We start from the raw sequence: 230686 nt of genomic DNA, 5'->3' as shown, positions 1-230686 counted from the left end.
TCGATCACGTCGCCGCCATGTGGGAAGTGATACAGGCGTGACGCGGTGGTGGTGTGCTGGCCCAGGCCCGAGACGTCAGACACATCGTTGGTGAGGATCTCTTGCTGAAGGCCAAGCAGGTTGTTCAGCAGGCTCGATTTACCCACGCCGGACTGGCCCGCAAAGATGCTGATGCGGTCGGTCAGTGCCTCTTCAAGCGGTTTCAGGCCATCTTTGGTGTAGCTGGAGACCATCAGGACGCGGTAGCCAATCTTGCGATAGATATCCATCTGCTCATTGACGAAGGCCATCCCGTCGTCGTCCAGCAGATCGATTTTGTTCAGCACGATGATCGGTTCAACCTGCAGCGTTTCGCAGGCGACGAGGTATCGGTCGATAATATTGAGCGACAGTTCGGGCAAAATCGCCGATACGATAACAATCTGGTTAATGTTGGCGGCAATCGGTTTGACCCCGTCGTAGAAATCGGGACGGGTTAACACGGACGTACGCTCATGGACCGCTTCAACAATACCTTTTACCGTTACGCCTTCCGCCGCCTCTTTACCCGGTCGCCAGACGACGCGGTCGCCGGTCACCAGAGAACGAATGGTCCGGCGGATGTTGCAGCGGTGAATGGCACCATCGGCGGATTCCACGTCAACGTGCATACCGAAACGGCTGATGACTACGCCTTCCGTTGGGTCGCCAAACAGGTTGTCGTCGTAATCGACCTTCTCCGCAGTGGTTTTAAGACGGCGCTGGTGATTGGCATTCACGCGGCGCTGCTGCCCTTTGGAGAGTTTATTTTTACTCAATCGCGCTGGCTCCTGGTCGCCCGTAGGGGGCAAAACCTCTATGATACACTCTAATTAATACTAGTTAACCTGCTACTGCCGGTTATGCGAGAAGGGTGGAAAATAACATGAGCGCGGATGAAAACAACCTGATTTGGATCGATCTCGAAATGACCGGGCTGGATCCCGAGCGCGATCGCATTATTGAAATTGCGACCCTGGTGACGGACGCCAACCTGAATATCCTGGCGGAAGGGCCTACGATTGCGGTGCATCAGTCTGATGACCAGCTGGCGTTGATGGACGAGTGGAACGTGCGTACCCACACCGGCAGTGGCCTGGTGGAGCGCGTGAAGGCGAGCACCATGGGTGACCGTGAGGCGGAGCTGGCGACGCTTGAGTTCCTGAAACAGTGGGTTCCGGCGGGCAAATCACCTATTTGTGGGAATAGCATCGGCCAGGATCGTCGTTTCCTGTTTAAGTATATGCCGGAGCTGGAGTCTTACTTCCACTACCGCTATCTGGATGTCAGCACGCTGAAAGAGCTGGCGCGTCGCTGGAAGCCTGAAATCCTCGACGGCTTTAAAAAGCAGGGGACGCACCAGGCGATGGACGATATCCGAGAGTCCGTGGCGGAGCTTTCTTACTACCGCGAAAACTTTATTAAGCTGTGATTTTGAGATCCGGCGCCTTGCGTGGCCGGGTTTTTGTCGTTAAATTGTGCAGCTTGCCGATTAAATAAGCATTTGAACTGAATTTCGAAAAAATCGCTTTAAGGGGGGTTGCAGCTAAAAGGATTTCTCGTATAATGCGCCTCCCGTAACGACAGAGAATTACACGTTACGACAGCAACAAAAGCAGTGCAGATTTGCGGGAATAGCTCAGTTGGTAGAGCACGACCTTGCCAAGGTCGGGGTCGCGAGTTCGAGTCTCGTTTCCCGCTCCAAAATTTGAAAGTGCTTTCACAGCACAGACTGCCCAAGCGGGAATAGCTCAGTTGGTAGAGCACGACCTTGCCAAGGTCGGGGTCGCGAGTTCGAGTCTCGTTTCCCGCTCCAAAATTTGAAAGTGCTTCCACAGCACGGACCACCCAAGCGGGAATAGCTCAGTTGGTAGAGCACGACCTTGCCAAGGTCGGGGTCGCGAGTTCGAGTCTCGTTTCCCGCTCCAAATTCTTCTTCATCTCTAAAATATCCACAGCGAAAAGAATCGCTGGGGACGTTTTCTGTTTTCTCTGAAATACTCTTGTGAACAGAGTTATCCACAGAAACTGCGCTTAACCGAAACAGGGTTAAAACTTAGCAGGGTGAATAATATCTTCATAAGCTACTGTATTTACTTCATGAAATTTGATTTCAAAATGTTATTGAGATCACTTGATCTCTTCTCCAGCCCAGATGGCGCTTGAGTTTGTAATTTTATTCACAGGCTGTGAATAGTTCAGGCATCCCGCGGAAGCCCTTTTTCAATCACCCTCACCAGACGCTGTTTCTTCGGTAGCTGCACCTCGACCACACAGGCATTACGTTTCTCAACTTGCTGCGCAATCGCCCATTCTATGTGTTCATCAAGAAGTGGGTGCTCACCTCTACGGCTTTCAAGCGCCCGAATATTCGCTTCATCCCACGGGGCATTCCCCAGCGCGACGGCCACATTTCGCAGCCAGCGCAGATGGCCGATACGGCGAATGGCCGAACCCTCCGTCACTTTCAGGAACCAGGCTTCGGTCCAGGCGAAGAGTTCAGCGAGCGGCGGGGCATGGAGCGCCTTGCGCGGGCTGAAATCCTCTTCGTCGGTGAGCTGTGAATAGCGGTTCCACGGGCAGATGAGCTGGCAATCGTCGCAGCCGTAGATGCGGTTGCCGATAAGCGGTCGGAACTCCTCTGGAATGGCGCCTTCCAGTTCGATCGTGAGGTAGGAGATACAGCGGCGCGCATCAACGGTGTAAGGCTCAACGATGGCGCCGGTGGGGCAGATGGTCATACAGGCCACGCAGCGGCCACAGCCTTCCTCTACCGGGCCGTCTACCGGCAGCGGTAAATCAATCAGCAGTTCACCGAGGAAGAAGAACGATCCGGCGTCGCGGCTAAGAATAAGTGAGTGCTTACCTGTCCAGCCAAGTCCGGCTTTTTCGGCGATCGGACGCTCAAGAATAGGCGCGGAATCGACAAAGGGTCTAAAATTCAGCGAAACACAGTGCTGCTGAATAGTTTCCCCGAGTTTTTTTAAACGGTTACGCAGAAGCTTATGGTAATCACGACCGAGGGCGTACCGGCTAACGTAACCCAGCGAGGGGTCTTTGAGCGTGCGCGCAAAGGCCGCGTTGGCGGGCAGGTAGTTCATGCGCACGCTGATGACGCGTAATGTGCCCGGCAAAAGCTCGTGTGGACGGGCGCGCATCATGCCATGACGTGCCATCCACTCCATTTCGCCGTGGTATTGTTTGTCCAGCCAGGCCTGCAGTTTGGGCTCGCTGGCGGAGAGGTCGGTATCGGTAATGCCTACCTTCTGGAAGCCAAGCTCAGCACCCCACTGTTTGATTTTTTGCGCTAATTCATTGAGATCGAGGGGCTGTGACATGACGGACCATACGGTGAAGAAAAACCCCGCAAGTATACCACATTCCATCTGGCATGCGGATGACCTCCGGCGCGCCGAAAAAGAGGCTGCAGACAGCCTCGGGATTACCCTGTATGAACTGATGCTCCGTGCGGGTGAGGCAGCGTTTGACGTTGCCCGTAGCGCCTGGCCGCAGGTCGCCCACTGGCTGATTCTGTGCGGGCACGGCAACAACGGCGGTGACGGCTACGTCGTCGCCCGTCTCGCGGTGGCTGCGGGTATCCGCGTGACCTTGCTGGCTCTCGAAAGTGATAAACCGCTGCCGGAAGAGGCCAGCGCGGCGCGGGAGACATGGCTGAACGCCGGCGGTGTGATTCATGCGCCTGATATCGTCTGGCCAGAGGATGTTGATCTGATTGTTGACGGGCTGCTGGGCACCGGGCTGCGCAGCGCGCCGCGCGAAAACGTTGCCGCACTCATTGAACACGCTAACAGACATTCCGCGCCGGTAGTCGCCCTGGATATTCCCTCTGGCCTGATTGCACAAACCGGCGCGACGCCGGGGGCGGTGATTCAGGCGGCACATACGGTAACCTTTATCGCCCTGAAGCCAGGATTACTGACCGGCAAAGCGCGGGATGTCGTTGGCGTGTTGCACCACAGTGCGCTGGGGCTGGAGAGCTGGCTGGCCGGGCAGGAAACGCACCTCGCGCGTTATGATGCGTCGCAGCTTGCAGCGTGGCTCCCGCCGCGACGACCAACGTCACATAAGGGCGATCACGGCAGGCTGGTGATTGTGGGCGGTGACCACGGTACGGCGGGTGCGATTCGCATGACTGGTGAAGCGGCTCTGCGCAGCGGCGCCGGATTAGTGCGAGTGCTCACTCGCATTGAGAATATTGCGCCGATCGTCACGGCCCGACCAGAGCTGATGGTCCATGAGCTTACGCTCCAGACGCTGGAGGAAAGCCTCGAATGGGCGGACGTGGTGGTGATCGGTCCCGGGCTTGGGCAGCAAGTGTGGGGTAAACAGGCCCTGCAAAAGGTCGAGAATTTTCGCAAACCGATGCTGTGGGATGCCGACGCGCTTAACCTTCTGGCAATAAACCCGGATAAGCGTCACAATCGCATTCTGACGCCACACCCCGGCGAAGCCGCGCGGCTGCTTAACTGCAGCGTGGCAGAAATTGAAAGCGATCGCTTACTTTCTGCTCAGCGTCTGGTAAAACGTTACGGAGGTGTTGCCGTTTTAAAAGGGGCGGGAACCGTTGTTGCCAGTGACGAGACGCAGGGCATTATTGATGCCGGAAATGCGGGCATGGCGAGCGGCGGCATGGGCGATGTGCTTTCCGGCATCATCGGCGCATTGCTTGGACAGAAACTTCCCCTTTATGATGCAGCCTGTGCGGGCTGCGTGGCCCACGGCGTTGCGGCAGATAAACTGGCTGCGCGTTACGGTACGCGCGGTATGCTGGCCACCGATCTCTTTTGCACGCTGCGGCGTGTAGTTAACCCGGATGTGATTGACGTAGAAAATGACTAATCGAGCGATTCCTTTACCTGATGAACAAGCCACTTTAGATCTCGGCAAGCGCGTGGCGCAGGCCTGTCAGGGGGCAACCGTCATTTATCTGTATGGTGATTTAGGGGCGGGTAAAACCACCTTCAGCCGGGGTTTTTTGCAGGCGTTAGGGCATAACGGGAATGTGAAAAGCCCAACCTACACGCTGGTAGAACCGTACACCCTTGAAAATCTCATGGTGTACCACTTCGATTTATACCGCCTTGCGGATCCTGAGGAGCTGGAATTTATGGGGATCCGTGATTATTTTGCCAACGACGCCATTTGCCTGGTGGAGTGGCCGCAACAAGGTGCGGGTGTGCTGCCTGACCCGGATGTCGAAATTCACTTAGATTACCAGGCTCAAGGGCGTGAGGCACGCATCAGTGCTGTTTCCTCATCAGGCAGTTCCTTACTGGCGCGTCTGGCCGGTTAAGCGTAGGGATGACGGGATGATAAATCGCGTTAAAGGTTGGTTGTTGGCTGCCACCGTGCTGCTGTGCGCGCAGGCCGGGGCGGCAAATCTTTCAGATATTCAGGTCTCGAACGGCGAAAGCCAGGCTCGAATCACGTTCAGCTTTATGGGCGATCCTGAGTATGCGTTTTCACAGCCAGACAGCCACAGCGTGGCGCTGGATATCAAACAGACAGGCGTGATCCAGGGATTACCGCTGCAGTTCAGCGGCAACAACCTGGTGAAAAGTATCCGTTCGGGTACGCCGCAGGATAGCCAGTCGTTACGCCTGGTGGTCGATCTGACCGAAAAGGGCAAAACGAAGGCGGTGAAGCAGCAAAACGGGGCGAACTATACGGTGGTCTTTACCATCAATGCCGATGTCCCGCCGCCGCCTCCACCGCCGCCTGTCGTTGCCAAACGCGTGGAAGAACCGGTGTATACGCCGCGTCCTGCTGAACCCGCGCGTAATCCGTTTAAATCGCAGAACGATCGCATCACTGCGGCAACCAGCAGCAATACGGTGACCCGTCCGGCGGTGAGTACGCGCCGTGCTGCGACCAGCGGTGACAAAGTGATTATCGCCATTGATGCAGGTCACGGTGGACAGGACCCGGGTGCGATTGGCCCGAGTGGGACGCAAGAGAAAAATGTCACCATCGCCATTGCCCGTAAGCTGCGTGCACTGCTCAACGACGATCCTACGTTCAAAGGCGTGTTGACCCGCGACGGGGATTACTTCATTTCGGTAATGGGGCGTTCGGACGTCGCGCGCAAGCAGAATGCGAATTTCCTGGTTTCCATCCACGCGGATGCTGCGCCTAACCGTAACGCGACCGGTGCCTCGGTATGGGTACTCTCGAACCGTCGCGCCAACAGCGAAATGGCCAACTGGCTGGAAGAGCATGAGAAGCAGTCTGAACTGCTAGGCGGCGCGGGCGATGTGCTGGCAAACAGCCAGTCAGACCCGTACCTGAGCCAGGCGGTGCTGGATTTACAATTCGGTCATTCTCAGCGCGTCGGGTATGATGTGGCCACTAACGTATTGAACCAGTTGCAAAGCATTGGTGTGCTGCATAAGCGTCGTCCTGAACATGCCAGCCTCGGCGTTCTGCGCTCGCCAGATATCCCGTCCATCCTTGTAGAGACGGGCTTTATCAGTAACAACGGTGAAGAGCGTCTGCTGGGAAGCGACAGCTATCAGCAGCAAATTGCCGAAGCGATTTATAACGGTCTGCGTAAATACTTTGATGCCCATCCGCTGCAGTCTGCGCCACAGAGCGGCGCTGCCCAGACGGCCAGCGCAGCGCTACCGGGTGAGATGACCGCGACCAACTAAGGAGAATTCATGCCGATTCAGGTTCTGCCGCCGCAGCTTGCGAACCAAATCGCCGCCGGTGAGGTGGTGGAACGCCCTGCATCGGTCGTGAAGGAGCTGGTGGAAAACAGCCTCGATGCGGGCGCGACCCGCATCGATATTGATATCGAGCGCGGTGGCGCGAAGCTTATCCGCATTCGCGACAACGGCTGCGGCATTAAAAAAGAGGAGCTGGCGCTGGCGCTGGCCCGTCACGCCACCAGTAAAATAGCTTCTCTGGATGACCTGGAAGCGATTATTAGCCTCGGCTTTCGCGGTGAAGCGCTGGCCAGTATCAGCTCGGTTTCGCGCTTAACGCTGACCTCCCGTACCGCCGAACAGCAGGAAGCCTGGCAGGCTTACGCCGAAGGGCGCGATATGGATGTGACGGTCAAACCCGCGGCGCACCCTGTCGGCACGACGCTTGAAGTATTAGATCTCTTCTACAACACCCCCGCCCGACGCAAGTTCATGCGTACCGAGAAGACCGAATTCGGACACATCGACGAGATCATCCGCCGCATCGCGCTGGCGCGTTTCGATGTCACCATCAACCTCAGCCACAACGGCAAGGTGATGCGTCAGTATCGCGCGGTGGCAGAAGGTGGACAGAAAGAGCGTCGGCTGGGCGCCATTTGCGGGACCCCGTTTCTGGAACAGGCGCTGGCCATTGAGTGGCAGCACGGCGATCTGGCGCTGCGCGGCTGGGTAGCCGATCCGAACGCGAGCAGCGCTGCGTTTGCGGAGATCCAGTATTGCTACGTCAACGGCCGCATGATGCGCGACCGTCTCATCAATCACGCCATTCGCCAGGCCTGCGAAGACAAGCTCGGGGCCGATCAGCAGCCTGCTTTCGTGCTTTATCTGGACATCGACCCGCATCAGGTGGATGTGAACGTCCATCCTGCCAAGCATGAAGTGCGGTTCCACCAGTCGCGACTGGTGCATGATTTTATCTATCAGGGCGTGCTGAGCGTGCTGCAGCAGCAGGGTGAAACGCCGTTGCCGCTGGAACACGCAGAACCTGCGCCACGCCCAATTCCTGAAAACCGTGTCGCTGCGGGCCGCAACCATTTTGCGGAGCCCGCCGTTGCGCGTGAACCGGAAGCGCCGCGCTTTTCCTCCGCAGGGGCCGCGCCGCGTCCAACGGGCGCCAACTACCCGAATGCCCAGCCTGGCTATCAAAAGCAGCAGGGCGCGTTGTACCGCAAACTGCTGGAGACGCCAGCCGTAGAGCGTAAAGAACCCATTCCGGCACCTCAGCCTTCTCTGGACGGCCATAGCCAGAGTTTTGGCCGAGTGCTGACGATTATCGCGCCGGATATGGCACTGCTGGAACGTGACGGCAAATTGATGCTTCTGGCACTGCCGGTTGCCGAACGCTGGCTTAAACAGGTGCAGCTCACGCCGGGCGAAAATGCCGCCTGTGCGCAGCCGCTGTTAATTCCGGTTCGCCTGAAAATATCCCCTGATGAAACAAGGATATTGCAGCGTGCCGAAGCACAGCTGGCGCAAATGGGTATTGAAATTGTGCTCGAACCACAACATGTGACAATTCGTGCAGTGCCTTTACCCTTACGCCAACAAAATTTACAAAACTTGATTCCTGAACTGATAGGCTACCTGGCGCAGCAAACATCGTTTGATGCCGCTAACACCGCGCAGTGGATCGCCCGCCATCTGGCCAGCGAACACGCGCCGTGGAGCATGGCACAGGCCATCAGCGTGCTGGCGGAGGTGGAACGCCTCTGTCCGCATCTGGTGAAAGCGCCGCCGGGTGGGTTATTACAACCTGTTGATTTAAAAACGGCGATGAACGCCCTGAAACATGATTGACGTAAGTAAGGCGAGCCTGCCTAAGGCAATTTTTTTAATGGGCCCAACGGCCTCCGGCAAAACGGCGCTCGCCATTGAGTTGCGTAAAGTTTTGCCGGTAGAGTTGATTAGCGTCGACTCCGCCCTCATCTACCGAGGGATGGACATCGGCACGGCGAAGCCTGACGCAGAAGAACTGCGCGCGGCACCGCACCGTTTGCTGGATATCCTCGACCCGGCTCAGGCTTACTCCGCAGCGGATTTTCGCCGGGATGCCTTAGCCGAGATGGCCGAGATAACGGCGGCGGGGCGTATACCGCTGTTGGTTGGCGGAACCATGCTCTACTTCAAGGCGCTGCTGGAGGGGTTATCACCTCTGCCATCCGCGGACCCGGAAGTAAGAGCGAAAATTGAGCAGCAGGCGGCAGAGCAGGGGTGGGACGTTTTGCATCAGCAACTGGCGGAGATTGACCCGGTTGCCGCAGCGCGGATCCATCCAAATGATCCGCAAAGGCTTTCCCGGGCACTGGAAGTTTTTTTCATTTCGGGTAAAACTTTAACGGAACTGACGCAAACGTCAGGAGACGCTCTGCCGTATCAGGTGCATCAGTTCGCCATCGCCCCGGCGAGCCGTGAACTGCTCCATCAGCGAATTGAGCAGCGTTTTCATCAGATGTTAGCTTCAGATTTTGAAGCAGAAGTGCGGGCGCTATTTGCCCGTGGAGATTTGCATACGGACATGCCTTCCATTCGTTGTGTGGGATACCGCCAGATGTGGTCGTACCTTGAAGGTGAGATTTCATACGATGAAATGGTTTATCGAGGTGTTTGCGCCACGAGACAGTTAGCGAAGCGCCAGATCACCTGGTTGCGCGGTTGGGAAGGGGTTCACTGGTTAGACAGTGAAAAACCACAACAGGCGTTAAGCGACGTGATTGAGGTTGTTGGTGATATCGCTCACTGAATGTGTACAATTGAGGCGTATCGTGCGCAATTTTTCAGAATCGCAAGGTTCTAAGTACAAAACAAGCATATAAGGAAAAGATAGAATGGCTAAGGGGCAATCTTTACAAGATCCGTTCCTGAACGCATTGCGTCGGGAACGTGTTCCAGTTTCTATTTATTTGGTGAATGGTATTAAGCTGCAAGGTCAGATTGAGTCTTTCGATCAGTTCGTGATTCTGTTGAAAAACACGGTCAGTCAGATGGTCTATAAGCACGCTATTTCTACTGTTGTTCCGTCCCGTCCGGTATCTCATCACAGCAATAACGCTGGCGGCGGCACAGGTAGTAACTACCATCATGGCAGCAACGCGCAGGGTTCTTCAACGCCAGCGCAGGACAGCGACGAGACCGAATAAGGTTTCGCACTGTTATCCACACGGGGAGCCAGGGATCCTGCGTTCCCCGCTGATCTTTTTAGAGAGGTTTACGCTTGTTTGACCGTTATGATGCCGGTGAGCAGGCGGTGCTGGTACACATCTATTTTTCGCAAGACAAAGATATGGAAGACCTCCAGGAGTTTGAATCTCTGGTCTCTTCCGCCGGTGTCGAAGCAATGCAGGTGATTACCGGTAGCCGTAAAGCGCCGCACCCAAAGTATTTTGTTGGTGAAGGTAAAGCAGTCGAAATTGCGGATGCCGTAAAAGCAACCGGCGCGTCAGTCGTGTTGTTTGATCATGCGCTGTCTCCAGCCCAGGAGCGCAACCTGGAAGCTCTCTGCGAATGCCGTGTTATCGATCGCACGGGATTGATTTTAGACATTTTTGCTCAGCGTGCACGTACCCACGAAGGGAAACTGCAGGTTGAGCTGGCGCAGCTGCGTCATCTGGCAACGCGTCTGGTGCGTGGCTGGACCCACCTTGAAAGACAAAAAGGCGGGATTGGTTTGCGCGGCCCGGGTGAAACCCAGCTCGAAACCGACCGTCGTTTGCTGCGTGGCCGAATTACCCAGATCCTCTCGCGTCTGGAAAGGGTCGAGAAACAGCGTGAGCAGGGGCGTCGGGCACGCACCAAAGCCGACATCCCGACGGTGTCGCTGGTGGGGTATACCAACGCCGGTAAATCCACCCTGTTTAACCAGATAACCGAGGCCCAGGTTTATGCCGCAGACCAGCTGTTTGCGACCCTGGACCCGACGCTGCGCCGTATTGACGTTGCAGACGTCGGTGAAACGGTGCTGGCGGATACCGTAGGGTTTATCCGTCACCTGCCGCATGACCTGGTGGCGGCGTTCAAGGCCACCTTGCAGGAGACGCGACAGGCGACCCTGCTGCTGCACGTGATTGATGCGGCAGACGTGCGCGTGCAGGAGAACATCGACGCGGTGAACGTGGTGCTCGAAGAGATCGACGCCCACGAAATCCCAACGCTGTTGGTGATGAACAAGATCGATATGCTGGACGATTTCGAACCGCGTATCGACAGAGATGAAGAGAACAAACCGATTCGGGTCTGGCTTTCTGCCCAGACCGGTCTTGGTGTGCCACTGCTTTTCCAGGCTTTGACAGAACGTCTTTCCGGTGAGGTAGCTCAGCACACGCTGCGACTGCCGCCACAGGAAGGCAGGCTGCGCAGCCGGTTTTATCAGCTTCAGGCGATAGAAAAAGAGTGGATGGAGGATGACGGCAGCGTGGGGATGCAGGTGCGTATGCCGATCGTTGACTGGCGTCGCCTCTGTAAACAAGAACCTGCGCTGGTCGACTATATCGTCTGATCAGAAAGGGGATGCCTGAATAATTCGCCCTTGCATAACAAATATGGAGCATATACATGGCGTGGAATCAGCCCGGTAATAACGGACAGGACCGCGACCCGTGGGGAAGCAGCAATAATCAAGGCGGCAACTCTGGGGGAAATGGCAACAAAGGTGGTCGCGAGCAGGGGCCGCCGGATCTGGATGATATCTTCCGCAAGCTGAGCAAGAAGCTTGGTGGTCTTGGCGGAGGTAAAGGTTCTGGCTCAGGTGGAAATTCCACCCAGGGGCCGCGCCCGCAAATGGGTGGCCGCGTAGTCGGTATTGTTGCCGCTGCAGTGGTAATCATCTGGGCTGCTACCGGGTTCTACACCATTAAAGAAGCGGAACGCGGTGTCGTTACGCGTTTTGGCAAGTTCAGCCATCTGGTTGAGCCGGGCCTGAACTGGAAACCGACCTTCATTGACGACGTGACCGCGGTCAACGTGGAATCGGTTCGTGAACTGGCGGCGTCTGGTGTGATGCTGACGTCTGATGAAAACGTGGTGCGCGTTGAGATGAACGTGCAGTACCGCGTGACCGATCCTGAGCGTTATCTGTTTAGCGTGACCAGCGCCGATGACAGCCTGCGCCAGGCGACCGACAGCGCCCTGCGCGGGGTGATCGGTAAATACACCATGGACCGTATCCTGACCGAAGGTCGTACCGTTATCCGTAGCGATACCCAGCGTGAGCTGGAAGAGACCATTCGTCCATACAATATGGGGATTACCCTGCTGGACGTCAACTTCCAGGCTGCACGTCCGCCGGAAGAGGTAAAAGCAGCCTTTGACGATGCGATTGCTGCACGTGAAAACGAACAGCAGTACATCCGTGAAGCAGAAGCCTACACCAACGAAGTTCAGCCACGTGCTAACGGTCAGGCGCAGCGTATTCTGGAAGAAGCGCGTGCGTATAAGACCCAGACCATCCTGGAAGCACAGGGTGAAGTGGCTCGTTTCGCGAAGATCCTGCCGGAATATAAAGCGGCGCCGGAAATTACCCGTGAGCGTCTCTATATTGAGACCATGGAAAAAGTGCTGAGCCACACCCGCAAAGTGTTGGTTAACGACAGTAAAGGCGGAAACCTGATGGTGCTGCCGCTGGATCAGATGCTGAAAGGCGGTTCTGCACCGGCAGCAAAAGACAACAGCGGTGCGAACAACCTGCTGCGTCTGCCACCTGCGTCACCCGGTAGCACAAGCGCAACAACCACGTCTTCTTCGAGCGATGGTGACATTATGGACCAACGCCGTGCTAACGCGCAGCGTAACGACTACCAGCGTCAGGGGGAATAAGGATGCGTAAGTCAGTTATTGCGATCATCGTCATCGTACTGGTCGTGCTTTATACCTCGATCTTTGTGGTGAAAGAGGGCGAGCGTGGGATCAAGTTCCAGTTCAGCAGCGTCGTGCGTGATGGCGACAAACGCCCGGTGATCTACGAGCCGGGTCTGCACTTCAAGGTGCCGTTCATTCAGTCAGTGAAAACGCTTGATGCGCGTATCCAGACCATGGATAACCAGGCCGACCGTTTCGTGACTAAAGAGAAGAAAGACCTGATCGTTGATTCCTATATCAAATGGCGCATCAGCGATTTCAGCCGTTACTTCCTGGCAACGGGCGGCGGTGACGTTTCTCAGGCAGAAGTGCTGCTGAAACGTAAGTTCTCTGACCGTCTGCGTTCTGAGATTGGTCGTCTGGATGTGAAAGACATCGTGACCGATTCCCGTGGCCGTCTGACCCTGGAAGTTCGCGATGCGCTGAACTCCGGCACAGCGGGCACGGAAGATGAAGTTTCAACGCCAGCAGCAGATGATGCGATTGCCAAAGCGGCTGAGCGCGTTCAGGCTGAAACCAACGGTAAAGTGCCGGTGATCAACCCGAACAGTATGGCTGCGCTGGGTATTGAAGTGGTAGACGTGCGTATCAAGCAGATCAACCTGCCGGTGGAAGTGTCCGAGGCGATTTACAACCGTATGCGCGCCGAGCGTGAAGCGGTCGCCCGTCGTCACCGTTCACAGGGCCAGGAAGAGGCGGAGAAGCTGCGTGCTGCTGCGGACTACGAAGTGGCCAAAACGCTGGCGGAATCTGAGCGTCAGGGCCGTATCCTGCGTGGTGAAGGTGATGCCGAGGCGGCGAAGCTGTTTGCCGATGCCTTCAGTCAGGATCCTGACTTCTATGCCTTTATCCGTAGCCTGCGTGCTTACGAGAATAGCTTCCAGAGCAACCAGGATGTGATGGTGCTCAGCCCGGACAGCGATTTCTTCCGTTATATGAAGACGCCGACTAACGCAACGCGATAAACTCAGGCTCGTTTGAGTATTCAAACCACCGCTCCCAACGGAGCGGTGGTTTTCTTTTATAAGGAACAAAAATGAATTCAACGATCTGGCTCGCGCTGGCCCTGGTCCTGGTGCTGGAAGGTCTGGGACCGATGCTCTATCCACGCGCCTGGCGTCGAATGATCGCCACCATGAGCCAACTGCCGGATAATATTTTACGTCGTTTTGGCGGCGGTCTTGTGGTTGCGGGCATCGTGATCTACTACATGTTGAGGAAAACGATTGGCTGATCAAAAAGTGGTCGGATTTGGGATATTCTGAGGTCAAAAAGTGCTGTATATCTGAAAAAGCGATGGTAGAATCCATTTTTAAGCAAACGGTGATTTTGAAAAAAATGGGTAACAACGTCGTCGTACTGGGCACCCAATGGGGTGACGAAGGTAAAGGGAAGATTGTTGATCTTCTGACTGAACGGGCTAAATATGTTGTGCGCTACCAGGGCGGTCACAACGCAGGCCATACTCTCGTAATCAACGGTGAAAAAACCGTCCTCCATCTTATTCCATCAGGCATTCTTCGCGAAAACGTCACCAGCATCATCGGTAACGGCGTTGTGCTGTCTCCAGCGGCGCTGATGAAAGAGATGAAAGGTCTGGAAGACCGTGGTATCCCTGTTCGTGAGCGTCTGCTGCTCTCCGAAGCCTGCCCGCTGATCCTGGATTATCACGTGGCGCTGGACGTTGCGCGTGAAAAAGCGCGTGGCGCGAAAGCGATCGGCACCACCGGTCGTGGTATCGGTCCGGCTTACGAAGATAAAGTGGCTCGTCGCGGTCTGCGCGTGGGTGACCTCTTCGACAAAGCAACCTTCGCTGAAAAACTGAAAGAAGTGATGGAATATCACAACTTCCAGCTGGTGAACTTCTACAAAGCTGACGCTGTTGACTACCAGAAAGTGCTGGATGACGTCATGGCGATTGCAGACATTCTGACCGGTATGGTTGTTGATGTGTCCGATCTGCTGGACCAGGCGCGCAAGCGTGGCGATTTCGTCATGTTCGAAGGTGCGCAGGGTACGCTGCTGGACATCGACCACGGTACCTATCCGTACGTAACCTCTTCCAACACCACCGCGGGTGGCGTGGCGACCGGCTCTGGCCTGGGTCCACGTTATGTGGATTACGTTCTGGGCATCATCAAAGCGTACTCCACTCGCGTGGGTGCAGGTCCATTCCCGACCGAACTGTTTGATGAAACCGGCGAGTTCCTGTGCAAGCAGGGTAACGAGTTTGGCGCGACCACCGGTCGTCGTCGTCGTACCGGCTGGTTGGATGCGGTTGCCGTGCGTCGTGCAGTGCAGATCAACTCCCTGTCTGGCTTCTGCCTGACCAAGCTGGACGTACTGGACGGCCTGAAAGAAGTGAAAATCTGCGTAGGCTACCGTATGCCTGATGGCCGCGAAGTGACCACCACGCCGCTGGCTGCTGACGACTGGGAAGGCATTGAGCCAATCTACGAAACCATGCCGGGCTGGTCTGAGACCACTTTCGGTGTGAAAGAGCGTAGCGGCCTGCCGCAGGCGGCGCTGGATTATATCAAGCGTATTGAAGAACTGACCGAAGTGCCGATCGATATTATTTCTACCGGCCCGGATCGTACTGAAACGATGATCCTGCGCGACCCGTTCGACGCATAATCTTCGTGACTGCTGGCCTGCGGGGAGACCCGTAGGCCGGATAAGCGTAGCGCCATCCGGCGACCGCTCCTGGATCTCCGCTTTTTCGCCCCGTCTGTCAAATAAATTAGCCGCTAACTATCTGGCTGGTTTATCATCATTAATGAATATCTCTGCGGTTTGTCCGCGATTTCCCTTTTTCCTGAGGTTGATGTGCAGTTAACAAGTTTCACCGATTACGGCTTACGCGCGCTGATCTACATGGCGTCGTTACCCGATGGGAAAATGACCAGTATCTCTGAAGTCACAGAGGTCTACGGCGTATCCCGTAATCATATGGTCAAAATAATCAATCAACTTAGTCGTGCCGGATACGTTGCTGCCGTCCGCGGGAAGAATGGTGGGATCCGTCTCGGTAAACCGGCACAGAGTATTCGTGTTGGCGATGTGGTACGTGAACTGGAGCCGCTGTCTCTGGTGAACTGCAGCAGCGAGTTCTGCCACATCACGCCCGCTTGCCGCCTGAAAAAGGCGCTTTCTAAGGCCGTGCAAAGTTTTCTCAAGGAGCTGGATAACTACACGCTGGCCGATTTGGTTGAAGAGAATCAACCGCTTTATAAATTATTGCTGGTGGAATGAAGAAAATTTCCACCGGAGCTGACAACGGAGGAACCGACATGTCACACGATCCTTTCCAGGAACGCGAAGCCGAAAAATACGCGAATCCTATCCCCAGCCGCGAGTTCATCATTGAACGCTTAACAAAACGCGAAAAACCCGCCAATCGTGAAGAACTTGCTGTTGAATTAAACATTGAAGGTGAAGAGCAAATTGAAGCCCTTCGCCGCCGCCTGCGCGCGATGGAGCGTGACGGGCAGCTGGTCTTTACCCGCCGCCAGTGCTACGCGCTGCCAGAACGCCTCGATCTGCTGAAAGGGACCGTCATTGGTCACCGCGATGGCTTCGGCTTCCTGCGGGTGGAAGGCCGTAAAGACGATCTGTATCTCTCATCTGAACAGATGAAAATGTGCATCCACGGCGACCAAATTCTGGCGCAGCCGCTGGGCGCTGACCGTAAAGGTCGCCGAGAAGCGCGCGTCGTGCGCGTCCTGGTGCCAAAAACCAGCCAGATTGTTGGTCGCTACTTTACCGACGCGGGCGTGGGCTTCGTGGTGCCGGACGACAGCCGTCTGAGCTTCGACATTCTGATCCCACCTGAAGAGGTGATGGGTGCCCGCATGGGCTTTGTGGTGGTGGTGGAACTTACCCAGCGCCCAACCCGTCGCACCAAAGCGGTAGGTAAAATCGTCGAAGTGCTGGGCGATAATATGGGCACCGGCATGGCCGTTGATATGGCGCTGCGCACCCACGAAATTCCATACATCTGGCCGAAAGCGGTTGAAGAGCAGATCGAAAGCCTGCGTGAAGAAGTGCCGGAAGAATCCAAAGTGGGCCGCGTGGATCTCCGCTCCCTGCCGCTGGTTACGATCGACGGTGAAGACGCCCGTGACTTCGATGACGCCGTCTACTGCGAGAAAAAACGCGGCGGCGGCTGGCGTCTGTGGGTAGCGATTGCAGACGTAAGCTACTACGTTCGTCCGCATACCCCGCTGGATAACGAAGCGCGCAGCCGTGGTACCTCGGTCTACTTCCCGTCGCAGGTTGTACCGATGCTGCCGGAAGTGCTGTCTAACGGCCTGTGTTCCCTGAACCCGCAGGTTGACCGCCTCTGTATGGTTTGCGAGATGACCATCTCCAACAAAGGGCGCTTAACTGGCTATAAATTCTACGAAGCGGTGATGAGCTCTCACGCGCGTCTGACCTACACCAAGGTCTGGCATATGCTGCAGGGTGACCAGGATCTGCGCGAACAGTACGCGCCGCTGGTCAAACACATCGAAGAGCTGCATAACCTCTACAAAACGCTGGATCAGGCGCGCGAAGAGCGCGGCGGGATCTCCTTTGAGAGCGAAGAGGCGAAATTTATCTTCAACGCCGAGCGCCGCATTGAGCGCATCGAGCAGACCCAGCGTAACGATGCGCACAAGCTGATTGAAGAGTGTATGATCCTGGCGAACATCTCGGCGGCACGCTTCGTTGAGAAAGCCAAAGAGCCTGCGCTGTTCCGTATTCACGATAAACCGTCGACGGAAGCCATCACCGCGTTCCGCTCCGTGCTGGCTGAACTGGGCCTGGAGCTGCCGGGCGGCAATAAGCCAGAGCCGCGCGATTACGCCGAGCTGCTGGAATCCATTAGCGATCGTCCTGATGCAGAAATGCTACAGACAATGCTGCTGCGCTCGATGAAGCAGGCGATTTACGATCCGGAAAACCGCGGTCACTTCGGCCTGGCGCTGCAGTCTTACGCCCACTTTACGTCGCCGATCCGTCGTTACCCTGACCTTTCGCTGCACCGTGCGATCAAGTATCTGCTGGCGCAGGAGCAGGGCCATAAAGGGAACACCACCGAAACCGGTGGCTACCACTATTCGATGGAAGAGATGCTGCAGCTGGGTCAGCACTGCTCCATGACCGAACGCCGTGCCGATGAAGCTACCCGCGACGTGGCGGACTGGCTGAAGTGTGACTTTATGCTGGACCAGGTCGGTAACGTCTTCAAAGGCGTGATTGCCAGCGTGACCGGCTTTGGCTTCTTCGTACGTCTGGACGAGCTGTTTATCGACGGTCTGGTGCACGTCTCCAGCCTGGATAACGACTACTACCGCTTCGACCAGGTCGGCCAGCGCCTGATTGGCGAATCTGGCGGCCAGACCTATCGTCTGGGCGACCGTGTGGAAGTGAAGGTTGAGGCCGTGAATATGGACGACCGTAAAATCGACTTCAGCCTGATCTCCAGCGAGCGCGCGCCGCGTAACGTCGGTAAAACCGAGCGCGAAAGAGCGAAAAAAGGCGGAAACGGCAAAACGAGCGGCAAGCGCCGTCAGGCCGGTAAGAAGGTGAACTTCGAGCCGGACAGCGCGTTCCGCGGCGAGAAGAAGCAGAAGCCGAAGGCGGCAAAGAAAGAAGCCCGTGCCGCGAAGAAACCTTCCGCGAAGACACAGAAAATAGCGGCCGCCACCAAAGCGAAGCGCGCGGCTAAGAAAAAGCAGGCGGAGTAAATTCTCCCCTCACCCTGACCCTCTCCCCAACCGGGAGAGGGGAAATACTTATTACGAGAACCATCAATGAGTGAAATGATTTACGGCATCCACGCGGTGCAGGCCCTTCTCGAGCGCGCACCGGAGCGTTTTCAGGAAGTGTTTATTCTGAAAGGGCGTGAAGACAAACGTCTGATGCCGCTGATCCACGCCCTGGAAGCGCAGGGCGTGGTGATCCAGCTGGCTAACCGCCAGTTCCTGGATGAGAAAAGTGAAGGCGCGGTTCACCAGGGGATCATTGCCCGCGTGAAGCCGGGCCGTCAGTATCAGGAAAACGATCTGCCGGATCTGATCGCTGAGCTCGAGAATCCGTTCTTCCTGATCCTCGATGGCGTTACCGATCCGCACAACCTCGGCGCGTGTCTGCGTAGTGCGGATGCGGCGGGCGTGCATGCGGTGATCGTGCCGAAAGATCGCTCCGCGCAGCTGAACGCGACGGCGAAGAAAGTGGCCTGCGGCGCGGCGGAAAACGTTCCGCTGATCCGCGTGACCAACCTGGCGCGCACCATGCGTCTGCTGCAGGAAGAGAACATCTGGATCGTCGGTACTGCCGGTGAAGCGGATCATACCCTGTATCAGAGCAAAATGACCGGCCGTCTGGCGCTGGTGATGGGAGCGGAAGGTGAAGGCATGCGTCGTCTGACGCGCGAGCACTGCGACGAGCTGATCAGCATCCCGATGGCGGGCAGCGTGTCCTCTCTGAACGTGTCTGTTGCGACGGGCATCTGCCTGTTTGAAGCGGTGCGTCAGCGCGGGTAGCCTGTTATGCCGGGTGGCGGCTTCGCCTTACCCGGCCTACAAAGGCACGGTACCGTAGGCCCGGTAAGCGTAGCGCCACCGGGCATTAACCTCATTCCTCCAGTGACCGCAGATGGTCATCCTTCCTCAGTGTCATCAGCGCGAAAATACTCACTACTGCCGTCGCCATCACGTAGTACGCCGGAATATCCAGATTGCCCGTCTGCTTAATCAGCCCGGTTATGATTAACCCTGCGCATCCCGAGAAAATCGCGTTCGATAACGAATAGGCCAGCCCCAGCCCCGTATAGCGCACGCGGGTCGGGAACATCTCAGAGAGCATCGCCGGGCCCGGCCCCGCCAGCATGCCCACCAGACCGCCCGCAATCAATACCACTATCGCTTTCACCGCCAGCGTGCTGGACTCCGCCTGCAGAAGTTTCAGCAGCGGCAGGGCGAGGATCAGCAGCAGCGCGGTGGCGATAATCATCACCGTGCGACGCCCGATCCGATCGCTCAGGATCCCCGACGGAATGATCGTCAGCGCAAACCCAACGTTCGAAATCACTGCGATCAACAGCGCCTGATTAAACCCGGTGTGCAGCGCCGACTGCAGATAGGTCGGCATAATGACCAGGTAGGTGTACCCCGCCGCAGACCAGACCATCACGCGGCCAATCCCCATCACGATGGCCCGGAGCGTGGCGGCAATGTCCGCCTGAGCGACGGCCGGTTTGTCCTGCTGCTGCACAAAGCTGGGTGTCTCCTCCATGCTGACGCGAAGCCACAGCGCAACAGCGCCCATGGGCAGCGCCAGGAAGAAAGGAATGCGCCAGCCCCAGTCGTGCAGGGCTTCAGGCGTGAGAAGGGCGGAGAGCAGCGCCACGATGCCGGCACCCGCTAACAGCCCCAGCGCCACGGTAAAGGACTGCCAGGCACCATAGAGCCCGCGCTTGCCTCGCGGGGCGAACTCCGTCATCAGCGAGACTGCACCGCCGTACTCGCCGCCCGCGAACAGCCCCTGCAGGATCCGAAGCAGCGTAACGATCAGCGGTGCGGCAATCCCGATGCTGGCGTAGACCGGCACAATGCCGATGGCGGCGGTGGACAGCGTCATCAGCACCAGCACAATGATTAGCGTCGGCTTACGGCCAATTCGGTCGCCGATGCGTCCAAACACCACCGCACCCAGAGGACGGAAGAAGAAGGCGATGGCAAATGAGGCGTAAGTGAGGATCAGGCTGGTAAGCCCCGCTTCCCCTTCAAGCTGAAAGAAGTTCTTCGCAATGATGGTCGCCAGAAAACCGTAGACCGCAAACTCATACCACTCGATAAAGTTACCAATGGAGCCGGCAATTAATGCTCGCTTGTGCGCATCCGGTTGCATAACTTTCCTCACTGAAAGGGGGAGAGAATAAATTATTCAACAAAAGCGAAGTCATGAAATAGTTTATTCTTATGTTCTGTGAGCTATTTCACGAATGATATCAGCGGGATCGTGAACGTGTGACTCCCCTCCCATGCAGCGTGTGCGCGGTCTGTCCATACTTATCGTCATTGCCACTGAAGGAGGGAGACAGTATGCACTGGCAGACTCATACCGTTTTCAATCAACCTGCACCACTCTCTAACAGCAACCTTTTTCTCTCGGACTGCGCGCTGCGTGACGCAGTCTCGCGTGAGGGTGCCGAGTGGGATATCGAACTGCTCGCCAGCATCGGGCAGCAGTTAGGTACCGCAGAGTCGCTGGAGCTGGGCAGGCTGGCGAACGTGAATCCGCCGGAGTTGCTTCGCTATGACGCCACCGGAGAGCGACTGGATGACGTTCGCTTTCACCCGGCATGGCACCTGCTTATGCAGGGGCTGTGTGCCAATCGGGTACATAACCTGGCATGGGAAGAGGAGGCGCGTAAAGGGGCTTTTGTCGCCCGGGCCGCACGCTTTGTGCTTCATGCTCAGGTTGAGGCAGGCACGCTTTGTCCCGTCACCATGACGTTTGCCGCGACACCGCTCCTGCAGCAGGCGCTCCCTAAACTATTTCACGACTGGCTGACGCCGCTGCTCAGCGATCGCTACGATCCTCATCTGGTGCCTGGCGCGCAAAAACGCGGCCTGCTGATCGGTATGGGGATGACGGAAAAACAGGGCGGCTCGGACGTGCTGAGCAACACCACCAAAGCGGAAAAATGCAGCGACGGCAGCTACCGGCTGGTGGGCCATAAATGGTTTTTCTCCGTCCCGCAAAGCGATGCGCATCTGGTGCTGGCACAGGCGAAGGGCGGGTTGTCCTGCTTTTTTGTGCCGCGCTTTTTACCTGACGGACAGCGCAACGCCGTCCGGCTGGAGCGCCTTAAGGACAAGCTCGGGAACCGCTCCAACGCCAGCAGCGAGGTAGAGTTTCTTGATGCCTCCGGCTGGCTGCTGGGGGAAGAGGGCGAAGGGGTACGGCAGATCCTCAAAATGGGCGGCCTGACGCGCTTTGACTGCGCGCTGGGCAGCCACGGACTGATGCGTCGTGCGCTGTCCGTGGCGCTGTACCACGCGCATCAGCGTCAGACCTTCGGCAAAAATCTTATCGATCAGCCGCTCATGCGTGAGGTGTTAAGTCGGATGGCGCTGGTGCTGGAGGGGCAAACGGCGCTGCTGTTTCGCCTGGCCCGGGCGTGGGATAAACGCGCGGATCCCCAGGAAGCGGCATGGGCGCGGCTGTTTACCCCGGCCGCGAAATTTAGCGTGTGCAAAGCGGGCATCCCGTTTGTGGCGGAAGCGATGGAGGTGCTGGGCGGAGTCGGGTACTGCGAGGAGAGCGAACTTTCCCGCCTGTATCGCGAGATGCCGGTGAACAGCATCTGGGAAGGGTCCGGCAACATCATGTGCCTTGACGTGCTGCGCGTGCTGGCGAAGCAGCCGGGTATTCACGATCTGCTTGCCGATGAGTTTGCACAGGTAAAAGGGCAGGACAGACACTTCGACCGCAGCTGGCGACAGCTTCAGCAAAAACTGCGTAAACCGCAGGAGGCGCAGGGGCGGGAAATTGCGCAGCAGCTTTTCCTGCTGGGTGCCGGAAGCGAAATGCTGCGGCACGCATCGCCCCCGGTGGCGCAGGCGTGGTGCCGCATGATGCTGGATACCCGTGGCGGTACGCTGATGAGCGAGCAGGTGCAAAATGACCTGCTGCTGCGTGCGACGGGCAGAGTCGGTTAGTCTTTTAGCTGGAACAGACTCACCAGTTGAGCCAGATGTGACCCTTTCTCGCGCAGCGTTTGAGCGGTTTGTTCGCTGCGTGAGATACGATCCGCATTAATATGCGACGCTTCGCCAATGTGGGTCATGGCGAGATTCACCTGGCCAATCCCTGCGGACTGCTCGCGTGAGGCATGGTTAATCTCGGTGACCAGCTGGCTGATGTTATCGATATGAATGATGATGTCATCCATCGCCAGGCGCGTCTGTTCAGACAGCGCATGGCCTTCGCTCACTTTCCTGAGCGTATCGCCAATCAGCTGTTCAATCTCCTTCACCGCGTTAGCGCTGCGTCCGGCCAGGGCGCGAACTTCCTGCGCAACCACCGCAAACCCTTTCCCATGCTCGCCCGCGCGGGCCGCTTCCACTGCCGCATTCAGCGCCAGGATATTGGTCTGGAAAGCGATGGACTCAATCACGCGCGTGATGTCTTCGATGCGTTTTGACGCCTCGCGAATGTCGTCCATGGTCGACACGGCGTGGGTGACCGTCTCACCGCCCTGATGGACCGCGAGGGAGGTTTCACCCACCAGCTGCTGCGTTTGCTCCATGTTGGCGGCATTTTGCTGTACGGTGGCGGCCAGCTGCTCCATGCTGGCGGAGGTCTCTTCCACGCTGCTGGCCTGCTTGTTGATCTGCTCAGAAATCTCGCCGGTATCGGAAGCCAGCGCGTTAGTGCCCAAATGGATCTCGCCTGCGGCCTCGCGAACCTGAAGAACAATTTTTTGCAGGCCACCGCCGATGCCGTTAATGGCGTCGATCAGCTGGCCGACCTCGTCCTGACGCGTCACGGGCAGGCTGGAACGGAGATCCCCTGCAGCATATTGCCGGGCAAGATGGATCACATTGCTCAGCGGTCGGGTCAGCACACGGCGAATAAGGACCACGAACAGACCAGCAAACAGGATAGATAAGACCACGCCGGCCAGCAGGAAGCGATCGCGCATGGCGTTAACGCTTGAGAGCAGCACCGATTTATCCACTTCGCCCACGATAGTCCAGTTCCAGCCTGGCAGCGGGGTATACGCCATTTTAAGCGTGCGGCCGTCGTCGCTTACGCGTTCCAGGGTGCCGGGCTTGTCACCCAGAAGCTGCTGCTGCGTCGCGTCGTCCCACTTCGGCAACTGCCCCTCTTCACCGGCATGGAACAGGTATTGCCCGCGCGTTTTGCCGTTGCTGCGATCCAGCACGAAGAAGTGACCGCTCTCGCCCAGGCGGCGGGTGAGGATTTTCTCGCGCATGACGTTCCAGGAGTGCGTAATGTCCACGCCAACAAAGACGATCGCAATGACCTGTCCTTCGGCGTTTTTAACCGGCTGATACTGGGTGATATAGCGTTTGCCAAACAGCAGCGCCAGTCCGCGGTAGACTTCCCCTCTGTTGACGGCGGCAAAGGCCGGGCTGGCGGTATCCAGCACGGTGCCCATCGCCCGCTCGCCATTCTCTTTGCGCAGGGAGGTGGCTACGCGAACAAAGTCATTACCGCTGCGTACAAACAGCGTCGAAATGGCTCCCGTACGGTTCAGGAACTCGTCAGACAGGGTGTTGTTTTGATGCAGTCCGGTGTCACCGCCTTTCAGAAGCGGGACGCTGAGTCCGTTAATCGTCTGAGCCTGGGAAGTATCAATATTCAGTGGCTGCGGTAAAAAAGTGGTAAACAGCCGGGTATAACTCTCAACCTCTTCACTCAGGCTGGTGTTAAACATCTGCACCATGTCGACCATGCCGGTGGACTGATTGTGCAGGTCTTCTACCGCAAGGGCTTCAAGCTGCTGGCTGGCTTTTTGACTGAGCAGAAAAGTGAAAAGCAGAAACAGCGTGGCGACACTGACGCCCGTAAGCAGCGACAGCTTCGCCCCCAGGCCTGCACGGCGAAAAACGTTGATCATAAATTGCTCATCATTGAATAGGTATGGTTCTTCAACGGCAGAGCGGAGATTACGTTTACTGAATTAATGTAACAAAATGTTATTTTGTTGTTATTGATTGGTTTTTAATAAGATAAAAAATTTGCAAAAGCGAAAAGCCACTAAAAATAAGTGGCTTTTATCAGGAGGGAGTTTACACGTAGAGAATGGCCTGTACCCGCCAGTGGTCGATATGGTTATCTTCCTGCATCTGGATGATGCGATACCAGGAAGCACCCTGCTCATCGGCCTTTAATGCCACGACGCGTTCAACGTCTTGCGGGCTCCCGAGATATTATTCACGGAGATCTGGCCAATTTCATTCAGGCCAGTTACACAGTCAGCACTGGCGAATTCTGCTGACTGCGCGGTGGTGCTCACCAGGCCTGCGGAGAGCAACAGAGAGGTCAAAGCAAGAGTTCGTTTCATCGTCAGCTCCATTTCACATATTTCCGGTATCCGCCGGGCAATCCTTCGCGAATAAACCCCCATTCCTTGTCGCTGGCATGGAGTTTATTGTGGACAGGAAAATGTCTATGGACGCAAAGCAGTGTAAATGTCGTTCAAAGGTAAACCATTATTTTCGGTACAAAATGGCCTGTGAATACCACTGCCCCGTTATGATGGTTTCGTCGATCATGATAATGACGTAATAATCTGCTTTGGCGGCGACGGCTTGTGCCTTTATTGCCTCTTCTGCGTCATCCGGCGAACCGCGAACCAGCGCGGAGACGGTGCCCATTCGTTGTAATCCTTCCGTCTGATTACGACGAATCTCCTGCGGATGATCGGCAACCGGGGGAGCGGGTTGCGGTGTTCCCTGCAGTGCGCTACAGCCGCTAAGCAGAAACACCAGCAATAAAGCAGCAAACCTGTGCATAACCATATCTCGTTTCCTGATAGCCATAGTGTAGTTGTCTGTGAATTTAGTTTTGGGGGAATGTTCCCGAAGTGTTAGCTGGGACGTAATTTTCGAATGAAAATAGCCTGAAACCGTAATCCAGTTCTCAACATTATGAATCATCCATTCGTGCAGGGTCGACAATGATTGAAATTGAAATACGCCATCTCGGCGACCATGAAATTTTACACGCTATGCCAGCGGGTAAACGTGATAAACCGCTGCCTGTTGTGGTTTTTTATCATGGATTTACCTCATCGAAGCTGGTTTACAGTTACTTTGCGGTCGCGCTGGCGCAGGCGGGTTTTCGCGTGGTGATGCCGGATGCGCCTGACCACGGCGCACGATTTATGGGTAATGAGCTGGCGCGCCTTGGGCAGTTCTGGCACATACTGCACGGGAGTCTGACCGAGTTTGCCGGGTTGCGCGATGCGCTTTATGAGGCAGGGCTGGTGGCCGAGAATCGTCTGGCCGTGGCCGGGGCGTCGATGGGCGGTATGACAGCCCTGGGGATCATGACGCACCATCCAGAAGTGAAGTCGATCGCCTGTCTGATGGGCTCGGGTTATTTTACCTCGCTGGCGAAGACCCTTTTTCCCCCTCAGGATTTAGCGGAAATCACCGCGAGGCTGGAAGAGTGGGAAGTAACCCGGGCATTGCCGCGCCTCGCAGATCGCCCGCTTTTGCTGTGGCACGGTGACGCGGATGATGTGGTGCCACCTGACGGTACCTTCCGCCTGCAGCAGGCGTTAAAGAAGGAAGGGCTGGACGGTAATCTGACCTGTTTGTGGGAATCAGGCGTTCGCCACCGCATTACGCCAGCGGCGCTGGACGCCACGGTAGCGTTTTTCCGCCAGCACCTTTAAACGCGCAGCACTTTTACTCCCTGATCTTCCAGCTTCTGGAGGATCTCGGGGTTAGCCCCTTTGCCGGTGATCACCAGGTCGATCTGTTCTGCGCGGCTGAACAGCATGCCTGCGCGTTCACCGACTTTACTGCTGTCGACCAGCACCACGAGTTTGCCTACCACGTTGAGCATGTTTTGTTCCGCCATCGCGGTCAGCATATCGGTTTTATACAAACCTTCAGCGGTCAGGCCTTTGCCGCTGGTAAACATCCAGTGTCCGGCGTAGAGACTGTTTTCGCTGTCCTGTGGGCTAAGCGTAATCGACTGACTTTTATTGTACTGACCACCCATGATCACCACGCTCTCATGCTCCTGATCGATGAGATAGTTGGCGAGCGGTAAGTAGTTCGTGATGATTTGCACCGGCTTGCCGCACATCTCGCGGCCCAGCAAAAACGCCGTAGAGCCGCAGTTGATAACGACACTCTCACCGGGATTCACCAGCTGCGACGCGGCTCTGGCGATCCGCACTTTTTCATCGTGATTCTGCGCCTGATGAATGTTCATCGGCGTCCAGCGGGGGCGCTGCTGGCTAATGGCTTCCGCACCGTTGCGAACTTTTTTCAGCTTGCCGCTCTCATCCAGCTTGTTAATGTCTCGCCGCGCGGTGGCGGGGGAAATCCCTAAACGTTCGATCACTTTCTCGACGGTGATAAACCCTGTTTGCGCCAGGAGTTCCAATAAAATTTGATGCCGTTGCGCTTCCGTCATGAGCTATTCCGATAAGAATTGATTTGAAAAGATGATATTTGAAATAGCGTGAAATTACTAAAATAAATATGAAATCGCCAGACACAAGTCTGGCGATGTGGCCTCGGAATCAGAGGAAGGACTTAAACGGCAGGTCAGGCTCAATGGTGAAGCAATCATCGAAACCACGCGGGTAGTGGTACTCAAGATTGTCTTTGTCCAGCGGCCAGGTGAACTTGCCGCCTACCTGCCAGATAAATGGCTTGAAGCCGTACTTCAGGCGGTCTTTTTTCATCTCCCACAACACGCGAATTTCCTGCGGATCGGCCTGGAAGTTTGACCAGATATCGTGGTGGAACGGAATAACGACTTTGGTGTTCAGCGCTTCCGCCATGCGCAGCATGTCGGCGCTGGTCATTTTATCCGTAATACCGCGCGGGTTCTCGCCGTAGGAGCCCAGAGCCACGTCAATCTGATGCTCGTTACCGTGCTTAGCGTAGTAGTTGGAGTAGTGGGAGTCACCGCTGTGATACAGGGAGCCGCCCGGCGTTTTGAACAGGTAGTTCACCGCGCGCTCGTCCATGCCGTCTGGCAGTACACCTGCCGCTTTTTGATCGGCCGGCAGCGTAATCAGAGCGGTACGGTCAAAGGCATCAAGAGCATGGATTTCAATGTCTTTGATTTTCACCACGTCGCCCGGTTTCATCACGATGCAGCGCTCTTTCGGCACACCCCAGCCAATCCAGAGATCCACGCAGGTCTGCGGCCCGATAAACGGCACATCGTCCGCGCAGTTTTGCATCACCGCTGCCGCCACGTTTACATCAATATGGTCGTTGTGATCGTGGGTAGAGAGTACGGCATCGATCTGACGAATGGCAAAAGGATCAAGCACAAACGGTGTAGTACGCAGGTTCGGCTGGAGTTTTTCAACGCCGGCCATACGCTGCATCTGGTGGCCTTTTTTCATCAGCGGGTTACCGTGGCTCTGTTTGCCGGTGCCGCACCAGAAATCGACGCAGATATTGGCGCCACCTTCTGATTTCAGCCAGATCCCGGTGCAGCCCAGCCACCACATTGCAAACGTGCCAGGAGCAACCTGTTCCTGCTCGATTTCTTCGTTCAGCCAGCTACCCCACTCCGGAAAGGTGCTCAGAATCCATGATTCACGGGTGATGGTTTTCACTTTACTCATCGTTTTGACTCCTGGTTTTAATCAAAAGTAATCACATTGTGATTCGTTATGATTAATGCTGTCACCATTTTACGCGCTTTGCAATAGCGAAAATGCGGAATTTTATCTGCTCAACGTCACAGACTCTCTGCTTGTTACTTGTTAGATTATCGCGTAATAAACATTAATCTCATGAATTATAAGGACTAATTTATTTCATTTGTGCGGTAGTGAAAATCATTACTAACTGAAGGGAAATAAATTGCGTGATGCGTCACAAATAATCAAATTCAATCTTGTGGTGATTATTTGTGATTAATAGAGTGATGGCACCAACCGCACAGGGATTGCCCCTCGTGTTCTCATTTCTGGAGAGAGTTATGGAGATCCTCTACAACGTCTTTACCGTTTTCTTTAATCAGGTAATGACCAACGCCCCGCTGTTGCTGGGTATCGTGACGTGCCTGGGATATATCCTGCTGCGTAAAAGCGTCAGCGTGATTATTAAAGGCACCATCAAAACCATTATCGGTTTCATGCTGTTGCAGGCGGGGTCGGGCATACTGACCAGCACGTTTAAGCCAGTCGTTGCCAAAATGTCGGAAGTGTATGGCATTAATGGGGCTATCTCTGATACCTACGCCTCAATGATGGCGACCATCGATCGTATGGGCGATGCCTATAGCTGGGTAGGTTACGCCGTTCTGCTCGCGCTGGCGCTGAACATTATCTATGTTCTGCTGCGCCGCATTACCGGTATTCGCACCATCATGCTAACTGGGCACATTATGTTCCAGCAGGCGGGGCTGATTGCGGTTTCTCTCTATATCTTCGGTTACCCAATGTGGACCACGATTATCTGCACCGCGGTGCTGGTCTCGCTCTACTGGGGTATCACCTCCAACATGATGTACAAGCCAACCCAGATAGTGACCGACGGTTGCGGTTTTTCCATCGGTCACCAGCAACAGTTTGCTGCCTGGATTGCTTATAAAGTTGCGCCGTACCTGGGTAAAAAAGAAGAGAGTGTTGAAGACCTTAAGCTGCCTGGCTGGCTGAATATCTTCCATGACAACATCGTGTCGACCGCGATTGTGATGACCCTCTTCTTCGGCGCCATTCTGCTCTCCTTCGGTATTGATGTGGTGCAGGCGATGGCGGGGAAAACCCACTGGACGGTTTACATCCTGCAGACCGGTTTCTCTTTCGCCGTGGCTATTTTCATCATTACTCAGGGCGTGCGTATGTTCGTCGCCGAACTGTCTGAAGCTTTCAACGGTATCTCTCAGCGCCTGATTCCTGGCGCGGTACTGGCCATCGACTGTGCCGCTATCTATAGCTTCGCGCCAAACGCGGTGGTCTGGGGATTTATGTGGGGCACCATCGGCCAGCTGATTGCGGTGGGTATCCTGGTCGGCTGCGGCTCCTCAATCCTGATTATTCCGGGCTTTATCCCGATGTTCTTCTCCAACGCCACCATCGGCGTATTCGCTAACCACTTCGGCGGCTGGCGCGCGGCGCTCAAGATCTGCCTGGTAATGGGCATGGTTGAAATCTTTGGCTGCGTGTGGGCGGTCAAGCTCACCGGTATGAGCGCCTGGATGGGCATGGCGGACTGGTCAATTCTGGCACCGCCGATGATGCAGGGTTTTGCCTCCATCGGACTGATCTTTATGGCCGTCATTATCCTGATTGCTCTGGCTTATATGTTCTTCGCGGGTCGCGCGCTGCGCGCTGAAGAAGATGCGGAAAAACAAACAGCAGAAGTTTCTGCTCATTAAGGAGTTTCGATTATGACCGTACGTATCCTGGCTGTCTGTGGCAATGGGCAAGGTAGCTCCATGATCATGAAGATGAAAGTGGACCAGTTTTTAACCCAGTCCAACATTGACCACACGGTAAACAGCTGTGCAGTGGGCGAATACAAAAGCGAGCTGAACGGCGCGGATATCATCATCGCCTCTACCCATATCGCCGGTGAAATTACCGTGACGGGCAATAAATATGTGGTGGGCGTCCGCAACATGCTGTCGCCAGCGGATTTCGGCCCCAAGCTGCTGGACGTGATCAAAGAACACTTCCCACAAGACGTGAAGTAAGGACACCCAATGAAACTACGTGATTCGCTGGCGGAGAATAACTCCATCCTTTTACAGGCAGAGGCCAGCACCTGGCAGGAAGCGGTCAAGCTGAGCGTGGACTTACTGGTTAAGGCTGACGTGGTCGAGCCGCGTTATTACCAGGCCATTCTTGATGGCGTGGCGCAGCACGGCCCTTACTTTGTCATTGCGCCAGGCCTGGCCATGCCGCATGGCCGTCCGGAAGAGGGCGTGAAGAAAACCGGCTTCGCGCTGGTGACGCTGAAAACGCCGCTGGTGTTTAACCATGAAGATAACGACCCGGTCGACATTCTGATCACCATGGCGGCCGTGGATGCCAACACCCATCAGGAAGTCGGCATCATGCAGATCGTTAATCTGTTTGATGACGAAGCGAATTTTGACCGTTTACGCGCCTGCCGTACCGCGCAGGACGTTCTGGATTTAATTGATAACGCCACTGCGGCGGCCGTTTAAGAGGAATTGAATATGTCATTACCGATGTTGCAGGTCGCGCTGGATAACCAGACATTGTCCCACGCTTACGAAACCACCCGTCTGATCGCCGAAGAAGTGGACATCATCGAAGTGGGCACCATTCTGTGCGTAGGCGAGGGCGTTCGCGCCGTTCGCGACCTGAAAGCGCTCTATCCACACAAAATCGTGCTGGCGGATGCCAAAATTGCTGACGCAGGAAAAATTCTCTCCCGCATGTGCTTTGAAGCTAACGCCGACTGGGTCACCGTGATCTGCTGTGCGGATATCAACACCGCGAAAGGTGCGCTGGACGTGGCAAAAGAGTTCAACGGCGATGTGCAGATCGAGCTGACCGGTTTCTGGACCTGGGAGCAGGCACAGGCGTGGCGCGAGGCAGGTATTCAGCAGGTGGTTTATCACCGCAGCCGTGATGCCCAGGCCGCAGGCGTGGCGTGGAGCGATGCGGATATCAATGCGATTAAGCGCCTGGCGGATATGGGCTTCAAAGTGACCGTTACCGGTGGTCTGGCGCTGGAAGATCTGCCGCTGTTCAAGGGCATCCCGATTCACGTCTTTATTGCGGGGCGTAGCATTCGTGATGCGGCCTCTCCGGTAGAAGCTGCGCGTCAGTTCAAACGCTCAATCGCTCAGCTTTGGGGCTAAGGAGCGGGTATGTTGTCAAAACAGGTCCCGCTTGGCATCTATGAAAAGGCACTCCCTGCGGGGGAGTGCTGGCTGGAGCGGTTGCAGCTGGCAAAACAGCTGGATTTCGATTTTGTCGAAATGTCAGTGGATGAGACGGATGCGCGCCTCTCTCGCCTCGACTGGAGCCGCGAACAGCGTCTGGCGCTGGTAAGCGCTATCGCGGAAACGGGCGTGCGCGTGCCTTCCATGTGCCTCAGCGCCCACCGTCGTTTTCCGCTTGGCAGCGAAGATGATGCCGTGCGTGCGCAGGGGCTGGCGATCATGCGTAAAGCCATTCGTTTTGCGCAGGATGTTGGCATTCGCGTGATTCAGCTCGCCGGGTATGACGTTTACTACCAGGAAGCTAATGATGAAACGCGCCGTCGTTTTCGTGACGGCCTGAAAGAGAGCGTCGAGATGGCCAGCCGCGCGCAGGTGACGCTGGCGATGGAGATCATGGATTATCCGTTGATGAACTCCATCAGTAAGGCGCTGGGCTACGCGCACTACCTGAACAACCCGTGGTTCCAGCTCTATCCTGATATTGGCAATCTGTCGGCATGGGATAACGACGTACAAATGGAGCTGCAGGCGGGTATCGGGCATATCGTGGCGGTTCACGTCAAAGATACCCGTCCTGGCGTATTCAAAAATGTTCCGTTCGGCACCGGGGTGGTGGATTTTGAACGGTGCTTCCAGACGCTCAGGCAGACCGGCTACTGCGGGCCGTACCTGATTGAGATGTGGAGTGAAACGTCGGACGACCCGGCCGCGGAAGTGGCAAAAGCCCGGGACTGGGTGCGCGAGCGCATGGCGCAGGCGGGGTTACTGGAGGCTGAATATGCTTAAGCTCAAACAGCAGGTCTTTGAGGCCAATATGGATCTCCCGCGTTACGGACTGGTTACGTTCACCTGGGGCAACGTCAGCGCTATCGATCGCGAGCAGGGGCGGGTGGTGATCAAACCGAGTGGCGTAGCGTATGACACCATGACCGTTGACGATATGGTGGTGGTGGATCTCGACGGACAGGTTGTGGAGGGAAAATGGCGTCCCTCTTCAGATACGGCCACGCATCTGGCGCTGTACCGACGCTATCCATCACTGGGCGGCGTCGTGCATACCCACTCGACCCATGCCACGGCCTGGGCGCAGGCGGGGCTGGCCATTCCGGCGCTGGGTACGACCCATGCAGACTACTTCTTTGGCGACATTCCCTGCACCCGCGCGTTAACGCAGGCTGAAGTGGAAGGGGAGTACGAACTCAATACCGGGAAGGTGATTATCGATACGCTGGGTGAAACTGAACCGTTGCATACGCCGGGTATTGTGGTCTATCAGCACGGTCCGTTCGCCTGGGGAAAAGATGCTCACGACGCGGTACATAATGCTGTCGTGATGGAGGAGGTGGCACGCATGGCGTGGATTGCCCGCGGCATCAACCCGCAGCTTCAGGGCATTGATGATTACCTGATGAACAAGCATTTCATGCGAAAGCACGGCCCGAATGCCTATTACGGGCAGAAGTGAATAAGTGCTCTGGAATACCGAAAACAGTTGTAACCGGTGGTATTTCAGAGCCATTCACAAAAAAAAGCCCCCGGGCAGGGGCAACGTAAACTATGGCTATGTTCTCGTTGTTGGCTTTCCTGGTGCTAGCGTTAAAGCGTTATCGGTAAATATCTGCACTGGCGTGCATATTGCCGTTGCTGCCGGGCTCACGCGTCAGAACGACGTGATAGTAGGTTGCGCCCTGCGCATCGGTTTCTTCATTAAGCGCCTGATCTGCTTCACTTTCAGTGGCGAAATTATGATTAATGTAGATTACGCCCAAGCTTTGCACATCATCCATGTTCCTGGCCTGCCGGCCGTCTATTTTGATGGCTGCCATCGCGTTTGCACTGAGCAAAAGCGCCGCCATAATGGCTAATGCGATTTTTTTCATGATTTGCGCTCCACGACTGCGTGCTGTGAGAGGGAGGGGCTCCTTCTTTAATTCAGGTGGTCTCTGATTAAAGTGTAATCACTCATCCGCCGGGGATGCGTGACCATTTCTGATGCAGTTGTTCAAAAAAACACCGCTTCCAGGTGCGATTAATTTTAAATCACCCACTTAGACCAGCTTTACGCTTTGTGCGAATTATTTGTGCAATCAGCTTGAGTTTCCGGGGGCGCGCAAGTATTATGACGCGTCAATTTTTCAGCCGACCTTTAACACGTTCCTTGCCTCCCCGGGCCTCGGCTGACCCAGACAGGAGGCTGAATAATCCGTAAGGAGCAATTCGATGCGTCATTACGAAATCGTTTTTATGGTCCATCCTGACCAGAGCGAACAGGTTCCGGGTATGATCGAGCGCTACACTGGTGCAATCACTGCAGCAGCGGGCACGATCCACCGTCTGGAAGACTGGGGCCGCCGTCAGCTGGCTTACCCGATCAACAAACTGCACAAAGCTCACTACGTTCTGATGAACGTTGAAGCGCCGCAGGAAGTGATCGATGAGCTGGAAACTAACTTCCGCTTCAACGATGCCGTTATCCGCAGCATGGTTATGCGTACTAAACACGCAGTTACCGAAGCATCTCCGATGGTTAAAGCGAAAGACGAGCGCCGTGAGCGTCGCGATGATTTCGCAAACGAAACCGCAGATGATTCTGATGCTGGGGATTCTGAAGAGTAATTTCTGATGACCAACCGTCTGGCGTTGTCCGGCATCGTATGCAGGGCTCCCCTTCGAAAGGTCAGTCCATCAGGAATTCCGCATTGCCAGTTCGTGCTTGAGCATCGTTCTGTGCAAGAGGAAGCCGGGTTTCACCGGCAGGCGTGGTGCCAAATGCCCGTTATTGTTAGCGGACACGAAAACCAGGCCATTACTCACAGTTTAACGGTCGGTAGTGCAGTAATCGTTCAGGGGTTCATTTCTTGCCACAAGGCAAAGAACGGTCTGAGCAAAATGGTTCTGCATGCCGAGCAGATTGATTTGATAGATTCTGGAGACTAGCCATATGGCACGTTATTTCCGTCGTCGCAAGTTCTGCCGTTTCACCGCGGAAGGCGTTCAAGAGATCGACTATAAAGATATCGCAACGCTGAAAAACTACATCACCGAAAGCGGTAAGATTGTCCCAAGCCGTATCACCGGTACTCGTGCAAAATATCAGCGTCAGCTGGCTCGCGCTATCAAACGCGCTCGCTACCTGTCCCTGCTGCCGTACACTGATCGTCATCAGTAATCGGGCACGGTCCATTAATACGACTTTAAGAGGATAAGGTAATGCAAGTTATTCTGCTTGATAAAGTAGCAAACCTGGGCAGCCTGGGTGATCAGGTAAACGTTAAAGCGGGCTACGCTCGTAACTTCCTGGTTCCACAGGGTAAAGCTGTTCCAGCTACCAAGAAAAACGTAGAGTTTTTCGAAGCACGTCGCGCTGAACTGGAAGCCAAACTGGCTGACGTTCTGGCGGCTGCTAACGCTCGCGCTGAAGCAATCAACGCACTGGGCACTGTTACCATCGCTTCCAAAGCTGGCGACGAAGGTAAACTGTTCGGTTCCATCGGTACCCGCGATATCGCTGATGCAGTTACTGCAGCAGGCGTTAAAGTGGCTAAGAGCGAAGTTCGTCTGCCGAACGGCGTTCTGCGTACCACTGGTGAGCACGAAGTTGACTTCCAGGTTCACAGCGAAGTGTTCGCTAAACTGGTTGTTAACGTTGTAGCTGAGTAATTTTTTACTCTGCTCACGTTGAAACGCCGGCCTTGCGCCGGCGTTTTGCTTTTTAAAGAAACCGGTTTTTAACGCGCCCGGATAAAACTGCCGTCAGGCTGGCGAGTAAACAGCACCTGCTGACCATTGCCGGTATCAATCGTTAATCCTGTCACCACACCGCTGGCATTCTGGCGAATCTGTACCATCTGACCGTTCTGCAGGTTACTAAGCGGCTTACCCGCCCCTTCCACTTGCGCCATGGCATAGACGTCGGTCGGCGGCAGGTTGTGGTCGCGGAACAGCTGTGCCAGGGTTTTGCCCGGCTCTACGCGATAGGAACGCCACTGCTGTTCAATACCGGTGGGTTGTTGTGCCGGTGGCGCAGACGGGGTGGCGGCCTGCTCCTGCGGCTGTTCATCCTGAATGGGCTCAGGCTCAACCGGCGCGACCTGACCCGGATCGTTCGACGGGGTGACGAGTTGCGTCTGCATGGGTTGTGCGTCAGGCTGCGGTCGCGTTTGCGACTGAATGTCCAGCTGAGCGTTGCGGGTGACGGGCGCGGTATCGACATCATCGCCACCGGAAGGAAGCAGGAAGCCCACGATCATCATCAACGCGCCAATGATGATCCCTCTGCGATGCAGAGGCGGCAGCGGATCCATGATGCGAAAATTGTCCGGCGCCTGCCAGATTTTCGCCAGGGTAGGTTTCAGTTCAAATCGCCCGGGCATGGCACTCCTCCTGCTCCGCGTCTTTTTTATCCTGTGCTCCGAAGTATAGTTTGCTAACTGCCTGAACGACGTAGCAAACCCGACATCCGTGACATCAGTTCGGGATTAATCCTGGTTCTCTCTATTGTTTCTGTTTCGTCGCGGTTTGTCACCTTAACTTCAGACAAAGTTTTACCCATAAGGGCATGGCTGATATGCTGCCCGCTACTTTAAATGTGATGGAAGGAAAACCCATGACCACCCCGACTTTTGACACTATCGAAGCGCAGGCAAGTTACGGTATCGGCTTGCAGGTAGGACAGCAACTGAGCGAATCCGGCCTGGAAGGTCTGTTACCAGAAGCGCTGGTGGCGGGTATCGCTGACGCGCTGGAAGGCAAACAGCCTGCCGTTCCGGTCGATGTCGTACACCGTGCGCTGCGTGAAATCCACGAACGTGCTGACGCCGTGCGTCGTGCGCGCTTTGAAGAGATGGCAGCCGAAGGTGTGAAATATCTCGAAGAGAACCGTGAGCGTGAAGGCGTGAACAGCACCGAGTCCGGTCTGCAGTTCCGCGTGATCAATCAGGGCGACGGCGCAATCCCGGCGCGTACCGACCACGTTCGCGTCCACTACACCGGTAAACTGATCGACGGTACCGTCTTCGACAGCTCCATCGCGCGCGGCGAACCGGCTGAGTTCCCGGTGAACGGCGTTATCGCGGGCTGGATCGAAGCGCTGACCCTGATGCCAGTCGGTTCCAAATGGGAACTGACTATCCCGCATAACCTGGCTTACGGCGAACGTGGCGCTGGCGCGTCCATCCCGCCATTCAGCACCCTGGTATTTGAAGTCGAGCTGCTGGAAATTCTGTAATCGACTTTTCTTATTTCCTCTCCCCGGTTGGGGAGGGGAAAGCAGTGTTAAAACCTATAGTTACGACGTAATCAATATTTTATCTTGCAAACGAAACTGTTGCGTGTATTTTTGTGAACTGTTTCGCGCTGTATGAGTGATATGACACTCACTTTCAACATATTGTTAACATAATATCTAAATCATAGTGTTCATCCCGCCGATTCTTACCTAATATCGATTAGCCCTTACACGGGGAACGTCATTTTTTGACGTATTTAAAGGCCAGAAGAGCCTTAACAACACAGACAGGCATAAACAGGAAAATATCACATGGTAGATCAGGTCAAAGTCGTCGCCGGCGAAGAGGCGTCGTCTGAACAGTCGCTACGGCGCAATCTCACAAATCGTCATATTCAGCTCATTGCCATTGGGGGTGCCATCGGTACCGGGCTGTTTATGGGGTCAGGCAAAACCATCAGTCTCGCCGGACCGTCAATCATATTCGTGTATATGATTATCGGTTTTATGCTGTTCTTCGTGATGCGTGCAATGGGTGAGCTGCTGCTCTCGAACCTCGAATACAAATCCTTCAGCGACTTCGCTTCAGACCTGCTCGGGCCATGGGCGGGCTATTTCACCGGCTGGACCTACTGGTTCTGCTGGGTCGTGACCGGTATGGCGGACGTCGTGGCGATAACCGCCTATGCGCAGTTCTGGTTCCCCGGGCTGTCGGACTGGGTGGCCTCGCTGGCGGTTATTGTTCTGCTGCTGAGCCTGAACCTTGCCACCGTTAAAATGTTCGGTGAGATGGAGTTCTGGTTCGCGATGATCAAAATCGTGGCCATTGTCGGGCTCATCGTGGTGGGCCTGGTGATGGTGCTCACCCACTTCCAGTCACCAACCGGCGTTCAGGCGTCGTTTACCCATCTGTGGAATGATGGAGGCTGGTTCCCGAAAGGCATTAGCGGCTTCTTTGCTGGCTTCCAGATTGCGGTGTTCGCGTTTGTAGGGATTGAGCTTGTCGGAACGACCGCTGCGGAAACCAAAGATCCGGAGAAATCTCTCCCGCGCGCCATCAACTCCATTCCGGTGCGTATCATCATGTTCTACGTCTTCGCGCTGATCATCATTATGTCCGTGACGCCGTGGAGCTCGGTGGTGCCAAGCAAGAGCCCGTTCGTTGAGCTGTTCGTGCTGGTGGGGCTGCCTGCGGCGGCGAGCCTGATTAACTTCGTGGTGCTGACCTCAGCGGCGTCTTCCGCGAACAGCGGCGTGTTCTCAACCAGCCGTATGCTGTTTGGTCTGGCGCAGGAAGGCGTGGCGCCGAGCGCGTTCGCCAAGCTGTCTAAGCGTGCGGTACCTGCGAAAGGGCTGACCTTCTCCTGCATGTGCCTGCTGGGCGGCGTGGTGATGCTCTACGTAAACCCAAGCGTGATTGGCGCGTTCACCATGATTACCACGGTCTCAGCGATCCTGTTTATGTTCGTCTGGACCATCATCCTCTGTTCCTATCTGGTGTACCGCAAACAGCGCCCACACCTGCATGAAAAATCGATCTACAAGATGCCGCTGGGCAAGCTGATGTGCTGGGTATGCATGGCGTTCTTCGTCTTCGTGCTGGTTCTGCTGACGCTGGAAGATGATACCCGTCAGGCGCTGATCGTCACGCCGCTGTGGTTTATCGCGCTGGGGCTGGGCTGGATGTTTATCGGTAAGAAACGGATGGCTGGCATGCGTTAAGCATGTTGCCGGGTGGCGCTGACGTTTACCCGGCCTACGTTCGAGGACCTTGCAGGCCCGGTAAGCGCTAGCGCCACCGGGCTTTTTTATTCCCCCGCTAATGCCCGCGGGAACAGAACGTTGTTCTCAAGGCTGATGTGTTCCATCAGGTCGTCAATCATCTCGTTAATGCCGTTGTACATCGCTTTCCACGTTGTGCACGCTTCTGGCGGCGGCGTGACGTTGTGGGTGGTGTGTTTGATCACTTCCAGCAGTTCGCCCGCGTCATCATGCTCTCTTTCCATCACGCTGATGGGCCCCATCGCCTGGCTTCCCATTCCCTGTTTAATCATCGGGAAGAGGATCTGCTCTTCTTTCATCATGTGGCTGGAAAGCTCTTCGTGCAGCAGGGTCAGGTATTTCGCCAGACCGCGCGGAACGGAAGGTTTGTCGGCATGCACGCGCTCGACTTTGGTCGCCTGCAGGATCAACTCCGGCAGCTGTTCACGGTGACGGTCATGGTAACGCACGATGATGTGGTCGATGATTTCCGCGAGCGGAGCGGTTCGCCAGTCTTTGTCGACGGGCTGTTCGGCCAGCTTCGTCAGCTCGGCTTCAATCACCTCAACGTTCAGCTCTTTGCGTAAGGCCGCCCGTGCCAGGGTTTGCTTACCGCCGCAGCAGTAGTCTATATCGTATTTGCGAAAAAGCGCAGAAGCGCGAGGAATGGAGAGCGCCAGCTCGCCCAGGGGTTGGTCGCGAAAGGCCATAGCAGTTACCTCATCATCAATAATATAAGATGCATATTAAATGCATCTTATAAACGACGCTATAACCCTTTAGAGGGACGGGTAAAAGTGAGATGCAGATCACAAAAAAATATCCGATTTAACTCTCTGAATGGGTTCAGGAAAGTGGTTTCGAAACTTTTTAAAGGTGGAGAAACAGTAAACAACCCGCTGCACCTGCCGATATATCCACGTCAGACAAACCTGCATATAACAAAGGCAACGCATGTTTAAACGTATAAAAGTCATTACCCTTCTGATTTCGGTGCTGCTTGTGCTCGGCATCATGCAAGTGATTTCCGCCGGTATCTTTATCAACGCCCTGAATAACGATAAAGACAACTTTACCGTGTCGCAGCTCTCCAGCAAGAACGTGGCGGAGTTTACCGATGCGTGGATCAGTCTGAACCAGGCGCGCGTCACCCTGAACCGCGGGATGCTGCGCCTGCAAAGCAGCATGGCCTCGCAAATTAACGGCGGTCAGCTGAATGAGCTGGTGACCACGGCGAAAAATCTGCTGACTGAAGCCCAGGTTCATTACGATAAATACTATGCCTTGCCGAATACGCCAGGCCTGGATGAGAACCTGACCAACCAACTCGAAGAGCAGTACCGCATTTACTCTGCAACGCTGACGCAAATGAATGTTCTGCTGAGCCAGGGCAATCTGGAAGATATGTTCAAGCAGAATGCCGAACAAAAACAGAATGCGATGCAGACGGTTTATCGTGAATGGCGTGAAGCGCAGGCCGCGCTCACGGATAAAGGCATTCAGGATAACGAAAGTGATTACAAACGCATCCTGTGGATCCTCTCTGCGGTCATGCTGCTGGTGATCGTGGTGATTATCTCCAGCTGGATTGCGATGCGCCGCGTGCTGCTGCTGCCGCTGGAAGAGGTGATCAACCATATTCGCGCCATTGCGGCAGGCGATCTCACCCAGCCGATTCAGGCCGACGGAAAAAATGAAATGGCCATCCTGGCGCGCAACGTGCAGGAGATGCAAACTTCGCTGGCGAACACCGTGGGCGTAGTGCGTGAAGGCGCAGATACCATTTACACCGGTGCAGGCGAAATCTCCGCAGGCAGTAACGATCTCTCTTCCCGTACCGAGCAGCAGGCCGCGTCTCTGGAAGAGACGGCAGCCAGCATGGAGCAGCTGACGGCAACCGTGAAGCAGAACGCCGATAACGCGCGTCAGGCTTCCCGTCTGGCGCTGGATGCCTCCTCAACGGCGAAGAAGGGCGGTCACGTGGTGGAAGGCGTCGTGCGGACAATGGATGAAATCGCCACCAGTTCCAGCAAAATCGCGCAAATTACCAACGTGATCGACGGTATTGCCTTCCAGACGAATATTCTGGCGCTGAACGCGGCGGTGGAAGCGGCCCGTGCAGGCGAGCAGGGCCGTGGCTTTGCGGTGGTTGCAGGGGAAGTGCGTACCCTTGCCCAGCGCAGCGCTCAGGCGGCGAAAGAGATCAAAGCGCTGATCGATGATTCCGGCGAACGCGTGAACGCGGGCTCTCAGCTGGTTAACGAAGCCGGGGAGACGATGGCTGAGATCGTCAATGCGGTTACCCGCGTCACCGACATTATGGGCGAAATTGCTTCGGCCTCTGACGAGCAGAGCCGCGGTATCGACCAGGTGGGCCAGGCGGTAGCCGAGATGGACCGCGTGACCCAGCAGAACGCCTCGCTGGTTGAGGAGTCTGCGGCCGCAGCGGCGGCGCTGGAAGATCAGGCTGCGCGTCTGAACGAAGCGGTGGCGGTGTTCAAAATCACCCGCAACCAGGCGGTCAAAGCGGCGCCGGTGAAAACCTATGTGCCAAAAGCGCAGCCTGTCGCGGCGGCGTCTGAAGCAAACTGGGAAACGTTTTAACATCATGCCGGGTGGCGCTGGCGCTTACCCGGCCTACGAAACGGCTCCTTGTAGGCCGGGTAAGGCGGAGCCGCCACCCGGCAAATATCACACCTCCGACGCCGGAACGACCCTCGGTTTTTCCGGCTTCGCTCTCACCGCCATCACTACCCCCACAACCAGCAGCACGATCCCGCAGGCCGTGAACAGCGGCGGCACGCTCTGGCGCATCAGGAAGGTATAAAGCAGTCCGGCCAGGGTTTCGAAGACAATCAGCGGCCCTAAGATCACCGTCGGCAGCTTCTGGCTGGCAATGTTCCAGCACAGCGCGCCCACCCATGAGCACAGCACCGCGATCGCCACCATCAGGCCGATAAACACCCACGGTCTTGGCCCGAAGGGCTGGGCGAAGTCCGGCTGCTGATGGCCCAGCCAGAGGCATGCGCCGAGATACCCCACGACGGATACGGGCAGCGTGACCAGCGCCTGCGCCGTCGCCCACATCATCGGGTGCTTGTCCGGGTTCTCACGCAGCCAGCGCGCGTTGCGCAGGGCATACCATGCCCAGCACGCCACGGAAATGAACGCCAGCAGAATGCCAGAACCGTACCGCCACAGGTCAACATCGCCCTGCCCATGGCGCAGCTCGGCAATATTAACGCATATCAGCCCCAGGGCGGTGCAGACCAGCGCCGGGGCCATTTTTGACCACGCCAGTTTACCATCGCGCTGGCTGTAGAGCAGGTTAGCAAAGACGGGGATGACGACCGGCAGCGTGCCGATAATCATGGTCGATACCGGCGCACCGGTACGCTGAATGGCACTCGCGAGGCAAACGTAATAGATAAGATTGCCCATCATGGTCAGCGCCAGTGCGGTCCCCCAGTCCTGACGGCTGAGCTGGCGCAAGCGCGCGCGTCCCAGCCACGCCAGGGGCAGGGCAATCAGCCCCAGCGCCAGATAACGTCCGGTCGACTGTAATATTGCCGGATACTCGGGCACGATCAGCGGGCCGACAAAAATCAGTCCCCACATCATCCCGGCCAGCAGGGCATACAACACTCCACTAATCATTTTTCCATCCACAGGTATTTACGCTGTAGTCAGTGTAGGAGGGGCGAATGCGCGCGTATTGTATGAGATTGCGCATTAGCGCCGTGTAACCTGCTTCTGGTAGCGCACGGGCGTAATGCCGTAGCGGTGGGTAAACGCGCGTGTCAGATGTGACTGATCGGTCAGCCCGGTTGCGGCGGCAACCTCTGCGGCGGGCATGCCGTGGGTGAGAAACGCTTTGGCGCGCCAGAGTCGAATGGCCATCAGCATCTGATGCGGCGTCACGTGAAAATGGGCTTTGAACTGGCGCTGGAAATGATACGGGCTGAGCGAGACGACGCTGGCCAGCTCGTCCAGCGTCATGGCGCGCATATAGTTGTCGTGCAGGTACTCGCGTACCCGTTCGAAGCGGTGCGCGCCTTCCTGAACCCTTTGCGCGTGGTGGGCAAACGGCTGGAAGGTCTCAATCAGATCCAGCAGTAAACCTTTTTGCGCAAGCGGATCGTCCGTGTGCCACAAGCCGTAAATAAGCCTGCCGATTTGCTGTGAGCGCAACGGATCATGACGGGTCACGTCGCTGAACCACCAGTGTCGGAGGCCGGTCACCTCTTCCAGCAGATCGGGTTCGATATAGACCATCCGGTAGCGCCAGCCGCCCTCGGTGGCGGATTCGCCGGTGTGGATCTCGTCCGGGTTCATGGTAACGACGGATTTCTCCGCCGCGAGATGCTGGCTGCCGCGATAGCGAAAGCGTTCGGCACCGGTTTCAATCGTGCCGATGCCGAAGGCTTCATGGGTGTGAGGCTCAAAGGCGTAGTCAGAAATATGCGCGTGATACAGCTCCAGGCCCGGCAGCTGCGCCAGATGGCGAAAGCGCGCGCTGTCTCTTTCATCATTAAACTGTTCCGGTACGCCTTGCACGGTGAGCCTCCTTGTGGGTCATCTTTTCATTATCAAAGATGACCCGAGGGGATGCCACAAAAAATAACCATCCCGTAACAATTACAGGATGGCTTTAATGCTCTCCGCCAGCGTAGTGGTTGGGCGCCCGATCAGTTTGCTCAGCGTATGGCTGTCGTCAAAGAGCCCGCCTTTGGAGGCCCCGATATCGGAGTCCGCCAGCATATCGGCCAGACCGGCAGGCAGGCCGGCGCTCTTCAGCGCGGCAGCAAAATCCGCTTCGCTGAGATTCTGGTAGGTGACCGGCTTTCCGCTCTGTTTGCTCAGTTCAGCCGCCAGTTCGCTCAGCGTCCAGCCGTGGTCGCCCGCCAGTTCATACACCTTGCCCGCATGGCCCTCTTCAGCAATCACTTTCGCTGCCGCCGCGGCATAGTCTGCGCGGGTGGCAGAGGCAATTTTGCCTTCGCCTGCCGCACCAATAAACACGCCGTGTTCCAGCGCAGGCGGCGCGCTCGCCAGATAGTTTTCGGTATACCAGCCGTTGCGCAGCAGGGCATAAGGAATGCCTGACGCCGCCAGCGCTTTTTCAGTGGCAACGTGTTCAACGTGCAGACCGAGCGGCGAGGTATCCGCATGCAGCAGGCTGGTATAGGCGATAAATTTCACCCCTGCCGCTTTGGCGGCGTTAATCACGTTCTGGTGCTGGATCGCGCGCTGGCCGACTTCGCTGGACGAGATCAGCAGCAGCTTATCCACGCCGTTCAGCGCGGCGGTGAATGCGGCTTCATCCGTGTAGTCCGCCTGACGCACCACAATTCCCTGCTGGCTTAAGGCTTCAGCTTTTGCCGGGTTACGTACGATAGCCACAATCTGGTTAGCCGGTACGCTTTTCAACAGCTGTTCGATAACGAGATGGCCAAGCTGGCCGGTGGCGCCGGTAATCGCGATCATGATGAATCTCCTTCGTGTTTGTCTGGTGTTGTGGCACACTAGCACCATAACTAACTTTTAGTAAGTACGTACAAAAAGGTAAGTATGAAAACAACGATACCGACGCTCAGCGAACAATTGCGCGATGGCAATCTCTTCGCGGAACAGTGCCCTTCACGAGAGGTGCTCAAACACGTTACCAGCCGCTGGGGGGTACTGATTCTGCTGGCGCTGCGCCAGGGAACGCATCGCTTTAGCGATCTGCGCCGTAAAATGGGCGGGGTGAGCGAAAAGATGCTGTCCCAGTCGCTTCAGGCGCTGGAGCAGGACGGGTTTGTCGATCGCGTATCGTACCCGGTTGTGCCGCCGCACGTAGAGTATAGCCTGACCCCGATGGGGATCGAGGTCAGCGAGAAAGTCGCCGCGCTGGCGGACTGGATTGAGGTGAATACGCCGAAGGTGATGGCGAATCGGGACGATCGCGCGGCGTAAAAGCCGGGTGGCGGCTTCGCCTTACCCGGCCTACCCATAATCTTCCATCCCGTAGGCCGGGTAAGCGAAGCGCCACCCGGCACAATCGCCGCTACTTACTTAAATCCAGGTGATAAATCGCGAACCCAATATCATCCGTCGCGACCTGTTTCATCGGATACTGCGCCTTCTCCTTAATAAACGCGGCTGCCTTCTCGGACGGTGACGTTTCGAAACGGATATCCAGCGGCGTATCGCTGTGGATCGGCGCCAGACGCCAGTTGTTATCCACCGCCGGATGAATTTCGCCGGCCTTTTTCGACTCCGCGCTGATCCACGCCGCCAGCACAGAGCGGTTCTCGTCCGGCGAGGCAAAGGCGATGTGGCCATCTCCCGTACCGGCAAACTTACCGCCGTAGGCACGGTAGTTATTGGTCACCACCAGGAAAGTGGCATTCGGGTCGATCGCCTTGCCGTTGAAGGTCAGGTTTTTAATGCGCTCCGCCTGCGGGTTGATCGCCTGACACTCGCCGTCATATTTCGCCGGCTGGGTGACGTCAATCTGGTAGTTCACGCCGTCGATCACGTCGAAGTTGTAGGTGCGGAAGCCGTCCCAGTTAATCAGCGACTGCGGCTTGCTGCTGTGTGGGTCAATCTGGTTAAACTGTCCGGCAGAACACTCCAGCCACTCTTTTACCTCTTTCCCGGTGGCTTTAACCACCACCAGCGTATTCGGGTAGAGATAGAGATCGGCGGCATTACGGAAGGTGAGCTGGCCCTTTTCGACCTCCACATAGCTTGCCGGGTCATTCTTACGCCCGCCCACTTTGAATGGCGCTGCGGCTGAGAGTACCGGCAGTTTCGCCAGATCCGGATCGCCCTGCACAAAGTGTTCGGCATAGGCTTTCTGCGCCATGTTGACCACCTGGACGGTCGGATCGTCCTGCACCAGCGCCAGGAAGCTGTACATGTTGTCGGCGGATTTGCCGATCGGCTTGCTGACGAATTCGCGCGTGGCGTCGTGATCGTGCTTCAGCACGTCGACCAGTTTTTTATCTTCCGCCGCCAGCGATTTTTTCGCCGCAGCGTCGTAAATTGGGCGCGCTTCGGCTTTTGACTGCGTGACCTTCCAGCGGCCGCCGTCGTTATTCAGCACCAGATCCACCACGCCAAGATGGTCGCCCCACATGCCCGGCATCACCGACGGCACGCCGTTGAGCGTCCCTTTCTCAATATCCGCCCCTTTAATGCTGGCAAAGTCTTTGCCCGGGAAGACCGCGTGGGCGTGACCGAACAGGATCGCATCGACGCCCGGGACCTCACTCAGGTAGTAAACGGAGTTTTCTGCCATGGCCTGGTACGGATCGGCGGAGAGGCCCGAGTGGGCGACAACGACCACCAGATCGGCGCCTTTTTCGCGCATTTCCGGCACGTATTTACGTGCGGTTTCGGTGATGTCGTTAACGGTTACCTTACCGTCGAGGTTGGCCTTATCCCACGTCATGATCTGCGGCGGGACAAAACCGATATAGCCGATTTTCAGCGTCTGTTTTTTCCCGTCCTGATCGACAACCTCAGTCTCTTTAATCAGGTAAGGCGTAAAAAGCGGCTTTTGGGTCTTAACGTCGATGATATTGGCGTTAACGTACGGGAATTTTGCGCCTGCCAGGGCATCATGCAGGTATGTCAGACCGTAGTTGAATTCATGGTTGCCGAGGTTACCGACGGTATAGTCCAGGGTGTTCATCGCTTTATAAACAGGATGGATCTCGCCTTTTTTCAGCCCCCTGGTCGCCATGTAGTCCCCGAGCGGACTGCCCTGAATGAGATCGCCGTTATCGACCAGCACGCTATTTTTCACTTCGCCACGCGCCGCATTGATCAAACTCGCCGTGCGTACCAGCCCGAATTTTTCCGTCGGGGTATCTTTGTAGTAATCGAAATCCATCATGTTGCTGTGCAGATCGGTCGTTTCCAGAATACGTAAATCGACCGTCGCTGCCTGCACGCTCGCCGCAATCAGCGTCGCCAGGAGCGTTGCGCTAAACTTAATCATCAGAAGAGTCCTTTTTTCGATCCAGGCCACAAAAGAGTATGTATCTATAACGTGTTGCTTACATAAATGTGAATCCTGACAGAAAAAAGCAACCTGAAACCGGAATTGCTTCACAGATAGCGGAATTGTTCACATTACGATATAACTAAAACAAAGAGTTAACCTCACTGCGTTAACAAAGAGGTGGAAAATGCTAGATAAAATTTGTCAGCTCGCACGGGATGCGGGGGATGCCATCATGCAGGTGTATGACGGTAGTAAACCCATGGAGGTTGTCAGCAAAGCGGACGACTCTCCGGTCACGGCGGCAGATATCGCGGCGCATAAGGTGATCCTGAAAGGGTTACAGGCCTTAACGCCGGACATCCCCGTCCTGTCAGAAGAAGCGCCGCAAAGCTGGGAAGAGCGCCAGCACTGGCAGCGCTACTGGCTGGTGGACCCCCTGGACGGGACAAAAGAGTTCATCAAGCGCAACGGTGAATTCACCGTCAATATCGCCCTGATTGAGAAGGGTAAAGCGGTGCTGGGCGTGGTCTACGCGCCGGTGATGAAGGTGATGTACAGTGCTGCAGAAGGGAAGGCGTGGAAGGAAGAGTGCGGCGTGCGCAAGCAGATCCAGGTGCGCGACGCGCGTCCGCCGCTGGTGGTGATTAGCCGCTCGCACAGCGACAGCGAGCTGCAGGAGTATCTGCAGCAGCTGGGTGAACACCAGACCACCTCGATTGGCTCATCGCTGAAATTCTGCCTGGTGGCGGAAGGACAGGCGCAGCTCTATCCCCGCTTTGGGCCGACGAACGTCTGGGATACCGCCGCCGGGCACGCCGTGGCTGCGGCCGCCGGGGCGCACGTTCATGACTGGCAGGGCAAGCCGCTGGACTACACCCCGCGCGAATCCTTCCTCAACCCCGGCTTCCGCGTCTCTCTTTATTGAGCCAGCAGCTTATGCAGCAGGTCGACAACCTGCTGCACTTCTTCCTGGGTTAGCGCCCCGTCTTTCACCCACTGTACGCGGCCGTTCTTATCCAGCACGACAATCGCAGAGCTCTCTTCCTCCAGCTGCCAGGCCTTACGGGTGACGCCGTTGCTGTCGACGATAAACTGCGACCATGGGTAGAGCTTTTTATTGCTCTCAAGGCTTGAACGCACAAACATCCCGGAGCCCGGAATGGCGTCATCGGTATTCACGATCGTGGTGGTCTGGTAACGATCGTGTGGGAATTTTGCCGCCTTGATCGCCTCCACCAGGTTGGCATTTTTCTCTTTTGCAGATGTACGACCGGCAATATGTTGTACAACTCTCACTTTGCCCGCGAGCTGCGCGCTATTCCAGGCTTTATAGCTAAACTTATCATTGTCGAGAATCAATTCTCCCCGGTCAGCAATGCCGACTGGCGGTACACGTTGTCCTTTTTCAATGTTGTGAGCACTCGCCCACAGGGGCAGCAGCAGGCAGGCTGCTGCAAGGATAGTACGTAGGGTCATGGCGTTTCCTTATTGTTTGCAGGTGATCCGACCACTTGGTCATGCACTTTTAATGATAAGTGCGATCAATGTGGTTTTCCCGCAATCCCAATGCCACTTTGCGGGTGAACGCACATATCCATGAAAAAACGACGGCTTATACTGCGCTCAGTCACGCTTTGCAAAGATTATTCTGAATAATTGTAATCAAACGGTAAATAAACTTATGCACACTGGGTAACACCGTAGTTCTGGTCTATAGTCATTGGGCATTAAAATTTGCGCTCAGGACAGTCGGGCCGATTGTGGCACCGCAAGAGCGTATGATTCGCAGGAGATACAAGAATGAAAATTTTCCAACGCTACAACCCGCTTCAGGTGGCGAAGTACGTGAAGATCCTGTTCCGTGGACGGTTGTATATCAAGGATGTTGGCGCTTTTGAGTTTGATAAGGGCAAAATCCTTGTCCCAAAAGTGAAGGACAAACAGCACCTGTCTGTGATGTCCGAAGTCAACCGTCAGGTTATGCGTCTGCAAACTGAGATGGCTTAACCAACGTGCTATGCAGTAGTTAAAAAAACGGCTCCCGATGGGAGCCGTTGATGTTTGTGGGGACAGGAACCTTACGCCGACACCTTCTCTTCCGCATCCGGCAGCTTCGGCACCAGTACGGTCGGTTTGTTGTCGATGCGCGTCACCAGCAGCTGGTCGATGCGGTAGTTATCAATATCCACCACTTCAAACTTGTAGCCGGAGAACTTCACCGAGTCGGTACGTTTCGGGATCTTACGCAGCATAAACATCATAAAGCCGCCGATGGTCTCGTAGTTTCCGGACTGCGGGAACTCGTCGATATCCAGCACGCGCATCACGTCTTCAATTGGCGTGCCGCCATCAATCAGCCATGAATTATCGTCACGCTGAACAATCTGCTCTTCCAGCCCCTGGCCTACCAGGTCGCCCATCAGCGTGGTCATGACGTCGTTGAGGGTGATAATACCCACCACCAGCGCGTATTCGTTCATGATCACCGCGAAGTCTTCCCCGGCGGTTTTGAAGCTTTCCAGCGCTTCGGAGAGCGTCAGGGTGTCCGGCACAATCAGGGTATTGCGGATTTGCACGCCGCTGTTCAGCGCCAGGCTCTGGTTCGCCAGCACGCGGTTCAGCAGGTCTTTGGAGTCGACGTAACCGATGATGTGGTCAATATCTTCATTACAGACCAGGAACTTGGAGTGCGGATGCTGCGCCACTTTGTTCTTCAGGCTCTGCTCATCTTCATGTAAATCGAACCAGATAATGCTTTCACGGCCCGTCATGGAAGAGGGCACGGTACGGGATTCCAGTTCGAATACGTTCTCAATCAGCTCGTGTTCCTGCTTGCGCAGCACCCCGGCCAGCGCGCCGGCTTCCACGACCGCATAAATGTCGTCAGAGGTGATGTCGTCTTTACGCACCATCGGCAGCTTAAAGATGCGGAAAATGACGTTTGCCAGGCCGTTGAAGAACCACACCAGCGGGCGGAACACAAACAGGCAGAAGCGCATCGGGTTGATGATACGCAAAGCCACGGCTTCTGGCGCAATCATACCGATGCGTTTCGGGGTCAGGTCGGCGAAGAGGATGAACAGCCCGGTCACCAGCGAGAAGGAGAGGATAAAGCTCAGCTGTTCGGCCAGTTCTGCGGACATGTACTGCGCAAAGAGGCTATAAAACGCCGGGGAAAACGCCGCATCGCCCACGATACCGCCCAGGATAGCCACCGCGTTCAGACCAATTTGCACCACGGTAAAGAACGTACCGGGGTTTTCCTGCATTTTGAGAATGCGAGAGGCGTTGATGTTGCCCTCGTCGGCGAGCAGCTTCAGTTTGATTTTACGGGACGCGGCCAGCGAGATCTCGGATATCGAGAAAAATGCACTGACGGCAATCAGACAAAGTATTACTAAAATACTGTTTAACATAGTTTATCCGGCTTCTCGCCAGATCCTCAGAAGGGGAGTTGATACCATTTGTGTGGAAACACATTGAACATCAGCTCGTAGCGTTGAGCCGATTATTTCAGCGGCTAGTATAGCGTAAAGAGATGTAAATCTGCCAGAGGTCACATTTTTACATAAAACAGACCGGACAGCGGGTGCTGCCCGGTACGGGCGACGATCTAACGGCTGATAATCAGGCCAGCTGTGGCGGCAGGCAGACGCCGATACCTCCGATTCCGCAGTAGCCGTACGGGTTTTTATGCAGATACTGCTGGTGATCGTCCTCGGCGTAGTAGAACGGTTTCGCGGTGGTGATTTCCGTGGTCACCTCGCGCGTATCGCCCGCTTCACGCATGGCCTGCTGGAAACGCTCAAGGCTGGCGCGCGCGGCGGCATCCTGCTCAGGGGTGAGCGGATAGATAGCCGAGCGGTACTGCGTGCCGTGGTCGTTGCCCTGACGCATGCCCTGCGCCGGGTCGTGGTTTTCCCAGAAGACCTGCAGGAGCTGTTCGTAGCTGATTACCGTCGGGTCGTACACTACGCGTACCGCTTCCGCATGGCCGGTTTCGCCGGAGCAGACTTCGCGGTAGGTTGGATTCGGCGTGTAACCGCCCGTGTAGCCGGCTGCCGTGCTGTAAACGCCAGGCAGCTGCCAGAAGAGGCGCTCAACGCCCCAGAAGCAGCCCATAGCGAACAGGGCGATTTCCATGCCATCAGGAACGTTAGTCATGGAATGGCCATTGACGGCGTGTAAAGTCGCCACAGGCATAGGGGTGTTGCGTCCCGGTAATGCATCAGCTTGTGAAACCAGATGCTTTTTGTCGAATAAACTCACGGTGGGGCCTCCCGGGGTGCGATGTTTCGGTTAAGGTTGTCACGGCGCGTTTAATTGAACACAATAAATGCGCTGAATGAGTCTAGATTTAATCATAAGAAATATTTGGGTGTTACACCCATTTTCAACCCGAGATTCGGGTTTTTGGCCAACAGGCCGTATTTTGCCGCGGAGCGGCACTTCATTTGCTTCCAGGGTGGAAACAGGGATATTCAGGAGAAAACGTGACAAAAATCCGCCAGTTATGTTTAGTCAGTCTGTTGCTGACAAGCGGGATTGCCAGCGCGGCGAATGTCCGTTTGCAGGTTGAGGGGTTATCCGGGGCGCTACAAAAAAACGTGCGTGCGCAGCTATCGACCATCCAGAGTGATGAGGTGACGCCGGACCGGCGTTTCCGCGCGCGCGTCGATGATGCCATCCGTGAAGGACTAAAAGCGCTAGGGTATTACGAACCCACCATTGATTTCGATCTCCGCCCGCCCCCAAAGAAGGGGCGCCAGGTGCTTATTGCCCGCGTTTCGCCGGGCGAGCCGGTGCTGATTGGCGGCACCAACGTCATCCTGCGCGGCGGGGCGCGTACCGACCGGGATTACCTGGACCTGCTCAGCACGCGGCCGAAAATCGGCACCGTGCTCAACCACGGTGACTACGACCACTTCAAAAAAGAGCTGACCAGCGTTTCCCTGCGTAAGGGCTACTTTGACAGCCAGTTCAATAAAAGCCAGCTGGGCATTGCGCTGGCGCGACGTCAGGCCTTCTGGGATATCGACTACGACAGCGGAGAACGCTACCGCTTTGGCGACGTGACGTTCGAAGGGTCGCAAATTCGTGAAGAGTACCTGCAAAACCTCGTGCCCTTTAAAAAAGGGGATTACTACCAGTCGAGCGACCTGGGAGAGCTGAACCGACGGCTCTCAGCCACCGGCTGGTTTAACTCCGTGGTTGTCGCCCCTGAATTTGATAAGTCTCGCAAAACCAAGGTGTTGCCGCTGCACGGCGTTGTTTCGCCGCGCACCGAGAACACCATAGAAACCGGTGTGGGCTATTCGACGGACGTTGGCCCGCGCGTGAAGGCCACCTGGAAAAAGCCGTGGATGAACTCCTACGGCCATAGCCTGACCACCAGCGCCAGCATTTCCGCCCCGGAACAGCAGCTCGATTTCAGCTATAAAATGCCGCTGCTGAAAAATCCGCTTGAGCAATATTACCTGGTTCAGGGGGGCTTTAAGCGCACCGACCTGAACGATACCGAGTCCGATTCCACCACGCTTGCCGTGTCGCGTTACTGGGATCTCTCCAGCGGCTGGCAGCGCGCCATCAACCTGCGCTGGAGCCTGGATCACTTTACCCAGGCCAACGTCACCAACACCACCATGCTGCTCTATCCTGGGGTGATGATCAGCCGCACCCGCTCGCGCGGCGGCCTGATGCCGACCTGGGGCGATTCCCAGCGTTACTCTATCGATTACTCCAACACCATGTGGGGTTCCGACGTGGATTTCTCGGTGATTCAGGCGCAGAACGTCTGGATCCGCACGCTGTATGACAAACACCGCTTTGTGGTGCGCGGCAACCTCGGCTGGATTGAAACCGGCGACTTCGACAAGGTCCCGCCGGACCTGCGCTTCTTCGCCGGGGGCGATCGCAGCATCCGTGGCTATAAATACAAATCCATCGCGCCTAAGGACGATGACGGCAAGCTGATCGGTGCCTCTAAGCTGGCTACCGGCTCGCTGGAGTACCAGTACAACGTCAGCGGAAAATGGTGGGGCGCCATGTTCGTCGACGGCGGCGAAGCGGTGAGCGATATCCGCCGCAGCGATTTTAAAACCGGCGCGGGCGTCGGCGTACGCTGGCAGTCACCCGTCGGGCCCATTAAGCTCGATTTCGCCGTGCCGGTGGGCGACAAAGAAGAACACGGATTACAGTTTTACATCGGTCTGGGGCCTGAATTATGAGTTTATGGAAGAAGATAAGCCTCGGGGTGCTGATTTTTATCGTGCTGCTGCTCGGTACGGTGGCGTTTCTGGTAGGAACGACGACCGGGCTGCATCTGCTGTTTAACGCCGCGAACCGCTGGGTGCCGGGGCTGGAGATTGGCCAGGTGACGGGCGGCTGGCGCGACCTGCGCCTGAAGAACATCCGCTATGAGCAGCCGGGCGTGGCGGTGAACGCCGGGGAGTTTCACCTGGCGGTGAAGCTGGGCTGTCTGCGTGACAGCAAGCTCTGCGTCAACGACTTGTCGCTAAAAGACGTCAACGTGGCGATAGATTCGAAGAAAATGCCGAAGTCTGCGCCGGTAGAGGAAGAGGACAGCGGTCCGCTGAATCTCTCCACGCCGTACCCTATCGCGCTTTATCGGGTGGCGCTTGATAACGTCAATGTCAAAATCGACGACACCACCGTGTCCGTGATGGATTTCAGCTCCGGCCTGCGCTGGCAGGAGAAAAACCTCACCCTGACGCCAACCTCCCTGCAGGGCTTGCTGATCGCGCTGCCGAAAGTGGCCGACGTGGCGCAGGAAGAGATCGTCGAGCCGAAGATCCAGAACCCGCAGCCGGAAGAGAAGCCGCTGGGCGAAACGCTGAAAGACCTCTTCTCGAAGCCTGTCCTGCCGGAAATGACCGATGTGCATCTGCCGCTGAACCTCAATATTGAAGAGTTCAAAGGCGAGCAGCTGCGCCTGACAGGCGATACCGACCTGACGGTCTATAACATGCTGCTGAAAGTCAGCAGCATTGACGGCAACATGAAGCTCGACGCGCTGGATATCGACACCAATCAGGGCTCGGTGAACGCGTCAGGTAACGCCCTGCTGCGCGACAACTGGCCGGTGGATATCACGCTGAATAGCGCCCTGAACATTGACCCGCTCAAAGGCGAGAAGGTGAAGGTCAAAGTAGGCGGGGCGCTGCGCGAGAAGCTGGACGTCGGGGTCAATCTCTCCGGCCCGGTAGACATGGTCCTGCGTGCGCAAACCCAGCTGGCGGAAGCCGGGCTGCCGCTCAATCTTGAGGTGGTCAGCAAGCAGCTTTACTGGCCATTCACCGGCGAAAAACAGTACCAGGCCGATGACCTGAAGCTGAAGCTGAGCGGCAAGATGACCGACTATACGCTCTCGTTCCGCACCGCAGTGAAGGGGCAGGGCGTGCCGCCCGCGAACATCACCCTGGATGCGAAGGGCAACGAACAGCAGGTTAACCTCGACAAGCTGACCGTCGCGGCGCTGGAAGGCAAAACCGAGCTGACCGCGCTGCTCGACTGGCAGCAGGCGATCAGCTGGCGCGGTGAGCTGAAGCTGACGGGCATTAACACCGCCAAAGAGGTGCCGGACTGGCCGTCGAAGCTGGATGGCCTGATCAAAACCCGCGGCAGCCTGTACGGCGGCACGTGGCAGATGGACGTGCCGGAGATCAAGCTCACCGGGAACGTGAAGCAGAACAAGGTAAACGTTGAAGGCTCGGTGAAAGGCAACAGCTACCTGCAGTGGGTTATCCCGGGTCTGCACGTGGCGCTGGGCCGCAACACGGCGGATATCAAAGGCGAGCTGGGGGTGAAAGATCTCAATCTGGACGCCACCATCGACGCGCCGAATCTGGATAACGCCCTGCCGGGCCTGGGCGGTACGGCGAAGGGGCTCCTGAAGGTGCGCGGCACGGTAGACGCGCCGCAGCTACTGGCTGACATTACCGCCAATAACCTGCGCTGGCAGGCGCTGAGCGTTGCCCGCGTTCGCGTGGAAGGGGATGTGAAATCCACTGACCAGATCGGCGGAAACCTGAACCTGCGCGTGGAGCGCATTTCTCAGCCGGACGTCAACATCAGCCTGGTCACCCTGGACGCGAAAGGGAACGAGAAGCAGCACGACCTGCAGCTGCGCGTGCAGGGCGAGCCGGTCTCCGGCCAGCTTCACCTGACCGGCAGCTTCGACCGCAAAGAGGAGCGCTGGAAAGGGACGCTGGATAACACCCGTTTCAACACGCCGGTCGGGCCGCTGGCGCTGTCGCGCGCCATCGCGCTGGACTACCGCAACGCCGAGCAGAAGATCAGCATTGGGCCGCACTGCTGGACCAACCCGAATGCGGAACTGTGCGTGCCGCAGACCATCGATGCGGGCGCGGAAGGACGCGCGCAGATCAACCTCAACCGCTTCGATCTGGCGATGCTGAAACCGTTTATGCCGGATACTACCCAGGCCAGCGGCGTCTTCAGCGGAAAAGCCGATGTCGCCTGGGACACCACCAAAGAGGGGCTGCCGCAGGGTAGCGTCACGCTGTCCGGGCGTAACGTGAAGGTGACGCAGGAGGTGAATGACGCGCCGCTGCCGGTGGCCTTCGACACCCTGAACCTGAGCGCAGACCTGCATAACAACCGTGCGGAGCTGGGCTGGCTGATTCGTCTCACCAACAACGGTCAGTTTGACGGCAAGGTTCAAATTACCGACCCACAGGGACGGCGAAATCTGGGCGGCAACGTCACTATCCGTAACTTCAACCTGGCGATGGTGAACCCGATTTTCGCGCGCGGGGAAAAAGCCGAGGGCATGGTGAACGCCAACCTGCGCCTGGCGGGCAACGCGCAAAGCCCTCAGCTGTTCGGCCAGCTGCGCCTCAGCGGCGTGGATATTGACGGCAACTTTATGCCGTTTGACATGCAGCCCAGCCAGATCGCGATGAACTTCAACGGCATGAGCTCGACGCTGAGCGGATCGGTACTGACGCAGCAGGGGCAAATCAACCTGAGCGGCGACGCGGACTGGAGCCAGCTCGACAACTGGCGCGCCCGTATTGCCGCGAAGGGCAGTAAGGTGCGCATCACCGTACCGCCGATGGTGCGACTGGACGTCTCGCCTGATGTGGTCTTTGAAGCCACGCCAAGCCTCTTCACGCTTGACGGTCGCGTTGACGTGCCGTGGGCGCGCATCGTGGTTCACGACGTGCCGGAAAGTGCGGTCGGCGTCTCAAGTGATGAAGTTATGCTCAATGAAAATCTGAAACCGGTCGAACAGAAGAGCGCGGGCATACCGATTAATAGTAACCTTATCGTGCACGTGGGGAATAACGTGCGGTTGGAGGCGTTTGGGCTGAAGGCGAGGCTTACGGGCGACCTGAAGGTGGCGCAGGATAAACAAGGGCTTGGCCTGAACGGGCAGATCAATATCCCTGAAGGGCGATTCCACGCCTATGGTCAGGATCTGATTGTCCGTAAAGGCGAGCTGCTGTTCTCCGGTCCACCGGATCAACCGCTGCTGAACATCGAAGCGATTCGTAACCCGGAAGCGACGGAAAACGACGTCATTGCCGGGGTACGCGTCACCGGTTCCGCCGACGAACCGAAGGCGGAGATCTTCTCTGACCCGGCGATGTCCCAGCAGGAAGCCCTCTCTTACCTGCTGCGTGGTCAAGGTCTCGACAGCGGTCAGAGCGACAGCGCGGCGATGACTTCGATGTTAGTGGGGCTGGGGGTTGCACAAAGTGGGCAGGTTGTGGGTAAAATCGGCGAGACGTTCGGCGTAAGCAATCTGGCGCTGGACACCCAGGGCGTGGGTGACTCCTCGCAGGTGGTGGTCAGCGGCTATGTACTGCCGGGTCTGCAGGTAAAATATGGTGTGGGGATCTTTGACTCACTGGCAACACTCACGTTACGCTATCGCCTGATGCCTAAGCTATATCTGGAAGCAGTGTCCGGCGTAGACCAGGCACTTGATCTGCTCTATCAGTTTGAGTTTTAGCAATGCGAATATTTGTCTACGGCAGTTTACGAACCAGGCAAGGCAACAGTCACTGGATGACCAATGCCCAGCTACTGGGGAATTACAATATCGAGAACTACCAGTTGTACAGCCTGGGCCACTATCCAGGCGCGGTTCCGGGCGAAGGAACAGTACACGGTGAAGTTTATCGTATTGATAACGCGACGCTTGCCGAACTTGATGCCTTGCGCACCAGGGGCGGTGAATACGCACGCCAGTTGATCCAGACGCCGTACGGAAGCGCGTGGATGTATGTCTACCAGCGTCCAGTCGACGGGTTAACGCGGATCGTAAGCGGTAACTGGTTAGACAGAGACCAGTACTGAAAAACGACAACGCCACCGTAAGGTGGCGTTGTTTTTTGTGTCTGGCAGTAAGAATTACTTCTTAGCAGCGCGCTCGAAAGAGGCGATGATTTCCGCTTTCGCTGCTTCTGCGTTGTCCCAGCCGTCAACTTTAACCCACTTGCCTTTTTCGAGGTCTTTGTAGTGCTCGAAGAAGTGAGTGATCTGCGCTTTCAGCAGCTCTGGCAGGTCGTTCACATCTTTGATGTGATCGTATTCTTTGCTCAGCTTGGTGTGCGGTACCGCAACCAGCTTCGCATCTTCACCGGATTCGTCGGTCATTTTCAGCACGCCAACGGGACGGCAGCGAATCACTGCGCCTGGCTGCAGTGGGTATGGCGTTGGGACCAGCACGTCAACCGGGTCACCGTCCAGAGACAGGGTGTGGTTGATGTAACCGTAGTTGCACGGATAGAACATCGCGGTAGACATGAAGCGGTCTACGAACAGGGCGCCGCTCTCTTTGTCCACTTCGTATTTGATCGGATCTGCGTTAGCCGGGATTTCGATAACTACGTAGATGTCTTCTGGCAGTTCTTTACCCGCTGGGACGTTGAGTAAGCTCATGTCGGTGTCCTTTAAAATGGATGGTAAACAAGTGGCAGGTATTATAGCCAACTCGCGCTGAATGTCTCCGCCTGTTTTCGCCTTCTCTCCACGTTCTTCCCACTTTTCAGACCGATTCCATGACAGAAAAATCCATAAACTCAGCCGCATTTTTCATGGAGAAATGAAAGCGATTACAAACTTGTGATTAACGTTTTATTCACTTTTCTGAAGTGTGATGTAACGCAATTCGTTACATATTTCATGGGCTATAGTCATTCCGCAGAACATCTTTTAACCAACAATAACTCACCCTACGAGGACGTTCATATGTGGAAGCGCTTACTCCTTGTCACAGCAGTTTCGGCAGCCATGTCGTCTATGGCGATGGCCGCTCCCTTAACCGTAGGTTTTTCGCAGGTCGGCTCTGAATCTGGCTGGCGAGCGGCAGAAACCAACGTGGCGAAAAGCGAAGCTCAGAAACGCGGCATTACCCTGAAAATCGCCGATGGTCAGCAAAAACAAGAGAATCAGATCAAAGCCGTGCGCTCCTTTATCGCCCAGGGCGTGGATGCCATCTTTATTGCACCCGTCGTGGCGACCGGCTGGGAACCCGTCCTGAAGGAAGCGAAAGACGCTGAAATCCCGGTCTTCCTGCTCGATCGTTCCATCGACGTCAAAGACAAATCTCTCTATATGACCACCGTGACGGCCAACAACGTGCTGGAAGGGCAGCTAATTGGCGACTGGCTGATAAAACAGGTCGATGGCAAGCCGTGTAACGTTGTTGAACTGCAGGGCACCGTCGGGGCGAGCGTGGCCATCGACCGTAAAAAAGGCTTTGCAGAAGCCATCGCGAAAGCGCCAAACATCAAGATTATCCGCTCTCAGTCCGGCGACTTTACCCGCAGTAAAGGTAAAGAGGTGATGGAGAGCTTCATTAAGGCTGAAAACAACGGCAAGAACATCTGCATGGTTTACGCCCACAACGATGACATGGCGATCGGTGCGATTCAGGCAATTAAAGAAGCGGGCCTGAAGCCGGGCAAAGATATCCTCACCGGCTCTATCGACGGCGTGCCTGATATCTACAAAGCGATGATCGACGGCGAAGCCAACGCCAGCGTGGAGCTGACGCCAAACATGGCCGGCCCGGCATTCGACGCGCTGGAGAAATTCAAGAAAGACGGCACGATGCCGGAGAAAGTGACGGTCACCAAATCCACGCTCTACCTGCCTGACACGGCGAAAGAAGAGTTAGAGAAGAAGAAAAATATGGGCTACTAAGCCTGTCTGAACATGCCGGGTGACGCTGCGCTTACCCGGCCTACGATACGCTCTTTTGTAGGCCGGATAAGCGTAGCGCCTTCCGGCTTGATGCAGGGGGAAACCATGACCACTGAACAACACCAGGAAATCCTCCGCACAGAGGGCTTGAGTAAATTCTTCCCCGGCGTAAAGGCGCTGGATAACGTTGATTTCAGCCTGCGGCGCGGGGAGATCATGGCGCTGCTGGGGGAAAACGGCGCGGGAAAATCGACGCTGATTAAATCTCTGACCGGCGTTTATCACGCCGACCGTGGCACCATCTGGCTGGAAGGTAACGCCATTTCGCCCAAAAACACCGCCCATGCCCAGCAGTTGGGGATCGGGACGGTATACCAGGAAGTGAACCTGCTGCCGAATATGTCGGTGGCGGATAACCTGTTTATTGGCCGTGAGCCACGACGCTTTGGCCTGCTGCGCCGTAAAGAGATGGAGGCGCGGGCGACAAAGCTGATGGAATCCTACGGCTTCTCTCTCGACGTCCGCGAGCCGCTGAACCGCTTTTCCGTGGCGATGCAGCAGATCGTCGCCATTTGCCGCGCGATCGATCTCTCGGCAAAGGTGCTGATCCTCGACGAACCCACCGCCAGCCTCGATACCCAGGAGGTGGAAATGCTCTTTACCCTGATGCGCCAGCTGCGCGATCAGGGCGTCAGCCTGATCTTCGTTACCCACTTCCTCGATCAGGTGTATGAGGTGAGCGATCGCATTACGGTGCTGCGCAACGGCAGCTTTGTCGGCTGCCGTGAAACCCGCGAGCTGCCGCAGATCGAGCTGGTCAAAATGATGCTGGGCCGCGAGCTGGAGACCAACGCCCTTCAGCGCGCGGGCCGCACGCTGCTGAGCGAGAAGCCGGTCGCCGCGTTCAGCGATTACGGCAAAAAAGGGGTCATCTCGCCGTTTAACCTTGAGGTGCGGCCGGGCGAAATTGTCGGGCTGGCGGGCCTGCTGGGCTCGGGGCGTACCGAGACCGCCGAGGTGATCTTCGGGATCAAGCCCGCCGACAGCGGCAGCGCGCTGATCAAGGGCAAACCGCAAACCCTGCGATCGCCGCATCAGGCCTCCTGCCTGGGGGTGGGTTTCTGCCCGGAAGACAGGAAAACGGACGGCATCATTGCCGCCGCCTCGGTGCGGGAAAATATCATTCTGGCGCTTCAGGCGCAGCGCGGCTGGCTGCGGCCGATCCCACGCAAAGAGCAGAACGCCATTGCTGAGCGCTTTATCCGCCAGCTCGGCATCCGCACCCCGAGCGCGGAACAGCCCATTGAGTTCCTCTCCGGTGGTAACCAGCAGAAAGTGCTGCTCTCCCGCTGGTTGCTGACCAAACCCCAGTTCCTGATCCTCGACGAACCGACCCGCGGCATTGACGTAGGGGCGCACGCCGAAATTATCCGGCTTATCGAAACCCTGTGCGCAGACGGTCTGGCCCTGCTGGTCATTTCGTCCGAGCTGGAAGAGCTGGTGGGCTATGCCGATCGCGTCATCATCATGCGCGATCGTAAACAGGTGGCAGAGATCCCGCTGGATAAGCTGTCCGTTCCGGCGATCATGAATGCCATCGCGGCATAAGGAGTGAATCGTGATGTCCCGTTCGCTTTCGCAAACCGGTGAGTCAAAGCGCCGCTTCAGCTGGCCGACCGGCACGCCGCAAATCGCGGCGCTGCTGGTGGTTTTACTGGTGGATAGCCTGGTCGCGCCGCATTTCTTCCAGATTATCGTGCAGGATGGCCGCCTGTTTGGCAGCCCGATAGACATTTTAAACCGCGCCGCGCCCGTGGCGCTGCTGGCCATCGGGATGACGCTGGTCATCGCCACCGGCGGGATTGATCTCTCCGTCGGCGCGGTGATGGCTATCGCCGGGGCTACGGCAGCCTCCATGACCGTGGCCGGGCATAGCCTGCCGGTGGTCCTGCTGGCGGCCTTAGGCACTGGCGTGCTGGCCGGATTATGGAACGGCATTCTGGTGGCGGTGCTGAAAATCCAGCCCTTTGTCGCCACGCTCATTTTAATGGTGGCCGGGCGCGGCGTCGCGCAGCTAATTACCTCCGGACAGATTGTCACCTTTAACTCGCCGAGCCTGGCGTGGCTCGGCAGCGGCAACCTTCTGTTCTTCCCGACGCCGGTGATGATTGCCCTGGTGACGCTCGTGGTGTTCTGGCTTTTCACCCGCAAAACGGCGCTGGGCATGTTCATTGAGGCCGTCGGGATCAACATCCGCGCCGCGCGCAACGCCGGGGTCAACACGCGGCTGATGGTGATGCTGACCTACGTGCTGAGCGGTATTTGCGCCGCCATCGCCGGCGTGATCGTCGCGGCGGATATTCGCGGAGCCGATGCCAACAACGCCGGGCTCTGGCTGGAGCTGGATGCGATCCTGGCGGTGGTCATCGGCGGCGGGTCGCTGATGGGCGGGCGCTTTAACCTGCTGCTCTCGGCGATCGGCGCGCTGATCATTCAGGGCATGAACACCGGGATCCTGCTTTCGGGATTCCAGCCGGAACTCAACCAGGTGGTGAAAGCGGTGGTCGTGCTCTGCGTGCTGATCGTCCAGTCGCCGCGCTTTGTCAGCATCATTAAGGGGATCCGTGGCCATGATAAAACGTAATTTGCCGTTAATGATCACGCTGGGCGTGTTTGTGCTGGGCTATCTCTACTGCCTGACCCAGTTCCCGGGGTTTGCCTCGACGCGCGTGATCTGCAATATCCTGACCGATAACGCCTTTTTAGGCATCATCGCCGTCGGCATGACCTTTGTGATCCTCTCCGGCGGGATCGACCTCTCCGTCGGCTCGGTGATCGCGTTTACGGGCGTGTTCCTCGCGAAAGCGATCGGCTTCTGGGGCATCTCACCGCTGCTGGCGTTCCCGCTGGTGCTGGCGATGGGCTGCGCGTTTGGCGCCTTTATGGGGCTGCTGATCGACGCGTTAAAAATTCCGGCATTTATCATTACCCTCGCGGGGATGTTCTTCCTGCGCGGGGTGAGCTACCTGGTGTCGGAAGAGTCGATTCCCATTAACCATCCGGTGTACGACACGCTCTCCAGCCTGGCGTGGAAAATCCCCGGCGGCGGCCGCCTGAGCGCGATGGGGCTGCTGATGCTGGGCGTGGTAGTGATTGGCATCTTCCTTGCCCACCGCACCCGGTTTGGCAATCAGGTATACGCCATCGGCGGCAACGCCACGTCGGCCAACCTGATGGGGATCTCGACCCGCAGCACCACCATCCGCATCTATATGCTCTCGACCGGCCTGGCGACGCTGGCGGGGATCGTCTTCTCGGTGTATACCCAGGCGGGCTATGCCCTTGCAGGCGTTGGCGTGGAGCTGGATGCGATTGCTTCTGTGGTCATCGGCGGCACGCTGCTCAGCGGCGGCGTGGGTACGGTGCTGGGGACGCTGTTCGGCGTGGCGATTCAGGGGCTGATCCAGACCTATATCAACTTTGACGGCACGCTCAGCTCCTGGTGGACGAAGATCGCCATCGGCATTCTGCTGTTTATTTTTATTGCCCTGCAGCGCGGCCTGACGGTGCTCTGGGAGAACCGTCAAAGCTCGCCTGTTACCCGCGTGAACACATCGGTAACAGAGCGATAACATGCTGAAAGTCTAAACATTTTCCGGTAGCGGCCGATACTCTTTTTTTATGCCCAGAAATATCTCGCTACCGGAAATAATATCATGCTGAAAACGCTATCGATTCGTACCGGCTTGCTCTCTTTACTGGCCGTTATGACCCTTCTGCTGCTGATTGTCAGCGGCATTGGCATTTATGCCCTCACACAGAGTTCTTCTTCGCTGCAGCGCATTAATCACCTTCAGGGTGAGCAGATGGTGCAGCTTAATTCAGGCTATACGCTGATCCTGCGCGCGCGCAATGAAGCGGGTCAGGCCGTCCGCATGATGGAAATCGGCATGCTGGACGATGCGGCCAACGCGGTAAAAAACATTAATCAGGAAGTCGCCCTGGCCCAGAAAACGCTGAAGGGCGTGATCGACGGCGGCGTGGCTGACGAGCAGGGGCAGCAGCTGCTCGATAAAGTGGCAGCCAGCCTGGCGGCGTATAACCAGCAGGGGATCAACCCGATGCTGAAAACCCTCAACGACCAGAGCGCGGACGGGTATTACGACCTGCTGGAGAAGACGCTGATCCCGCTGGCGTCAGCGTTTGATAACGACATGCAGGCGTTTCAGAAATGGAGCGAAGCGCGAGGTCAGGCGGAAGTGAGTGCCGTGCAGGCGAGCAAAACCCGCGTCCTGATCCTGATTATCGTCGCCGCGCTGCTGACGGCGGGCATTATCGTGCTGGCCTGGCTGGCGCTGCGCCATATGCTGCTCAAGCCGCTCTCGGCCTCCATTGCTCAGCTGGAGAACGTGGCGGCGGGCGATTTAACCCATACGCTGGCCGCGCCCGCGAGCCAGGAGTTTAACCGCCTTAACGCGGTCATTGAGGAGATGCGTCAGTCGCTGATGAACTCGGTTCTGCGGGTACGCGATGCCAGCGCGCAGATTGACACCGGCAGCCGCGAGCTGACGCTGGGGAACCGGGATCTCGCCGAGCGAACGGAATCCACCGCCACGTCGCTGGAGCAGACGGCGGCCAGCATGGAACAGATCACCGCCACGGTGAAGCTCAACGCCGATAACGCCGAGCAGGCGCACCAGCTGGCGAAGTCGGTGTCCGACACGGCCGATCACGGCAGCGAAATGGTCTGCTACGTGATTGAAAAAATGCGCGATATCTCCGGCAGCTCGGCGCGCATCGCCGACATCCTGAGCGTGATCGACGGCATTGCCTTCCAGACCAATATTCTGGCGCTTAACGCCTCCGTAGAGGCCGCGCGCGCGGGCGAGCAGGGGCGCGGGTTTGCCGTCGTCGCGGGCGAGGTGCGAAACCTGGCCAGCCGCAGCGCCGACGCGGCGAAGGAGATTCGTTCTCTTATCAGTGATTCGCAAACCCACGTTAACGAGGGCAGCGAGCTGGCCCAGCAGGCGGGCGAAACGATGGATGAGATCGCAACAGAAGTGCTGCGCATGACCAAACTGATGCGTGAGATTGCGACCGCGTCTCAGGAGCAGAGCCGCGGCATTGAGCAGGTGAATATTGCGGTAAACCAGATGGACGAAACCGCGCAGCAGAATGCGGCGCTGGTGCAGCAATCCTCCGCCGCGACCCGCTCCCTTGAGGAGCAGTCGCGTCAGCTGATGGAAGCCATGTCATCATTCAAAGTGACGACTCAGAACGCGGCATAATATTACCCAGCCCCGGTACGTTCTGTGCCGGGGTTTTATTCGTTGCGGAATTAAGCGCCCCAATATTATCGTGAATTTCGCCCATTAATATTTCCAGCGAGCTGGTTAAGGCTAGTGCTTTTTCAGTCGGCTCAAGATATAAGCCTTTGCGGAGAAATAACGGCTCATCAAAGAGTTGATTAAAACGCTTTAATGCCAGACTCACCGCAGGGCGTGACATCTCCAGACGCAAAGAGGCCTTTGCCATGCTGCCGCAGCGGACGATTTCAATAAATACAGGGATAAGATTTAAATCAATGCCGGTATTAGCACGGGAATAATTTTTCATTGCGTTTCTGCTCCACGAAATATCTGTCAAACTGTTATGGAAATAATGCAGGAGCAGTGGCGAATATTAAAGCGTGTTTTTTATAAACACTTATACGGTAAAATATATAAATGAACAGGGGAGCCGGATCGGCTCCCCTGAAGAGAGGGATTACGCGTCCGGGTACTCGCGGATAAAGCGTTCAACGTCTTCAACCATGTGGTTGTTGCCGACGAAGAACGAACGGCGCTGGTGAAGGCTTTCCGGCACGATCTCAAGAATACGCTCTTTACCGTCGCTCGCCTTACCGCCCGCCTGTTCGGCCAGGAACGCCATCGGGTTGCATTCGTACAGCAGACGCAGCTTCCCGTCCGGGTGGCTGGCGGTGCTTGGGTAGAGGTAGATGCCGCCTTTCAGCAGGTTGCGGTGGAAGTCAGCGACCAGAGAACCGATATAGCGGGACGTGTACGGGCGCTGCGTCGCTTTATCTTCTTCCTGGCAGAATTTGATGTACTTCTTCACGCCGTTCGGGAAGCGGATGTAGTTACCTTCGTTAATGGAGTAGGTATTGCCCTTCTCCGGGAAGCGCATGCGTTCCTGGCTCAGACAGAAAACGCCCAGGGAAGGATCGTACGTAAAGGCGTGTACGCCACAACCGGTGGTGTAGACCAGCATGGTGGAGGAGCCATAGACGACGTAACCGGCGGCAACCTGATTAATGCCCGGCTGCAGGAAATCTTCTTCGGTCACCGGCGTGCCAACAGGCGTGACGCGGCGGTAGATGGAGAAAATGGTACCGACAGAAACGTTAACATCGATGTTGGAGGAGCCGTCGAGCGGATCCATCAGAACAACGTATTTCGCGTGTTCACACCCTTCGAAAACAACAATTTCATCTTCTTCTTCGGAGGCGATACCCGCAACGATGTCGCGCGCGCGCAGTGCAGCTTTCAGTTTTTCATTTGCGAACAGATCGAGTTTCTGTTGAACCTCGCCCTGAACGTTCTCGGCACCGCTGGCACCCAGGATATCGACCAGACCGGCCTTGTTGATATCACGGTGGATGATCTTAGCGCCCAGCTTTATTGCCGACAGCAAAGCAGTGAGTTCACCGGTAGCATGAGAGAACTCGTGCTGCTTTTCGACAATAAATTCACCTAACGTTTTCATAACACTTTCCCTGCATCTTTGTGAGTAGAGCGATTGTATGTTCACTAAAACGACTAAAGCCCAACAATCTTAACAAATATTCAAATAGTAGCGCAGAGGTGAATCGCGCCAGCAACATACGGATTTACCTGAAATGCGTTTCACAGCCGCTAACATGTGAGTAAAATGTGCGCCACATTGAAGAAGGATAGTGACGTATGCGCATTCATATATTGGGGATTTGTGGCACTTTCATGGGCGGACTGGCAATGCTGGCGCGCTCGCTGGGCCATGAGGTGACAGGTTCGGACGCCAATGTGTATCCGCCAATGAGCACACTTCTGGAGAAACAGGGCATCGCTTTAATTCAGGGCTACGATGCCAGCCAGCTGGATCCCGAGCCGGACCTGGTGATTATTGGCAACGCCATGACCCGCGGCAATCCGTGCGTTGAGGCGGTACTGGAACGCAATATTCCGTTCATGTCCGGCCCGCAGTGGCTGCATGACTTCGTCCTGCGCGACCGCTGGGTGGTTGCCGTTGCCGGTACCCACGGCAAAACGACCACCGCGGGCATGGCGACCTGGATCCTCGAAGCCTGCGGCTACAAGCCGGGCTTCGTCATCGGCGGCGTACCGGGTAATTTCGACGTCTCTGCGCGCCTGGGGGACAGCCCGTTCTTTGTGATCGAAGCCGACGAGTATGACTGCGCGTTCTTCGACAAGCGCTCCAAGTTCGTGCACTACTGCCCGCGCACGCTGATCCTCAACAACCTTGAGTTTGACCACGCGGATATTTTTGACGACCTGAAGGCCATTCAGAAACAGTTCCACCACCTGGTGCGCATCGTGCCGGGCCAGGGCCGCATCATCCTGCCGGAAAACGACATCAACCTGAAGCAGACCCTGGCAATGGGCTGCTGGAGCGAGCAGGAGCTGGTGGGCGAGCAGGGCCACTGGCAGGCGAAGAAACTCAACGCCGATGCCTCCGAGTGGGAAGTGCTGCTCGACGGCGAAAAAGTGGGCGAAGTGAAGTGGGGCCTGGTGGGCGAACACAACATGCACAACGGCCTGATGGCGATTGCGGCAGCGCGTCACGTGGGCGTTCTGCCTGCGGATGCAGCCAATGCGCTGGGCTCGTTTATCAATGCCCGCCGCCGTCTGGAGCTGCGCGGTGAAGCCCACGGCGTCACGGTGTATGATGATTTCGCGCACCACCCAACGGCCATTCTGGCGACGCTTGCCGCCCTGCGTGGCAAAGTCGGCGGTACCGCGCGCATTCTGGCGGTGCTGGAACCGCGCTCGAACACCATGAAGATGGGCATCTGCAAAGACGATCTCGCGCCGTCGTTAGGACGTGCCGATGAGGTCTTCCTGCTGCAGCCGCAGCATATTCCGTGGCAGGTGGCGGAAGTGGCCGATGCCTGCATCCAGCCTGCGCACTGGAGCGCGGATGTGGATGCGCTCGCGGATATGGTGGTGAAAGCCGCTCAGCCCGGCGACCATATTCTGGTGATGAGCAACGGCGGTTTTGGTGGGATCCATCAGAAGCTGCTGGACGGGCTGGCGAAGAAAGCGGAAGCGGCCGCCGAAGCGTAAAAAAAAGCCCGGTGGCGCTAGCGCTTACCGGGCCTACGTTCTTTTCCCCCTCGCCCCTCCGGGGTGAGGGGAACGGATTACTCTTCGTTCTCAGACAGCTCGCGCAGATACTGGAAAATCAGGCGCGCAGACTTCGGCGGCTTATTCCCTTCTTTCTCTTTCTTCGCGTTGCGGATCAAGGAACGTAGCTGCTGGCGGTCGGCATCCGGCCACAGGTTCAGCACTTCCGGTACGGCGTCATCACCCTGTTCAATCAGACGATCGCGGATCTGCTCCAGCTTGTGGAACAGCGCAACCTGCTGGTTGTGGCGGTTTTTCAGCTTGTCCAGCGCCTGGCGGATCGGATCGACGTCGCGCTGACGCAGCATTTTCCCGATAAGCTGAAGCTGGCGACGACGGCCTTCTTTTTTGATTTTCTGTGCCAGTTCAATGGCATCTCGCAGATCCTGGTCGAGCGGGATCTTATCCAGCGCGTTTTTACCCAGTTCTACCATTTCCGCGCCAAGCTGTTTTAACTCTTCGGCGTCACGTTTAATTTCACTTTTACTGACCCAGATGATCTCATCATCTTCGTCTTCGATGTCATCACCGGGAACGTCGTCGAGCCAGTCTTCGGGCTGCTTAGTCATGTCAGGCTCCTTAAAAAAAGAGGCTAATGTTACCAGTTAAGACGCGCACTGAAAAACGGTTCTCTGTTAGACTTCAGTTAACTCTCTCTTACAGTATGGCATTTGCGATGAAAGTAACCTCACAAGTTGAAGCGCAGCGTAAGATTCTGGAAGAAGCCGTCTCCACCGCGCTGATGCTTGCTTCAGAAAAATCAGATGGCGCCGAAGTGGCGGTCAGCAAAACCACCGGCATTAGCGTGAGCACCCGCTATGGCGAAGTGGAGAATGTTGAATTCAACAGCGACGGCGCGCTGGGTATCACGGTATATCACCAGAATCGCAAAGGCAGTGCGTCATCCACCGATCTCAGTCCGGATGCCATCGCCCGTACGGTGCAGGCCGCGCTGGATATCGCCCGTTATACCTCACCGGATCCTTACGCCGGCGTGGCGGATAAAGATCTGCTGGCGTTTGACGCGCCGGATCTCGACCTGTTCCATCCGGCGGAAGTGACGCCGGACGAAGCGATTGAGCTGGCCGCGCGCGCCGAGCAGGCATCCCTGCAGGCCGACAAGCGCATCACCAATACCGAAGGCGGCAGCTTTAACAGCCACTACGGCATCAAAGTCTTCGGCAACAGCCACGGCATGCTGCAGGGCTACTGCTCTACCCGCCACTCGCTCTCCAGCTGCGTCATCGCCGAAGAGAACGGTGACATGGAGCGCGACTACGCCTACACCATTGGCCGCGCGCTGGGGGATTTGCAGTCTCCGGAGTGGGTAGGCAAAGAGTGCGCCGAACGCACGCTGTCTCGCCTGTCGCCGCGCAAGCTCTCCACCATGAAAGCGCCGGTGATTTTTGCCAACGAAGTGGCGACCGGCCTGTTTGGCCATCTGGTGGGCGCTATCGCGGGCGGCTCCGTTTACCGTAAATCGACCTTCCTGCTCGACTCGCTGGGCAAGCAGATCCTGCCGGAATGGCTCACCATCGAAGAGCATCCGCACCTGCTGAAAGGCCTGGCCTCCACGCCGTTCGACAGCGAAGGCGTGCGCACGGAGCGTCGTGACATCGTGAAAGACGGCATTCTGACCCAGTGGCTTCTGACCAACTACTCCGCGCGCAAGCTGGGGCTGAAAAGCACCGGGCACGCGGGCGGCATTCACAACTGGCGCATTGCCGGGCAGGGCCTCAACTTTGAGCAGATGCTGAAAGAGATGGGCACCGGTCTGGTGGTGACCGAGCTGATGGGTCAGGGCGTCAGCGGCATCACCGGCGATTACTCTCGCGGCGCGGCGGGCTTCTGGGTTGAAAACGGCGAAATCCAGTATCCGGTGAGCGAAATTACCATCGCTGGCAATCTGAAGGATATGTGGCGCAATATCGTTACGGTCGGTAACGATATTGAAACACGCAGCAATATACAGTGTGGCTCTGTATTACTCTCGGAAATGAAAATCGCCGGACAATAGAGATAGCGTTTTGTTAATAATAAAAAAGGAAGTGAGCAATGCGTAAACATCTGTTAGCGATCGTCGCGGCTTCAACGCTGGTTCTTGGCTCTTCTGCGTTTGCTGCCGATCTTGAAGACGACATGGGCATCCTCGGGCAAAACCTGAAGGTGGTGCAGAAAACCGACAATGCGGCGGAAATGAAAGACGCGCTGACCAAAATGCGTGAAGCGGCGCTGGACGCACAAAAAGCGACGCCTCCTAAACTGGAAAGCAAAGCGGCAGACAGTGCAGAGATGAAAGACTACCGCCACGGCTTTGACGTGCTGGTCGGCCAGATCGACGGCGCGCTGAAGCTCGCTAACGAAGGCAAAGTGAAGGAAGCCCAGGCGGCGGCCGAGCAGTTTGTGACGACCCGTAATACGTATCACAAGAAATACCGTTAACCGATCGCGCATCTGACAAATAATCAGCGGGGGCCAATGTCCCCCGTTTTTTTGCGCGGTAATAAGTAAACCCTATCGCCATCACATTTTTGCGTCACCACGCCTGAACGTTTTCGTTTCCCCGGCGCGCGTTTTGCCGCTGGAATACGTGATATTAATCACGCAAATGCCGTGATTAATCCAGATTCACCGTATTTATGTGGCACAGATCACTGCTGCGGCTCCCCTTTCCACTTCGAAGTGGAAAACAACTCGCTACAAACAATTCCCCCCCAACGTTAGTTTTATTCCAGAGCCATTAACGGGGTAAGACCAGTGATTAACGGAGCGGTAATGAACGACGTTGGGGAACAGGCGGAGCAAACAGAACAGCTCGCGAACACCATGCTGCAGCAGGTTTATGCCCTGCTGGCCCGGAACAACATCATCCCCAATGCGGTACAGGAGCAGATGCTTACTTCCCACGTGCGCGCCATGGCGCACCGGTCCGTGACCGGCGAGCCGCTGCCGGAGGTTGAAGCAGAGCTGTTTGACGAAATTTCACCGGATTCAATGCGGCTTGCCCGTGAAGTGGTGGCGCAGTTTGGCAACCTTCCTGATGAAGAAGCCTGGCTGCTCTCCGTTCACTTTGAAGTCGCGAAAGACAACCTTTAAGGAGCAACACATGGAACAGATTACAGTCGTGATTGGCGATCGCCTGGGTAAAGGTCAGAAGGTGGCGGCCGGTGTGGAAAAAGCAGGTGGACGCGCGGTTGTCGTACCGGGCATGGCGGCAGACATGAAGCTCGGCGACGTGATGAAAGCAGAAAACGCCACCTTCGGCATCTCCTTCTGCGGCAGCGGCGGCGCGGGTGCCATCACCGCCCAGACCAAATATGGCTACAAAGCCAAATACGGTATGCGTTCCGTGGATGAAGGCGTCACCGCCATCAACGAAGGCTGCAACGTGCTGGGCTTTGGCTTTATGGATAAAGAAGAGCTGGGCGAGCGTCTGGTACAGGCGTGGCAGAAAAAATACGGCGCATAAGCATGAAAGAACAGTTCACAACCACGGTGAGAGTGAAGGGGAAGGGCGACGCCAAAGCGCGCGCCTTTGCCGACGCGCTCAACCACGTTCAGGCCGCGGTGATGAAAGCCTCACCGCATATCTTACTGCGTATTGAGCCACAGGATGTGCAGGTTGTTCAGGCGCAAGAAGCGGTGCGAAAAGAAGCGTTTCTGTTCTTCTTTCTGCGCCGGGAAAGACGCACCTACAGCGTGGAGCTGGATGTGACCGTCAACGTGACAGCCATCAATCTCGACCAGGTGGATTTCGTCACGCAACGCTGATTATTCATAAAAGGGCAGACTGATGTTCTTAATTATATTAATAAAATCGCTCATCATCGGCGGCCTGGTAGGCGTCGGTGTCGGGGCCGGGGCTGCACGCATGTTTCATGCGCCTACCACTCAGGGTATGGGCGCGTTTCGTACGTTGGGGGAACTGAACTCCTGCGAAGGGGATCCGGCGTCCCACTTCTCCTTTGGGTTAGGTTTCTTCTTTAACGCCTGGGCCTCTTCCGTGGCCGCAGGTGCCTTCACACAGGACGTTGACCACCGCATCATCCCAAACTGGGGTGCTGCCGCGCTGATGATCAAAAACCGTAACGTCGGTGAAACGCTGCATGACCCGCGCAAAATGGCGATTGCCTGCGGCATCATCGGCATGATTGTCGTGACCTTCCTTAACCTGACCGCCTCCTCCGTGCCCGCAGCGCTTCAGGTCACCGCCGTGAAGGTGCTGGTGCCTGCCGCGAACCTGCTGGTCAACACCGTGATGCCGGTGATCTTCTGGCTGGCGGCCATCGACGCGGGTAAAAAATCGGGCTTCTGGGCCACCATCTTTGGCGGCGCGGCACAGCTGATCATGGGTAACGCCGTACCGGGTCTGGTACTGGGTATTCTGATCGGTAAAGGCGTGGAGGAGAGCGGCTGGAACCACGTCACCAAAGTGATGATGGCGGCGATCGTTCTGCTCTTCGTGCTGAGCGGCTTCTTCCGCGGCTTCGACATGAAGATGATCGAATCCTTCCATCTGACCGTGCCGAACTGGCTCGACATGATCCACAACTCGCTCAGCGGTAAATAACAGGAGCCTCTAAATGGAACAGAATAAAGGTTTTTGGTATGCCGACTGGTCGTTCCCGATCTTCGTTGGCCTGCTCTCCTCCGGCGTGTTTGCCGGGACGCACATGTACTACCTCTACGGCATCGGCGCGTTTAACGAAGTGGCCTTCGTGGCGATGCTGAAAGCGGGCATTGATACCGGCGTTTACGGCGCGGTGGCGGCATTTGGCGCGAGCTTCCTGTTCGCCCGAATTATCGAAGGGTCGCTGGTAGGTATTCTTGATATCGGCGGGGCGATCCAGACCGGCGTGGGCCTCGGCGTACCGGCGCTGCTGCTGGGCGCGGGGATCATGTTCCCGGTGACCAACTTCATTGCCTCGCTGATTACCGGCCTGGTGATTGGTCTGGCGATTGGCTACGTCATCATCCTGGCGCGTAAGTTCACCATCAACCAGAGCAACTCCACCTACGGCGCAGACGTGATGATGGGCGCGGGTAACGCCTCCGGCCGCTTCCTCGGGCCGTTGATTATCCTCAGCGCCATGACCGCCTCCATTCCAATCGGCGTCGGTTCCCTGGTAGGCGCGTTGCTGTTCTACATCTGGCAGAAGCCGATAACCGGTGGCGCCATCCTCGGCGCAATGATTTTGGGCTGGCTGTTCCCGGTCGCCCTTTAATACCCGCGGGCGCTTCGGTGCCCGCCTTATCAGGAGAACCCCATGTTTGATCTACTCCTGCGCCGTGCGCGCCTCGCCGACGATACCCTGACCGATATCGCCATTCAGGACGGGAAGATCGCCGCGACAGGCGACATTAACGCTCCCGCCCGCAAAACGGTTGAGCTTAACGGTGATGTGTTCGTCAGCGCGGGCTGGATTGACTCCCACGTCCACTGCTACCCGAACTCCCCGATTTACCACGACGAGCCGGACAGCGTGGGCATTGCCACCGGCGTCACCACCGTGGTGGACGCGGGCAGCACCGGGGCCGACGACGTGGACGATTTCTACGCCATCACCCGCAAAGCCTCCACCGAGGTGTTTGCCCTGCTGAACATCTCCCGCGTGGGGCTGATTGCCCAGAACGAGCTGGCCAATATGGCCAATATTGACGCCGACGCGGTGAAAGAGGCGGTGAAACGCCATCCTGATTTTATCGTCGGCCTGAAGGCGCGCATGAGCAGCAGCGTGGTCGGTGACAACGGCATCACGCCGCTGGCGCGCGCCAAAGCCATTCAGAAAGAGAACGGCGATCTGCCGCTGATGGTGCACATTGGCAACAACCCGCCGAACCTCGACGAAATTGCCGAGCTGCTGAGCTCCGGCGACATCATCACCCACTGCTACAACGGCAAGCCTAACCGCATTCTGACGCCCTCCGGCGAGCTGCGCGCCTCCATTACGTCTGCGCTGAAGCGCGGCGTGCGTCTGGATGTCGGCCACGGCACGGCGAGCTTCAGCTTTGAGGTGGCGAAACGCGCCATCGCGATGGGCATTCTGCCGCACACCATCAGCTCGGATATCTACTGCCGCAACCGCATCAACGGCCCGGTCGGCTCGCTGGCGAGCGTGATGTCGAAGTTTCTCGCCATCGGCATGTCATTGCCGCAGGTGATTGACTGCGTCACGGCGAACGCCGCCGACGGCCTGCGCCTGACGCGTAAAGGCCGCATTCAGCCGGGTCTTGATGCCGACCTGACGCTGTTCACCCTTAAACGTCAGCCGACGGTGCTGACGGATGTCGAAAACGACAGCCTGCAGGCTGAACACATATTGGTGCCGCTTGCCGCGATCCGCGCGGGCAAGGGCTACATGACTGAACAAGGGAGCACGGAACATGCCTTCGATTTATGAGAAGTACCGCTTAAAGCAGGTTATCAACACCTCTGGCCGCATGACGGCGCTGGGCGTCTCCACGCCGCGCCCGGAGGTGGTGCAGGCGGCGATGGACGGCATGAATCACTATTTCGAGATGAAGGATCTGGTCAATAAAACCGGGGAGTACATCGCGAAGCTGCTGGACGTGGAAGGGGCGACGGTGGTCTCCTGCGCGTCGGCGGGCATTGCCCAGTCCGTGGCCGCGGTGCTGGTGAAAGACAGCGACTGGCTGCTGGAAAACCTGCACGTGACCCCGATTGAGAACAACGAGATCGTCCTGCCGAAAGGCCACAACGTGAATTTTGGCGCGCCGGTGGGCACCATGGTGGCGCTGGGCGGCGGCAGGCTGGTGGAAGCGGGCTACGCCAACGAATGTTCCGCCGATCAGCTGGCGGCGGCGATTACCCCGCGCACGGCGGCGATCATGTACATCAAATCTCACCACTGCGTGCAGAAAAGCATGCTCAGCGTCGAGCAGGCGGCGGTTGTCGCACGTAAACACGACTTGCCGCTCATCGTCGATGCCGCGGCGGAAGAAGATCTGCACGCGTACTACCGCGCCGGCGCGGACCTGGTGATCTACAGCGGCGCGAAGGCGATCGAAGGCCCCACCAGCGGGCTGGTGATCGGCAAGACCCAGTACGTTGAGTGGGTGAAGCGCCAGACGGCGGGGATTGGCCGCGCCATGAAGGTGGGTAAAGAGGGCATTCTTGGCCTGACCTGCGCCATCGAACACTATCTGACGGCCACCAAAGAGAGCGGTGCCGAGATGGTGGCGAAAATGACGCCGTTTATCGAGGCGCTCAACACCCTGAACGGTGTGACCGCGCGCGTGGTCTGGGACAGCGCCGGACGCGACATCGCCCGCACCGAGATTAAGTTTGACGAAGCCACCACCGGCCTCGGCACGGGGGACCTGGTGGCGAAGCTCAAGCAGGGCGAGTACGCCATTTACTTCCGTGGCTACAAGGCCAACGAAGGGATTATCGAAGCGGACGTGCGCAGCGTAAACGCTGACCAGCTGAACATTGTGTACCGCCGCATTAGTGAAATATTAGGACAGGAGAAAAACGCATGAAACTGACTCCCAACTTTTACCGTGACCGCGTCTGTCTGAACGTGCTGGCTGGCTCAAAGGCCAACGCCAGCGCCATCTACGAGGCGGCGGAAGGCCACGTGCTGGTGGGCGTGCTCTCCAAAAATTACCCGGACGTGGCGAGCGCCGTTGCCGATATGCGCGAATACGCGAAGCTGATTGATAACGCGCTCTCCGTTGGCCTGGGCGCGGGCGATCCGAACCAGTCGGCGATGGTGAGCGAGATCTCCCGCCAGGTGCAGCCGCAGCACGTTAACCAGGTCTTTACCGGCGTGGCCACCAGCCGCGCGCTGCTGGGGCAAAATGACTCCGTGGTCAACGGTCTGGTCTCTCCGACCGGTACCGTCGGGATGGTGAAAATCTCCACCGGCCCGCTGAGCAGCGCGGCACCGGACGGCATTGTGCCGGTGGAAACGGCGATTGCTCTGCTGAAAGATTTCGGCGGCAGCTCTATCAAATACTTCCCGATGGGCGGCCTGAAGTGCCGTGACGAGTACAAAGCGGTGGCGGAAGCCTGCGCCCGTCACGACTTCTGGCTGGAGCCGACCGGAGGTATCGATCTGGAAAACTATGAGGAGATCCTGCAGATCGCCCTCGACGCGGGCGTGAGCAAAATCATCCCGCATATCTACAGCTCGATTATCGACAAAGCCAGCGGCGATACGCGTCCGGAAGATGTGCGTACCCTGCTGGCGATGACGAAGAAGCTGGTGAAGTAGAACTCACACCTATACAGGAGCCACCATGCACACCCGTACCTTGCTTGTCGCTTCACTCTCAATGTTCGCCACCGCCGCTGTCGCCCAGACGCAATACGCCTGGGTGGGTACCTATAATCCAAACGGTGAAGGGCTGTACCGTTTTACTGTTAACCCGCAAACCGGCGCGCTGAACGATAAAACGCGGGTAAGCAAACTGCCGAATGCGGCGCAGTTGACCCTATCACAGGACGGCAAAACGCTGTATCTGGCAAGCGAAGTGGAGCAGGGCGTGGTGCAGGCGCTGCGCGTCGGCGATAACGGTGAGCTGAGCGAGCTCAGTCAGGTGGCTTCCGGCGGTGCCGGGCCGGTGTATCTCTCCCTGACGCCGAACGGCCAGCATCTGCTGGTGGCGAACTATGTCAGCGGAACCGTCGCGGTGCTGCCCGTTAAAGCAGACGGCAGCCTGGGTGACGCCACGGACACACATCAGGATCAAGGCGAACCGGGCGCGGCGAAGCCGGAAGCCGCTGCGGAGGGCAGCTTCGCGATCAGCGATCATAACGGCCCCCATGCGCATATGATTGCCGCCGATCCGAGCGGGAAATACGTGTTTTCCACCGATCTTGGGCTGGATCGCATCTACCAATACCGCTTTGACGATCGGACAGGAAAGCTGACGCCGAACGATCCGCCGTTTATCAGCGCCTCCTCGAAAGGCGCCGGGCCGCGCCACTTTGTCTTTACGCCGAAGGGCGATGCCCTGTGGCTGATTAACGAAGAGGCGTCTACGCTCACCCGGTATACCGTGAATACCAACGGCACCCTGAAAGAGGGTAAAACGGTTTCTGCCCTGCCGGAAGGTTACAAAGGCACCAGCTTTGCTGCCGGGCTCGCATTAAGCGCCGACGGTAAGCAGCTGTATGTGGCTAACCGTTTGCATAACAGCATCGGGCACTTTACCGTAACGGCGGAGGGCACGCTGACGCATCAGGACGATGTGTGGACGCGCGGTGACTACCCGCGCACCCTGACGCTCGATAAGCAGGGGCGCTGGCTGTACGTCATGAACCAGCGCAGCGACAACATTACCCGCTTCCGCGTGGCGCAGGACGGGAAATTGAGCTTTGAGCCAGACTATACCCCGGTCGGCAGCCCATCCCAGATGGTCATTTCACCTTAAGCCGTAAGAGGACAACGACGTGCGATTTCCGAACCAACGTTTGGCGCAACTTTTCGACCTGTTGCAAAACGAGACGCTGCCGCAGGACGAGCTGGCGCAGCGGCTGTCGGTCTCCACGCGAACCGTCCGTGCGGACATCACTGCCCTGAACGCGCTGCTGGCCAGCCACGGCGCGCAGTTCATCCTGAGCCGGGGCAACGGCTACCAGCTCAAAATTGAGGATGCCGAGCGCTATCAGCAGCTTCAGGCATCCCACCCGCGCGCGCTGCGTATCCCGCGGACCGGGCCGGAGCGCGTGCATTATCTGGTGGTGCGTTTTCTGACCTCGGCGTTTTCTCTTAAGCTGGAGGATCTGGCGGACGAATGGTTCGTCAGCCGCGCCACGCTGCAAAGCGATATGGCGGAGGTGCGCGAGTGGTTTCATCGCTACAACCTGACGCTGGAAACCCGTCCACGCCACGGCATGAAGCTGTTTGGCAGCGAGATGTCGACCCGCGCCTGCCTGACCGATCTGCTCTGGGAGCTGGCGCAGCAGGACAGCCTGAACCCGCTGGTGACCGACGTGGCGCTGAATGCGGGCGTGGCGGAGCAGATGGTGCCGGTGCTGCACGACGCCTTGACCCGTCACCACATTCGCCTGACCGATGAAGGCGAGCTGTTCCTGCGCCTGTACTGCGCGGTGTCGGTACGTCGCATCAGCGAAGGTTACCCGCTGCCGGAATTCCATGCCGAAGACGTGGAAGAGAACGTGCGCGAGGCGGCGAAGGATATCGCGGTCACCCTCCAGCAGCTGGCGGGCAAGGCGCTTTCGCCGTCGGAGGAGAGCTGGCTGTGCGTGCACATTGCGGCGCGGCAGATTCAGGAGATCGCGCCCAGCGCCATTAACGCTGACGACGACGAGGCGCTGGTCAACTACATCCTGCGCTATATCAACACTCACTATAACTACAACCTGCTCAGCGACGCGCAGCTGCACGCGGACCTGCTCACGCACATCAAAACCATGATCACCCGCGTGCGGTATCAAATCATGATCCCCAATCCGCTGCTGGATAACATCAAGCAGCACTACCCGATGGCGTGGGACATGACGCTGGCGGCGGTGTCGAGCTGGGGCAAATACACGCCGTATGTGATCAGCGAAAACGAGATTGGCTTCCTGGTGCTGCATATTGGCGTCGGGCTTGAGCGCCACTACAACATCGGCTACCAGCGTCAGCCGCGCGTGCTGCTGGTATGCGACGCCGGTAATGCCATGGTCCGCATGATTGAGGCGGTACTGCAGCGTAAATACCCGCAGATTGAGGTGACGCGCACGCTCACCCTGCGCGAGTACGAGCTGGCAGAAACCATTAGCGAAGATTTTGTGATCGCGACCGCCCGCGTCAGCGAAAAGTCGAAACCGGTGGTGATGATCGCCCCGTTCCCGACCGACTACCAGTTAGAGCAGATTGGCAAACTGGTGCTGGTGGACCGCACCCGCCCGTGGATGCTGGATAAATACTTCGACGCGGCCCATTTCCGCATTATCGACAAGCCTATCGATCAGCAGACGCTCTTCCGCGAGCTGTGTGAACAGCTTGAAGCAGAGGGCTTTGTCGGTGCGGAGTTTCTGGATTCGGTTGTTGAACGTGAAGCTATTGTCAGCACCATGCTCGGCGACGGCATCGCGCTGCCGCACTCCCTCGGCCTGCTGGCGCAGAAAACGGTGGTCTACACCGTGCTCGCCCCGCACGGCGTGCAGTGGGGCGACGAAACTGCGCACGTTATCTTCCTGCTCGCCATCAGCAAAAGTGAGTACGAAGAGGCGATGGCGATTTACGATATTTTCGTCACTTTCCTGCGCGAGCGGGCGATGTCACGGCTCTGTAGCTGCGGGGATTTCGCCGGGTTTAAGGCGGTGGCAATGGAGAGTTTGAGTCGTTTTTGAGGTAAGGGCGGATGGATAATATCCGCCTTTGATCAACGCAAATGATGCACAACCTGGTTGCTGCTGCCGCGCCAGATGAGCGCCGGGTCTTTTAAATCCTGCACGAACTTGCCGTCGACCAGCACGTTAATCAGATCCACGACTTCCATTTGCTGCGCATTCAGTTCATCCAGCTTGTAGCCCGTCCAGACCCAGATATCTTTTCCCGGACACTCTGCGCGAATGCGCTTCACCAGCCTCAACATATCCGGCACGTTTTGCGGGTGCAGCGGATCGCCGCCGGAGAGCGAGATCCCCTGGCGTTTGATGCGCGTATCGTTCAGGTCGTTGATGATTTTATCTTCCATCTCCGCGGTGAACGGCATGCCGGAATTGAGTCGCCAGGTGCTTTTGTTGTAGCAGCCGGGGCATTCGTGGACGCAGCCTGAAACAAACAGGGTGCAGCGGGTGCCGGGGCCGTTGACGATGTCGACAGGGTAGTACTGGTGATAGTTCATTGCGAATAACCACGCCGGGTGGCGCTGCGCTTACCCGGCCTACAAAAGAGAGCGGTCCGTAGGCCCGGTAAGCGCAGCGCCACCGGGCATTAACGTGGCAGCGGATTAACCGATCTGCCCATTTCCCAGATGCTTCACGCGGCGCTTCACTTCTTCCTGTTTGCCGGCGTTAAACGGACGGGCGTCCGGGCTGCCGAGATAGCCGCATACGCGACGGGTCACGGAGACGCGAGCCGCATCGTGGTTGCCGCATTTCGGGCAGGTGAAGCCTTTACTGGTACATTCAAACTCACCGGTGAAGCCGCACTCGTAACACTCATCAATTGGCGTGTTGGTCCCGTAATACGGCACGTGCTGGTAGCTATAGTCCCACACGTCCTCCAGCGCCTTCAGGTTGTGCTGAATGTTCGGGTACTCGCCGTAGCAGATGAAGCCGCCGCTGGCGATCGGTGGATACGCTGCTTCGAAGTCGATCTTGTCGTACGGGTTCACCTTTTTCTCGACGTCGAGGTGGAAGCTGTTGGTGTAGTACCCTTTATCGGTCACGCCTTCCACAATCCCGAATTCGGCGGTGTCCAGACGGCAGAAGCGGTCGCACAGATTCTCGCTTGGGGTGCTGTACAGGCTGAAACCGTAGCCGGTTTCCTCTTTCCACTGGTCTACCGCGTCGCGCAGGCGCTGAACGATGGCGATGCCTTTCTCACGCAGGGCTTCGCTGTCGTACATGTGCGTGTCGCCAAACAGGGCGTTGATGGTCTCGTGGATGCCGATGTAGCCCAGCGAAATCGACGCGCGGCCGTTTTTGAAGATCTCGGATACGTCATCGTCCGCCTTCAGGCGCACGCCGCAGGCCCCTTCCATATAGAGGATCGGCGCCACGCGGGCTTTGACCCCTTCGAGGCGCGCAATGCGGGTCATCAGCGCCTTACGCGCCAGCTGCAGGCGCTCATCCAGCAGTTTCCAGAATTCAGCTTCATTACCTTTTGCCTCCAGCGCGATGCGCGGCAGGTTGAGGCTGATGACGCCCAGGTTATTGCGCCCGTCGTGGATCTGCTCGCCGTTTTCATCCTCGTACACGCCGAGGAAGCTGCGGCAGCCCATTGGCGTTTTAAACGAACCGGTGACTTTGACGACCTGATCGTAGTTCAGGATGTCCGGGTACATGCGCTTGCTCGCGCACTCCAGCGCCAGCTGTTTGATGTCGTAGTTCGGGTCGCCAAACTTGTGGTTCAGGCCGTCGCGAATCGCGAACACCAGTTTCGGGAACACGGCGGTTTTACGGTTTTTGCCGAGGCCGGAAATACGGTTGCGCAGGATCGACTGCTGGATCAGGCGTGATTCCCAGCTGGTGCCCAGCCCAAAGCCGAAGGTTACAAACGGCGTCTGGCCGTTGGCGGTGTGCAGCGTGTTCACCTCATATTCCAGCGACTGGAAGGCGTCGTAGCACTCTTTCTCGGTACGGGAATGCGCATAGCCGTCCGCGTCCGGAATCTGCCACTCTTCGGCGGTTTTACGGTGCTTGTTGAAGCTCGCCGTCACGAACGGGGCCAGCACTTCGTCAATGCGGTTAATGGTGGTGCCGCCGTAAATATGGCTGGCGACCTGAGCGATGATCTGCGCCGTGACCGCGGTAGCCGTGGAGATCGACTTAGGCGGTTCAATCTCCGCGTTACCCATTTTAAAGCCGTGGGTCAGCATGCCTTTCAGATCGATCAGCATGCAGTTGAACATCGGGAAGAACGGCGAATAGTCGAGATCGTGGTAGTGGATCTCGCCGCGCTCGTGCGCCGAGACCACGTCGCGCGGCAGCAGATGCTGACGGGCATAGTGTTTGGCGACGATACCGGCCAGCAGGTCGCGCTGGGTGGGGATCACTTTACTGTCTTTGTTGGCGTTTTCATTGAGCAGCGCAGAGTTGGTCTGCTCCACCAGGCCACGGATCTCCTGGTTCAGGCGGCCGCGCTTCTCGCGCTGCACGTCTCGATCGTGGCGGTACTCAATGTAGGCGCGCGCCAGCTGCTTGTAAGGTCCTGCCATGAGCTGGTTCTCAACCGCGGTCTGGATCTCGTTGATATCAACCTGGCTGCGTTCATTCATCTGGCTGCTAACGACTTCTGCGACGGTGGCGCAGTAATCTGCGTCATCGACTCCCGCTGCTTTAGCTGCACGCAGAATGGCTTCCTGGATGCGCTCTGATTTAAACGGCACTTTACAGCCATCACGTTTCATCACATGCGGTGTCATGATCACTCCATTTTAAAAACAGGTTATCCACAGAGGTGGAGAAGTATTCACCGGACGCATTTCCCGCCAGGCCAAAGACTTCCCGCGTTCCCAGCTCGTGTTATCCACAATTCCGGCCAGCGTAAGCGCCGTCTTGTTGTTGGAATAGTAGACGATAAATACAAGATGTTGGGTCGGCGTGCATTTTAAGTGCTACATATAGTGATTTGCATCAAACATGTTTGCGATTTATTTGATGCAGAACAAAGTAAAAAGACGAGAGTACAAACGACGGGCGCTTCAGCGATTGTAAAGGCGGGCGAGAAAAATCTGATTAATTATTCAACAAAAACAAGCGCTCAGCACGGTGTGTGCTAAGCGCTGTTCATTTAACTCCCCCCGCAGATCCAGCTCAGTCCCGCCTGCAAAAAGGCTGCGGTTGCGATACTGCCCAGCACCGCCGGGATGAGAAAGGAGCGTTCAGGAGCATCGTCCTGTTTTTGTGGTTCTTCAGCACTCAGCGCGGACATCGCCTCTTCCCGGGTGCGCGCCGCCAGCAGTCGCTCACGCACCCGATCTTCCGTCAATAAACAGGTCAGCGTCGTCAGCAGCTGCATATGGGTACTCCCTGCTTCCGCGGGCGGAATGGCGAGCAGGAAAACCATTCTCACCTCTTCATCACCGTCCAGCCCGGCCAGCGTATCGGGTCATCGAAGAGGGCCAGACAAAACGCCGCCTGCTGCACCGCCTCGGTTTTACCGTGCGGGACGGCGAGCGCTTCACCCAGCGCGGTAGGACCTTCACTTTCGCGTTGTAACACGCTCTGGATGAACGTTTCTTCATCACTGATGATTTTTTGCCTGGCGAGCGGTTCGGCGAGCCAGCGTATTAGCGCTTCAGGCGAACGGTGCGGCGGGTTGATAAAAACCAGATCGGGATGCGTCAATGCAAGCAGGTTCATATTAAGCCTCCATTAAAAAATCGCAGGTCGCGAAAGGGGGAATAGCCGTTACCGGCTGCACCGGCTCTTCCAGATAGTTGATCTGACGAAACCCCTCCAGGCTTGCCGGGACGGGAACGGGCTCCGTGCCGGCGTTAAACACGCGAACGACCGTACCCTGCGACTGCTGCGCATGGGGCAAGGCAGAGAGGATGAGCGGCTCCGGCAGGTACAATAATGAGAATTCTGCCGGAAGCCTGCGGTCGGGCAGACGCAACGAAAAGCGCTCAAGACGGTGATCGAGCGTGTGCAGCGTTTGCCGTTGATAGGTGAAGGGCTGTCCCGCTGTCTGATTTTCCAGCTGGCGAAGCGTGAGGTGATCGGCGCTATCGGCCAGCGCGACGGTGAAGGAGAAGCGCAACGGTTTCAGCAACTGGGCATCGGGGGTCTCGACCACCGTATTATTGATGCCGGATGCCCGGCCCGGTCGCCAGTCGAGATCGCTGCGTCCCAGCACGCCCGTTGATTTAAACAGCGTCAGGGCAACCGTAGCCGGTGCGTCGCCGATTATCTGAAACTCCTTCATGCCGCGGCTATTCACCACCAGCGCTTTGCCCGCTTCCGCAACTGCAATGATTCCCTCGCTGGTTTCGATATCCACGGGCATTTCGCGATAGTGTTCCTGCCACTCTTCAGCGTGAGACCCCGTTTCGCGCTCGATTATCGCGAAGGGCTGCGAGGCGATTGCGTGGCGGGTGTGAATATCGCTGTTAATCAGCAAACGTAGCCGGTGATCGCAGTGGCTGTTTTCCAGCGAGCTGTCCACATACAGGTTCGGATCGTGATCGCGTAATTCACACGCCAGACGAAGGGATAACGGCGTTCGGGCATTTTCTTGACGGTCTGCGAGATCCGGCGGAAGAAGCAGGGTGGCTTCCACAATCAGCTTTTCGACAAGCGGCGTTTTCAGGCAGTCGACGAGCGTGAACTGGTCGCACCGCGTCGGCGTGTCGCCCGCAAGCGGTGAGAAATCGTAGCTGTCGCCCGCATCCGCGCAGTCTTCGAGAGTAAAGAAAGAGGGAATGCATCTGCCGCTGCGTTTGTCGTGCAGGGTGAGCGTTCCGGCGTCCAGCGTTAATCGATAATGCGCATTCTCTATCTCGCTGCCCTTTGTCTGTTCCTGCTGCTGGAAAGGCGCCGGGTCATCCTTAACGTTAACGCTGAGATAGCCGACCGGCGGCAGAACCGGTGTCTTCACAGCAACGTGCCAGCGATAATAGGGAGGAAGGGGCGTTTCACATTCGCCTTCAGCGCTAAGGGAGATCGCCGTTCCGCCGGGCAGAATGTCTCTTTTCAGGACGTCGAAAGGGATGGGATGCCCCTGATACGTCAGGGCGATATTATCAGCACGGCTATACAGGGTGGTTATCACTACGCGCTGCGTTGGGGTGCCCAGCGGGTTGAAAATCAGCAGGCCATTTTCCTGAGCGCAGGCGGCGGCCAGGGTTTTTACCACCAGGTTCCACAGGCTGTGGCACAGCTGTTCGGTTTGCTCCAGCCGATGCAGTATGTCGCGGTTGGTGGTATCGCTATTACAGCCGCCGATAGAGTCGTGGGCATGGCTTCGCAACAGCTTCTTCCAGAGCGTATCGACCACCGAGAGGTTGACCGGAATCCCCTGATGGCGCGCCATGGCGATTGTCGGCTCCAGCCGCCGCAGGATGAACTGCTCGATTTCATCATTTTTCTTTTTGATGTCGTAGCGCACGGATCCGATCGTTTTATGGATGCGGGTGTAGCGCGGCGATTTCAGCTCCCCGTCCCACCGTTCAAACTGTTCATGCTGCGCGCGAAGAATGTCGACGTAGCGCTCCAGCGAACTAATAACGTATCGATCTCCATCGGGAGAGTGTGCGCTGGCGACCTGCAGAATTTTCGGCAGCGCCGGGTCGATGCAGACCTGATCGCCGCCGCAGGGCAGGAGCAGGTCGTTTATACCGGCCCGTGAACGCAGGAGATTGACCATCGGGAAGATTTTACCCTGCAGATGGCTCGCGTCTGAACGCATGTTTTTAGCTGCGCCATAACCGAATGCCATCGCGCAGGCGATAACGGTCGCCCCAGACGGCGCGCGCCAGAGGAACTGGCTGCTTTTCGCTTGTCTGTCGTGATCGATACCGCGCCAGAAGACGATATTGTCGATATTGCAGCCCTGCAAAATGGTGGGCATCTGAGCATTGTGGCCAAAGGTGTCCGGAAGGTACCCGACCTGCATAGCATGCCCCAGCGCGCGGGCGGCGAAAATGCCGTACTTGAGATTGCGAATAATGGATTCGCCATGCACGTTGTAGGTGTCCGTCTGGGTATACCATGGCCCCACAAAGATTCTTTTCTCTTTGACGAGGGTTTCCAGCCTGGCGCGATAATCGGGATTGATGGCGAGAAAGTCCTCCACTACCGCCATCTGTCCGTCAAGGTGATAGCAGCTGTAAGCGGGGTCCCGCTCCAGCGTGTCGATGACATCCGCAAAGTTATAGGATGCCAGCACCATGCTGTCCTGACGGGTGAAATACCACTCCTGATCCCAGTGCGTATGGGCAATGACGTGGATCTGATTCATGACGTTCCCCTTACCTGGCGTTCTTTGGGCTGACATAGAGCACGCCCAGGGCGCAAATCAGTGCGCCAATAAAGACGCTCGCCAGGTAGCCCACCACATTGGTTGCCAGCGGCCAGCCCCAGATGGCAGGCAGAGGCAGCGTCTGCTTCACGCCAAGTGCAATGGCGATTAGCGCGCCGGCAACGGCACCGGTCATGAACACTGGGATCAGACGTGGGTTTTTCAGGATGAACGGGATCGCGCCTTCGGAGATCCCAATCACGCCCAGCAGCAACGAGGTACTCCCGACGGTTTTCTCTTCCCGGCTGAAGACATCCGGTAGTCCAAAGCGGCCGTTGAGAAACGCCGCAAAGCCGACGCCAATAGAGGGGATCACGATGGAGAGTTCGCGGGCGGTGAGATCAAACGTTTCGCTCATGCCATTCAGGCCGAGCGCGACCGAGCCTGCCGCCTTGTTGACCGGACCGCCCAGGTCGAACGCGGTGCCCGCGGCGATCATCGCGGAATAGAATCCGCGCCCGGTGTCACCTGCCGAGGTAAAAAAGACCACCATCAGCTGGTTAAGCGAGCCAAAAATCGGGTTGATCAGGTATTCCATGACCATCACCAGCGTAATGCCGGTGATCAGCGGGACGATCAGCATGGTCTTAATGGTGGTGAGCTGCTGGCGGACGTGAATGGAATCATTCAGCCAGCGCACCAGATAGCCTACAAAGAAGCCGATGCCAATCGCGCCAAAGAAGCCGGACGGCATAAAGCCTTCGATATCGAAGAAGCGCTTGTAGACCTCGTCTGACATGATGCCGCCGATAAGCCCGGGGATCAGCGCCGGTTTACCCGCAACGGAAAATGCCAGATACATGGCGAAAACAGGATACATGAACTTAATGGTCATAAAGCCCACTTTATCCAGCACGCTGAACGGCGAGTGGTCGATGTTAATAAACTGGCCGGTGATTTTGGCCGTTGCCATCATCAGCCCGCCCATGACCACCACTGGCAGCATATAGCTGATGGCCGCCATGATATGGCCGATAAAAGTCTGGTAAGCCGAACGCGGAAGATCGTCTTCGTCTTCGACGGTAGTGGAGGTGACGTTTTTTTCCATGGCCAGCGCCTGACGTAGATAGCGATCGGTATGCTTAATCAGCTCTTGCGTGCGGGTCTGAAGGTGGGGAACGTTTTCAAAGCGCTCGGCATCCTGAATGGGAACGTCGGTTGCCAGTATAATGGCTGTGGCGGAGGCGATATCCTGTTTCGTTAAGCGGTTTTTAACGCCATCGCTGCCCTGCGTTTCGACCTTTACCTCGATATTGTGCTCTTTAGCCCATGTAGTAATTTTATTCGCCGCCATAAAGGTGTGCGCAATGCCTGTCGGGCAGGCCGTCACCGCGACAACTTTTTGTTTCGTCATTGTCATAATTCCCTGGATGTGAAAACAGGGAAAGTATAAAGAGAACCTAAACCGGTTTTTAATGTTTGCTAATACTAATTACGTATCGTGATACGCGTAAATGCAATGTGTGAAGCGTCTTCCAGAGACTATTTCCCCGTTGTGTTAGTATCATGCCGGGATTAAACAGGGCGTAATTTATGAATTCATTCCAGGGAAGTGAACGTTTGATATTTGAATACATTCAGCATCACGCATGTAATATTTCTAATATATCGGCAAAAGAGATTGCCCGTGATACCTTTACGACGACAACTTCCGTTAATCGTGTGTGTAAAAAAATGGGCTATAAAAGTTATACCGAGCTTCGGTATCGTTTTTTGCGCGATCATTTTACACCCGCACCCGTAGAGCCTGACGTAGGGCCGCAGGCGGACGATATTGTGGCGGAGGTGTCCAGGTTGCTTACCCATTCCAGCCATATCTATCTGTACGCACGGGGAGCCTCGCTCACCAGCCTCAATTACCTGTCGCGATTTTTATCGCTGGCGAGCCTGCCGCATCTTATTTTGAATGACATGCACCAGCTGACACGGGTATCGAAGGGGACGCTGGTGCTGATCAGTAAATCCGGGGAGACGCAGTCGCTGATTGAAATGGCGCGTAACGCGTTGCGCAAAGGGTTAAAGATTATTGCGATTACCCGCGAGGGATCGACACTGGCGGCGATCTCATCGCTATGCTGGCCGTTACCGATCGACATTAACGCGGTATCGCTGTATCAGCGGGAAGGGCAGCTTGAACTATTAAGCGCCGTGGACCGTATCGGCTGCAGGCTGCTGCAGCACGATACGGTGTAGTCAGACCGTCAGAGTTGCTTCACTATCCCCAGACGTACGGCATAATCATTTTCATGACTGCCATCGGCAGTGATGTAGGTTTTATCCAGTGAAACCAGCTCGACGTAAGGCGTCCAGCCATCGTCGAGCTTGTAGTTGAACGCAACGGTATGCTCCCAGTAGGTGTCATCCCCGGTTCCCTGATCGACATCATCCTGCCAGCGGAAGCGCGGGTTGTAGGACATACCGAATTTGCCAATGTTATACGCGAACCAAATGTCGAACTGGTGTGACTGGCGGCGGGTGTAGCCGCTGCCGTCTACTTCTTTGTCGCTGTGTGCGTCATTGACGGTGTTATAACGGTAACGGGCGGAGAGGTTCAGACCGTTATCGAACGCTTTCCAGCCCTGAATAAAAGGGCGGTAATGGGTATTGCTGGCGGTGAAAACCGTCACCATGCCAGGCGCAACGGCGAAGCCATTACCCAGATCGAAGCGCCAGCGCGTTTCAATCTCCTGTGCTGCTTCCGTTAACCCTTTGTCATCGGGATTATATCGGTCGGTATCACCAAAAAAGGTATCGTTGTGGTTTTGTGCGGCTTCAACGGAGAAGTAAAAACCGTTATTTGCCTGATGCATGACCTTAATACGTGAATCATTTACGTCTGAGCGCGTATTATGACCAAATCGAAGGTCGACGGATGTATTTCCGCACCATCCCTGCGTGCTTAATAATAATGCGCTAATACACGTTGCTTTAATAATTGTCTTTTTCATCATATCCTGCCGAGGTTATTTAATTGGCAGGGCTATTTTTATTTTTGGCACAGCGTGATGTAAAAGTTATCGTCGTACATTTAGCGTATCGCTAAACATAAAAAAGGAGATACAGCATGCTGTATCTCCTGGTATTTATTCCTGCACCCACCAGATGGCTTCAAACGGGCGCAATAGCCGCGCATTGGGGCGGGAGGGAACGTCATCATAGTTGCCGAGAGCGACCCGCCAGGCGCCCTGTACCGGGTCCGGCTGCCACTGCTGGCGTTCCCGGCTCAGGTTCGCCACCACCATCAGCGTCTGCCCCTGCCACTGGCGGCGATAGCACCACAGGGAAGGGTGTTCCGGCAGGAGATCCTCATAATCCCCCCACGTCAGCACCGGCAGGGTTTTGCGCAGGCGAATCAGCGACTGGTAGGTGTAGAACACCGAATCCGCATCGTCCAGCGCCGCGCGGGCGTTCACGGTTTCGTAGTTATCGCAGACGCCAATCCACGGCTCGCCCTCGGTAAAGCCCGCGTTGTGCGACGCGTCCCACTGCATTGGGGTTCGCCCGTTGTCGCGGGACTTGCTCGCCAGAATCGCCAGTAATTCATCCGGCTCGCGGCCGCTGGCGCGCAGTTCGGCGAACATGTTCAGACTTTCCACGTCGCGGTAATCGGTGATGCGGCTCAAGTGCGGGTTGGTCATGCCAAGCTCTTCACCCTGATAGATATACGGCGTGCCCTGCATCCCGTGCAGCACCATGCCGAGCATTTTCGCGGCGTGAATCCGGTATTCTCCTTCGTCACCGAAGCGCGACACGATGCGCGGCTGGTCGTGGTTACACCAGAACAGCGCATTCCAGGCTTTGTTGTGCATCCCCTGCTGCCAGTGGCGGAAGAGGGTTTTCAGCGCCACGAAGTCCGGCTTCGCCTTCGTCCACTTTTCGCCGCCGGGGTAATCCACCTTCAGATGATGGAAGTTAAAGGTCATCGACAGCTCGCGCCCGTCGAGAGACGCATACTGCTGGCAGTTCTCCAGCGAGGTCGAGGACATCTCGCCTACCGTCATCAGGTTGCGCGGGGTAAAGACGTCGCGGCTCATCTCCTGGAGATATTCATGAATGCGCGGCCCGTCGGTATAGAAGCGGCGACCGTCGCCGATGTTGTCGTCAGGGAAATCCTGATCTTTTGAAATCAGGTTAATGACGTCCAGACGCAGGCCGTCGACGCCGCGATCGGCCCAGAACTCGCACACCTTTTTCAGTTCGGCGCGCACGGCCGGATTCTCCCAGTTGAGGTCCGCCTGCTCCGGGGCGAAGAGGTGCAGATAATACTGCTCGCTCTCGGCGTGCCAGCGCCAGGCGTTACCGCCAAACTTGGAGCGCCAGTTGTTGGGAAGCTGCTCCGGCGTGCCGTCTCGCCAGATGTAGAACTGGCGGTACGGGCTCGCTTTGTTCAGCGACTCGCGGAACCAGGCGTGCTGGGTTGAGGTGTGGTTAAACACCATGTCCAGCACGATGCGAATGCCGCGCGCGTGCGCCTCAGCGACCAGCTCGTCGAAATCATCCAGCGTGCCGTAGGCCGGATCGATGGCGGTGTAGTTCGCCACGTCGTAGCCGTTGTCCACCTGCGGAGAGATATAAAACGGCGTCAGCCAGATGGCGTCAATGCCGAGGGTTTTCAGATAGTCCAGACGCTGCGTCACGCCGCGTAAATCGCCGGTGCCGCTGCCGGTGGTGTCCTGGAAGCTCTTTGGGTAAATCTGGTAGATGACGCCGTTCTGCCACCAGTGAGGAAGGGTATTCATAATGCGTTCCTGCAAATGCGAAGGGGCGCAACTGCGCCCCGAAAGATGAAGTTAAACAATCTGCAGCGAGCCCTGACGGAACTTACGCTGGTAAACCACGGTGGTCAGCGCCATTGGGACGATGATGGCGATGGCCATTGCCAGGGCAAACACCTGCCAGTAAGCGGGCTGGATGGAGAGGATGCCCGGCAGGCCGCCGACGCCAATCCCGTTCGCCATCACGCCGTTCAGTCCACACACCAGGCCTGCCAGACCGGAACCGATCATCGCGCAGAGCATCGGGAAGCGGTATTTCAGGTTGATACCGTACATTGCCGGTTCGGTGACGCCGAGGTAGGCGGAGATGGCCGCCGGAACGGAGATCTCGCGTTCGTTGTGCTTGCGGCTGACGAGAATGATGCCGGTCACCGCGGACGCCTGAGCAATGTTCGACAGGGCGATAATCGGCCAGACCGGCGTGCCGCCGAGGCTCTGGATCATCTGCATATCAATCGCCAGCGTGGTCTGGTGCACGCCGGTGATCACCAGCGGGGCGTACAGGAAGCCAAACAGCGCGGCGCCAATCGGGGCGAAGCTGCCGGTCATCAGGTGACGCACCGCGAAGGCCACGCCGTCGCCAATCATGCGGCCAAACGGACCGATAAAGGCATGCGCCAGGAAGACCGCCAGAATCAGCGAGCACACCGGCACCACCACCAGATAAAGGTAATCCGGCACGATGCGTTTCAGTCGGGTTTCAATAAAGCCCAGCGCCAGGCCCGCCAGCAGGGCCGGAATGACCTGCGCCTGATAGCCCACTTTGGCGATGCTAAACAGGCCGAAGTTCCACACCTCTGGCACCTGTTGACCAAGTAAGTAAGCGTTCATTAACTGCGGAGAGACCAGCGTGACGCCGAGTACAATACCGAGGATCGGCGTACCGCCCATCTTGCGCACCGCGGACCAGCAAATCCCGACCGGCAGATAGAAGAAGATCGCTTCGCCAATCAGCCACAGGAAGTCGTACACGGTTTTCAGCGCCGGGTACATCTGCGCCAGGGTCTTGCCGTCGCTCATCGGCACGTCGCCGATGACGTTACGGAAGCCTAAAATCAGGCCTCCGCTGATCAGCGCCGGCAGCAGCGGGAAGAAGATCTCCGCGAAGTGGGAAATCAGCTGCTCGTGCCACTTCATATTCTGGCGCGCAGCCTTCTTGGCCTGCTCTTTATCCGCCGCGCTGTGCCCGGTGGTCGCCAGCAGAGCCTGATAGTAATCGCCCACTTCGGTACCAATCACCACCTGGAACTGACCGGCGTTGGTGAAGCAGCCTTTTACCATGGAAAGCTCTTCAATCGCCTTCGGGTTCGCTTTGGCCGGATCGTTCAGCACGAAGCGCAGGCGGGTAATGCAATGGCTAACGGTTGCGATGTTTTCGCGGCCGCCGACCAGGACGATCAGCTGATCGATATCTGCTTGTTTGACTTTACTCATCATGAAACCTCATGACAGATGGTGAGGGGGTGTAATGACCTGAGCGCAAGCCTACTCCTTCAGCGTGACGGCGAAAATGGGAACGTTCCCGAAGTCGGGCGAAGATCACAATAAACCGATTGGTGGGGGTTATGAAAGGTGGGCAGGAATAACGATCTGACGCGGCTCTGCGCGCCCGTTGATCTGCTCGATCAGCTGCGCGGCGGCCTGTCTGCCGGACTCAGCGTAGCCCGGATCGACGGTGATGATCTCCGGGTGCAAAAACTTCATCAGCGGCGTGCTGCCGACGCTCGCCACCTGCAGACCGTCGATACGCTGCTCCTGCAGATATTTACTCGCGCCCAGCGCCAGCGTATCCGTGGCGCACACCAGCGCGGTGGTCTGCGGCGTCAGGACGCTGGCGACCTGCTCGTAGCCCTGCTTCATGCCCAGCCCCGGCAGGGAGGCCACGGCGGAGAGGTTGTGCTTTTTGCAAAACGCCAGATAGGCCTCATGGCGTCGCTTGCCGGTGGTAACGTCCGCGTGCGGTACGCCGAGGAAGCTGATGTGGCGATGGCCTTCGTCAAACAGGCGCTGCATCAGGGTGATAATCGCCCCCTCGTCGTCATAGCAGACGGAGGCAAAACCGTGGGCATCGCGCGCCAGCAGCACCAGCGACGGCTGCCAGGGTTTCAGCATCTCGTCTTTAATGCCGGTAAAGCCGAACAGCACCACGCCGTCAATGTTGCGCCGCTGGAGCATCCCCAGATGCTCTTCTACCAGCTGGGGCGAGAACTGGCTCTCCATCATGATCGGGTCATATCCCTGTTCGTAGAAGGCGGGCAGCATGGTCTGCACGGCGAGGTTTTCAGACAGAGAATCCAGACGCGAGACAATGATGGCGACCACTTTGTCACTTTGCCCGCGCATGGCGCGCGCGGAGCGGGAAGGGGAAAAGCCGTGCTGATTCATGACCGCCTCAACGCGCTCGCGGGTGCGTTCGCTGACGCCGCTTTCGTTGTTGAGCACGCGTGAGACGGTCGATTTCCCCACGCCGCTTAAACGCGCGATGTCTTTAATCGTAAGGCGGTTCTGCATGCTGTATTCCCTGTAACAACGACAATGTAATGAATTGAGCCTAATGCTATAGCGCGATTTCGCTATGGGCTAAATCTGGTTTACGTTCGGTTTATTTGCAGGGGGGTATAATACCGCCCGAATCATCAAAAAGGGTACGCTTAAATCCTTATACTGCGCGGCGACACCCTACTTTTTACTTACCGGAGGCTTCATGGATCCCGATCCCACACCTCTCCTGAACGGGAGAATGCGTTCTTTCCGGTAAGCCAGCCTGTTGCTGACTCACCGGTGATGTGAGGCAGCAGCGTCCCAAACGTTCCTGCTTGAAAAATTGAGTGCCTCTCAGGTACGGCTTTGCCACGCCTGAAGGAAATGCTGCGTCCGCCTTTGCGGATGCGGAGGAATGACGATGTTTAAAAATATCACCCGGCAGCTGCAGGCCCTGCTGAGCCGCCACCTGCCACACCGTCTTGTTCAGCGCGACCCGCTGCCAAACGCCAAAAACATGGCGGGGGCGGCGATCCCCGCGTCCCTGACCGAACGCTGCCTGAACGTGGCGGCGATGGATGAAAACGAAGTCTGGCGCGCCTTTGGCGGACACCCGGAAGGGCTGAACGCGGCAGAAGTGGAAAAAATCCGCGCCGTGCATGGCGATAACCTCATTCCGGCGCAAAAGCCCTCTCCGTGGTGGGTGCATCTGTGGCTCTGCTACCGCAACCCGTTCAACCTGCTGCTGACCGTGCTCGGCCTCATCTCCTACGCGACGGAAGATCTGTTTGCCGCAGGGGTGATTGCCCTGATGGTGGGCATCTCCACGCTGCTGAACTTTATTCAGGAGGCCCGCTCCACCAAAGCGGCGGACGCCCTGAAGGCGATGGTCAGCAACACCGCGACCGTCTCGCGCGTGATCAACGATCTCGGCGAAAACGCCTGGGTGGAATTGCCTATCGACCAGCTGGTGCCGGGCGATCTGGTGAAGCTGGCCGCGGGGGACATGATCCCGGCGGATTTACGCATCATCCAGGCGCGCGATCTGTTTGTGGCGCAGGCTTCCCTGACCGGCGAATCCCTCCCCGTTGAGAAGGTGGCGCGCAGCCGCGACCCGCAGCAGATGAACCCGCTCGAGTGCGACACCCTGTGCTTTATGGGGACCACGGTCGTCAGCGGCACCGCGCAGGCGATTGTCACCGCCACCGGGGGCAACACCTGGTTTGGTCAGCTTGCCGGGCGCGTCAGCGAGCAGGAGAGCGAGCCGAATGCCTTCCAGAAAGGGATTGGCCGCGTCAGCATGCTGCTGATCCGCTTTATGATGGTGATGACGCCAATCGTGCTGCTGATCAACGGCTACACCAAAGGCGACTGGTGGGAAGCGGCGCTGTTCGCGCTCTCCGTGGCGGTCGGCTTAACGCCGGAAATGCTGCCGATGATTGTGACCTCTACGCTGGCGCGCGGGGCGGTGAAGCTCTCTAAACAGAAGGTGATTGTCAAACACCTCGACGCCATCCAGAACTTTGGCGCGATGGACATTCTCTGCACCGATAAAACCGGCACCCTGACGCAGGATAAAATCGTGCTGGAGAACCACACCGACATTTCCGGCAAAACCAGCGAGCGCGTGCTGCACAGCGCGTGGCTGAACAGCCACTACCAGACCGGGCTGAAAAACCTGCTCGACGTCGCCGTGCTGGAAGGCGTGGACGAGGAGGCCGCCCGCACGCTCTCCGGCCGCTGGCAGAAGGTGGATGAGATCCCGTTCGACTTCGAGCGCCGCCGTATGTCGGTGGTGGTGAGCGAGCAGCCGAACGTGCATCAGCTGATCTGCAAAGGGGCGCTGCAGGAGATCCTCAACGTGTCGACGCAGGTGCGCTATAACGGCGACATCGTGCCGCTGGACGACACCATGCTGCGCCGCATCAAGCGCGTCACCGACAACCTCAACCGTCAGGGGCTGCGCGTGGTGGCGGTGGCGAGCAAGTTCCTGCCCGCGCGGGAGGGGGATTACCAGCGTATTGACGAATCCGATCTGATCCTCGAGGGCTACATCGCCTTCCTCGATCCGCCGAAAGAGACCACCGCCCCGGCGCTGAAGGCGCTGAAGGCGAGCGGTATTACCGTGAAAATCCTCACCGGCGACAGCGAGCTGGTGGCGGCCAAAGTGTGCCACGAGGTTGGGCTGGACGCGGGCGACGTGGTGGTGGGGAGCGATATTGAACGTCTCTCTGATGACGAACTGGCGAAGCTGGCCCAGCGCACGACGCTGTTTGCTCGCCTGACGCCGATGCACAAAGAGCGTATCGTCACCCTGCTTAAGCGAGAAGGGCACGTGGTGGGCTTCATGGGCGACGGCATCAACGATGCGCCCGCCCTGCGTGCGGCGGATATCGGTATCTCCGTAGACGGGGCGGTGGATATTGCCCGCGAAGCGGCGGATATCATTCTGCTGGAAAAGAGCCTGATGGTGCTGGAGGAGGGCGTGATCGAAGGGCGCCGTACCTTTGCCAATATGCTCAAGTACATCAAGATGACCGCCAGCTCCAACTTCGGTAACGTCTTCAGCGTGCTGGTGGCGAGCGCGTTTCTGCCGTTCCTGCCGATGCTGCCGCTGCACCTGCTGATCCAGAACCTGATGTATGACGTGTCTCAGGTGGCGATCCCGTTTGATAACGTGGACGACGAGCAGATCCAGAAGCCGCAGCACTGGAACCCGGCAGATCTTGGGCGCTTTATGCTGTTCTTTGGCCCGATCAGCTCCATCTTCGACATCCTGACCTTCTGCCTGATGTGGTTTGTGTTCCACGCCAACACCCCGGAACACCAGACGCTGTTCCAGTCCGGCTGGTTCGTGGTGGGGCTGCTGTCGCAGACGCTGATTGTGCATATGATCCGCACCCGCCGCATTCCGTTCATCCAGAGCCGCGCCGCATGGCCGCTGATTATGATGACGGGCATTGTGATGGCGCTCGGCATCGCGCTGCCGTTCTCACCGCTGGCAAGCTACCTGCAGCTGCAGGCGCTGCCGCTGAGCTACTTCCCGTGGCTGGTGGCGATCCTCGCCGGTTATATGGTGCTGACCCAGATGGTGAAAGGGTTCTATGCGCGTCGGTATGGGTGGCAGTAACGGCAAGCCCGGTGGCGCTGCGCTTACCGGGCCTACGATCCGAACGTAGGCCGGGTAAGGCGAAGCCGCCACCCGGCAATAGCTTTCCTCCCAAATTCAACAACCTGTGATCTCCGTCGGCGCATTCGCTTGACGACAAATTGAGCGCATGTTAACAGAATGTTTTGCCTTTATTTGGCCCGTCAGATAAGGAACATTCATGTTACGGTACAGCCTCTTAACCGCCGGGCTGATGCTCGGCGCCTCTGCCTTTGCCGCCCCGGCAGGGGATCTCCCCTTAATGCCCTGGCCTGCGAAGGTCGAACGCCCGACCACCCAGGGCGCACTGGTGCTTAGCAACAACGTTTCTGTAAGCGTCAGCGGGGACGATCTCGGTGATGCGGTGAACCGACTGCGCCAGCGCATCGCCCTGCAAACCGGCTGGACGCTGCAGCCTCAGGCTGAAAAGCCAGACAAACCAACTATCCGCATCGCCATCGCTAAAAAGGTGAAGCCGCAGCCGCTGCCGGACAGCGATGAAAGCTATAAGCTCACGGTGGACGCCAACGGCGTGAACATCTCTGCCAACACCCGCTTCGGTGCCTTGCGCGCCATGGAAACCCTGCTCCAGCTGGTGCAGAACGGGGCGGAAAACACCTCGATCCCGTGGGTGACCATTGAAGATTCACCGCGCTTCCCGTGGCGCGGGCTGCTGCTCGATTCGGCACGCCACTTTCTCCCGCTGCCGGATATTAAACGTCAGATCGACGGCATGGCCGCGGCGAAGCTCAACGTGCTGCACTGGCATTTGACCGACGACCAGGGCTGGCGCTTCAGCTCGAAGCGTTATCCAAAATTAACCCAGCTTGCCAGCTACGGGCTGTTCTACACGCCTGAGCAGATGCGCGAGGTGGTGCGTTACGCCGCCGAGCGCGGCATTCGCGTGGTGCCGGAGATCGACATGCCGGGCCACGCCTCGGCGATTGCCGTGGCCTACCCGGAGCTGATGAGCGCCCCGGGGCCGTACGCCATGGAACGCCACTGGGGCGTGCTGAAGCCGGTGCTGGATCCCACAAAAGACGCAACTTACGCTTTTACCGACGCGATGGTCAGCGAACTGGCGGCGATCTTCCCCGATCCGTATCTGCATATCGGCGGCGACGAGGTGGACGACAGCCAGTGGAAAGCGAATCCGGCCATCCAGCAGTTTATGCGCGACAACAGGCTGGCGGACAGCCACGCGCTGCAGGCGTACTTCAACCGCAGGCTGGAAACGATCCTCGAGAAGCATCACCGCCAGATGGTCGGCTGGGATGAGATCTACCATCCCGATCTGCCGAAAAGCATTCTGATCCAGTCCTGGCAGGGCCAGGACGCGCTGGGGCAGGTGGCGCAGAACGGCTACAAGGGCATTCTGTCGACCGGCTTTTATCTCGACCAGCCCCAGTCCACCGCCTATCACTACCGCAACGAGATCGTCCCGCAGGGGTTAAACGGCGTGGATGTGATAGCGGACACCGACAGCGCCCAGAGCTGGGCCTTCTCCATGCCGCGCCTGAAGGGCAAGCCGGTGGAGGGGAGCTTCACGCTGGTGAAAGGGGAGGCCGGCTGGCGCGGGTTTATTGATTTTGCCGGGAAATCCCGCCGCGCGGTGCAGGATATTGAATGGCGGGATGACAATCAGGTGACCTTCACCGTCGATACCTGGATGGGCGAAACGCGCCCGGTTGTCACCGTTGATAACGACAAACTCTCCGGTTATTTCCTCGTCGGGAATACGCGCTACCCGATTAGCGGCACGCGTCTGGACGACGTGCCGAAAGGCGTTCCGCCCGTCGTGCCGGACGTGGCGAACCAGTCCAACCTGCTCGGCGGCGAAGCGGCGCTGTGGGCGGAAAACGTGGTGGCGCCGGTGCTGGATATTCGCCTGTGGCCGCGTACGTTTGCGGTGGCGGAGCGGCTCTGGTCCGCGCAGGACGTCAACGACGTCGACAACATGTACACCCGCCTGCAGGCGATGGACAGCTGGTCGACGGTGTCGGTCGGGCTGCAGCAGCATACCCAGCAGCAGGTGCAGTTCACGCGCCTCACCGGTAATGCCGACACCCTGCCGCTGCAGGTCCTCGCGCAGGCGATTGAACCGGCTCAGTATTACACCCGCCAGCACCTGAAGTTCCAGGCCGGAAACTACCATCAGTTCGAGCCGCTCAACCGCTTTGCGGATGCGCTGAACGCCGAAAGCACCACTGTGCGCCAGATGCACAAGTGGGCGGACCGTCTGGTGAGCGATGCGGAAGACACGGAAAGCGCCGACGCCCTGCGCCACGTCTTTAACCGCTGGCAGAGCAACACCAGCGACGCGCTGGCCTTAAGCGAAAACAGCTATCAGCTGAAGGCGATGAAGCCGGTGATCCAGGAGGTGGATAAGCTGGCGTCGATTGGCCTGCGGCTCACCGACCTGGTGGCGCGTCAGGGCACGCTAGATGACAAAGAGATCGCCTCGATTCAGAGCGAGCTGGATAACGCGGCGAAGGTGCAGGACGAAGTGGTGATTGCGGCGGTGTACCCGCTGGAGACGCTGCTGCGCGCCACGCGGAATCAGTAGCAAGCAACAAAAAAGGCAGCCTGGGCTGCCTTTTTTCATCGCCAAAGCGAATTAGCGACGAACGGCAATCGCTTCGATTTCAATTTTCACGTCTTTTGGCAGACGCGCCACTTCCACGCAGGAGCGCGCCGGGAAGGTGGCGTTATGCTCGGTGAAGAACGCTTCGTAAGTGGCGTTAACGGTCGCGAAATCGTTCAGATCCTTCACGAACACGGTGGTTTTCACGATATCACCCACTTTCAGGCCGGCAGATTCCACGATAGCCTGCACGTTTTCCAGCGACTGACGCGCCTGCGCCGCGACATCTTCCGGCACCGCGCCGGTTTTTGGGTTTACGGGGATCTGACCTGAAGTGATGATCATGCTGCCCAGATCAACGCCCTGAACGTAAGGGCCGATAGCGGCTGGTGCATTTTCCGTCGCGAGTACTTTGCTCATGTTTTCTCCAGAATTACAGCGTTAAGAATGTTCCCGGCCATTATAACAGCCGGGATTTCATTACCAACCTCAATTAGTTGGCCAGCACCACATAATGAGAAAACTCTTTTTCGCAGTATTTACATTTGAGTGCGATGTCATTCGCGCGCTTTTTCACTGCGAAACTGGAGGAAACCGGCTCAGCATGACTGATGCAGTTGCTGTTCGGGCAGACCAGCACGCTTTCGATACGTTCTGGCAGACTCGGGCGGGATTTGCCGACCACTTCGTACTCGTCGATGCGGTTGACGGTGGCGTCCGGCGCGTACAGCGACAGCTGGTTAACCTGCTCGTCGGTCAGGAAGGTGTTCTCGATTTTGATCAGGTCTTTGCGGCCCATCTCGCCCGACGGCAGGTTCAGGCCGATGGTGATGCGCTGGTCAGTTTCGGTCAGTTTGAACAGCGTCAGCAGCTTAAAGCCCACCTGCGCAGGGATGTGGTCAATCACGGTGCCACGCTTGATGGCTTCAACCTGGAGTTTGTTATCGTGTGTCATGGTCGTCTCCCCTTACAGAGCTAATTCGCGATTCAGAACCAGTGCCAGTAACGCCTGGCGAGCGAAGATGCCGTTCCCGGCCTGCTGGAAGTACCAGGCGTGCGGCGTTTTATCCACGTCTGTGGTGATCTCATCGATGCGCGGCAGCGGATGCAGGACCTTCATATTGTCGCGCGCGCCTTCCAGGTCGCTGGCGCGCAGCACGAACTGCGCCTTCACGTTGGCGTATTCGGACGGATCCAGACGCTCTTTCTGCACGCGGGTCATGTACAGAATATCCACGTGGCTCATCACCTCTTCGATGCTGGCATGCAGGCTCCACGCAATGCCTTTCTCGTCCAGCATGTCGAGAATGTACTGCGGCATCGCCAGCGCCTCCGGGGCAATGAAGTAGAAGCGGTTGCCGTTAAATTTCGCCAGCGCCTGGGTCAGGGAGTGGACGGTGCGGCCATACTTCAGGTCGCCAACCATGGCGATATTCAGGTTCTCAAGCGTGCCCTGCGTCTCCTGAATGGTGAACAGATCCAGCAGCGTCTGTGTTGGGTGCTGGTTGGCACCGTCACCGGCGTTCAGCACCGGAATGCCGCCGGAGAACTCGGTCGCCAGGCGCGCCGCGCCCTCCTGCGGGTGACGCATCACAATCGCGTCGACGTAGGTGCTAATCACTGAAATGGTATCCGCCAGGGTCTCGCCTTTTTTACCCAGCGACGTGTTGCTGCTGTCAGAGAAGCCCACCACGCTCGCGCCCAGGCGGTGCATGGAGGTCTCAAAGGAGAGGCGGGTGCGGGTCGAGGCTTCAAAGAAGCAGCTCGCAATCACCTTGTGCTTCAGCAGCTCCGGTTGCGGATTGGCCTTCAGTTTTGCCGCGGTTTCCAGAACCAGTTCCAGCTCTTCGCGGCTGAGGTCGTTTATGGAAATGATGTGTTTTTGATAAAGCGGATTCATGTTTATCTCCTGACGCCGGGCAAAAAAAAGCCCCTCAAATGAGGGGCTCTGGGAATAGGTTTAGCAACGGGAAGAAAAACGGCAGGCCAGCGTCTGATTTCAGACGCGGTAAGACGTTATGTCGTACACGCTTGACCATGCTTCCTCCCGGCAAATTGTCGGGCATTATACGCAGCTCGCTTTTCGGATCAAGCGATTTAATGCATGCTTTACTCAATGCAAACGGTTCTTTGTGAATATTAATGCGTTCTGAGTAAATAATTAATTTGCTTATGCACCAGCGCGGTGCGCTTCACCACCCGGGGGGCGACCCAGACAATACTGCTGCCGGCCACCACGCCTAAAATTTCCGGAAGCTGGTGATAATCCAGAATACGCGCCACCGCGCGGCCATATCCGGCGACGGTATGGACAAGGATAAACTCGCTATTATGCTCAACGCTGACCACCATTTCCGAAACGGTACGCGCGGCGTCGGGGGCAGGGCGCAGCTGAGGATTCAACGAATAAATCTTTAGCCCTTTGGCATTTCGAATTTTTATGACTCCGAGCAACTTCAGCAATCGCGAAACGGTCGACTGGCTGATGCTGTCAAACCCTCTCTCCTGCAGGTCGCGGCGAATCTCTTCCTGCGAAAGGTAACTCTTTTCGGCGATCAAACGCTGGCACACCGTGAGCTGCAGCTGTTCTTTGGGAGAGTACTCTTCGTAATCCATCATGTTTCCCATATCAGTTCCCGAAATAACCGGTGACACCGCACCGATCCGTAGGCCGGATAAGCGCAGCGCCATCCGGCAAATTACAACAACGCCCCCAGACTTAACGCCACCATAATCACCACCGTCAGGATCGCCAGCAGCGGCGCCACCCATTTCAGGTAGCGCACGTAAGGTACCCGGGCGATAGCCAGCCCGCCCATGACCACCGCAGAGGTCGGCGTGACGAGGTTAACGATGCCGGAGGCCGACTGGTAAGCCGTAACCACCAGGTCGCGGTTGACGTTAGCGAAATCAGCAAGCGGCGCCATGATCGGCATCGTCAGAACGGCCAGGCCGGATGAAGAAGGCACAAGAAACGACAGCACGACTTCCAGCCAGTACATCACGTTGATAAACGCTACCGTGGACAACCCGCTGACCAGCCCTTCCGCGCTGTGCAAAATGGTGTGGGTAATCATGCCCTTATCCATGATGACTACGATACCGCGCGCGATGCCGATAATCAGCGCGACGCCCAGCAAATCTCGCGCGCCGTTGATAAACGTCGACGTCAGCTCCTCTTCGCTCATGCGGGCAATCAGGCCGACGATGATCGCGCTGGCGAGAAACACCGCTGAAATCTCCGCCATCCACCAGCCCAGCACCGCCACGCCGTAAATCATCACCGCGAAGGCCAGAGCGAAAATCACCAGGATGATTTTGCGCACCGGGGTGAATTCCAGGGACTGTTCGCCCTTGTTGCCGAGGAAATGGGCGAGGTTCTCCTCCTGCTTGTCTGCAACGATGGACTGCGAGGGATCCTTACGCACCTTGCGGGCGTAGCGCATCACCCACGCCACGCAGATGATCCAGCCGATGACCAGCAGCGCCACGCGCAGGGTGATGCCGTTGGTGAAGGGGATCCCGGCGGCGTTGGCGGCGATCACCGTGGCAAACGGGTTAATGGTGGAGCCGAGGGTGCCGATCCCCGCCCCGAGCAGCACGGTAGAGGCGGCGACAACCGGATCGAACCGCGCGGCCAGCATCACCGGCACCAGTAAGGTATAGAAGGGCAGTGACTCTTCGGCCATACCGTAAATCGTGCCGCCTGCGGCAAACAGCGCCATCAGGATCGGAATCATCCACTCCTCGCGTCCGCGCAGTCGGGTGGTCACACGCTCGATCCCGGCGTCAATCGCCCCGGTTTTGGTGACGATCCCGAGGAATCCCCCGATGATCAGAATAAACAGCGCCACGTCGATCGCCCCGGCCTGGCCGGATTCCGGATCGTACAGCCCGGCAATCGGCGCCATCAGCACCGAAACCAGCCCCTGCGGATGCGCCGCGACGTGCGCGTAGGTGCCTGCAACGGGGACGTCTTTGCCGAGCGCCTCGTTCATTGCCATATGGTACTGCCCGGCCGGGACAATCCACGTCAGCACGGCCACGACGGCAATCAGAAAAAAGAGAATGGTGTAAGCGGAGGGAAACTTGAACTTGCCCATGATGTTCTCCTGAAACCCGGCGCACCCCGCGGCGCGCCGGGCGGTGATTAGTCGCCGAGTGTCGCCACCATGACCGCTTTAATGGTGTGCATGCGGTTCTCTGCTTCGTCGAAGACGATGGAGTTCGGTGATTCGAAGACCTCTTCCGTCACCTCCAGCCCCTTCAGCCCGTACGCCATCTCGATCTCGCGGCCCACCTTCGTGTGCTCGTTGTGGAACGCGGGCAGGCAGTGCATGAACTTGACGTTCGGGTTGCCGGTGGCCTTCATGACCTGGGCGTTAATCTGATACGGCTTCATCAGGCTGACGCGCTCGGCCCAGGCTTCCTTCGGCTCGCCCATGGAGACCCACACGTCGGTGTAGAGGAAATCGGTCCCCTGCACGCCTTCTTCCACGTCGTCGGTGAGGGTGATGCGCGCGCCCGTCTCTTTCGCAATGGCGCGGCACTGCTCAACCAGGCCTGCCTCCGGCCAGAAGGATTTCGGCGCAACGAGGCGGATATCCATCCCCATCTTGGCCGCACCGACCATCAGGGAGTTGCCCATGTTGTTGCGCGCGTCGCCGAGATAGGCAAAGCTCAGCTCTGGCAGGGTTTTGCCCGGGGAGTGCTCCAGCATGGTCATCAGATCGGCGAGAATTTGGGTCGGGTGGAACTCGTCGGTCAGCCCGTTCCATACCGGCACGCCCGCGTACTCGCCCAGCTCTTCAACGATGGCCTGGCCGTAGCCGCGATATTCGATGCCGTCGTACATGCGGCCCAGCACGCGGGCGGTGTCTTTCATCGACTCTTTATGGCCAATCTGCGAGCCGCTTGGGCCGAGATAGGTGACCTGCGCGCCCTGGTCGAACGCGCCCACTTCGAAGGCGCAGCGGGTGCGGGTGGAGGTTTTTTCAAAGATCAGGGCGATGTTTTTCCCGACCAGGGTTTGCTTCTCGCGCCCGGCTTTTTTGGCGGCCTTGAGCTCGATGGCGAGGTCGATCAGGTACTGGATCTCCGCCGGGGTGTAGTCTAGCAGTTTGAGGAAGTTGCGGTTTTTCAGGTTGATGGTCATGGGTAAATCCTTTTTAAAATGAGTGTTCAGTTACGAATCAACGTGCCTTTCTCGCCCGCGAGGATCTCCGCGCCGTCGGCCAGCGCGCCGATCCCGGCTATCCCATTGCAGGCTTCAACGAACTCGCGGCAGGCGGCCACCTTCGGCCCCATCGATCCGGCGTCGAACTGCATGCCCCTGAGCAGCTCCGGCGTCACCTGCGCCAGCGGACGCTGGGTTGGTTTGCCCCAGTCGAGGTACACCGCGTCGGCATCGGTGAGGATCAGCAGGGCATCGGCTTCGATCTGGCGCGCCAGCAGGGCGGCGGAGAGGTCTTTATCGATTACCGCCTCGATCCCGCGATAGCCGTTGGCCTGTTCCACCACCGGCACCCCGCCGCCGCCGTTGCAGATCACCAGGTGGTCGCGCTGGATCAGCGCCGTGATGGCGTCGCTCTCAACGATGCGCTTCGGCTGCGGAGAGGGCACCACGCGGCGGACGTAGCTGCCGTCGGCTTTAAACACCCAGCCTTTCTCCGCGGCCAGCGTTTTTGCCTGGGCTTCGCTGTACACCGGGCCGATGTATTTGGTCGGGTTGCTGAAGGCCGGGTCGGCGGCGTCCACTTCTACCTGGGTGAGCAGAACGCTCACCTCCCGCTGCGGCAGGCTGTTTTTCAGCGCCTGCTGGAGCATGTAGCCGATCATTCCCTGGCTTTCGGCGCCAAGAACGTCCAGCGGGTAGGGCGTGACTTTGTCGTAGGCGCTGTTCTGCAGCGCCAGCAGCCCGACCTGCGGGCCGTTGCCGTGCACCAGCACCACGCGCCACTGCGCCGTTAAGCCGGCGATGGTGCGGGCAGCCTGCTCGATGTTCTGGCGCTGGATCTCCGCTTCCAGCGGCTCGCCGCGCTTGAGCAGCGCGTTGCCGCCCAGGGCCACAACCAGAGTGGGTTTTCGTTCCATGATGGCTCCTTTAAATTCCGTCGCGTTCCAGCGGGCAGCTCATGCAGCGCGCGCCGCCGCGGCCGCGTCCGAGTTCGTCGCCCGGGATGGGCAGTACGGTGATACCCGCTTTGTCGTATTTCTCGTTGGTCCAGACGTTGCGCTCGTAGCCGATCACCACGCCGGGGCGGATGGTCAGGACGTTGTTGGCGTCGTTCCACTGCTCGCGTTCGGCCTCAAAGGCGTCGCCGCCGGTGGTGATCAGACGTACCTGGTTAATGCCGAGCGCTTTCTCGATGGCGTGCAGCAGGTCGGTTTCCTGGGTGCGCAGCAGGCCGCCGCGTCCGTCCGGGGTGAGCGTCCAGCACTGGGCGTCTTTGCGCACCACTTCCGGGTAGACGGAGAAGGTATCCACATCGATGTGGGTCATGACGGTGTCGAGGTGCATGCAGGAGCGGTGTTTTGGCAGCTCAACGGCGATCACGCGCTCGGCCTGACGGTGTTTGAACAGGCTGTTGGCGAGAAACTCCACGCCCTGCGGCGTCGTGCGTTCGGACATGCCGATCAATACCGCGCCGCGGCCAATCACTAATACGTCACCGCCTTCTAAGGTGGCGTGGTCGTAATTAATATTCTCGTCGCCGAAATACTTAATAAAATCGCCGTCGGCGAACGCCGGGTGCCAGCGATATATTGCCCGCAGGTTATTGGTTTCACGCTGACGCGCCGGTTTGGCCATTGGGTTAATAGAGACGCCGTTATAGATCCAGCAGGAGGTATCGCGGGTAAATAAATGGTTCGGCAGCGGCTTCATAATAAAATCATTCGCCGTGTGGGTATCCACCACCATATTTTTAATGGCTGCCGGAATTTCACCGTAGGTTAATCCGCCGCTTAATCTGCGCGCCAGTTCCCGGTGCGGCATATCCGCCAGCCAGCCGCGCACGTCGCCAGCAAAGGTTGGGCCGAGGCGGTAGTCAGAGATTTGCGTCTCCAGCAGCCAGGCTTTCGCCTCAGCGATATCAAGGGTTTGTGTCAGCAGGTCGGTCAGCAGCAGGACTTCCACCCCCTGCTCACGCAGCGTGTTGGCGAAGATGTCATGCTCCTCACCCGCCCGCTCAACCGAGAGCACGTCATCGAAAAGCAGCTCCTGACAGTTTGATGGCGTTAAGCGTTTCAGACTTAAATTTGGGCGGTGCAGCATAACGCTACGCAATTGACCAATTTCAGAACCGACGTAATGCTTTTCCATAATTATTCCTTTAACTGTTTTTCAGAATAAAAAGGGCATGCGCCATGTGATGTATTTAATTGCATGGCGGCTAAGCTCAATTGATTTCGTGGTTCATACTAGGCAGTTAAATAATCCGTATTGTGATATTGCTCACGCGAAAATGGATATTAAGCGGTTTATTTTCATTAGCATGATTCGCATCAGATAATGATTAATTGGCTATTCTGGCGAGGTGAATAGCTAAGCACTATCCGTTGTCATTATTTGCAGTTGTTAGTGTTTTGTAGAATTTAATGCTTTGAAATATTTTGTTAAGCTGTTGATTTTAAATGTTTTTATTGGTTGTGTGGAATGACTATGCAATATTGCTAATTAACTATTTTTGGCTTAAGGAAAATCAATAAATATTTATTGAATTTAATAGCAAATTATCAAAGTGATAAAATGTGAAGCTGTAGCGAGTTTTGTTGTTAAGGCATGACGATCAGTAAGTTAGCGCAAGGCCGTGATAACGAAGAACTGAAGATATGCATAATGACTGCATAAATGCCTGCGAGGGCTTAACAGCAAATTAACACCATTCCCGATAAACATGCGTTCGCGCAAAACCCGTCTAAAAAGCGCTGGTATGGCAGTCGGGATTCTCGTATAAAAGATAAAAATGAAACGTTGTTTTATATTGAGGGTATTCTGATGATTATCGGCAACATCCACCATCTGCAGTCCTGGCTGCCTGAGGATCTGCGTCAGGCCATTGAGCACGTTAAATCTCACGTCACCGACGCGACGCCGCTCGGCAAGCACGACGTCAACGGCAACAGTCTGTTTTATCTGGTCTCTGAAGATACAACCCAGCCGTTCGCCGAGCGTCGCGCCGAGTACCACGCGCGCTATCTGGATATTCAGATCGTGATGAAGGGACAGGAAGGGATGACATTCAGCACCCTGCCGCCCGGCACGCCGGACACCGACTGGCTGGCGGACAAAGACATCGCGTTCCTGCCGGAAGGCGAGCAGGAGAAAACCGTCGTGTTGAGCGAAGGGGATTTTGTGGTGTTCTGGCCGGGTGAGGTGCACAAGCCGCTGTGCGCGGTGGGGGCACCTGCTAAGGTCAGGAAAGTGGTGGTGAAGATGCTTGTAGAGTAACCCCTCTCCCAAGGGGAGAGGGTGTAAAAGTTCCCTCTCCCTGTGGGAGAGGGTTAGGGTGAGGGCATCAGGCCGCCCCTTCCAATTTGTGATCCAGCTTAAATTTCCCGCACTCCTTCTTCCCTTCCCATTTACCTCTCCTTTTTCTGCGTCATAGTATGATCGTTAAATTAATGAACGCTGTTCTATAATGTAGAACAAAATGATTCAGCAAGGAGATCTCATGCCGCAGTCCGCGTTGTTTACGGGAATCATTCCCCCTGTCTCCACCATTTTTACTGCCGATGGCCAACTCGATAAGCAGGGCACCGCCGCGCTGATCGACGATCTCATCAAAGCAGGCGTTGACGGCCTGTTCTTCCTGGGCAGCGGCGGCGAGTTCTCCCAGCTCGGCGCCGAAGAGCGTAAAACCATTGCCCAATTTGCGATCGATCATGTCGATCGTCGCGTGCCGGTCCTGATCGGCACCGGCGGCACCAACGCGCGGGAAACCATTGCGCTCAGCCAGCACGCGCAGCAGGCGGGGGCGGACGGCATCGTGGTGATCAACCCTTACTACTGGAAAGTGTCGGAAGCGAACCTGATCCGCTATTTCGAGCAGGTGGCGGACAGCGTCACGCTGCCGGTGATGCTCTATAACTTCCCGGCGCTGACCGGGCAGGATCTGACCCCGGCGCTGGTGAAAACCCTGGCCGATTCGCGCAGCAACATCGTCGGCATTAAAGACACCATCGACTCCGTCGCCCATCTGCGCAGCATGAACCATACCGTCAAAGCCGCCCATCCGCACTTCACCGTGCTGTGCGGCTACGACGATCATCTGTTTAATACCCTGCTGCTCGGCGGCGACGGGGCGATCTCGGCCAGCGGCAACTTTGCCCCGCAGGTGTCGGTGAATCTTCTGAAAGCCTGGCGGGATAAAGACGTGGCGAAAGCGGCTGAGTATCATCAGACCTTACTGCAAATTCCTCAGATGTATCAGCTGGATACGCCGTTTGTGAACGTCATTAAAGAGGCGATCGTGCTCTGTGGCCGCCCGATTTCCACGCACGTGCTGCCGCCCGCCTCTGCGCTGGACGAGCCGCGTAAGGCGCAGCTGAAAACCCTGCTGCAACAGCTCAAGCTCTGCTGAGCCGGACGATAACCATGACCATCGAGAAGATTTTCACCCCGCAGGACGAGGCGTTTTATGCCGTCATCACCCACGCGGCGGGGCCGCAGGGCGCGCTGCCGCTGACCCCGCAGATGCTGATGGAATCCCCCAGCGGCAACCTGTTCGGCATGACGCAGAACGCCGGGATGGGCTGGGACGCCAACAAGCTGACCGGCAAAGAGGTGCTGATCATCGGCACCCAGGGCGGCATCCGCGCCGGGGACGGACGCCCGGTTGCGCTGGGCTACCACACCGGCCACTGGGAGATCGGCATGCAGATGCAGGCGGCGGCGAAAGAGATCACCCGCAACGGCGGGATCCCGTTTGCGGCCTTCGTCAGCGATCCGTGCGACGGGCGCTCTCAGGGCACGCACGGCATGTTCGACTCCCTGCCGTACCGTAACGACGCGGCGATCGTGTTTCGCCGCCTGATCCGTTCCCTCCCGACGCGCCGGGCGGTGATCGGCGTGGCAACCTGCGATAAAGGACTGCCCGCCACCATGATTGCCCTGGCCGCGATGCACGACCTGCCGACCATTCTGGTGCCGGGCGGGGCGACGCTGCCGCCAACCGTGGGGGAAGACGCGGGCAAAGTGCAGACCATCGGCGCGCGCTTTGCCAACCACGAACTCTCCCTGCAGGAGGCCGCCGAGCTGGGCTGTCGCGCCTGCGCCTCGCCGGGCGGCGGGTGTCAGTTCCTCGGCACGGCGGGCACCTCGCAGGTGGTCGCGGAAGCGCTGGGGCTGGCGCTGCCGCACTCCGCGCTGGCGCCGTCCGGGCAGGCGGTGTGGCTGGAGATCGCCCGCCAGTCGGCGCGGGCGGTGAGCGAGCTGGATAACCTTGGCATCACCACGCGCGATATCCTCACCGACAAAGCCATCGAAAACGCCATGGTGATCCACGCGGCGTTCGGCGGCTCGACGAATTTACTGCTGCACATTCCGGCCATCGCCCACGCGGCGGGCTGCACGATCCCGGACGTAGAGCACTGGACGCGCGTCAACCGCAGGGTGCCGCGCCTGGTCAGCGTGCTGCCCAACGGCCCGGACTATCACCCGACCGTGCGCGCGTTCCTCGCGGGCGGCGTGCCGGAGGTGATGCTTCACCTGCGCGATCTTGGCCTTCTGCATCTGGACGCCATGACCGTCACCGGCCAGACGGTGGGCGAAAACCTCGACTGGTGGCAGGCGTCCGAGCGCCGTGAGCGCTTCCGCCAGTGCCTGCGCGAGCAGGACGGCGTGGATCCGGATGACGTGATCCTGCCGCCTGAGAAGGCAAAAGCGAAAGGGCTGACCTCAACGGTTTGCTTCCCGACGGGCAACATCGCGCCGGAAGGCTCGGTGATCAAGGCCACGGCGATCGACCCGTCGGTCGTCGGTGAAGATGGCGTTTACCGCCACACCGGCCGGGCGCGGGTGTTTGTCTCGGAAGCGCAGGCTATCAAGGCCATCAAGCGGGAAGAGATTAAGCAGGGCGATATCATGGTGGTGATCGGCGGCGGGCCGTCCGGCACCGGCATGGAAGAGACCTACCAGCTCACCTCCGCGTTGAAGCATATCTCGTGGGGCAAGACGGTGTCGTTAATCACCGATGCGCGCTTCTCGGGCGTGTCGACGGGCGCCTGCTTCGGCCACGTGTCGCCGGAGGCGCTGGCGGGCGGGCCGATTGGTAAGCTGCGCGATAATGACATCATCGAGATAGCCGTCGACCGGCTGACGTTAACGGGCAGCGTGAACTTTATCGGCACCGCGGATAACCCGCTGACGCCGGAGGAGGGGGCACGCGAGCTGGCAATGCGGCAGACGCACCCGGACCTGCACGCCCACGACTTTTTGCCGGACGACACCCGCCTGTGGGCAGCATTACAGTCGGTCAGCGGCGGCACCTGGAAAGGCTGTATTTATGACACCGATAAAATTATCGAGGTAATTAACGCCGGTAAAAAAGCGCTCGGTATTTAATTATTTCATTAGATAAAACCGTCTGCGGGAAATATTCCGCGGGCGGTTTTTGCGTGTCTTTATTTTATCAATTTAAACAATAAGTTGTGATATATCGTTGGCGTCACAAAAGCAAAATAACGTAATTCAGAAATAAGATATGACCATTGCTGGTTAATTGAACAGCTCATTACACTCCATTAACACGATGTTGTAATTCAGCACACTACATAAGGGTGTAATTCTGATGACGCAATTAACCATGAAAGACAAAATTGGCTACGGGCTGGGTGACACCGCCTGCGGCTTCGTCTGGCAGGCCACGATGTTCCTGCTGGCCTATTTCTACACCGACGTCTTCGGCCTGTCGGCGGGCATTATGGGCACGCTGTTTTTGGTCTCCCGCGTGCTCGACGCCGTGACTGACCCGCTGATGGGGCTACTGGTCGACCGCACCCGCACGCGGCACGGCCAGTTCCGCCCGTTCCTGCTGTGGGGCGCCATCCCGTTTGGCATCGTCTGCGTGCTGACCTTCTACACGCCGGACTTCTCCGCGCAGGGCAAAATCATCTATGCCTGCGTGACCTACATTCTCCTGACCCTGGTCTATACCTTCGTTAACGTGCCCTACTGCGCCATGCCCGGCGTCATCACCGCCGACCCGAAAGAGCGTCACGCCCTGCAGTCGTGGCGTTTCTTCCTGGCGGCGGCGGGATCGCTCGCCATCAGCGGCATTGCCCTGCCGCTGGTGAGCATCATCGGTAAAGGGGACGAGCAGGTGGGCTATTTCGGCGCCATGTGCGTGCTGGGCCTGACCGGCGTGGTGCTGCTCTACGTCTGCTTCTTTACCACCAAAGAGCGCTACACCTTTGAGGTGCAGCCGGGCTCGTCGGTGGCGAAAGATCTCAAGCTGCTGCTCGGCAACGGCCAGTGGCGGATCATGTGCGCGTTCAAGATGATGGCGACCTGTTCCAACGTGGTGCGCGGCGGGGCGACGCTCTACTTCGTCAAATACGTGATGGATCACCCGGAGATGGCGACCCAGTTTTTACTCTACGGCAGCCTCGCCACCATGTTTGGCTCGCTCTGCTCCTCCCGACTGCTGGGCCGCTTCGATCGCGTCACCGCCTTCAAGTGGATCATCGTCGCCTACTCGCTGATCAGCCTGCTGATTTTCGTCACCCCGGCGGAGCACATCGCGCTGATTTTCGCCCTCAACATCCTGTTCCTGTTCGTCTTTAACACCACCACGCCGCTGCAGTGGCTGATGGCCTCTGACGTGGTGGATTACGAAGAAAGCCGCAGCGGGCGACGCCTCGACGGGCTGGTGTTCTCCACCTACCTGTTCAGCCTGAAGATTGGCCTGGCGATTGGCGGGGCGGTGGTGGGCTGGATCCTGGCGTACGTCAACTATTCCGCCAGCAGCAGCGTGCAGCCGGTCGAGGTGCTGACCACCATCAAAATCCTGTTCTGCGTGGTGCCGGTGGTGCTCTACGCGGGCATGTTCATCATGCTGTCGTTCTACAAGCTCACCGACGCTCGCGTGGAGGCCATCAGCCAGCAGCTGATCAAGCACCGCGCGGCGCAGGGCGAGGCCGTTCCCGACGCCGCGACAGCCGCATCCCATTAACCGGAGGCAATATGGAAATCACCAACCCAATACTCACCGGCTTCAACCCGGACCCGTCCCTGTGCCGCCAGGGCGAGGACTACTACATCGCCACCTCGACCTTCGAGTGGTTCCCGGGCGTGCGCATCTACCACTCCCGCGACCTAAAAAACTGGTCGCTGGTCAGCACGCCGCTGGACCGCGTGTCGATGCTGGACATGAAGGGCAACCCGGACTCCGGCGGCATCTGGGCGCCGTGCCTGAGCTACGCCGACGGCAAATTCTGGCTGCTCTACACCGACGTGAAGATTGTCGACTCGCCGTGGAAAAACGGCCGCAACTTCCTCGTCACCGCGCCGTCCATTGAGGGGCCATGGAGCGAGCCGATCCCGATGGGCAACGGCGGGTTTGATCCGTCCCTGTTCCACGACGACGATGGCCGCAAGTACTACCTCTACCGCCCGTGGGGGCCGCGCCACCACAGCAACCCGCACAACACCATCGTGATGCAGGCGTTTGATCCGCAGACCGGCACGCTCTCGCCCGAGCGCAAAACCCTGTTTACCGGCACGCCGCTCTGCTACACCGAAGGCGCGCACCTGTATCGCCACGCGGGATGGTACTACCTGATGGTGGCCGAAGGCGGCACCAGCTACGAGCACGCGGTTGTGGTGCTGCGTTCAAAAACTATCGACGGGCCGTACGAACTGCACCCGGACGTGACGATGATGACCAGCTGGCACCTGCCGGAGAACCCGCTGCAGAAGAGCGGGCACGGCTCGCTGCTGCAGACCCACACGGGGGAGTGGTACATGGCCTACCTCACCAGCCGCCCGCTGCGTCTGCCCGGCGTGCCGCTGCTGGCCTCCGGCGGGCGCGGCTACTGCCCGCTGGGACGCGAGACCGGCATCGCCCGCATTGAGTGGCGCGACGGCTGGCCGTACGTGGAAGGCGGCAAGCACGCGCAGCTGACCGTGCCCGGCCCGCAGGTGGCCGAGCAGCCTGGCGCCGCTCAGGGTAGCTGGCGAGAGGACTTCGACGGCAGCACGCTTGACCCGGAACTGCAGACCCTGCGCGTTCCGTTCGATGATACCCTCGGCTCGCTCACCGCGCGCCCGGGCTATTTACGGCTCTACGGCAACGACTCGCTCAACTCGACCTTTACCCAGTCGACCGTGGCGCGCCGCTGGCAGCACTTCGCCTTCCGCTCAGAAACGCGGATGCAGTTCTCGCCGGTCCACTTCCAGCAGAGCGCGGGGCTGACCTGCTACTACAACAGCAAAAACTGGAGCTACTGCTTTGTGGACTTCGAGGAGGGGCAGGGGAGAACCATCAAGGTTATTCAGCTCGACCACAACGTGCCGTCATGGCCGCTGCACGAGCAGCCGATTCTGGTGCCGGAGAGTGCGGAGAGCGTCTGGCTGCGCGTGGACGTGGATAAGCTGGTCTACCGCTACAGCTACTCGTTCGACGGCGAGACGTGGCACACCGTGCCGGTAACGTATGAGGCGTGGAAACTGTCGGATGACTACATCGGCGGGCGCGGCTTCTTCACCGGCGCGTTTGTGGGGCTGCACTGCGAGGACATCAGCGGCGACGGTTGCCACGCGGACTTCGACTACTTCACCTACGAGCCGGCCTAACGGCTCAGGCCGGGTAGCCCAGCGCGCGTGACAGCTGGAGCCCGGCCTGCTGAAGCTGCTCGCGGAAATCAGCCAGCCCGGCATCGTCCACGCGCGAGGTCAGTGTCGACAGGCTCAGGGCGGCAATCACGCGTGACTCGTGGTTCCACACCGGCACCGCCACGCAGCGCACGCCCTGCTCGTTCTCTTCGCTATCCAGGGCATAGCCCTGCTCGCGGGTCTGCGCCAGGGCGCTCATTAAGGCTTCGCGAGAGGAGAGAGTAGCGGGCGTAAAGGTGGTGTACTGATAACCCTCCAGCAGCGCGTTCAGCTCGGCCTCGCCCAGCCAGGCAATCAACACCTTGCCGATGGCGGTGGCGTGAACCGGCAGGCGGCGGCCAATGCGCGAATAGGCGATGGCGGCCAGCTTGCCTTCAATCTTCTCGATATAAACCCCTTCACGCCCGTCCAGGATCCCCAGATGGGTGGTCTGCCCGGTCCGCTGTGACAGTTCGGTCAGCCAGCCCTTCGCCTTCTGGCGAATATCGATGGAGCCCACGACAAAATGGCCGCGCTCGACCAGCTTCATGCCGAGGCGATACTTACCGTTCTCCGGGTTCTGATCGATATAGCCGTGAAGCTGCAGGGTTTTCAGCAGCGAGTGGAGGGTACTCTTGCTCAGCCCCATCAGTTTGCTGATGTCGGTGATCTTAAGCTCGGTGGCCTGTTCGTTGAACAGGTCGAGGATCTGCAACGCACGTTCAACAGACTGAATAATCGGCATAATGTTGGTATGTCCACGCTGGAATTAAGGCGAAAACGTACCTTTTTCGGGGTGAAAAATCAATGAAATGGAGCTGGCCTGATCCGCCCGGCGGCGCTACGCTTGCACGGGCCTACGGGTTGTGTAGGCCGGGTAAGCGCAGCGCCACCCGGCAAGAAGAGCGCGCAGTATCAATATCATTGCCGGTACGTCGTTTGGCTCAGTTCGGTATAGTCAGGTTTCTTGAAAATTCAACAGCAGAAACTGACTGTACCTTCCATAAGTTGTCTTCTTTAACCATGCAGTCTATGACTATGTGGTCCTGCTTTTTACCGAATGCAATGTATACGTTGACACAGACTGGATCGGTATCCCCGGCTATGGCTGTTACATTCTGCGGCCAGTCATCGCCGATGTATTGCGCTTTTAAAAATATATCGGCCTCGTAAAACTCTTCGTCTGCATAGCGAGGATCCTGCGCGTGACGGAGTTTTTTCATTGTTGATGCTGTGACATATTTATCTATTTCGTTTCCATCAGTAATGGGAAATACGTCTTTGTTGATTTGATTTACGTACCAGCTGTTAAATTTTACAGCACGCTCAATCGGGTCAGAATGGCCGGCCATAGCAGAGAAAGAAAACAGGCAGCAAAGAAGTAAGGTGCTTTTCATATCAGTAGTGCCTGTAAAAGGTGATTTTTGGCTGTATCTTCCGATATCTCTGGCCGGGATAAAGACTATTCTGTTTAAAATCTGAATACCAGGTACCCGAACCGTCATAGATGCATGCATGCCCGTTCTGATGCGCACCAGGCAATGCGTCAATGACTGCAACATCACTCTCAATGAGGGTGCCGTACACCTTGCTGAATCCTGCTTTCTCAAGAGAGCGCCAGAAGTTTTTTGCATCAGCGCCATTAATTTCTAATCCTCCGGCGCGGATAGCCGCGGCTACGGCGCGAGCGCAGTAACCCGTGCTGTAATGGTGCGCGTGGCTGCGAGCATAAGACACAGCCTCGTGCTTATTCCATGACATAAAATCATCCTTATTAATGAAATGAAGTAATAAGGAAATATTACGCCGATAATATACGGTGTTTTGTAATTGATAATGACCTGATATTAACCATTATCTACTCAGTAAATAATGGTTAATAAAAATATAAATATCTATTATGGATAATGCGTATCTGAGAAAGCATCACTAAAATGAATTTTTCTGCCCGACGATAACGCTGTTGTCGTTTTTAGGGTTTTCTCCCTCTCCCCGTGGGAGAGGGCACCAGACCGCAGAGGGGTCAATCACTCTCCAAGCGTCGCCACCATCACCGCCTTAATCGTATGCATCCGGTTTTCCGCCTGGTCAAACACAATGCTCGCCGCCGACTCAAACACCTCGTCCGTCACTTCCATCCCGCCGTGCAGGTCGAACTCTTTCGCCATCTGCTTGCCGAGCGTGGTCTGGTCGTCATGGAACGCCGGCAGACAGTGCAGGAACTTCACGTCCGGGTTGCCGGTCAGCGCCATCATCTGCGCGTTCACCTGATACCCGCGCAGCAGCGCAATCCGCTCCGCCCACTTCTCTTTGGCTTCGCCCATCGACACCCACACGTCGGTATAGATAAAGTCCGCGCCCTTCACGCCCGCCGCCACGTCTTCCGTCAGGGTGATTTTCCCGCCGTGCTTTTCCGCTAGCGCGCTGCACTCCGCCACCAGGCTCTCTTCCGGCCAGCAGGCCTTCGGGGCCACCAGACGCAGATCCAGCCCGGTCAGCGCCGCCGCTTCCAGCATCGAGTTGCCCATGTTGTTGCGCGCGTCGCCCGCGTAAACCAGCGTCATCTCGTTAAACGCCTTGCCCGGCAGGTGCTCCTGCATGGTCAGCAGGTCCGCCAGCAGCTGCGTTGGGTGGAACTCATTGGTCAGCCCGTTCCACACCGGTACGCCCGCATACTGCGCCAGCGTTTCGACGACTTCCTGGCCGTGGCCGCGATACTGAATGCCATCGTACATCCGCCCGAGCACGCGCGCGGTGTCCTTAATTGACTCTTTATGCCCAATCTGGCTGCCGCTCGGCCCTAAATACGTGACGCGCGCGCCCTGGTCAAATGCGGCAACTTCGAAAGAGCAACGGGTACGGGTCGAGTCTTTTTCGAAGATGAGCGCGATGTTTTTACCAGTAAGCTTCTGTACTTCCTTGCCATTTTTTTTATCGGCTTTGAGCTGTGCGGCAAGGGTCAGCAGAGAAGTGAACTGTGCAGGGGTAAAGTCGAGTAATTTCAGAAAGTGTTTCTTGTACAGATCAGACATTTTATCCTCACATGGCGAACGCCACTTATTGAATTAAAATTCACTTTATATGTGTAATTATTCATTTGCAACCCCGTTTCACAAATCTTTCCAACAAAGGTGGAGGCAAACCCGCCCGTGTGTGAAAATAGAAGTATCTGCCGCACTTTAAAGAGGATTGAGCCATGGCAAACCCGGAACACCTGGAAGAGCAACGCGAAGAGACGCGTCTGATTATTGAAGAGCTGCTGGAAGACGGTAGCGATCCGGACGCGCTGTACACCATCGAGCACCATTTCTCTGCGGATGATTTCGACGCGCTGGAAAAAATGGCGGTAGAAGCCTTCAAGCTGGGTTACGAAGTGACCGAGCCGGAAGAGCTGGAAGTGGAAGAGGGCGACACCGTCATCTGCTGCGACATCCTGAGCGAAGGCGCGCTGAAGGCGGAGCTAATTGATGCGCAGGTCGAACAGCTGATGAACCTGGCCGAGAAGTTTGACGTGGAATACGACGGCTGGGGAACCTACTTCGAAGATCCGAACGGTGAAGACGGCGAAGAAGGCGACGACGAAGATTATATCGACGAAGACGACGACGGCGTGCGTCACTAAGCGTTTCAGGCGGTGGCCCGCGTCACCGCTTTTTCAAGGCAGAACCATGGATTACCCGCAGATACTCGCCCCCGTACTCAACTTCCTCCAGTGCCCGACCCCGCAAGCATGGATTGATAAAGCCCGCGACCCGGCGAACCTGCCGCTGCTGCTCACCGACCACATGGTGTGCGAGCTCAAGGCCGCCCAGACCGCGCTGCTGCTGGTGCGTAAATACGTCGCCGATGAAAGCGGTGCCGACGCGCTGCTCGACTGGCTCAAACCTTACGAACAGTTCACCTTCCGCGACGGCCCGGAGCCGGACTTCATCGCCCTGCACAGGCAGATTGGCAAAAGCGTGATGCCCAAAACCGACGACCCGTGGGGCCAGGCGCTTATCGACAGCATGGTGCTGCTGATTAAAGAGGAGCTGCACCACTTCTGGCAGGTGCGCGAGGCGATGCTGGCCCGCGACATTCCGTACGTCAAAATCACCGCCAGCCGCTACGCCAAAGGGATGCTGAAGGACGTGCGCACCCACGAACCGCTGACGCTGATCGACAAGCTCATCTGCGGCGCCTACATCGAAGCCCGCTCCTGCGAACGCTTCGCCGCGCTGGCCCCGTTCCTCGACGACGACCTGCAGAAGTTCTATCTCTCGCTGCTGCGCTCGGAAGCGCGCCACTATCAGGACTACCTGACGCTGGCCCAGCAGGTGAGCGACGACGATATCTCACCGCGCATAAAGCTTTTTGGCGAAATTGAAGCCACACTTATCTCGACACCGGACAACGAGTTTCGCTTCCATAGCGGCGTGCCGGTGTAAACCGGCATAACTCAAGGATAAGGATGCGAGATGAATAAAACGTGGACCCGTATTGTGATTGTCGTCATTGCGGCTGCCGCCGTGGCGTTCTGGGTGTTTTTCGACAGGCAACGCGCCCCGGAACGGCAGATGGATAACGCCCTTAACGCGATGCCCGCCTGGCAGGTGATTAAGGAGCAGGAGCCTGTTCTGCATCAGCGCATCCTCGACCAGATGGCCGCCCTGCAAAAAGCGGGCGAGCCGGAGCAGCAGATTATCGACACCATCCAGCCGCAGATCCTGCATCTGCAGATGTCGCGCCTGCAAAACGCCCCGGACGCCAACGTGGTGAACTACATGACCATCAACATGGAGCAGACCGCCGCCATCCAGAAGGTGAGCGACGACGCCTGCTTCCGCTTCCTCTACCCGATGGTGAAGGGCGGCATCAACCCGATGCGCATGCTGGATAAAGACCTGATGACGCGGCGCATGCAGGCCGACGCCGACATGATGCGCGCGGCCTACGGCAAAAACCGCCACACCGTGACCCCGGCCGAACGCGAGGCGGCCGTCGAGGATGTGCGGCCGATTATGAAAGAACTTGCCGATAAGTACGGCGAGGACATCCAGCTGCTGCAGATGCCTGAGAAGGCGGCGGGCAAAGAGAAGCTCTCCTGCGATATGGTGCAGGAGATGTGGGCCAAGGTGCTGGCGCTGCCGGAGCAGAAGGCGGCGAGGGTAATTCGGCTGGCGGTATCTGAGCTGGAGTGAAGGGACGCTGGTTTTTTGGGCACTTAGCGCGGGTTTCGCGCGTCGTCGCTTGCATGGCGGCGCGCGACAGGTATAATCCACAACGTTTCCGCATCCCCTTCAGTGCCGAAGTGGCGAAATCGGTAGACGCAGTTGATTCAAAATCAACCGTAGAAATACGTGCCGGTTCGAGTCCGGCCTTCGGCACCATAAGTATGTTTGAGAACGTCCGTAACAGTAAGTATCTTATTACAATTAAAGCCTAAAGGCTTTTTTGGGTCTTTGTTCGTCCTAGGGCATCCGTTGCCATCCAATAATAATAGGGTGCAGAATGGAGGTCAGCTCGGTTCGATAAGGATTTGAGCCCCAATTTATGTCTATCACAGACGTAGCAGCTCGCACAGCAAAGCCCCGTGAAAAAGAATACAAATTCACAGACTCCCATGGTTGATTTCTCTTAGTTAAACCAACTGGTTCTAAACGTTGGTATTTGAAGTACCGCTTTGCAGGTAAATAAAGCCTGACCCGCCCCCAGGATTGGGTACAACCTTCAGTTAGTAATGTCGGTTGGTTTTTCTTCATATTTCCCGTTTCGCCAGCCCGCTGCAAATTCAGCCGGCGTCTGGTAATTTAGCGATGAATGTGATCGACACTCGTTATAATCCTGCCGCCAGTCATTAATGATTTTCTGGGTAGGAAAAATATCGCTGAGCCAGAGCTCATCTAGGCATTCATTCTTAAAGCGGCCGTCGAAACTCTCAATAAATCCGTTCTGAGTTGGCTGGCCTGGCTGGATTAAGCGCAACTCAACACCATGTTCAAAGGCCTATTGATCGAGCGCACGGCAGGTAAATTCCGAGTCCTGATCGGTTCTTATCATCGCAGGATAGTCACGAAAAAGCGCAATGCTGTCCAGAATGCGTGCCACCTGAAGCGCCTCCTTATCCAGCATGTTTCAGCGAGCAGCTTCTTGAGGCGGGCGCCCTCCTCTTCAAGTGATTTGAGCCGCTTCACTTCGGGGACTTCCATACCGCCGAACTTCTTGCGCTAGGTGTAAAAGGTGCCGTCTTAAATAGCATGCTTGCTGCAGATTTCCAAGGCCGTAACCCCAGCTTCTGCCTCGCTGAGAATACTGATGATCTGTTCGTCGGAATATTGCTTCTTCATGGGGACGTCCTCATGTGACTTATGAAGACATTGCTAACATTATGGTGTAAATCACTTTCGTTTTAAACTTGTAAGCATTGCCTGCTACTGTAACATAAGGAGCAAGCAGCGCTTAAAATGGAGTGATATTAACCTGCTTTTGAAGCAGAGAGTTTATTTGGTCTTGCATCTATAAGCACAAGGTTTTTACCTTCTTTCAATTTAAGCTCTTTAAGTATTTTATATACGGCGTTTAATTCAGTGTCGGTGAAGTAAAGAATTACCTTAATTGAATTGTGAGTCTCATTAGCTTTTTCGTAAATTTCAACTTGATTAGCTAAATTTCTCTTTAGTTGAGAGTTACTAGCTAATTTGAACTCAACGAGGGTTTTATCTTTATTTCCACGAGATATCTTATAGTCTACAGGACCTCTGCCGTTATTGACCTCACTGTTAACATCAGAAGGCGTCGCAAACCATGTTAATCTAAATAGCAGCTGTAAGTCTGCTTCTCGTTTTATTGGTGATCCTTTGAGGTAAAATATCTTATACCCGTCATTGTTTTCGATGACTTGTTTCAAATAATTGACCCGCTTGAAACTTTCATCGAGAGTATTGAATTTAGAATGGTAAAAATCAGATTCTGCATTGATTTTTTCCGCTAAACCTTGGACGAGTTCAATGAATATATCTTCGATTTCTGAAACTTTTAAGTCACTTTGTTTATGTGCTTCGTAACTATGGTCTTCTTTATACTTAATAAAATAATCAATAAACTCTGGATGTTTTTTTATTGCTAATCTTGCTGCATCTTCATAGTCTTTCTTTTTCGGTGTATCAGGAATCATCCTGGCAAAGTAATCGCCGAGTTGCTCCCTTAACTGATCATTCGGAATGGATGAGCAAATGAAGCTGAAATCTTCAATCATTTCGTTTTGGTTAATCCAAGCCTCATCTTTTGTAAGTATATCTCTAGGTGTTAGTAGAACATATTCACCATAGTAGGCTGGAAGCGTAAACTCTCTTGCTGCCCAGGTCTGTGTAATATAATTAAATTCAACTTTTTCGACCATAAACTTTGACAGAAAAGACTTATCAATGTTTTTTATTGAAAATTCCTGTGTGTATTCGAGAAGGTATTTCTTTATTAAGTTGGTTGTGAAATCACTGATGCTGTCTTTTCCAACTTTATCTTTTATGAGGCATAACTTCTCAAGATGGCTTCCTCGAGTTAGGGTTTCATTCCCAAAGTTTTTGAAAGTAGTGCTAAAGTTTTCAATAAGTGCCTTAGCAAACTCAGGGCCTAATCCTCTACCGCCGTTACCAACGAGACTAAAACCAAACCAGTTTTGTTTCACTTCTGGGAATAAAAACCAACTTTTTATAAGCCCAGGAGTTAATCTTCCCTCATCTGACATTCTTTTTAGAAACGATACATAATTGATTATTTCAGCATGAAGAGTTTTGTATTTATCATTTTGACTATTAAACAAAAGAAAAGGATCAATGAACAATGGTAGATCATTGATTAATGAAATATTAAAAGCACCATAATCGGTGATGCTGTTAGGACTGACGTTATAAAAATCGGAGAAATAAATCCTTAGCTTGGGTTTTGACATGCTCTAATCCTTTGTAAAGAATGACGTGTAGCTTTTCATCAGTTTAAGCACGGAATGCCTAGTAAGTCTATGATGAACATCATGAAACAAGAGGTTGATTTGTACATGCCATTATTTGCTCATTTCTATGAATAATTGATGGTTTATGGGGCTATGATAGTTTTAAAGTAAATGATATTAAGTATTATAATTTCATTTGTGTTAATTTTATGGGAAAAATGGTATTGCCGTGATGAATTTTATGTTTGGGGGCAATTTGGTGGTCTTTAATGATGATTAAAGATTTTATTCATTTTATTTCATTTTGATAATTTTTTTCATGTCAGGCCTCCACCGAAATAAGTGATTCTGGAAAGGATAAGCTGCCTGAGGCAGCTTTTTTTATAGTAGTTTGAACAAAAATACACTAAAAAAAAGATTATCTCAGTTCGCAAGTAATTCTTCAGATAAATGAGTTAATTTCTTACCAGTAACATAGTGATCAATCAGAAACATTGGTTCAATGTATATACATTTTATCGGTGGATATTTCTCATCTTGAATAAGCCCAGTTTTAGGATCTTGTAAATGAACGGACTCAACATTGTTTGAATCGCCAGGGAATAAAAAATAATTATTAATTTGAGCAGATGGAAATATATCCTTCAGAGCAAGAGCGTAGAAAAATTGTTTAATTATATCCGGCCAGCCAGGTAGCTGGGCTAACTCACGTGCCCCATAATATTTTGCATCAATAATTGCGAATATATCGTGTTCTTGAGCTTTTAATACCGTATCAGTACGACCTCCTTTTTGGCTTGCTATTTGATATTGGCTATTTATTTTATAGCAAGGTTTGGCTAATAAATTGTTAATATCAAATTTTGATATTAAGCAATTATCAATCATATTTTCCCACATAGAGTGAAATTTATTAATGCCTATAACTATATTGTTATTTGAAATGTTATTTTTAAGTGTTAAAAATTTTACTAGATCTTTGAGGAGATTCATGTCTCGATCGCTGTAAACATTATTTAGCTCTCGCTCAATACAATCAATTTGAGCTTCATCACTATTTTCTGGCAGATTAATATCTGCCAATTCATGCTGAATTCTAGAGTCATCACTAAAATATATCCATCCAATAACATCATCTAGTTCACGTATAATCCGTGCATGAATACGAGTTATTTCGCTATCAAGTGATATATTCTTCTTTTTCCCTATAGTGTCTAAGTATATCGGTGAATTACCGGAGGGAAAACTTTGAATTTTATTAATGGTTCGTTTCCAGCATATTTTACCTTGATTTCTTTTAATTTCATACTTGTGGCGAATATAAAGACCATTCTCAACAAAATCTTTAAGCAATGTAAATGCCAAACTAAGATACGAATCTCCGATAAGTCGATCTGAATATCCATCTCTCAATGAAAATCTCTCTCTATTTTGCGCATATTTGTATATGGCTTTAATAAGAGATGAGCCTAATTCTTTGAAATTTTGAACGTTAAAGTTATTACTATTTCTAGGAAGAAAGATGCTGGTCGTTTCTTTGTCAATGATCAGTCCACAAAAGTCCAATTTAGAATTTTCTTCAAGTATGAGACTACAGGAATTTAAATCGTGTTTTATATGTTCCGGTAACGAGGAAATCAAACACCTGTCTTGATAAAATTTAATTTCCATAGCTTCTAGTCATCCGCATTTGCAAGTGTTCCAACTGCCCGTAAGGATTCTTCTACTTCTGATTTGAATATTGGATATCCATTTGTGTACGCTGAGACCAGCTGACCAAAAGTGACCAAGGGCTCGCCCTCTACCTCGGATGCAAAAATATTCTGACGTCGACCATGTCTGAGCACATCATCCCAAAGATAAACGAATAGTTTGTAGCGTAATGCATCACAAGCGCTTTCATTATCTTTTATTTCATTTACAGACAAAAAGCGATGCCCAAGCAATCGGTCTTCAGGAACACCAATTTCCATTAACTTTTGATTGATAATTCTAGCAAAGTCGCGCCATTCAATTAAGCAACTAGCACCAGGGATTGGTATTGAGAGAACGCCGGGAGTAGCACTCGCATAATCAATAGGCATGTATTTCATAGCCCATCTGCGTTTGAACGCAGTATCAAGAGTATTTACACCCTGGTCACTGCTATTCATTGTTGCCAATATGGTTAGGTTCCTTGGAATTGCTAGTTTCTCGATCCTTTCAGGGACTATGTGATCATTAATATAATCAAGCATGTCTGGATCTATATTTATCTCATAATTGCTATCATGATCTAGCAATTGAAAGAGATCTCCGAATACTGAAGCTGCAGGAGCTCTATTTATTTCTTCAATAATCAGATATACTTGTTGTAAGGGATTTTTCCTTGCTTCAATATAAGCATTTGTAAATGGCCCTGGTCTGAATGTATAGCCTACAGTGCGAGGAGCCCCGTTAGCTTCCATCTTAGGTCGTAAACTGCCTACAAAATCACTATATTGAGTGTCGGCATGAAATACCGTACGAATTTTAGTAGCTCTTGCGGTCTCTTGTTCAATTGCCCAGCTTTTACCAGTGCCTGGTGCACCAACATAAATCGTATTAAGTTTTCCTTCCAAAACATTATCATTATTATCTGATTCTTCAGCAGGTAATATTGTGCAATCACTAATTACTTGCTCTAAAAATTGTATTGACTTATTTATATATTCATCAATAAAAGGTATTGTGCTGTCTAAATCTTGTGGAGTTAGCCCATTTGCGATGTGTACGATTCTTGATATCGCATTAAAAAATAACTTTGATTGTTCTTGTGCTACTACTTTTGCTCTGGGATAAGTAAACACTCTCTCGCCAAGAACCCGCACTAACTTTTCAAAATATTTCCACTCGGTACATTCAATTGGACTTATTATCTCAATTTGGTCGTAGAGTTCTTGAGCATCAGTAATATTATTGTTGAACAAAGGAGGGGTGATTAACGAACGATTGATGAAATTCAAGGCATGGTCGCTATTAATGATGTCTTGAAGGGAGTGCAGGATGCTTTGAAATGAAAGGTCATGCACCTTTTTTGAGGAGTTTTCGACTTCAAAAAAAGACCCAGTATTCAAGAAGTTAACTTTGAAATTGGATTGCTCATTCCAAGTGTTATTAAAATGTTGCAACTGTTGTATTCTAGTTAATGGAAAGATTGAGTTCACTGTGTCAGTTCCTGTTCCGTTTAGAGATTTCGGTTGACTGTTTAAACATACAGCGCTAGGATTGCCGGGATATAAACCGGATAAGGTAACACTGTATGAACATCGCTAGTAAAGCTCAATATATCAAAGAAATTAGAAAAAGATTAGGCTTGGGCCGTACAGAATTGGCTAATCTATTGGGTCTTGGTTCTACTGGCGAGCGGACGGTCAGGGGCTGGGAGGAGGAACAGCATGTTCCATCGCCAGCTAAGTGGCAGTCCATTTTGAAAGTCGAAAAGGAAATGCTCCTGTATCTGGAGAATGCACCTTTTCGTCAAAAGCCATTGCACGAGTCCGAGTTTACTTTTATTGATCTCTTCGCTGGAATTGGCGGTATACGACTTCCTTTTCAGGAAATCGGAGGACATTGTGTATTCACCTCTGAGTGGGATAAGTTTTCGCAAAAAACTTATTTGACCAATTTTGGGGAAATGCCTAATGGCGATATTACTAAAATTAGCGCAACAGATATTCCGGATCATGATATTTTACTTGGCGGTTTCCCTTGCCAGGCATTTTCGCAAGCTGGATTGAAAAAGGGTTTTAGTGATACCCGTGGTACAATGTTTTTTGAAATTCAAAGAATTTTAGCTGCTAAACGTCCGAAAGCATTCATGCTTGAAAATGTTAAACAGCTTCAAGGGCATGATAAAGGAAGAACCTTACAAACAATTCTTGATATTTTGAGAGGGAACAGCAGTCATTCTGTTCCAGAAGATGTTCCCATCAGTGTAGATGCACGCAAAGCCCTTTCTGAGAAGCTTAATTACTGGGTTGATTATAAAGTGTTGAGAGCGGGAGATTTCGGTGCGCCTCAGAATCGAGAACGTATTTTTATAGTCGGTTTCGATAGGGATTATTTTGAGGGTGTCGATTTCGATTATGCATTTAGCTGGCCTACTCCACCAATGACTCCAACAAAAGTTGGCGATATTCTCGAGGATCTTAGTCAACTCTCTAATAGCATCGATAAATATACGATCTCAGATAAATTATGGTCAGGCCATCAAAAAAGAAAGGCCGAGCATGAGAAAAAGGGCAATGGCTTTGGTTATTCTCTTTTTAATGAAGATAGCATCTATACAAACACTATAAGTGCAAGATACTATAAAGATGGCTCTGAGATCCTTATTGATCAATCACATATTGGTAAAAACCCTAGGAAATTAACCCCTCGAGAGTGTGCTCGACTACAAGGTTTTCCTGATAATTATATTGTTGATGCTGTCTCACAGGGTCAAATTTATAAACAATTTGGTAATTCTGTTTGCATGCATGTTATTCGTGCTCTTTCTAAGGAAATGATTAAGACCCTTTCTACAGCAGAAAAATTGCGTGAAAAAACGTTAAAAAAAATAGTATGAAGGTAATTGGGAATTAGAGAGCTGACATCAACTGGAGAGTCAAGTATTATCTTGATTCTCCATTCTTCCACTCTTATTCTTCATGTCTAGAACCTGTAATTTTAAATATAATCATATACTTTGATGAAGATTTTAATTTTTTCATTTCCTCAAAAAATCCATTTTGCTTCCTGTGTCAGATTATAAAATTATTTATGAGGCTGCTCGCTGTTAGATTCTGCTAGGTAGGCTGCTGAAATCTCGTAGGTTTCATTCAGGGTTCAGAATAGATTAAAGTTCTACATATCTGTTCGGCTCGTTCGGCTTAAGTGTTCTACAAAGAAATGCTGCTTCGGTTTATTGGATATATTCAAATCCAGCATCACGCCATCCTCCTCAGCAATTGAACTACAGTCAGTGAGACTAAGTACGGCTTTTATCCATCCACATCTTCATCGGGCTGCTGCTATCCTGTTCGATACTTAGAGTGGTCTACCTACCTATGATTGACATATCGTGATTGAAACAATTATGCTTTGTTGCTGAAAATAACAGTTGGTCTCACCATCTCACTTTTGAGAGTAATAATTGAAAAGGGCCAATTAACAGGCCTTGTCCAGAAACTATGCAAGTTATTACTGTGGTCTATCGTTAAGTTGGGGAAATTACAAGTTATGATGGTAACAAGGGAAAGCATGAAACAATGGATTATTTTATGTCTTCAGGAACGGGGTGGTAAAGCTTGGCCGCGAGAAGTATCAAAATACGTTTGGGATAACTATGAGGTGGAGCTGAGAAATTCAGGTGATATGTTATATACGTGGCAATATGAGATACGTTGGGCCGCTCAGCAATTGAGAAATGAGGGTGCTCTGAAACCAGTAAATAAGCGCAGAGATTTACCATGGGAATTAGTGTGAAACATATTAATTCAATTATAACGTACTGGCGAGACATAAATGAATTTTAGAGTTTCTTAAAGAAAACTGTAAAAAAAATTTATGGCATCTTAATTCTCGCTTTAGATCTAAATCTGTATTGTTTTAATATGGCTTTAATACTACCTATGACCTTATTTTATAAGGTGTTTAATTTGTAGGTTTAAGTGCAGGAAAAATACATATGCTTATTTTAAATTAAATTGACATTAATTTTTTGTATGGAATTTGAGCCCAACCTTAGCACTCACCCCCTGAACACCTCCCTACGATGCCACTCCACAAACCCCTCCCTTGGATAATTCCCTTTCACCATTGGCAGCGCAATTTGCTTCCCAGCAAAATCCCAAAACAGCCGCCCAACAATCCCGCCCCCATTCACCGCTTCAGACACCAGTACCCGCATACTCTCATCCAGCCCAATCGATCCCTTATCAAACGCCTTATGATGAATCGCACACAGAGCCAGCCCGTTCGGGATCTCACACGGTCCGCCAAACTGCTTCCACATTATGTGCGCGGCTTCGAGTCCAACTGTGGCGTTATCATGCCGCATATTGAATCCACAGATGGCACATTCATATTTATACGCACGCAGAACCTGCTGGCGGAACAGCGGGTCGCGAACCTTACGAATCTGCTGGATATCAAAACCCATCTCATCCGCAATATCTTCCTGTATGCTTTCTGGAAAATGCGCTTCAAGGATTTGCTGCGCCAGCGAGCCGATCAGGTTTTTGTTCTTACTCAGCAGCGCAAAGTGTTCTTCATCAAATCCGCCTGCGACGCTATGTTCTACAAGTTCTTTAACAGGCGGTTGTTTACTGCCAGTGGTCGAACAAAACTCAGTATTCTTCAGATCCCAAAAACCGTCTCCTTTGAGCCGCCAGAAGGGCATATTTGGATAATGTGCCTTCCTCTGCGGGCCAAAGCGTTCTAACAGGCTAAGCAACTGCTCGTGAACCTCGGTTCCATAATCAAACAGTCGTGCATGACCCTGCTGATAGTTTGCCAGCACGTACAGAAGCAATAGAGGCTTATGCGGCGCACGCTGTTCGCCTTTGCACCAGATGGTGATGTCGGCTATTGCCTGTTCGAGAGTTTTGCTGGAAGCCATCGCGTTACGGAAGAAGGTAAATAATTGCGATGATGCTCGCAAAACCCAGACCAATCAACCCGCAATCTACAAAAACATGACCTTACCGTACATAACATTATTTCCTGAATCCCCCTCGCAAATTTCAAATTTACCCCACACCATATATTCAGTCTAAAGCAGGTGAACGCGTTTAGGGTTCCAGGTATTGAGCAGTTGAAACGACTTCAAAAACCGTAGCGCGGATAGCGCTCTACCAGCTCAGTCAGTGCCTGAATCACCGGTCCATCACCCGGGTGCTGGTAAAAATAAATCCTCCTGCTCAGCGATAACGTCCTGCAGGTCTAGCGTAAACTCATGGCAAATTGTGCCGTCAGATAGCTGGCTTCAAAGATACAGGCTTCGCGGCAGACATCCTTAACGGCACGTCCGGCTTCGACGGACTTCAGAACGGCAATGTTCTGGTGGTCAGTGAATCGGGCTTTAAGCAAGGCGAGCTCCTCAGAGGGACATAATCAGTATCTCGGAAGATCTCTAAAAGTGAATGGTTCATTTTTGCCGGGATACTTACACTGCCAGCGGTTCGGTCTCGCCCCTGAGGGTACATGGTCATCTTGATAAACCTAGCTTCCTGACACACCTCTGATGTTACCGCTTAACGGCCTTACACGTTGTCTTACCACCAACGGGCTATTGTCTGAAAATCAGAGGTCTCTCGGAATAAAACCTTCTTATGTCCGATTGCGTAGGAGTACGATAAGCCAACAAATCATTATAGATAAAAGGGTTATCTATGGCTCTACATGGAAAGTTCGTAATTAATGATGCGTACTACTCCCCGTTATCGTTTCCTGGTATAGGCACGTTTTTAGCTTTCTCTGGTAATGGTGCTTACCGTAATCGTGGGGCATGTGGAATGATCCCCAAAGAGGGGCCAGTACCAGCGGGTAAATACTGGATTGTTGACCGCCCTCAGGGTGGACTCAAGTCACAGCTAAACACAGTGGGAAGAGACATTTATAATCACTTCGCCAATGGTGCAACGTTCAAACATTCTGAATGGTTCGCATTATGGCGTGATGATTGGGGGATCGACGATTACATATGGATTGAGAGCGTTCAGCGTGGCTATTTCCGTTTGCATCCAGGCGTACTATCAGAAGGTTGTATCACTCTCCCACATGATTCTGATTTTGCCATGTTGCGTAATGCTCTGTTGAGAAGCCAAAAAATAGATGTTCCTTGCATGAGGAAGCTACAGGCATACGGCACGATTGAGGTGATCTCCAATGGCAAAACATGCCCTTAGTTTATTCATCAAGATAGTGCTGTTCGCTGTTGTTATGCTGATCGTTGCTGAAATGGTTCCGTATGATGGATTAGTTAATTCTATTACGGAGCTTTTCGATTTCCAAAGCGCCGACAAGTTTACCCGCTTCATTTTAGGTGAACCTGATTCAGAAGTTTGGGAATCGTTAGACGGCTATTTTAGCATCTTAATCAATTCATTAATCAGCGTACCTGTCATGAGCGCTATTACCACGGCGTACCGTGGCGCGACTCACAAAGTTAGTCCAGCTGGTATCCCCAGAGAGTGGTTCAGTTCCACATTGCGACGGTTAGCTAAAATCTTCGGGTTTACCTTCCTGTTTTGGGCGTTGTTTCGCTTGCTGCCTTATAAGTCTTTATTCCCGGATCAAACGTTTTCAAATTTCACAATGGCGGCGATTGTGGGCTTTCAGTTGCTCTTAACGATTGTTTGCTACTGGTTCATCACGAAGAAAATCACAACTAAAAGGAGTTTGTAAAATGCCTATTCCGGCTTACATGTGGCTTAAGGACGATGGCGGCGCAGACATTAAAGGAGCCGTAGACGTTCAGGATCGTGAGGGGAGTATAGAGATTGTTGGCTTTAGTCATGGTCTGAACATTCCAGTAGACAGTGCCAACGGCAAGATTACTGGCAAGCGTTCACATTCTCCGATGATGATTGAAAAGGAGTTTGATAGCTCCAGCCCGTACCTATACAAAGCCGTTGCCACCGGTCAAACGTTGAAAAGTGCGGAGATTCGCTGGTATCGCATTAACCATGCAGGACAAGAAGAGTGCTACTTCGTCATGACCATTGAGGGTGTGAAAGTGACGGGCATTAACCCAGGGATGCCAAACGCTAAGATGGCAGGAAACTCGCAGATCAACCGCATGGAATCTGTTTCCCTGATGTATGACAAAATCACCTGGCGTTATGTTGATGGTAATGTCCAGTATACGGACGATTGGAACGTAAGAGCGTAATAAATCGCAAGGAGGCATTGAGTGCCTCCTCTTTATTAACGCTTATCCTCTCAAAGGAGCCTGTCCGTAATGCTGTGTAACTGCCATCGTATTAAAGGTGATCGCTCAGTCGGTCACCGAACTTGATAATAAAACGACGCATTGCCAGCCCGCAGATCGGCGAATGGTTGCTCTGAGGTCCATGCGGGCGCTCACCTTATATTCTGATAGTCATCACTGCGTAATTTCCCTGACCCAACCCTTTTCCTGAATCCCCCTCGCAAATTCTAAATTTACCCCACACCAAACCGCTGTATTTATATTCAGCCCTGTATAATGAGCACCAGGAATTACGCCGAACGGCAAAGGAAGTATCAAAGAATATTTAAAGAAGAATTCGCGATATGAAGGTGCTGCAACACCCTCATACCGCTAACCACCACCAACTTATAGGGAGTTGAAAATGGCTGCAACGAATTTTAAGCCAGAGTTTACTGTTTGCAAAACAGAATCAGACGCTTTCACCGGCATGATTGAAAACCGCGAGCTGGTACGCAAAAACAGCGCCCGCCGTTTACACGGCAACCAGCCCAACGCGGCGCCCGTCCATCCTCGTGCGGAAACGCCGCAAGACAGTGCCGCCTGCTGTGAACTCTATGCCCGCATAGATATGAAATACCTTCTTCTGGGCGGTGAATGGTTAGCCCGTGCGGGCTTTATCAACGGCATGCCCGTGAAAATCCGCGCCATGAAAGACTGCATTGTGATTACGCCACAGCATACAAGAGAATTATGGGGATGCCTGGAAGGTATGAGCGTGGTGAATATAAATAAGCAGAAAGTCGCACAATGGTTAAAAACGTTTCCGGGCGCGTTAAATGACACCGGTGATATTCCGGTGATTAAGCGCAACGCCTGATAAATATCCCGGCCTTGCGCCGGGATTATTATTTAAGCTGTGTTTTAAAACACCGGCACCCCCAGCCCCACCTTCACCTCCCTCAACGTCCCCTGCGTCACCCCCTGCGCCCGCTCCGTCCCGCGCTTCAGCATCGCCATCAACTCCCCCTTATCCCGCATATACATCGCCCTCCGCTCCCGCATCGGCGCAATCAGCTCCTGCAGGCACGCCTCCAGCTCGTTCTTGCACGCCCGGTCACCCAGCCCGCCCGCCTGATAGTGCGCCTTCATCGCCGCCACTTTGTCCTTGTCCGGGTGAAACGCGTCGAGGTAGGTAAACACCACGTTCCCCTCAATCTGCCCCGGGTCGCTCACCTTCAGGTGATTCGAGTCGGTGTACATGGCGCTTACCGCGCGATGGATGGTCTCTTCGCTGGCCGAAAGGTGCAGCGTGTTGCCCAGCGATTTCGACATCTTGGCGCTGCCGTCGATGCCGGGCAGGCGGCTGGTGTCGCTCAGCATCGCTTTACAGTGGCGCAGCACCGGGGCGGGCAGCAGGCTGTTCATCTTGTGCACAATCTCGTTGGTCTGCTCAATCATCGGCAGCTGGTCGTCGCCGACGGGCACGCACTCGGCCTTAAACGCGGTGATGTCCGCCGCCTGGCTGATGGGGTAGGCCATAAACCCGACCGGCAGCGAGCGGGCGAAGCCCTTCTGCGCAATCTCGTTCTTCACTGTCGGGTTACGCTCCACGCGGGCGACGGTGACGATGTTCATATACAGCATCGTCAGCTCGGCGAGGGCGGGCAGGGCGGACTGCAGGCAGATCGTGGTCAGGTTCGGGTCGATGCCGGCGGCGAGATAGTCGGCCAGCACTTCGGGAATGTTGTCGCGGATCTTCTGCGGGTTGCTGCCGTTGTCGGTCAGCCCCTGCAGGTCGGCAATCAGCACAAACTGGTTGTGCGTCTGCTGCAGCGCCACGCGCTGGCGCAGCGATCCGATGAAGTGGCCGAGGTGCAGCGGGCCGGTTGGGCGATCGCCGGTGAGGATGGTGGGTGCGTTCATAAAGACTCCTTAATGTGCAGTTGCCGAAAGGGGTCTTAGAAATGTGAAAGCCGCCTTTCGGCGGCTATCTGAAAATGGGGAAAACTACTCCGTGCCGCCTTTAAAAAGGCAGCCACCAGCGGTTTACGGTGAGCACGGCGTGGTTTATGTTCATCTCTTTACCGTACCACGTCCGGCGCGAAAAACAAAAGGGCACGTCATGCTGCAATCACTCAACCACCTGACCCTCGCGGTCAGCGACCTGCAAAAAAGCGTCACCTTCTGGCACGAGCTGCTGGGGCTTGCGCTGCACGCCCGCTGGAATACCGGGGCCTATCTCACCTGCGGCGATCTGTGGGTCTGCCTGTCGTACGACGAAGCGCGCCGGTACGTGCCGCCGCAGGAGAACGACTACACCCACTACGCGTTTACCGTGGCGGAAGAGGATTTTGAACCGTTCTCGCACAGGCTGGAGCAGGCGGGCGTCACCGTCTGGAAGCAGAACAAAAGCGCGGGGGCGTCGTTCTATTTTCTCGACCCGGACGGGCACAAGCTGGAGCTGCACGTGGGCAGCCTCGCCGCGCGGCTGGCGGCGTGTCGCGAGAAGCCCTATGCGGGCATGGTGTTTACCTCAGACGAGGCTTGAGGCGCGCACTTTCAGCCTGCCCGCCAGCGTCACGTGCGTGGCGGCATCTTCCTGATTGCACAGGTACTCCACCGCCAGCCGTCCCAGCTCGCTGTAGGGCAGCTGAATACTGGTCAGCGGCGGGGTGAGCTGCTCGGAGATCTTCTGGTCGTCGTAGCCCGCCAGCAGCATGTCCTGCGGGATGCGCACGCCGTTCACCGCCAGCGCCTGATAGCAGCCAATCGCCAGCCAGTCGCTGGCGCAGAAGATGGCGTCCGGGCGCTCGGGCAGTTCCAGCAGGGAGGTGGTGGCGGTAAAGGACTCGCTGAACTGCCAGTTGGTCTGGCGCACCAGACCGTCGTCGCACGCGAGTCCGGCCTGCTGTAGTGCCGCCCGGTAGCCCGCCAGACGCTGGCGCGAGGCCTCCATCCAGCTCTCGCCGGTGATGTGAGCGATGCGCGTCCCCCCGCAGGCGATGAGGTGTTTAGTCACCTGGAAAGCGTTGGCGTAGTCGTCCGGGATAAACGACGGCAGCAGCGGCGAGCCGGGGTCGCGCTGGTTAAGCAGCACCAGCGGGATGCGGGTGCAGTCCTGGAAGGCCGTCATGTCCACCAGCGTGGTGACCGGAGACGCGAGAATAATCCCGATGCAGTTGCGCTTCTCCAGCTGGCGGATGATGTTCAGCGCCAGCTCGATGTCGTCGCCGTAGTCGTAGACGGTGAGCAGGGTCTCGTTGCGCCACGCCGCTTCCCGCGCCTGGCTGATGGCGTCGATAAACGGGTCAAAGCTCTGCATGGAGCTCACCAGCAGGGCGATCTCTTCCTGGTTGCGCGGGGCGTGTACGGCGGGGAGGCGGTCGTAGCCGAGCTCGGTAGCGACGTTGATCACCCGCTGGCGGGTGTCGTCGCTGAGCTTGATGTTGCGGGACTGGTTAAGCACCAGCGATACCGTCGCCTGCGACACCCCTGCCGCCCGCGCAATATCGTTCATCGTCACTTTCGTTTTTCGCTTCATCCGTCCTCTCCCTTTCGCGAATTCGCATCATACCCTAACCGCACGCTTTAGCGCCGTCGATCACGTTTCTCAATCATCGAAGCGTGAACTTTGTGAGGGGCATCGCTTTTCTCAACGCCGTGATTTGCGCATTTATCCTGCAACTAATATTTATTAGCTAAACATTATCAGTGAGAGGACGCGTAATGAAAGAGCAGTGGAGCAGGGAGCAGGCACAGGCGTGGTATCAGCAAAAAGGCTGGCTGTGCGGGTTTAACTATCTGCCGTCGACGGCGGTGAACTGGACCGATATCTGGCAGGCAGAGACCTTCGATGCCGAAACCATCGAGCGCGAGCTGGGCTGGGCGGCGGAGGCGGGCTATAACACCCTGCGCATCAACCTGCCGTTTATCGTCTGGGAGCATGACCGCGACGGGCTGATGGCGCGCATCGACCGCTTTTTGACGATTGCCGACGGTCACGGCTTCAGCACCATGCTGACCCTGATGGACGACTGCGGCTTCTCCGGCGACGAACCGTACCTCGGCCCGCAAAAGCCGCCAGTGCCGGGCAAACACAACAGCCAGGCGGCGGCGAGCCCGGGGCGCGACAAGGTGTGCGATAGAGACTGCTGGCCACAGATAGAGCGCTATATCCGCGACGTTGTGCGCCAGTTCCGCGAGGATAAGCGCGTGCTGCTCTGGGATCTGTATAACGAGCCGGGCAACCGCGGCATTTTCGCGACCGGCACGCAGGAGGTGCAGTACGACGCGAAGCTGGAGACCTGCGCCCACGCGCTGATGAAGCTCGCATTCCAGTGGGTGCGTGAAGAAGACCCAACCCAGCCGCTCACCGTCTGCGCCTGGCGCCTGCCGCCGGAAGAGGAGGGCGAGACGTTCTTCCAGCATCCGCTGGACCAGACCGCGCTGGCGCTCTCGGACGTGGTGAGCTATCACGCCTACACCAATACCGGGCGCATGACGGCGATTATCCAGCAACTTCAGGCGCTGGGCCGCCCAATCTTCTGCACCGAATGGCTGGCGCGTCACGTGGGCGGCACCATCGAAGAGCAGCTCCCGCTGATGTACATGGCAAAGGTCGCGCCGTATCAGTGGGGGCTGGTGCGCGGTAAAACCCAGACCTGGCTGCCGTGGCCGGTGGTGATGAAGGAGTCCACGGACTACTGCCGCCTCTGGTTCCACGACGTGTTCGAGGAGAACGGTATCCCGTTTTCACGCGCTGAAATCGCGCTGATGAAGAAGCTGCGCAAAATCGCCCCGGATCCGCAGGGCTAATAATAACGACCCGGCGCGCTGTCGCCGGGCAACCAGGTACGCACTATGGCAACGACAATGAAAATACCGTCTCGCGAGTTGTGGTCTTATTTTGGCTATGGTTTAGGTCAGTGTTTTAGCTTTGGTTTAGTGGGTTCGTTTATTAACTATTTTTACACCGACGTGCTGGGGATCTCGGCGCTGGCGGCGAGCACCATCTTCCTGATTGCCCGTGCATGGGACGCAGTTCACGATCCGCTGTTTGCCAGCATAATGGACACCATTAACAGCCGGTTCGGCAAGTTTCGCCACTTTTTGCTGATTGCGCCGCTGCTGATCACCGGCGTCACGCTGCTGTCGTTCTATAAAATCGAAGCGGACATGACCACCAAAATCCTCTACGCCGGGGTGACGTACATCCTGTGGGGAACGCTGTACGCCATCTCCGATATCCCGTTCTGGTCGATGTCGTCGGTGATGACCAACGACTCCGGGCAGCGTACCCGCGCGGTGACGGCGGCGATGCTCGGGGTGAACGCCGGGATTGCCTGCGCCAACATCTTCTTCCCGAAGCTGGCGGCGTTCTTCGCCCAGTACAGCAACGATAAAGGCTACTTTATGGCGGCGCTGGTGATGATGCTGGTGGGCCTGCCGCTGATGCTTAACGGCTTTATGCAGATCAAAGAGCGCGTGCCGCCGAGCCCGGAAAAGGTGACCATCCGCGACACCTTCCACAACCTGCGCCAGAACAAGCCGCTGTTTATCGTCCTGCTGTCGTTCTTCTTCTGTGTGTTCCACAACGTGGCGGGCGGGCTGTATATCTACTTCTTTATCAACAACCTGGGCGACGGCAGCCTGCAGATGGCGATTGGCGTGATGGGGATCGTGGCGGCGGTGCTGTGCCTGGTCGCGCCGATGCTGACGCGCCGAATGCAGAAGCGGAAGCTGTTTATGATCCTCTGCGGGCTGGACGTGGCGGTGCGCGTGGTGATGTGGTTTGTCGGGTATCAGCAGGTGACGATGCTGTTCATTCTGCTTGGCCTGAGCACGCTGTTCGTGATGATGACCAACATCCTCACCTCGTCGATGATTGCCGACACCATTGAGTACGCGGAGTACCACACTCACAAGCGCTGCGCGGCGATCACCTTCTCCGGGCAGACCTTTACCGGCAAGATGTCGGTGGCAGTGGGCGGTGGGTTAATCGGCGTGTTTCTGACGATGATCGGCTACGTGCCGCAGGCGCAAATTCAGAGCCAAGGCGTGCTGTCGGGGCTGTTCTTCGGGATTTGTCTGCTGCCGGCGATTGGGTCGCTGATCCGCATGGGCTTTATGTCGCGCTTTACCTTTACCGAAGAGAAGCACGCGGAGATTTGTCGGCTGCTGGCGGAGCGGAACGCGTCTGCGAAAGCGCCGGGTGGCGGCTGCGCCTTACCCGGCCTACAGGACCAGCCCTTGTAGGCCTGATAAGCGAAGCGCCATCAGGCTTCGCATTTAAAGAGTTAAAGCGACTTCACAAACGCCAGCAGATCTTCGTTGAGCTGATCCTGGTGGGTCAGCGCGAAACCGTGCGGCGCGTTGTCGTACACCTTCAGCGTGGCGTTTTTGATCATCTCTGCCGCCAGCTTGCCGGTGCTTTCAAACGGCACGATCTGGTCGTTACTGCCGTGAATAACCAGCGTCGGCACGTCGATTTTCGCCATATCCGGGCGGAAGTCGGTTTCGCCGAACGCGGTCACGCAGTCGATGGTGCCCTTCAGGGACGCCAGCAGGGCGATGTTCAGCGTCTGGGTCAGGGCACCGGCGGAAACGGTCTGCCCGGCGTTGGTGCCGTAGAACGGGGTGGCGAAGTCGCTGATGAACTGGGCGCGATCTTTACGCAGTCCGTCGCGAATGCCGTCGAACACGCTCTGATCCACACCCTGTGGGAAGGTGTCTGATTTGCCGAAGATCGGCGTAACCGCGCCCAGCAGCGCCAGACCGGCCACGCGCGCGCTGCCGTAGTTGTTGATGTAGCGGGTCACGTCGCCGCCGCCCATGGAGAAGCCCACCAGCGTCACGTCCTGGAGATCCAGGGTGGTGATCAGGTCGTTGATGTCGGACGCAAAGGTGTCGTAGTCGTAGCCGTTCCACGGCTGATCCGAGCGGCCAAAGCCGCGGCGGTCAAAGGCGATGGCGCGGAAGCCGCGCTCGGCCAGGTAGTTCAGCTGGCTGTCCCACATGTCGCCGTCCAGCGGCCAGCCGTGGCTGAAGAGAACCGGTTTGCCCGCGCCGCCTTCTTTGTAGTAAATCTGCGTGCCGTCTTTTGCCTTAAACGTTGCCATAGTGTGTTCCTGTGCAGGTGATGGTTATGGTTATACCGGCGCGACCAGATAGCGAATAGCCGGTGATGTTGTGCCCTGATGAAAAGCCAGAACGCGGCTCTGCAGCAGGAGGTCATTCATGGTGTGGCGCTCCTGCTGGCGCAGATGCTCAATCCAGGAGCCCATCAGGAAGGTCTCGATAAACAGGCCGGGACGCTCGATATCCTCGTACACCGCCCAGCTCATCGCCCCGGCGCGGCGGCGTACCCGGCGCAGCTCGTGAACCGCCTGCAAAAACGCTTTCGCGTTGTGCGGGTCAATGATGTACTCGTGCGAGACCAGCACCGGGCCGCGCTCGTTCGGCAGGTCGATCTCCACGCCGTCCAGCGGCTGGCCGCTCAGGTCGAGGTTCAGGTCCGGATCTTTCTCCAGCTTCCAGCGGAACACCGTCGCGCTCGCCAGCACCATCCCCAGCGTGGCGACCACCAGCGAGGTCGGGGTGCCAAACTGCGACGCGATCTGTCCCCAGAGGGCGCTGCCGGCGGTCATCGAGCCGAAGAACACCGTCAGATAAACCGCCAGCGCGCGGGCTTTCACCCAGCGGGCGGCGCTGCGCTGGGCGCCGAGATTGAGGGTAGAGAGCACCGCAATCCACGCGAAGCCGGTGAAGAACTCAAACAGGTTGAGCAGCCAGACGTGGCGCACAAACGCCAGCGCCAGCATGGTGAGGGCAAAGACCAGGCTGGCGGCCACCATCAGCCGGTCGGCGTTCAGCCGCTGGCGCAGGCGCGGCAGCAGGATGGCCCCGGCAATGGCGCCCAGGCCAATGCACGCCAGCATCACGCCGTAGCCCGCCGGGCCTAAGCCCAGCTCGCGGCGCGCCACCAGCGGCAGCAGCGCCCAGCCCGCGCTGCCGAAAACGAAGAAGGCCACGGTGCGTACCAGTACGTTGCGCAGCACCGGGGCGGCGTGCACGTAGCGAATACCGGAGCGCACCGCGGAGAAGAAGTGCTCCGGCGGCAGACGCTGCACGGACGGCGCCGGACGCCAGCGCCACAGCACCCACGCCACGCCGACCACGGACAGCGCGTTCAGGGCAAACACCATCCACGGCCCGGCGAGCGAAAGCAGAAAACCGCCCAGCGCGGGGCCAATCGCCCGGCTGATGTTCACCCCGAGCGAGTTCAGTGCCACGGCGGCGCCCAGCTCCGTCTTGCTCACCAGATCGGGCACCACGGCCTGGAACGGCGGCGAGCTCATCGCCGCGCCCACGCTCAGCAGAAACGTCGCCACCAGCAGCACGGCGGGGGTGACGTGTCCGGTGAAGGAGAGCACCGTCAGCACGGCGGCGGTGATGAACACCCATAATTGAGAGAAGAGCAGGTATTTACGTCGGTCGACGATGTCCGCCATCACCCCGGACGGCAGGGCGAAGAGGAACATCGGCAGGCTGCTGGCCGCCTGTACCAGCGCGATATCCAGCGGATCGGCGCTCAGGGTCAGCATGCTCCAGTTGATGCCGACGTCGCTCATCCATGAGCCGACGTTAGAGACCACCGTGGCGATCCACAGCATGCGGAACACCGGCTGTCTCAGCGGCTGCCACGGCGAAACCGTCGGTGCGGGCGTCGTCTCGACGTGTGCGTCGCGAACGTCGTTAACCTGGGTCATGCGAACCTCTCCGCTGCCTTACGCTGCAGCCGCCACTGGCCCGGCCCGGTGAGGGCAAGGGTGGTGAAGATAATCAGCAGCAGCCAGCCAAACTGCCCTTCGGCAATCGACCAGTTCGGGTGGACCGCCAGCATCGCCACCAGCAGCACGGCGATAATCGGCAGGCACGCCAGGCGGGTGTAGACGCCCGCAATGATCAACAGTGGGCAAACCACCTCGGCAACAATCGCCGGGATCAGGCTGGCGTAAGGCCCGAAGCCGAACGGATCTTCAATGCGCGTCAGCTCTTCGCTGAAGTGCAGCACCTTCGGCAGGCCGTGCACGTAGAGCAGCAGCAGGCTGCCGGTCAGGCGCAGGAAGAACAGCCCCAGGTCGACCCGGGGCGGCATAGTGGTGTTTTTCATCAGAATGCAAAGCAGCTGCAGCCCAGCGCCCCCCAGAAAGCGTTATCGTCGGACACCGGCATCGCTGACGTGCGGGCGAAATCGTGCTGATGGCTGTGAACCCCGCACGGGCCGCTGCAGTGGTGAGCCACACTCATGCCCACGCGGGCGGCCTGCGGCGGCGCGCTGCGGTAGTGGCCCGGCACCTTCACCACCGGGGACCACTCGGGCAGGACCGGGATGGCCGGCGGCGCGAGCGGGCCAAAGCTGCCCGCGGCGTAGACGATATCGCCGTTGACCACCGTCAGGACGGACTCGATGCCCTTGATCTCCTCTTCCGGCACGCGGAAGTAGTCTTTGCTCAGCACGGCCAGATCGGCAAGTTGGCCGACCTTGATCTGCCCCTTCTGGTTCTGCTCGCTGGAGAACCACGCGCTGCCCTGGGTCCAGAGCATCAGGGCGGTATCGCGGTCCAGACGGGCGCTGTGATCGTACATCTGCATCCCGCCGACGGTACGACCGGAGACCAGCCAGTAGAGCGCGGTCCACGGGTTGTAGCTCGCCACGCGGGTGGCATCGGTGCCTAAGCCCACCGGTACGCCGGTCTCCAGCATTTTCGCCACTGGCGGCGTGTGGCGGGTGGCTTCGATGCCGTAGCGCTCGGCAAAATACTCGCCCTGGAAGGCCATGCGGTGCTGGACGGCAATGCCGCCGCCGAGCGCTTTGATGCGGTCGATGTTGGCCTGGGTGACGGTTTCCGCATGGTCGAAGAACCAGTGAAGGCCGTTGAACGGAATGTCGCGGTTCACCTTCTCGAAGACGTCCAGCATGCGGCTGATGGACTCGTTGTAGGTGGCGTGCAGGCGGAACGGCCAGCGGTGCTCCACCAGATGGCGCACCACGCGCTCCAGCTCGTCCTCCATGCCCGGCGCAAGGTCCGGGCGCGGCTCGAGGAAATCTTCAAAATCGGCGGCGGAGAAGACCAGCATCTCGCCCGCGCCGTTGTGGCGGAAGAAGTCGCTGCCCTGGCCCGGCGTGAGCATGTCGGTCCATTTTTCAAAATCTTCCAGCTCGTGGCCCGGGCGCTGGGTAAACAGGTTGTAGGCGATGCGGATGGTCATCTGCTTTTTCGCGTGCAGCTCGGCGATCACCTCGTAGTCTTCCGGGTAGTTCTGGAAGCCGCCGCCCGCGTCGATGGCGCTGGTCAGCCCCAGACGGTTAAGCTCGCGCATGAACTGACGCGTGGAGTTGACCTGCTGCTCCAGCGGCAGCTTCGGCCCTTTGGCCAGCGTGGCGTAGAGGATCATGGCGTTCGGACGGGCAATCAGCATCCCGGTCGGGTTGCCGTTGGCGTCGCGCTGGATCTCCCCGCCCGGCGGGTTTGGCGTGTCTTTGGTGTAGCCGACCACCTTCAGCGCGGCGCGGTTGAGCAGGGCGCGGTCGTACAGGTGCAGGATGAAGACCGGGGTATCCGGCGCGGCGTCGTTAATTTCGTCCAGGGTCGGCATGCGGCGCTCGGCAAACTGGAACTCGGTCCAGCCGCCGACTACGCGCACCCACTGCGGCGACGGGGTGCGCAGCGCCTGCTCTTTCAGCATTCGCAGGGCGTCGGCCAGGGAGGGCACGCCTTCCCAGCGCAGCTCGAGGTTGTAGTTCAGCCCGCCGCGAATCAGGTGCAGGTGCGAGTCGTTCAGGCCGGGGATGGCGGTGTGGCCTTTCAGATCGACCACTTTGGTGCCGTCGCCGTGGTGCTGCATCACCTCGGCGACGGTACCCACTTCCAGAAATTTTCCGTCGCGCACGGCAACGGCTTCCGCGACGGGATTCTCGCGATCGACGGTGTGAAACTGGCCGTTAACCAGAATGAGATCGGCTTTACCGAGGGTAACCATAACTGCTCCTGACTGAGAGGGGAATGGTCAGGATTATGGGAACCGGTTTCGGCAAAGATCCAGTTATACAATAGGATAGGTATACCAAAGTATAACTATACCTAAGGTTAACTATACGAAGAGATAATTACGCGCGGAGAGAGAAAACCGCAGGATGAAGGTGACTTTATCGTCGCGGCGCTCGCGGCGATTTCTACCCTTAACCACTGGAAAATGCTATGACCTCTTCAAAGCTCGAAGTGTTAACCCCTGCGAACTGTCAGATCATCTTTATCGATCACCAGCCACAGATGGCGTTTGGCGTGCAGTCGATTGACCGTCAGGTGCTGAAAAACAACACCGTGGCGCTGGCGAAAGCGGCTAAGGTGTTTAACATCCCGACCATCATCACCACCGTTGAGACCGAAAGCTTCTCCGGCAACACCTATCCGGAGCTGCTGGACGTGTTCCCGGGCCAGGACATTCTGGAGCGTACCTCCATGAACTCCTGGGACGACCAGAAGGTGCGCGACGCGCTGAAGGCCAACGGCAAGAAGAAGGTGGTGGTGGCCGGTCTGTGGACCGAAGTGTGCAACAACAGCTTTGCCCTGTGCGCGATGCTGGAAGGTGACTACGAAATTTATATGGTGGCGGACGCGTCCGGCGGCACCTCCAAAGAAGCCCACGACTACGCGATGCAGCGCATGATCCAGGCGGGCGTGATCCCGGTGACCTGGCAGCAGGTAATGCTGGAGTGGCAGCGCGACTGGGCGCGTAAAGAGACCTACACCGCGGTGATGGACATCGTGCGCGAGCACTCCGGCGCGTACGGCATGGGCGTGGATTACGCCTACACCATGGTGCACAAAGCGCCGTCTCGCCAGAAGAGCGAGCACCGCACCTTAGCGCCGGTTCCGGCTCGCTAAGTCCCGTCGGCGGGCTGGTACCTCATCCGGCTCGCCGCTGCCTCTTTCTCTGGAGTTCACGATGAGTACTGGGCTGATATCCCTTGCGGCAGGCGTGTTGATTGGCCTGATGTATGCCGTGCTGAAGGTGCGCTCCCCCGCGCCGCCCGCGCTGGCGCTGATTGGCCTGCTGGGGATGCTGGCGGGTGAACAGGCGACGCGCCATCTGTTATCCCGCGACGGCGCGCCTCCTCCTCAGGTGACCGTTCCGCAGGCGGCATCGCAGACGGGAGCGTCATCATGAAAGCATGGATAATTTCGCTGGTGTGCGGCGTGGGTGCTGGGGTAATTTACGCTCTGCTCGACGTCCATTCCCCGGCGCCGCCGGTTGTCGCCCTGCTTGGCCTGTTCGGCATGCTGGTGGGTGAACAGCTCATCCCGGTGGGACGGCGTTTACTGAGTCGCGAACCGCTTACCCTCGCCTGGTTTCGTCACGAATGCGTACCGAAAATCAGCGGCACGGCGCCCCCAGCGCCCGCGAAGGATACCCGCGACGTTAAATGACTGGTTAGAGGAATAACAGCATGACGCTGCCGTGGCGCATTGCCATCATTGATGACGAACGTTCCGTCCGCAGCGGGTTGAGTAATCTCCTGGAGTCGGAAGGCTATTCGACCGATACGTTTGATTCGGCAGAGGTATTTCTGAGCCATCCGCTCGCCCTGTCCGGCGCGGCGCTGGTGATCACCGATATCAAGCTGCGGGGCATGAGCGGCCTTGAGCTGTTTGACAAGCTGCGGCTGCTGGCCGTACCGCCGCCGCCCGTGCTCTTTATCTCCGGTCATGCTGATGAAAATATGCAGCGGTACGCTCTCGGTCTGGGCGCCGCTGCTTTTTTGCGTAAGCCCATTAACATCGATATTCTGCTGGATCATATCCAGCGGGAGCTGGCCCGCCGACAATAAGGATCGCGGATGAACGAAAACGAGCAGCCTGCATTCTGGCCCGCCCAGGGGAATCTTCACCAGGGGCGGGTTTTTGTCCTTAAAGAGGATGTGATTTTTACCGTGCTGGCGCAGGAGGGCGGAATCGCCTGGATGCACGCGCGACATCCTCATTCCGGCGGCTCGTTCATTATCGCCACCGCGGTGAGCGACGAAGAGGAAGAGCGGGCTACCCGGCTGCTCAAAAACGAGTTTGCGCTGCGCGATATGCTGCAGGACAGCTGGGCCATTCGCGCCGTCGCCTCCACCCAGTACCGGGGACGCTTCGCGCTGGTGTACGCCCCGTTTTCCTTTGAGCTGCTGGCGCGGCGCGCGGGCAGGGCGATCTCGGGGATCGCGCGCTTTATCGAACTGGCGATCCAGATCTGCGTCCCTCTGCGCCAGATGCATCTGCAAAACCTGATCCACGGCGATATCAAGCCCGGCAGCATTTTTGTTCAGCACGATGCCACCTGCCGTCTGGGCAGCTTTGGCCTCTCCTGCACGCTCTCCGATGCTTTCTCCCAGACCCGGCTTGCCGTTTCGGGCGGTACGCCTGCGTGGATGTCGCCGGAACACACCTCCCGCACCCAGCGTCCCGTGGATAACCGCAGCGATCTCTACAGCCTCGGCATGGTGCTGTATGAACTCCTGACCGGCCGCCTGCCGTTTGAGCTGGGAGAGGACGACCAGACCAACTGGGCGCATTACCACATCGCCTCGGCGCCGCTGGCCCCGGACGCGATACGCCCGGACGTGCCGGGGATGCTGTCGACCATCATCCTGAAGCTGCTGGAAAAGCACCCCGATAACCGCTACCAGACGGTCGACGGGCTGATTGCCGACCTCCGCCGCTGCCAGGCGACGCTGACCTGCGAGGGCGACATCGTCGCCTTTACCCCCGGCCAGCAGGACCGTACCCCGGCGATCCATCTGGCGGACTCCCTGTTCGCGACCCATCCGCAGGCGAACGACGTCATTGCCGCGTTTGAGCGGGTGGGGCAGAACCGCGTGCCGGAGCTGGTGACCATCGGCGGGCCGTCGGGGATCGGCAAATCCTCGATCATTGCGACGGCGCTTAAAACGCTGCAGCAGCGCACGGTGCTGCTGGCGGTGGGCAAAGTCGATCAGTTTTCACCGTCGCTGCCCTACGGCGTATTAAGCTCCGCGTTCCGCACCCTGACGCTGCACCTGCTGGGGCTGCCGGCAGACGAGGTGGCGAAGTGGAAAATCCGCCTCTCGCGCGCCCTGGAAGGCTATGAAGAACTGGCCGTCAGCCTGGTGCCCGAGCTGGGCCTGCTGCTTGAGAGCAAGCCGCGCTTCTCGGCGGATACGTTTTCCATTGATGCCCGGGCGCGCTTCAGCCATATGGTGCTGGCGCTGGTGAAAACCTTTGCCTCGCAGGGCTGCCCGCTGGTGCTGGTGCTCGACGATCTCCAGTGGAGCGATGCCGCCAGCCTGCAAACGCTCAACGCGCTGCTGTTGAACTGCGGCGCCATCCCGCTGCTGGTGGTTGTCGCTCACCGCGATATCGGCTCGTTGTCCGACCCCACGCTGCAACAGCAGCTGGCGAGCCTGCCGGAGGTGGCACAGCACGCGAGCGAGATTGTCCCGCAGGCACTCTCGGTTAAAGCCGTGGCGCGCTGGCTGGCAACGGTGTTTCGCACCCGCAGCGCGGCGACGACCGACCTTGCCACCCTGATCCACGAGAAAACGGGCGGCAACCCGCTTTTTGTGCATGAATTTTTCCGCCGCATCGTCGACGACGGGCTGGTGGTGCATAACAAATACCAGGACAAATGGCATTACGATTTGCAGGCGATCCGCGCCCGGCATTACACCGAAAACGTGGTCACCCTGGTGCTGGAGCAGCTCGAAGAACTGCCCGACGAGACGCGCCGCCTGCTGGGCAGCATCGCCTGTCTCGGCGGCACGGGCGAGATGGAGATGATGTGCCGCGTGGTCGGCATGTCGATGGCGGAAATGCGCTATGCGCTGCACCCGGCGGTGATGGCGCAGCTTATCGTGCTGACGGAGAAAGCGTACTCCTTCACCCACGACCGGGTGCAGGAGGCCGCCTTTGCGCTGCTGGATCGGCATGAGAAAAGCCATCTTCACCTGACCACCGCCAGCCTGCTGGCCGACGCCGCGCGCCAGGCGGCGGGGAATGAGCTGCTGTTCCGCGCCGTACATCACGTCACGGCCGCACTGGACAGCATCCAGCCCGCCCCGCAGCGCCAGCGGTTCCGCGAGCTGAGCCTGCTGGCCGCGCGACGCGCGAAGCGTTCGGGAGATTATCTTTCGGCGCTGAGCTATATCCAGACCGCCAGAGCGCTGGGCAACGCCGGGACGGTGTCGGACTTTATGCTCGATATCGAAGAGGCGGGCTGCGAGTTTGCGCTGGGGCACCTGGAGCGGACCCGCGAGCTGTGTGACGCCATCCTCGGCTGCCCCGGCGGGCTGACCGAAAAAGCGCTGGCGGCCAACCTGCTGGTGGAAGTCTACATTCGCCAGTCGGACAGCCGTCTGGCGCTGGAGGCGGCGCTCTGCTGGCTGGGGGTGTTTGGCATCCAGATTGGCCGCTATCCGGAAGATGCCGACTGCGACGAGGCCTGGGAACGCTTTTGCAACCGCGCAAATGACGCGCCGCAACATCTCTTTGCCCCGCTCTCGCGGATGGAGAACCCGGAAACGGAAGCGGTGATGAACCTGCTCTACAGCGCCAGCATTTGCGCCAGCTTCATCTGCCCGCGCCTGCACTTTTTACTGCTCTGCCGCATGATGCACCTGACCCTCGATCACGGCATCACCGGCGCCTCCACCACGGCGATGGCCTGGTTTGGCGTGCTGATGGGTCACCGCTACGCCGAGTATCGCCTCGGGTTTCAGTACGGCACGCTGGCCCGCGAGCTGGTGACCCGCCACGGCTACGATGCCTTTGAAGCCAAGACCCTGCTGCCGCTCGACCAGCTCAGCGTCTGGACCCAGCCTTTGTCGTTCACCATCGAGTGCGCGAAAGCCTGCTTCAGCGCGGCGGTCACCCACGGGGATATGACGATGGCCTGCTTTGCGGCCTGCCACCAGGTGATCAACTTCCTCTCGCGGGGCGATCACCTGGACGGGGTGCTGACCAGCATCGATCGCGGCCTGGCGTTCGTGCGTAAAACCCACTTCCAGGACGTGGAAAGCATTTTGATGGTGCAGCGCGGCTACGTTGAGTTCCTGCGCACGCCGGTCATCGGCACCTGGACCGCGTCGCAGGTCTTGCCCGAGGCGCTGCTTCCCGCGTCGCCGGAGCAGGCCCCGGAGCAGACCTCCACCATGCTGTTCTGGTACTGGCTCTATCGCGGCATGGCGCACTTTACCTGCGGCGAGTACGCCGACGCGCAGGCGGATCTGGAGATGGCGGGGTGGTACGCGTGGTCCGCGCCGGGGCACATCCATCTGCTGGATTACCATCTCTACAGCGCGCTGGCGCTTTCGCGTCAGCTGACGCCGGAGACCTTCTCGGCGAACCACCGCCGCAGCATTCACGCCCACTACGACAAAATCGCCCTCTGGGCGCGCATTAATCCCGGCACGTTCGCGGATAAAGAGGCGCTGATCTACGCCGAAATCGTGCGTCTGGACGGGATGAACAGCATCGCGCTTGAGCAGTACGAGAAGGCGGTCCGGCTCTCCCGCGAGGGCGGGTTTAATCCGATTAACGCCCTGGCCCACGAGCTGGCGGGCCGCTTTGCGCTGGCCTGCGGCTATCCAACCGCCTCGGACGCACACTTCCGCGGGGCCATCTCCGCCTGGGGCCGCGCGGGCGCGCAGGCCAAGGTGCGCCAGCTGGAGCAGGATTTCCCGCACCTGCTGGCCTCCGGGCAGGCGAGCGCCTATGACACGGTAGCGTTCGCCCAGAACGAGACCATCCGCGATCTGCAGAGCGTGATCAAAGCCTCCCGCGCGCTGTCGGAAGAGATCAACCTTGAGCGCTTAATCGAAAACCTGATGACGATCCTCCTCGAACGCGCCGGGGCGCAGCGCGGCCTGCTGCTTCGCGTGAGCGATAGCCTGATTCCGGAGATCGAGGCCAGCGCCTGGACCAGCACCGACGGCGTGCGGGTGCGGATCCTGAAAGACGTGCCGACGGCGACCGACCTGCCGCTGTCGGTGCTCGCGGCGGTGATCCGCACCGGGCAGGAGATCCGCACCGGCAGGCCGGAGGAGTTTCACCCCTTCAGCCAGGACCCCTATCTGGTGACCTCGGGGGCGGCGGTGATGTGCGTCCCGATGTTCAAACAGGCGCGGCTGGTGGGCGTGCTGTACCTGGAAAACCGCCTGATGCCGGAAGTGTTTACCGCCGAACACTCGCGCGTGGTCAGCCTGCTGGGCGCGCAGGCGGCGGTCTCCCTGGAGACCGCGCGGCTGTACGCCGAGCTGCTGGCGGAGAACATCCAGCGCCGCCGGGTGGAGAAAGAGCTGCGCGCCAGCCAGACCTCGCTGATGCTGGGTGAGCAGATCAGCCACACCGGCAGCTGGCGCTGGGAGTTGGAGCAGGATCTGATGTTTGTCTCGGACGAGTACGCCCGCATTCTCGGCCTGCCCGAGCAGCAAAAGACGATCTCCATGGCGGAGTTTTTGACCTTCGTCCATGAGGACGATTACGCCCGCATCAGCGCCATCGTTACCCAAAGCGTGCGCGACGGGCTCTCGATGCGCGCGGAGTTTCGCGTTAAGCGTCCCGACGGCTCAACGCGCTACATCCTCGGCATTGGCGATCCGGTGGGCGTGGGCAGCGAGGTGAACGAGTATTACGGCATCATCACCGATATCACCAGCCAGCGCGCCGCGGAGGATGCCATGCGGGTGGCGCAGGCGGATCTGGCGCGGGTGTCCCGGGCCACCACCGTCGGACAGCTGACCTCCTCCATCGCCCATGAGATCAACCAGCCGCTGATGTCGATCGTCTCGAACGCCGGAGCGAGCCTGCGCTGGCTCAACCGCGAGCCCGCCCGGCTGGATAAAGTGCGGGAAGGGCTGGAGGAGATCGCCGCCGAAGGCGCGCGGGCGGGGGAGATCATTCGCAGCATTCAGTCCCTGACGCGCAAGCAGGATCCCACCTTCTCGCGCATCGACATGCACTCCCTGATCCACCATATCATCACGCTTTCGCGCAGCGAGCTGGAGCAGCGACACATAAGCGTTGATTATCTGTTGAACGCCAGCGACAGCTTTATCACCGGCGATAGCGTGCAGATCCAGCAGGTGCTGTTGAATCTGGTGATGAATGCGGTTGAGGCGATGGCCGAGGTGAAGGAGCGCGCCAGCACCATCACCCTCAGCACCAGCAACGCGGACGGGAAGGTGATCGTTGAGATCGCCGACACCGGCAGCGGCATTGAGCCCGAGCGGCTGGAGCAGATTTTTGACTCGTTCTATTCCACCAAGCCGCAGGGAATGGGGATGGGGCTGACCATCAGCGCCAGCATTATCGAGCGCCACTGCGGAAAGCTAAGCGCGCGCCGCCGGGAGCCGCACGGCACGGTATTTGCGTTTGCGCTGCCGCAGGCCGCGCAGGAAGCGTAAACATTACTCCGCGGGCTGGCTTTTGGTCAGGCGCTCAACGGCCCTGACCAGCTCGGCCACGGAGCGCACCTGCATTTTCTCCATCACGCGGCGGCGGTGCACCTTCACCGTGATCTCGCTGACGCCCAGCTCGGCGGCAATTTGCTTGTTCAGCATGCCGCTTATCGCCAGCGTCAGCACCTCGTGCTCGCGCGGCGTGAGGGACATGTGGCGCTGCTTCAGGGCGTAGTGCTCTTTATTGCGCACGGCGTTGTTTTCCGCCAGGTGCAGTGCGGATTCGATGGCGTCGATCAGCGCGTTAGATTCGACGGGCTTGGTGAGGAATTCGTACGCGCCGCCTTTGATGGCGCGCACCGACATCGGGATGGTGCCGTGGCCGGTGAGGAAAATAATCGGGATTTCGCGCCCGCTTTCCTTGAGGGCGTCTGCTACCTCAAAACCCGAAATGGCGGGCATTTGCATATCGAGGATCACGCACGACGGCAGATCCTCAAAGCGGTATTGCAGAAACGCTTCTGCCGATGAAAAGCCGATGGCGTTCAGGCCTGCCGAGTCCAGCAGCCCGATCACGGACTGTCTGACGGCGTCATCGTCATCTACCACATACACAATGTGTTCCATTCACCGCCCCGGTGCTGATTGACATGTCGAGGATGCAAGCAGTCACTACGGCGACGTAAGAGACTGTTTATGCTGCCTTTCATCTTAACACATTAACTATCATTATCATTTAACAATATGATAACCGTATGAAGTATAGCGAGCCGAGGCGGGGGCGGTGAAGGAACGAAACGCTGTTTTTATGCACCGACAAGCTCAATGCGGTTGCCGTCCGGGTCCGCGATCACCGCCTCATAAAAGCCGTCTCCGGTCAGGCGCGGAGCGCTGAGCAGCGTGCCGTTGGCCTGGGCTCGCTCGGCCATGCTATCCACTTTTGCCTTGCTGCCGACGTTGATGGCGATATGCGCCCAGCCGATAAACTCCGGGTGCAGCGGGGCGTCGGGCAGCTCCGGCAGCGTCATGAGCTCGATGGTCGGACCGTCATCCAGCGTAATAAAGTGTGATTCAAACCCCGGACGATTTTTACTGACGTAGCGTTCGTTACTGCGGCCATTAAAAACCGTTTCCCAGAACTGAACCTGGGCATTCAGGCTGCGGGTCCAGAGTGCAACATGGGCAATATGCATAAGTTCCCTCGTGATGTGTCGGTGAGGACTTTCACCGGTAAAACAGGCTACACTCTGGTTTTGAGCGCGACAAGCTGAGGAAAAGACAATGCACTACACACTGAAAGAAAGCGACAAGGATAAAGCGGAAGGGTCAAACGGCGCGGGCGCTCTGCAGCAAAAACTGCTGGAGTCCCGTTCGATTGTGATCTCCGGTGAGATCAACCAGGAGCTGGCGCAGAAAGTGATCACCCAGATGATCCTGCTGCAAAGCGTCAGCAACGATCCGATCAAGCTGTACATCAACAGCCAGGGCGGCCATGTGGAAGCGGGCGACACCATCCACGACTTCATCAAATTCATTCGCCCGGAAGTGCACGTGATCGGCACCGGCTGGGTGGCGAGCGCCGGGATCACCATCTTCCTGGCCGCGAAAAAAGAGCACCGCTACTCGCTGCCAAATACCCGCTTTATGATCCACCAGCCGCTGGGCGGCGTGCGCGGTCAGGCGACGGATATTGAGATCGAAGCGCGCGAGATCATTCGCATGCTGGATCGCGTGAACAAGCTGATCGCTGACGCCACCGGCCAGCCGCTGGAAAAAGTGAAAAAAGACACCGACCGCAACTTCTGGATGTCCCCGGCGGAAGCGCTGGACTACGGCATCGTGGGCAAGCTGATCACCCATTATGACGAGCTGAAGCTGGACTAAGTTTTTACCGCCGTGTACGTGTCGGGTGGCGGCTACGCCTTACCCGACCTACACGCCCTCGTTTGACCCATGACAAGTTCCCCCTCTGCTTTCTTACCTATAATCGCGCCTGTTTCCCCTCTCACTGGTGCTACCCATGGCGTATCAACTGAACCTGAACTGGCCGGAATTTCTTGAGAAATACTGGCAAAAACAACCCGTTGTGCTGAAAAATGCCTTCCCGAATTTTGTCGATCCGATTACCCCGGACGAGCTGGCAGGGCTGGCGATGGAGCCGGAGGTCGATAGCCGTCTGGTGAGTCATTTCAACGGTAAATGGCAGGCCAGCAATGGCCCGTTTGAGCACTTCGACGATCTGGGCGAAACCGGCTGGTCGCTACTGGCGCAGGCGGTGAACCACTGGCATATGCCCGCCGCGGAGCTGGTGCGTCCGTTCCGCGTTCTGCCGGACTGGCGTCTGGACGATCTGATGATCTCCTTCTCCGTGCCCGGCGGCGGCGTGGGTCCGCATATCGATCAGTACGACGTGTTTATCATTCAGGGGATGGGCAGCCGCCGCTGGCGCGTGGGCGACAAGCTGCCGATGCGTCAGTTCTGCCCGCATCCGGCGCTGCTGCATGTGGATCCGTTCGAGCCGATTATTGACGAAGATCTGGCTCCGGGCGATATCCTCTACATCCCGCCTGGATTCCCGCACGACGGATTTACCCATGAAACGGCGCTCAACTACTCCGTCGGCTTCCGCGGGCCGAACGGTCGCGATCTGATCAGCAGCTTCGCCGACTACGCGCTGGAAAACGATCTGGGCGGCGAGCACTACAGCGATCCGGATCTGACCTGCCGCGAACACCCGGGCCGCGTGGAGCAGTACGAGCTGGATCGCATTCGTCAGATGATGATCGACATGATTAGCAAGCCGGATGATTTCACAAAATGGTTCGGCAGCTTTGTCTCCACGCCGCGCCACGAGCTTGATATCGCCGCCGCCGAGCCGCCGTACGCGCCGGATGAGGTGCTGGATGCGCTGCAGGGCGGCGAAACGCTGTCTCGCCTGAGCGGGCTGCGCGTGCTGAACGTTAACGGCAGCTTCTTCATCAACAGCGAACAGCTGGAGACGGTAGACGCGAAGGCGGCGGATGCGCTGTGCCGCTACACCGAACTCGGCCAGGCCGAGCTGGGCGATGCGCTGAATAACCCGGCGTTTGTAGAAGAGCTCACCGGGCTGATTAACCAGGGATACTGGTACTTCGACGAGTAATGACGTTTACCGTCAATACGGCCTTAGCTTTCGGGTTAAGGCCGTTTTTTTCTGCTTTCCGCTGACATGTTCTGTCATTACCTGCGGTTATTCTTGTACTACCTAAAAAGAGAAGGGTATTCATTGCAGTTTTTTCTGCAAATGCCGTTAACACCTATCAGGCACCCTTAATAATTACGCAATTAAAACTGAAAATAGCCTTCGGCTGGTAAGAGATAATGGGAAAATACAGAACAGATCAAGACCTGGAGCTACTTCGCTACTCAGACAACGAGATGCTGGAAGTATTGGTTAACTATCTCACCACGGATAAAGACGGGTCGACGCGTTACACTGAGTCCTTAACGGGTGAGAAAGCATTTCAGGATGCAGGTAAAAACTATAAGCAGGTTTGGCAACTCATCGGGGCGGAGCTACAACATTTCGGTGGCGATACCTTTGTTAACCTCTTCCGTGGTAACGGCGTGCTTTATAAAGAAATCCTGACGGACGTATGCAAGAAACTCTCCGTTAAAACCGATTTCTCTGCGGATACTGTCGATATTGAGCAGGCCCTTCTCGCAAAATTATTCACTGACTCCTGGGATAAAATGAATGAGGAAGAGCGCCGCAACATCCGTCGCGAACTCAAAATTGACGGGAATCTTGCTAGTGGTGCGGCACTGACGGCAATCATCACCGCAATCCGTATGGGCGGATTTATGTCCTACCAGGTGGCGATGATCGTAGCGAATGCCGTAGCGAAAGCGGTGCTGGGCAGGGGGTTGGCGCTGGCCGCCAATGCGGGACTGGTACGCGCGATTGGGATTTTTGCCGGTCCGATCGGCATGGCCATTACGGCGTTACTGACTATCCCGGCCATCAGCGGCCCGGCGTTTCGCGTTACGCTGCCTGCCGTGGTGCAAATTGCTGCCATGCGCCAGCAAATGCTAAACAAAGGTGGAGATTTCTTTTGATGAAGGAAACGTTGCTTACTATCGACTGGGTGAATGTGTACAAAGAGGTTCAAAGCGCGCTGGAAACCGGGCACGTCATTATTCGTGATGGGGTAGCGTACTGGCACGCCATGTCCGGTAAAAGCGGGATCGCTCAACACCTTCCGCTAAAAGAGGTGGTGCTGGAAACGGCCTCGATTGGCGACATCAAACAACTTATACAAATGGCACAGACCGTTCAGCTGGCTGCAGTCGGCGTCTCCACGGGGATCATCGTGGGGGCAATGGTGGTACAAACCATGTATTTGTCGAAAAAAATTGATCAACTGCAGCAGAGCATGGATCTGATCTCCGAAGATGTGCACGCGCAGAATGTTATTTTCTACATGGATAAACTGTCTCGCTACTTTGGCGTCGTGGAGTCTGCTCGCGTTATGTTGCTGGATCGCACGCTGGTGGATGAGACGCATGACGTTGCGGCACACCTCATTGTCCGAATGGGCAATGAACGCAACGAGGTTCTCTCGTTTATTGATAACTTGCTCTCCTTTGCCGATAAACTCAGCGACAGGCATTTAGAACAGGTTCTGGATTTCATTACTCTCATGCTCGATCTGGTGCCAAAAGCGATCTACATTGAGAGCCAACTTTGCGATCGCTACGGAAAATTCAGGCTGGCAGAGCACCTGATGCGCGAAAACTCACGCCGCTATGCTGCCACGCTGGAACATTATCGCCAGTGGTGTAATAGCAAAGTTAAGGAGAGCATCAGCGGTCGCGTTGAGCCACAGTCGCTTGCCTTTACCCGTAAGCAGGAAGATTTGCGTCTGTTATTTAAATCGGAAGATAACGCGCTACTGCTCCAGGAGCTGGTTTCCATCGCCCCCCTTCCTCTTAAAGCGTAATCATGATGATGCCTGGAACTTTTTCCAGGTATTCTTCTTATTTCTTGAAGCATATTTTTTTCTGACACATTTTGTCAGTCCCATCCTCTATTTTCTCTTCACTGACCAATATTGGTAGGTCTGCTCGAAACGGTAGGAAATATCATTGGAGTTTTCGACGCTCCTGCCGTTAACCAATATTGCACCAGCAACTTAATTCAAATTTCCTACAGCCCATAATGAGGTAATACATGTCTCTGGGACGAATTCGACCGCAATTTACGCAGGGCCTGGAGAAAGCAGCCGGTGAAGAAAATAAGGCGTTTGCATCAGCGGTTATTCCCCGTTTTACGCTAGAAAACGATGTGGCGCTGACGACGCAGGTCATTGCCCAGCTTGATGAAGCCAGAGCCAAAATTGACCACTTCCATAAAATTTACGTGGAATGGGAATTCGCAGCGGTCGACCCTATGGGGAACGGGATCGTGCTGAATTTTTTTGGCCCACCAGGAACCGGCAAAACCCTGACGGCAGAGGCGCTGGCAGGTTCGCTTAAGCGCAAGATTATGGTTGTCAGTATTGCCGATCTCGAAAGCAAATTTATGGGTGAAACCGCGAAAAATATCGCTGCTCTTTTCCGTCAGGCCACGGAGGAAGAGGCCGTGTTGTTCTTTGATGAAGCAGACACCCTTTTGGGTAAACGTCTCTCATCTGTTACTCAGGGCATTGATAATGAAGTAAACGCGATGCGTTCCACCTTATTGATTGAGCTGGAAAAGCATACCGGTATCGTCATCTTTGCTACCAACTTCGTCAAAAACTACGACAGCGCATTCCTCAGCCGTATCTCTCACCATGTTGGTTTTACGTTACCCGGCAGCCAGGAGCGTTTTCGCATCTGGGAAAAATTGCTCGTGCGCGCTATTCCGCTTGCCGATGCACGGGAAACGATGCTGGAAAGCGCCGTGTCTCTCTCCGAAGGGCTCTCTGGCCGAGATATCCGCAATGCCATGCGCCTGGCGCTACCTAAAGCCGTACTGGAATCAGAACAAAAACTTACGCTTAAGCATCTTGAAAGTGCACTTGCGCAAATTCGTGATGCTTACGACGCGATATCGAACGCGGCCTCTTTCGTTCCACCACACATTAACACAGCAAAAAAAATGCTCGGTTTGAGCTAAGGGTTGAATCATGGGTTTATGGAGTCGTATTTGCTCTGCAGTCTCGTACGTACGAGATGTCGCTTCATCCGTCGTCAGCAAAGCAAAAGAAATTGCCGGAAAAGCGATCGGTTTCATGGCAGAAAAAGCGGAAGGCTTTGTTGGTAAAGTCAGCCAGATGTGGCAACGCATTAAGCCGCATATCGGCACGGGACGTAAAATTCTTCAGATGCTAGGCGGTTTTATCACATTGCCATGGGTAAAGAGCGCGCTAGCAGGGCTGGATCGCGCGCTGGCATGGCTGGAAAAGCTTGATAAACAGCCGCTGGTAAAAAAGCTGCAGAAAGCCCTGGAGTGGGTCATTAACTGGTGTAAAAACGCCCACCAGAAACAAATGGAGGAGCAGGAGCTTGAAGAGGCTCGCCATCATGCTCAGGCTATGGCTGAAGCGGGAGGTGAGTTGAGTGGTGAGGAGAAAGAGGCTGTGTCGGCTTTCGCACTGGTGAACAGCTATCTTATCGCAAAAGCAGAAGTGGATATCGCCGTGAAGCGAGATACGCTGCAGGACTTCGAGTATTTCCTGCGCCTGCGTGCAGTGCAAAAGCTGCTCGCCTTCTATGAAACCCGTATGCAGGCCGTGAAGTCCATCAGTGATGTCGATGCGGATATGCACTTTATGGTTTATGCCGCGAACGCGCTGATCCAGCAGGAGGCAGAGTTTAGCGATGCCGATACTCTGCGTCTGGATAACCTCACTCAGAGACTATTCGGCAAGCCGATTATCCCGTTTGTCTTCGAAGAGATGATTATTGCATGGGAGAAAAGCCGTCAGCTTCTGGAAGAGGAGTGGGAGAAGAAAAACAGCGCGCTTTCGAAAGATCGTTTGCTGCATAACCGTCTGGTGCGCGCGCTAAAATACGAAGAACTTGAACCGGCTGAAGTGGGCGTGCTGAACGATCTTAAAATCACCCTGCCGCGTGATACGGCCGATCTGGAACAACTAGGCGACGATCTACTGGCGCGCCATAGCTACGTCAACGCGGCGGAAGGCTTTCTGCAGATGCTCGAAAAAGAAGAACAGCAGCTGATTGCGGAAGGCAAAGCGTATCTGCTCGATCAGGGGGCGATTGTGGGTGCACTGCTGATCGACTGCTCGCAAAACGATCGCGCCTGGTCTTCTCTTTCCCAGCAGGAACAGAGCTTAATTACCGATTTCGCCAACATCTTTGCTGCCGATTGCCAGAAACGTACTGAAGCGGGTCTGCTCGTCGAGGTGGTTGCATGAATCTGCTGACTGAAATTGGCCACTTTTTGATCCCAGGCTTTGATGCGCTGCAGATGGGCTTTTTCGGCGTAATGCTGCTGGCAGTAATCTACACCTGGCTCTCCGTCAGGCGCAATGCGCAGGAAGCGCGCTGGCAGCATGCCTGGGAGCAAAGTGGATTACAGGCTGCTCAGCCGGGGGTGAGTGCAGAAATGGGATCGGCCGCTGAGCTGAGCCAATCACTGGCGACCAAAGCTGAGAAAATAGCCGCCATTATGCCGGGTATGCTGTTGATCCTTGGTCTGTTGGGAACCTTTCTTGGGCTGGGGCTGGCGCTCGATAAAGCTTCCGGCATTTTGCATAACGCGGGAAACAGCATTGGTGCAATGGACTCCTCCATGCGCGACCTGATGGAGATGATGCAGGGCCTGGGCACGAAATTCAAAACCTCAACCTGGGGGATTATTGCCTTTATCGCCCTCAAAATCTGGGAGTCGAAAAATGGCTATGAAGAGCGCCGTCTCAACTGGTGTATGGCCAAACTGCAGCACTCCCTGACCGAAGAATATGCCCTGCAGGCGGAGGAAAATGCTTCCAGGCAGCAGCAGCGTGAAGCTGGACGTAACGCGGCTACCGAGCGTCTGGTGGAGGCGATGGCGCTGCAAACTGTCGCGTTGCGCGAGGAGTTCAGTCAGCAGGCAAAACGCAGTGAAGAGCAGGAAGCGCAGCGTCATCAATACCATCTGGCGGCGTTAAAAGAGATCGCAGATATTAATAATCAGTCGCGCAATCTGCTGGAAACTTACACCCGTAAAAGTGAAGAGAACCTGGTAGCACTGCAGCAGGCGGCGACTACTATGAGTGATGCTTCGCAGCAAGTCTCTGGCTCGGCGATGAGCCTGGAAAAAGTGGTTACCGCGCTGGGTGCCGAACTTAGTGAGGTCATGACCGGCATTAAGCAAGAGCTGTCGCAGGTAGTGAATGAGATGAATGCCGACTTCACTCGCAACGTGCAGCAGATGAGCGATAAGCTGGCGGAGTCTACTCATCAGCTCAGTACGACAATGGGCCAGATAGAAACCTCCCTTAACGGTGCTATCGCCAGCATGGATGCGTCTTTCCGCGGCAACATGACGCAGATGGCCAACCAGCTGGAATCCGCCACTTCGCAGATCAGCGAGTCGGTTAACAACATGTCTTCGCAGATCGATTCAACCATGACCACGGTGAAAGAGAGAACCGAAGCCGCGGCGAAAATTCAACGTCAGGCGATGGATGAATTCTCCGAAACCAGCCTGACGCTGAATGAACAAGTCACCTCTATGACAAACTATATTCAGCGCGTCACGAAGGAGATCGCTCTCGGTCTGGCCGCCGTTTCCGAAGGCAACCGTAAGATGGAGCACTACATCACGCGCTTTAACGAGGCCTTCGATCAGCTTGGTGCATTGCCGGAAACCGTTAAGCAGATCACCACTCAGGTGTCTGCATTGTGCACCCGCATCGATAAGTTGCTCCCGGCTCAACAGCTTGTCGCCGAACGTGTTGAGGTCTGATATTGCCGATGAAAGATAAACCGAATGAGTGGATTTCTATTTCCGATCTAATGGCAGGGGTCATGGCCGTGGTGATGCTGATGCTGGTGTTATCGGTACTGCAAAACAAAGTGGCTGACGTAAAACGCGAGCAGGAGAAAAACAGCGGCCAGGCAGCCGCTCAACAGAAACTGAATGCCATGATGCACAGCATGCAGCAGGAGATGGTGGATCAGGGAGATGCTGCGCTGGTGGGGTTTGATATAGCCAGCGGAAAAATTACGCTGCGGGATAAAATCTTCGCCCGCGGTAGTGCCTGTATCACCGATCAGGCAAGAGATGCACTTGCTCGTCTGGCACCACGGATTCAGGCGTTCGTGAGCGGTTCGACGAACACTCAGGTTTTTGTTGAGGGGCATACGGATAACATCAGCGTGAATAACCCTGTGGTCGATTACACCAGGTTCTGTACCGTGTATGACGATAACTACACGCTCTCGGCTGCCAGAGCCCGTGAAGCACGTAAATTGTTAATTGCGAACCTCAACGATCAGCAATCGCATCGTGTGATTGTGGCCGGTTTTGGCGACTCTCAGCCGCTAAAAGGGATTTCACCCAGCGATGAGCGTAATCGCCGCGTTGAGGTGCAGTTCCTGACGCACGCGCCGTCACGTCAGGAGCAGGGCAACGCTCTGTAACTCAGCGGCTGGTTGAGTAATGGCATCTAAACCAGCCCGCTATAGGGACTTACTGAACCGTTGGAGAGGACTGGGGTGAGGGCATCAGGCCGCACTAGCCCTCCTCCATCGCAATCACAATCGCTTCACCCATCTTCCTCAACGCCTCGCGATGTTTCTCCGTTGGCGGCAGCGCCACGTTGATCCGCAGGCAGTTGCGGTACTTCCCGGAGGCGGAAAACAGCGACCCGGCCGCGGCCTGGATTTTCAGCCGGCACAGCTGCTTGCTGACGCACACCATATCGACCGTCTCCGGCAGCTCAACCCACAGCAGGAAGCTGCCCTGCGGGCGCGTGACGCAAATCTCTGCCGGAAAATACTGCCGCACCCAGCAGGTGTAGGTTTCCATATTCTGCTGATAAATCTGGCGCATGCGGCGCACGTGGCGATGGTAATGGCCGTCGCGGATAAACGCCGCCACCGCCATCTGCGTGCCCGGCACGTTAAACCCGCCCGCGGCGTATTTCATGTGCATCACCCGGTCGTAGTAGCGTCCCGGCACAATCCAGCCGACGCGCAGGCCCGGCGCCACGGTTTTGGTAAACGAGCTGCAGAGGATCACGCGGCCGTCGATATCCATGGAATGAATGGTGCGCGGGCGCGGGTACTCCGCCGCCAGCTCGCCGTAAATATCATCCTCGACAATCACGATATCGTGCCGCTGGGCGAGGGCCAGCACCTGCTTTTTCCGCGCCTCCGGCATGATAAACCCGAGCGGGTTATTGCAGTTGGGCACCAGGATCACCGCCTTGATCGGCCACTGCTCCATTGCCAGCTCTAGCGCTTCGATGCTGATCCCGGTTTCAGAGTCGGTGGGAATTTCAATCGCCTTGATGTCAAACCCGCGCAGCATCTGCATGGTGCCGTGAAACGACGGCGATTCCACCGCCACGATATCCCCCGGTTTGCATACCGACAGCAGGGCGATCGACAGCGCGCCGTGGCAGCCGTTGGTGATCACAATGTCGCTTGCCGAGACGGTGGAGCCGCCGTCCAGCATCAGGCGGGCGATCTGCTCGCGCAGCTCCAGCCGCCCGTCGAGCACGTCATAGCTCAGCATCTCGCCGGGGTTATGCTGCGCGATGCGGCTCATCTCGCGCCACAGGGGCTTCAGGCTCGGCTGGTTAATGTCCGGCGAACCGCCGCCAAAGGAGATCATCTCTTTGTCGGCGCGGGCGTCCAGCAGCATCATCACCTCATCCCACTGGGTAACGTCCACCGGGCGCTGCACCGGGCGCGTCATCGCCGGGACGGGCGGCTGGGCTTTGCGTTTCGAGACAAAATAGCCGGAGCGCGGCTGGGGGGTGATCAGCTGAAGGTTTTCGAGGATCTGGTAGGCCTGCTGTATGGTGCTGATGCTCACGCCGTGCTCCTGGCTCAGCGCGCGCACCGACGGCAGACGTTCGCCGCTGCGATACAGCCCTTGCTCAATGCGTTCAGCCAGAAGGTTGGCCAGATGTTGGTAGCGTGTCATGCTGTATCCTTTGTTTTCACCATACAGATTATAAAACCAGTACAGATTGCTGCGAAAATTGCCATGCAGATACTGTTTTAGCGGATCTGTATGTTAAACAAAAGTTGTTTTTGCATCTGTATTGCACGGGTGGATTTCCGGGATGATAACCCCACTGACACAGTGAGGAGAGCATCATGGAATTCTACGAGAATCGTTCAAAACGTCCGTTTATTGTGTTTGTCTGGATCGCAAAAACGCTGCGTAGCTGGTATCGCATCAACCGCACCCGCCGCATCCTGAGCCAGATGAGCGACGAGCAACTCAAGGACGTTGGGTTATCGCGATATGATGTGTGAGCCTTATCATCGCCCGGTGGCGCTACGCTTACCGGGCCTACGGGATCGAGTAGGCCGGGTAAGGCGAAGCCGCCACCCGGCATATAACAAGCGGATTATTCGGCAGATTTTACGGACGTGTTTTCAGCGATACGGCGCAAATATTCGTTGTTCTTGAACGCAACCATAATCAGTTCGAACATCACGCGGCATCCGACCAGGCTGCATACCGTACCGATAAAGCCAGTGATGAGATGGTCGCTGAACATGGTATACACACCGCCTGCAAAAATAAGCAGCATGGCGATCCAGTAAAATAAGACCAGCACGCGTGGTGTTAATAAATAATCAAATCCCAAAATTGATTTCATTTTCTTTTCCTTAGAAATGTAAAAAGCCATCAGATTATATCGATATTTTAAATTGGTGCTAATTGGGCAGATATCTGAATTCAGAGTAATATCTCCAGCGTCTGCCGCTTCGGCCTTTCCAGCAGCTCCACCGCCTCCTGATACGTCCGCACGTTGTTATAGCCCATCACCAGCCCGTAGCGTTTGCCCGACCCGCGATACCACTCCGAGAGCGCATTGACCTGCAGCTGCTGTTCCTGCCAGCAGCGCGCGATTTCCCGGTCACGGCTTCCTTTGGTCAGGAACGCCACGATATGCATCCCGCCGTCGTTTTGCTCGGTGAAAAACAGATCGCCATATACCTCCTGCAGGGCGGCAACCATCCAGTCGCGGCGGGTCTGATACAGCGCGCGCATCTTTTTCAGGTGACGGAAAAAATGCCCTTCGTTGAGAAACGCGGTGAGGATCTTTTGCGTCAGCACCGGCTGGCCGCTGGTGGTGATGTCCGCGCAGTCGGTAAAGGCCCCGACGGTGCTGGCGGGCATCACCACGTAGCCCATGCGCAGCGACGGCATAATGGTTTTACTGAAGGAGCCCATAAAAATCACCCGGTCGTGCTGGTCGAGGCTTTTCAGCGACGGCAGCACCTTGCGGGTGTAGTGAAACTCTCCGTCGTAATCGTCTTCGATAATCCACGCCTCGTTCTGGCTGGCCCAGTCGAGCAGCTGCTGTTTACGCGGCAGCGAGAGCGTGACCGCCAGCGGACTCTGGTGCGACGGGGTGACGATGGCAAAACGGGCGTCGCGATGGTGGCGGAGCAGGTAGTCCGTGTCGATGCCGCCGCGATCGACCGGCACCGTGTGCAGGCGCGGCACGATCCGCTTCAGCAGCTGCTGGCCCATAAAATAACCCGGATCCTCAAACACCACCTTGTCGCTGCGGCTGGCGAGGGTATCGAGGATCAGCCTCAGGCTGCCGCTGTAGCCGCTGGTGATCAACACCTGTTCAGCGGTGCAGGACAAGCCGCGCGAGATGTTGAGGTAGCTGGCGATGGCCTGGCGCAGCGGATACCAGCCCAGCACCGGCGGGTTGAGCATCTCCTCCTGACGCATGGCCCGCGTCGCCTGGCCCGCCAGCAGCAGCCACTTTTTATACGGGAAGCTGTCGAGGGCGGGGATGCCGGGGCGCAGAAACCCCGCCCGCTCGCGCTGGCTGATGAGCGAGGCCGGAAGCGTACCGGTGGGCTGCTCCGCCGGGGCATGCTTGTCCGGCAGCAGGAGGTCCGGGTTAACCCGCGTGCCGCGCGCCCCCTGGCTCACCAGATACCCTTCACCCGTCAGAATGGCATACGCCGTTTCGACGGTTTTACGCGCCACCTTCAGCTCTTCCGCCAGCACGCGGATGGCAGGTACCCTGTCGCCCGGCTTCAGCACGCCGCGCATAATGTTGTCGCGATAGCGGGAATAAATCTCGTGATAGCCCGGCTTCATGTCCTACCTCGTTTCACGATTTTTGTGTCTTTTTACTATGTCATGAACGGCGTAGATTTGCCTCATCGCATGACACATGCCGCACAAAAAGAGGAAAGACCATGAGCACTCGCGTTAACCACCATAAAGCTACACCTGCCCTCGCCAACGCGCTGTCTGCCCTGAGCATGGAGGTGGCAAAAACCTCCATCGACCCGGCGCTGAAGCACCTGATCGACATTCGCGTGTCGCAGTTGAACGGCTGTACGTTCTGTCTGGATATGCACTCTAAAGAGGCCAAAATCGCCGGGGAGCGCGAGCTGCGCCTGTACCATCTGGCGGCCTGGCGCGAGTCCCCGCTGTTCAGCGCCCGCGAGAAAGCGGCGCTGGCCTTCACCGAAGCGCTTACCCAGATTGGCGTTCACGGCGTGAGCGATGCGCTCTACCGCAGCGTGGCGGAGCACTTCTCCGATGTGGAGATTTCAGAGCTGAACTTCGCCATCGTGGCGATCAACGCCTGGAACCGCCTGGGGATCACCTCCCGCATGGCGCCGGGCTCGCTGGACGCGGCGTACGGGCTGAATAAGGCTAACCTGGAATAATCCCGCGCTCGCGGATCATCGCCACCAGCGCCCGCAACCCCGGCGGGACGTGGCGATGGCCTGGGTAGTACAGGCGCAGCCCGGCAAACGGCTGCGCCCAGTCGTTTAAGACGCTCACCAGCTCCCCGCTTTTCAGCTCGTCCTGAATATAGAGTTCCGGTAAAAATCCCACCCCTAACCCCGCTTTTACGGCGCGGATCGAGGCAAAAAGATCGGACGTCGCAAAGCGCGGCGGCACGGCAAGCGCGTACGTTTCACCCCGACGGGCCAGCTCCCAGCGGTAGATCCCGCCGTGGGCCATACGCATGCCGATCCCCTGATGTGAAAGCAGATCGTCCGGCGTCTCGGGTATGCCGTGACGGGCGAAATAGTCCGGCGTGGCGGTGACGAGCTGGCGGATCTCACCGGTCAGCGGCACGGCGATCATGTCCTGCGGGACGGACTCTTCGAGACGGATCCCCGCGTCATAGCCCTCGGCGACGATGTCGATCATCCTCGCTTCGCTCACCGTTTCCACGCGCATTTTCGGGTAGCGGATCATGAAGTCGATCAGCAGCTGGTCCAGAAACAGCGTGCCGATATGGTTCGGCACGTTGAGGCGCAGCGTGCCGGCGGGTTCCCCGGTGTCGCTGTGGATCTCTTCCCCGGCGAGACGGATCTCCTGCAGCGCCGGGCCGATACGCGCCACGTAGCGCTGCCCGGCGTCGGTGAGCGCCACGCTGCGGGTGGTGCGGTTGAAAAGTCGCGTCTCAAGGCGGCTCTCCAGCCCGGCGATGGCGTTGCTGACCGCCGTGGCGGACATCCCCAGCTCCTGCGCCGCACCGCGAAAGCTGCCGCGCCGCACCACCGCCATCACCACTTCCAGCTCTGTCAGACCTGAACGATGCATAGATTATCCTGAAAATCGAAACAACCCTTGCAGCATAGCGTGGATTATCGCAACGGAGAAGCCGTGACAGACTGGTCTCACACAGCCTGAGGAGGTTTATATGCACACCATCGAACAGATCTTTATTAACGGCGAATTTGTTACCCCGCACGGCACCGAGTGGTTTGATTTGTACAACCCGGCGACGGCGCAGGTCATCGGTCAGGTTCGCCTGGCGGATGAGGTTGACGCTGAACGCGCTATCGCGGCGGCAAAAGCGGCGTTTCCGGCGTGGTCCCGGACCACAAAGCAGGAACGCATCGCCGCGCTCAAGCGCATGCACGCCGCCGTGGCCGCCCGTCACGACGATCTGCTGGCAGCGGTCATTGAAGAGTACGGCGCGCCCGCCTCGCGCTCGGCATGGATGGCAAGCTATCCGGCAGAGGTGATTGCTCAGGCCATCGAGGCGCTGGAGGCGTTTGAGTTTGTCAACTCCGCAGGTGCCGCAACGGTGCAGATGACGCCGCTCGGCGTGTCCGGGCTGATTACGCCGTGGAACAGCGATGCGGGGTTTATCTGCGGCAAACTGGCGGCCGCGCTGGCGGCGGGCTGCACGGCGGTCATCAAGCCGAGTGAAATGAGCGCCCTGCAAACGCAGATTGTCACCGAAGCGCTGCGCGACGCCGCGCTGCCGCCGGGCGTGTTTAACATCGTCACCGGACGCGGCGAGACGGTGGGCGAAACCCTCAGCCGCCATCCGGACGTCGCGAAAATCTCGTTCACCGGTTCCACGAATACCGGCAAGGCGATCCTGCGCAACGCGGCGGAAAGCTTTAAGCGCGTCACGCTGGAGTTGGGCGGTAAATCGCCGACGATCCTGCTGGATGATGTGGATCTCGTGCAGGCGATCCCGCTGGTGATTCAGGCCGGGTTTATGAACAGCGGGCAGGCGTGCGTGGCCGGAACGCGCATTCTGGTGCCTCACTCGCGCAAGGCGGAGATCGAAACCGCGCTGGCGCAGGCCGTGGCGGCGGTGAAATCCGGCGACCCGCGCAACAGTGCGACAGACGTCGGCCCGATGGTCAGCGAAAAGCAGTGGCTGAGGGTGCAGGGCTATATCCGCAAAGGAATCGAAGAAGGGGCGCGCCTGCTGGCGGGCGGCGAAGGGCGACCGGACGGCACGCGGGACGGCTGGTTCGTGCGTCCGACGCTGTTTGCCGACGTGAACAACCGGATGACCATTGCCCGCGACGAGATTTTCGGCCCGGTGCTGTGCGTAATCCCTTATCAGGACGAGGCGGAGGCGGAGGCGATCGCCATTGCCAACGATACCGAGTACGGCCTGAGCGCGATGGTGCTGGGCGGCGATGTGGACCGCGCGCGACGCGTGGCACAGCAGATTGTTTCCGGTCGCGTGCTGGTGAACACCCTGGCTCATGAACCGAAAGCGCCATTTGGTGGCTTCAAACACTCCGGCGTGGGGCGCGAGATGGGCGAGTGGGGAATTCGGGCGTTTATGGAGCCGAGGTCGATGGTGGGCTAAAACCCGCCCGGTGGCGCTGCGCTTACCGGGCCTACATGAGCCGTAGGCCGGATAAGCGCAGCGCCATCCGGCACAACGCTTCGCTCCTTGCCGAAGCATTGTGCTTTTCCCTCCTGCATTCTCTCCCCAACATCACAACGGAGAGAAAACCATGATCGCAGTCCTTTTCGAAGCCAAAGCCGCGCCTGCCCATCAGGCGCGCTATCTTCAGCTTGCCGCAGAGCTTAAGCCGCTGCTGGCGGACATCGACGGCTTTATTGATATCGAACGGTTCCAGAGCCTGACGACCGACGGCAAAATCCTCTCCCTTTCCTGGTGGCGGGATGAAGAGGCCGTCCGCCGCTGGAAGCAGAACGTCTTTCATCAGGCGGCGCAGGCCGAAGGGCGGGCGTCGATTTTTTCTTTCTACCGTATTCGGGTGGCGCAGCTGGTGCGGGAATACAGTTCCGAAAGCGGAGGGCACGCGGCGTGTCTATCCTGACACAGTACAGCGACCATGCGAATCACCTTATTCTGCTGACGGATGATGATAAGCTGGCCGCAGAGATCACCGAACCCTGGGCGGCCCATGCTTAAGACGAGTTTACCCTCCGATAACAGCGCGATGCTGGAAAAGGCGATTGCCGCGGTGGCGGCTGCCATGGCCGATCCGTCGCGCGTGAAGATGCTCTGTGCGCTAATGGACGGGCGGGCGTGGACGGCCACTGAACTGAGCGCGGCGGCAGACGTTGCGCCGTCGACCGCCAGCGGGCATCTTGCCCGGCTGGTTGAAGGGCAGCTGATTACCTGCCTGTCGCAAGGGCGGCATCGTTATTATCGTCTTGCCGGGCACGACGTGGCGGCGCTGGTGGAACAGATGATGGGGCTTTCGTGGGGCCGCATTACCCCGCCGGAAACCAGCGCGCCGAAAGCCATGCGTGAAGCCCGGACCTGCTACGACCACCTCGCAGGCGCCGTGGCGGTGCAGATCTATGATTTCATGCAGGCGGAAGGCTGGCTGGAGGCTGACGGTTCCGCATTGACCCTCTATGGCCGGGAGCAGTTCCTGGCGCTCGGCATTTCGTTAAGCGCGCATCCGCGCCGGAAGGCCTGCTGCGCCTGCCTGGACTGGAGCGAGCGACGGTTTCACCTGGGCGGAGAAGCCGGTGCGTTGCTGCTCGACCATCTGGAAAGTAAAGGCTGGATCCAGCGGGTGGCGGGGTATCGGGAGGTGGTGGTGACGGCGTCGGGAAAGGCTGCTGTTAAGAGGCTTTTTTGCCGCTAAAAATGCCCGGTGGCGCTGCGCTTACCGGGCCTACATGTACATCGCCTCCAGTAACACCTTTCGCAATTCCTGCGCTTTAACTTCTCGTTTCTTGATAGTTACCCTGATAACTATTATCTTGACCGCGTGTGACGAGAGGTTCCCCATGAGTGAAGAAGAACTGTTCTGCCGCAGGCCGATGGGCATGCGGATGGCGATGATCGTGCGCCAGTGGCGTGCCGTCATCGACGACGCCATTCTCGATACCGGGTTAACCCAGTCGAGCTGGACGGTGATGATGCAGCTTCATCAGCTCGGGGATAACGTCTCAATGAGTGAGCTTGCGGAGGTGCAGGGCATTGAACTGCCGCCGCTGATGCGCACCCTCACACAGCTGGAAAATCAGGGTTACCTGCTGCGCACCACATCGCCTTATGACAAGCGCATCCGGCTTCTGACGCTGACGCCTGAGGGAAAAGCCATATTAAAAAGGCTCACTCAGGTGATTGAGACGTATCAGGCGCGGGTATCGCAAAACATCGCGCCGGAACATCTCGACATTTTCAGCGCCACGTTGAATCAAATCGCCTGCAATTTGCGGACAATCCGCGAAGAAGATAACAAGACCGAAAAATAATGACCCCTGAACAAAAGTTTGCCCGCTGGGTAAGGGTGAGTATTGCCTCTTTCCTGCTGATGTTTGTCTACTTTATCGTCGCGGATATCTGGATCCCGCTGACGCCGGACTCCACCGTGATGCGCGTGGTGACGCCGGTGTCTCCGCGCGTCTCCGGCTACGTGGCGGCGGTACATGTCCATAACAACAGCCAGGTGAAGAAAGGCGATCTGCTGTTTGAACTCGACGACACGCCGTTTCGCAATAAGGTGGAAGCGGCGCAAATCGCGCTCGAGCAGGCTCGCCTGTCTAACGAACAGCTGGATGCGCAGATCGCTGCCGCGCAGGCCAGCCTGAAAACCGCCGTGCTGACCGCGCGTAACGACAAAGTGACCTTTGATCGCTACCAGAAGCTGAGCACCCTGCAGAACGTCTCGCAGGCGGATCTGGATAAGGTTCGCACCACCTGGCAGAGCAGCGAGCAGTCCGTCAGCACGATTCAGGCCAACATCCGCAACCTGCGCATCCAGCGTGGTGAGCGCGAAGAACACCGCAACGTGACGCTGCAAAAATACCGCAACGCGCTGGATGAAGCAGAGCTGAACCTCGGCTGGACGAAGGTCTACGCCCAGGCGGACGGCACGGTCAGTAACCTGCAGCTGAGCCCGGGCTTCTACGCTTCCTCCGGTTCGGCCGCGCTGGCGCTGGTAAACAACCAGACCGATATCGTGGCCGATTTCCGTGAGAAGAGTCTGCGCCATACCCATCAGGGCACCGATGCGGCCGTGGTGTTTGACGCCTTCCCGGGACACGTTTTCCGCGCCCACGTCACCAGCAGCGACGCGGGGATCCTGGCAGGTCAGGAGGCCGTTAATGGCCAGCTCTCCGAGCCGGAAACCTCTAACCGCTGGGTACGCGATGCCCAGCGCATGCGCATTCACGTCTCGCTGGACGAGCCGCTGCCGAAGCATCTGCCGACCGGCGCCCGCGCGACCGTGCAGCTCTACAACAGCGAAGGGCCGTTTGCGCGCTTCTTCTCCGGGATGCAGATCCATCTGGTGAGCCTGCTTCACTATGTCTATTAGCACCCTGGCGCGGGTCTTTACCCCGCACGGCAACATCGTCTATACGGCAAACGACTTTCGCCAGACCCTGCGCATCGTCTTTGCCGGGATGATTGCGCTGAGCATCTCGAGCTTCTACAACACCCGCTACGGCGTGTTTTTCGTGGTCTATCCGATCATGCTGCTGTCGCTGGTGCCGGTGTTTAACCGCCACGTGGCGAAGCAGTTTATCTTCAGCGCATCGCTTAACTGCGTCGAAATGGTAATTATCATCGGCTATCTGTCGCAATGGCCGGCGATCATGACGCTGGTGGTCTTCGCCCTCTACGTGATGCGTTTTCGCTTTATGAGTAAAGGGCCGCTGTTTTTGTTCGGGTCCATGGGCGTGGTGTGCCAGAGCGTGATGCTCAACTTTATGAGCTACCCCACCACCAACTGGCATACGCTTTTGTTCTCGAACATCGAAGCCAGCGTGATGGCGGTGTGCCTGAGCGCGCTGATGAACTATCTCCTGCCGGACGTGGAGCCCCGCAAGCCGCCGCCGCTGATCGAGAAAGACGACGCCCGCGTGCGCCACGAGTCGCTGCTCTCCGGCACCGTCGCGACGCTGATATTCGTCGTGTTTCAGATTAGCGACTTAAGCGATTCGCTTTCGGCGCTGATGGCAGGGATTCTGATCCTGTTCCCGATGCACTATCGCGGCGCGGTGATGAGCTCCATCTGGCGCGTGGTCGGCGTGGTGCTGGGCTGCCTCTATATTCTGGTGGTGCAGCTGATCCTCTACGATCACAGCAGCCATATGCTGTTGATGATGCCGCTGATCGGCCTTGGGCTGGCGTTTGGCGCGCGGCTGCACGTAATGGAGAAGGTCGGGGCGGGCGTGGGGTTCTCCAGCATCACCACCATCGGCATTATGTTCGGGCAGAACATGCACCCGGACACCGACCTGGTGTTCAGCGATCTCTATCGCATCACCTCCGTCACCTTTTCGCTGGTGGCGACGCTGACGATGGTCTTTCTGGTGCACCTGATCCTCAACCGCTTCGAGGCGACGCGCTACGTCATCGCGCCGCCCAAAGTAGATTAATGTCCCAGCACGGCAGGCAGCTGCGAGAGTAAAAACAGGATTAGGCCAATCGTCCCGCCCACCAGCGTACCGTTGACGCGGATGAACTGCAGATCTTTACCAATGTTCAGTTCAATCTGGCGGGACATGTCTTTGGCGTCCCAGCTTTTCACCGTGTCGCTGATGTGGCGCGTCAGGAACGCCGCAAAATCCGGCGCCACGCGATGCGCGGCCTGCTCAAGATGCTCGTTCAGCGATGCCCGCAGGCTGGCGTCGTTTGTCAGCGTTTCGCCAAACCACAGCCCGGCGTTGGCGATGCGTTGCTTCACGCGCGAGTCCTCGCTCTGCATATCCGCCTTCAGCCACTGGCGCAGGTCGGCCCACATCTCCCCCAGATAGCGGTTAAACGCCTCGTCGTTTTTCAGGTAGTGCTTAATGTTGTCGGCTTTTGCCGCCATCTCCGGATCGTTTTTCAGGTTGTCGATAAGCTTCAGCGTGGCGCGGTCAAACGCCTGGCGGATCTGGTGCGTGCGGTCGTGGCTGATATCGTCCAGCAGCGTGTTGACCGCGTTCGATACCATCTCCGCGCTTTGATCGCCCAGCCACTCGGTGGGTAGCACCATCGCCTTGCGGGGATGCTCGGTCTTCAGCCAGTGGACAATCTGGTCGGCAATAAAGTCCCGCGTGCTTTCCCGCTGAATCAGGGTAATCAGGCGGTTGATGATGGCGTCCAGCAGCACCTGGTGTCGGTTGTTTTTGGTCATGCTCTCCAGCATCACGGCGCTGGTTTCGGTGAAGTCGACCTTGTCGATGGCCTTATGCACCGCGCGTTTGAGCAGGCGCTGAATGCGCCCGTCGTCGGTGAGTTCGAGAAAACCGCTCATCACCTGCATCAGATGCAGCCCGACGCGCTGGGCGTTGTCGGGCTTGCTGAACCATGCGCCAATCATCTGTGCGGGCTCATAGCGGCGGATCAACGCCACCAGCGACTGGGTATCCAGAAACTTCTCCTGCACGAACTGGCCGAGATTGTCGCCGATCCGGTCTTTATTGCGCGGGATGATCGCCGTATGGCGGGAGATAAAGGGAATCGGCACCCGGCGGAAAAGCGCGACCACCGCAAACCAGTCCGCCAGCGCGCCAACCATTGCCGCCTCGGCAATGGCCTTGACGCCGCGCACCCAAAAGGTCTGCGGCAGGAACAGGGTGGTGATAAAGGCCGCGGCGGCAATCAGCAGCAGCGACAGCGCCAGCAGCTTGGCGCGTTTGAGTTCAGCTATTTTTTCCATGGGTTAAGGATAGAGGGAAGCGGGGGGAAAGTGCAAAGCAGGGAGCGTTATGTCATTCCCGCTTCTGGAACCTGTCTTCCGGAATTAAACACCTTTTTACATATTTGGTTAAATCCTAGCGTAATTTGTATATGCTTTTTTGTATATACAATCAGGGAAGGGTACACTATGCCAACGGAGTATGAGTGGGATAGCAATAAGGCGAAAAGTAACCTGCAAAAACATGGCATACGCTTTGAGGATGCGGTTATGGTTTTCGACGATCCTTATCATTTGTCTGTTCAGGATCGCTATGAAAACGGGGAATTTCGCTGGCAAACCATCGGCCTTGTGCAAGGCCTTCTTGTTATTTTGGTCGCACATACGGTACGTTTTGAAAGCGGAGGAGAAATCATCCGTATCATTAGCGCACGAAAGGCGGACCGCAAAGAGAGGAGCCGTTATGAGCATCGTTAAACATAAACGCGGTAGTGCGCCTGAGGTAAGCGCTCGTCGTGTGGCTGAGCTCAAAGCATTAGCTGAAAAACCAGATGCGGAGATTGATTACAGCGATATTCCTGCCACGGACGATGAACAGTGGTCAGGGGCGGTGCGAGGGAAGTTTTATCGACCACTCAAAACTCAGGCATCTGTACGCATTGACGCCGATGTGATGGAGTGGCTTAAACGGCCTGGGAAAGGTTATCAGACGCGGCTCAATGCCATTTTGCGTGAAGCAATGCTGCGCGATCAAAACAAAAAATAAATAGCGGGCAGCGTTTGGCTGCCCGCTATCTCAGCGTATATTTTCCAGCAGCCGCCACATCACCCACCCGCCAAACCCCATCAGCACCACCCCGCCGTGCGCTCTATCAGCCACAGCGCACGGCTGAGCTTCTGCTGGACCGCGGGCAAACCCATCAGCGTCACCAGCGCCAGATCCCACGCCAGCACCACCGTCACCATCCAGACGCCGCAGGTTGCCTGCTGAAGCAGCGTCACGTCCGGCCCCAGCAATGCCGTCATCAGCGCCAGATAGAACAGCGCGTTCTTCGGATTAAGCAGCGCCGAGCCGAGCCCCAGCAGGATCTGCTTGCGCAGCGAGGGGCAGCGCTGATGGGTTTCATGCAGCCTCATCGCCTGCGGTTGGCTGCGCACCAGATGCGAGCCGATCCACAGCAGATACAGCGCCCCGCAAAGCTCTATCAGCGTAAACAGCCATGCAAACTGGCGCAGCGCACTCCAGCCGATAATCACCAGTAAGATATACAGCCCGTTACCCGCGGCGATGCCGACGCACAATCCGGCGCTGCCGCGCAGTCGGTAGCGCGCCGCGTAGCCCACCAGCAGGAAGAAGTCCGGCCCCGGGCTTAACAGGGCGACAAAATGCGCCAGCGCCAGGGCGAGAAAAGCGGAAGGGAAGAACAGTTCCATAGCAACCTCGGTTAACAATCTGAGGTCAGGCTACGGTAATGCCAACGTTATTTATTGTCAGATATTGATCGGCCCGTCGCGTACTGGCGCGGCGTGGCGGCGGTATAGCTGACGAAGGTCTTATGAAAATGGCTCTGGTCGGCAAACCCGCTCTGGTAGCCAACGTCGGCGATGTCGTCCCCGGCACGTAGCCGCGCTTTGGCGAACTCCACGCGGGAGATGTTGAGGAAGCTGCCCGGCGTCAGGCCGGTATCCTGCCGGAAGGTGCGGATCAGCGTCTCCTTGCGCAGCGAGAATCGTTGGGCAAGTTCGTCAAGCGAAGGCGGTGCGGCCAGGTCGGCAAGAAACGCCTGCCGCACGTGCTGGCTGGTTGAGCGAAGCGCGTCTGCGTTTTCCACGCGGCGGGGCAGGGCTGAAAGCAGCGTGTCCACGGATACAGGCGACATCGCCTCAACAATATCCAGGTAGCGCTTAAACAGCGCAGGGTCGCGAATCACCTGTAACGCCTGAGGAATATCGGTGTCGATATAGAGCATATGGTAGCTGCGCGGTTGCCCGGCGACGGGGTTGCAGCTGTGCGGCGCAGAGGCCGGGATCACAATGAGGTCACCGGGGTTAAGGATGTATTCTTTGTCATGACAAATGCAGCAGGTCTGGCCTTCCATAATCGCGCCGATAGAGAGCTGAGGGTGACTGTGGCGTTTGTACGGCTGCGTGCTCTGCCACGTGCTGCGCAGCTCAAGGCCTGAGGCGCGGTAAAAAGTCTGCCGGATGTGTCGGGTATCGGTCATATGAACTCCTTCTGGACGTTTTTTATACCACGTCAGCGAAACGTCTTGCAGCGCTTCATTAAGAACCTTCCGGATATACCCAACTTTACGTCCACAGCCAGTCATGTTGACTACCCTTAATACCCTAAGCGGTAAAACAAGGAGATTCGACATGGCTTATCAGACAGTAAATCCTGCCACTAACCAGCTCATCAAAGAATACCCCTCGCATACCGACGCGGATATCGACGCGGCGCTGAAAGCGGCCGATGCGCTTTACCATTCGGACTGGGCGAAAGGCGACATCAGCCAGCGCCTGCCGGTGCTACATAAGCTTGCCGATCTGATCGACGAGCGCACCGAGGAGCTGGCGAAAATTGCCAGTCAGGAGATGGGTAAGCTCATCGAACAGAGCCGTGGCGAAGTGAAGCTGTGCGCGCAGATCGCCCGCTACTACGCCGACACCGCGAAGCAGTTCCTGGCCCCGGTGAAGTATCAATCCGAACTCGGGGAAGCGTGGGTGGAACATCACCCCATCGGCGTGCTGATGGCCGTTGAGCCGTGGAACTTCCCGTATTACCAGCTGATGCGCGTTCTGGCGCCAAACCTGGCGGCAGGCAACCCGGTGATCGCCAAGCATGCCAGCATCGTGCCGCACTGCGCCGAGACCTTTGCCCACCTGGTGCGCGAGGCGGGGGCGCCGGAAGGGGCGTGGACCAACCTGTTTATCTCGTCCGAGCAGGTGGCGAACATCATTGCCGACGATCGCGTGCAGGGTGCCGCATTAACCGGCTCCGAAAAAGCGGGTAGCGTGGTGGCCGCGCAGGCGGCGAAGCACATCAAGAAATCCACCCTTGAACTGGGCGGTAACGACGTGTTCGTGGTGCTGGACGATGCGGACCTGGACAAAGCCGTCAGGATTGGCGTGAATGCGCGGCTCAACAACGCCGGGCAGGTCTGTACCGCGGCGAAGCGCTTTATCCTGCATGAAAAGATTGCCGACACCTTCCTGAGCAAATTCACCGAGGCATTTAAGCAGGTGAAGATTGGCGATCCGCTCGACGAAAGCACCACGCTGGGGCCGCTGTCGTCGAAAGATGCTCTGGAAACGCTGACCAAACAGGTCAACGAGGCGGTGAAAAACGGCGCGACGCTGCACTATGGCGGCAAGCCGGTGCAGCGTGAGGGGAGCTTCTTCGAACCGACGATCCTGACGAACATCTCGCGCGACAACCCGGCGTACTTTGAAGAGTTCTTCGGCCCGGTGGCGCAGATGTACGTAGTAAAAAACGACGACGAGGCGGTCGCGCTGGCGAACGACTCCCACTACGGCCTGGGTGGGGCGGTATTCAGCCAGAATATCGAGCGCGCGAAAAAAATGGCGTCGCGGATTGAGACCGGGATGGTGTATATCAACTGGCTCACCGATACCGCGCCAGAGCTGCCGTTCGGCGGCGTGAAGCGCTCCGGTTACGGACGCGAGCTGTCGGATCTGGGGATCAAAGAGTTTGTGAACCAGAAGCTGGTGGTGGTGCGTCAGTAAGAGGCCATAAAAAAAACCTGCCAGCCGGCAGGTTTTTTATGGGGTTATTGCACTTCGATCTTGTCCCAGCCGCTTTTGAACATGCAGCTGTCAACCAGCGTATCCCGGCGATATTCATTCGCGTCTTCAACCGTGTAGCTCGTGGAAATATCCTTTTTCTTTTTCGATTTGTCCGTTTTTTCCGAGCTCGAACCGGTCACCACGTTATCCGGGGGAAGATCGATCAGCGCCTGCGCTTCGCATTCCGTGAGCTTTTTATTCATTTCCGCATCGCTGACGCCCGGTTTCACCCATTTGTACTGGACGCAGCCGGTGAGCATCAGCGTGAGGCTCAGAACGCAAAGCGCGGTCATGCGGTGTTTCATCAGAAGGTGACTCCACCGCCTACATATGCGCCGTCAATCAGCGTGTGGCCAGGGCGGCCGTCCTTGCCATCAACGCTCACGTGGCGGTAACCCACTTTCAGGGTCACAGGCGTAATTGGCGTCCAGCTTACGCCGCCGTTGGCTTCCACGTAGTTTTTCACGCTGTTGTTCAGCCCTTCTGGCGCCACGTAGCCTTCACCGTACACGTGGATGCTGTCGGTCAGGGCAACGTTCACACCGCCGCCGATCGGGAACGCCACGCCGTTATCGCCTTTCTTCGGGCCGATGTAAATGGCTTTGGCACCCGCATTCAGCATTACCGGGCCCACTTCCAGGTTGTAGCCTGCGCCCACGCCGCCGGTCTGGGTACCGTCATCGGTGTTTTTAAGCCAGTTGCTTTCGGCATACAGGCCGGATGAGGATTTCCCCATCTCGAGGTTGAGGTTGGTAAAGTTTTTACCCTGCTCAATGCTGCCGCCCATTGCCAGAGCGGAACCCGAGAGGGCGGTCAGAGCAGAAAGAAGAAGGATATTCAGTTTTTTCATGTTTTATGCCTCGTCATTAAATTCATCTGGGGGCACCTTAACAAGCGATGTTTATGACTGCAAATGTGATGAAGGTCGCTGTTTTATGCTGATATTGTTAACTTTTTTATTTGAAATGTTGCATTGATGTTTGATTGTCGAGGTGTCAACGCGTGATGTTTGGACGTTTAGGCACCGTTTAATTTTTTGACTAAACATAAACTGAACGAGGAAGGGATAGTGATTAGAGGTGAATTAATTGGGTTTCTAATAATTTCCAGAAGTATTTCAGATGTCACATAATACAACACAACCTTACATTTCAGGGCAATGAATATACGTTCACCCGCGCACGCCGGTTGCCTTTCTATGTCATTTTTCTGACACGTTTATTCTTTACGTTGTTGGCTTCACTCACTGGACACTAACAATATGAAAAGAAAAATTATTCCTGTGCTTATCGGTTGTGCGCTCTCTTTCTCTGGCCTGGCTGCGCAGCCTACCGCTGAGCGCTATATCGTCAGCTTCCCTGACGGCTCCCATGTGAAATACAGCGGCGCGTTTGCCGATGCGTTCCCGAACGGGCTTCCGGTGGGGATTGGCTCTGGCCTGCTGTTTACGGGCAAGCAGGGCGATGCCCTGACGTTTGCGACCGTGACCGATCGCGGTCCCAACGCCGATGCGCCAAAAATGGGTAAAAACGAAGCCAAAATCTTTGTTACGCCGGATTTCGCGCCGCTCCTGATGACCATCCGCGTCCAGAACGGCAAAGCGGAGGCGGTTGATGCCCGCCCGCTGCATGACGATAAAGGCGAGATTAACGGTCTCCCGCTGCAAAGCGGCGTGATTGGCTCCACCAATGAAGTGGCGTTCAGCGACACCCTCAAGGTCCTGAAAGGTGATAACCGCGGACTGGATACGGAAGGCATCACGCCGGACGGCAAAGGCGGCTACTGGCTGTGCGACGAGTACGGCCCGTTCCTGATTAACGTCGACAGCAAAGGGAAAATCCTCGCGATCCACGGGCCGCAGGCCGCGGAAGGGGAAAAATCTATCGCGGGCGGTCTGCCAAACATCATCAAATGGCGCCAGCCCAACCGGGGCTTTGAAGGCCTGACCCGGATGCCGGACGGGCGGATTATCGCCGCGGTGCAAAGCACGCTGGACATCGACGGGAAGAGCAAAAAGCAGGCGCTGTTCACCCGTCTGGTGAGCTTCGACCCGGCGACCGGCAAAACCGCGATGTACGGTTACCCTATCGACAGCGCGGCCTACGACAAAAACAGCGATGCCAAAATCGGCGACATCGTAGCGCTCGATAATCAGCACATCCTGCTGATTGAGCAGGGAAGCGATAAAAACGACGGGATGCGCAACCTGATTTACAAGGTGGATCTCAGCAAGGCGAGCGACCTGACCGCCTTTGACAAGCCGGGCGAATATCCGGAGTTTGATGATGAGAAAACCCTGGCGCAGCGCGGCATTACCCTTGCGGCAAAAACGCAGGTGGTCGATCTTCGCGCGCTGGGCTGGCAGCAGGAGAAGGCTGAAGGACTGGCGCTGATCGACAGCAAAACGCTTGCGGTGGCGAACGATAACGATTTTGGCGTGAAGGTCGCGATGCAAAACCCGGTCGAGGGCAAGAAGCTTAAGGATTACCGGGTGAACGCGGAAGGCAAGCTGACGCTGGATGATAAACCGGTGGAAACCACGCTCAGCGTGAAGCCGCTGAAGAAGCCGGAGTCCGACAGCGAGCTGTGGATTGTGACGCTGCCGGAGGTGATGAAATAAGTTTACCGCTCACCCCTCTCCCCACAGGGGAGAGGGGGATTGTTCGGAGCGCATAGTTAAGCGGGGAGGCTATCTCTTCAGCCCGGCAAACGCTGCCCGAATCTCCTCCTCCGGCAGCTGGATACCAATAAACACCATCACGCTGTGCGGCGCTTCATCGCCCCACGGTCGGTCCCAGTCGGCGCTGTACAGGCGCTGTACGCCCTGGAACAGCAGGCGGTTCGGCTCGCCGTCAATCCACAGCATGCCTTTGTAGCGCAGCAGCCTGTCGGCAAACGACAGCAGCAGGTTCTCCATCACGCGGGAGACCTCGCTGATGTCCACCGGGTAATCCAGCTCCACCACAATCGACGCCACGTCGTTTTGCTTGTCGGACATAAAGTGGAAGCGCGGTTTTGTGGTGACGTTCTCTTCCAGCATAAAGCCGCTGGTGTTGAACAGCTGAGACAGGTCGATATCGCCGTGCGTCACCGTGTAAATCGGCGCGCGGGAGTTGATGCGCGTCAGGCGCTCGCGAAGTTTTTCGCTTTCGCCCGCCACGTCGGTTTTGGTCAGCAGGATGCGGTCGGCGTAGCCCACCTGAGACTGGGCGATGGTGAACTGGTTCATCTGATCGTCGGCGTGGACCGCATCAACCAGGGCAATCACGCCGTCCAGCAGGTAGCGCTGGCAAAGGATCTCGTGGGAGAAAAAGGTCTGAATAATCGGGCCGGGGTCGGCCATGCCGGTGCACTCAATCACCAGACGGTCAAAGTCGATGTCGCCGCGATCGCGGCTGTCGAGCAGGTCCAGCAGGGCGTCTTCTAATTCATTAGAGCGGGTGCAGCAGATACAGCCGTTGGTCAGGGTTTTGATCTGCGTGGCGCGATCGCCAATCAGCTGGTCGTCTACGGAGACTTCGCCAAATTCGTTTTCGATGACGGCGATTTTGAAGCCGTGCTGCTCGTTCAGGATGTGGCGCAGCAGGGTGGTTTTACCGGCGCCGAGGAAACCGGTCAGCAGGGTAACGGCAATCGGGGTCATGGTCTCTCCTTTAGCAGCAGCGGACGCCGCCTTCTCCACTTCCGCCGTAGCGCGCTTCCTGACGCTCGCGGAAGAATTCGGTGTAGGTCATGTACGGCTTATCCGGATGGTTGGTCTTCATGTGCTCAACGTAGTTGTCATAGTCCGGAATGCCAATCAGCATTTTCGCCGCCTGACCGAGGTATTTTTTTGCTTCGCCTAAGTTACCAAACATAACGTGTCCTGATAAGAAAAAGCCCGGTGGCGCGCAGCGATCCGGGCCTACAGTACCGTTGTAGGGCGGGTCAGCGCAGCGCCGCCCGCCATTGTTTTAGTGGTGTGAAGAGGTCTTCACGCCGCCTTCCGGTACCGGCACGTACGGGGTTTCTTTATCCGTGCGGCCATCGATGTTGCGCACTTTCATCCAGGTTTTGATGCCGTAGAAGATGATGCTGTACACCACCACCAGGAACAGAATGCTCAGACCCGCGTTGGTGTAGTTGTTCACCACGATATGGTTCATGTTGGCAATCTGCTGCGCGGTTAAATCCGCGCCGCCTGCAGCAATCTTCTCTTTGTACTGGTTAGCCATGAAGAAGAAGCCTTCCAGCTGCGGGTTGGTGCTGAACAGCTTCAGACCCAGCGCCCAGGTGGTGCAGAGCAGCAGCCACAGCGCAGGCACCACGGTAACCCAGATGTATTTGGTACGTTTCATCTTCACGAGGACCACGGTACCCAGCACCAGGGCCACGGCCGCCAGCATCTGGTTAGAGATACCGAACAGCGGCCACAGGCTCTTCACGCCGCCGAGTGGGTCAACCACGCCCTGATACAGCAGGTAACCCCACAGGCCTACGCAGCCCGCGGTCCCGAGTACGCCCGCCACCAGAGAGTCGGTTTTCTTCAGGAACGGCACGAAGTTACCCAGCAGATCCTGCAGCATGAAGCGGCCCGCACGGGTACCGGCATCCAGCGCGGTGAGGATGAACAGCGCTTCGAACAGAATACCGAAGTGGTACCAGAAGCCCATGTCCGCCCACGGCAGCACTTTGTGGAACACGTGTGCGATACCTACCGCCAGCGTCGGTGCACCACCTGCGCGGTTCAGCACGGACGGTTCGCCGATGTCTTTCGCGGTCTGCATGATCTGCTCAGGCGAGATCACAAAGCCCCAGGAGCTGACGGTCGCCGCCGCGTGTGCGCTGGCCTCTTTCAGCTGCGCCATGATCAGTGCGGTATTTTCGCCGCCCATCTCATGCAGGTTAGGCATGGTGATGCCCAGACCCGCTGGTGGCGTGTTCATCGCGAAGTACAGGCCAGGCTCGATAATCGACGCCGCAACCAGCGCCATGATCGCCACGAAGGACTCCATGAGCATTGCGCCGTAACCGATGAAGCGCGCGTCGGTTTCATTGGCCATCAGCTTCGGCGTGGTGCCGGAGGAGATCAGCGCGTGGAAGCCAGACACGGCACCGCAGGCGATAGTGATAAACAGGAACGGGAACAGGGCGCCTTTCCACAGCGGACCGGTACCGTCAATGTACTGGGTTACCGCCGGCATTTTCAGCTCAGGGTTGATGATCACAATCCCGATGGCCAGCCCGACGATCACGCCGATTTTCAGGAAGGTCGCCAGGTAGTCGCGCGGAGCCAGAATCAGCCACACCGGCAGCAGGGCAGAAACGAATGCGTAACCGATCAGCGCGAAGGTGATGGTGGTGTCTTTAAAGGTCAGCGCCGGGCCCCAGTACGGGTCGTGCGCAATCACGCCGCCGAAGTAGATGGAGGCGACCAGCAGCACGATACCGATCACCGAGACCTCGCCCACGCGGCCAGGGCGCAGGAAGCGCATGTAGATGCCCATGAACAGCGCAATCGGTACGGTAGAGCAGACGGTGAAGACGCCCCACGGACTTTCGGCCAGCGCTTTCACCACGATCAGCGCCAGCACCGCGAGGATGATGATCATGATCAGGAAGCAGCCAAAGAGGGCGATGGTGCCCGGCACGCGGCCCATCTCTTCTTTGATCATCTCACCCAGCGACGAACCGTTACGGCGCGAGGAGATAAACAGCACCATAAAGTCCTGCACTGCACCCGCCAGCACCACGCCCGCCAGCAGCCAGAGCGTACCCGGCAGGTAGCCCATCTGCGCGGCCAGTACCGGGCCGACCAGCGGGCCAGCGCCTGCGATGGCGGCAAAGTGGTGACCAAACAGCACGTAGCGGTTGGTAGGCACGTAGTTCAGGCCGTCATTGTTAATGACCGCCGGGGTGGCACGCGTCGGGTCGAGCTTCATGACCTTCTGCGCGATGTATAAGCTGTAGTAGCGATAAGCCACAAGGTAGACGGAAACCGACGCGACCACGATCCACAGGGCGCTGACGTGTTCGCCCCGGCGTAATGCGACAACCGCCAGACAGAAAGCACCGAGGATCCCGAGTAAGGCCCAGGGCACGTGCTTCAGTAGTTTTTTAGTATCCATAGTAAGACCTGGTTTTTTATGTAAAGAAAAAAGGGTCAGGGTTCGTTGTGAGGAGGTATTGATTAATGCTGGAGCGATCGTGCCAGATCCCCGCGCGCGTAAAGGACGGTAAATGAATGAGTGGTTGAAAGTGCCGGGTGAGCGGTCAAAGGCGGCGACGAGCGGTTTCGGTGCGCCGCCAGAGGGCGAAATTATGTGATTGAGATCACTTGATTATTCGGGTTGCGCTCCACGGCCAGATAGCTCTCCAGCGTCCTGATGAGTTTCTCCTTCAGCCAGCTCGGTTCCAGGATCTGAATATGGGGGAGCCAGTAGAACAGCAGCGGCAGGATCTGGTTCTCGTGGGCCGCCTGGCAGCGCAGCGTGACGCCGTCCTGCTGCTCCTCCAGCAGCTCCTGTTCCGGCAGAAGATCCCGGCGCAGGAAGTAATGTGAAATATTATCTTTGATGAATATTTTCACCGCGAAAGTATCTTCGGACACCCAGGGGTCGAGGCTTTTCTCCAGCAGCTCAAGAACATTTTCTTCGGGAGTGAAGGTCGTTTTCTGAATATCAAACCAGCTAATCTGGCTCAATGAGAAGGATTTCAGCCGGCTATTTTCGGTGGCTTGTAAATACCATATATTTTTTTTGTTAATGAGTTTATAGGGATTAATCAGGCGGGTTTTGCCCTTATAAACGATCTGGCAAACATTATGGTTTTTAATCGATTTCTCGACTTTCGTTAAATGACGGCGAATATCGCGTTCTACCGTATGTTCCGCTTCATTGCCAAGAATAAGAATATGGTTTTCGTCTACGCGCGTTTCAAGCTTTTGCCAGAATTCCATATTTCTTTCAGGGAAAAAGCTGTCGGCATTCAGAAAGTTAGCCAGAGTGTGATGTAATCCTTGCCCACCCGGCGATTGTGCGGAATGAATCAGCCGATATAGACCGTTACCGGTATGTTCAACAATGGGCGAGAGGGCATTTAAATCCCGGTAGACAGTGCGTTCGGTAATTTTAAATTTCTCCATTAGCGCACCGCGGTTTACCACACCGTTTAAATGTAGCTCAAGGAGAATATCGACCAGACGTTCAGCCGAGCGGCTCCGCGTCGTTTTAGCCATAAGGTCATCCTGTATATATAGGTATGCGCTGAATGATGCGGGTGCACTGACAGGCGGCGTCAGTATTCAGGCACAGAAAATTTCTCTTATGGGTATATAACGGCGTGATTTAGCGGAAACCTTAGGAGTTTTTGCAGAAAGCGGCGCTGGCCGGAAAAAAGGCCAGCGCGAGGGGGGATCACACGGCGACTTCCGTCTCCAGCATGACCGGGTGGAAGCGGCGCCTGAAGTAGATCAGGCCGTGGCCCGCGTCACTCAGAATGATGTTTTTAATTTCAACCAGATAAACCAGATGCGTGCCGATGGTTTGCACCTGGCTTATTTCGCCTTCAAGGCTGGCCAGCGCGCCCTTCAGCACCGGCTGCGCCAGCGGGCCTTTCTGCCAGCAGGAGAGGGCAAAACGATCCTCCATCGTCATACCGGTCATCCCGGCGAAATGGCGCGCCATGATCTCCTGCTCGTGGTTCAGCACGTTAACGCACAGCCTGCCGTTGCCCTGGAATACCGGGTTCATGGCGCTGTTGGCGTTAATGCACACCATGACCGACGGCGGGGTGTCCGTGACCGAGCAGACGGCGGTGGCGGTGATGCCGCAGCGGCCCGCCTCGCCCTCGGTGGTGACCACGTTAACCGCCGCCGACAGGCTACTCATTGCGTCGCGAAAACGCAGGCGTTGTTCATCTGAATGCATTGCAACCTCCCGCTGCGCTATTTCAGCAGCTTGTCCAGCATGTTGATATCGCTGTTGTTGTGCAGGTGTGGCACCGTCCAGCCGTGTTGGTCGTATTCGGACATGCAGCGGTCGACCATCGCCATCATCTTGTCCATATTGCCGGAGCTCTGCGCCTGGCGCAGACACTGCAGGCGAATTTCATCCTGACTGCCGGAGTAGTTAATTTCGTACAGCTCGTGACGGCCGCCAAACTCGCTGCCGATGGCGTCCCACATCAGCTTCAAAATCTTGATGCGTTCGACGTGGTCCATGCCGTTGGAGCCGCGCACGTATTTCGCCAGATACTGGTCGATCTGCGGGTTGTTCAGGTCCCGCGCGCTGGACGGCAGGTAGATCAGCCCGGAGGTGACGTTACGCTCGATGATGTTCTTGATCTTGGCGTAGGCCATCGGGGCCATCACGCGGTAGGTCTGCAGCGCGGCGTGATCCGGCAGATACGCACCGTTGACCCACGGGGTGGCTTCGGAACACATGGAGTCGCTCAGCGCCCAGAACATATTGCGCCAGGCCACCACTTCGCCGAGATCCGCCTGCACGCCGCGGAACTCCAGGGTGCCGGTGCACTCCAGGGATTTCTTCAGCAGGGCGGTGATGAAGTCGAGCTTCACCGCCAGGCGCACGCAGGCCTGCAGCGGGTACATGCGGGCGAAACCGCCTTCCATCGTCCAGCGGCGGCAGCGGTCGAAATCGCGGTAGATCAGCACGTTTTCCCACGGGATCAGCACGTGATCCATTACCAGAATGGCGTCGTTCTCGTCAAAGCGGCTGGAGAGCGGATAGTCGTACGGGGATCCGGTTGCGCCTGCCACCATCTCGTAGGAGGCGCGGGAGATCAGCTTCACGCCCTCCGCGTCCATCGGCGCGACGAACATCAGCGCGAAGTCCGGGTTTTCGCCCATCACCTGCGCGGAACCGAAGCCGATCATGTTGTAGTGGGTCAGGGCGGAGTTGGTTGCCACCACTTTCGCGCCGCTGACGATAATCCCGGCGTCGGTCTCTTTCTCCAGCTTGATGTAGACGTCTTTCACCTCGTCCGCCGGCTTGTGGCGGTCGATCGGCGGGTTGACGATGGCGTGGTTGAAGTACAGGCCGGTTTCCTGAATGCGGGTGTACCAGTTCCGGGCGTTCTGCTCGAACTGGCCGTAGAAGGCCGGGTTGGCGCCCAGCGCGCAGCCGAACGCGGCTTTGTAGTCCGGCGTGCGGCCCATCCAGCCGTAGCTCAGGCGCGACCACTCGGCGATGGCGTCGCGCTGCTGGCGCAGGTCGTCGGCGCTTTTCGCCACGCGGAAGAACTTATGGGTATAGCCGCCGCTGCCGGTGTCGGTGCCCCAGCACAGCGTGTCCTGCATGTCCGGCTTGTGCAGCGCGTCGTACATCTGCGCGATGGAGGCCGCCGCATTGCGAAACGCCGGATGGGTGGTGACGTCTTTGACGCGCTCGCCGTAGATGTAAATCTCACGCCCGTCCTGCAGGCTTTTTAAATACTCTTCACCGGTTAACGGGCGTTTGGCATCAGCGCGGAACTCTTCAGGCTTCATAGGGACCTCGTATCGGAATTGTGTTGTTAAATTTATGTTTTGTTTTTGTTGTTTAATTGAAGCCTGAGAGGGGCGTAACGTGAAGGGACGATTGGGACAACGACGGGTACTTTTCGGGTGGGTTGTGGTTTTGTGATCTGTGCGGCTTTTCGGCGGGTGGCGCTGCGCTTACCCGCCCTACGAACCGTGATGCGTTCAGGAAACCGGTACTTTCTGGGCCCGATACGCGCTCGGCGAGCACCCCACTAAGCGATTAAAAAAGCGGGCGAAATAGGCCGGATCTTTGAACCCCAGCTGCCAGGCAATCTCGCTGACCGTGCTGTCGGAGAAGAGCAGCAGGCGTCGGGCCTCGCGCAGCTGGCGGTCGAAGATCAGCCGTTTTGGCGGGCGGTTGGCGAAGCGGCGACAGATATCGGTCAGGCGGGATTCGGTCAGGTGCAGCTCGCTGGCGTATTCCGGCACCGTCCAGTGCTGGTGGTAGTGGGTGTCGATCAGCTGGGTAAACCGCTGGAACAGCTTCAGCTCGCCGCGCATGCCGCCTGACGCGTGGTCGTCGAGCTTCGCGTTGCGCAGCAGCAGGGTAAACACCGCCTGGGCCAGCAGGGCCAGCGTATGCTCGCGCCCGGGCAGCTGCTCCGTGGATTCCCGGGCAATCAGCTGCCAGTAGTGCTTCAGCGCCGCCAGCTCGTCCGGCCTGTCGGCAAGCGAAAGGCAGATCCCCGGCAGGCCAAACGCCTCCCGCGTGCCGGGGTAGAGCACCTCCAGCAGCGGCCAGATCAGATCCTCGCGCACCGTCAGCACGTGTCCGTCGCTGTCGGATTCGGTGATAAACGCGTGCGGCACCGATGGCGGCGTCAGGACGAACAGCGGGGCCTGCACCGAATAGCGGTGATCGTCGAGCTGGAGCTCAATTTGCCCGGTATCGAGAAAGTGCATCTGAAAGTACTGGTCGTGACGATGCGCCTGCATGTCGCGGCCAAAAAAGGCCGCCATGCGGGCGAACGACTGGTAGTGCACATCGTCGGTGCCCAGACTTTCGTCGTACTCCTTGCTGATATCAATGTTGGCGATAGGGTTCTGGCACACGATCGTTCCTCTGTTGATCCCGCTGCGTCATCGGAATGCGCGTCAGCACCAGCGCGCCGACCACCAGCAGCCCGGCCACAAACCACAGCCCCGAGCTGAAGCTGCCGGTCGCGTCGCGCAGGATCCCAATCAGCAGCGGGCTGACGGCGGAGCCGACGTTGCCGATGGCGTTGATCACCGCCAGCGCCACCGCGCGGGACTGCAGGCTAATCACCCGATCCGGCGTGGTCCAGAATATCGCCATGGCGGTAAACGATCCGGTTGAGGCCATGATGATGCCAAGCAGCTGGATCAGGCTGTGATCGGTCGCGGAGGCCAGCATCCATCCCGCCGCGGCGAACAGGTACGGCAGGATGGTGTGCTTTTTTCGCTCTTTCAGCCTGTCGGAGCGGCGGCTCCACCAGATCATCCCGAGGATGGTGCAAAACTGCGGGATCGCCGCCAGCAGGCCAATCACGATATTGCTGCTGCCGGTGTTGAAGCTTTGCAGGATCTGCGGCGTCCAGATGTTGATCGCGCTCAGCGTATTGGTCAGGCAGAAGTAGGCCAGCGTGTAGAGCAGCACCGCCGGGGTCAGCACCTCGCGCAGCGTCGAGCGCGGCGTGACGGATTGAGCAATGGCAACCTCGTGCTCGCGGGCGATCATCGTTTTGAGCGCCTGCTTTTCGTCCTCATCCAGCCACGTGGCCTGATCCGGCGTGTCGTTGAGGTAAAACCAGGTCACCACGCCGAGCACCACCGACGGCAGCCCCTCCAGCAGGAACAGCCACTGCCAGCCCTTGAGGTTCCACAGTCCGTCCATCGCCAGAATGTACCCGGAGAGGATCGAGCCGAGCATCATGGTCACCGGCATGGCGATCATAAACAGCGCGTTGGCGCGGGCGCGGTGATAGGCCGGGAACCACCAGGTGAGATAGACCAGAATCCCCGGCAGGAAGCCGGCTTCGGCAATGCCCACCAGCATGCGAAGGACGTAAAGGGTTTCGGGGCTGGTGGCGAACATGGTGCAGGTGGAGGCAATACCCCACACCACCATGATCCCGGCGATCCAGCGGCGCGCGCCGATCTTCGCCAGCATGATGTTGCTCGGGATCCCGCACAGCACGTAGGTGACGTAAAACAGCGTCGCGGCCAGGCCAAACATGGTTGAGGTGAGGCCCAGATCTTTGCCCATCGTCAGCCCGGCGAAGCCGATGTTAATGCGATCGAGGAACGAGAAAACAAACAGGATAAAGAGAAAGACGATCAGGCGTCGGAACAGCTTGTGAATGGCGCGATGTTCAACAGCTTTATTATCATGGGTTTGCAGGGTAGAGGTCGTCATGGTGCGCTCCAGATCTTACGTTTAGTAGACGGATTTATTGTTATTAACTGACGTAACCGGTTTTTCGATAAAGCGTGCCGCCAGCGCTTCCGCGCCGCGGGCGAGCAGGGTCGTGTCGACCCCGACGGCGACAAACCGCGCGCCGAGTTCGAGATAGCGTTTTGCCAGCTGCTCGTTGGCCATCAGGATGCCGGGCGCTTTGCCGGCGCTCAGGATCTGCGCGATCGCCTGTTCAATGGCCGCCTGCACTTCCGGGTGCTGAGGATTACCGGCAAAGCCCATGTCGGCGCTCAGATCCGCCGGGCCGATAAACACCCCGTCGACGCCGTCCACATCCAGGATCTGCGGCAGGTTTTTTAGCGCCTCGCGGGTTTCGATTTGCACCAGCACGCACATGGCGTCGTTGGCCTGGTGCAGGTAGTCCGGGATGCGGTTCCAGCGTGAGGCCCGCGCCAGGGCGCTGCCCACGCCGCGAATACCCGCAGGCGGATAGCGCGTGGAACGGACCGCCAGACGGGCTTCTTCGGCGTTTTGTACCATCGGTACCAGCAGGGTTTGCGCGCCCACATCCAGCAGCTGTTTGATCTGCACCGGATCGTTCCACGCCGGGCGGACCACTGGCTGGCTGGGATAAGGGGCGATGGCCTGCAGCTGGGTTAAGACGGTCTGCACGGTATTCGGCGCATGTTCGGCGTCGATCAGCAGCCAGTCGAAACCAGCCCCCGCCAGCAGTTCGGCGCTGTAGCTGCTGGTCAGCCCCAGCCATAGGCCAATTTGCGGGCGGCCCGCCTGCAGCGCCGCTTTGAATGCGTTTTGCATGGTTATCTCCTAGACAAAGCGGCAGCTGATGGAGCCCATGTTGCCGTAGTCGACGTGGAAGGTGTCGCCTCTGCTGGCGGGCACCGGGCGGGTAAACGAGCCGCCGAGAACGATCTGGCCAGGCTCAAGCTGCACGTCGTACGGCGCAAGCTTGTTGGCCAGCCACGCCACGCCGTTGGCCGGGTGGTTAAGGACGCCTGCGGCCACGCCGGTCTCTTCGATCACGCCGTTGCGGTAGAGCAGGGCGGAGATCCAGCGCAGGTCCAGCTCGTCGGGCTTAATCGGACGACCGCCGAGGATCACGCCCGCGTTGGCGGCGTTATCGGAGATGGTGTCGAACACCTTGCGCGGGCGCTGGGTGTCCGGGTCGACGTTGTGGCAGCGGGCGTCGATCAGCTCCAGCGCGGGGATCACGTAGTCCGTGGCGTTGTAGACGTCGAAGATCGTGCAGTTCGGGCCGCGCAGCGGTTTTGCCAGCACGAACGCCAGCTCCACTTCAATGCGCGGGACGATAAAGCGGTCGACCGGGATGTCGCTGCCGTCGTGGAAGAACATGTCGTCCAGCAGCGCGCCGTAGTCCGGCTCGCTAATCTGCGAGCTGGCCTGCATCGCTTTGGACGTCAGGCCGATCTTGTGGCCCTTGAGCACGCGGCCTTCGGCGATCTTCAGGCTGACCCATTCGCGCTGGACGGCGTAGGCGTCGTCGATGGTGATCGTCGGGTAGTCGAGGGAGATCTGGCGGATCTGCTCCCGGGACTGCTCCGCCTGATGCAGACGATGGGCGATCAGGGTATGGGTGTGTTTATCGAGCATGGCGTATCCTTTATGCGGCTGTTGCCGGGTGGCGCTGCGCTTACCCGGCCTACGTTCGAGCCGTTGTAGGTCCGGTAAGCGAAGCGCCACCGGGCGGAAAAGATGTCTACTTAAACAACGCGTGCACGTTGTTTTGTTTGTAATTAAGCGTCGGGTGCAGCTCGTCCAGCTCAAACGACAGCGCCAGATAGCGGCTCGCCATCAGCGCCGCGAAGTGCGTTTTAATCAGCGCAAACAGCATTTCACCGACCTCTTCCCGGCTCTCCAGACTGCGCCCCGCGCCAATCTTCAGCGTCATATGGACAAAGGCGTAATCGTGCTTGCCGTCGGCCATCTGCCAGGTGTCCAGCCAGTGGGCGCGGCTGCGGATACCGCCGATAGGGAAGATGCCCGTGGCGGCGAGCGCCTCGTTCACTTTGGCGAACAGTCCCGGCAGGTCGGCCTGCTCGCGGATGTTGTCGGTACATTCAGCAATAAAGTGCGGCATGGTGGCTCCTTAGGCGGGCAGCGGGAAAACGGCGTTGACCTGGCCGGTGCCGGAGCTGGCGAACAGCTCGGTGAGAAACTCCACCTTGCCGTCGTATTTGTCCCAGCCGAGCATCCCCAGCAGCATCACCGTGTCGTGCATGTTGCCCTCGCCGTAGCAGTAGTCGGCGTACTCCGGCAGCATGCTGCAGAATTCTTTGAACTGACCCTCGCGCCACAGCTTCACCACGCGCTCGTCCATCTGGCGGTCGAACTCCCGGGTGTAGCTGTTCATCCCTTCTTCCGCGCGCTGGTCGTCGATAAAGCGGTGCGACAGCGAGCCGCTGGCGAGTACCGCCACGGTGCCGTCGTATTTCTCAATGGCGCTGACGATGGCCTCGCCCAGCCTGCGGCTGTCGGCGAAATCGTGAACCGTGCAGAACGCCGAGATGGAGACCACTTTGAAGTGCTTATCCGCGTTCATGTAGCGCATTGGCACCAGCGTGCCGTACTCAAGCTTGAGGCTCGGAATGTTGTGCGCTTTGGCGCGCACGCCACGCTTCACCGCTTCGTCGGCGATCAGCTGGCCGAGTTCCGGGTTGCCGTCGTAGTCGTAGGTCATGTCGCGGATAAAGTGCGGCAGCTCGTTGCTGGTGTAGACGCCCGAAAAATGGTCCGCACAGTTAATGTGGTACGCGCTGTTCACCAGCCAGTGGGTGTCGAACACGATGATGGTGTCCACGCCCAGCTCGCGGCAGCGCTTGCTGATTTCTTTATGTCCGTCGATGGCCGACTGTCGGCAGCCGTGGTTTTTGCCCGGCAGCTCGGAGAGGTACATCGACGGCACGTGGGTGATTTTTGCCGCTAACGCCAGTTTACCCATGATCAGATCCCCCATTTTGGAATCGGGTGGTCGCCCATGGAGATGCAGACGTTCTTCATCTCCGCGAATACCTCGAAGCTGTACTCGCCCCCCTCGCGGCCGGTGCCGGAGGCCTTCACGCCGCCAAACGGCTGGCGCAGGTCGCGCACGTTCTGGGTGTTGACGAACACCATGCCCGCTTCGATATTGCGCGCCAGGCGCAGTACCTTGCTGACGTCCTGGGTCCAGATATACGACGCCAGGCCGTACTCCACGTCGTTGGCCAGGCGCAGCCCTTCTGCTTCGTCCTTGAACGGCAGCAGGCAGGCCACCGGCCCGAAGATCTCCTCCTGCGCCACGCGCATGCGGTTATCAACATCCGCCAGCACGGTCGGGCGCAGGAAGTTGCCGCCTTTCAGGTGTGCAGGCAGATCGACCGGTTTGTCCGGGCCGCCCGCCAGCAGGGTTGCGCCTTCCTCGATGCCGAGGCGGATATAGCCGGAGACTTTCTCCCAGTGCTGCTGGCTAATCAGCGCGCCAATCTGGGTATTTGGATCGGTCGGGTCGCCCACGCGCAGGCGGTTGGCGCGCTCGGCAAAGCGCTTGACGAATTCCGGGTAGATGCTCTGCTGGATGAAGATGCGCGAGCCCGCGGTGCAGCGCTCGCCGTTGATGGAGAAGATGGTGAACAGGGCGGCGTCCAGCGCGCGCTCGATATCCGCGTCTTCAAAAATCAGCACCGGGGATTTACCGCCCAGCTCCATGGAGTACTTCTTCAGCCCGGCGTTTTTCATGATGTTGCGCCCGGTGGAGGTGCCGCCGGTGAAAGAGACGGCGCGCACGTCGTGATGCCGCACCAGCGCATCGCCTGCCGTCGCGCCGTAGCCCTGAACGACGTTCAGCACGCCCGCCGGAATACCCGCTTCGAGGGCCAGTTCGCCCAGACGGTCGGCGGTCAGCGGGGAGAGCTCGGACATCTTCAGCACCGCGGTATTTCCTAAGGCCAGACAGGGCGCGACCTTCCAGGTGGCGGTCATAAACGGCACGTTCCACGGCGACACCAGCGCGCAGACGCCCACCGGCTGCACCAGGGTGTAGTTGAGCATCTTGTCGTCAACTGGGTAGGTCTTGCCGTTCATTTGCTGGCACACCTCGGCGAAAAATTCGAAGTTGTGCGAGGCGCGCGGGATCAGCACGTTTTTGGTCTGGTGGATCGGCAGCCCGGTATCGGCGGTTTCCATGGCGGCGATCTCCGGCACGTTCTGGTCGATCAGATCGCCCAGACGACGCATCAGGCGCGCGCGCTCCTTCATCGGCAGGTTGGCCCACTTCGGGAACGCCTCTTTGGCGGCGGCAACGGCCTGATGGATTTCGGCTTCACCGCCGGAGGCCACTTCAGCCAGGACCTCGCCGGAGGCCGGGTTAGTGGTGTGGAAGTAGTCGCTGCCCGCGACGTTTTTACCGTTGATCCAATGGTTTATCTTTTTCATTTTGCCGTCTCCTCACTCACAATTCGGTTCACCAGGCGTCCCACGCCTTCCACTTCCACCACCACCTCATCGCCCGGCACCACGTCGGAGAGCCCCTTCGGCGTGCCGGTGGCAATCATGTCGCCCGGCTGCAGGGTCATAAAGTCGCTCAGGTAGGCGATCAGGTACGGGATGCTGAAGATCAGATCCGCCGTGGTGCCTTCCTGACGCAGCTCGCCGTTGACGAAGGTGCGCAGGGCGAGGTTGTGCGGGTCCGGAATGGCCTCTTTTGGCACGATGTTGGGGGAAATGGGGGTCAGCCCGTCGCGGCTTTTCACCCGCAGGTTCGGGCGGTAGTAGTTTTCGAGATAGTCACGAATGGCGTAGTCGTTGCAGACCGTATAGCCCGCAACATAGTCCATCGCCTCGGCTTCGCTCACCTTGCGGGCCGTTTTGCCGATGACCACCACCAGCTCCGCTTCATAATGCATGTACTCGACGTTGTTCGGGCGCACCGAGGTCAGGTTGTCTCCGTTGAAGGTGTTCGGCGCTTTGATAAAGACCAGCGGCTCGGTGGGCGGCTTGAAGTCCAGCTCGCTGGCGTGATCGGCATAGTTCAGGCCGAGGGCAAACAGCGTGGCGTGCGGCGGCGTGCTGTGCGCAATAGCGACGTCGCGCTCGTCCATCACCGGGTTTTCCAGCGGTGGAAATCCTTCCGCCAGAATACGCACCCGATCGCCCGGGCGGATCTCAACGCGGCTGTGCGGGGTACCGAGCAGGATCGCATCACCGGGATTAAGGGTGGCGAACTCGCTCAGGGCGCTCAGCAGTTCGGCAGCGTTACGCTGCAGATCGGCGGTGTTCCAGTGGTCCGCTTCGCGGCCGTTGATCTCGGTGATGATGGTCAGGCTATCCACGTTATCAACGGCGACCGGTTCGCCAAGCGGGCAGAATCCGTCCCGGCATTTGGCCTTGATGGCCGGGCGGTAGAAGCTCTCTTCCGGCAGGCTCACCTCGTTGGCCAGCGCATATCCGGCGATGTACGCCGCGGCGTCCTCCACGCGTACCTTGCTGGCGGTTTTACCGACCACCAGCGCTACCGTGGCGCCGCTCAGCACCGTTTCCCCCTGCGGGAACGGAATGGGCTCGCCCGCGCGAATCACGGTGTTATGCGGTTTGATAAACCACACCGCCGTTTTCGGCGGCGTGTTGTAGGGGGCTTTTTCAAACGCCTCTCGCCAGGCTTCGCGCTGGCTCTGATGGTTGAGGGCGACGGCAAAGACGGTACCTTTCATTCACATACTCCTCAGGCCGGAGGTCCGGTTTGGATTTCATTAATATATTAATGATCTGGTTTTATGCTTTTGCTGATTATTTCGCAATCAGAAGTGAAAGATTTGTGATACGAATAACAATAAATTTACATGTTGGTGTTTATTGATATTAAAATCAGAGAGTTAATAAACTTAATGGGTTTCTGTTAGACTTTTTGACGGAAAACGTGTTGTTTATAAAAGCATCTTTTATGAATTGTTTACGTGTTAATGATGTGAAGGGGAGAGGCTATGCATGATTCATTAACCATCGCGCTGCTGCAGGCGCGGGAAGCGGCGATGTCCTACTTCCGACCGATTGTGAAGCGCCATAACCTGACCGAGCAGCAGTGGCGCATTGTGCGCGTGCTGGCTGAACATCCGTCGATGGATTTTCACGATCTGGCGTTTCGCACCTGTATTTTGCGCCCGAGCCTGACCGGCATTCTGACGCGAATGGAGCGCGACGGCCTGGTGCTGCGCTTAAAGCCGCTGAACGACCAGCGCAAGCTGTACGTCTCGCTGACCAAAGAGGGCAATGCGCTGTATGAGCACGCCCAGGCGCAGGTGGAGGAGGCGTATCAGCAGATTGAGGCGGAATTTACGCCGGAGAAGATGAAACAGCTGACGGCGCTGCTGGAAGAGTTTATTGAACTCGGAAACCGACATAACGCAGCGCGGGAAGAAGAGTAAAAACCACAAATTTCAGGATGAATTTCGTAAAGTTTTCCCTTTCCAGGCCGAAAATTCTGTATCTGTCTGAGGAAAGAGAAAACATGTTAAACCGTATCAAGATTGTCACCAGCTTAATGCTGGTTTTAGCGATATTTGGCCTTTTACAACTCACATCCGGTGGTCTTTTCTTTAATGCTCTGAAGAATGACAAAGAGAATTTCACCGTCCTGCAAACCATTCGCCAGCAACAGTCCACGCTGAACGGCAGCTGGGTAGCGTTGCTGCAAACCCGTAATACCCTGAACCGCGCGGGTATCCGCTACATGATGGATCAGAGCAATATCGGCAGCGGCGCGACCGTGAACGATTTGATGCAAATCGCGTCTGCGTCTCTGAAACAGGCGGAAAAAAACTGGGCTGCCTACGAAGCCCTGCCGCGCGATCCGCGTCAAAGCGATGCGGATGCCATGGAGATCAAGCGTAACTATGATATTTACCACGGCGCGCTGGCGGAGCTGATCCAGCTGCTGGGCGCGGGCAAAATCAACGCCTTCTTCGACCAGCCGACCCAGAGTTACCAGGACGGTTTTGAGAAGCAGTACGTGAGCTACCTGCAGCAGAACGACAAGCTGTACCAGATGGCGGTCGAAGACAGCAACAGCTCCTACAGCCAGGCTATCTGGGTGCTGATCAGCGTCCTGATTGCCGTGCTGGTGGTGATCGTGGCCGTCTGGCTGAACATCAAGCAGACGCTGATCTCCCCGCTGAATCGTCTGATCGACAACATTCGCCATATCGCCAGCGGCGACCTGGTGAAGCGCATTGAGGTTCAGGGCACCAACGAGATGGGTGAACTGGCCGACTCGCTGCGTCATATGCAGGGCGAACTGGTGCGTACCGTTGGCGACGTGCGTAACGGCGCGAATGCGATCTACAGCGGCGCGAGTGAAATCGCGATGGGCAACAACGACCTCTCCTCCCGTACTGAACAGCAGGCCGCTTCCCTGGAAGAGACCGCTGCCAGCATGGAGCAGCTGACGGCGACTGTTAAGCAGAACGCCGAGAACGCCCGTCAGGCGAGCCATCTTGCGCTGAGCGCCTCTGAAACCGCGCAGAAAGGCGGCAAAGTGGTGGACAACGTGGTGCAGACCATGCGCGATATCGCGGGCAGTTCGCAGAAAATCGCCGACATTATCAGCGTGATCGACGGTATTGCTTTCCAGACCAACATCCTGGCACTGAACGCGGCGGTAGAAGCGGCGCGTGCGGGCGAGCAGGGCCGTGGTTTTGCGGTGGTGGCAGGTGAAGTGCGTAACCTGGCCCAGCGCAGCGCCCAGGCGGCACGCGAGATCAAGAGCCTGATCGAAGACTCCGTGGGTCGCGTGGAAGTGGGTTCAACGCTGGTCGAAAGCGCCGGTGAAACCATGGGTGAGATCGTGAATGCGGTCACCCGCGTCACGGACATCATGGGTGAAATCGCCTCTGCGTCTGACGAGCAGAGCCGCGGTATCGACCAGGTCGGCCTGGCGGTGGCAGAGATGGATCGCGTGACCCAGCAGAACGCCTCGCTGGTGGAAGAGTCTGCCGCAGCGGCAGCCGCACTGGAAGAGCAGGCAAGCCGTCTGACCCAGGCCGTGGCGGTGTTCCGCATTCAGCAGGAGCAGATGAAAGCGCGTGAGTTCGCTTCTGCGAAAACCGTTGCAGCACCGGCGATGGCGCGTAAAACGGTTACCGCTGATGCAGGTGATAACTGGGAAACGTTCTAACGCCGTATGTTGTGCCGGGTGGCGGCTGCGCCTTACCCGGCCTACGGTTTGTGGCTTTTGCCGGGTGGCGGCTGCGCCTTACCCGGCCTACGGTTTGTGGTTTTGTAGGCCCGGTAAGCGCAGCGCCACCGGGCGATATTACAGAGGCAGGCGCATGGCGCAGCGCGTTTCATACGCGAAACCGTGCGCCGTCTCTTCTTCCCTTTTCTGACGCAGTTCAGGCGTCAGCGTCGTCATTTTTTCAAACCCCAGCCGCGCATAGAATGGCGCATTCCACGGTACGTCCCTGAACGTCGTCAGCGTCAGCGCTGTCATCCCCCTGTTACGGGCATGGTCTGCCACGCGGGCGATGAGCTGCCTGCCGATCCCTTTTCCCTGCCAGTCCAGATCAACCGAGAGTTCGACAATAAACAGTGAAGACGGATGGGCTTCGGCAAGGATAAACCCGACGGGCTGGTCGTTTGCCAGCGCCAGCCAGCTTAACCCGCGTTCGACATAGCCGAGGTGTTGCTCAGCGGAAATGACCTCGCCGTCGGCAAGCCAGGCGAGTGCCGGGAAGTCTCGGAAGCGCCCGGCCGCCGCGCGTTCAATGGCGGGCAGGGCGGCAATGTCGTTGAGGGTGGTGGGGCGAATGCGAAGAGTCATGGCGGCAAGTATAGCCTGACCCGTCGACATTATTCCGAGCAGATCAGCACTGGCGAATAGAAATTGCTGATCACCAGCGCGTCTTCCGGCGTGCGCTCGATCGTCAGAAGCCTTTTATTGCCCAGCGTCAGGCCGGCAACGTATTTTTCAAAGACCCCGGGCGGCATGGCGTCATGGCTAAAACGCTCCACTTTTTGAATAGCGATCTCATACAGTTCGCCCTCCACGTGACGCCATTTAAACATCTCCTGGCGGGAAACCTCCCAGCTGCGTGGGGCATTTACCACGCTGCCGTTAACCGTGATGTACCCGGTTTTGTCGGGATGAAAACGCATAATGATCTCACCGTCAAAGGTGAAATCGTGGTTGTCGCGCCGGTCGGAAAAGGTCAGGTTTCCGTCGCAGGCCACCGACAGCGGGGGCGTGTGAAAGTACCACGCCAGCACGGTGCCCAGCAGCAGCAGGTTGAGGATCAGGGTTAGCCAAACTTTTTTGTGTCTCATCATCACCACTCGTAATAGTAAAGCGTACGACAGGCGCTGGCTTTACCCTGCGTGAGGGAACATTGGGAGAGCACCAGCCGCCCTTCGTGGCCGTAGAAAAGCGTTCTCTGAATGTGCATGTAGAAAATTGAATTTTTCAGGCACGGAAGATGGCCGTCCTTCTGAAGCGTTTGCGCCAGCGTTATTGCCTTCCCGTGAAATACGTCCGCCAGCGGCGTAAAGGTGTAGACCGGGCAGGTGCCGATATGCGTCAGCAGATGGATCTCCCTTTGTGAATTTTCTGGCTTGATCAGCGCGATCCAGAGGCATAGCGCAACGACGACCAGCGTGAGCGCGCCGCAGAACAGACATTCAGGGCGAACGCGCCATGCAGGTTTCGCCGTTTCGGCGGTCGGCGGGGCCTCCTCCAGCGGAGTGACCGTGACGTCCGCGCTGAGCATAAAACCCGTTTTCGGTACGGTAACGATAAGCAGCGCGTCGGGAAGCAGGGCCGCCAGCATCTTGCGCAGAATGCTGATGTACTGGTTTAAGGAGTTGTTAGACCCCTGAAGCCCTCGCCGATCCCAGACTTCCTGGAGAAAGGTTTCCCGTTCAACCACGTTCCCATGATGCTGAACCAGCAGCTTCATGATGGTATTGGCCGTACAGGTGAGGAGCTGCGCATCCTCATCCGGCGCATTGATAAGAGAAACAGAACCGTCCTCGTCGTTATAGACGATGGCGTCAGCAAGCAGGTATTTCATAAGTTGTTGTAATAAAAACAGAGATAAAAAATAAAAAGAGAAGGTCTACGCCTTCCGGGCTGCATTGCTGGCTATTTTAACGCCACTGTTACCGATAACATTGATCCAGACAGGATTTTGGGTGGTTTAATAAGTCAGCGTGATAATCACGTCATCAATAAATTCCCCGGTACCGGTTAGCGGCTGTGCCGGGACCTCGCCGTAAACGGTGTAGTTCTGGGTGCCGCCAGCGGGATTGGTGACCTGCAGCGCATCGCCGCTGCTTTGATCTCCCCAGCGTTGCGTGGCCGCCTCATCCTGCCAGAGCCCGTAGCGCAGGCACTGGCCCTCGTTGTTGCAGAGCTGCCGCTGATTACCGCTGGCATGGTTGCCTTTGCCCATGGCAAGGGTGAATGCGGTTCCTGCCGGGCAGCGCGTGGTCAGGGTGGCGGTGGAACGCGTCGGACGCAGGGTCGCGGTGCTGGTCAGGGTGCCGAAGTTAAGGGGCGTCACGCGCTCGATGTAGCATCCCTGGCTGATTTCGGCCTGCGCGCTGGTGCCGCCCTGCACCTGCTCCCCCTCTGCGGAACCGTCCGAGCAGTTTTGCAGGGCATCCTGACGCAGGGCGCTGTGCCAGGCGATGCGCAGATTCATGTTGTAGTTGTAATAGTGGTAGGCCGGAAGCTGGCTTTGCCCGGCCGGAATGGTAGCGATAAGCGGAAAGGTACCGCTGACGTTGGCATTGCTTTGCGCGGCCAGAGTCTGCTGAATCAGGTTCCCGCTGCTGGCAGGCCCCAGCTCCTGAGAGCGTGCTGCGCCGTTCAGCAGGCGGAAGAGGAGGGTGTACTGTTTTCCCTCCTGGTCCCCCGGCGAGATCATCTCAAAGGGCGGGACGTCTACGCTGCTCAGGCAGACGTTGAGATATTCCGTCCTGCCCTCGTTGTCGGCCTGGCAGCTAAACTTGACCTCGGTGTTGACGGAGGTGGTATTGCCCGCCACGACGTTGCCAAAGTTAATGGCGGGCATGGAGGTTATCCAGCAGGCTGCTGCCATCGCCTTTACGGACAGGACGAGCAGCAATAATAACGGCGCTCTTAATGACACAGTTGTTCTCCCATATTCTGTATAGATGACGCGGTACGGGGCGCCGGAAGCGCGACCCGGCACTCTCCCTCACCGGTCTTCACCACCAGCTCACCCGGCAGGGGCGGATCTTCAAGCCAGATAAAGCCATCGCGGCCCACGATGGTGGCACCCTGCGGCGTTGACACGACGCTGCCCAGCGGGAGCGGCCTGCGGCGGCTGTCGACCAGCCGGGCCTGAACCGTGACGGCGTGATGGACGTTAAAATCGACTTTGACCGCGCTGCTGTTGCCCGGCCTGGCATGCATGTCGGTGACGGGGGCGATCACATCGGCAGGCAGATCGAGCGGGTTAATGCTGACTTTGCTGTTGTGGTAGCGCGGCAGGTCGGTCAGCAGGAGATAACCGTCCTCATCCGTTTCACCGGCCGGGCGGTTTTCCAGCATCACCGGTACGTGCCCAATGCCGTGCGTGGAGACCAGCGCCATGCCCTGCTGGATGTAGCGCAGCGCGTGCAGGCTGCCGTCCAGCAGCGTCAGGCTCCCTTCGGCTGAGGCGTACTGGTTGCGCTGGCTGGCACCTTGCTGCAGCCCAACGTGCCATTCGCCCGCGCGGCCCAGATAGCCTGCGTCTGCATATCTTTCACGTCGTTCGCCAAAGCCCTGGCCCAGCTCCCATGACCAGCCGCCGGCCTCATCGTCCGGCTGGTGGCGGTAATCCATGCGTGGTTTATCCCGGCTGGCCTGAACGGAGAGCGTGTCCTCGCGACCCAATGGGACGGAAAGCAGTAGCTGAACCTGACTCGACGCATCCGTAAACGAGCGGGTATAGCTCAGCGTGGTGGAGATGTGTGCCGGCAGCGACACCGACCAGGAGGCATTGAGGTAGCGCTGCGTGCTGCCCTGAATGTTCTGCTGTACCCAGCCCGCGCCCACGGTGCCGAAGTGGGGGACGGACTGGCTTACCCAAACGCTGTCGCTGCGTCTGACGGGGGCGGCACCGCTCATGCGGGCGTTGTCGGCGAAATCCGCCTCGGTGCGGACGGTGCTGGCAGAAATGCCCGTTCCTCTGCCGTTCCACTGCCAGCCGAGGCCCCACTGAACGCCCTGACCGTAAGGGCTGTCGCTCACGGCAACGTGCTGGCTGACCACCCCTACGGCGGGAGAGACCAGCCAGTCTGCGCCCGTGCCCACGTTGTGCAGCCTGCGCTGCTGCTCCGTATGCAGTGCCAGCGTCAGGTGATTATTCACCCCATAGCGCCAGCCCGCGTCCAGCAGCGGCGAGGCGGCATAGTCGTCGGAGTGCAGGGCGTAGTTTTCCCGCATCCAGCCGATGTCCAGCGAACCGCTGCTGAGCCCTTCCGCCAGCATGCCCGGCGCGCCGTAGAGATCGAGCTGTACGGTGCGACGCTGGCCGTTGATATCGGTAATCACCACCTCCGCCTGCCCGCTTCCGGTGAAGGAGGGCAGGGTATCCAGCAGAAAGTCACCCGGCGTGACGCGCTGGCTGCTCTGCTTAAGGCCGTCGATATACAAATCGACCGTGGAAGGCAGTACGGCCGTGTCGCTGTAGCGGCTGCGCGGTTCAGTATTGAGTTGCGGATTGAGCTCAAAATTACGTGCCCAGTGCAGCCCGCCAAAGCGCACCTGTCGGCTCCAGCGGGCGCCGGTGGTGATGCTGTCGCCCAGCGCCAGCGTGGTCAGCGAGTCGGTGTTGTCCCACTGCCAGCGGGTTTCGAGACGCGTGTGGGTCGGTCGACCGGCGCTGTTTTCCTCCCCGGCATGGCTTGAGAAACTGCTGCTGAACGTTCCGGGTAATCCTCCGGATGCGGTCAGCATGGTCTGGGCGTTGAGCTGGCGCTTCCCCTGCGCATCGCTGGCGTAGAGCGCGTATCCGAGCGTATAGGCGCTGACGGGTTGCGCATCAGGGTAGCGATACATCGGCGCGGGCTTTGAGGCGGTGAGATGCTGCTGGCCCTCGAGTGCGTCAGCCTCTGCGGTAATCGACACCTGCTGGGACAGCACGTCGAGATTAACCTTCAGGCCCGGCAGGGACGTCAGCTCAACCCATTCGGCGCGATCGTCCGGGGCGTGAAGCCCCAGCTTTTTCATGTCGCTGCGGCTTATCCATAACGCATTATCCACCACCCGGCAGGCCCAGAGCTCGCCTCGCGGGGCGTGGTTCACGGTAATGGCCAGCCATTGTACGGTGTCTGCGGGTTCAGTCCGGGCTGACAGCATGAGCGGTAGCCAAAACAGGAGCGCGAGAAGCGAGCGGGCGCAGGGGTATCTGGCTGGCATGGTGGTCATCATTGAGATAGACGCGCAGCGTGCTGAGCGCGTGACGTGAAGCGTGTTTAAGCGGCAAAAGGGCGGTTTGTCCCGGGAGCACATAGCCCGCCAGGCCTTTAATCGACCCGACAACCTGCCCATCGACCGTCAGGGCCTCAAGGTGGCTGAGACGGATGTGGCGGTTTCCGGCATTAAAGCAGCGAAGGGTGGCCGGTATTTCAGACTGCTCACAGCTCAGGGCATCGTGGCTGACGGGCGCGCTCTGGTTCCCGGCAATAAACACCGGAATCGAGTAGCGCAGCAGGAAGTGCACCGCGGTGGGATTTGCGGCACGGGACGTGGCGTCCGGCAGTTCGTCGATAACCAGCCGGTAACTTTGCTCCTGTGCACGGATGCCGGGCTGCATGACGATAATACGCACCAGCTGCTGCTGGCCCGGCGCCAGAGATGTCATCGCTGGGCTGCTGACCACCTCCCCGGTGGCCACCAGAACATCTTTACCGTTTTTTTGCGTCCATTCGTACACCCGAATCTGCGCATGGATGGCCGCTTTCCCACTGTTAGTGAGATAGATAGCCGCTGCCCGCTGGTCGCTCTGCAGATCGAGCGTTACCGGGGCCACCTGAAGCGTGGCGGCCAGCGCGTAGCGTGACAGCAGCGCCAGCATCATGAGCCACAGAATGAAGCAGGAAAGATAGCGACGCACGATCAGTACTCCAGTTTTAACGTGATATCGTCGCTGTAGGTACCTGCCTGGGCGGTTGTCAGCGCCCCGGCGTCAATCACGCCATACAGCGTTTCTTCCTGTTCCGCGCCGTTGCCGGTATCGTCCAGGCCATTCGTGCCGGTGATTTGCGTCTGTTTGCCTTCGTCAGCAAAGAGTTTCCACGCAATCTTCTGCGCGCCCGTGTCGCCGTTTTCCGGCTTCAGCCAGAAGGTTCCATTTTCGCCGTCGTTGCTGGTGGCGGTCAGAGTGAACGGCGTGCCGTTGGTGCAGACGATATCGACCTGCGTTTTGGCCTGGATTTCGCTCGACTCATCGGAGCCGTGACGCGAGAAGTTGAGGTCGTTGGCTTTGAGGGTGCACGACTTCACGACCTCAAGTGATACGTGCATCGTCGCGCTTGCGGTGCTGTCTGCGGCGATCGCAGCAGCAGGAAGCAGGAGAACGGAACAACATACAACGGTGGGAATAATTTTCATGATCTTATTTCCTGACGTGAGTAACAGTGCAATTACAAAGCGAATGACTGAGCGTCCAGCAGGCAGCGTTTTTGATGGAATGCCGCCAGGTTGTGGCAGCAACAAGTGGGGCAAGGCCATAAACAGGCATTGCCGCGCAGAACGATGACCATATCGCCAGCATTCGGAATGAGAGGGGTCATTTTCTGCCCCACAGATAGCCCTGGCCGTAATCGGCCGCGCTGGCGCGGGCCAGTGCGAAATCACCTGCGGTTTCAATGCCTTCGATCAGCACCTTGCTGGCGACGCGCTTGCACTGGCGGGTGAGATGCAGAAACTTCGCCTGCTCGGTCCGTCCGTTCCAGAAGGTATGTTTGTCAATTTTGATGCCGCAGAAGCGGATCTGGCTGGTCAGAAGTTCGGGAAGAAGGTCTTCGCAAACATCGTCTGCCCACACTTCTATCCCCCACTGATGGAGCGTTGCGATGCATTTCCGCAGCGCCCGGCTTTGCGTATCGTCGAGTTGTACCATCGAATGGAGATCGGTGACCTCGATAGCAAGTCTCTCCGGGCAGGGTGTTTCTTCTTTGAGCCTGTCGAGGAAGTCCGTGTCCAGCAGTAAATCCGATGTCGCATTGAGGTAATACTTGTCGCCATCCTTGCAAAACATGGCGTGACGAAGCTGCGCAAAGAAGTGCGCTTTACGCTGCGTCGCGGTCATCGAGCCAAAGTAATCTTCAAGATTGACGTGGGGCTTTGCCGTGGACAATACCTCCCAGGCAATCACATTTTCACTGCGCAGTGCCCGGATGGATTCGAACTTATAGCCGGTTAGCATGATAAAAGTGCGTAACGCTCCGTGGTGATTTCAGGAGCTGCACATTTTATATATTTGGTTTTTGACAGGATATTTATAGATAAAAATGGCTTATATAAAGTGTTTTTATCTATTTTATAAGATTTATAAAGGATTATTTATTTTCATAAGCGCCCGGCAGAACGCCGGGCGCGACGCGCATTAACCCGCTTTGCTGATGATTTTGATTTCGACCATGCCAATTCCGATCTCGCGCGGCGAATGCCCAAGGATATTTCCCTCATTCGTGGACTGCGGGTCCGGCGGTACAATCACCAGGGTATTGCTGCGCGAAGGATTCTCAAAATGCAGCGTTTGTGTGCTCACGTCGTTTCCAAGCGTTAACGTCTGCTCCCGATCGCCCACGCGCACGGGTACGGGCTTGTTAGCATTAGGCCCATAGGCCCTGGCGGTGATCACCAGATCAAATTGTTCCGGCAGGGGATGGGTGTACTCAATTTTCACCTCATTGCCCAGCTGCGCGTTGGACCAGCGTCCCCAGGACTCCGGCCGCGAGATGCCGCTAAACTGTTTCACTTCCTCCGGCGCGCCGGCCACGTTAAAGATAAAGCTGTCCGCTTTGTAGCGAATATCGTTGTCGACGATTTTCAGCATGTCGACGTTACGCTGATAGCGCGCGGTATCTATCACCGTATCTTTAAAGGCGGTTTTGCCCTTCCACTGCGCCTTATCCACGTGCTGCACGGTTTGCTCTCCGCCAAGCTGGCCCTGCGAGACGCACCAGTCGGTCGAGAGCGCCAGCGGCTGCGACCAGAGCTGGCCCATTTTGTAGCACTGGTCGACCCAGACGAAGTTATCGCGTGGCGCAAAATCGGCCAGCTGGTAGCGCAGCGGCGCGGAATACTCGCTTTCCGGCAGCGGCTCAACGCGTCCTTCCGATACGCGCAGCAGCAGCGGCAGACGGAAGTTGCTGCCCGAGAAGGCAATGGTGTTTTTATCCCGATCGACGGTGAAGTCTTTCATCTCTTTCGGGAAATTCCACAGGCGGATGATGTCTGGCTTCCAGGCGAGAATTTTTTCCTTCATGTTGAGGAACACTTCCGACAGGGATTGCCCCGACAGCGTGCTGCGGCCCAGGCCAATAAAGTTGTCGCCGCCCAGAATGTCCAGCACGGTGGCGCCGTTATCCATGGAGTTGCGTTTGGTGGCGATCTCCTCCTGCTGCGGCTTGTCGCCGCGCAGGACGAAGAACAGGTTGCTGCGATCCTGCTTGTTGAGCTGATCCCACGCGCTGTTTTTCATCGCCAGATGGTCAGATGAGACGACGATGACGGTATTTTTAAACCAGGGCGAGGCTTTGATTTTCTCGACCAGTGCGGCGATGTGCTCCTGACTGCAGGTGACGGCGCTGAACGATTTGTTGTTTTTGCCATCAATCTCATAGCTTTTGCGCTTGCAGGTGCGCGAGACAAACCCGTCCGGATGGTGGGTGTCCACCGTCAGCGCAAAGAGAGAGAAACGCTTGCCCGCGCGGGACAGCTCCTCGAATTTCTTCCAGGTTTCGTCGAGTACCGTATCGTCATAGAAGCCCCAGTCGTTGCGGTAGCTTGGATCGGCAACCGTCGTTTTTAACTCTTCTGAGCCGTACAGGTGGTCAAAACCGTGGGATTTCAGGAACACATCTTTTCCGGCGAAGCGCAGGTTTGCTCCCTGCATAAAATAGTTTTCGTAGCCGGAGTTTTTCAGGATATCGCCGAGGCAAATATTCTGCGGGAAGAAGGTCGACATGGAGGCTGAGGCGTTACCTTCAAAAGGCGCGAACAGCGGGATACCACACTGGGAGGCAACCATCCCGGCAATCGTGTAATCCGTACCGGGCAGCTGCATAGTGTGGCTGAAATCGAGACCTTCATTTTTCAGCGCACCCAGATCTGGCGTCAGGTCCGGGAAGGCATCGTTATCAAAGTACGTGCGCTCCAGACTTTCACCGTAGATATAGACCAGATTGAGCGTCGGGTTAGCGATCGTTTTCGACGGCTCTTTGTAGTAAGCCGCGAAATCCGGATCGCCGTCGCGCGACTGGGATTTCACCAGTTCGGTGATCTGATGGAACGCCGGGCTGGCGTCGACGGAGGCCAGCGCCAGGAATAACGCCAGCAGGCTGTAGCCATGATGGTGTGGATGATGGCGACGGCGACGCAGCACCCAGGCCAGCGCGCCAAAAATCATCACCAGCGCGACGATAAGGCCGAGCCCCGGAAGTATGTACTTACCCACACCTGCGCCCGTCAGGCTGTTCGTCAGGGTGTAGAGCACCGCATCGTTAATACCGTCACCGGTAAAGTAATCGCTGGCGTATAAGGTAATGTTTAAAATAATAAAAATGCCGAGCACCACCAGCGTGGCGATAAACCACCAGGTGTGACGGCCGGCTTTCCAGGCGTAAACGCCGACAGAAGCCAGAAAAAGGATAAGAGACAAGAATTCTGACAACAGCATATCCTCATGACGCCAGGTGCTTCGCTGGCTAACTGTTTATTTTTTGGGTGATACAATGTAATTGCGATGTCGTTAAGCTGCAATTTTAGTGTCACGAAAGTGTGCTGTTGTTAGGATTTGGTTTAGAAAATCGTTTTTATGAAGATGTGCACATCCTGACAAACGGACGCTGAGACGGTGGCAGGCAGGAAAAACGCTCATTTAGCGCCGCGCTGCAAGACTATCGCACTAAACGCGGCGTGTTGTGGCAGAAAATGGGGTGGATCAGGAGATGAAATTAACGCCTTGTTTCAGCACCAGATCGCAGGCTTTGGTTTTCACCTGTTTGGCCAGAGAAGAGTTGCCGAGGGTGCTCAGGTTAAGCTGCTGACCGTTCTGCGCGTTAAGCAGGCCCTGAATGCCGTCCATGTAGTTGGTGTCCGCTTTTTGCTCCTGAGTATCCAGACCCAGTTTACCCAGCACCTGGTTTTTTACATTTTGCGCGTCGGTCACGGAGGCCAGCTTTTGCTTCGCGCAATATTCCAGAATCCCCGCCGCGTTGTTCATCGTCCCCGCGCTCAGGCTCTGGGAACTGTTGCCCAGCAGGCTGGTGAGGGAAGAGGCGGAGAGTCCGCCCTGCGTGCTGCTGCTCTCTTTGGTCAGCTCATTTGCTGCGCTTGACAGGGACTCCTGCCAGGACGCCGCCTGCGCTGCGCCGGTTACCAGCAGCGCGCCTAAAAAGGTGCTGATTAGAATCTGTTTTTTCATCATGGCTCTCTCAAAAAGGTCCGTTTTGGGCCGAAGGGGTTCCAGTATATACCTGCGACCTGTCGGCGATTCCTGGAACTGTCTTAATACTCTTTGCCGGTAACGCGGCTGCGGTAACTGTCCCAGTCGAAGATGACATACAGGCTGTTACCCAGCTTCATGCGGTCCATGACGCGTTCCCCCAGCAGGCGGGTCATCTCGTCGATGTTGTGGTTTGTCAGCATGCCGGTGGGGCGTTTGGACGAGGAGCGGCGATCGACAATCTGGTTGATGATCACTTTTTCATAGCGGGATTCCGTCTGAACGCCAATCTCATCGATGACCAGCAGGTCGACGTTACTCAGATCGTTAAGCAGCTGTTCTTCGCTGGTTTCACGGTTGCTGAAGGTGTCTTTCATCGCGGACATGATATCGGCCACGGTGATGATGAGGACCGATTTACCGCGCAGAAGCAGCTCGTTGCAGATGGCGGCAGCAAGGTGGTTTTTGCCGGTGCCCGGCTTGCCGCTAAAGATGAAGCTGGCGATATTGCCGTCGAATTCATCCACGTACTGACGCGCGGCAGCGAGCGCGTTCATCTGCCCGGTGGTCTCAATTTTATAGTTATCGAACGAGCAGTTCTGGTGCAGGGGACGAATACCGGAACGGTTAAAGGTGCGCTGCATTTTCATCGCCCGATTTTCGCGGGCGAGCGCGGCGGCGCGGATCTTGCCTTGCTCTTTTTGCCACGCCAGCAGCTCTTCACCGGTGGTGAAAGCAGGCTTCACGTTGGCAGGCATCATTTTTTGCAGACGTTTCATCAGGTCGCCGACGTTCTTCATTTCGCACCTCGGAATCCGCTGGGGATCTGTTTATCCGGTTCTGAAAAGGCATTGATATCACGTTTTGGCTGGCCGTTGTTCCCGGCGCGGGTAATCTGGAGATGACGCGCGAGCTTTTGCTGCCACTGAATATGGGTGAACACTTTACCCTCCGCCTGCCACCAGGCGGTAAACGCGGCAAGCTCTTCCGCTGTGGCGGGTTGGGTTAACGCAATGCCCCACAGCGCGGCCTGCCGCTGAAAATCTGCATCCGGCTGCCAGCCCGCATAGAGGGCAAATTTACCCATCGGAACGGTCACGGGAACGTTAACCGGTTCATCAAAGAACTGGGTATCCAGCGTGACATCGCTTGCCGGGCGTGCCAATTGCGCTTCGATCTCCAGAAGCTGTGCCAGACGTTCCGGTGTGATTGCGTAAAACGCTGGCGCGTTGTCGGCAAAAACCGCAACCGTGCCGCCTTCGGCGTGGGTCAACACACCGCGTGGGTCGCGCATAAAGGCATCAATACCAGCAATGCTGGTGGTCAGAATTCTGGAGGACATAACGCTTACTCTACTGATTACTACGGGCGTGATATGGGCTTATGGTAGCACAGAGAGGGGAAAGGAAAGGAGGGGATTTCCCCGGTGGCGCTGCGCTTACCGGGGCTACAGTCGTAGGCCGAATAAGCGCAGCGCCATCAGGCAGTTATCACGCAATGATGTTCAGCGTGACGTCGATGTTGCCGCGGGTCGCGTTAGAATACGGGCAAACAATGTGTGCCGCATCGACCAGCTTTTTAGCTTCCGCAGGATCCATACCTTCAACGTGGATGTTCAGTTTTGCTTCGATACCAAAACCGGTAGGCAGCGGGCCAATACCCACTTCGCCTTCAATAAAGGCATCTTTTGGCAGGGTAAATTTGTCGCGTGCCGCCACGAACTTCATCGCGCCCAGGAAGCAGGCAGAGTAGCCCGCGGCAAACAGCTGCTCAGGGTTGGTCACGTCTCCCCCCATGCCGCCCATCTCTTTTGGCACACCCAGTTTGACGTCCAATACGCCATCGGAGGAGGTGGCACGACCGTCACGGCCACCGGTGGCTTTTGCTTTGGCGGTATAAACAACTTTTTCTAAAGACATGGCAGGTTCCTCATTTTGTTTTAATGCGTGCTATTAAATAGCGTGCGATATATATAGGTAAATAATGACGCGTAAAGTATAGCGTTACGCGCGGTGTAGCTGTTGTCGCAAAAGTTCGAGCTGCTGTTTGAGTGCCAGCAAGGTGTCTGTATCACACTGCGCTGCGCAACCCACCGCATGGGGGATACCCAATGCCTGCTGCTGGAGTTCATGTCCCGCTTCACTCAGGGTGACGGCGACCTGACGTTCGTCTTTGCGCGAACGGTGGCGGTTGATGAGCCCGGCGCTTTCCAGACGTTTCAACAGCGGCGTCAGGGTCGCAGAGTCAAGGAACAGCCGTTCACCGATGTCCGACACCGTCATATCATCCTGCTCCCACAGCACCAGCATCACCAGATATTGCGGGTAGGTCAGGTTCAGCGGTGCCAGCAGCTGCCGGTACAGCTTGTTAAGCGCCAGGTTTGCCGAATAGAGGGCAAAGCAGAGCTGGTTATCCAGCTTGAGCGCAGCGGTTGCATCGTTCGTTTTCGCGTTCATGAGATGAATATAGATAGTGTACGATTTAATTGCAAGCAATTTTATGGGCAGGTGTAACGGAGCGCCACCTGAACGGCCATTTTACGGTAGTGCTGGCGCTGCGCCTGCTCGTCTGCGCCTTCTTCAAACAGCAGCGTAAAGGTGTAGCTGTTGGCAACGTAGTGAAAGCTGAAGCTGCTTATCAGACGATGAAGATCGCGGGCGTCAACCGTCTCACTGAAGAGCTGTTTTTCTTTCCCCCGGCGCAGGATCTCCTCCAGCAGGTCGAGCGCGCTGCGGTTGATCTGGCGGAGATAGCTCGACTGCTGCATAAAGCGGCCGCGCTGCATGTTTTCCATGCAGATAATCCGGATGTAGTCAGGGTGGTCGGCATGATAGTCAAAGGTGGCTTCAACCAGATTGACCAGCGCTTCGACCGGGGGCATTCCCGTCAGGCTTAGCGCTTTTTCGCTGGCGCGAATCTGGGTGTAAACATGTTCAAGTACGAGGAGATAGAGGTTCTCTTTATTCTTGAAATGGTAAACCACCATGCGTTTGGTGGTGCCCGCTTTCTCTGCGATCTGCTCCATCCTTGCACCGTTCAATCCATACTCGGCAAAAAGCGCGATGGCGCTCTGAAAGATTTTCTCTTTCAGGCTGGATTCTTCACTGTGCTCGGGGTGTTCGCTGCCAGGGTTAGCCACATCCTTTCCTTATTTTCACCAAACGGACCAGACGGATTATCTCCACGGCAGCGAAATAACACAAATATCAAACGCGTGGGCGTTTACGGTACAGCCACAGGCCGGGGATCGACAGCCCGATGGAGAGCGCGCCGACGATGGACGAGGCCTTAAGAAAGTTGCTGAGAAGAAGGATCATCTGAGGCTCGGTATAGCCGAAATGGCTGATTTTCACCGCGGAAATCATCGCGGTATAGGCCGATATCCCCGGAAACATGGGGATCACGGCCGCAACGGTGAATACTTTGGGATGCGCCAGGTACCAGCGCGACCACTGTATGCCGATACTGCCGACCAGCATGGAGGCCATAAATGTTGACCATTCGATGTTAAAACCCGCCGTCATCATCACCATTCGCGAGCCATGGCCAATCGCGCCCAGCAGCGCACACCACGGCAGCGCGCGTTGCGGTACGTTAAATACCATCGCGAAGCCGACGGCTGGAATGGCGGCCAGAAGCATGTCCTGCGCCAGCGCCAGCAGAAAATCGATCACGCCCATCCGCGTAACCCCCAAAGTGTCATGGCCATGACCACGCCGATGCAGGTCGCCAGCGTCAGCAGGCTTGCGATAGCCCAGCGAGCCAGGCCGGTATTGATGTGCCCTTTAAACATGTCGGCGACAGCGTTGATCAACGGAAAGCCCGGGACCAGCAGAAGCACGCTGGCGGCCATGGCAACGGTCGGCGTGTTGGCAAACTGCGGCAGGCGCAGCAGCAGACCGGAAACCGTGGTGGCGACAAATGCGGTAATGCAGAAGTTAATTTGCGGATGCAGCTGCCGATGCGTCAGCAGCTGGCGAACATACATGGCGATACTGCTGGCGAAAAAGGTGATGATTGCACCGTCCCAGCCGCCTTTGTTGAGCTTACAAAAGCAGGCGCACGAGAGCCCTACCATCACCACGACGAGCCAGCGCGGATAACGTAATGGCTTGATCTGGTTGAACCGTTTTTCAATGTCACTGAGATCGAGAAGCTTATGTTCTGCAAGGATGACAATGTGCTGCACTTCGGTCACGACGTGCATGTTGATGCCGCGGTCATGGTTTTTGCGCGTGGAGGTCAGGCACTGACCGTCCTTGATTGTGGTCAGCACAATGGCGTTGGATGAGATTGCGCTTTCGACGCTGTCCATCCCTAGCGCCAGCCCCAGCCGGGTGGAAAGCTCCTCAACCAGCGCGCTTTCCGCGCCGTGCTGGAGCAGAAAAAGACCGCACTGAATACATAGCCGCGTGATAGCACGCTGCGTTGACCGCTCTGCCTGCATGTATTGTCCTGAAAAAAGATGGATAGCAATCTGTTAACCCATAGTGGGTACTTTTAGCACAGAGTGCAGTCCCTCTTGCTGTGGGCCAGATCAAGGTTTGTGCAAACAGTTGCAGTCCGTGTCGTGGAAGGGGGAAGGGATTAATTTATCAATACCATGAATTATAAATACCAAAATATAAAATATTTGTATTTAGTTATTCTAATTTTATATTGTCGTTATTTTAATGTCTCCACAATTAATTTTTGTTTCGCTTTGTGAGATATTACTGCTGTTTAGGCATTTCTTAAACTAAGCATACATCTCATCTTCTGCTTGTATTAACCAGTCTTACACTCAGGGACGAAAATACTCATACGTTGATGCGTTTTAACGTTACTCATCAAATGAAAAATGGACACGGAGGGTCTATGTTGTCATTGCATGGTAAGCATGGCGTTGTCATTAGCCGGATGCCCGTGATGCAAAACGGGTTAGGGGGCCTGATGGCACGTCATTTCCCCGAATTTGAATTGAGCTATTGCCGCTCATTGCAGGAATTAACGCTGCTCCAGTTGCGCCGCGCGGACGTCATTATTGCCGATATTTCAGGCGAATACAGAAACCCTCGGGGTGCGCTTGAAGAGTATTACGGTTTATTGAATCAATACCGGGATATTCACTGGATCTTTTTAGTCTCGCGGCCGCTTTACCCTATTGCGGTTGAGTTACTTATGCGCCCGGAAAGCACGTTGCTTTCTGACATGGAGCCTATTGAAGGCGTGGTTAACGCTATTCGGGCCGGTAGCGAGCGGGCAGAGCGGATTAGCCAGACGTTATTAACTCCGGAACCTCAGAGTACGGAGAATGAAAATGAACACGTTATCGCGCTCACGCACTCCGAACGTAAAGTCCTGCGTCTGTTAGGGAAAGGATGGGGGATTAACCAAATCGCCACATTGCTCAAGAAGAGCAATAAAACCATCAGTGCGCAGAAAAACAGTGCGATGCGACGGCTGTCATTACGAAGTAATGCGGATATGTATGCCTGGATCAACAGTACACAGGGAATGAGAGAGCTGAGTTTGCTATCAGCCTATGGAGAGTTCGAGGAATGGAAAAAACCGATTCAACAAGACATATCGCCATCATCGAAAATTGCGCGATGAGTGCCGTCGGGCTACAGCATCTTTTTGCGATGCCCGGCCTGAGCCATTATCAGCTACACCTGTTTAGTGAATTTGACAGTTTTAAGAATGCACTTCATCACGTTAATTTTTTCTCGCTGATCTACTCCCTTTCCGATGCGCGAGAGGAGCGCCGTAACTGCCTGGCGCACCTGCGGGATCTGGCGTTTACGCACGGTCATATCCAGCGCATCATTTTGGTTTCTGACGAGATGGAAGCACGGCTAATTAGCCATCTTTCGCCATCGCGCCTGCACGGAGTAGTCAGTAAATCGGTGACGCTTGAGCATCTGCAGAAGGAACTCGTGGAGTTGCTGAGCGAAACGCTGCGCATCAATGACAATATGCTGAATCACTGGTACCGGAGTCAGAACAGGATGCTAAGCCCCACAGAACGGGCAATATTGCGTTATATGTCCTGCGGGTATTCCATCCCTGAAATCGCGGCACAGCTTGAACGGAATATTAAGACCATTCGGGCACATAAGTTTAATGCGATGGTGAAACTGGGCGTGAATTCAGACGTAGGGTTGCTCGATGCGGCGGATATTATTACGCATCTTCCTGCAAGAGAGCCGCAATGTTTGGCTCTCCTCACGCCCACATTTTTATAACCCGTCTTTTACGCGCCAGATATACTCTGGCGCGTCAATCAGATACAGACATCCACCCATTTTGCGGAAGTCAGTTCTGCCATTCTGTCAGGTGAAATGCGCACAGCGCTGTGAATTGCGCCTGCGGCGGGCAGCACTTCGGCGTACTGCTTCAAAGAGATATCACAATATACCGCGAGCGGGTTTTCCAGCCCGAACGGGCATACACCGCCAACGGGATGACCGGTAATGGTCACCACTTCATCACTGCTGAGCATGCGCGCTTTCGCACCGAACGTGTCTTTGAGCTTTTTGTTATCCAGACGCGCGTCGCCTTTCGCCACCACCAGGATCACCTCATTTTTAACCTTGAGTGACAGGGTCTTGGCGATTTGTCCCGGCTCGACACGATGGGCGGCAGCAGCCAACGCAACGGTAGCAGTACTTTGACTAAGCTCAATAACGTCTATATCCGGCGCGTTGTCGGCAAAAAACTGCTGTACAGACTGCAAACTCATTGTTTCCTCCTGACAAATATCCTGCGTAATCTGTCATAAGAATTTATGCTCTGTAAATATCTCTTAAGTAACAAATACCCCAAACGGCTGATTTCTGGATCCTCTTCACAATCACAGAAACCGGTTACAGTAACCGGTTGCAGAGCGCGGAGCGTAGATTAATACTGAGTACGTAACGTCCCCTGTATCCAATAATAAGAGCCAAATATGAAACCATTTCGTCTGAGCAGTACCGCTGGTTGGCAAGCCAGCAAGGTTGTGAAGCTGATGTATGGAACAACGTGCGGCGCGTATGTGCCCGTAACAAACGTCTGACAGGAGATCTGCCATGTCTGCCAACCATGCTGCGTTTAATCTGATATTCCGTTTCGTCGAAAATTACGTCAGCCCGATAGCCGGGCGGATCTCTTCCCAGCGTCACGTTATGGCGATTCGTGACGGGTTCATCTCCGCGATGCCGTTTATGATTGTGGGTTCTTTTTTGTTAGTCTTTGCTTACCCACCTTTTTCGCCTGATACCACCTGGGGTTTCGCCCGCGCCTGGCTGGATATGGCGAAGCAGTTTGAAGGCCAAATCCTGACGCCGTTTGATATGACGATGGGCATCATGTCCATTTATATCTGTGCCGCCATTGCCTATAACCTTGGCAAACACTACGTCAAATCTCATCAGCTGGACCCCTTTATGTGCGCCATGCTGTCGCTGATGGCGTTTCTGCTGGTCGCGGCACCAAAAACCAAAGGCACGCTCCCTGTCGACAGTCTGGGGGGAACGGGCATTTTTACCGCGATTCTGGTGGCGATCTACTGCGTTGAGATGATGCGTGTCCTCAAAGCGCATAACATCGGCATTCGTCTGCCGGACCAGGTCCCGCCGATGATCAAAAACTCTTTTGATCTGCTGATCCCGGTGCTGGTGGTGGTGGTGACCCTTTATCCTCTGAGCCTGGTGATTCAGTCTCAGTTTGGTATGCTGATCCCGCAGGCCATTATGTCGGTCTTTAAACCTCTGGTTTCCGCGGCAGATTCCCTGCCTGCGATCCTGCTGGCCGTGTTGATTGGTCATCTGCTCTGGTTCGCCGGGATCCACGGTGCCGCCATCGTCTCCGGGATGCTGCAGATGTTCTGGCTGACGAACCTTGGCGCAAACCAGACCGCGCTGGCCGCCGGTCAGCCTTTGCCGCATATTTTTATGGAAGCGTTCTGGACGTTCTTTATCGTGATTGGCGGGTCGGGCGCCACGATGGGATTGGTGATTTGCTATCTGCGTAGCCGTTCAGCGCATTTACGCTCTATCGGGCGTTTGAGCGTGGTACCCAGCTTCTTTAACATCAACGAGCCGGTCATTTTCGGTACGCCAATCGTGATGAACCCGGTGTTCTTTATCCCGTTCCTGCTGGCACCGATGGTTAACGCCGTGCTGGCGTGGGCGGCGATGACCTTTGATTTGATTGGACGCGTCATCTCCGTGGTTCCCTGGACGGCACCGGCGCCGATAGGCGCAGCGTGGGCCCTGGGCTGGGATTTCCGCGCGGCGATTCTGGTTGTGGTTCTGGCCTGCGTATCGGCGATCATCTACTTCCCGTTCTTCAAAGTGTATGAGAAGCAGCTGCTGGAGCAGGAAGCGGAAGAAGCTCAGCGTAGCGCGGAAGAGGACAATCAGCAGGTGGCCTAGGTAAAAGCAAAACGGCAACTCAGGTTGCCGTTTTTGTTTTTGTCGGCCCGGTAAGCGAAGCGCCACCGGGCAATTCACTGCTCTACTTGAGCGTGCAATCCCCACACTGCTTAACGTCCGGCAGGCGATAGCGCTGGCAGCAGGTGCGGCGAACCAGAAGCCCATCACGGAGCACGACGGTACGGAATAGCGGGTTGTCACGGCCATCGGAAAGCTGCTTTGCAAAGAAACAGGACTGACGCAGGGCCTCAACGTTCTCATCACCGAGAAGCGGCTTCATTTCCGTTAAATACCAGTGGATTAAATAGCCCGTATTGCTCCAGATAAGCTTCCCGTTAATCTCTCCCGTCGCTTCCAGCGCTTCCACCACCGGGATCAGGGCCTGCGTGATGAGCCGCTCCATACGTTCCTGAGCAGTGAGGCGTTCAGCGCTGTGGTCTTCGTGGAGATCAATCCAGAAGCAGGCAGCACGTCCGGTTTCGTGAAACTCGACGTGGAAATTATCCGGCGAGAGTTCAAGCATGCTCCTCTGTGTTAACAGCGCCAGCATGAGCGGAGGCACCATCAGCCCGATATACCACTGCGCCCAGAGGGAGAGCAGGGGTTTATTTTCCCGCGTAAGGGTAGGCTGATTGCGATAAATATGGTCGGAATAGGTGGCCAGCAGTGATTGCAGCTTAGACGGTTTGCGCCACTCTGAGAGCGTCATCGCGTGGGACGGGGGCGCTTCATCAAGCCGGATGAAGTCCAGCAGGTGGGCACGCGTTTCCGCAATCTTTTCCCGTATCGCATCTGCAAGCGAAGCATTCCCGCTGGTGAGCGGCGCTCGCCAGAGGAGAGGTTCGACGATGTGTGCGGTATGCGTGGCCATAGTATAGATAGAAATCTAAATGATAATGATTGCCAATCCTAACTATTGCTCATACCAATGGCAAGACTTTTGTCCTGGTGACATCGTCGGTAGGTTTATGCCGTCTGAATCTCTTCGCTTAGCAGAATGTTATTGCGTCCCATATGCTTTGCTTCATAGAGGGCTTTGTCCGCTTTTTCCAGCGCGCCTTCCACGTCTTCATCCTCGAAAATGGCGATGCCAATGCTGATAGTGACGTTTGTCGCGACGCTTTCGTTAAACAGATGCGGGATTTTCAAATCATATACTTTCTGACGGATCCGCTCGGCCGTCTGGCGAGCGTGTTCGAGTGAAATGTTGGTCAGCAGCACCATAAACTCTTCCCCACCAAAACGCGCCACAATATCGCGAGAACGCACGGCGTCGCGGATTGCCGCAGAGACGCGCTTCAGCGCCTGGTCGCCCATCATATGGCCGTAATGGTCGTTATAGGCTTTGAAGTGGTCGATATCCATCAGCAGGACAAAGTGTTCGCCATTTTCTACCGTGGGCAGATTCTCCAGACGGCTTTGCAGACCGCGACGATTATAGAGCCCGGTAAGCGGGTCCATCATGCTGAGGTCGGTAAGGGTTTCTCGTTCTTCCAGAAGGCGAGAGAGCAGCTCCTGAGCGAAACGGTCGTTGCGTCTTTGCAAAATGTTATGAATAGCAATTGCCACCACAGGAAGTGCGAAAGAATAGGTCATTCGCAGCCATATATCGTGATCGCTTAACCACAGGCAGACAATAAAGGTGGGCAATGAATGCAGCGTAAACGCTTTGATATTACTGGCGAACGCCAGCGTGCCGATAAAAAGTACCGTTAAAAGAGCAATTAGCAAATACGTCGCATGGTCCTGAGTAATTAAGGCGAATTTGGAGACAATTTGCCAGGCCCATAAAATACCGAAGATCGCTGAAACGACAGGAATATTTATCTTCCGCGCGCGCTTTCTCCAGTGCCAGACGAACAGGCCAGTACTGATGGCGAAAATAGCAATCAGAGGGGCAGAAAACAGGCGTACAGAATTGAGCGGATTTGTTACCGAGAACACTGCCGAAGTTGCGTTCAGAAATAAAAATAAACGTAACGATAATTGATATTTTCTGTGAACCAAAGACCGCCAGGATTGTGATGTCATAGTCGCGTGTTTTTATTAAAATTTAATTAAAACAGATAAATAGGTGTTATTTCGCAATAAAATATGCAAAAAACTCAAAGAGTAATTATCAGAAAATCTTTAGACGTTGTTAACAGGTGCGCAATTTATCACCTTAGACAATTCCTGTCATTACGGGAAAGGTAAAGGTCGATGGATTTTGATTCATTCAGCTGGCAAATGATAATTTTTGTTATATGATATTGGTTATCATTATCGTTGATAGAGGGAAAAGCATGTTGAACAGAGCGCTGGGCAGTGGTTGGGGGGTACTGCTACCGGGAGCCATTCTCGGCGGTTTGACGTTTGCCGATCTCTCTCTCGATACCTGGAAAGTCATCATCGCGTCAGGACTGTTAGCCACGTCAGGCATGATCTGGCATAAGCAACTACGTCACTTTGTTTTACTGCCATCCTGTGTCGCGCTGGTCAGTGGAATTCTGGTGATACTGATGAGTTTGAAATAACAGGGAAAAAGAAGAAATTCAGAGGGGTTGTAAGATAATTGGTGCGAGGGGGGGGACTCGAACCCCCACATCCTAAGGACACTAACACCTGAAGCTAGCGCGTCTACCAATTCCGCCACCTTCGCACAGTCATCTTACTCTTTATTGCTATGTTGATATCGCCTCGTTGGTGCGAGGGGGGGGACTCGAACCCCCACATCCGTAAGGACACTAACACCTGAAGCTAGCGCGTCTACCAATTCCGCCACCTTCGCCCAGTGCGAGCAATATCATCGTGATTTATGGTGCGAGGGGGGGACTCGAACCCCCACATCCGTAAGGACACTAACACCTGAAGCTAGCGCGTCTACCAATTCCGCCACCTTCGCATACCATCGATACTGTAAAAGTATCGTAACCACGGAGGCGCATTCTAGATGTTTTCAGCTTTACGTCAACAGAAAAGTGCGCGTGATGCCTTGATTGATGGAAAAATGGCCGATGGACGCGCCCTGTATAGCCGGATGGCGCTTTCGCGTATCCGGCCTGGAGGGGAGGCGATTACTTTTTGGCCTGACGCGTCATCACGGTGCGGTAGACCTTAAAGCGACCCGTTTGGGCGATAACTTCGTGGAAGCCAAAGGTTTCATCCAGCACTTTCGGGTACGCCAGGAAGGCGTTCGCGACGATACGCAGCTCACCGCCGCTGTTGAGGTGACGGACTGCACCACGGATCAGCGTTTGTGCTGCTTCCAGGCTGGTCTCCATACCGTCGTGGAACGGCGGGTTAGAGATGATCATGTCGAAGCGACCGGTGATGTCGGAGAAGACGTTGCTCGCAATCACCTCGCCTTCAATGCCGTTTGCGGCAAGCGTTGCGCGGCTGGCTTCAACCGCCGGGGCGCTCACGTCACACAGGGTTAAGCGCACCTTTGGCGAATGGCTGGCGAGCACGGTAGAGAGCACGCCCGCGCCGCAGCCCACGTCCAGCACTTTGCCTTTGGTGTGCGGCGTCAGGGTGGAAAGCAGCAGCTTGCTGCCCGTATCCAGCGCATCGCGGCTGAACACGCCCGGCAGGGTTTTGATGGTCAGGCCGTCAAGCTGGTACTCGTCCCAGTATGCCTGCGCATCAAACGTTGTCTGTTTTTCCAGACGGCCATGGTACAGACCACAGCGGCGAGCGCTGTCGACTTTGTTCAGCGGCGCGTAGCCTTCCAGCAGCTGTTCCGCGCTACGCACGCCGCTGCGGTTTTCACCGACCACGAAAATATCGCAGCCGACCGGCAGCAGGGAGAGCAGGTTCATCAGCTGGAACTGGGCTTCCGGTTTATTCTTCGGCCAGTAGTAGATCAGCGTATCGCAGTCGGCGATATCGCTCTGCTCTGCCACCAGGCTAAAGCGCGCGCGCTCGCCCATCTGGCGGCTCAGCACCTGCCAGTGGTGGTAGTATTGGGTGTGGGCACGGCTTTCAGCACAGTCGAAACGCGCGGGCAGGTCATCCTGCATATCTCCGGCAAACAGAATACGGCTTTCTTCGAAATCATCACTGTGACGCAGCAAGACTTCACTTGCCGGGGTAAATGCAGACATGAATTGTTCCTCAATAAACTCAGGCGGGGATTATAGTAGGTAGATGGCGCAGTTTCGACACATTTGCTATATTTGCGCGCCTGAGAGACAGGAGTTTTCCCTATGACATCCCGACGAGACTGGCAGTTGCAGCAGCTGGGCATTACCCAGTGGGCTTTGCGTCGCCCGACGGCGTTGCAGGGCGAAATCGCTATCTCCATCCCGGCGCACGTTCGCCTGGTGATGGTGGCGGAAGCACTGCCTGCCCTGAATGACCCCCTGATCGGTGATGTTCTTCGCAGCCTGAAGCTGACGGCCGACCAGGTTTTACCGCTGACGCCAGAGCGTGTCGCGATGCTGCCTCCTGATAGCCGCTGTAACAGCTGGCGTATCGGAGAGGCAAATGAGATCTCTCTTCAGGGGAGCCAGATCTGCACGCCAGCGCTGGACGAACTGAAAGCCAACCCAAAAGCGCGCAGCGCGCTATGGCAACAAATCTGCGAATATGAACACGATTTCTTCCCTCACGACGCCTGACCTGTCCACCGCGTTCGCGATTGAAACACGCGCCCACGCGTTTCCGTGGAGCGAAAAAACCTTCGCCAGCAATCAGGGCGAACGGTATCTGAACTACCGCCTGGACGTTGACGGCACCATGGCCGCTTTCGCGATCACGCAGGTTGTTCTTGATGAGGCGACGCTGTTTAATATCGCGGTTGATCCCGCGTTTCAGCGCCGCGGGCTGGGAAGAGAACTGCTTGTGCACCTCATCCGTGAGCTCGAAACCCGTGACGTTTTCACCCTGTGGCTGGAGGTGCGCGCGTCGAATGTCGCCGCCATCGCGCTCTATGAAAGCTTAGGCTTTAACGAGGCGACAATCCGCCGTAACTACTACCCCACCGCAGAGGGACGTGAAGACGCCATCATAATGGCTCTGCCGATTGGATAATAAAAAATAAGGTTGTAACGATGAAATGGGACTGGATTTTCTTTGATGCCGACGAAACGCTGTTTACGTTCGACTCGTTCGGCGGCCTGCAGCGGATGTTTCTCGACTATAGCGTAACCTTCACCGCTGAAGATTTTCAGGACTATCAGGCGGTCAACAAACCGCTGTGGGTGGATTACCAGAACGGTGCCATCACCGCGTTACAGCTTCAGCACCAGCGCTTTGACGTCTGGGCGGAACGCTTAAAGGTCAGTCCGGGAACGCTGAACGAGGCTTTTCTCAACGCCATGGCCGATATTTGTGCGCCCCTGCCGGGCGCGGTTTCCCTGCTGAATGCGTTGAAAGGTAAGGTGAAACTGGGGATCATCACCAACGGTTTTACCGCCCTGCAGCAGATCCGCCTTGAGCGCACCGGCCTGCGCGATCATTTTGACGCGCTGGTGATCTCGGAAGAGGTTGGCGTGCCGAAGCCTGATCCGCGAATTTTCGACTACGCGCTGGCGCAGGCTGGCAATCCCGACCGCGATCGTGTCCTGATGGTGGGGGATACCGCAGAGTCAGATATTCTGGGCGGCATGAAGGCTGGTCTGTCGACCGTCTGGCTCAATGCACATGGCCGCGTGAAGCCTGAAGGCATCGAGCCGACCTGGACCGTGACGTCGTTGAACGAACTGGAGCAACTCCTGTGTAAACAATGATTGCCTGCCCCCCGTTGATGGGTAAAATAGCCGCAATTTTGTATTCCATGATGCGTGGCGTGCTGCCGCGCTTATAAAAGAAGATTTAATTATGACGTTGTCTCCTTATCTGCAAGAGGTGGCCAAGCGCCGCACTTTTGCCATTATCTCGCACCCGGATGCCGGTAAAACGACCATCACTGAGAAGGTGTTGCTGTTCGGACAGGCGATTCAGACTGCGGGTACCGTTAAAGGCCGTGGCTCCAGCCAGCATGCAAAATCCGACTGGATGGAGATGGAAAAGCAGCGTGGTATTTCGATTACCACCTCCGTGATGCAGTTCCCGTATCATGACTGCCTGGTGAACCTGCTGGACACCCCGGGCCACGAAGACTTCTCCGAAGATACCTACCGTACCCTGACGGCGGTGGACTGCTGTCTGATGGTGATCGACGCCGCGAAAGGTGTAGAAGATCGTACCCGTAAGCTGATGGAAGTCACCCGTCTGCGCGATACGCCGATCCTCACCTTTATGAACAAACTCGACCGTGACATCCGCGATCCGATGGAGCTGATGGATGAAGTGGAAAACGAGCTGAAGATCGCCTGTGCGCCTATCACCTGGCCGATTGGCTGCGGTAAGCTGTTCAAGGGCGTTTATCACCTCTATAAAGACGAAACCTACCTGTATCAGACCGGTAAAGGCCACACCATTCAGGAAGTGCGCATCGTGAAAGGTCTGGACAACCCGGATCTGGACGCGGCGGTCGGCGAAGAGCTGGCCGCGCAGCTGCGCGACGAGCTGGAGCTGGTCAAGGGCGCGTCTCACGAATTCGACAAAGAGCTGTTCCTGAGCGGCGAAATTACCCCGGTCTTCTTCGGTACCGCACTGGGTAACTTCGGCGTTGACCACATGCTCGACGGTCTGGTGGAGTGGGCGCCGCAGCCGATGCCGCGCAAAACCGACACCCGTGAAGTGGAAGCGAAAGAAGAGAAGTTCACCGGATTCGTGTTTAAGATTCAGGCCAACATGGACCCGAAACACCGTGACCGCGTGGCCTTTATGCGCGTGGTGTCCGGTAAATATGAAAAGGGCATGAAGCTGCGCCAGGTGCGTATCGGTAAAGACGTTGTCATCTCCGACGCGCTGACCTTTATGGCGGGTGACCGTTCGCACGTTGAAGAGGCCTATCCGGGCGACATCATCGGGCTGCACAACCACGGCACCATCCAGATCGGTGATACCTTCACCCAGGGTGAAATGATGAAGTTCACCGGTATTCCGAACTTCGCGCCGGAGCTGTTCCGTCGCATTCGTCTGCGCGATCCGCTTAAGCAGAAACAGCTGCTGAAAGGCCTGGTTCAGCTCTCCGAAGAGGGCGCCGTGCAGGTGTTCCGCCCGATTGCGAACAACGATCTGATCGTTGGCGCGGTCGGCGTGCTGCAGTTTGACGTGGTCGTTGCGCGCCTGAAGAGCGAATACAACGTAGAAGCGATTTACGAATCGGTGAACGTCGCGACCGCGCGCTGGGTTGAGTGTTCTGACGTGAAGAAATTCGAAGAATTTAAGCGTAAGAATGAAGTTCAGCTGGCGCTGGATGGCGGCGATAACCTGACCTATATCGCGCCAACGATGGTCAACCTGAACCTGACGCAGGAACGTTATCCGGACGTTCAGTTCCGTAAAACCCGCGAGCACTAATCCCCTCTCAGAGCACGGCATTCGCCGTGCTCTTCTTTATTTCCTGTCTTATTAATCCCTTGCGGAATGTTCTTAATTCAACGCAATTTCACACTATTCGCCCATTTTTTACCCAATTCTGAAAGCGGCTCTGTGAGAGTGATCTATATTTAACTCAGTGTTTAACACCGGGCGTGGATAAATTAACTGTTCAATGCATGACTTTAGGTTATCCATTTTGCTCGTGTGTTTATTCGCAATATATATCACTACTAAGGAAGTATGTAGCCCGAATAACGGGTCAACACAGGAATAGATCGATGAATATGACAAGACTGAAGATTTCTAAAACTCTGCTGGCTGTAACACTGGGTAGCGTTCTGGTGAGCGGCTCCGCCCTGGCGGAAAGCAGCACCATGGATAAAGCACAATCCACGGCCGATAGCGCAGGGCAAAAAATCGATAGCTCTATGAATAAAGTCGGCAATTTCATGGATGACAGCTCTATCACAGCAAAAGTGAAGGCCGCACTGGTGGATGATGAAGCCATCAAGAGCACCGATATTTCCGTTAAGACCGATAAGAAAGTGGTCACGCTGAGCGGCTTTGTTGAAAGCCAGGCTCAGGCTGAACAGGCGGTGAAAGTGGCGAAAGGCGTCGAAGGCGTCGCCTCCGTCAGCGATAAGCTGCACGTCCGTGACGGCAAAAACGCGTCGGTGAAAGGTTATGCCGGTGATGCAGCCACCACCAGCGAAATCAAAGCTAAACTTTTAGCAGATGACATCGTGCCGTCCCGTAAGGTGAAAGTGGAAACCACCGATGGCGTGGTTCAGCTTTCCGGTACGGTAGATTCGCAGGCGCAAAGTGAACGTGCCGAGTCCATCGCGAAAGCGATTGATGGTGTGAAAAGCGTTAAAAACGATCTGAAAACGAAGTAAATCTCGACCATTCGCCCGTCTGGCTAAACCCTGCGGGCGAAATAAGAACGACTCTGGAAAAACGCCGGTGAGTGACCTGAGCGCTCACGTTTAGCGGCCGACATTAACTATGGTAAAGGAGAAGCTTATGTTTCGTTGGGGCATTATATTTCTGGTTATCGCGTTAATTGCCGCCGCATTGGGCTTTGGTGGACTGGCAGGTACAGCGGCATGGGCAGCTAAAATTGTCTTCGTTGTGGGTATTATTCTGTTCCTGGTCAGCCTGTTTACAGGGCGTCGACGTCCATAGCAAACGCAATATTCCGTCAACAAAATAAAGCCAGTCACTGTGACTGGCTTTTTCTTATTTGCGTAACAGGTCGGGTGCGTTACTGTGGTGTTATAAAATAATCAAAACAGGAAAGCAGAGGTGGGGCAACGAATTCCCGTTACGCTCGGCAATATTGCGCCGCTGACGTTAAAACCGTTTCGCGCGGGTCAACTCGCGCTGGTCTGCGAGGGTGGCGGACAGCGCGGCATTTTCACCGCTGGCGTGCTGGACGAATTTATGCGCGCGCAGTTCAACCCCTTTGACCTTTACTTCGGCACCTCTGCCGGGGCGCAGAACCTCTCTGCCTATGTCTGTAACCAGCCCGGCTACGCGCGAAAGGTCATCATGCGCTACACCACGGCGAAAGAATTTTTTAACCCGGTGCGGTTTGTGCGCGGCGGCAACCTGATCGATCTCGACTGGCTGCTGGAGTCAACCTCCAGCCAGATGCCGCTGGCCATGGATACTGCCGCCCGTCTGTTTGATAGCGGTAAAGAATTCTGGATGTGTGCCAGCCGGGGCGATGACTATTCGCCGGGCTATTTTTCGCCTCAGAAAGAGAACTGGCTGGACATCATCCGCGCCTCCAGCGCGATCCCCGGTTTTTATCGTACCGGCGCCCTGCTGGACGGCATTAGCTATCTGGACGGGGGGATCAGTGACGCGGTGCCGGTGCAGGAAGCCGCCCGTCGCGGGGCGAAAACCATTGTGGTGATCCGTACCGTACCGTCGCAAATGTATTACACCCCGCAGTGGTTTAAGCGGATGGAGCGCTGGCTGGGCGACAGCAGCCTGCAGCCGCTGGTGAACATCGCGAAGCAGCATGAAACCACCTACGGCGCGATGCAGCGCTTCATTGAGAAACCGCCGGGCAAGCTGCGTATTTTTGAAATTTATCCGCCTAAGCCGCTGCTGAGCATGGCGCTGGGCAGCCGCGTTCCTGCGCTGCGCATGGATTACAAAACGGGGCGGCTGTGCGGGCGCTACTTCCTGGCGACGGTGGGGAAAATGCTGGCGGAGCAGCCGCCGCTTCATCGCCATAAACGCATTATTACGCCGCCTGCGATTGTCGCCAACGACGCCCTGACGGTGCCCCTGGTGGACATTCCGCAGGCGAATGACGCTTTACTGGATAACGAGGATCTGGCGTGATGCACCGCTTTGTCGATACCCATTGCCACTTTGATTTCCCGCCGTTTACGGGAGATGAAGAGCAAAGCATTGCGAAAGCGGCCGAGGCAGGCGTTCAGGCCATTATTGTGCCTTCAGTGGAAGCGGCTTACTTTTCCCGGGTGCTGGATCTTGCTGCACAGCACCCCGCGCTCTATGCGGCGCTCGGCCTGCATCCGATCGTGATTGAGCGGCATCGGGATGAGGACATTGAGCGACTTGATGAGATAGTGCAGACCGCAGGCGACAAGCTTGTCGCCATCGGTGAGATCGGCCTCGATCTTTATCGCGAGCATCCGCATTTTGAGCGCCAGCAGACGATCCTCGACGCGCAGCTCAGGCTGGCGAAGCGTCACGATCTGCCGGTGATCCTTCATTCAAGACGCACACACGATAAGCTGGCAATGCACCTGAAGCGTATCGATTTGCCGCGTAAGGGCGTCGTGCATGGTTTCTCAGGCAGCCTGCAGCAGGCGCAGCGTTTTATCGAGCTGGGCTACAAAATCGGCGTTGGGGGCACCATCACCTATCCGCGCGCCAGCAAAACCCGGGACGTGATGGCACAGCTGCCGCTGTCGGCGCTTCTGCTGGAAACCGACGCGCCGGACATGCCGCTGAACGGTTTTCAGGGCCAGCCGAATCGTCCGGAACAGGCGGCGCGCGTGTTTGCCACCCTGTGCGAACTGCGAAAAGAGACTGAAGAGGCCATAGCCGGTGCGCTGCTGGAAAATACGCGTTCGGTATTTGGCATCACGCTATAGATAAAGCGCCGGACGGATCACCGTTATCTTCTGTTTTTCCAGCGCCCGCGCCAGCGGTTCAACGTCTTCCGGCGTGGCGCTGCGCCATGACGCCGCCTCGCCGTACACGCCATGCGCATGAAACGCGTTGAGGCGCACCGGCACGTTTCCAAGCCCGTGGATAAACGCCGTCAGCGGCTTCAGATGTTCCAGATAATCACACTGTTCCGGAATCACCAGCAGGCGGAGCTCCGTTAAACGATTACGATCTGCCAGCCAGCGGATACTCTGCTTGATCTGCGGGTTTTCGCGCCCGGTCAGGAAGCGGTGGTGTTCGTTCCCCCATGCTTTCAGGTCCAGCATCGCGCCATCCAGTACCGGCAGCAGCTTTTGCCAGCCGGTTTCGCTTAACAAACCGTTGCTGTCGACCAGGCAGGTCAGATGATTCAGGTCGGGATCGGCTTTGATCGCTGAGAATAGCGTCACTAAAAACGGTAATTGCGTTGTGGCCTCACCGCCGCTCACGGTGATCCCCTCGATAAACGGCGCGGATTTGCGGATCTGTGAAAGGATCTCCTCCACGCTCAGGCGGTGCGCCATAGGCGTTGCCTGCTGCTGGCACAGGTGCAGGCAGGTGTCGCACTGCTGGCAGTCACTCTCCTGCCACCAGACGCGTCCCGCCTGTATGGTCAGCGCGTCGTGCGGGCAGTGGGGCACGCAGTCCCCGCAGTCGTTGCAGCGGCCGATCGTCCACGGGTTGTGGCAGGTTTTACAGCGCAGGTTGCAGCCCTGCAGGAACAGGGCCAGGCGGCTGCCGGCCCGTCCACGCAGGAAAAAGGGATGACCTGACTAACTAAAGCGCATCTGCTGTTCATGGCTTATCACGCGCGGCTGACGTTCCAGAATACGGGTATTGCGCGCGGCTTCTTCACCCAGCCAGGTGGTATTGGTGCGCGATCCGGCTTCCCGGTACTTCTCCAGATCCGACAACCGCACCATATAACCGGTGACGCGCACCAGATCGTTACCCGCGACGTTGGCGGTAAACTCGCGCATCCCCGCCCTGAACGCGCCGAGACAGAGCTGGACCACCGCCTGCGGGTTACGTTTTACCGTCTCATCCAGCGTCAAATATCGCTGATCCCGGAAGCGTAGTGCTTGTGGTGCGGCGCCACCGCCAGCAGGTGGCTGATGGGATCCGGCTCGTCGCCGTAGGGCAGGCGTGCGCCCGGCGTGGTGCCCGAGTCAGAGCTGATCCCCGACTGCGCATGCAGCATCGCGCGCTGCTTCCAGCCGTGTTTCACCGGCGTGTTTTCGACAAACGCCGCAAGCTGTTCGCTGATGCGATAGCCCAGCGCGTTGGCCTGCTCGTCTTTGCCGTAACGCCCAGTCATCCCGGCTTTTTCACAGAGCACGTTTACCGCTTCTGCCAGGCCGTACATGCCAAACATCGGCACAAACCGATCGGCATCAATCAGCCCCTCTTTCACCAGGAAGCTATTCTCAAAGAAGCCGGATTGTTGATACAGGAAATCGCAGCGGGCATCGATGATGGCCATTTGCTGCTGGCAGTAATGCGGGAGGGCGCGGCTGAAGTAGTCTTCCATTGACGTACTGTGTTCGGCGATGGCCTTGAGGTTGAGGCGCACCAGGGTGCTGCCACCGCCTGCCAGAGGCAGGGAGTTGTAACAGCTCACTACGCCGTAATGGCCTTTTGTGAAAATTTTATCATTCACCGGGCCATTAGAAATATGCGGTTTACTGCATTCACATATGTTTTTCGCCACCTCAAGCAGCAAATCGTCCGGGGTGATCGCTGGATCATAAATAAAGGTCAGGTTCGGCGCGACCTGCTTCAGCTCTGCATCGGCACGCAGAATGGCGCGCGTGACGGGGGTATCTTCCGGCCCGATATTGGCATGCATAAAGGCATCGGGCAACGTACGGTCGAGATAGCGCCAGAAACGTTTTATTCGGCTATTGATTTCTTCTTGTGTTAGAATTCTAACATAAGGTTGCAGCAACGCATCAAGCTGACCGAGATAGACCGGCATCGATGTGACGGACGGAACATGGTGGTAGAGGATGGTTAACAGTGAGAGGGCGTCGTCGAGATCTTTTGCCCCTTCCAGCTCCAGCCATTCTGAACCATTAGCCAGAAATTTTGCGTAATCCGGCAGAACGTAACGGGGTTTGTAAGGCGCATGGCCTTCGAACATGTCGCAGATGAACCCCTCGTCCAGCGCGGCGCGCGCAGCTTCAGGAAGTGCCGGATACGGCAGGTTGTTTTCCGCTTCCAGCGCCAGAAAATGACGTTTTTGTTCCGGGGATAACACCGGGCTTGTCACAATCTGCTGGCAACGTTGTTGCAGGGCGTCGGGGCTGGAGTGGGACATGTTCGCTTCCTTGAGTGTTCTGCGGATGATGAACGGATTGTAGAAAGCCTGCCTGTCGGCACTTTTGATCCGACAGGGGGTATCGCTGCTTTAGTCCGCAATATGCGCGATAAAGTTTGAAGAAGATCTCATTACAGTAATGCAAATTTGCACGCAGTTTTCATTAACTGTGATGAATGTCGAAGTGTGGATGCGGGTGGATGTTAGAATACTCACAGACCCGCAAGGTAAAATTTATACGGCACTGCCGTTGGAGAATGTTATGACCGATTTAACTGCAAGCAGCCTGCGCGCGTTGAAACTGATGGACCTGACTACCCTGAACGATGACGACACCAATGAGAAAGTCATCGCTCTGTGCCATCAGGCGAAAACGCCGGTGGGCAACACCGCAGCCGTCTGTATCTACCCGCGCTTTATCCCGATTGCCCGTAAGACGCTGAACGAGCAGGGCACCCCGGACGTGCGCATTGCAACCGTCACTAACTTCCCGCATGGCAACGATGATATCGAGATTGCGCTGGCAGAAACCCGCGCGGCGATTGCCTACGGCGCAGACGAAGTGGACGTGGTGTTCCCGTACCGCGCGCTGATCGCCGGCAACGAGCAGGTCGGTTTTGACCTGGTGAAGGCCTGTAAAGACGCGTGTGCGGCGGCAAACGTGCTGCTGAAAGTGATCATCGAAACCGGCGAGCTGAAAGAAGAGGCGCTGATTCGTAAAGCCTCTGAAATCTCCATCAAAGCCGGTGCGGATTTCATTAAAACCTCTACCGGTAAAGTACCGGTAAATGCGACCCCGGAAAGCGCGCGCATCATGATGGAAGTGATCCGCGACATGGGCGTGTCCAAAACCGTGGGCTTCAAACCTGCGGGCGGCGTGCGTACCGCGGAAGACGCGCAGCAGTTCCTGGCGATTGCCGACGAGCTGTTCGGCGCCGACTGGGCCGATTCCCGTCACTACCGCTTCGGCGCCTCCAGCCTGCTGGCCAGCCTGCTGAAAGCGCTGGGTCACGGCGACGGTAAGAGCGCAAGCAGCTACTAAGTTTGAATTGCCGGGTGGCGCTACGCTTACCCGGCCTACCCGGATCGTGGTCGGGTAAACCGTACCCGCCACCATTCACCCGATTCCTCATGGGGGTTACCGTGTTTCTCGCACAAGAAATTATTCGTAAAAAACGTGATGGTCATGCATTAAGCGACGAAGAGATCCGCTTCTTCATCAACGGCATTCGTGATAACACCGTCTCAGAAGGGCAGATTGCGGCTCTGGCGATGACCATTTTCTTCCACGATATGTCGATGCCTGAGCGCGTGTCGCTGACCATGGCGATGCGAGATTCAGGAACCGTTCTGGACTGGAAAAGCCTCAACCTTAACGGCCCGATTGTGGATAAACACTCCACCGGCGGCGTGGGCGACGTGACCTCCCTGATGCTTGGCCCCATGGTGGCAGCCTGTGGCGGTTATATCCCGATGATCTCCGGGCGCGGCCTGGGCCACACCGGCGGTACGCTCGACAAACTGGAAGCCATTCCGGGCTTCGATATCTTCCCGGATGACAACCGCTTCCGCGACATTATTAAAGACGTTGGTGTGGCGATTATCGGCCAGACCAGCTCTCTTGCTCCGGCAGACAAGCGTTTCTACGCGACCCGCGACATCACCGCGACCGTTGACTCCATCCCGCTGATCACCGCCTCTATCCTGGCGAAGAAGCTGGCAGAAGGGCTGGACGCGCTGGTGATGGACGTGAAGGTAGGCAGCGGCGCGTTTATGCCAACCTATGAACTCTCTGAGGCGCTGGCCGAAGCGATCGTTGGCGTCTCCAACGGCGCGGGCGTGCGCACTACCGCACTGCTCACCGACATGAACCAGGTGCTGGCTTCCAGCGCCGGTAACGCCGTCGAAGTGCGTGAAGCCGTCCAGTTCCTGACGGGCGAATACCGCAACCCGCGTCTGTTCGACGTCACCATGGCGCTGTGCGTGGAGATGTTAATCTCCGGCAAGCTTGCCAAAGACGACGCCGACGCCCGCGCGAAGCTACAGGCGGTACTGGACAACGGCAAAGCGGCGGAGATCTTTGGCCGCATGGTTGCGGCGCAGAAAGGCCCAACCGACTTCGTCGAAAACTATGCGAAGTACCTGCCGACCGCGACGCTCAGCAAAGCGGTGTATGCCGACAGCGAAGGGTTTGTCTCGGCAATGGATACCCGCGCGCTGGGTATGGCGGTCGTGTCTATGGGCGGCGGCCGTCGTCAGGCGTCAGATACCATTGATTACAGCGTCGGCTTCACCGATATGGCCCGTCTGGGCGACAGCGTTGACGGCCAACGTCCGCTGGCGGTGATCCACGCCAAAGATGAAGCCAGCTGGCAGGAAGCGGCGAAAGCGGTGAAGGCGGCCATTACGCTTGACAATAAAGCGCCGGAAACCACACCGACTGTCTATCGCCGTATCACCGAATAGCGGTATACTGATCTGATCGATAATTTTTGAAGCACTACGTACGGAGAACAATTATGAAACGTGCATTTATTATGGTGCTGGACTCATTCGGCATCGGCGCAACCGAAGATGCGGAACGTTTTGGTGACGTGGGTTCCGATACCATGGGTCACATCGCGGAAGCCTGTGCGAAAGGCGAAGCGGATAACGGTCGTAAAGGCCCTCTGACTCTACCCAACCTGACCCGCCTTGGGCTGGTGAAAGCACATGAAGGTTCTACCGGTAAAATCGCAGCCGGTATGGACGGCAATGCGGAAGTGGTGGGCGCCTATGCCTGGGCGCACGAGCTCTCCTCCGGTAAAGACACCCCGTCTGGCCACTGGGAAATCGCCGGTGTGCCGGTGCTGTTCGACTGGGGTTACTTCTCCGATCACGAGAACAGCTTCCCGCAGGAACTGCTCGATAAGCTGGTGAAGCGTGCCAACCTGCCGGGCTACCTCGGCAACTGCCACTCCTCCGGTACCGTGATTCTGGACCAGCTCGGCGAAGAGCACATGAAAACCGGCAAGCCGATTTTCTACACCTCTGCTGACTCCGTGTTCCAGATTGCCTGCCACGAAGAGACCTTTGGCCTGGATAAACTCTACGAGCTGTGCGAAATCGCCCGTGAAGAGCTGACCGAAGGCGGCTACAACATTGGCCGCGTGATCGCGCGTCCGTTTATTGGTGACAAAGCGGGTAACTTCCAGCGTACCGGTAACCGTCACGATCTGGCCGTTGAGCCGCCGGCGCCAACCGTGCTGCAGAAGCTGGTCGATGAGAAAGACGGCCACGTGGTGTCCGTGGGCAAAATCGCGGATATCTACGCTAACTGCGGCATCACCAAAAAGGTCAAAGCGACCGGACTCGATGCGCTGTTCGATGCCACCATCAAAGAGATGAAAGAAGCGGGCGACAAGACCATTGTCTTCACCAACTTCGTCGACTTCGACTCCTCCTGGGGGCACCGTCGCGACGTAGCGGGTTACGCTGCGGGTCTTGAGCTGTTCGACCGCCGCCTGCCGGAGCTGATGGAGCTGGTGGGTGAAGATGACATTCTGATCCTGACCGCGGACCACGGCTGCGATCCAACCTGGACCGGTACCGACCACACCCGTGAGCACATTCCGGTGCTGGTGTACGGCCCGAAAGTGAAGCCGGGTTCGCTGGGTCACCGTGAAACCTTCGCGGACATTGGCCAGACCCTGGCGAAATACTTTGGTACGTCTGACATGGAATATGGCAAGGCCATGTTCTGATGTCATTGCCCGGTGGCGCTTCGCTTACCGGGCCTACGGTTTTGTAGGCCGGGTAAGGCGTAGCCGCCACCCGGCAAAAACAACAAGTTAAAAGGAACTGAAGATGGCAACTCCTCACATTAATGCAGAAATGGGTGATTTCGCTGACGTCGTATTGATGCCGGGCGACCCGCTGCGCGCGAAGCACATTGCAGAAACCTTCCTGGAAGACGTGCGTGAAGTGAACAACGTTCGCGGCATGCTGGGCTTCACGGGTACTTATAAAGGCCGCAAAATCTCCGTTATGGGCCACGGCATGGGTATCCCATCCTGCTCCATCTACACCAAAGAGCTGATCACCGATTTCGGTGTGAAGAAAATCATCCGCGTAGGCTCCTGCGGTGCGGTGCGTATGGACGTTAAGCTGCGTGACGTGGTGATCGGCATGGGCGCGTGTACCGACTCTAAAGTCAACCGCATCCGTTTTAAGGATCATGACTTTGCAGCCATCGCTGACTTTGACATGGTGCGTAACGCGGTTGACGCGGCAAAAGCGCTGGGCGTTGACGCGCGCGTGGGCAACCTGTTCTCTGCCGATCTGTTCTACTCGCCAGAAGGCGACATGTTCGACGTGATGGAAAAATACGGCATCCTGGGCGTGGAAATGGAAGCGGCCGGTATCTACGGCGTAGCGGCTGAATTCGGTGCGAAAGCGCTGACCATCTGCACCGTATCTGACCATATCCGTACCCACGAGCAGACTACCGCTGCCGAGCGTCAGACCACCTTCAACGACATGATCAAAATCGCGCTGGAATCCGTTCTGCTGGGCGATAAAGAGTAAGAGCTATTGTGCCGGGTGGCGGCCTCGCCTGACCCGGCCTACGGTTTTGTAAGCCCGCTAAGCGCAGCGCAAGCGGGCTTTTTTACTAGCGCACGGCCTGTGCAACCCATGCTGACAAATCCCTTAACTCTTTTTCCTGCTCCGGAAAATCGCCGATCAGCGCATCACACTCCTGCTGCAACATATCCGCCCGATACAAACAGCCCTGCAGACGAGCGGCTAACGCCTCTAACGGTGCCGGATTGAGACTATCCGTAAAGACCTGCGTGCGGGTGATATGGCCTTTCTCCACGTCGAAGTGCAGCTCCACGCCGCCCCAGGTAAACCGTTCGTCCAGCAGATGGGAAAAGGCAGGGGCCTGACCGAAGTTCCACTCCCAGCTGCTCTGGCGCGCAAAGGTTTCCGCGAAGTTGGGCAGGTCCGGGGTTTTGTCAGGGGAGATCGCTTCAGCTTCTACCCACTCGCCGTAATGTTCGAAGAAGGCTTCACGAATCGCATCGCAAATCTGCTCGTGAGTAATCCCGGGCAGCAGTTCCACCAGATTCGCCACGCGCCCGCGCACGGAGGTGATGCCCTTAGCCTGTAGCTTTTTCTTATCTGGATTAAGGTAGTTAGCCAGACGGCTGAGATCGGCGTTCAGCAGCAGGGTGCCGTGGTGGAATCCGCGATCCATCGTTTCGCGATAGGCAGAGCCGGATACTTTGCGGTCGCCGTCGGGCGTTTTGACCACCAGATCGTTACGTCCGGAGGCTTCCGCCGTCACGCCGAGCGAATTGAGCGCGTTGAGGACGATGGACGTTGAGATGGTTTTGTCGTATTCCGGTTTGCCCGCCATAAAGGTAAAGCAGGTATTGCCCAGATCGTGGAATACCGCGCCGCCGCCGCTGCTGCGGCGCGCCAGACGGACGTTGTCCTCTTCCATACGGCGGGTGTTGCACTCTTTCCACGGGTTTTGCGCACGACCAATAACTACCGTATCGGCATTGCGCCAGAGAAACAGTACGCGCTGGGTGGCAGGCATCTGGCGGAAGATGCACTCCTCCACCGCCAGGTTAAACCAGGGATCGTAAGAGTCAGAGATAAGCAGGCGTAACGTCGACATGGCAGAGTTCCTTTTCCGAATCATCCGCCTACTTTATCACTATTCTTTCTTCTCGCTCTCTTCGTCTTCGGGGACTGACCGGCTGGCGGTCAGCAGGAACGGGGATTGCTGCCAGCGCGTGCGC

The 230686-nt window shown here is 56.8% G+C and carries 215 protein-coding genes, 7 tRNA genes and 11 pseudogenes (2 of these 233 only partly in view); 124 read left to right on the top strand and 109 right to left on the bottom strand.

Annotated elements, in window-relative coordinates; all coding sequences use genetic code 11:
- Positions 1-797, bottom strand: the 5' portion of a protein-coding gene (rsgA, locus tag PI91_RS02230) for a small ribosomal subunit biogenesis GTPase RsgA (RefSeq protein WP_039265373.1). 256 nt of this gene lie to the left of the window's left edge; only the first 797 of its 1053 coding nucleotides appear in the window; it begins with the start codon at positions 795-797; its stop codon lies beyond the left edge, outside the window.
- A gap of 107 nt (positions 798-904) precedes the next feature.
- Here rsgA and orn point away from each other — a divergent pair, with 107 nt between their 5' ends.
- The 4 genes from orn (at position 905) to PI91_RS02210 (ending at position 1946) form a co-directional block, all read left to right on the top strand.
- Positions 905-1450: an oligoribonuclease gene (gene orn / locus PI91_RS02225; RefSeq protein ID WP_008502926.1), complete on the top strand. Its 546-nt coding sequence runs from the start codon at positions 905-907 to the stop codon at positions 1448-1450.
- A gap of 196 nt (positions 1451-1646) precedes the next feature.
- A tRNA-Gly gene (locus PI91_RS02220) sits at positions 1647-1722 on the top strand.
- 36 nt (positions 1723-1758) lie between these two features.
- Positions 1759-1834 (top strand) — tRNA-Gly (locus PI91_RS02215).
- 36 nt (positions 1835-1870) lie between these two features.
- Positions 1871-1946, top strand: a tRNA-Gly gene (locus PI91_RS02210).
- Between the two features lie 270 nt (positions 1947-2216).
- On the opposite strand, the gene queG is transcribed toward PI91_RS02210, so the two are convergent.
- Complete coding sequence (gene queG, locus PI91_RS02205; RefSeq protein WP_023345299.1) at positions 2217-3356, bottom strand: tRNA epoxyqueuosine(34) reductase QueG; 1140 nt, start codon at positions 3354-3356, stop codon at positions 2217-2219.
- Between queG and nnr the strand changes: the two genes are divergently transcribed.
- The 14 genes from nnr (at position 3355) to rlmB (ending at position 19129) form a co-directional block, all read left to right on the top strand.
- The gene (gene nnr, locus PI91_RS02200; RefSeq protein ID WP_039265372.1) at positions 3355-4878 is read left to right on the top strand and encodes a bifunctional ADP-dependent NAD(P)H-hydrate dehydratase/NAD(P)H-hydrate epimerase; all 1524 of its coding nucleotides are present in this window, start codon (positions 3355-3357) and stop codon (positions 4876-4878) included. The two genes, queG and nnr, sit on opposite strands and share 2 nt — an antisense overlap.
- Positions 4871-5332 (top strand): tRNA (adenosine(37)-N6)-threonylcarbamoyltransferase complex ATPase subunit type 1 TsaE, encoded by a 462-nt coding sequence (gene tsaE, locus PI91_RS02195; RefSeq protein WP_008502923.1) that lies wholly within the window; start codon positions 4871-4873, stop codon positions 5330-5332. Before nnr ends, tsaE begins: the two co-directional genes overlap by 8 nt.
- Before the next feature lie 16 nt (positions 5333-5348).
- Positions 5349-6689, top strand: coding sequence for an N-acetylmuramoyl-L-alanine amidase AmiB (gene amiB / locus PI91_RS02190; RefSeq protein ID WP_032655266.1), 1341 nt, complete (start codon positions 5349-5351; stop codon positions 6687-6689).
- 9 nt (positions 6690-6698) lie between these two features.
- A complete protein-coding gene (gene mutL / locus PI91_RS02185) occupies positions 6699-8543 on the top strand; it encodes a DNA mismatch repair endonuclease MutL (RefSeq protein ID WP_039265371.1) in 1845 nt (614 codons plus the stop codon).
- Positions 8536-9486, top strand: a complete 951-nt coding sequence (miaA, locus tag PI91_RS02180) for a tRNA (adenosine(37)-N6)-dimethylallyltransferase MiaA (protein WP_008502920.1) — start codon at positions 8536-8538, stop codon at positions 9484-9486. Before mutL ends, miaA begins: the two co-directional genes overlap by 8 nt.
- Positions 9487-9571: 85 nt before the next feature.
- Positions 9572-9883, top strand: a complete 312-nt coding sequence (hfq, locus tag PI91_RS02175) for an RNA chaperone Hfq (protein WP_008502919.1) — start codon at positions 9572-9574, stop codon at positions 9881-9883.
- Between the two features lie 74 nt (positions 9884-9957).
- Positions 9958-11238, top strand: a complete 1281-nt coding sequence (gene hflX / locus PI91_RS02170) for a ribosome rescue GTPase HflX (RefSeq protein WP_008502918.1) — start codon at positions 9958-9960, stop codon at positions 11236-11238.
- Between the two features lie 56 nt (positions 11239-11294).
- Positions 11295-12554, top strand: a complete 1260-nt coding sequence (hflK, locus tag PI91_RS02165; protein ID WP_039265370.1) for an FtsH protease activity modulator HflK — start codon at positions 11295-11297, stop codon at positions 12552-12554.
- A gap of 2 nt (positions 12555-12556) precedes the next feature.
- Positions 12557-13561, top strand: a complete 1005-nt coding sequence (gene hflC, locus PI91_RS02160) for a protease modulator HflC (protein ID WP_008502916.1) — start codon at positions 12557-12559, stop codon at positions 13559-13561.
- A 71-nt stretch (positions 13562-13632) separates the two neighbouring features.
- Positions 13633-13830 (top strand): DUF2065 domain-containing protein, encoded by a 198-nt coding sequence (locus PI91_RS02155; RefSeq protein ID WP_003855996.1) that lies wholly within the window; start codon positions 13633-13635, stop codon positions 13828-13830.
- Between the two features lie 104 nt (positions 13831-13934).
- Positions 13935-15233 carry an adenylosuccinate synthase gene (locus PI91_RS02150; RefSeq protein ID WP_006178975.1) on the top strand — a complete coding sequence of 433 codons (1299 nt, stop codon included), beginning with the start codon at positions 13935-13937 and terminating at the stop codon, positions 15231-15233.
- A 192-nt stretch (positions 15234-15425) separates the two neighbouring features.
- Positions 15426-15851 (top strand): nitric oxide-sensing transcriptional repressor NsrR, encoded by a 426-nt coding sequence (nsrR, locus tag PI91_RS02145; protein WP_023293453.1) that lies wholly within the window; start codon positions 15426-15428, stop codon positions 15849-15851.
- Between the two features lie 38 nt (positions 15852-15889).
- On the top strand, positions 15890-18331 hold the full coding sequence (gene rnr / locus PI91_RS02140) for a ribonuclease R (RefSeq protein ID WP_039265369.1): 2442 nt from the start codon (positions 15890-15892) through the stop codon (positions 18329-18331).
- Positions 18332-18397: 66 nt separating this feature from the next.
- Positions 18398-19129, top strand: coding sequence for a 23S rRNA (guanosine(2251)-2'-O)-methyltransferase RlmB (rlmB, locus tag PI91_RS02135; protein WP_021240712.1), 732 nt, complete (start codon positions 18398-18400; stop codon positions 19127-19129).
- Between the two features lie 91 nt (positions 19130-19220).
- On the opposite strand, the gene PI91_RS02130 is transcribed toward rlmB, so the two are convergent.
- Entirely contained in the window at positions 19221-20495 is a 1275-nt protein-coding gene (locus tag PI91_RS02130; protein WP_039265368.1) for an MFS transporter, read from the bottom strand.
- 194 nt (positions 20496-20689) lie between these two features.
- Here PI91_RS02130 and PI91_RS02125 point away from each other — a divergent pair, with 194 nt between their 5' ends.
- Entirely contained in the window at positions 20690-22312 is a 1623-nt protein-coding gene (locus tag PI91_RS02125; RefSeq protein WP_039265367.1) for an isovaleryl-CoA dehydrogenase, read from the top strand.
- Here the strand turns inward: PI91_RS02125 and PI91_RS02120 are convergent.
- From PI91_RS02120 to bsmA, 3 genes and pseudogenes are all read right to left on the bottom strand, one after another.
- On the bottom strand, positions 22309-24240 hold the full coding sequence (locus tag PI91_RS02120; RefSeq protein ID WP_023326553.1) for a methyl-accepting chemotaxis protein: 1932 nt from the start codon (positions 24238-24240) through the stop codon (positions 22309-22311). The two genes, PI91_RS02125 and PI91_RS02120, sit on opposite strands and share 4 nt — an antisense overlap.
- 172 nt (positions 24241-24412) lie before the next feature.
- Positions 24413-24687, bottom strand: a pseudogene (gene yjfN, locus PI91_RS02115) (DUF1471 family protease activator YjfN).
- A gap of 148 nt (positions 24688-24835) precedes the next feature.
- Complete coding sequence (bsmA, locus tag PI91_RS02110) at positions 24836-25165, bottom strand: biofilm peroxide resistance protein BsmA (RefSeq protein WP_023616161.1); 330 nt, start codon at positions 25163-25165, stop codon at positions 24836-24838.
- Between the two features lie 137 nt (positions 25166-25302).
- Here bsmA and yjfP point away from each other — a divergent pair, with 137 nt between their 5' ends.
- The gene (gene yjfP / locus PI91_RS02105) at positions 25303-26025 is read left to right on the top strand and encodes an esterase (protein ID WP_039265366.1); all 723 of its coding nucleotides are present in this window, start codon (positions 25303-25305) and stop codon (positions 26023-26025) included.
- Here yjfP and ulaR read toward each other — a convergent pair.
- On the bottom strand, positions 26022-26777 hold the full coding sequence (gene ulaR, locus PI91_RS02100) for an HTH-type transcriptional regulator UlaR (RefSeq protein WP_008502904.1): 756 nt from the start codon (positions 26775-26777) through the stop codon (positions 26022-26024). The genes yjfP and ulaR overlap by 4 nt on opposite strands.
- 109 nt (positions 26778-26886) lie before the next feature.
- A complete protein-coding gene (ulaG, locus tag PI91_RS02095; RefSeq protein WP_006810379.1) occupies positions 26887-27951 on the bottom strand; it encodes an L-ascorbate 6-phosphate lactonase in 1065 nt (354 codons plus the stop codon).
- Between the two features lie 359 nt (positions 27952-28310).
- Between ulaG and ulaA the strand changes: the two genes are divergently transcribed.
- From ulaA to PI91_RS02065, 6 genes are read left to right on the top strand one after another with little or no spacing between them, the layout of a single operon-like run.
- Entirely contained in the window at positions 28311-29711 is a 1401-nt protein-coding gene (ulaA, locus tag PI91_RS02090) for a PTS ascorbate transporter subunit IIC (protein ID WP_039265365.1), read from the top strand.
- 12 nt (positions 29712-29723) lie between these two features.
- On the top strand, positions 29724-30029 hold the full coding sequence (gene ulaB / locus PI91_RS02085) for a PTS ascorbate transporter subunit IIB (RefSeq protein ID WP_039265364.1): 306 nt from the start codon (positions 29724-29726) through the stop codon (positions 30027-30029).
- A gap of 9 nt (positions 30030-30038) precedes the next feature.
- On the top strand, positions 30039-30506 hold the full coding sequence (ulaC, locus tag PI91_RS02080; RefSeq protein WP_003856024.1) for a PTS ascorbate transporter subunit IIA: 468 nt from the start codon (positions 30039-30041) through the stop codon (positions 30504-30506).
- 12 nt (positions 30507-30518) lie between these two features.
- Positions 30519-31169: a 3-keto-L-gulonate-6-phosphate decarboxylase UlaD gene (ulaD, locus tag PI91_RS02075; protein WP_039265363.1), complete on the top strand. Its 651-nt coding sequence runs from the start codon at positions 30519-30521 to the stop codon at positions 31167-31169.
- Between the two features lie 9 nt (positions 31170-31178).
- A complete protein-coding gene (locus PI91_RS02070; RefSeq protein ID WP_039265362.1) occupies positions 31179-32039 on the top strand; it encodes an L-ribulose-5-phosphate 3-epimerase in 861 nt (286 codons plus the stop codon).
- Complete coding sequence (locus tag PI91_RS02065; protein ID WP_039265361.1) at positions 32032-32718, top strand: L-ribulose-5-phosphate 4-epimerase; 687 nt, start codon at positions 32032-32034, stop codon at positions 32716-32718. Before PI91_RS02070 ends, PI91_RS02065 begins: the two co-directional genes overlap by 8 nt.
- A 139-nt stretch (positions 32719-32857) precedes the next feature.
- Here PI91_RS02065 and yjfY read toward each other — a convergent pair whose 3' ends face one another.
- On the bottom strand, positions 32858-33133 hold the full coding sequence (yjfY, locus tag PI91_RS02060) for a DUF1471 family protein YjfY (RefSeq protein WP_025758282.1): 276 nt from the start codon (positions 33131-33133) through the stop codon (positions 32858-32860).
- Between the two features lie 340 nt (positions 33134-33473).
- Here yjfY and rpsF point away from each other — a divergent pair, with 340 nt between their 5' ends.
- From rpsF to rplI, 4 genes are read left to right on the top strand one after another with little or no spacing between them, the layout of a single operon-like run.
- Positions 33474-33869, top strand: coding sequence for a 30S ribosomal protein S6 (gene rpsF, locus PI91_RS02055; RefSeq protein ID WP_025758283.1), 396 nt, complete (start codon positions 33474-33476; stop codon positions 33867-33869).
- Between the two features lie 6 nt (positions 33870-33875).
- Positions 33876-34190 (top strand): primosomal replication protein N, encoded by a 315-nt coding sequence (gene priB, locus PI91_RS02050; protein WP_025758284.1) that lies wholly within the window; start codon positions 33876-33878, stop codon positions 34188-34190.
- A 4-nt stretch (positions 34191-34194) separates the two neighbouring features.
- Positions 34195-34422 (top strand): 30S ribosomal protein S18, encoded by a 228-nt coding sequence (rpsR, locus tag PI91_RS02045; RefSeq protein ID WP_000135199.1) that lies wholly within the window; start codon positions 34195-34197, stop codon positions 34420-34422.
- Positions 34423-34463: 41 nt separating this feature from the next.
- Entirely contained in the window at positions 34464-34913 is a 450-nt protein-coding gene (gene rplI, locus PI91_RS02040) for a 50S ribosomal protein L9 (protein WP_003856039.1), read from the top strand.
- A gap of 68 nt (positions 34914-34981) precedes the next feature.
- On the opposite strand, the gene PI91_RS02035 is transcribed toward rplI, so the two are convergent.
- A complete protein-coding gene (locus tag PI91_RS02035; protein ID WP_039265360.1) occupies positions 34982-35626 on the bottom strand; it encodes an OapA family protein in 645 nt (214 codons plus the stop codon).
- Positions 35627-35859: 233 nt separating this feature from the next.
- Between PI91_RS02035 and fklB the strand changes: the two genes are divergently transcribed.
- Both fklB and cycA read left to right on the top strand, forming a co-directional pair.
- Positions 35860-36480, top strand: coding sequence for an FKBP-type peptidyl-prolyl cis-trans isomerase (fklB, locus tag PI91_RS02030; protein ID WP_039265359.1), 621 nt, complete (start codon positions 35860-35862; stop codon positions 36478-36480).
- A gap of 312 nt (positions 36481-36792) precedes the next feature.
- Complete coding sequence (gene cycA / locus PI91_RS02025; protein ID WP_039265358.1) at positions 36793-38202, top strand: D-serine/D-alanine/glycine transporter; 1410 nt, start codon at positions 36793-36795, stop codon at positions 38200-38202.
- A gap of 86 nt (positions 38203-38288) precedes the next feature.
- Here the strand turns inward: cycA and ytfE are convergent, their stop codons facing one another.
- Entirely contained in the window at positions 38289-38951 is a 663-nt protein-coding gene (ytfE, locus tag PI91_RS02020; protein ID WP_039265357.1) for an iron-sulfur cluster repair protein YtfE, read from the bottom strand.
- 244 nt (positions 38952-39195) lie between these two features.
- Between ytfE and PI91_RS02015 the strand changes: the two genes are divergently transcribed.
- Positions 39196-40845, top strand: a complete 1650-nt coding sequence (locus tag PI91_RS02015) for a methyl-accepting chemotaxis protein (RefSeq protein WP_039265356.1) — start codon at positions 39196-39198, stop codon at positions 40843-40845.
- An 87-nt stretch (positions 40846-40932) separates the two neighbouring features.
- On the opposite strand, the gene PI91_RS02010 is transcribed toward PI91_RS02015, so the two are convergent.
- The 3 genes from PI91_RS02010 to PI91_RS02000 all read right to left on the bottom strand — a co-directional run bounded on the left by PI91_RS02010 (position 40933) and on the right by PI91_RS02000 (position 43728).
- On the bottom strand, positions 40933-41898 hold the full coding sequence (locus tag PI91_RS02010; RefSeq protein WP_023326558.1) for a DMT family transporter: 966 nt from the start codon (positions 41896-41898) through the stop codon (positions 40933-40935).
- A 75-nt stretch (positions 41899-41973) separates the two neighbouring features.
- On the bottom strand, positions 41974-42798 hold the full coding sequence (locus PI91_RS02005) for an AraC family transcriptional regulator (RefSeq protein WP_039265355.1): 825 nt from the start codon (positions 42796-42798) through the stop codon (positions 41974-41976).
- Positions 42799-42879: 81 nt separating this feature from the next.
- Entirely contained in the window at positions 42880-43728 is an 849-nt protein-coding gene (locus tag PI91_RS02000; protein ID WP_039265354.1) for an SDR family oxidoreductase, read from the bottom strand.
- Positions 43729-43812: 84 nt separating this feature from the next.
- On the opposite strand from PI91_RS02000, the gene PI91_RS01995 reads away from it, so the two are divergent.
- A complete protein-coding gene (locus PI91_RS01995) occupies positions 43813-44199 on the top strand; it encodes a helix-turn-helix domain-containing protein (protein ID WP_008502885.1) in 387 nt (128 codons plus the stop codon).
- Positions 44200-44290: 91 nt separating this feature from the next.
- On the opposite strand, the gene PI91_RS01990 is transcribed toward PI91_RS01995, so the two are convergent.
- Positions 44291-46234, bottom strand: a complete 1944-nt coding sequence (locus PI91_RS01990; RefSeq protein WP_032655227.1) for a bifunctional 2',3'-cyclic-nucleotide 2'-phosphodiesterase/3'-nucleotidase — start codon at positions 46232-46234, stop codon at positions 44291-44293.
- 190 nt (positions 46235-46424) lie between these two features.
- Here PI91_RS01990 and cysQ point away from each other — a divergent pair, with 190 nt between their 5' ends.
- Positions 46425-47165, top strand: a complete 741-nt coding sequence (gene cysQ, locus PI91_RS01985; protein ID WP_008501432.1) for a 3'(2'),5'-bisphosphate nucleotidase CysQ — start codon at positions 46425-46427, stop codon at positions 47163-47165.
- On the opposite strand, the gene PI91_RS01980 is transcribed toward cysQ, so the two are convergent.
- Positions 47159-47716 carry a YtfJ family protein gene (locus PI91_RS01980; RefSeq protein ID WP_023326561.1) on the bottom strand — a complete coding sequence of 186 codons (558 nt, stop codon included), beginning with the start codon at positions 47714-47716 and terminating at the stop codon, positions 47159-47161. The genes cysQ and PI91_RS01980 overlap by 7 nt on opposite strands.
- A 324-nt stretch (positions 47717-48040) precedes the next feature.
- Between PI91_RS01980 and PI91_RS01975 the strand changes: the two genes are divergently transcribed.
- Entirely contained in the window at positions 48041-48247 is a 207-nt protein-coding gene (locus PI91_RS01975) for a DUF1107 domain-containing protein (protein ID WP_008501430.1), read from the top strand.
- Between the two features lie 71 nt (positions 48248-48318).
- On the opposite strand, the gene PI91_RS01970 is transcribed toward PI91_RS01975, so the two are convergent.
- Positions 48319-49656, bottom strand: coding sequence for a hemolysin family protein (locus tag PI91_RS01970; protein ID WP_008501429.1), 1338 nt, complete (start codon positions 49654-49656; stop codon positions 48319-48321).
- A 211-nt stretch (positions 49657-49867) separates the two neighbouring features.
- The gene (gene msrA / locus PI91_RS01965; RefSeq protein WP_008501428.1) at positions 49868-50509 is read right to left on the bottom strand and encodes a peptide-methionine (S)-S-oxide reductase MsrA; all 642 of its coding nucleotides are present in this window, start codon (positions 50507-50509) and stop codon (positions 49868-49870) included.
- Between the two features lie 224 nt (positions 50510-50733).
- Here msrA and tamA point away from each other — a divergent pair, with 224 nt between their 5' ends.
- The 3 genes from tamA to PI91_RS01950 are packed head-to-tail and all read left to right on the top strand — an operon-like array spanning position 50734 to position 56587.
- A complete protein-coding gene (gene tamA / locus PI91_RS01960) occupies positions 50734-52467 on the top strand; it encodes an autotransporter assembly complex protein TamA (protein ID WP_008501426.1) in 1734 nt (577 codons plus the stop codon).
- Positions 52464-56240 carry an autotransporter assembly complex protein TamB gene (gene tamB, locus PI91_RS01955; protein WP_039265353.1) on the top strand — a complete coding sequence of 1259 codons (3777 nt, stop codon included), beginning with the start codon at positions 52464-52466 and terminating at the stop codon, positions 56238-56240. The genes tamA and tamB overlap by 4 nt, the downstream gene beginning before the upstream one ends.
- Before the next feature lie 2 nt (positions 56241-56242).
- Positions 56243-56587, top strand: coding sequence for a gamma-glutamylcyclotransferase (locus PI91_RS01950; RefSeq protein WP_039265352.1), 345 nt, complete (start codon positions 56243-56245; stop codon positions 56585-56587).
- A gap of 54 nt (positions 56588-56641) precedes the next feature.
- On the opposite strand, the gene ppa is transcribed toward PI91_RS01950, so the two are convergent.
- A complete protein-coding gene (gene ppa, locus PI91_RS01945) occupies positions 56642-57172 on the bottom strand; it encodes an inorganic diphosphatase (RefSeq protein ID WP_008501423.1) in 531 nt (176 codons plus the stop codon).
- Positions 57173-57481: 309 nt separating this feature from the next.
- On the opposite strand from ppa, the gene ytfQ reads away from it, so the two are divergent.
- From ytfQ to PI91_RS01920, 5 genes are all read left to right on the top strand, one after another.
- Positions 57482-58438 (top strand): galactofuranose ABC transporter substrate-binding protein YtfQ, encoded by a 957-nt coding sequence (gene ytfQ, locus PI91_RS01940; protein WP_021240696.1) that lies wholly within the window; start codon positions 57482-57484, stop codon positions 58436-58438.
- A 105-nt stretch (positions 58439-58543) separates the two neighbouring features.
- Positions 58544-60046, top strand: coding sequence for a galactofuranose ABC transporter, ATP-binding protein YtfR (ytfR, locus tag PI91_RS01935; protein WP_008501421.1), 1503 nt, complete (start codon positions 58544-58546; stop codon positions 60044-60046).
- A gap of 10 nt (positions 60047-60056) precedes the next feature.
- On the top strand, positions 60057-61082 hold the full coding sequence (gene ytfT, locus PI91_RS01930) for a galactofuranose ABC transporter, ATP-binding protein YtfT (protein WP_021240695.1): 1026 nt from the start codon (positions 60057-60059) through the stop codon (positions 61080-61082).
- Entirely contained in the window at positions 61069-62070 is a 1002-nt protein-coding gene (yjfF, locus tag PI91_RS01925; protein WP_032675830.1) for a galactofuranose ABC transporter, permease protein YjfF, read from the top strand. Before ytfT ends, yjfF begins: the two co-directional genes overlap by 14 nt.
- Before the next feature lie 84 nt (positions 62071-62154).
- Entirely contained in the window at positions 62155-63726 is a 1572-nt protein-coding gene (locus tag PI91_RS01920) for a methyl-accepting chemotaxis protein (protein WP_039265351.1), read from the top strand.
- Here the strand turns inward: PI91_RS01920 and PI91_RS01915 are convergent.
- On the bottom strand, positions 63698-64054 hold the full coding sequence (locus PI91_RS01915; RefSeq protein WP_039024039.1) for a LysR family transcriptional regulator: 357 nt from the start codon (positions 64052-64054) through the stop codon (positions 63698-63700). The genes PI91_RS01920 and PI91_RS01915 overlap by 29 nt on opposite strands.
- A gap of 150 nt (positions 64055-64204) precedes the next feature.
- A complete protein-coding gene (gene fbp, locus PI91_RS01910) occupies positions 64205-65203 on the bottom strand; it encodes a class 1 fructose-bisphosphatase (RefSeq protein WP_008501416.1) in 999 nt (332 codons plus the stop codon).
- A gap of 197 nt (positions 65204-65400) precedes the next feature.
- On the opposite strand from fbp, the gene mpl reads away from it, so the two are divergent.
- Positions 65401-66780, top strand: a complete 1380-nt coding sequence (gene mpl, locus PI91_RS01905; RefSeq protein ID WP_039265350.1) for a UDP-N-acetylmuramate:L-alanyl-gamma-D-glutamyl-meso-diaminopimelate ligase — start codon at positions 65401-65403, stop codon at positions 66778-66780.
- A gap of 77 nt (positions 66781-66857) precedes the next feature.
- On the opposite strand, the gene yjgA is transcribed toward mpl, so the two are convergent.
- Positions 66858-67409, bottom strand: a complete 552-nt coding sequence (yjgA, locus tag PI91_RS01900) for a ribosome biogenesis factor YjgA (RefSeq protein WP_008501414.1) — start codon at positions 67407-67409, stop codon at positions 66858-66860.
- Between the two features lie 95 nt (positions 67410-67504).
- Between yjgA and pmbA the strand changes: the two genes are divergently transcribed.
- The 12 genes from pmbA to PI91_RS01840 all read left to right on the top strand — a co-directional run bounded on the left by pmbA (position 67505) and on the right by PI91_RS01840 (position 78172).
- Complete coding sequence (pmbA, locus tag PI91_RS01895; RefSeq protein ID WP_039265349.1) at positions 67505-68857, top strand: metalloprotease PmbA; 1353 nt, start codon at positions 67505-67507, stop codon at positions 68855-68857.
- Positions 68858-68895: 38 nt separating this feature from the next.
- A complete protein-coding gene (gene cybC, locus PI91_RS01890) occupies positions 68896-69282 on the top strand; it encodes a cytochrome b562 (RefSeq protein WP_008501412.1) in 387 nt (128 codons plus the stop codon).
- 315 nt (positions 69283-69597) lie between these two features.
- A complete protein-coding gene (locus PI91_RS01885; protein WP_025911967.1) occupies positions 69598-69936 on the top strand; it encodes a glycine dehydrogenase in 339 nt (112 codons plus the stop codon).
- A 10-nt stretch (positions 69937-69946) separates the two neighbouring features.
- Positions 69947-70309, top strand: coding sequence for an SFCGS family glycine-rich protein (locus tag PI91_RS01880; RefSeq protein ID WP_006810339.1), 363 nt, complete (start codon positions 69947-69949; stop codon positions 70307-70309).
- A gap of 2 nt (positions 70310-70311) precedes the next feature.
- Positions 70312-70611: a DUF4312 family protein gene (locus tag PI91_RS01875; protein WP_006810338.1), complete on the top strand. Its 300-nt coding sequence runs from the start codon at positions 70312-70314 to the stop codon at positions 70609-70611.
- A 22-nt stretch (positions 70612-70633) separates the two neighbouring features.
- Positions 70634-71410, top strand: a complete 777-nt coding sequence (locus tag PI91_RS01870; protein ID WP_006810337.1) for a DUF4311 domain-containing protein — start codon at positions 70634-70636, stop codon at positions 71408-71410.
- Positions 71411-71423: 13 nt separating this feature from the next.
- Entirely contained in the window at positions 71424-72065 is a 642-nt protein-coding gene (locus PI91_RS01865; RefSeq protein WP_003856081.1) for a DUF4310 family protein, read from the top strand.
- Positions 72066-72107: 42 nt separating this feature from the next.
- On the top strand, positions 72108-73241 hold the full coding sequence (locus tag PI91_RS01860) for an amidohydrolase/deacetylase family metallohydrolase (RefSeq protein ID WP_039265347.1): 1134 nt from the start codon (positions 72108-72110) through the stop codon (positions 73239-73241).
- Entirely contained in the window at positions 73225-74343 is a 1119-nt protein-coding gene (locus PI91_RS01855; RefSeq protein ID WP_039265346.1) for a DgaE family pyridoxal phosphate-dependent ammonia lyase, read from the top strand. Before PI91_RS01860 ends, PI91_RS01855 begins: the two co-directional genes overlap by 17 nt.
- Entirely contained in the window at positions 74340-75080 is a 741-nt protein-coding gene (locus PI91_RS01850) for a KDGP aldolase family protein (RefSeq protein WP_008501404.1), read from the top strand. The genes PI91_RS01855 and PI91_RS01850 overlap by 4 nt, the downstream gene beginning before the upstream one ends.
- Before the next feature lie 25 nt (positions 75081-75105).
- On the top strand, positions 75106-76242 hold the full coding sequence (locus PI91_RS01845; protein WP_039265345.1) for a lactonase family protein: 1137 nt from the start codon (positions 75106-75108) through the stop codon (positions 76240-76242).
- 19 nt (positions 76243-76261) lie between these two features.
- Positions 76262-78172 (top strand): transcription antiterminator, encoded by a 1911-nt coding sequence (locus PI91_RS01840; RefSeq protein ID WP_039265344.1) that lies wholly within the window; start codon positions 76262-76264, stop codon positions 78170-78172.
- Between the two features lie 32 nt (positions 78173-78204).
- Here PI91_RS01840 and nrdG read toward each other — a convergent pair whose 3' ends face one another.
- From nrdG to PI91_RS01815, 5 genes and pseudogenes are all read right to left on the bottom strand, one after another.
- Positions 78205-78669 carry an anaerobic ribonucleoside-triphosphate reductase-activating protein gene (nrdG, locus tag PI91_RS01835; RefSeq protein WP_039265343.1) on the bottom strand — a complete coding sequence of 155 codons (465 nt, stop codon included), beginning with the start codon at positions 78667-78669 and terminating at the stop codon, positions 78205-78207.
- A 105-nt stretch (positions 78670-78774) separates the two neighbouring features.
- The gene (gene nrdD, locus PI91_RS01830; RefSeq protein ID WP_008501397.1) at positions 78775-80913 is read right to left on the bottom strand and encodes an anaerobic ribonucleoside-triphosphate reductase; all 2139 of its coding nucleotides are present in this window, start codon (positions 80911-80913) and stop codon (positions 78775-78777) included.
- Between the two features lie 368 nt (positions 80914-81281).
- A pseudogene (locus tag PI91_RS01825) lies at positions 81282-81853 on the bottom strand (fructose PTS transporter subunit IIA).
- Position 81854: 1 nt separating this feature from the next.
- Complete coding sequence (locus tag PI91_RS01820) at positions 81855-84452, bottom strand: glycoside hydrolase family 38 C-terminal domain-containing protein (protein WP_039265342.1); 2598 nt, start codon at positions 84450-84452, stop codon at positions 81855-81857.
- Positions 84453-84462: 10 nt separating this feature from the next.
- Entirely contained in the window at positions 84463-85866 is a 1404-nt protein-coding gene (locus PI91_RS01815; RefSeq protein WP_025911989.1) for a PTS fructose transporter subunit IIC, read from the bottom strand.
- Positions 85867-86045: 179 nt separating this feature from the next.
- On the opposite strand from PI91_RS01815, the gene PI91_RS01810 reads away from it, so the two are divergent.
- Positions 86046-86705, top strand: a complete 660-nt coding sequence (locus PI91_RS01810) for a MurR/RpiR family transcriptional regulator (protein ID WP_032675840.1) — start codon at positions 86046-86048, stop codon at positions 86703-86705.
- 8 nt (positions 86706-86713) lie between these two features.
- Here the strand turns inward: PI91_RS01810 and PI91_RS01805 are convergent, their stop codons facing one another.
- The 4 genes from PI91_RS01805 to treR form a co-directional block, all read right to left on the bottom strand.
- Positions 86714-87460 carry an oligogalacturonate-specific porin KdgM family protein gene (locus tag PI91_RS01805; RefSeq protein ID WP_023293417.1) on the bottom strand — a complete coding sequence of 249 codons (747 nt, stop codon included), beginning with the start codon at positions 87458-87460 and terminating at the stop codon, positions 86714-86716.
- A 135-nt stretch (positions 87461-87595) separates the two neighbouring features.
- Complete coding sequence (treC, locus tag PI91_RS01800) at positions 87596-89251, bottom strand: alpha,alpha-phosphotrehalase (protein WP_039265341.1); 1656 nt, start codon at positions 89249-89251, stop codon at positions 87596-87598.
- A gap of 51 nt (positions 89252-89302) precedes the next feature.
- A complete protein-coding gene (gene treB / locus PI91_RS01795) occupies positions 89303-90721 on the bottom strand; it encodes a PTS trehalose transporter subunit IIBC (protein WP_039265387.1) in 1419 nt (472 codons plus the stop codon).
- Between the two features lie 129 nt (positions 90722-90850).
- On the bottom strand, positions 90851-91798 hold the full coding sequence (gene treR / locus PI91_RS01790; protein WP_021240675.1) for a trehalose operon repressor TreR: 948 nt from the start codon (positions 91796-91798) through the stop codon (positions 90851-90853).
- Positions 91799-92189: 391 nt separating this feature from the next.
- On the opposite strand from treR, the gene mgtA reads away from it, so the two are divergent.
- Together mgtA and PI91_RS01780 are read left to right on the top strand one after the other, a co-directional pair.
- On the top strand, positions 92190-94898 hold the full coding sequence (gene mgtA, locus PI91_RS01785; protein WP_032664564.1) for a magnesium-translocating P-type ATPase: 2709 nt from the start codon (positions 92190-92192) through the stop codon (positions 94896-94898).
- A 199-nt stretch (positions 94899-95097) separates the two neighbouring features.
- Positions 95098-97482: a beta-N-acetylhexosaminidase gene (locus PI91_RS01780; protein WP_039265340.1), complete on the top strand. Its 2385-nt coding sequence runs from the start codon at positions 95098-95100 to the stop codon at positions 97480-97482.
- A 51-nt stretch (positions 97483-97533) separates the two neighbouring features.
- Here PI91_RS01780 and ridA read toward each other — a convergent pair whose 3' ends face one another.
- The 4 genes from ridA to PI91_RS24390 all read right to left on the bottom strand — a co-directional run bounded on the left by ridA (position 97534) and on the right by PI91_RS24390 (position 99539).
- Positions 97534-97920: a 2-iminobutanoate/2-iminopropanoate deaminase gene (gene ridA / locus PI91_RS01775; protein WP_008501391.1), complete on the bottom strand. Its 387-nt coding sequence runs from the start codon at positions 97918-97920 to the stop codon at positions 97534-97536.
- Positions 97921-97993: 73 nt separating this feature from the next.
- A complete protein-coding gene (pyrI, locus tag PI91_RS01770) occupies positions 97994-98455 on the bottom strand; it encodes an aspartate carbamoyltransferase regulatory subunit (RefSeq protein WP_008501390.1) in 462 nt (153 codons plus the stop codon).
- Between the two features lie 12 nt (positions 98456-98467).
- Entirely contained in the window at positions 98468-99400 is a 933-nt protein-coding gene (pyrB, locus tag PI91_RS01765) for an aspartate carbamoyltransferase (RefSeq protein WP_023326589.1), read from the bottom strand.
- A gap of 34 nt (positions 99401-99434) precedes the next feature.
- A complete protein-coding gene (locus PI91_RS24390) occupies positions 99435-99539 on the bottom strand; it encodes a pyrBI operon leader peptide (protein WP_022646880.1) in 105 nt (34 codons plus the stop codon).
- On the opposite strand from PI91_RS24390, the pseudogene PI91_RS25520 reads away from it, so the two are divergent.
- Positions 99519-99636: pseudogene (locus tag PI91_RS25520) on the top strand (hypothetical protein). The gene PI91_RS24390 and the pseudogene PI91_RS25520 overlap by 21 nt on opposite strands.
- Positions 99637-99639: 3 nt before the next feature.
- Here the strand turns inward: PI91_RS25520 and PI91_RS01760 are convergent.
- The 5 genes from PI91_RS01760 to arcA form a co-directional block, all read right to left on the bottom strand.
- Positions 99640-100119: an arginine repressor gene (locus PI91_RS01760; RefSeq protein WP_025912003.1), complete on the bottom strand. Its 480-nt coding sequence runs from the start codon at positions 100117-100119 to the stop codon at positions 99640-99642.
- Positions 100120-100199: 80 nt separating this feature from the next.
- On the bottom strand, positions 100200-101603 hold the full coding sequence (locus PI91_RS01755) for a YfcC family protein (protein ID WP_039265339.1): 1404 nt from the start codon (positions 101601-101603) through the stop codon (positions 100200-100202).
- 47 nt (positions 101604-101650) lie between these two features.
- A complete protein-coding gene (gene argF / locus PI91_RS01750; protein WP_008501386.1) occupies positions 101651-102655 on the bottom strand; it encodes an ornithine carbamoyltransferase in 1005 nt (334 codons plus the stop codon).
- 26 nt (positions 102656-102681) lie between these two features.
- On the bottom strand, positions 102682-103593 hold the full coding sequence (gene arcC, locus PI91_RS01745) for a carbamate kinase (RefSeq protein WP_023293410.1): 912 nt from the start codon (positions 103591-103593) through the stop codon (positions 102682-102684).
- Positions 103594-103603: 10 nt separating this feature from the next.
- A complete protein-coding gene (gene arcA, locus PI91_RS01740; protein WP_008501384.1) occupies positions 103604-104824 on the bottom strand; it encodes an arginine deiminase in 1221 nt (406 codons plus the stop codon).
- A gap of 675 nt (positions 104825-105499) precedes the next feature.
- Between arcA and PI91_RS01735 the strand changes: the two genes are divergently transcribed.
- The 5 genes from PI91_RS01735 (at position 105500) to PI91_RS01715 (ending at position 112297) form a co-directional block, all read left to right on the top strand.
- A complete protein-coding gene (locus PI91_RS01735; RefSeq protein WP_039265386.1) occupies positions 105500-105952 on the top strand; it encodes a YhcH/YjgK/YiaL family protein in 453 nt (150 codons plus the stop codon).
- A gap of 223 nt (positions 105953-106175) precedes the next feature.
- A complete protein-coding gene (yagE, locus tag PI91_RS01730) occupies positions 106176-107084 on the top strand; it encodes a 2-keto-3-deoxygluconate aldolase (protein WP_039265338.1) in 909 nt (302 codons plus the stop codon).
- A gap of 14 nt (positions 107085-107098) precedes the next feature.
- Positions 107099-109066, top strand: a complete 1968-nt coding sequence (gene yagF, locus PI91_RS01725; RefSeq protein ID WP_039265337.1) for a xylonate dehydratase YagF — start codon at positions 107099-107101, stop codon at positions 109064-109066.
- A 226-nt stretch (positions 109067-109292) separates the two neighbouring features.
- Positions 109293-110675 (top strand): MFS transporter, encoded by a 1383-nt coding sequence (locus tag PI91_RS01720; protein WP_023326596.1) that lies wholly within the window; start codon positions 109293-109295, stop codon positions 110673-110675.
- 11 nt (positions 110676-110686) lie between these two features.
- Positions 110687-112297 (top strand): glycoside hydrolase family 43 protein, encoded by a 1611-nt coding sequence (locus PI91_RS01715; RefSeq protein WP_039265336.1) that lies wholly within the window; start codon positions 110687-110689, stop codon positions 112295-112297.
- 4 nt (positions 112298-112301) lie between these two features.
- Here the strand turns inward: PI91_RS01715 and xynR are convergent, their stop codons facing one another.
- From xynR to PI91_RS26340, 4 genes are all read right to left on the bottom strand, one after another.
- Positions 112302-113060 carry a DNA-binding transcriptional repressor XynR gene (gene xynR, locus PI91_RS01710; RefSeq protein WP_039265335.1) on the bottom strand — a complete coding sequence of 253 codons (759 nt, stop codon included), beginning with the start codon at positions 113058-113060 and terminating at the stop codon, positions 112302-112304.
- 199 nt (positions 113061-113259) lie between these two features.
- Entirely contained in the window at positions 113260-113958 is a 699-nt protein-coding gene (locus tag PI91_RS26590) for a DUF3828 domain-containing protein (RefSeq protein WP_306434533.1), read from the bottom strand.
- 384 nt (positions 113959-114342) lie between these two features.
- Positions 114343-115347 (bottom strand): ornithine carbamoyltransferase, encoded by a 1005-nt coding sequence (argF, locus tag PI91_RS01695; RefSeq protein ID WP_010427327.1) that lies wholly within the window; start codon positions 115345-115347, stop codon positions 114343-114345.
- Positions 115317-115412 (bottom strand): hypothetical protein, encoded by a 96-nt coding sequence (locus PI91_RS26340; RefSeq protein WP_213014347.1) that lies wholly within the window; start codon positions 115410-115412, stop codon positions 115317-115319. Before PI91_RS26340 ends, argF (PI91_RS01695) begins: the two co-directional genes overlap by 31 nt.
- Positions 115413-115511: 99 nt before the next feature.
- Here PI91_RS26340 and rraB point away from each other — a divergent pair, with 99 nt between their 5' ends.
- The 5 genes and pseudogenes from rraB to PI91_RS26335 form a co-directional block, all read left to right on the top strand.
- On the top strand, positions 115512-115937 hold the full coding sequence (gene rraB, locus PI91_RS01690; RefSeq protein WP_025759886.1) for a ribonuclease E inhibitor RraB: 426 nt from the start codon (positions 115512-115514) through the stop codon (positions 115935-115937).
- Between the two features lie 46 nt (positions 115938-115983).
- Complete coding sequence (gene miaE, locus PI91_RS01685) at positions 115984-116742, top strand: tRNA isopentenyl-2-thiomethyl-A-37 hydroxylase MiaE (RefSeq protein WP_038981673.1); 759 nt, start codon at positions 115984-115986, stop codon at positions 116740-116742.
- 30 nt (positions 116743-116772) lie between these two features.
- Positions 116773-117495: a hypothetical protein gene (locus PI91_RS01680; protein WP_039265330.1), complete on the top strand. Its 723-nt coding sequence runs from the start codon at positions 116773-116775 to the stop codon at positions 117493-117495.
- A gap of 104 nt (positions 117496-117599) precedes the next feature.
- Positions 117600-117684: transfer RNA gene (locus tag PI91_RS01675), tRNA-Leu, on the top strand.
- A 163-nt stretch (positions 117685-117847) separates the two neighbouring features.
- A pseudogene (locus tag PI91_RS26335) lies at positions 117848-117988 on the top strand (Arm DNA-binding domain-containing protein); the annotation flags it as partial.
- 36 nt (positions 117989-118024) lie between these two features.
- On the opposite strand, the pseudogene PI91_RS01670 reads toward PI91_RS26335, so the two are convergent.
- The 4 genes and pseudogenes from PI91_RS01670 to PI91_RS24125 form a co-directional block, all read right to left on the bottom strand.
- A pseudogene (locus PI91_RS01670) lies at positions 118025-118641 on the bottom strand (integrase core domain-containing protein).
- Positions 118642-118769: 128 nt separating this feature from the next.
- The gene (locus PI91_RS01660) at positions 118770-120242 is read right to left on the bottom strand and encodes a hypothetical protein (protein ID WP_039265327.1); all 1473 of its coding nucleotides are present in this window, start codon (positions 120240-120242) and stop codon (positions 118770-118772) included.
- Positions 120243-120665: 423 nt separating this feature from the next.
- Complete coding sequence (locus tag PI91_RS01655) at positions 120666-121913, bottom strand: LlaJI family restriction endonuclease (RefSeq protein WP_039265326.1); 1248 nt, start codon at positions 121911-121913, stop codon at positions 120666-120668.
- A gap of 5 nt (positions 121914-121918) precedes the next feature.
- Complete coding sequence (locus PI91_RS24125; protein WP_052232706.1) at positions 121919-123427, bottom strand: AAA family ATPase; 1509 nt, start codon at positions 123425-123427, stop codon at positions 121919-121921.
- Positions 123428-123522: 95 nt separating this feature from the next.
- Here PI91_RS24125 and dcm point away from each other — a divergent pair, with 95 nt between their 5' ends.
- Together dcm and PI91_RS24380 are read left to right on the top strand one after the other, a co-directional pair.
- A complete protein-coding gene (gene dcm, locus PI91_RS01645) occupies positions 123523-124830 on the top strand; it encodes a DNA (cytosine-5-)-methyltransferase (protein WP_039265324.1) in 1308 nt (435 codons plus the stop codon).
- 674 nt (positions 124831-125504) lie between these two features.
- Positions 125505-125729 (top strand): hypothetical protein, encoded by a 225-nt coding sequence (locus PI91_RS24380; RefSeq protein WP_232764372.1) that lies wholly within the window; start codon positions 125505-125507, stop codon positions 125727-125729.
- A gap of 265 nt (positions 125730-125994) precedes the next feature.
- Here the strand turns inward: PI91_RS24380 and PI91_RS01640 are convergent, their stop codons facing one another.
- Entirely contained in the window at positions 125995-126864 is an 870-nt protein-coding gene (locus tag PI91_RS01640; protein ID WP_039265323.1) for a phosphorothioated DNA-binding restriction endonuclease, read from the bottom strand.
- A 162-nt stretch (positions 126865-127026) separates the two neighbouring features.
- Positions 127027-127334, bottom strand: a pseudogene (locus tag PI91_RS26585) (transposase); the annotation flags it as partial.
- 302 nt (positions 127335-127636) lie between these two features.
- Here PI91_RS26585 and PI91_RS24375 point away from each other — a divergent pair.
- The 4 genes from PI91_RS24375 (at position 127637) to PI91_RS25275 (ending at position 130036) form a co-directional block, all read left to right on the top strand.
- On the top strand, positions 127637-128152 hold the full coding sequence (locus PI91_RS24375) for a DUF2778 domain-containing protein (RefSeq protein ID WP_071580400.1): 516 nt from the start codon (positions 127637-127639) through the stop codon (positions 128150-128152).
- Positions 128133-128651 (top strand): hypothetical protein, encoded by a 519-nt coding sequence (locus tag PI91_RS01630; RefSeq protein WP_039265321.1) that lies wholly within the window; start codon positions 128133-128135, stop codon positions 128649-128651. The genes PI91_RS24375 and PI91_RS01630 overlap by 20 nt, the downstream gene beginning before the upstream one ends.
- A 1-nt stretch (position 128652) precedes the next feature.
- Positions 128653-129138 (top strand): Hcp family type VI secretion system effector, encoded by a 486-nt coding sequence (locus tag PI91_RS01625; protein WP_039265320.1) that lies wholly within the window; start codon positions 128653-128655, stop codon positions 129136-129138.
- 442 nt (positions 129139-129580) lie between these two features.
- On the top strand, positions 129581-130036 hold the full coding sequence (locus tag PI91_RS25275) for a SymE family type I addiction module toxin (RefSeq protein WP_084635668.1): 456 nt from the start codon (positions 129581-129583) through the stop codon (positions 130034-130036).
- A gap of 44 nt (positions 130037-130080) precedes the next feature.
- On the opposite strand, the gene trpS is transcribed toward PI91_RS25275, so the two are convergent.
- The gene (trpS, locus tag PI91_RS01615; RefSeq protein WP_039265319.1) at positions 130081-131082 is read right to left on the bottom strand and encodes a tryptophan--tRNA ligase; all 1002 of its coding nucleotides are present in this window, start codon (positions 131080-131082) and stop codon (positions 130081-130083) included.
- A 199-nt stretch (positions 131083-131281) separates the two neighbouring features.
- Here trpS and fosA point away from each other — a divergent pair, with 199 nt between their 5' ends.
- Positions 131282-131707, top strand: a complete 426-nt coding sequence (gene fosA, locus PI91_RS01610) for a FosA/FosA2 family fosfomycin resistance glutathione transferase (protein ID WP_039265318.1) — start codon at positions 131282-131284, stop codon at positions 131705-131707.
- Here the strand turns inward: fosA and PI91_RS01605 are convergent.
- The gene (locus PI91_RS01605) at positions 131693-132700 is read right to left on the bottom strand and encodes a LacI family DNA-binding transcriptional regulator (protein ID WP_039265317.1); all 1008 of its coding nucleotides are present in this window, start codon (positions 132698-132700) and stop codon (positions 131693-131695) included. The two genes, fosA and PI91_RS01605, sit on opposite strands and share 15 nt — an antisense overlap.
- Positions 132701-132885: 185 nt before the next feature.
- On the opposite strand from PI91_RS01605, the gene PI91_RS01600 reads away from it, so the two are divergent.
- Positions 132886-133974 (top strand): cellulase family glycosylhydrolase, encoded by a 1089-nt coding sequence (locus tag PI91_RS01600; RefSeq protein WP_039265316.1) that lies wholly within the window; start codon positions 132886-132888, stop codon positions 133972-133974.
- A 45-nt stretch (positions 133975-134019) separates the two neighbouring features.
- A complete protein-coding gene (locus PI91_RS01595; protein ID WP_039265315.1) occupies positions 134020-135414 on the top strand; it encodes an MFS transporter in 1395 nt (464 codons plus the stop codon).
- Between the two features lie 41 nt (positions 135415-135455).
- Here PI91_RS01595 and PI91_RS01590 read toward each other — a convergent pair whose 3' ends face one another.
- Genes PI91_RS01590 through PI91_RS01575 form a run of 4 tightly spaced genes read right to left on the bottom strand, consistent with a single transcriptional unit; the run spans position 135456 to position 140202 of the window.
- Positions 135456-136277: an alpha/beta fold hydrolase gene (locus tag PI91_RS01590; RefSeq protein WP_039265314.1), complete on the bottom strand. Its 822-nt coding sequence runs from the start codon at positions 136275-136277 to the stop codon at positions 135456-135458.
- A 30-nt stretch (positions 136278-136307) separates the two neighbouring features.
- Positions 136308-137927, bottom strand: coding sequence for an MFS transporter (locus PI91_RS01585; protein WP_039265313.1), 1620 nt, complete (start codon positions 137925-137927; stop codon positions 136308-136310).
- Positions 137924-138331 carry a DoxX family protein gene (locus PI91_RS01580; RefSeq protein ID WP_025912067.1) on the bottom strand — a complete coding sequence of 136 codons (408 nt, stop codon included), beginning with the start codon at positions 138329-138331 and terminating at the stop codon, positions 137924-137926. Before PI91_RS01580 ends, PI91_RS01585 begins: the two co-directional genes overlap by 4 nt.
- The gene (locus PI91_RS01575; protein ID WP_039265312.1) at positions 138331-140202 is read right to left on the bottom strand and encodes an amidohydrolase; all 1872 of its coding nucleotides are present in this window, start codon (positions 140200-140202) and stop codon (positions 138331-138333) included. The genes PI91_RS01580 and PI91_RS01575 overlap by 1 nt, the downstream gene beginning before the upstream one ends.
- 218 nt (positions 140203-140420) lie before the next feature.
- Between PI91_RS01575 and PI91_RS01570 the strand changes: the two genes are divergently transcribed.
- The 5 genes from PI91_RS01570 to PI91_RS01550 all read left to right on the top strand — a co-directional run bounded on the left by PI91_RS01570 (position 140421) and on the right by PI91_RS01550 (position 147643).
- Positions 140421-141107, top strand: a complete 687-nt coding sequence (locus PI91_RS01570) for a hydrolase (RefSeq protein ID WP_008501349.1) — start codon at positions 140421-140423, stop codon at positions 141105-141107.
- Between the two features lie 61 nt (positions 141108-141168).
- Positions 141169-141390, top strand: a complete 222-nt coding sequence (locus PI91_RS01565; RefSeq protein ID WP_024909508.1) for a DUF1427 family protein — start codon at positions 141169-141171, stop codon at positions 141388-141390.
- The gene (locus PI91_RS01560) at positions 141387-141650 is read left to right on the top strand and encodes a XapX domain-containing protein (protein WP_008501347.1); all 264 of its coding nucleotides are present in this window, start codon (positions 141387-141389) and stop codon (positions 141648-141650) included. The genes PI91_RS01565 and PI91_RS01560 overlap by 4 nt, the downstream gene beginning before the upstream one ends.
- 20 nt (positions 141651-141670) lie before the next feature.
- Entirely contained in the window at positions 141671-142051 is a 381-nt protein-coding gene (locus PI91_RS01555; protein ID WP_008501346.1) for a response regulator transcription factor, read from the top strand.
- A 9-nt stretch (positions 142052-142060) separates the two neighbouring features.
- Positions 142061-147643: an ATP-binding sensor histidine kinase gene (locus PI91_RS01550; RefSeq protein WP_039265311.1), complete on the top strand. Its 5583-nt coding sequence runs from the start codon at positions 142061-142063 to the stop codon at positions 147641-147643.
- 3 nt (positions 147644-147646) lie between these two features.
- On the opposite strand, the gene PI91_RS01545 is transcribed toward PI91_RS01550, so the two are convergent.
- Positions 147647-148264, bottom strand: a complete 618-nt coding sequence (locus PI91_RS01545; RefSeq protein ID WP_039265310.1) for a response regulator transcription factor — start codon at positions 148262-148264, stop codon at positions 147647-147649.
- A gap of 179 nt (positions 148265-148443) precedes the next feature.
- Entirely contained in the window at positions 148444-148830 is a 387-nt protein-coding gene (locus PI91_RS01540) for a VOC family protein (protein WP_023293372.1), read from the bottom strand.
- 82 nt (positions 148831-148912) lie between these two features.
- Here PI91_RS01540 and PI91_RS01535 point away from each other — a divergent pair.
- The 8 genes and pseudogenes from PI91_RS01535 to PI91_RS01500 form a co-directional block, all read left to right on the top strand.
- A pseudogene (locus PI91_RS01535) lies at positions 148913-149521 on the top strand (ATP-dependent Clp protease proteolytic subunit); the annotation flags it as partial.
- Between the two features lie 136 nt (positions 149522-149657).
- The gene (locus tag PI91_RS01530) at positions 149658-150779 is read left to right on the top strand and encodes a cupin domain-containing protein (protein ID WP_039265309.1); all 1122 of its coding nucleotides are present in this window, start codon (positions 149658-149660) and stop codon (positions 150777-150779) included.
- Between the two features lie 218 nt (positions 150780-150997).
- Positions 150998-151735: a DUF3944 domain-containing protein gene (locus PI91_RS01525; protein WP_008501340.1), complete on the top strand. Its 738-nt coding sequence runs from the start codon at positions 150998-151000 to the stop codon at positions 151733-151735.
- Positions 151735-152619 carry a hypothetical protein gene (locus PI91_RS01520; RefSeq protein WP_008501339.1) on the top strand — a complete coding sequence of 295 codons (885 nt, stop codon included), beginning with the start codon at positions 151735-151737 and terminating at the stop codon, positions 152617-152619. Before PI91_RS01525 ends, PI91_RS01520 begins: the two co-directional genes overlap by 1 nt.
- A 230-nt stretch (positions 152620-152849) precedes the next feature.
- Complete coding sequence (locus PI91_RS01515; protein WP_008501338.1) at positions 152850-153779, top strand: ATP-binding protein; 930 nt, start codon at positions 152850-152852, stop codon at positions 153777-153779.
- Positions 153780-153789: 10 nt separating this feature from the next.
- Positions 153790-155043 carry a hypothetical protein gene (locus PI91_RS01510; RefSeq protein ID WP_039265308.1) on the top strand — a complete coding sequence of 418 codons (1254 nt, stop codon included), beginning with the start codon at positions 153790-153792 and terminating at the stop codon, positions 155041-155043.
- Entirely contained in the window at positions 155040-156578 is a 1539-nt protein-coding gene (locus PI91_RS01505; protein ID WP_008501336.1) for a hypothetical protein, read from the top strand. The genes PI91_RS01510 and PI91_RS01505 overlap by 4 nt, the downstream gene beginning before the upstream one ends.
- 8 nt (positions 156579-156586) lie before the next feature.
- Complete coding sequence (locus tag PI91_RS01500) at positions 156587-157255, top strand: OmpA family protein (protein WP_039265307.1); 669 nt, start codon at positions 156587-156589, stop codon at positions 157253-157255.
- A gap of 94 nt (positions 157256-157349) precedes the next feature.
- Here PI91_RS01500 and PI91_RS01495 read toward each other — a convergent pair whose 3' ends face one another.
- The gene (locus PI91_RS01495; protein ID WP_039265306.1) at positions 157350-158768 is read right to left on the bottom strand and encodes a PLP-dependent aminotransferase family protein; all 1419 of its coding nucleotides are present in this window, start codon (positions 158766-158768) and stop codon (positions 157350-157352) included.
- Between the two features lie 176 nt (positions 158769-158944).
- Here PI91_RS01495 and PI91_RS01490 point away from each other — a divergent pair, with 176 nt between their 5' ends.
- Positions 158945-159106 carry a DUF1127 domain-containing protein gene (locus tag PI91_RS01490; RefSeq protein WP_032675878.1) on the top strand — a complete coding sequence of 54 codons (162 nt, stop codon included), beginning with the start codon at positions 158945-158947 and terminating at the stop codon, positions 159104-159106.
- Positions 159107-159201: 95 nt separating this feature from the next.
- Here the strand turns inward: PI91_RS01490 and PI91_RS01485 are convergent, their stop codons facing one another.
- Positions 159202-159456: a DUF4282 domain-containing protein gene (locus tag PI91_RS01485; RefSeq protein WP_039265304.1), complete on the bottom strand. Its 255-nt coding sequence runs from the start codon at positions 159454-159456 to the stop codon at positions 159202-159204.
- An 80-nt stretch (positions 159457-159536) separates the two neighbouring features.
- On the bottom strand, positions 159537-160925 hold the full coding sequence (locus PI91_RS01480; protein WP_039265303.1) for a PLP-dependent aminotransferase family protein: 1389 nt from the start codon (positions 160923-160925) through the stop codon (positions 159537-159539).
- Between the two features lie 101 nt (positions 160926-161026).
- On the opposite strand from PI91_RS01480, the gene PI91_RS01475 reads away from it, so the two are divergent.
- Positions 161027-161506: a carboxymuconolactone decarboxylase family protein gene (locus PI91_RS01475; protein ID WP_008501331.1), complete on the top strand. Its 480-nt coding sequence runs from the start codon at positions 161027-161029 to the stop codon at positions 161504-161506.
- On the opposite strand, the gene PI91_RS01470 is transcribed toward PI91_RS01475, so the two are convergent.
- Entirely contained in the window at positions 161493-162395 is a 903-nt protein-coding gene (locus tag PI91_RS01470) for a LysR family transcriptional regulator (RefSeq protein ID WP_023324104.1), read from the bottom strand. The two genes, PI91_RS01475 and PI91_RS01470, sit on opposite strands and share 14 nt — an antisense overlap.
- A gap of 100 nt (positions 162396-162495) precedes the next feature.
- Between PI91_RS01470 and PI91_RS01465 the strand changes: the two genes are divergently transcribed.
- The 7 genes and pseudogenes from PI91_RS01465 (at position 162496) to PI91_RS01440 (ending at position 167927) form a co-directional block, all read left to right on the top strand.
- Positions 162496-163917, top strand: coding sequence for an aldehyde dehydrogenase family protein (locus PI91_RS01465; RefSeq protein ID WP_039265302.1), 1422 nt, complete (start codon positions 162496-162498; stop codon positions 163915-163917).
- A 151-nt stretch (positions 163918-164068) separates the two neighbouring features.
- Positions 164069-164398 carry an antibiotic biosynthesis monooxygenase gene (locus tag PI91_RS01460; protein ID WP_039265301.1) on the top strand — a complete coding sequence of 110 codons (330 nt, stop codon included), beginning with the start codon at positions 164069-164071 and terminating at the stop codon, positions 164396-164398.
- Positions 164377-164493, top strand: a pseudogene (locus tag PI91_RS24370) (amino acid-binding protein); the annotation flags it as partial. The gene PI91_RS01460 and the pseudogene PI91_RS24370, both read left to right, overlap by 22 nt.
- The gene (locus PI91_RS01455; RefSeq protein WP_039265300.1) at positions 164486-165181 is read left to right on the top strand and encodes a helix-turn-helix transcriptional regulator; all 696 of its coding nucleotides are present in this window, start codon (positions 164486-164488) and stop codon (positions 165179-165181) included. The pseudogene PI91_RS24370 and the gene PI91_RS01455, both read left to right, overlap by 8 nt.
- 145 nt (positions 165182-165326) lie before the next feature.
- Positions 165327-165797 (top strand): MarR family winged helix-turn-helix transcriptional regulator, encoded by a 471-nt coding sequence (locus PI91_RS01450; protein ID WP_023345377.1) that lies wholly within the window; start codon positions 165327-165329, stop codon positions 165795-165797.
- Positions 165794-166861 carry an HlyD family secretion protein gene (locus PI91_RS01445; RefSeq protein WP_085930304.1) on the top strand — a complete coding sequence of 356 codons (1068 nt, stop codon included), beginning with the start codon at positions 165794-165796 and terminating at the stop codon, positions 166859-166861. The genes PI91_RS01450 and PI91_RS01445 overlap by 4 nt, the downstream gene beginning before the upstream one ends.
- Positions 166851-167927, top strand: a complete 1077-nt coding sequence (locus PI91_RS01440; protein ID WP_023293361.1) for a DUF2955 domain-containing protein — start codon at positions 166851-166853, stop codon at positions 167925-167927. The genes PI91_RS01445 and PI91_RS01440 overlap by 11 nt, the downstream gene beginning before the upstream one ends.
- Here PI91_RS01440 and PI91_RS01435 read toward each other — a convergent pair.
- Complete coding sequence (locus PI91_RS01435; RefSeq protein ID WP_039265299.1) at positions 167924-169195, bottom strand: DUF445 domain-containing protein; 1272 nt, start codon at positions 169193-169195, stop codon at positions 167924-167926. The genes PI91_RS01440 and PI91_RS01435 overlap by 4 nt on opposite strands.
- A 168-nt stretch (positions 169196-169363) precedes the next feature.
- On the opposite strand from PI91_RS01435, the gene PI91_RS24365 reads away from it, so the two are divergent.
- Entirely contained in the window at positions 169364-169651 is a 288-nt protein-coding gene (locus tag PI91_RS24365; protein WP_025912099.1) for a BrnT family toxin, read from the top strand.
- Positions 169638-169940 (top strand): BrnA antitoxin family protein, encoded by a 303-nt coding sequence (locus tag PI91_RS01425; protein WP_023293359.1) that lies wholly within the window; start codon positions 169638-169640, stop codon positions 169938-169940. Before PI91_RS24365 ends, PI91_RS01425 begins: the two co-directional genes overlap by 14 nt.
- Positions 169941-169970: 30 nt before the next feature.
- Here the strand turns inward: PI91_RS01425 and PI91_RS01420 are convergent.
- Both PI91_RS01420 and PI91_RS01415 read right to left on the bottom strand, forming a co-directional pair.
- Positions 169971-170608, bottom strand: a pseudogene (locus PI91_RS01420) (LysE family translocator).
- A 47-nt stretch (positions 170609-170655) separates the two neighbouring features.
- Positions 170656-171399 carry an AraC family transcriptional regulator gene (locus PI91_RS01415; protein ID WP_039265296.1) on the bottom strand — a complete coding sequence of 248 codons (744 nt, stop codon included), beginning with the start codon at positions 171397-171399 and terminating at the stop codon, positions 170656-170658.
- Between the two features lie 151 nt (positions 171400-171550).
- Here PI91_RS01415 and PI91_RS01410 point away from each other — a divergent pair, with 151 nt between their 5' ends.
- Positions 171551-172921: an NAD-dependent succinate-semialdehyde dehydrogenase gene (locus PI91_RS01410; protein ID WP_039265295.1), complete on the top strand. Its 1371-nt coding sequence runs from the start codon at positions 171551-171553 to the stop codon at positions 172919-172921.
- A 44-nt stretch (positions 172922-172965) separates the two neighbouring features.
- On the opposite strand, the gene PI91_RS01405 is transcribed toward PI91_RS01410, so the two are convergent.
- Both PI91_RS01405 and PI91_RS01400 read right to left on the bottom strand, forming a co-directional pair.
- Positions 172966-173286: a hypothetical protein gene (locus tag PI91_RS01405; RefSeq protein ID WP_008501314.1), complete on the bottom strand. Its 321-nt coding sequence runs from the start codon at positions 173284-173286 to the stop codon at positions 172966-172968.
- Positions 173286-173831, bottom strand: coding sequence for a YfaZ family outer membrane protein (locus PI91_RS01400; protein WP_008501313.1), 546 nt, complete (start codon positions 173829-173831; stop codon positions 173286-173288). The genes PI91_RS01405 and PI91_RS01400 overlap by 1 nt, the downstream gene beginning before the upstream one ends.
- A 411-nt stretch (positions 173832-174242) precedes the next feature.
- Here PI91_RS01400 and PI91_RS01395 point away from each other — a divergent pair, with 411 nt between their 5' ends.
- Positions 174243-175601 (top strand): esterase-like activity of phytase family protein, encoded by a 1359-nt coding sequence (locus PI91_RS01395; RefSeq protein WP_039265294.1) that lies wholly within the window; start codon positions 174243-174245, stop codon positions 175599-175601.
- 69 nt (positions 175602-175670) lie between these two features.
- Here the strand turns inward: PI91_RS01395 and yjiA are convergent, their stop codons facing one another.
- The 14 genes from yjiA to hpaG all read right to left on the bottom strand — a co-directional run bounded on the left by yjiA (position 175671) and on the right by hpaG (position 190601).
- Positions 175671-176624: a GTPase gene (gene yjiA, locus PI91_RS01390; protein WP_039265293.1), complete on the bottom strand. Its 954-nt coding sequence runs from the start codon at positions 176622-176624 to the stop codon at positions 175671-175673.
- Between the two features lie 10 nt (positions 176625-176634).
- On the bottom strand, positions 176635-176838 hold the full coding sequence (locus PI91_RS01385; RefSeq protein WP_003856610.1) for a YbdD/YjiX family protein: 204 nt from the start codon (positions 176836-176838) through the stop codon (positions 176635-176637).
- A gap of 96 nt (positions 176839-176934) precedes the next feature.
- A complete protein-coding gene (locus tag PI91_RS01380) occupies positions 176935-179088 on the bottom strand; it encodes a carbon starvation CstA family protein (protein WP_008501310.1) in 2154 nt (717 codons plus the stop codon).
- A gap of 191 nt (positions 179089-179279) precedes the next feature.
- The gene (locus PI91_RS01375; protein WP_039265292.1) at positions 179280-180197 is read right to left on the bottom strand and encodes a YafY family protein; all 918 of its coding nucleotides are present in this window, start codon (positions 180195-180197) and stop codon (positions 179280-179282) included.
- A 178-nt stretch (positions 180198-180375) separates the two neighbouring features.
- Positions 180376-180888, bottom strand: coding sequence for a 4-hydroxyphenylacetate 3-monooxygenase reductase subunit (locus tag PI91_RS01370; RefSeq protein ID WP_021240611.1), 513 nt, complete (start codon positions 180886-180888; stop codon positions 180376-180378).
- A gap of 17 nt (positions 180889-180905) precedes the next feature.
- Complete coding sequence (hpaB, locus tag PI91_RS01365) at positions 180906-182468, bottom strand: 4-hydroxyphenylacetate 3-monooxygenase, oxygenase component (RefSeq protein WP_008501307.1); 1563 nt, start codon at positions 182466-182468, stop codon at positions 180906-180908.
- A gap of 195 nt (positions 182469-182663) precedes the next feature.
- Entirely contained in the window at positions 182664-183554 is an 891-nt protein-coding gene (hpaA, locus tag PI91_RS01360) for a 4-hydroxyphenylacetate catabolism regulatory protein HpaA (protein WP_039265291.1), read from the bottom strand.
- Positions 183526-184878, bottom strand: coding sequence for a 4-hydroxyphenylacetate permease (gene hpaX, locus PI91_RS01355; protein ID WP_039265290.1), 1353 nt, complete (start codon positions 184876-184878; stop codon positions 183526-183528). The genes hpaA and hpaX overlap by 29 nt, the downstream gene beginning before the upstream one ends.
- Positions 184879-184899: 21 nt before the next feature.
- A complete protein-coding gene (gene hpaI / locus PI91_RS01350) occupies positions 184900-185697 on the bottom strand; it encodes a 4-hydroxy-2-oxoheptanedioate aldolase (RefSeq protein WP_039265289.1) in 798 nt (265 codons plus the stop codon).
- Between the two features lie 9 nt (positions 185698-185706).
- Positions 185707-186510, bottom strand: coding sequence for a 2-oxo-hept-4-ene-1,7-dioate hydratase (gene hpaH, locus PI91_RS01345; protein ID WP_021240607.1), 804 nt, complete (start codon positions 186508-186510; stop codon positions 185707-185709).
- A 106-nt stretch (positions 186511-186616) separates the two neighbouring features.
- Entirely contained in the window at positions 186617-186997 is a 381-nt protein-coding gene (locus PI91_RS01340; protein WP_008502110.1) for a 5-carboxymethyl-2-hydroxymuconate Delta-isomerase, read from the bottom strand.
- A 9-nt stretch (positions 186998-187006) separates the two neighbouring features.
- Positions 187007-187858: a 3,4-dihydroxyphenylacetate 2,3-dioxygenase gene (gene hpaD / locus PI91_RS01335; protein WP_039265383.1), complete on the bottom strand. Its 852-nt coding sequence runs from the start codon at positions 187856-187858 to the stop codon at positions 187007-187009.
- Between the two features lie 2 nt (positions 187859-187860).
- Complete coding sequence (gene hpaE / locus PI91_RS01330; protein ID WP_039265288.1) at positions 187861-189327, bottom strand: 5-carboxymethyl-2-hydroxymuconate semialdehyde dehydrogenase; 1467 nt, start codon at positions 189325-189327, stop codon at positions 187861-187863.
- Positions 189324-190601, bottom strand: coding sequence for a 4-hydroxyphenylacetate degradation bifunctional isomerase/decarboxylase (hpaG, locus tag PI91_RS01325; protein WP_039265287.1), 1278 nt, complete (start codon positions 190599-190601; stop codon positions 189324-189326). Before hpaG ends, hpaE begins: the two co-directional genes overlap by 4 nt.
- 270 nt (positions 190602-190871) lie before the next feature.
- Between hpaG and hpaR the strand changes: the two genes are divergently transcribed.
- A complete protein-coding gene (gene hpaR, locus PI91_RS01320; protein WP_032654998.1) occupies positions 190872-191312 on the top strand; it encodes a homoprotocatechuate degradation operon regulator HpaR in 441 nt (146 codons plus the stop codon).
- An 83-nt stretch (positions 191313-191395) separates the two neighbouring features.
- Positions 191396-193060 (top strand): methyl-accepting chemotaxis protein, encoded by a 1665-nt coding sequence (tsr, locus tag PI91_RS01315; RefSeq protein WP_032654994.1) that lies wholly within the window; start codon positions 191396-191398, stop codon positions 193058-193060.
- A gap of 138 nt (positions 193061-193198) precedes the next feature.
- Here tsr and PI91_RS01310 read toward each other — a convergent pair whose 3' ends face one another.
- The 17 genes from PI91_RS01310 to PI91_RS01230 form a co-directional block, all read right to left on the bottom strand.
- Entirely contained in the window at positions 193199-193705 is a 507-nt protein-coding gene (locus tag PI91_RS01310) for a GNAT family N-acetyltransferase (protein ID WP_032655751.1), read from the bottom strand.
- Positions 193706-193734: 29 nt separating this feature from the next.
- Positions 193735-194208, bottom strand: coding sequence for a hypothetical protein (locus PI91_RS01305; RefSeq protein ID WP_025912120.1), 474 nt, complete (start codon positions 194206-194208; stop codon positions 193735-193737).
- A gap of 2 nt (positions 194209-194210) precedes the next feature.
- Positions 194211-194951, bottom strand: coding sequence for a winged helix-turn-helix domain-containing protein (locus tag PI91_RS01300; RefSeq protein ID WP_039265285.1), 741 nt, complete (start codon positions 194949-194951; stop codon positions 194211-194213).
- A 126-nt stretch (positions 194952-195077) separates the two neighbouring features.
- Complete coding sequence (locus PI91_RS01295; protein ID WP_039265284.1) at positions 195078-196034, bottom strand: spore coat U domain-containing protein; 957 nt, start codon at positions 196032-196034, stop codon at positions 195078-195080.
- Complete coding sequence (locus PI91_RS01290) at positions 196025-198313, bottom strand: fimbria/pilus outer membrane usher protein (RefSeq protein WP_232764371.1); 2289 nt, start codon at positions 198311-198313, stop codon at positions 196025-196027. The genes PI91_RS01295 and PI91_RS01290 overlap by 10 nt, the downstream gene beginning before the upstream one ends.
- Positions 198234-199010, bottom strand: coding sequence for a molecular chaperone (locus tag PI91_RS01285; protein ID WP_039265282.1), 777 nt, complete (start codon positions 199008-199010; stop codon positions 198234-198236). Before PI91_RS01285 ends, PI91_RS01290 begins: the two co-directional genes overlap by 80 nt.
- 2 nt (positions 199011-199012) lie before the next feature.
- Positions 199013-199507, bottom strand: a complete 495-nt coding sequence (locus tag PI91_RS01280) for a spore coat protein U domain-containing protein (RefSeq protein WP_023293340.1) — start codon at positions 199505-199507, stop codon at positions 199013-199015.
- 178 nt (positions 199508-199685) lie between these two features.
- Positions 199686-200324, bottom strand: coding sequence for an EAL domain-containing protein (locus PI91_RS01275; protein WP_021240598.1), 639 nt, complete (start codon positions 200322-200324; stop codon positions 199686-199688).
- Between the two features lie 180 nt (positions 200325-200504).
- Complete coding sequence (gene opgB / locus PI91_RS01270) at positions 200505-202796, bottom strand: phosphatidylglycerol--membrane-oligosaccharide glycerophosphotransferase (RefSeq protein ID WP_039265382.1); 2292 nt, start codon at positions 202794-202796, stop codon at positions 200505-200507.
- A gap of 270 nt (positions 202797-203066) precedes the next feature.
- Positions 203067-203549: a DUF2501 domain-containing protein gene (locus PI91_RS01265; RefSeq protein WP_021240596.1), complete on the bottom strand. Its 483-nt coding sequence runs from the start codon at positions 203547-203549 to the stop codon at positions 203067-203069.
- An 83-nt stretch (positions 203550-203632) separates the two neighbouring features.
- Positions 203633-204370, bottom strand: a complete 738-nt coding sequence (gene dnaC / locus PI91_RS01260) for a DNA replication protein DnaC (protein WP_008502094.1) — start codon at positions 204368-204370, stop codon at positions 203633-203635.
- Positions 204367-204912 (bottom strand): primosomal protein DnaT, encoded by a 546-nt coding sequence (gene dnaT / locus PI91_RS01255; protein WP_021240595.1) that lies wholly within the window; start codon positions 204910-204912, stop codon positions 204367-204369. Before dnaT ends, dnaC begins: the two co-directional genes overlap by 4 nt.
- 148 nt (positions 204913-205060) lie before the next feature.
- The gene (locus PI91_RS01250; protein WP_008502092.1) at positions 205061-205489 is read right to left on the bottom strand and encodes an organic hydroperoxide resistance protein; all 429 of its coding nucleotides are present in this window, start codon (positions 205487-205489) and stop codon (positions 205061-205063) included.
- A gap of 84 nt (positions 205490-205573) precedes the next feature.
- Positions 205574-206026 carry a MarR family winged helix-turn-helix transcriptional regulator gene (locus tag PI91_RS01245; protein ID WP_025912127.1) on the bottom strand — a complete coding sequence of 151 codons (453 nt, stop codon included), beginning with the start codon at positions 206024-206026 and terminating at the stop codon, positions 205574-205576.
- A 41-nt stretch (positions 206027-206067) separates the two neighbouring features.
- Positions 206068-206709, bottom strand: coding sequence for a TetR family transcriptional regulator (locus tag PI91_RS01240; RefSeq protein ID WP_039265281.1), 642 nt, complete (start codon positions 206707-206709; stop codon positions 206068-206070).
- A 67-nt stretch (positions 206710-206776) separates the two neighbouring features.
- Complete coding sequence (locus PI91_RS01235) at positions 206777-207250, bottom strand: threonine/serine exporter (protein WP_020885295.1); 474 nt, start codon at positions 207248-207250, stop codon at positions 206777-206779.
- Positions 207241-208017: a threonine/serine exporter ThrE family protein gene (locus PI91_RS01230; protein ID WP_021240591.1), complete on the bottom strand. Its 777-nt coding sequence runs from the start codon at positions 208015-208017 to the stop codon at positions 207241-207243. Before PI91_RS01230 ends, PI91_RS01235 begins: the two co-directional genes overlap by 10 nt.
- Before the next feature lie 410 nt (positions 208018-208427).
- Here PI91_RS01230 and PI91_RS01225 point away from each other — a divergent pair, with 410 nt between their 5' ends.
- Both PI91_RS01225 and bglJ read left to right on the top strand, forming a co-directional pair.
- The gene (locus PI91_RS01225) at positions 208428-209165 is read left to right on the top strand and encodes a LuxR C-terminal-related transcriptional regulator (RefSeq protein ID WP_008502087.1); all 738 of its coding nucleotides are present in this window, start codon (positions 208428-208430) and stop codon (positions 209163-209165) included.
- A complete protein-coding gene (gene bglJ / locus PI91_RS01220) occupies positions 209162-209797 on the top strand; it encodes a DNA-binding transcriptional activator BglJ (RefSeq protein WP_032622978.1) in 636 nt (211 codons plus the stop codon). The genes PI91_RS01225 and bglJ overlap by 4 nt, the downstream gene beginning before the upstream one ends.
- A 38-nt stretch (positions 209798-209835) precedes the next feature.
- On the opposite strand, the gene PI91_RS01215 is transcribed toward bglJ, so the two are convergent.
- On the bottom strand, positions 209836-210294 hold the full coding sequence (locus PI91_RS01215) for a YbaK/EbsC family protein (RefSeq protein ID WP_008502085.1): 459 nt from the start codon (positions 210292-210294) through the stop codon (positions 209836-209838).
- Between the two features lie 328 nt (positions 210295-210622).
- On the opposite strand from PI91_RS01215, the gene PI91_RS01210 reads away from it, so the two are divergent.
- Positions 210623-211969, top strand: a complete 1347-nt coding sequence (locus tag PI91_RS01210) for a PTS sugar transporter subunit IIC (protein WP_039265280.1) — start codon at positions 210623-210625, stop codon at positions 211967-211969.
- An 82-nt stretch (positions 211970-212051) separates the two neighbouring features.
- On the opposite strand, the gene fhuF is transcribed toward PI91_RS01210, so the two are convergent.
- Positions 212052-212840 carry a siderophore-iron reductase FhuF gene (gene fhuF / locus PI91_RS01205; RefSeq protein ID WP_039265279.1) on the bottom strand — a complete coding sequence of 263 codons (789 nt, stop codon included), beginning with the start codon at positions 212838-212840 and terminating at the stop codon, positions 212052-212054.
- A gap of 95 nt (positions 212841-212935) precedes the next feature.
- A complete protein-coding gene (locus PI91_RS01200) occupies positions 212936-214000 on the bottom strand; it encodes a GGDEF domain-containing protein (RefSeq protein WP_023293335.1) in 1065 nt (354 codons plus the stop codon).
- Between the two features lie 215 nt (positions 214001-214215).
- Between PI91_RS01200 and PI91_RS01195 the strand changes: the two genes are divergently transcribed.
- Entirely contained in the window at positions 214216-214485 is a 270-nt protein-coding gene (locus PI91_RS01195; RefSeq protein WP_172513796.1) for a DUF1435 domain-containing protein, read from the top strand.
- Positions 214486-214524: 39 nt separating this feature from the next.
- On the opposite strand, the gene PI91_RS01190 is transcribed toward PI91_RS01195, so the two are convergent.
- The 4 genes from PI91_RS01190 to rsmC form a co-directional block, all read right to left on the bottom strand.
- A tRNA-Leu gene (locus tag PI91_RS01190) sits at positions 214525-214610 on the bottom strand.
- Between the two features lie 42 nt (positions 214611-214652).
- Positions 214653-214739, bottom strand: a tRNA-Leu gene (locus tag PI91_RS01185).
- A gap of 28 nt (positions 214740-214767) precedes the next feature.
- A tRNA-Leu gene (locus PI91_RS01180) sits at positions 214768-214853 on the bottom strand.
- 172 nt (positions 214854-215025) lie between these two features.
- On the bottom strand, positions 215026-216054 hold the full coding sequence (rsmC, locus tag PI91_RS01175; RefSeq protein ID WP_039265277.1) for a 16S rRNA (guanine(1207)-N(2))-methyltransferase RsmC: 1029 nt from the start codon (positions 216052-216054) through the stop codon (positions 215026-215028).
- A gap of 102 nt (positions 216055-216156) precedes the next feature.
- Between rsmC and PI91_RS01170 the strand changes: the two genes are divergently transcribed.
- The 8 genes from PI91_RS01170 (at position 216157) to PI91_RS01135 (ending at position 222519) form a co-directional block, all read left to right on the top strand.
- Entirely contained in the window at positions 216157-216570 is a 414-nt protein-coding gene (locus PI91_RS01170; RefSeq protein ID WP_039265275.1) for a DNA polymerase III subunit psi, read from the top strand.
- Positions 216539-216982: a ribosomal protein S18-alanine N-acetyltransferase gene (gene rimI / locus PI91_RS01165; protein ID WP_039265274.1), complete on the top strand. Its 444-nt coding sequence runs from the start codon at positions 216539-216541 to the stop codon at positions 216980-216982. The genes PI91_RS01170 and rimI overlap by 32 nt, the downstream gene beginning before the upstream one ends.
- A 20-nt stretch (positions 216983-217002) precedes the next feature.
- Positions 217003-217680, top strand: coding sequence for a pyrimidine 5'-nucleotidase (yjjG, locus tag PI91_RS01160; protein ID WP_008502077.1), 678 nt, complete (start codon positions 217003-217005; stop codon positions 217678-217680).
- A 91-nt stretch (positions 217681-217771) separates the two neighbouring features.
- Entirely contained in the window at positions 217772-219361 is a 1590-nt protein-coding gene (gene prfC, locus PI91_RS01155; RefSeq protein ID WP_008502076.1) for a peptide chain release factor 3, read from the top strand.
- 299 nt (positions 219362-219660) lie between these two features.
- Positions 219661-220278: a molecular chaperone OsmY gene (gene osmY / locus PI91_RS01150; protein ID WP_008502075.1), complete on the top strand. Its 618-nt coding sequence runs from the start codon at positions 219661-219663 to the stop codon at positions 220276-220278.
- A gap of 127 nt (positions 220279-220405) precedes the next feature.
- Positions 220406-220567, top strand: a complete 162-nt coding sequence (locus tag PI91_RS01145; protein ID WP_003856556.1) for a DUF1328 domain-containing protein — start codon at positions 220406-220408, stop codon at positions 220565-220567.
- Between the two features lie 120 nt (positions 220568-220687).
- Positions 220688-221740, top strand: a complete 1053-nt coding sequence (locus tag PI91_RS01140) for a patatin family protein (RefSeq protein ID WP_008502074.1) — start codon at positions 220688-220690, stop codon at positions 221738-221740.
- A complete protein-coding gene (locus PI91_RS01135; RefSeq protein WP_072253823.1) occupies positions 221737-222519 on the top strand; it encodes a TatD family hydrolase in 783 nt (260 codons plus the stop codon). The genes PI91_RS01140 and PI91_RS01135 overlap by 4 nt, the downstream gene beginning before the upstream one ends.
- On the opposite strand, the pseudogene PI91_RS01130 reads toward PI91_RS01135, so the two are convergent.
- Both PI91_RS01130 and PI91_RS01120 read right to left on the bottom strand, forming a co-directional pair.
- A pseudogene (locus PI91_RS01130) lies at positions 222514-223373 on the bottom strand (YjjW family glycine radical enzyme activase). The gene PI91_RS01135 and the pseudogene PI91_RS01130 sit on opposite strands and share 6 nt — an antisense overlap.
- Positions 223348-224894: pseudogene (locus tag PI91_RS01120) on the bottom strand (YjjI family glycine radical enzyme). Before PI91_RS01120 ends, PI91_RS01130 begins: the two co-directional pseudogenes overlap by 26 nt.
- Before the next feature lie 262 nt (positions 224895-225156).
- Between PI91_RS01120 and deoC the strand changes: the two are divergent.
- The 4 genes from deoC (at position 225157) to deoD (ending at position 229460) form a co-directional block, all read left to right on the top strand.
- Positions 225157-225936 carry a deoxyribose-phosphate aldolase gene (deoC, locus tag PI91_RS01115; protein ID WP_023293328.1) on the top strand — a complete coding sequence of 260 codons (780 nt, stop codon included), beginning with the start codon at positions 225157-225159 and terminating at the stop codon, positions 225934-225936.
- 101 nt (positions 225937-226037) lie between these two features.
- The gene (deoA, locus tag PI91_RS01110) at positions 226038-227360 is read left to right on the top strand and encodes a thymidine phosphorylase (RefSeq protein WP_021240582.1); all 1323 of its coding nucleotides are present in this window, start codon (positions 226038-226040) and stop codon (positions 227358-227360) included.
- A 53-nt stretch (positions 227361-227413) separates the two neighbouring features.
- Positions 227414-228637: a phosphopentomutase gene (gene deoB, locus PI91_RS01105; RefSeq protein ID WP_014882457.1), complete on the top strand. Its 1224-nt coding sequence runs from the start codon at positions 227414-227416 to the stop codon at positions 228635-228637.
- 103 nt (positions 228638-228740) lie between these two features.
- On the top strand, positions 228741-229460 hold the full coding sequence (gene deoD, locus PI91_RS01100) for a purine-nucleoside phosphorylase (protein ID WP_003856538.1): 720 nt from the start codon (positions 228741-228743) through the stop codon (positions 229458-229460).
- A gap of 85 nt (positions 229461-229545) precedes the next feature.
- Here the strand turns inward: deoD and lplA are convergent, their stop codons facing one another.
- On the bottom strand, positions 229546-230562 hold the full coding sequence (gene lplA, locus PI91_RS01095; RefSeq protein ID WP_039265273.1) for a lipoate--protein ligase LplA: 1017 nt from the start codon (positions 230560-230562) through the stop codon (positions 229546-229548).
- Between the two features lie 39 nt (positions 230563-230601).
- Positions 230602-230686 carry the final stretch of a YtjB family periplasmic protein gene (locus tag PI91_RS01090; protein WP_008502067.1) on the bottom strand. 560 nt of this gene lie beyond the right edge of the window, so 85 of the gene's 645 nt are visible here — the last part of the coding sequence; its start codon lies beyond the right edge, outside the window — the gene reads right to left on this strand; its stop codon occupies positions 230602-230604.

It is taken from the genome of Enterobacter sp. FB (assembly GCF_000805795.1).
GTDB lineage: Bacteria > Pseudomonadota > Gammaproteobacteria > Enterobacterales > Enterobacteriaceae > Enterobacter > Enterobacter roggenkampii.
This window is presented reverse-complemented; position numbering and strand designations above follow the sequence as displayed.

Coding starts and splice junctions, on each gene's coding strand:
- rpsR (WP_000135199.1), top strand. CDS start 34,195: ATGGCACGTTATTTCCGTCGTCGCAAGTTCTGCCGTTTCACCGCGGAA.
- PI91_RS01480 (WP_039265303.1), bottom strand. CDS start 160,925: ATGAAGCCGGGCTATCACGAGATTTATTCCCGCTATCGCGACAACATT.
- hflC (WP_008502916.1), top strand. CDS start 12,557: ATGCGTAAGTCAGTTATTGCGATCATCGTCATCGTACTGGTCGTGCTT.
- PI91_RS01590 (WP_039265314.1), bottom strand. CDS start 136,277: ATGGCAACGTTTAAGGCAAAAGACGGCACGCAGATTTACTACAAAGAA.
- PI91_RS01485 (WP_039265304.1), bottom strand. CDS start 159,456: ATGAAATCAATTTTGGGATTTGATTATTTATTAACACCACGCGTGCTG.
- PI91_RS01760 (WP_025912003.1), bottom strand. CDS start 100,119: ATGATGGATTACGAAGAGTACTCTCCCAAAGAACAGCTGCAGCTCACG.
- PI91_RS01975 (WP_008501430.1), top strand. CDS start 48,041: ATGAAAATTTTCCAACGCTACAACCCGCTTCAGGTGGCGAAGTACGTG.
- PI91_RS01555 (WP_008501346.1), top strand. CDS start 141,671: ATGACGCTGCCGTGGCGCATTGCCATCATTGATGACGAACGTTCCGTC.
- PI91_RS01495 (WP_039265306.1), bottom strand. CDS start 158,768: ATGACACGCTACCAACATCTGGCCAACCTTCTGGCTGAACGCATTGAG.
- PI91_RS01440 (WP_023293361.1), top strand. CDS start 166,851: ATGTCTATTAGCACCCTGGCGCGGGTCTTTACCCCGCACGGCAACATC.
- ulaR (WP_008502904.1), bottom strand. CDS start 26,777: ATGACGGAAGCGCAACGGCATCAAATTTTATTGGAACTCCTGGCGCAA.
- yjjG (WP_008502077.1), top strand. CDS start 217,003: ATGAAATGGGACTGGATTTTCTTTGATGCCGACGAAACGCTGTTTACG.
- PI91_RS02000 (WP_039265354.1), bottom strand. CDS start 43,728: ATGATCGCGATTACCGGCGCCACCGGCCAGCTTGGCCATCTCGTTATC.
- PI91_RS01475 (WP_008501331.1), top strand. CDS start 161,027: ATGAGCACTCGCGTTAACCACCATAAAGCTACACCTGCCCTCGCCAAC.
- miaA (WP_008502920.1), top strand. CDS start 8,536: ATGATTGACGTAAGTAAGGCGAGCCTGCCTAAGGCAATTTTTTTAATG.
- hpaH (WP_021240607.1), bottom strand. CDS start 186,510: ATGCTCGATAAACACACCCATACCCTGATCGCCCATCGTCTGCATCAG.
- PI91_RS01640 (WP_039265323.1), bottom strand. CDS start 126,864: ATGGCTTCCAGCAAAACTCTCGAACAGGCAATAGCCGACATCACCATC.
- PI91_RS01595 (WP_039265315.1), top strand. CDS start 134,020: ATGGCAACGACAATGAAAATACCGTCTCGCGAGTTGTGGTCTTATTTT.
- PI91_RS24380 (WP_232764372.1), top strand. CDS start 125,505: ATGAAACAATGGATTATTTTATGTCTTCAGGAACGGGGTGGTAAAGCT.
- pyrB (WP_023326589.1), bottom strand. CDS start 99,400: ATGAATCCGCTTTATCAAAAACACATCATTTCCATAAACGACCTCAGC.
- ulaD (WP_039265363.1), top strand. CDS start 30,519: ATGTCATTACCGATGTTGCAGGTCGCGCTGGATAACCAGACATTGTCC.
- nnr (WP_039265372.1), top strand. CDS start 3,355: ATGACGGACCATACGGTGAAGAAAAACCCCGCAAGTATACCACATTCC.
- PI91_RS01145 (WP_003856556.1), top strand. CDS start 220,406: ATGTTTCGTTGGGGCATTATATTTCTGGTTATCGCGTTAATTGCCGCC.
- PI91_RS01230 (WP_021240591.1), bottom strand. CDS start 208,017: ATGCAGGCAGAGCGGTCAACGCAGCGTGCTATCACGCGGCTATGTATT.
- pmbA (WP_039265349.1), top strand. CDS start 67,505: ATGGCATTTGCGATGAAAGTAACCTCACAAGTTGAAGCGCAGCGTAAG.
- PI91_RS01530 (WP_039265309.1), top strand. CDS start 149,658: ATGGCGTATCAACTGAACCTGAACTGGCCGGAATTTCTTGAGAAATAC.
- PI91_RS01435 (WP_039265299.1), bottom strand. CDS start 169,195: ATGGAAAAAATAGCTGAACTCAAACGCGCCAAGCTGCTGGCGCTGTCG.
- hpaX (WP_039265290.1), bottom strand. CDS start 184,878: ATGACGACCTCTACCCTGCAAACCCATGATAATAAAGCTGTTGAACAT.
- PI91_RS01275 (WP_021240598.1), bottom strand. CDS start 200,324: ATGCTAACCGGCTATAAGTTCGAATCCATCCGGGCACTGCGCAGTGAA.
- PI91_RS01520 (WP_008501339.1), top strand. CDS start 151,735: ATGAAGGAAACGTTGCTTACTATCGACTGGGTGAATGTGTACAAAGAG.
- deoD (WP_003856538.1), top strand. CDS start 228,741: ATGGCAACTCCTCACATTAATGCAGAAATGGGTGATTTCGCTGACGTC.
- PI91_RS01575 (WP_039265312.1), bottom strand. CDS start 140,202: ATGGTTACCCTCGGTAAAGCCGATCTCATTCTGGTTAACGGCCAGTTT.
- PI91_RS01405 (WP_008501314.1), bottom strand. CDS start 173,286: ATGAAACACCGCATGACCGCGCTTTGCGTTCTGAGCCTCACGCTGATG.
- PI91_RS01465 (WP_039265302.1), top strand. CDS start 162,496: ATGCACACCATCGAACAGATCTTTATTAACGGCGAATTTGTTACCCCG.
- hfq (WP_008502919.1), top strand. CDS start 9,572: ATGGCTAAGGGGCAATCTTTACAAGATCCGTTCCTGAACGCATTGCGT.
- PI91_RS01870 (WP_006810337.1), top strand. CDS start 70,634: ATGTTCTTAATTATATTAATAAAATCGCTCATCATCGGCGGCCTGGTA.
- ridA (WP_008501391.1), bottom strand. CDS start 97,920: ATGAGCAAAGTACTCGCGACGGAAAATGCACCAGCCGCTATCGGCCCT.
- yjfF (WP_032675830.1), top strand. CDS start 61,069: ATGATAAAACGTAATTTGCCGTTAATGATCACGCTGGGCGTGTTTGTG.
- treR (WP_021240675.1), bottom strand. CDS start 91,798: ATGCAGAACCGCCTTACGATTAAAGACATCGCGCGTTTAAGCGGCGTG.
- PI91_RS01490 (WP_032675878.1), top strand. CDS start 158,945: ATGGAATTCTACGAGAATCGTTCAAAACGTCCGTTTATTGTGTTTGTC.
- PI91_RS01780 (WP_039265340.1), top strand. CDS start 95,098: ATGTTACGGTACAGCCTCTTAACCGCCGGGCTGATGCTCGGCGCCTCT.
- bsmA (WP_023616161.1), bottom strand. CDS start 25,165: ATGGCTATCAGGAAACGAGATATGGTTATGCACAGGTTTGCTGCTTTA.
- PI91_RS01170 (WP_039265275.1), top strand. CDS start 216,157: ATGACATCCCGACGAGACTGGCAGTTGCAGCAGCTGGGCATTACCCAG.
- PI91_RS01380 (WP_008501310.1), bottom strand. CDS start 179,088: ATGGATACTAAAAAACTACTGAAGCACGTGCCCTGGGCCTTACTCGGG.
- arcC (WP_023293410.1), bottom strand. CDS start 103,593: ATGGAACGAAAACCCACTCTGGTTGTGGCCCTGGGCGGCAACGCGCTG.
- PI91_RS01865 (WP_003856081.1), top strand. CDS start 71,424: ATGGAACAGAATAAAGGTTTTTGGTATGCCGACTGGTCGTTCCCGATC.
- yjiA (WP_039265293.1), bottom strand. CDS start 176,624: ATGACCCCGATTGCCGTTACCCTGCTGACCGGTTTCCTCGGCGCCGGT.
- PI91_RS01545 (WP_039265310.1), bottom strand. CDS start 148,264: ATGGAACACATTGTGTATGTGGTAGATGACGATGACGCCGTCAGACAG.
- rnr (WP_039265369.1), top strand. CDS start 15,890: ATGTCACACGATCCTTTCCAGGAACGCGAAGCCGAAAAATACGCGAAT.
- PI91_RS01715 (WP_039265336.1), top strand. CDS start 110,687: ATGGAAATCACCAACCCAATACTCACCGGCTTCAACCCGGACCCGTCC.
- hpaG (WP_039265287.1), bottom strand. CDS start 190,601: ATGAAAGGTACCGTCTTTGCCGTCGCCCTCAACCATCAGAGCCAGCGC.
- PI91_RS02065 (WP_039265361.1), top strand. CDS start 32,032: ATGCTTAAGCTCAAACAGCAGGTCTTTGAGGCCAATATGGATCTCCCG.
- PI91_RS01540 (WP_023293372.1), bottom strand. CDS start 148,830: ATGCATATTGCCCATGTTGCACTCTGGACCCGCAGCCTGAATGCCCAG.
- PI91_RS24375 (WP_071580400.1), top strand. CDS start 127,637: ATGGCTCTACATGGAAAGTTCGTAATTAATGATGCGTACTACTCCCCG.
- treC (WP_039265341.1), bottom strand. CDS start 89,251: ATGAATACCCTTCCTCACTGGTGGCAGAACGGCGTCATCTACCAGATT.
- trpS (WP_039265319.1), bottom strand. CDS start 131,082: ATGAACGCACCCACCATCCTCACCGGCGATCGCCCAACCGGCCCGCTG.
- PI91_RS01415 (WP_039265296.1), bottom strand. CDS start 171,399: ATGACCGATACCCGACACATCCGGCAGACTTTTTACCGCGCCTCAGGC.
- deoC (WP_023293328.1), top strand. CDS start 225,157: ATGACCGATTTAACTGCAAGCAGCCTGCGCGCGTTGAAACTGATGGAC.
- hpaI (WP_039265289.1), bottom strand. CDS start 185,697: ATGCAAAACGCATTCAAAGCGGCGCTGCAGGCGGGCCGCCCGCAAATT.
- cybC (WP_008501412.1), top strand. CDS start 68,896: ATGCGTAAACATCTGTTAGCGATCGTCGCGGCTTCAACGCTGGTTCTT.
- PI91_RS01570 (WP_008501349.1), top strand. CDS start 140,421: ATGACCTCTTCAAAGCTCGAAGTGTTAACCCCTGCGAACTGTCAGATC.
- dcm (WP_039265324.1), top strand. CDS start 123,523: ATGAACATCGCTAGTAAAGCTCAATATATCAAAGAAATTAGAAAAAGA.
- PI91_RS01735 (WP_039265386.1), top strand. CDS start 105,500: ATGATTATCGGCAACATCCACCATCTGCAGTCCTGGCTGCCTGAGGAT.
- prfC (WP_008502076.1), top strand. CDS start 217,772: ATGACGTTGTCTCCTTATCTGCAAGAGGTGGCCAAGCGCCGCACTTTT.
- PI91_RS01600 (WP_039265316.1), top strand. CDS start 132,886: ATGAAAGAGCAGTGGAGCAGGGAGCAGGCACAGGCGTGGTATCAGCAA.
- PI91_RS02015 (WP_039265356.1), top strand. CDS start 39,196: ATGTTTAAACGTATAAAAGTCATTACCCTTCTGATTTCGGTGCTGCTT.
- PI91_RS02125 (WP_039265367.1), top strand. CDS start 20,690: ATGCACTGGCAGACTCATACCGTTTTCAATCAACCTGCACCACTCTCT.
- PI91_RS01550 (WP_039265311.1), top strand. CDS start 142,061: ATGAACGAAAACGAGCAGCCTGCATTCTGGCCCGCCCAGGGGAATCTT.
- PI91_RS01810 (WP_032675840.1), top strand. CDS start 86,046: ATGAATTCATTCCAGGGAAGTGAACGTTTGATATTTGAATACATTCAG.
- deoB (WP_014882457.1), top strand. CDS start 227,414: ATGAAACGTGCATTTATTATGGTGCTGGACTCATTCGGCATCGGCGCA.
- PI91_RS01215 (WP_008502085.1), bottom strand. CDS start 210,294: ATGAGTTTGCAGTCTGTACAGCAGTTTTTTGCCGACAACGCGCCGGAT.
- PI91_RS25275 (WP_084635668.1), top strand. CDS start 129,581: ATGGCTGCAACGAATTTTAAGCCAGAGTTTACTGTTTGCAAAACAGAA.
- osmY (WP_008502075.1), top strand. CDS start 219,661: ATGAATATGACAAGACTGAAGATTTCTAAAACTCTGCTGGCTGTAACA.
- PI91_RS01990 (WP_032655227.1), bottom strand. CDS start 46,234: ATGATTAAGTTTAGCGCAACGCTCCTGGCGACGCTGATTGCGGCGAGC.
- ulaB (WP_039265364.1), top strand. CDS start 29,724: ATGACCGTACGTATCCTGGCTGTCTGTGGCAATGGGCAAGGTAGCTCC.
- PI91_RS01805 (WP_023293417.1), bottom strand. CDS start 87,460: ATGAAAAAGACAATTATTAAAGCAACGTGTATTAGCGCATTATTATTA.
- fbp (WP_008501416.1), bottom strand. CDS start 65,203: ATGAAAACGTTAGGTGAATTTATTGTCGAAAAGCAGCACGAGTTCTCT.
- PI91_RS01300 (WP_039265285.1), bottom strand. CDS start 194,951: ATGAAATACCTGCTTGCTGACGCCATCGTCTATAACGACGAGGACGGT.
- PI91_RS01860 (WP_039265347.1), top strand. CDS start 72,108: ATGTTTGATCTACTCCTGCGCCGTGCGCGCCTCGCCGACGATACCCTG.
- argF (WP_010427327.1), bottom strand. CDS start 115,347: ATGTCTGATCTGTACAAGAAACACTTTCTGAAATTACTCGACTTTACC.
- PI91_RS01195 (WP_172513796.1), top strand. CDS start 214,216: ATGATATTGGTTATCATTATCGTTGATAGAGGGAAAAGCATGTTGAAC.
- PI91_RS02070 (WP_039265362.1), top strand. CDS start 31,179: ATGTTGTCAAAACAGGTCCCGCTTGGCATCTATGAAAAGGCACTCCCT.
- arcA (WP_008501384.1), bottom strand. CDS start 104,824: ATGGAAAAGCATTACGTCGGTTCTGAAATTGGTCAATTGCGTAGCGTT.
- xynR (WP_039265335.1), bottom strand. CDS start 113,060: ATGCCGATTATTCAGTCTGTTGAACGTGCGTTGCAGATCCTCGACCTG.
- rraB (WP_025759886.1), top strand. CDS start 115,512: ATGGCAAACCCGGAACACCTGGAAGAGCAACGCGAAGAGACGCGTCTG.
- PI91_RS01235 (WP_020885295.1), bottom strand. CDS start 207,250: ATGGGCGTGATCGATTTTCTGCTGGCGCTGGCGCAGGACATGCTTCTG.
- PI91_RS01425 (WP_023293359.1), top strand. CDS start 169,638: ATGAGCATCGTTAAACATAAACGCGGTAGTGCGCCTGAGGTAAGCGCT.
- PI91_RS01500 (WP_039265307.1), top strand. CDS start 156,587: ATGAAAGATAAACCGAATGAGTGGATTTCTATTTCCGATCTAATGGCA.
- PI91_RS01995 (WP_008502885.1), top strand. CDS start 43,813: ATGAAAACAACGATACCGACGCTCAGCGAACAATTGCGCGATGGCAAT.
- PI91_RS01980 (WP_023326561.1), bottom strand. CDS start 47,716: ATGACCCTACGTACTATCCTTGCAGCAGCCTGCCTGCTGCTGCCCCTG.
- PI91_RS01655 (WP_039265326.1), bottom strand. CDS start 121,913: ATGGAAATTAAATTTTATCAAGACAGGTGTTTGATTTCCTCGTTACCG.
- queG (WP_023345299.1), bottom strand. CDS start 3,356: ATGTCACAGCCCCTCGATCTCAATGAATTAGCGCAAAAAATCAAACAG.
- yjfP (WP_039265366.1), top strand. CDS start 25,303: ATGATTGAAATTGAAATACGCCATCTCGGCGACCATGAAATTTTACAC.
- ulaA (WP_039265365.1), top strand. CDS start 28,311: ATGGAGATCCTCTACAACGTCTTTACCGTTTTCTTTAATCAGGTAATG.
- PI91_RS01660 (WP_039265327.1), bottom strand. CDS start 120,242: ATGTCAAAACCCAAGCTAAGGATTTATTTCTCCGATTTTTATAACGTC.
- PI91_RS01265 (WP_021240596.1), bottom strand. CDS start 203,549: ATGAAAAAACAGATTCTAATCAGCACCTTTTTAGGCGCGCTGCTGGTA.
- PI91_RS02010 (WP_023326558.1), bottom strand. CDS start 41,898: ATGATTAGTGGAGTGTTGTATGCCCTGCTGGCCGGGATGATGTGGGGA.
- hpaD (WP_039265383.1), bottom strand. CDS start 187,858: ATGGGTAAACTGGCGTTAGCGGCAAAAATCACCCACGTGCCGTCGATG.
- PI91_RS01845 (WP_039265345.1), top strand. CDS start 75,106: ATGCACACCCGTACCTTGCTTGTCGCTTCACTCTCAATGTTCGCCACC.
- PI91_RS01310 (WP_032655751.1), bottom strand. CDS start 193,705: ATGACTCTTCGCATTCGCCCCACCACCCTCAACGACATTGCCGCCCTG.
- PI91_RS01225 (WP_008502087.1), top strand. CDS start 208,428: ATGTTGTCATTGCATGGTAAGCATGGCGTTGTCATTAGCCGGATGCCC.
- ytfE (WP_039265357.1), bottom strand. CDS start 38,951: ATGGCCTTTCGCGACCAACCCCTGGGCGAGCTGGCGCTCTCCATTCCT.
- mutL (WP_039265371.1), top strand. CDS start 6,699: ATGCCGATTCAGGTTCTGCCGCCGCAGCTTGCGAACCAAATCGCCGCC.
- PI91_RS01920 (WP_039265351.1), top strand. CDS start 62,155: ATGCTGAAAACGCTATCGATTCGTACCGGCTTGCTCTCTTTACTGGCC.
- PI91_RS01510 (WP_039265308.1), top strand. CDS start 153,790: ATGGGTTTATGGAGTCGTATTTGCTCTGCAGTCTCGTACGTACGAGAT.
- rpsF (WP_025758283.1), top strand. CDS start 33,474: ATGCGTCATTACGAAATCGTTTTTATGGTCCATCCTGACCAGAGCGAA.
- PI91_RS01395 (WP_039265294.1), top strand. CDS start 174,243: ATGAAAAGAAAAATTATTCCTGTGCTTATCGGTTGTGCGCTCTCTTTC.
- priB (WP_025758284.1), top strand. CDS start 33,876: ATGACCAACCGTCTGGCGTTGTCCGGCATCGTATGCAGGGCTCCCCTT.
- PI91_RS24365 (WP_025912099.1), top strand. CDS start 169,364: ATGCCAACGGAGTATGAGTGGGATAGCAATAAGGCGAAAAGTAACCTG.
- yjgA (WP_008501414.1), bottom strand. CDS start 67,409: ATGACTAAGCAGCCCGAAGACTGGCTCGACGACGTTCCCGGTGATGAC.
- dnaC (WP_008502094.1), bottom strand. CDS start 204,370: ATGAAGAACGTCGGCGACCTGATGAAACGTCTGCAAAAAATGATGCCT.
- PI91_RS26340 (WP_213014347.1), bottom strand. CDS start 115,412: ATGAATAATTACACATATAAAGTGAATTTTAATTCAATAAGTGGCGTT.
- PI91_RS01880 (WP_006810339.1), top strand. CDS start 69,947: ATGGAACAGATTACAGTCGTGATTGGCGATCGCCTGGGTAAAGGTCAG.
- PI91_RS02035 (WP_039265360.1), bottom strand. CDS start 35,626: ATGCCCGGGCGATTTGAACTGAAACCTACCCTGGCGAAAATCTGGCAG.
- yagF (WP_039265337.1), top strand. CDS start 107,099: ATGACCATCGAGAAGATTTTCACCCCGCAGGACGAGGCGTTTTATGCC.
- PI91_RS01820 (WP_039265342.1), bottom strand. CDS start 84,452: ATGAATCAGATCCACGTCATTGCCCATACGCACTGGGATCAGGAGTGG.
- rimI (WP_039265274.1), top strand. CDS start 216,539: ATGAACACGATTTCTTCCCTCACGACGCCTGACCTGTCCACCGCGTTC.
- PI91_RS01385 (WP_003856610.1), bottom strand. CDS start 176,838: ATGTTTGGTAACTTAGGCGAAGCAAAAAAATACCTCGGTCAGGCGGCG.
- PI91_RS02130 (WP_039265368.1), bottom strand. CDS start 20,495: ATGCAACCGGATGCGCACAAGCGAGCATTAATTGCCGGCTCCATTGGT.
- PI91_RS01245 (WP_025912127.1), bottom strand. CDS start 206,026: ATGAACGCGAAAACGAACGATGCAACCGCTGCGCTCAAGCTGGATAAC.
- PI91_RS01630 (WP_039265321.1), top strand. CDS start 128,133: ATGGCAAAACATGCCCTTAGTTTATTCATCAAGATAGTGCTGTTCGCT.
- treB (WP_039265387.1), bottom strand. CDS start 90,721: ATGAGTAAAGTCAAACAAGCAGATATCGATCAGCTGATCGTCCTGGTC.
- rlmB (WP_021240712.1), top strand. CDS start 18,398: ATGAGTGAAATGATTTACGGCATCCACGCGGTGCAGGCCCTTCTCGAG.
- rsmC (WP_039265277.1), bottom strand. CDS start 216,054: ATGTCTGCATTTACCCCGGCAAGTGAAGTCTTGCTGCGTCACAGTGAT.
- PI91_RS01470 (WP_023324104.1), bottom strand. CDS start 162,395: ATGCATCGTTCAGGTCTGACAGAGCTGGAAGTGGTGATGGCGGTGGTG.
- PI91_RS01375 (WP_039265292.1), bottom strand. CDS start 180,197: ATGGCTAAAACGACGCGGAGCCGCTCGGCTGAACGTCTGGTCGATATT.
- dnaT (WP_021240595.1), bottom strand. CDS start 204,912: ATGTCCTCCAGAATTCTGACCACCAGCATTGCTGGTATTGATGCCTTT.
- PI91_RS01565 (WP_024909508.1), top strand. CDS start 141,169: ATGAGTACTGGGCTGATATCCCTTGCGGCAGGCGTGTTGATTGGCCTG.
- nrdG (WP_039265343.1), bottom strand. CDS start 78,669: ATGAACTATCACCAGTACTACCCTGTCGACATCGTCAACGGCCCCGGC.
- PI91_RS01410 (WP_039265295.1), top strand. CDS start 171,551: ATGGCTTATCAGACAGTAAATCCTGCCACTAACCAGCTCATCAAAGAA.
- ulaG (WP_006810379.1), bottom strand. CDS start 27,951: ATGAGTAAAGTGAAAACCATCACCCGTGAATCATGGATTCTGAGCACC.
- PI91_RS01200 (WP_023293335.1), bottom strand. CDS start 214,000: ATGACATCACAATCCTGGCGGTCTTTGGTTCACAGAAAATATCAATTA.
- PI91_RS01280 (WP_023293340.1), bottom strand. CDS start 199,507: ATGAAAATTATTCCCACCGTTGTATGTTGTTCCGTTCTCCTGCTTCCT.
- PI91_RS01875 (WP_006810338.1), top strand. CDS start 70,312: ATGAAAGAACAGTTCACAACCACGGTGAGAGTGAAGGGGAAGGGCGAC.
- PI91_RS01815 (WP_025911989.1), bottom strand. CDS start 85,866: ATGACGAAACAAAAAGTTGTCGCGGTGACGGCCTGCCCGACAGGCATT.
- PI91_RS01950 (WP_039265352.1), top strand. CDS start 56,243: ATGCGAATATTTGTCTACGGCAGTTTACGAACCAGGCAAGGCAACAGT.
- PI91_RS01755 (WP_039265339.1), bottom strand. CDS start 101,603: ATGGGCAAGTTCAAGTTTCCCTCCGCTTACACCATTCTCTTTTTTCTG.
- tsaE (WP_008502923.1), top strand. CDS start 4,871: ATGACTAATCGAGCGATTCCTTTACCTGATGAACAAGCCACTTTAGAT.
- ulaC (WP_003856024.1), top strand. CDS start 30,039: ATGAAACTACGTGATTCGCTGGCGGAGAATAACTCCATCCTTTTACAG.
- PI91_RS01305 (WP_025912120.1), bottom strand. CDS start 194,208: ATGAGACACAAAAAAGTTTGGCTAACCCTGATCCTCAACCTGCTGCTG.
- PI91_RS01515 (WP_008501338.1), top strand. CDS start 152,850: ATGTCTCTGGGACGAATTCGACCGCAATTTACGCAGGGCCTGGAGAAA.
- pyrI (WP_008501390.1), bottom strand. CDS start 98,455: ATGACACACGATAACAAACTCCAGGTTGAAGCCATCAAGCGTGGCACC.
- bglJ (WP_032622978.1), top strand. CDS start 209,162: ATGAGTGCCGTCGGGCTACAGCATCTTTTTGCGATGCCCGGCCTGAGC.
- PI91_RS01850 (WP_008501404.1), top strand. CDS start 74,340: ATGAAACTGACTCCCAACTTTTACCGTGACCGCGTCTGTCTGAACGTG.
- PI91_RS01580 (WP_025912067.1), bottom strand. CDS start 138,331: ATGAAAAACACCACTATGCCGCCCCGGGTCGACCTGGGGCTGTTCTTC.
- PI91_RS01450 (WP_023345377.1), top strand. CDS start 165,327: ATGAGTGAAGAAGAACTGTTCTGCCGCAGGCCGATGGGCATGCGGATG.
- PI91_RS01585 (WP_039265313.1), bottom strand. CDS start 137,927: ATGACCCAGGTTAACGACGTTCGCGACGCACACGTCGAGACGACGCCC.
- PI91_RS02155 (WP_003855996.1), top strand. CDS start 13,633: ATGAATTCAACGATCTGGCTCGCGCTGGCCCTGGTCCTGGTGCTGGAA.
- amiB (WP_032655266.1), top strand. CDS start 5,349: ATGATAAATCGCGTTAAAGGTTGGTTGTTGGCTGCCACCGTGCTGCTG.
- miaE (WP_038981673.1), top strand. CDS start 115,984: ATGGATTACCCGCAGATACTCGCCCCCGTACTCAACTTCCTCCAGTGC.
- hflK (WP_039265370.1), top strand. CDS start 11,295: ATGGCGTGGAATCAGCCCGGTAATAACGGACAGGACCGCGACCCGTGG.
- PI91_RS02120 (WP_023326553.1), bottom strand. CDS start 24,240: ATGATCAACGTTTTTCGCCGTGCAGGCCTGGGGGCGAAGCTGTCGCTG.
- PI91_RS01970 (WP_008501429.1), bottom strand. CDS start 49,656: ATGTTAAACAGTATTTTAGTAATACTTTGTCTGATTGCCGTCAGTGCA.
- ytfQ (WP_021240696.1), top strand. CDS start 57,482: ATGTGGAAGCGCTTACTCCTTGTCACAGCAGTTTCGGCAGCCATGTCG.
- mpl (WP_039265350.1), top strand. CDS start 65,401: ATGCGCATTCATATATTGGGGATTTGTGGCACTTTCATGGGCGGACTG.
- cysQ (WP_008501432.1), top strand. CDS start 46,425: ATGCTAGATAAAATTTGTCAGCTCGCACGGGATGCGGGGGATGCCATC.
- fklB (WP_039265359.1), top strand. CDS start 35,860: ATGACCACCCCGACTTTTGACACTATCGAAGCGCAGGCAAGTTACGGT.
- orn (WP_008502926.1), top strand. CDS start 905: ATGAGCGCGGATGAAAACAACCTGATTTGGATCGATCTCGAAATGACC.
- PI91_RS01400 (WP_008501313.1), bottom strand. CDS start 173,831: ATGAAAAAACTGAATATCCTTCTTCTTTCTGCTCTGACCGCCCTCTCG.
- PI91_RS01505 (WP_008501336.1), top strand. CDS start 155,040: ATGAATCTGCTGACTGAAATTGGCCACTTTTTGATCCCAGGCTTTGAT.
- lplA (WP_039265273.1), bottom strand. CDS start 230,562: ATGTCGACGTTACGCCTGCTTATCTCTGACTCTTACGATCCCTGGTTT.
- PI91_RS01525 (WP_008501340.1), top strand. CDS start 150,998: ATGGGAAAATACAGAACAGATCAAGACCTGGAGCTACTTCGCTACTCA.
- PI91_RS01680 (WP_039265330.1), top strand. CDS start 116,773: ATGAATAAAACGTGGACCCGTATTGTGATTGTCGTCATTGCGGCTGCC.
- PI91_RS24390 (WP_022646880.1), bottom strand. CDS start 99,539: ATGGTCAAGCGTGTACGACATAACGTCTTACCGCGTCTGAAATCAGAC.
- yjfY (WP_025758282.1), bottom strand. CDS start 33,133: ATGAAAAAAATCGCATTAGCCATTATGGCGGCGCTTTTGCTCAGTGCA.
- PI91_RS01455 (WP_039265300.1), top strand. CDS start 164,486: ATGCTTAAGACGAGTTTACCCTCCGATAACAGCGCGATGCTGGAAAAG.
- fhuF (WP_039265279.1), bottom strand. CDS start 212,840: ATGGCCACGCATACCGCACACATCGTCGAACCTCTCCTCTGGCGAGCG.
- PI91_RS01370 (WP_021240611.1), bottom strand. CDS start 180,888: ATGCATTCAGATGAACAACGCCTGCGTTTTCGCGACGCAATGAGTAGC.
- PI91_RS01460 (WP_039265301.1), top strand. CDS start 164,069: ATGATCGCAGTCCTTTTCGAAGCCAAAGCCGCGCCTGCCCATCAGGCG.
- argF (WP_008501386.1), bottom strand. CDS start 102,655: ATGACCATCAACCTGAAAAACCGCAACTTCCTCAAACTGCTAGACTAC.
- PI91_RS01560 (WP_008501347.1), top strand. CDS start 141,387: ATGAAAGCATGGATAATTTCGCTGGTGTGCGGCGTGGGTGCTGGGGTA.
- hpaB (WP_008501307.1), bottom strand. CDS start 182,468: ATGAAGCCTGAAGAGTTCCGCGCTGATGCCAAACGCCCGTTAACCGGT.
- PI91_RS01720 (WP_023326596.1), top strand. CDS start 109,293: ATGACGCAATTAACCATGAAAGACAAAATTGGCTACGGGCTGGGTGAC.
- ppa (WP_008501423.1), bottom strand. CDS start 57,172: ATGAGCTTACTCAACGTCCCAGCGGGTAAAGAACTGCCAGAAGACATC.
- yagE (WP_039265338.1), top strand. CDS start 106,176: ATGCCGCAGTCCGCGTTGTTTACGGGAATCATTCCCCCTGTCTCCACC.
- PI91_RS01210 (WP_039265280.1), top strand. CDS start 210,623: ATGTCTGCCAACCATGCTGCGTTTAATCTGATATTCCGTTTCGTCGAA.
- PI91_RS02150 (WP_006178975.1), top strand. CDS start 13,935: ATGGGTAACAACGTCGTCGTACTGGGCACCCAATGGGGTGACGAAGGT.
- mgtA (WP_032664564.1), top strand. CDS start 92,190: ATGTTTAAAAATATCACCCGGCAGCTGCAGGCCCTGCTGAGCCGCCAC.
- PI91_RS01625 (WP_039265320.1), top strand. CDS start 128,653: ATGCCTATTCCGGCTTACATGTGGCTTAAGGACGATGGCGGCGCAGAC.
- hpaE (WP_039265288.1), bottom strand. CDS start 189,327: ATGAAAAAGATAAACCATTGGATCAACGGTAAAAACGTCGCGGGCAGC.
- cycA (WP_039265358.1), top strand. CDS start 36,793: ATGGTAGATCAGGTCAAAGTCGTCGCCGGCGAAGAGGCGTCGTCTGAA.
- PI91_RS01290 (WP_232764371.1), bottom strand. CDS start 198,313: ATGCCAGCCAGATACCCCTGCGCCCGCTCGCTTCTCGCGCTCCTGTTT.
- fosA (WP_039265318.1), top strand. CDS start 131,282: ATGCTGCAATCACTCAACCACCTGACCCTCGCGGTCAGCGACCTGCAA.
- hpaR (WP_032654998.1), top strand. CDS start 190,872: ATGCATGATTCATTAACCATCGCGCTGCTGCAGGCGCGGGAAGCGGCG.
- tamB (WP_039265353.1), top strand. CDS start 52,464: ATGAGTTTATGGAAGAAGATAAGCCTCGGGGTGCTGATTTTTATCGTG.
- PI91_RS01250 (WP_008502092.1), bottom strand. CDS start 205,489: ATGTCTTTAGAAAAAGTTGTTTATACCGCCAAAGCAAAAGCCACCGGT.
- nrdD (WP_008501397.1), bottom strand. CDS start 80,913: ATGACACCGCATGTGATGAAACGTGATGGCTGTAAAGTGCCGTTTAAA.
- PI91_RS01340 (WP_008502110.1), bottom strand. CDS start 186,997: ATGCCGCACTTTATTGCTGAATGTACCGACAACATCCGCGAGCAGGCC.
- tsr (WP_032654994.1), top strand. CDS start 191,396: ATGTTAAACCGTATCAAGATTGTCACCAGCTTAATGCTGGTTTTAGCG.
- PI91_RS26590 (WP_306434533.1), bottom strand. CDS start 113,958: ATGGCGCTGATGCAAAAAACTTCTGGCGCTCTCTTGAGAAAGCAGGAT.
- rplI (WP_003856039.1), top strand. CDS start 34,464: ATGCAAGTTATTCTGCTTGATAAAGTAGCAAACCTGGGCAGCCTGGGT.
- ytfR (WP_008501421.1), top strand. CDS start 58,544: ATGACCACTGAACAACACCAGGAAATCCTCCGCACAGAGGGCTTGAGT.
- PI91_RS01915 (WP_039024039.1), bottom strand. CDS start 64,054: ATGAAAAATTATTCCCGTGCTAATACCGGCATTGATTTAAATCTTATC.
- PI91_RS01605 (WP_039265317.1), bottom strand. CDS start 132,700: ATGAAGCGAAAAACGAAAGTGACGATGAACGATATTGCGCGGGCGGCA.
- PI91_RS01855 (WP_039265346.1), top strand. CDS start 73,225: ATGCCTTCGATTTATGAGAAGTACCGCTTAAAGCAGGTTATCAACACC.